Source organism: Vreelandella hamiltonii, from assembly GCF_014651775.1.
Lineage (GTDB): Bacteria > Pseudomonadota > Gammaproteobacteria > Pseudomonadales > Halomonadaceae > Vreelandella > Vreelandella hamiltonii.
This window is the reverse complement of record NZ_BMXN01000001.1, coordinates 172,189-402,874: the sequence shown is the minus strand read 5'-3', so window position 1 is coordinate 402,874 and position 230,686 is coordinate 172,189. Positions and strand designations below refer to the sequence as shown.

General features: G+C 60.1%; 205 protein-coding genes, 1 tRNA gene and 2 pseudogenes (2 of these 208 running past the window's edge). 78 read left to right on the top strand and 130 right to left on the bottom strand.

Translation table 11 applies throughout. The features are described 5' to 3' along the window. The 3 genes from IE091_RS01830 to IE091_RS01820 all read left to right on the top strand — a co-directional run. Positions 1-2,864, top strand: partial view of a transglutaminase family protein gene (locus IE091_RS01830; RefSeq protein ID WP_081192338.1) — the 3' portion only. The gene continues 490 nt to the left of window position 1, outside the view; only the last 2,864 of its 3,354 coding nucleotides appear in the window; the start codon falls outside the window, past its left edge; the stop codon is at positions 2,862-2,864. A gap of 72 nt (positions 2,865-2,936) precedes the next feature. Further along, a complete protein-coding gene (locus IE091_RS01825; protein WP_016916447.1) occupies positions 2,937-5,345 on the top strand; it encodes a circularly permuted type 2 ATP-grasp protein in 2,409 nt (802 codons plus the stop codon). Further along, a complete protein-coding gene (locus IE091_RS01820) occupies positions 5,342-6,220 on the top strand; it encodes a transglutaminase family protein (protein WP_189462646.1) in 879 nt (292 codons plus the stop codon). The genes IE091_RS01825 and IE091_RS01820 overlap by 4 nt, the downstream gene beginning before the upstream one ends. A gap of 36 nt (positions 6,221-6,256) precedes the next feature. Here the strand turns inward: IE091_RS01820 and IE091_RS01815 are convergent, their stop codons facing one another. The 8 genes and pseudogenes from IE091_RS01815 to IE091_RS01780 all read right to left on the bottom strand — a co-directional run bounded on the left by IE091_RS01815 (position 6,257) and on the right by IE091_RS01780 (position 12,326). Beyond that, positions 6,257-7,522: a TRAP transporter large permease gene (locus tag IE091_RS01815; protein ID WP_016916445.1), complete on the bottom strand. Its 1,266-nt coding sequence runs from the start codon at positions 7,520-7,522 to the stop codon at positions 6,257-6,259. After that, positions 7,519-8,061 carry a TRAP transporter small permease gene (locus tag IE091_RS01810; protein WP_016916444.1) on the bottom strand — a complete coding sequence of 181 codons (543 nt, stop codon included), beginning with the start codon at positions 8,059-8,061 and terminating at the stop codon, positions 7,519-7,521. The genes IE091_RS01815 and IE091_RS01810 overlap by 4 nt, the downstream gene beginning before the upstream one ends. 20 nt (positions 8,062-8,081) lie before the next feature. Further along, positions 8,082-9,068 carry a TRAP transporter substrate-binding protein gene (locus IE091_RS01805; RefSeq protein WP_016916443.1) on the bottom strand — a complete coding sequence of 329 codons (987 nt, stop codon included), beginning with the start codon at positions 9,066-9,068 and terminating at the stop codon, positions 8,082-8,084. Between the two features lie 171 nt (positions 9,069-9,239). Then, positions 9,240-9,506: a hypothetical protein gene (locus IE091_RS01800; protein WP_189462645.1), complete on the bottom strand. Its 267-nt coding sequence runs from the start codon at positions 9,504-9,506 to the stop codon at positions 9,240-9,242. A 51-nt stretch (positions 9,507-9,557) separates the two neighbouring features. Beyond that, on the bottom strand, positions 9,558-10,376 hold the full coding sequence (locus IE091_RS01795; RefSeq protein ID WP_189462644.1) for a hypothetical protein: 819 nt from the start codon (positions 10,374-10,376) through the stop codon (positions 9,558-9,560). A gap of 10 nt (positions 10,377-10,386) precedes the next feature. Next, positions 10,387-10,914, bottom strand: coding sequence for a ribonuclease H family protein (locus IE091_RS01790; RefSeq protein WP_422822509.1), 528 nt, complete (start codon positions 10,912-10,914; stop codon positions 10,387-10,389). A gap of 114 nt (positions 10,915-11,028) precedes the next feature. Further along, positions 11,029-11,127, bottom strand: a pseudogene (locus tag IE091_RS18635) (ribonuclease H1 domain-containing protein); the annotation flags it as partial. 491 nt (positions 11,128-11,618) lie between these two features. Then, complete coding sequence (locus tag IE091_RS01780; RefSeq protein ID WP_016916440.1) at positions 11,619-12,326, bottom strand: DUF3581 family protein; 708 nt, start codon at positions 12,324-12,326, stop codon at positions 11,619-11,621. 107 nt (positions 12,327-12,433) lie between these two features. Here IE091_RS01780 and IE091_RS01775 point away from each other — a divergent pair, with 107 nt between their 5' ends. Continuing rightward, entirely contained in the window at positions 12,434-15,391 is a 2,958-nt protein-coding gene (locus tag IE091_RS01775) for a translocation/assembly module TamB domain-containing protein (RefSeq protein WP_189462642.1), read from the top strand. A gap of 14 nt (positions 15,392-15,405) precedes the next feature. On the opposite strand, the gene IE091_RS01770 is transcribed toward IE091_RS01775, so the two are convergent. Together IE091_RS01770 and copM are read right to left on the bottom strand one after the other, a co-directional pair. After that, positions 15,406-16,137 carry a trimeric intracellular cation channel family protein gene (locus tag IE091_RS01770; protein ID WP_189462641.1) on the bottom strand — a complete coding sequence of 244 codons (732 nt, stop codon included), beginning with the start codon at positions 16,135-16,137 and terminating at the stop codon, positions 15,406-15,408. An 88-nt stretch (positions 16,138-16,225) separates the two neighbouring features. Further along, positions 16,226-16,648 carry a CopM family metallochaperone gene (gene copM, locus IE091_RS01765; protein ID WP_016916437.1) on the bottom strand — a complete coding sequence of 141 codons (423 nt, stop codon included), beginning with the start codon at positions 16,646-16,648 and terminating at the stop codon, positions 16,226-16,228. A gap of 446 nt (positions 16,649-17,094) precedes the next feature. On the opposite strand from copM, the gene IE091_RS01760 reads away from it, so the two are divergent. After that, positions 17,095-18,864 carry a hypothetical protein gene (locus tag IE091_RS01760; protein WP_128082404.1) on the top strand — a complete coding sequence of 590 codons (1,770 nt, stop codon included), beginning with the start codon at positions 17,095-17,097 and terminating at the stop codon, positions 18,862-18,864. A gap of 110 nt (positions 18,865-18,974) precedes the next feature. Here IE091_RS01760 and IE091_RS01755 read toward each other — a convergent pair whose 3' ends face one another. Next, positions 18,975-19,895, bottom strand: a complete 921-nt coding sequence (locus IE091_RS01755) for a bile acid:sodium symporter family protein (RefSeq protein ID WP_039175778.1) — start codon at positions 19,893-19,895, stop codon at positions 18,975-18,977. 205 nt (positions 19,896-20,100) lie between these two features. Here IE091_RS01755 and IE091_RS01750 point away from each other — a divergent pair, with 205 nt between their 5' ends. The 4 genes from IE091_RS01750 to IE091_RS01735 all read left to right on the top strand — a co-directional run bounded on the left by IE091_RS01750 (position 20,101) and on the right by IE091_RS01735 (position 23,691). Next, the gene (locus tag IE091_RS01750; RefSeq protein ID WP_227407729.1) at positions 20,101-20,967 is read left to right on the top strand and encodes a cation diffusion facilitator family transporter; all 867 of its coding nucleotides are present in this window, start codon (positions 20,101-20,103) and stop codon (positions 20,965-20,967) included. A 162-nt stretch (positions 20,968-21,129) separates the two neighbouring features. Further along, positions 21,130-21,807 (top strand): DsbA family protein, encoded by a 678-nt coding sequence (locus IE091_RS01745; protein ID WP_022521292.1) that lies wholly within the window; start codon positions 21,130-21,132, stop codon positions 21,805-21,807. Then, complete coding sequence (locus IE091_RS01740; protein WP_052196326.1) at positions 21,807-22,796, top strand: M23 family metallopeptidase; 990 nt, start codon at positions 21,807-21,809, stop codon at positions 22,794-22,796. Before IE091_RS01745 ends, IE091_RS01740 begins: the two co-directional genes overlap by 1 nt. A 112-nt stretch (positions 22,797-22,908) precedes the next feature. Beyond that, positions 22,909-23,691: a ZIP family metal transporter gene (locus IE091_RS01735; protein ID WP_035556053.1), complete on the top strand. Its 783-nt coding sequence runs from the start codon at positions 22,909-22,911 to the stop codon at positions 23,689-23,691. A gap of 28 nt (positions 23,692-23,719) precedes the next feature. Here IE091_RS01735 and IE091_RS01730 read toward each other — a convergent pair whose 3' ends face one another. Continuing rightward, the gene (locus IE091_RS01730) at positions 23,720-24,178 is read right to left on the bottom strand and encodes a MerR family transcriptional regulator (RefSeq protein WP_022521290.1); all 459 of its coding nucleotides are present in this window, start codon (positions 24,176-24,178) and stop codon (positions 23,720-23,722) included. Positions 24,179-24,264: 86 nt separating this feature from the next. Between IE091_RS01730 and IE091_RS01725 the strand changes: the two genes are divergently transcribed. The 4 genes from IE091_RS01725 to IE091_RS01710 are packed head-to-tail and all read left to right on the top strand — an operon-like array spanning position 24,265 to position 29,585. After that, entirely contained in the window at positions 24,265-26,451 is a 2,187-nt protein-coding gene (locus tag IE091_RS01725; protein ID WP_016916427.1) for a heavy metal translocating P-type ATPase, read from the top strand. Further along, positions 26,448-26,951 carry a signal peptidase II gene (lspA, locus tag IE091_RS01720; RefSeq protein WP_016916426.1) on the top strand — a complete coding sequence of 168 codons (504 nt, stop codon included), beginning with the start codon at positions 26,448-26,450 and terminating at the stop codon, positions 26,949-26,951. The genes IE091_RS01725 and lspA overlap by 4 nt, the downstream gene beginning before the upstream one ends. Positions 26,952-26,955: 4 nt before the next feature. Next, positions 26,956-28,488 (top strand): apolipoprotein N-acyltransferase, encoded by a 1,533-nt coding sequence (gene lnt, locus IE091_RS01715; protein WP_016916425.1) that lies wholly within the window; start codon positions 26,956-26,958, stop codon positions 28,486-28,488. Positions 28,489-28,541: 53 nt separating this feature from the next. Then, positions 28,542-29,585: a L,D-transpeptidase family protein gene (locus IE091_RS01710; protein WP_016916424.1), complete on the top strand. Its 1,044-nt coding sequence runs from the start codon at positions 28,542-28,544 to the stop codon at positions 29,583-29,585. Positions 29,586-29,711: 126 nt separating this feature from the next. On the opposite strand, the gene IE091_RS01705 is transcribed toward IE091_RS01710, so the two are convergent. From IE091_RS01705 to IE091_RS01680, 6 genes and pseudogenes are all read right to left on the bottom strand, one after another. Beyond that, the gene (locus IE091_RS01705) at positions 29,712-30,617 is read right to left on the bottom strand and encodes a hypothetical protein (RefSeq protein WP_016916423.1); all 906 of its coding nucleotides are present in this window, start codon (positions 30,615-30,617) and stop codon (positions 29,712-29,714) included. A gap of 518 nt (positions 30,618-31,135) precedes the next feature. Next, on the bottom strand, positions 31,136-32,224 hold the full coding sequence (locus tag IE091_RS18630; protein ID WP_081139052.1) for a TniQ family protein: 1,089 nt from the start codon (positions 32,222-32,224) through the stop codon (positions 31,136-31,138). Beyond that, positions 32,224-33,026, bottom strand: a pseudogene (locus IE091_RS01695) (TniB family NTP-binding protein). Before IE091_RS01695 ends, IE091_RS18630 begins: the two are co-directional and overlap by 1 nt. Before the next feature lie 65 nt (positions 33,027-33,091). Then, positions 33,092-35,020, bottom strand: coding sequence for a Mu transposase C-terminal domain-containing protein (locus IE091_RS01690; RefSeq protein ID WP_016916422.1), 1,929 nt, complete (start codon positions 35,018-35,020; stop codon positions 33,092-33,094). Next, entirely contained in the window at positions 35,013-35,693 is a 681-nt protein-coding gene (locus IE091_RS01685) for a heteromeric transposase endonuclease subunit TnsA (RefSeq protein WP_022521280.1), read from the bottom strand. The genes IE091_RS01690 and IE091_RS01685 overlap by 8 nt, the downstream gene beginning before the upstream one ends. 120 nt (positions 35,694-35,813) lie before the next feature. Beyond that, on the bottom strand, positions 35,814-36,872 hold the full coding sequence (locus tag IE091_RS01680) for a transposase (RefSeq protein WP_016916420.1): 1,059 nt from the start codon (positions 36,870-36,872) through the stop codon (positions 35,814-35,816). Between the two features lie 190 nt (positions 36,873-37,062). Here IE091_RS01680 and IE091_RS01675 point away from each other — a divergent pair, with 190 nt between their 5' ends. Both IE091_RS01675 and IE091_RS01670 read left to right on the top strand, forming a co-directional pair. Further along, positions 37,063-37,557: an NfeD family protein gene (locus tag IE091_RS01675; RefSeq protein ID WP_096921300.1), complete on the top strand. Its 495-nt coding sequence runs from the start codon at positions 37,063-37,065 to the stop codon at positions 37,555-37,557. 2 nt (positions 37,558-37,559) lie between these two features. After that, entirely contained in the window at positions 37,560-38,615 is a 1,056-nt protein-coding gene (locus tag IE091_RS01670) for an SPFH domain-containing protein (RefSeq protein ID WP_039175769.1), read from the top strand. A 74-nt stretch (positions 38,616-38,689) separates the two neighbouring features. Here the strand turns inward: IE091_RS01670 and IE091_RS01665 are convergent, their stop codons facing one another. Next, positions 38,690-40,171, bottom strand: a complete 1,482-nt coding sequence (locus IE091_RS01665; protein WP_096921301.1) for a sodium:solute symporter family protein — start codon at positions 40,169-40,171, stop codon at positions 38,690-38,692. Then, a complete protein-coding gene (locus tag IE091_RS01660) occupies positions 40,164-40,391 on the bottom strand; it encodes a hypothetical protein (RefSeq protein WP_039175766.1) in 228 nt (75 codons plus the stop codon). Before IE091_RS01660 ends, IE091_RS01665 begins: the two co-directional genes overlap by 8 nt. Positions 40,392-40,412: 21 nt before the next feature. Here IE091_RS01660 and IE091_RS01655 point away from each other — a divergent pair, with 21 nt between their 5' ends. After that, positions 40,413-41,714 (top strand): glycosyltransferase, encoded by a 1,302-nt coding sequence (locus tag IE091_RS01655; protein WP_229800664.1) that lies wholly within the window; start codon positions 40,413-40,415, stop codon positions 41,712-41,714. Positions 41,715-41,864: 150 nt separating this feature from the next. On the opposite strand, the gene IE091_RS01650 is transcribed toward IE091_RS01655, so the two are convergent. The 10 genes from IE091_RS01650 to fabV form a co-directional block, all read right to left on the bottom strand. Further along, the gene (locus tag IE091_RS01650) at positions 41,865-42,893 is read right to left on the bottom strand and encodes a methionine synthase (protein WP_189462640.1); all 1,029 of its coding nucleotides are present in this window, start codon (positions 42,891-42,893) and stop codon (positions 41,865-41,867) included. 26 nt (positions 42,894-42,919) lie between these two features. Further along, positions 42,920-43,897: a DUF1852 domain-containing protein gene (locus tag IE091_RS01645; RefSeq protein ID WP_189462639.1), complete on the bottom strand. Its 978-nt coding sequence runs from the start codon at positions 43,895-43,897 to the stop codon at positions 42,920-42,922. A gap of 211 nt (positions 43,898-44,108) precedes the next feature. Continuing rightward, positions 44,109-45,458: an N-succinylarginine dihydrolase gene (gene astB, locus IE091_RS01640; protein ID WP_189462638.1), complete on the bottom strand. Its 1,350-nt coding sequence runs from the start codon at positions 45,456-45,458 to the stop codon at positions 44,109-44,111. Beyond that, a complete protein-coding gene (gene astD / locus IE091_RS01635) occupies positions 45,455-46,927 on the bottom strand; it encodes a succinylglutamate-semialdehyde dehydrogenase (protein ID WP_189462658.1) in 1,473 nt (490 codons plus the stop codon). The genes astB and astD overlap by 4 nt, the downstream gene beginning before the upstream one ends. 74 nt (positions 46,928-47,001) lie before the next feature. Beyond that, positions 47,002-48,033, bottom strand: coding sequence for an arginine N-succinyltransferase (gene astA / locus IE091_RS01630; protein WP_189462637.1), 1,032 nt, complete (start codon positions 48,031-48,033; stop codon positions 47,002-47,004). Beyond that, positions 48,033-49,097: an arginine N-succinyltransferase gene (locus IE091_RS01625; protein ID WP_081139043.1), complete on the bottom strand. Its 1,065-nt coding sequence runs from the start codon at positions 49,095-49,097 to the stop codon at positions 48,033-48,035. The genes astA and IE091_RS01625 overlap by 1 nt, the downstream gene beginning before the upstream one ends. 35 nt (positions 49,098-49,132) lie before the next feature. After that, positions 49,133-50,347 (bottom strand): aspartate aminotransferase family protein, encoded by a 1,215-nt coding sequence (locus IE091_RS01620; RefSeq protein WP_039175754.1) that lies wholly within the window; start codon positions 50,345-50,347, stop codon positions 49,133-49,135. Between the two features lie 100 nt (positions 50,348-50,447). Next, entirely contained in the window at positions 50,448-51,422 is a 975-nt protein-coding gene (locus IE091_RS01615; RefSeq protein ID WP_189462657.1) for a GlxA family transcriptional regulator, read from the bottom strand. A 186-nt stretch (positions 51,423-51,608) separates the two neighbouring features. After that, positions 51,609-51,824, bottom strand: coding sequence for a hypothetical protein (locus IE091_RS01610; RefSeq protein ID WP_039175752.1), 216 nt, complete (start codon positions 51,822-51,824; stop codon positions 51,609-51,611). A gap of 62 nt (positions 51,825-51,886) precedes the next feature. After that, the gene (gene fabV / locus IE091_RS01605) at positions 51,887-53,092 is read right to left on the bottom strand and encodes an enoyl-ACP reductase FabV (RefSeq protein WP_026002006.1); all 1,206 of its coding nucleotides are present in this window, start codon (positions 53,090-53,092) and stop codon (positions 51,887-51,889) included. Positions 53,093-53,252: 160 nt separating this feature from the next. Here fabV and IE091_RS01600 point away from each other — a divergent pair, with 160 nt between their 5' ends. Further along, entirely contained in the window at positions 53,253-53,636 is a 384-nt protein-coding gene (locus IE091_RS01600; protein WP_039175751.1) for a DUF7079 family protein, read from the top strand. A gap of 5 nt (positions 53,637-53,641) precedes the next feature. Here IE091_RS01600 and IE091_RS01595 read toward each other — a convergent pair whose 3' ends face one another. Then, a complete protein-coding gene (locus IE091_RS01595) occupies positions 53,642-54,127 on the bottom strand; it encodes a glutathione peroxidase (RefSeq protein ID WP_016916405.1) in 486 nt (161 codons plus the stop codon). Positions 54,128-54,228: 101 nt separating this feature from the next. Further along, positions 54,229-54,846 carry a LysE family translocator gene (locus tag IE091_RS01590; protein ID WP_096921310.1) on the bottom strand — a complete coding sequence of 206 codons (618 nt, stop codon included), beginning with the start codon at positions 54,844-54,846 and terminating at the stop codon, positions 54,229-54,231. A 238-nt stretch (positions 54,847-55,084) separates the two neighbouring features. Here IE091_RS01590 and IE091_RS01585 point away from each other — a divergent pair, with 238 nt between their 5' ends. Continuing rightward, on the top strand, positions 55,085-55,816 hold the full coding sequence (locus tag IE091_RS01585) for a YebC/PmpR family DNA-binding transcriptional regulator (protein ID WP_039175748.1): 732 nt from the start codon (positions 55,085-55,087) through the stop codon (positions 55,814-55,816). A gap of 4 nt (positions 55,817-55,820) precedes the next feature. Here IE091_RS01585 and IE091_RS01580 read toward each other — a convergent pair whose 3' ends face one another. Genes IE091_RS01580 through IE091_RS01570 form a run of 3 tightly spaced genes read right to left on the bottom strand, consistent with a single transcriptional unit; the run spans position 55,821 to position 58,584 of the window. Then, complete coding sequence (locus tag IE091_RS01580) at positions 55,821-56,582, bottom strand: hypothetical protein (protein ID WP_039175746.1); 762 nt, start codon at positions 56,580-56,582, stop codon at positions 55,821-55,823. After that, positions 56,579-57,409, bottom strand: a complete 831-nt coding sequence (locus IE091_RS01575) for a mechanosensitive ion channel family protein (protein WP_039175745.1) — start codon at positions 57,407-57,409, stop codon at positions 56,579-56,581. The genes IE091_RS01580 and IE091_RS01575 overlap by 4 nt, the downstream gene beginning before the upstream one ends. 8 nt (positions 57,410-57,417) lie before the next feature. Further along, positions 57,418-58,584 carry a hypothetical protein gene (locus IE091_RS01570; protein ID WP_039175743.1) on the bottom strand — a complete coding sequence of 389 codons (1,167 nt, stop codon included), beginning with the start codon at positions 58,582-58,584 and terminating at the stop codon, positions 57,418-57,420. A 137-nt stretch (positions 58,585-58,721) separates the two neighbouring features. Between IE091_RS01570 and IE091_RS01565 the strand changes: the two genes are divergently transcribed. Further along, positions 58,722-58,985, top strand: a complete 264-nt coding sequence (locus IE091_RS01565) for a hypothetical protein (protein ID WP_039175741.1) — start codon at positions 58,722-58,724, stop codon at positions 58,983-58,985. 8 nt (positions 58,986-58,993) lie between these two features. Here the strand turns inward: IE091_RS01565 and IE091_RS01560 are convergent, their stop codons facing one another. From IE091_RS01560 to ybaK, 7 genes are all read right to left on the bottom strand, one after another. Then, on the bottom strand, positions 58,994-59,131 hold the full coding sequence (locus IE091_RS01560) for a hypothetical protein (RefSeq protein WP_189462636.1): 138 nt from the start codon (positions 59,129-59,131) through the stop codon (positions 58,994-58,996). 12 nt (positions 59,132-59,143) lie between these two features. Then, positions 59,144-60,151 carry a zinc-dependent alcohol dehydrogenase family protein gene (locus tag IE091_RS01555; protein ID WP_016916398.1) on the bottom strand — a complete coding sequence of 336 codons (1,008 nt, stop codon included), beginning with the start codon at positions 60,149-60,151 and terminating at the stop codon, positions 59,144-59,146. Between the two features lie 60 nt (positions 60,152-60,211). Beyond that, positions 60,212-62,104, bottom strand: coding sequence for an ABC transporter ATP-binding protein (locus IE091_RS01550; protein ID WP_039175739.1), 1,893 nt, complete (start codon positions 62,102-62,104; stop codon positions 60,212-60,214). Positions 62,105-62,152: 48 nt separating this feature from the next. Next, positions 62,153-63,196, bottom strand: coding sequence for an AbrB family transcriptional regulator (locus IE091_RS01545; protein WP_039175737.1), 1,044 nt, complete (start codon positions 63,194-63,196; stop codon positions 62,153-62,155). Positions 63,197-63,315: 119 nt separating this feature from the next. Next, entirely contained in the window at positions 63,316-64,173 is an 858-nt protein-coding gene (locus tag IE091_RS01540) for a PA4780 family RIO1-like protein kinase (RefSeq protein ID WP_189462635.1), read from the bottom strand. A 20-nt stretch (positions 64,174-64,193) separates the two neighbouring features. Beyond that, positions 64,194-65,591: an ATP-dependent RNA helicase DbpA gene (gene dbpA / locus IE091_RS01535; protein ID WP_039176079.1), complete on the bottom strand. Its 1,398-nt coding sequence runs from the start codon at positions 65,589-65,591 to the stop codon at positions 64,194-64,196. A gap of 108 nt (positions 65,592-65,699) precedes the next feature. Continuing rightward, positions 65,700-66,167 carry a Cys-tRNA(Pro) deacylase gene (gene ybaK, locus IE091_RS01530; RefSeq protein WP_039175734.1) on the bottom strand — a complete coding sequence of 156 codons (468 nt, stop codon included), beginning with the start codon at positions 66,165-66,167 and terminating at the stop codon, positions 65,700-65,702. A 105-nt stretch (positions 66,168-66,272) separates the two neighbouring features. Here ybaK and IE091_RS01525 point away from each other — a divergent pair, with 105 nt between their 5' ends. After that, the gene (locus IE091_RS01525) at positions 66,273-66,458 is read left to right on the top strand and encodes a DUF3008 family protein (protein ID WP_016916392.1); all 186 of its coding nucleotides are present in this window, start codon (positions 66,273-66,275) and stop codon (positions 66,456-66,458) included. Between the two features lie 47 nt (positions 66,459-66,505). Here IE091_RS01525 and IE091_RS01520 read toward each other — a convergent pair whose 3' ends face one another. After that, entirely contained in the window at positions 66,506-66,775 is a 270-nt protein-coding gene (locus tag IE091_RS01520; RefSeq protein WP_189462633.1) for a hypothetical protein, read from the bottom strand. A gap of 100 nt (positions 66,776-66,875) precedes the next feature. Then, a complete protein-coding gene (locus tag IE091_RS01515; protein ID WP_039175731.1) occupies positions 66,876-67,739 on the bottom strand; it encodes a cation diffusion facilitator family transporter in 864 nt (287 codons plus the stop codon). A gap of 109 nt (positions 67,740-67,848) precedes the next feature. Here IE091_RS01515 and IE091_RS01510 point away from each other — a divergent pair, with 109 nt between their 5' ends. Both IE091_RS01510 and IE091_RS01505 read left to right on the top strand, forming a co-directional pair. Beyond that, the gene (locus IE091_RS01510; RefSeq protein ID WP_189462632.1) at positions 67,849-68,718 is read left to right on the top strand and encodes a LysR family transcriptional regulator; all 870 of its coding nucleotides are present in this window, start codon (positions 67,849-67,851) and stop codon (positions 68,716-68,718) included. Between the two features lie 204 nt (positions 68,719-68,922). Next, complete coding sequence (locus tag IE091_RS01505) at positions 68,923-70,332, top strand: PhoH family protein (RefSeq protein WP_039175727.1); 1,410 nt, start codon at positions 68,923-68,925, stop codon at positions 70,330-70,332. Between the two features lie 70 nt (positions 70,333-70,402). Here the strand turns inward: IE091_RS01505 and IE091_RS01500 are convergent, their stop codons facing one another. The 10 genes from IE091_RS01500 to IE091_RS01455 all read right to left on the bottom strand — a co-directional run bounded on the left by IE091_RS01500 (position 70,403) and on the right by IE091_RS01455 (position 83,254). Beyond that, positions 70,403-71,407, bottom strand: coding sequence for a YihY/virulence factor BrkB family protein (locus IE091_RS01500; RefSeq protein ID WP_189462631.1), 1,005 nt, complete (start codon positions 71,405-71,407; stop codon positions 70,403-70,405). Then, a complete protein-coding gene (locus tag IE091_RS01495; protein ID WP_229800662.1) occupies positions 71,404-73,173 on the bottom strand; it encodes a proton-conducting transporter transmembrane domain-containing protein in 1,770 nt (589 codons plus the stop codon). The genes IE091_RS01500 and IE091_RS01495 overlap by 4 nt, the downstream gene beginning before the upstream one ends. After that, on the bottom strand, positions 73,170-74,675 hold the full coding sequence (locus IE091_RS01490; RefSeq protein ID WP_189462630.1) for a complex I subunit 5 family protein: 1,506 nt from the start codon (positions 74,673-74,675) through the stop codon (positions 73,170-73,172). Before IE091_RS01490 ends, IE091_RS01495 begins: the two co-directional genes overlap by 4 nt. Further along, complete coding sequence (locus IE091_RS01485; protein ID WP_189462629.1) at positions 74,672-76,162, bottom strand: complex I subunit 5 family protein; 1,491 nt, start codon at positions 76,160-76,162, stop codon at positions 74,672-74,674. Before IE091_RS01485 ends, IE091_RS01490 begins: the two co-directional genes overlap by 4 nt. Continuing rightward, a complete protein-coding gene (locus tag IE091_RS01480; RefSeq protein ID WP_189462628.1) occupies positions 76,159-76,848 on the bottom strand; it encodes a Na(+)/H(+) antiporter subunit B in 690 nt (229 codons plus the stop codon). Before IE091_RS01480 ends, IE091_RS01485 begins: the two co-directional genes overlap by 4 nt. A gap of 50 nt (positions 76,849-76,898) precedes the next feature. Then, complete coding sequence (locus tag IE091_RS01475) at positions 76,899-77,564, bottom strand: alpha/beta hydrolase (protein WP_039175719.1); 666 nt, start codon at positions 77,562-77,564, stop codon at positions 76,899-76,901. 72 nt (positions 77,565-77,636) lie between these two features. Beyond that, positions 77,637-79,406 carry an SLC13 family permease gene (locus IE091_RS01470; protein WP_189462627.1) on the bottom strand — a complete coding sequence of 590 codons (1,770 nt, stop codon included), beginning with the start codon at positions 79,404-79,406 and terminating at the stop codon, positions 77,637-77,639. 223 nt (positions 79,407-79,629) lie between these two features. Beyond that, positions 79,630-79,833: a cold-shock protein gene (locus tag IE091_RS01465; protein WP_009101184.1), complete on the bottom strand. Its 204-nt coding sequence runs from the start codon at positions 79,831-79,833 to the stop codon at positions 79,630-79,632. A 190-nt stretch (positions 79,834-80,023) separates the two neighbouring features. Next, positions 80,024-81,691, bottom strand: a complete 1,668-nt coding sequence (locus IE091_RS01460) for a GMC family oxidoreductase N-terminal domain-containing protein (protein WP_189462654.1) — start codon at positions 81,689-81,691, stop codon at positions 80,024-80,026. 51 nt (positions 81,692-81,742) lie between these two features. Then, positions 81,743-83,254: a CoA-acylating methylmalonate-semialdehyde dehydrogenase gene (locus IE091_RS01455; protein ID WP_189462626.1), complete on the bottom strand. Its 1,512-nt coding sequence runs from the start codon at positions 83,252-83,254 to the stop codon at positions 81,743-81,745. Between the two features lie 139 nt (positions 83,255-83,393). Here IE091_RS01455 and IE091_RS01450 point away from each other — a divergent pair, with 139 nt between their 5' ends. After that, complete coding sequence (locus IE091_RS01450; protein ID WP_016916378.1) at positions 83,394-84,305, top strand: LysR family transcriptional regulator; 912 nt, start codon at positions 83,394-83,396, stop codon at positions 84,303-84,305. 309 nt (positions 84,306-84,614) lie between these two features. Then, entirely contained in the window at positions 84,615-85,997 is a 1,383-nt protein-coding gene (locus IE091_RS01445) for an NAD-dependent succinate-semialdehyde dehydrogenase (protein ID WP_189462625.1), read from the top strand. A 101-nt stretch (positions 85,998-86,098) separates the two neighbouring features. Here the strand turns inward: IE091_RS01445 and IE091_RS01440 are convergent, their stop codons facing one another. The 5 genes from IE091_RS01440 to IE091_RS01420 form a co-directional block, all read right to left on the bottom strand. Beyond that, positions 86,099-86,578 (bottom strand): phosphatidylglycerophosphatase A family protein, encoded by a 480-nt coding sequence (locus IE091_RS01440; RefSeq protein WP_373294976.1) that lies wholly within the window; start codon positions 86,576-86,578, stop codon positions 86,099-86,101. An 8-nt stretch (positions 86,579-86,586) separates the two neighbouring features. Beyond that, a complete protein-coding gene (locus IE091_RS01435; RefSeq protein ID WP_081192392.1) occupies positions 86,587-87,312 on the bottom strand; it encodes a tellurite resistance TerB family protein in 726 nt (241 codons plus the stop codon). Positions 87,313-87,401: 89 nt separating this feature from the next. Beyond that, positions 87,402-90,002, bottom strand: a complete 2,601-nt coding sequence (locus tag IE091_RS01430) for an AAA family ATPase (RefSeq protein WP_189462624.1) — start codon at positions 90,000-90,002, stop codon at positions 87,402-87,404. Continuing rightward, positions 89,999-91,147 carry an exonuclease SbcCD subunit D gene (locus tag IE091_RS01425; protein ID WP_189462623.1) on the bottom strand — a complete coding sequence of 383 codons (1,149 nt, stop codon included), beginning with the start codon at positions 91,145-91,147 and terminating at the stop codon, positions 89,999-90,001. Before IE091_RS01425 ends, IE091_RS01430 begins: the two co-directional genes overlap by 4 nt. 153 nt (positions 91,148-91,300) lie before the next feature. After that, complete coding sequence (locus tag IE091_RS01420; protein ID WP_227407703.1) at positions 91,301-92,884, bottom strand: SLC13 family permease; 1,584 nt, start codon at positions 92,882-92,884, stop codon at positions 91,301-91,303. A gap of 343 nt (positions 92,885-93,227) precedes the next feature. Here IE091_RS01420 and IE091_RS01415 point away from each other — a divergent pair, with 343 nt between their 5' ends. Then, positions 93,228-93,857 carry a CDP-alcohol phosphatidyltransferase family protein gene (locus IE091_RS01415; RefSeq protein ID WP_039175697.1) on the top strand — a complete coding sequence of 210 codons (630 nt, stop codon included), beginning with the start codon at positions 93,228-93,230 and terminating at the stop codon, positions 93,855-93,857. A gap of 578 nt (positions 93,858-94,435) precedes the next feature. Next, complete coding sequence (locus tag IE091_RS01410; protein ID WP_189462622.1) at positions 94,436-94,756, top strand: hypothetical protein; 321 nt, start codon at positions 94,436-94,438, stop codon at positions 94,754-94,756. A gap of 67 nt (positions 94,757-94,823) precedes the next feature. On the opposite strand, the gene IE091_RS01405 is transcribed toward IE091_RS01410, so the two are convergent. Further along, complete coding sequence (locus tag IE091_RS01405; protein ID WP_189462621.1) at positions 94,824-95,153, bottom strand: hypothetical protein; 330 nt, start codon at positions 95,151-95,153, stop codon at positions 94,824-94,826. Positions 95,154-95,397: 244 nt separating this feature from the next. Between IE091_RS01405 and sstT the strand changes: the two genes are divergently transcribed. After that, positions 95,398-96,621 carry a serine/threonine transporter SstT gene (gene sstT, locus IE091_RS01400; protein ID WP_189462620.1) on the top strand — a complete coding sequence of 408 codons (1,224 nt, stop codon included), beginning with the start codon at positions 95,398-95,400 and terminating at the stop codon, positions 96,619-96,621. 282 nt (positions 96,622-96,903) lie between these two features. Next, positions 96,904-98,049: an RNA-guided endonuclease InsQ/TnpB family protein gene (locus tag IE091_RS01395; protein ID WP_189462619.1), complete on the top strand. Its 1,146-nt coding sequence runs from the start codon at positions 96,904-96,906 to the stop codon at positions 98,047-98,049. An 18-nt stretch (positions 98,050-98,067) separates the two neighbouring features. Here IE091_RS01395 and IE091_RS01390 read toward each other — a convergent pair whose 3' ends face one another. Next, a complete protein-coding gene (locus IE091_RS01390; RefSeq protein ID WP_189462618.1) occupies positions 98,068-99,336 on the bottom strand; it encodes an MFS transporter in 1,269 nt (422 codons plus the stop codon). A 145-nt stretch (positions 99,337-99,481) separates the two neighbouring features. On the opposite strand from IE091_RS01390, the gene IE091_RS01385 reads away from it, so the two are divergent. The 3 genes from IE091_RS01385 to IE091_RS01375 all read left to right on the top strand — a co-directional run bounded on the left by IE091_RS01385 (position 99,482) and on the right by IE091_RS01375 (position 102,761). Then, positions 99,482-100,222, top strand: coding sequence for an AzlC family ABC transporter permease (locus IE091_RS01385; RefSeq protein ID WP_229800658.1), 741 nt, complete (start codon positions 99,482-99,484; stop codon positions 100,220-100,222). Continuing rightward, positions 100,219-100,557 (top strand): AzlD domain-containing protein, encoded by a 339-nt coding sequence (locus IE091_RS01380; RefSeq protein WP_189462617.1) that lies wholly within the window; start codon positions 100,219-100,221, stop codon positions 100,555-100,557. The genes IE091_RS01385 and IE091_RS01380 overlap by 4 nt, the downstream gene beginning before the upstream one ends. A 353-nt stretch (positions 100,558-100,910) precedes the next feature. Then, positions 100,911-102,761 (top strand): 3'-5' exonuclease, encoded by a 1,851-nt coding sequence (locus IE091_RS01375; RefSeq protein ID WP_189462616.1) that lies wholly within the window; start codon positions 100,911-100,913, stop codon positions 102,759-102,761. Positions 102,762-103,063: 302 nt separating this feature from the next. On the opposite strand, the gene IE091_RS01370 is transcribed toward IE091_RS01375, so the two are convergent. The 8 genes from IE091_RS01370 to IE091_RS01335 all read right to left on the bottom strand — a co-directional run bounded on the left by IE091_RS01370 (position 103,064) and on the right by IE091_RS01335 (position 115,072). Further along, positions 103,064-104,227 (bottom strand): RNA-binding domain-containing protein, encoded by a 1,164-nt coding sequence (locus IE091_RS01370; RefSeq protein WP_189462615.1) that lies wholly within the window; start codon positions 104,225-104,227, stop codon positions 103,064-103,066. Continuing rightward, positions 104,209-106,881: a TrlF family AAA-like ATPase gene (locus IE091_RS01365; RefSeq protein ID WP_189462614.1), complete on the bottom strand. Its 2,673-nt coding sequence runs from the start codon at positions 106,879-106,881 to the stop codon at positions 104,209-104,211. The genes IE091_RS01370 and IE091_RS01365 overlap by 19 nt, the downstream gene beginning before the upstream one ends. Beyond that, positions 106,881-108,080, bottom strand: a complete 1,200-nt coding sequence (locus tag IE091_RS01360; protein ID WP_189462613.1) for a GIY-YIG nuclease family protein — start codon at positions 108,078-108,080, stop codon at positions 106,881-106,883. The genes IE091_RS01365 and IE091_RS01360 overlap by 1 nt, the downstream gene beginning before the upstream one ends. Beyond that, a complete protein-coding gene (locus IE091_RS01355; protein ID WP_189462612.1) occupies positions 108,073-110,136 on the bottom strand; it encodes a DEAD/DEAH box helicase in 2,064 nt (687 codons plus the stop codon). The genes IE091_RS01360 and IE091_RS01355 overlap by 8 nt, the downstream gene beginning before the upstream one ends. A gap of 13 nt (positions 110,137-110,149) precedes the next feature. Then, the gene (locus IE091_RS01350; RefSeq protein ID WP_189462611.1) at positions 110,150-111,160 is read right to left on the bottom strand and encodes a virulence RhuM family protein; all 1,011 of its coding nucleotides are present in this window, start codon (positions 111,158-111,160) and stop codon (positions 110,150-110,152) included. Next, a complete protein-coding gene (locus IE091_RS01345; RefSeq protein WP_189462610.1) occupies positions 111,157-111,948 on the bottom strand; it encodes a hypothetical protein in 792 nt (263 codons plus the stop codon). The genes IE091_RS01350 and IE091_RS01345 overlap by 4 nt, the downstream gene beginning before the upstream one ends. After that, the gene (locus IE091_RS01340) at positions 111,948-114,722 is read right to left on the bottom strand and encodes a class I SAM-dependent DNA methyltransferase (RefSeq protein ID WP_189462609.1); all 2,775 of its coding nucleotides are present in this window, start codon (positions 114,720-114,722) and stop codon (positions 111,948-111,950) included. Before IE091_RS01340 ends, IE091_RS01345 begins: the two co-directional genes overlap by 1 nt. 273 nt (positions 114,723-114,995) lie before the next feature. Then, positions 114,996-115,072, bottom strand: a tRNA-Ile gene (locus IE091_RS01335). Positions 115,073-115,256: 184 nt separating this feature from the next. Here IE091_RS01335 and IE091_RS01330 point away from each other — a divergent pair. After that, positions 115,257-115,832, top strand: a complete 576-nt coding sequence (locus IE091_RS01330; RefSeq protein WP_039175667.1) for a hypothetical protein — start codon at positions 115,257-115,259, stop codon at positions 115,830-115,832. A gap of 50 nt (positions 115,833-115,882) precedes the next feature. On the opposite strand, the gene IE091_RS01325 is transcribed toward IE091_RS01330, so the two are convergent. The 5 genes from IE091_RS01325 to IE091_RS01305 all read right to left on the bottom strand — a co-directional run bounded on the left by IE091_RS01325 (position 115,883) and on the right by IE091_RS01305 (position 121,760). Continuing rightward, on the bottom strand, positions 115,883-117,718 hold the full coding sequence (locus tag IE091_RS01325) for an ABC transporter ATP-binding protein (RefSeq protein WP_096921346.1): 1,836 nt from the start codon (positions 117,716-117,718) through the stop codon (positions 115,883-115,885). 62 nt (positions 117,719-117,780) lie between these two features. After that, positions 117,781-118,590 carry an ABC transporter ATP-binding protein gene (locus IE091_RS01320; protein ID WP_039175663.1) on the bottom strand — a complete coding sequence of 270 codons (810 nt, stop codon included), beginning with the start codon at positions 118,588-118,590 and terminating at the stop codon, positions 117,781-117,783. Then, the gene (locus IE091_RS01315; RefSeq protein ID WP_189462652.1) at positions 118,587-119,669 is read right to left on the bottom strand and encodes a FecCD family ABC transporter permease; all 1,083 of its coding nucleotides are present in this window, start codon (positions 119,667-119,669) and stop codon (positions 118,587-118,589) included. The genes IE091_RS01320 and IE091_RS01315 overlap by 4 nt, the downstream gene beginning before the upstream one ends. Positions 119,670-119,757: 88 nt before the next feature. After that, complete coding sequence (locus tag IE091_RS01310; RefSeq protein WP_039175661.1) at positions 119,758-120,726, bottom strand: FecCD family ABC transporter permease; 969 nt, start codon at positions 120,724-120,726, stop codon at positions 119,758-119,760. Between the two features lie 56 nt (positions 120,727-120,782). Continuing rightward, positions 120,783-121,760, bottom strand: a complete 978-nt coding sequence (locus IE091_RS01305) for an ABC transporter substrate-binding protein (protein ID WP_189462608.1) — start codon at positions 121,758-121,760, stop codon at positions 120,783-120,785. Between the two features lie 245 nt (positions 121,761-122,005). Here IE091_RS01305 and IE091_RS01300 point away from each other — a divergent pair, with 245 nt between their 5' ends. The 6 genes from IE091_RS01300 (at position 122,006) to IE091_RS01275 (ending at position 130,428) form a co-directional block, all read left to right on the top strand. Continuing rightward, the gene (locus IE091_RS01300) at positions 122,006-124,192 is read left to right on the top strand and encodes a TonB-dependent receptor domain-containing protein (protein WP_096921349.1); all 2,187 of its coding nucleotides are present in this window, start codon (positions 122,006-122,008) and stop codon (positions 124,190-124,192) included. A gap of 190 nt (positions 124,193-124,382) precedes the next feature. Next, positions 124,383-125,303, top strand: a complete 921-nt coding sequence (locus IE091_RS01295) for a LysR family transcriptional regulator (protein ID WP_189462651.1) — start codon at positions 124,383-124,385, stop codon at positions 125,301-125,303. Between the two features lie 76 nt (positions 125,304-125,379). Continuing rightward, positions 125,380-126,255 carry an AEC family transporter gene (locus tag IE091_RS01290; protein ID WP_039175659.1) on the top strand — a complete coding sequence of 292 codons (876 nt, stop codon included), beginning with the start codon at positions 125,380-125,382 and terminating at the stop codon, positions 126,253-126,255. 80 nt (positions 126,256-126,335) lie between these two features. Beyond that, on the top strand, positions 126,336-127,538 hold the full coding sequence (locus tag IE091_RS01285; RefSeq protein WP_189462607.1) for a PQQ-dependent sugar dehydrogenase: 1,203 nt from the start codon (positions 126,336-126,338) through the stop codon (positions 127,536-127,538). A 32-nt stretch (positions 127,539-127,570) separates the two neighbouring features. Continuing rightward, positions 127,571-129,016, top strand: coding sequence for a sensor histidine kinase (locus IE091_RS01280; RefSeq protein ID WP_039175657.1), 1,446 nt, complete (start codon positions 127,571-127,573; stop codon positions 129,014-129,016). 11 nt (positions 129,017-129,027) lie between these two features. Then, a complete protein-coding gene (locus IE091_RS01275; protein ID WP_189462606.1) occupies positions 129,028-130,428 on the top strand; it encodes a sigma-54-dependent transcriptional regulator in 1,401 nt (466 codons plus the stop codon). 49 nt (positions 130,429-130,477) lie between these two features. On the opposite strand, the gene IE091_RS01270 is transcribed toward IE091_RS01275, so the two are convergent. Both IE091_RS01270 and IE091_RS01265 read right to left on the bottom strand, forming a co-directional pair. Further along, positions 130,478-130,672, bottom strand: a complete 195-nt coding sequence (locus tag IE091_RS01270) for a hypothetical protein (RefSeq protein WP_039175655.1) — start codon at positions 130,670-130,672, stop codon at positions 130,478-130,480. Positions 130,673-130,916: 244 nt separating this feature from the next. Then, positions 130,917-131,345, bottom strand: a complete 429-nt coding sequence (locus tag IE091_RS01265) for a hypothetical protein (RefSeq protein ID WP_189462605.1) — start codon at positions 131,343-131,345, stop codon at positions 130,917-130,919. Between the two features lie 474 nt (positions 131,346-131,819). On the opposite strand from IE091_RS01265, the gene IE091_RS01260 reads away from it, so the two are divergent. Beyond that, on the top strand, positions 131,820-133,460 hold the full coding sequence (locus IE091_RS01260) for a BCCT family transporter (protein WP_039175652.1): 1,641 nt from the start codon (positions 131,820-131,822) through the stop codon (positions 133,458-133,460). Positions 133,461-133,555: 95 nt separating this feature from the next. On the opposite strand, the gene IE091_RS01255 is transcribed toward IE091_RS01260, so the two are convergent. From IE091_RS01255 to IE091_RS01245, 3 genes are all read right to left on the bottom strand, one after another. Then, positions 133,556-134,281 (bottom strand): 3'-5' exonuclease, encoded by a 726-nt coding sequence (locus tag IE091_RS01255; RefSeq protein WP_189462604.1) that lies wholly within the window; start codon positions 134,279-134,281, stop codon positions 133,556-133,558. 1 nt (position 134,282) lies between these two features. Further along, positions 134,283-136,193: a DUF294 nucleotidyltransferase-like domain-containing protein gene (locus IE091_RS01250; RefSeq protein WP_039175649.1), complete on the bottom strand. Its 1,911-nt coding sequence runs from the start codon at positions 136,191-136,193 to the stop codon at positions 134,283-134,285. Between the two features lie 229 nt (positions 136,194-136,422). After that, the gene (locus IE091_RS01245) at positions 136,423-136,812 is read right to left on the bottom strand and encodes a DUF4168 domain-containing protein (RefSeq protein WP_039175645.1); all 390 of its coding nucleotides are present in this window, start codon (positions 136,810-136,812) and stop codon (positions 136,423-136,425) included. Between the two features lie 146 nt (positions 136,813-136,958). Between IE091_RS01245 and IE091_RS01240 the strand changes: the two genes are divergently transcribed. Together IE091_RS01240 and IE091_RS01235 are read left to right on the top strand one after the other, a co-directional pair. Then, a complete protein-coding gene (locus IE091_RS01240; RefSeq protein ID WP_052196320.1) occupies positions 136,959-137,882 on the top strand; it encodes a DMT family transporter in 924 nt (307 codons plus the stop codon). Between the two features lie 37 nt (positions 137,883-137,919). Continuing rightward, the gene (locus tag IE091_RS01235; RefSeq protein ID WP_479694283.1) at positions 137,920-138,687 is read left to right on the top strand and encodes an EAL domain-containing protein; all 768 of its coding nucleotides are present in this window, start codon (positions 137,920-137,922) and stop codon (positions 138,685-138,687) included. A 7-nt stretch (positions 138,688-138,694) separates the two neighbouring features. Here the strand turns inward: IE091_RS01235 and mtgA are convergent, their stop codons facing one another. From mtgA to IE091_RS01220, 3 genes are all read right to left on the bottom strand, one after another. Beyond that, positions 138,695-139,411, bottom strand: coding sequence for a monofunctional biosynthetic peptidoglycan transglycosylase (mtgA, locus tag IE091_RS01230; protein ID WP_039175641.1), 717 nt, complete (start codon positions 139,409-139,411; stop codon positions 138,695-138,697). Between the two features lie 12 nt (positions 139,412-139,423). After that, positions 139,424-140,278: an S-formylglutathione hydrolase gene (gene fghA / locus IE091_RS01225; protein ID WP_016916326.1), complete on the bottom strand. Its 855-nt coding sequence runs from the start codon at positions 140,276-140,278 to the stop codon at positions 139,424-139,426. 72 nt (positions 140,279-140,350) lie between these two features. Further along, entirely contained in the window at positions 140,351-141,460 is a 1,110-nt protein-coding gene (locus IE091_RS01220) for an S-(hydroxymethyl)glutathione dehydrogenase/class III alcohol dehydrogenase (RefSeq protein WP_096921357.1), read from the bottom strand. Positions 141,461-141,669: 209 nt separating this feature from the next. On the opposite strand from IE091_RS01220, the gene IE091_RS01215 reads away from it, so the two are divergent. Beyond that, positions 141,670-142,557 (top strand): LysR family transcriptional regulator, encoded by an 888-nt coding sequence (locus IE091_RS01215; protein ID WP_189462603.1) that lies wholly within the window; start codon positions 141,670-141,672, stop codon positions 142,555-142,557. A 14-nt stretch (positions 142,558-142,571) separates the two neighbouring features. Here the strand turns inward: IE091_RS01215 and IE091_RS01210 are convergent, their stop codons facing one another. Continuing rightward, complete coding sequence (locus tag IE091_RS01210) at positions 142,572-143,939, bottom strand: L-serine ammonia-lyase (protein WP_039175634.1); 1,368 nt, start codon at positions 143,937-143,939, stop codon at positions 142,572-142,574. Positions 143,940-144,122: 183 nt separating this feature from the next. Here IE091_RS01210 and IE091_RS01205 point away from each other — a divergent pair, with 183 nt between their 5' ends. Next, positions 144,123-144,764, top strand: a complete 642-nt coding sequence (locus IE091_RS01205; protein WP_081192452.1) for a hypothetical protein — start codon at positions 144,123-144,125, stop codon at positions 144,762-144,764. Between the two features lie 179 nt (positions 144,765-144,943). Then, a complete protein-coding gene (locus IE091_RS01200; protein WP_039175630.1) occupies positions 144,944-146,515 on the top strand; it encodes an AbgT family transporter in 1,572 nt (523 codons plus the stop codon). A 100-nt stretch (positions 146,516-146,615) separates the two neighbouring features. On the opposite strand, the gene rpoD is transcribed toward IE091_RS01200, so the two are convergent. From rpoD to rpsU, 3 genes are all read right to left on the bottom strand, one after another. Continuing rightward, positions 146,616-148,472: an RNA polymerase sigma factor RpoD gene (gene rpoD / locus IE091_RS01195; protein ID WP_039175627.1), complete on the bottom strand. Its 1,857-nt coding sequence runs from the start codon at positions 148,470-148,472 to the stop codon at positions 146,616-146,618. A 230-nt stretch (positions 148,473-148,702) separates the two neighbouring features. Beyond that, positions 148,703-150,550, bottom strand: coding sequence for a DNA primase (dnaG, locus tag IE091_RS01190; RefSeq protein ID WP_189462602.1), 1,848 nt, complete (start codon positions 150,548-150,550; stop codon positions 148,703-148,705). 187 nt (positions 150,551-150,737) lie between these two features. Further along, positions 150,738-150,953, bottom strand: a complete 216-nt coding sequence (rpsU, locus tag IE091_RS01185) for a 30S ribosomal protein S21 (protein WP_016416934.1) — start codon at positions 150,951-150,953, stop codon at positions 150,738-150,740. A 200-nt stretch (positions 150,954-151,153) separates the two neighbouring features. Here rpsU and tsaD point away from each other — a divergent pair, with 200 nt between their 5' ends. After that, entirely contained in the window at positions 151,154-152,209 is a 1,056-nt protein-coding gene (tsaD, locus tag IE091_RS01180) for a tRNA (adenosine(37)-N6)-threonylcarbamoyltransferase complex transferase subunit TsaD (RefSeq protein WP_039175621.1), read from the top strand. A gap of 9 nt (positions 152,210-152,218) precedes the next feature. On the opposite strand, the gene IE091_RS01175 is transcribed toward tsaD, so the two are convergent. After that, positions 152,219-152,788: a glycerol-3-phosphate acyltransferase gene (locus tag IE091_RS01175; RefSeq protein WP_039175619.1), complete on the bottom strand. Its 570-nt coding sequence runs from the start codon at positions 152,786-152,788 to the stop codon at positions 152,219-152,221. Positions 152,789-152,892: 104 nt separating this feature from the next. Between IE091_RS01175 and folB the strand changes: the two genes are divergently transcribed. Together folB and folK are read left to right on the top strand one after the other, a co-directional pair. Continuing rightward, positions 152,893-153,273, top strand: a complete 381-nt coding sequence (folB, locus tag IE091_RS01170) for a dihydroneopterin aldolase (protein WP_039175618.1) — start codon at positions 152,893-152,895, stop codon at positions 153,271-153,273. Further along, on the top strand, positions 153,270-153,815 hold the full coding sequence (gene folK / locus IE091_RS01165; RefSeq protein ID WP_189462601.1) for a 2-amino-4-hydroxy-6-hydroxymethyldihydropteridine diphosphokinase: 546 nt from the start codon (positions 153,270-153,272) through the stop codon (positions 153,813-153,815). Before folB ends, folK begins: the two co-directional genes overlap by 4 nt. Here the strand turns inward: folK and IE091_RS01160 are convergent. Both IE091_RS01160 and IE091_RS01155 read right to left on the bottom strand, forming a co-directional pair. Beyond that, positions 153,812-154,930, bottom strand: a complete 1,119-nt coding sequence (locus IE091_RS01160; RefSeq protein WP_189462600.1) for a tRNA nucleotidyltransferase/poly(A) polymerase-related protein — start codon at positions 154,928-154,930, stop codon at positions 153,812-153,814. The genes folK and IE091_RS01160 overlap by 4 nt on opposite strands. Next, a complete protein-coding gene (locus tag IE091_RS01155; RefSeq protein ID WP_189462599.1) occupies positions 154,930-155,745 on the bottom strand; it encodes a symmetrical bis(5'-nucleosyl)-tetraphosphatase in 816 nt (271 codons plus the stop codon). The genes IE091_RS01160 and IE091_RS01155 overlap by 1 nt, the downstream gene beginning before the upstream one ends. 201 nt (positions 155,746-155,946) lie before the next feature. Here IE091_RS01155 and IE091_RS01150 point away from each other — a divergent pair, with 201 nt between their 5' ends. Together IE091_RS01150 and IE091_RS01145 are read left to right on the top strand one after the other, a co-directional pair. Beyond that, positions 155,947-156,123: a hypothetical protein gene (locus tag IE091_RS01150; protein WP_189462598.1), complete on the top strand. Its 177-nt coding sequence runs from the start codon at positions 155,947-155,949 to the stop codon at positions 156,121-156,123. Then, positions 156,123-157,586: an FAD-dependent oxidoreductase gene (locus tag IE091_RS01145; protein WP_144979785.1), complete on the top strand. Its 1,464-nt coding sequence runs from the start codon at positions 156,123-156,125 to the stop codon at positions 157,584-157,586. Before IE091_RS01150 ends, IE091_RS01145 begins: the two co-directional genes overlap by 1 nt. A gap of 15 nt (positions 157,587-157,601) precedes the next feature. Here the strand turns inward: IE091_RS01145 and apaG are convergent, their stop codons facing one another. The 5 genes from apaG to IE091_RS01120 are packed head-to-tail and all read right to left on the bottom strand — an operon-like array spanning position 157,602 to position 163,393. Next, complete coding sequence (gene apaG / locus IE091_RS01140; RefSeq protein ID WP_144979781.1) at positions 157,602-157,979, bottom strand: Co2+/Mg2+ efflux protein ApaG; 378 nt, start codon at positions 157,977-157,979, stop codon at positions 157,602-157,604. After that, a complete protein-coding gene (gene rsmA, locus IE091_RS01135) occupies positions 157,976-158,803 on the bottom strand; it encodes a 16S rRNA (adenine(1518)-N(6)/adenine(1519)-N(6))-dimethyltransferase RsmA (protein WP_039175608.1) in 828 nt (275 codons plus the stop codon). The genes apaG and rsmA overlap by 4 nt, the downstream gene beginning before the upstream one ends. Positions 158,804-158,829: 26 nt before the next feature. After that, complete coding sequence (gene pdxA / locus IE091_RS01130; protein WP_039175605.1) at positions 158,830-159,873, bottom strand: 4-hydroxythreonine-4-phosphate dehydrogenase PdxA; 1,044 nt, start codon at positions 159,871-159,873, stop codon at positions 158,830-158,832. Beyond that, positions 159,873-160,910: a peptidylprolyl isomerase gene (locus IE091_RS01125; protein ID WP_096921365.1), complete on the bottom strand. Its 1,038-nt coding sequence runs from the start codon at positions 160,908-160,910 to the stop codon at positions 159,873-159,875. Before IE091_RS01125 ends, pdxA begins: the two co-directional genes overlap by 1 nt. Before the next feature lie 35 nt (positions 160,911-160,945). Beyond that, a complete protein-coding gene (locus IE091_RS01120) occupies positions 160,946-163,393 on the bottom strand; it encodes an LPS-assembly protein LptD (RefSeq protein WP_096921366.1) in 2,448 nt (815 codons plus the stop codon). Between the two features lie 70 nt (positions 163,394-163,463). Here IE091_RS01120 and IE091_RS01115 point away from each other — a divergent pair, with 70 nt between their 5' ends. From IE091_RS01115 to speD, 4 genes are all read left to right on the top strand, one after another. Next, entirely contained in the window at positions 163,464-164,474 is a 1,011-nt protein-coding gene (locus IE091_RS01115) for an aminoglycoside phosphotransferase family protein (RefSeq protein WP_189462597.1), read from the top strand. Continuing rightward, on the top strand, positions 164,471-165,127 hold the full coding sequence (gene murU / locus IE091_RS01110) for an N-acetylmuramate alpha-1-phosphate uridylyltransferase MurU (RefSeq protein WP_189462596.1): 657 nt from the start codon (positions 164,471-164,473) through the stop codon (positions 165,125-165,127). The genes IE091_RS01115 and murU overlap by 4 nt, the downstream gene beginning before the upstream one ends. Positions 165,128-165,237: 110 nt before the next feature. Next, positions 165,238-165,657 (top strand): OsmC family protein, encoded by a 420-nt coding sequence (locus IE091_RS01105; RefSeq protein ID WP_039175595.1) that lies wholly within the window; start codon positions 165,238-165,240, stop codon positions 165,655-165,657. A gap of 228 nt (positions 165,658-165,885) precedes the next feature. Further along, positions 165,886-166,680, top strand: a complete 795-nt coding sequence (speD, locus tag IE091_RS01100) for an adenosylmethionine decarboxylase (RefSeq protein WP_016916304.1) — start codon at positions 165,886-165,888, stop codon at positions 166,678-166,680. 93 nt (positions 166,681-166,773) lie between these two features. On the opposite strand, the gene lpxL is transcribed toward speD, so the two are convergent. The 12 genes from lpxL to IE091_RS01040 all read right to left on the bottom strand — a co-directional run bounded on the left by lpxL (position 166,774) and on the right by IE091_RS01040 (position 177,424). Beyond that, positions 166,774-167,685 carry an LpxL/LpxP family Kdo(2)-lipid IV(A) lauroyl/palmitoleoyl acyltransferase gene (gene lpxL / locus IE091_RS01095; RefSeq protein WP_039175592.1) on the bottom strand — a complete coding sequence of 304 codons (912 nt, stop codon included), beginning with the start codon at positions 167,683-167,685 and terminating at the stop codon, positions 166,774-166,776. Positions 167,686-167,697: 12 nt separating this feature from the next. Further along, positions 167,698-168,798 (bottom strand): alanine racemase, encoded by a 1,101-nt coding sequence (alr, locus tag IE091_RS01090; protein ID WP_189462595.1) that lies wholly within the window; start codon positions 168,796-168,798, stop codon positions 167,698-167,700. A 200-nt stretch (positions 168,799-168,998) separates the two neighbouring features. Continuing rightward, the gene (gene rpoS, locus IE091_RS01085; protein WP_039176022.1) at positions 168,999-169,973 is read right to left on the bottom strand and encodes an RNA polymerase sigma factor RpoS; all 975 of its coding nucleotides are present in this window, start codon (positions 169,971-169,973) and stop codon (positions 168,999-169,001) included. 152 nt (positions 169,974-170,125) lie between these two features. Continuing rightward, entirely contained in the window at positions 170,126-171,160 is a 1,035-nt protein-coding gene (locus IE091_RS01080; protein WP_189462594.1) for a peptidoglycan DD-metalloendopeptidase family protein, read from the bottom strand. A gap of 56 nt (positions 171,161-171,216) precedes the next feature. Next, entirely contained in the window at positions 171,217-172,128 is a 912-nt protein-coding gene (locus IE091_RS01075; protein ID WP_422822508.1) for a DUF368 domain-containing protein, read from the bottom strand. Positions 172,129-172,166: 38 nt separating this feature from the next. After that, positions 172,167-172,844, bottom strand: a complete 678-nt coding sequence (locus tag IE091_RS01070) for a protein-L-isoaspartate(D-aspartate) O-methyltransferase (RefSeq protein ID WP_039175586.1) — start codon at positions 172,842-172,844, stop codon at positions 172,167-172,169. Continuing rightward, positions 172,831-173,577, bottom strand: a complete 747-nt coding sequence (gene surE, locus IE091_RS01065) for a 5'/3'-nucleotidase SurE (protein WP_189462592.1) — start codon at positions 173,575-173,577, stop codon at positions 172,831-172,833. The genes IE091_RS01070 and surE overlap by 14 nt, the downstream gene beginning before the upstream one ends. 21 nt (positions 173,578-173,598) lie before the next feature. Then, on the bottom strand, positions 173,599-174,639 hold the full coding sequence (truD, locus tag IE091_RS01060) for a tRNA pseudouridine(13) synthase TruD (protein ID WP_189462591.1): 1,041 nt from the start codon (positions 174,637-174,639) through the stop codon (positions 173,599-173,601). Further along, positions 174,632-175,120, bottom strand: coding sequence for a 2-C-methyl-D-erythritol 2,4-cyclodiphosphate synthase (gene ispF / locus IE091_RS01055; protein WP_039175581.1), 489 nt, complete (start codon positions 175,118-175,120; stop codon positions 174,632-174,634). The genes truD and ispF overlap by 8 nt, the downstream gene beginning before the upstream one ends. Continuing rightward, entirely contained in the window at positions 175,120-175,845 is a 726-nt protein-coding gene (gene ispD, locus IE091_RS01050) for a 2-C-methyl-D-erythritol 4-phosphate cytidylyltransferase (RefSeq protein WP_189462590.1), read from the bottom strand. The genes ispF and ispD overlap by 1 nt, the downstream gene beginning before the upstream one ends. Then, positions 175,842-176,207, bottom strand: coding sequence for a cell division protein FtsB (ftsB, locus tag IE091_RS01045; RefSeq protein WP_016916293.1), 366 nt, complete (start codon positions 176,205-176,207; stop codon positions 175,842-175,844). Before ftsB ends, ispD begins: the two co-directional genes overlap by 4 nt. Positions 176,208-176,251: 44 nt before the next feature. Beyond that, positions 176,252-177,424 carry a GNAT family N-acetyltransferase gene (locus IE091_RS01040; RefSeq protein ID WP_039175578.1) on the bottom strand — a complete coding sequence of 391 codons (1,173 nt, stop codon included), beginning with the start codon at positions 177,422-177,424 and terminating at the stop codon, positions 176,252-176,254. Between the two features lie 144 nt (positions 177,425-177,568). On the opposite strand from IE091_RS01040, the gene IE091_RS01035 reads away from it, so the two are divergent. The 4 genes from IE091_RS01035 (at position 177,569) to IE091_RS01020 (ending at position 184,237) form a co-directional block, all read left to right on the top strand. Next, on the top strand, positions 177,569-178,924 hold the full coding sequence (locus tag IE091_RS01035; protein WP_189462589.1) for an aldehyde dehydrogenase family protein: 1,356 nt from the start codon (positions 177,569-177,571) through the stop codon (positions 178,922-178,924). A gap of 72 nt (positions 178,925-178,996) precedes the next feature. Continuing rightward, positions 178,997-181,618 carry a GAF domain-containing protein gene (locus tag IE091_RS01030; protein WP_189462588.1) on the top strand — a complete coding sequence of 874 codons (2,622 nt, stop codon included), beginning with the start codon at positions 178,997-178,999 and terminating at the stop codon, positions 181,616-181,618. Further along, positions 181,615-183,384, top strand: coding sequence for an EAL domain-containing response regulator (locus IE091_RS01025; protein WP_039175575.1), 1,770 nt, complete (start codon positions 181,615-181,617; stop codon positions 183,382-183,384). The genes IE091_RS01030 and IE091_RS01025 overlap by 4 nt, the downstream gene beginning before the upstream one ends. Further along, complete coding sequence (locus IE091_RS01020; RefSeq protein ID WP_039175574.1) at positions 183,374-184,237, top strand: MurR/RpiR family transcriptional regulator; 864 nt, start codon at positions 183,374-183,376, stop codon at positions 184,235-184,237. Before IE091_RS01025 ends, IE091_RS01020 begins: the two co-directional genes overlap by 11 nt. Before the next feature lie 8 nt (positions 184,238-184,245). Here IE091_RS01020 and IE091_RS01015 read toward each other — a convergent pair whose 3' ends face one another. Together IE091_RS01015 and IE091_RS01010 are read right to left on the bottom strand one after the other, a co-directional pair. Then, positions 184,246-184,605 (bottom strand): RidA family protein, encoded by a 360-nt coding sequence (locus tag IE091_RS01015; RefSeq protein WP_096921374.1) that lies wholly within the window; start codon positions 184,603-184,605, stop codon positions 184,246-184,248. 99 nt (positions 184,606-184,704) lie between these two features. Beyond that, a complete protein-coding gene (locus IE091_RS01010) occupies positions 184,705-185,181 on the bottom strand; it encodes an Lrp/AsnC family transcriptional regulator (protein ID WP_039175572.1) in 477 nt (158 codons plus the stop codon). A 219-nt stretch (positions 185,182-185,400) separates the two neighbouring features. Here IE091_RS01010 and IE091_RS01005 point away from each other — a divergent pair, with 219 nt between their 5' ends. From IE091_RS01005 to crcB, 3 genes are all read left to right on the top strand, one after another. Further along, positions 185,401-187,095 (top strand): 2-isopropylmalate synthase, encoded by a 1,695-nt coding sequence (locus IE091_RS01005; RefSeq protein ID WP_189462587.1) that lies wholly within the window; start codon positions 185,401-185,403, stop codon positions 187,093-187,095. A gap of 131 nt (positions 187,096-187,226) precedes the next feature. Next, positions 187,227-187,610 (top strand): fluoride efflux transporter FluC, encoded by a 384-nt coding sequence (locus tag IE091_RS01000; RefSeq protein WP_189462586.1) that lies wholly within the window; start codon positions 187,227-187,229, stop codon positions 187,608-187,610. Beyond that, positions 187,607-187,999, top strand: a complete 393-nt coding sequence (gene crcB, locus IE091_RS00995) for a fluoride efflux transporter CrcB (RefSeq protein WP_039175569.1) — start codon at positions 187,607-187,609, stop codon at positions 187,997-187,999. Before IE091_RS01000 ends, crcB begins: the two co-directional genes overlap by 4 nt. A gap of 42 nt (positions 188,000-188,041) precedes the next feature. Here crcB and IE091_RS00990 read toward each other — a convergent pair whose 3' ends face one another. Continuing rightward, the gene (locus IE091_RS00990; protein ID WP_189462585.1) at positions 188,042-189,532 is read right to left on the bottom strand and encodes a SulP family inorganic anion transporter; all 1,491 of its coding nucleotides are present in this window, start codon (positions 189,530-189,532) and stop codon (positions 188,042-188,044) included. A 500-nt stretch (positions 189,533-190,032) separates the two neighbouring features. Here IE091_RS00990 and IE091_RS00985 point away from each other — a divergent pair, with 500 nt between their 5' ends. Both IE091_RS00985 and IE091_RS00980 read left to right on the top strand, forming a co-directional pair. Then, on the top strand, positions 190,033-191,046 hold the full coding sequence (locus IE091_RS00985) for an isocitrate dehydrogenase (protein ID WP_144979734.1): 1,014 nt from the start codon (positions 190,033-190,035) through the stop codon (positions 191,044-191,046). A gap of 131 nt (positions 191,047-191,177) precedes the next feature. Next, positions 191,178-192,446, top strand: a complete 1,269-nt coding sequence (locus tag IE091_RS00980) for a methyl-accepting chemotaxis protein (RefSeq protein ID WP_096921380.1) — start codon at positions 191,178-191,180, stop codon at positions 192,444-192,446. A gap of 39 nt (positions 192,447-192,485) precedes the next feature. On the opposite strand, the gene IE091_RS00975 is transcribed toward IE091_RS00980, so the two are convergent. The 3 genes from IE091_RS00975 to IE091_RS00965 all read right to left on the bottom strand — a co-directional run bounded on the left by IE091_RS00975 (position 192,486) and on the right by IE091_RS00965 (position 195,496). Further along, positions 192,486-193,136, bottom strand: coding sequence for a peroxiredoxin (locus IE091_RS00975; RefSeq protein WP_039175565.1), 651 nt, complete (start codon positions 193,134-193,136; stop codon positions 192,486-192,488). Between the two features lie 125 nt (positions 193,137-193,261). Then, positions 193,262-194,269 (bottom strand): CNNM domain-containing protein, encoded by a 1,008-nt coding sequence (locus IE091_RS00970; protein ID WP_039175564.1) that lies wholly within the window; start codon positions 194,267-194,269, stop codon positions 193,262-193,264. A 120-nt stretch (positions 194,270-194,389) separates the two neighbouring features. Beyond that, positions 194,390-195,496: a CobW family GTP-binding protein gene (locus tag IE091_RS00965; protein ID WP_189462584.1), complete on the bottom strand. Its 1,107-nt coding sequence runs from the start codon at positions 195,494-195,496 to the stop codon at positions 194,390-194,392. A 123-nt stretch (positions 195,497-195,619) separates the two neighbouring features. On the opposite strand from IE091_RS00965, the gene IE091_RS00960 reads away from it, so the two are divergent. After that, positions 195,620-196,273 (top strand): DUF1826 domain-containing protein, encoded by a 654-nt coding sequence (locus tag IE091_RS00960; RefSeq protein ID WP_189462583.1) that lies wholly within the window; start codon positions 195,620-195,622, stop codon positions 196,271-196,273. Positions 196,274-196,277: 4 nt separating this feature from the next. Here IE091_RS00960 and IE091_RS00955 read toward each other — a convergent pair whose 3' ends face one another. Then, the gene (locus tag IE091_RS00955; RefSeq protein ID WP_189462582.1) at positions 196,278-198,212 is read right to left on the bottom strand and encodes a diguanylate cyclase; all 1,935 of its coding nucleotides are present in this window, start codon (positions 198,210-198,212) and stop codon (positions 196,278-196,280) included. Between the two features lie 357 nt (positions 198,213-198,569). On the opposite strand from IE091_RS00955, the gene IE091_RS00950 reads away from it, so the two are divergent. After that, positions 198,570-199,841: a methyl-accepting chemotaxis protein gene (locus IE091_RS00950; protein WP_039175558.1), complete on the top strand. Its 1,272-nt coding sequence runs from the start codon at positions 198,570-198,572 to the stop codon at positions 199,839-199,841. A gap of 35 nt (positions 199,842-199,876) precedes the next feature. Here IE091_RS00950 and IE091_RS00945 read toward each other — a convergent pair whose 3' ends face one another. Then, the gene (locus IE091_RS00945; RefSeq protein ID WP_157779945.1) at positions 199,877-200,449 is read right to left on the bottom strand and encodes a TetR/AcrR family transcriptional regulator; all 573 of its coding nucleotides are present in this window, start codon (positions 200,447-200,449) and stop codon (positions 199,877-199,879) included. A 151-nt stretch (positions 200,450-200,600) separates the two neighbouring features. Continuing rightward, complete coding sequence (locus IE091_RS00940; RefSeq protein ID WP_144979712.1) at positions 200,601-201,557, bottom strand: sulfurtransferase; 957 nt, start codon at positions 201,555-201,557, stop codon at positions 200,601-200,603. 191 nt (positions 201,558-201,748) lie between these two features. Here IE091_RS00940 and IE091_RS00935 point away from each other — a divergent pair, with 191 nt between their 5' ends. From IE091_RS00935 to IE091_RS00925, 3 genes are all read left to right on the top strand, one after another. Next, positions 201,749-204,064: a PqqD family peptide modification chaperone gene (locus IE091_RS00935; RefSeq protein ID WP_189462581.1), complete on the top strand. Its 2,316-nt coding sequence runs from the start codon at positions 201,749-201,751 to the stop codon at positions 204,062-204,064. A 54-nt stretch (positions 204,065-204,118) separates the two neighbouring features. Continuing rightward, positions 204,119-204,367 carry a hypothetical protein gene (locus IE091_RS00930; RefSeq protein ID WP_189462580.1) on the top strand — a complete coding sequence of 83 codons (249 nt, stop codon included), beginning with the start codon at positions 204,119-204,121 and terminating at the stop codon, positions 204,365-204,367. A gap of 73 nt (positions 204,368-204,440) precedes the next feature. Then, positions 204,441-204,998, top strand: a complete 558-nt coding sequence (locus tag IE091_RS00925; RefSeq protein ID WP_189462579.1) for a DinB family protein — start codon at positions 204,441-204,443, stop codon at positions 204,996-204,998. Positions 204,999-205,069: 71 nt separating this feature from the next. Here the strand turns inward: IE091_RS00925 and IE091_RS00920 are convergent, their stop codons facing one another. The 3 genes from IE091_RS00920 to IE091_RS18390 all read right to left on the bottom strand — a co-directional run bounded on the left by IE091_RS00920 (position 205,070) and on the right by IE091_RS18390 (position 208,226). Continuing rightward, entirely contained in the window at positions 205,070-206,071 is a 1,002-nt protein-coding gene (locus IE091_RS00920; protein WP_229800677.1) for a L,D-transpeptidase family protein, read from the bottom strand. Between the two features lie 74 nt (positions 206,072-206,145). Beyond that, positions 206,146-206,943, bottom strand: coding sequence for a prolipoprotein diacylglyceryl transferase (lgt, locus tag IE091_RS00915; RefSeq protein WP_189462577.1), 798 nt, complete (start codon positions 206,941-206,943; stop codon positions 206,146-206,148). A gap of 602 nt (positions 206,944-207,545) precedes the next feature. Next, a complete protein-coding gene (locus IE091_RS18390) occupies positions 207,546-208,226 on the bottom strand; it encodes a c-type cytochrome (protein ID WP_229800657.1) in 681 nt (226 codons plus the stop codon). 193 nt (positions 208,227-208,419) lie between these two features. Here IE091_RS18390 and IE091_RS00905 point away from each other — a divergent pair, with 193 nt between their 5' ends. The 4 genes from IE091_RS00905 to IE091_RS18555 all read left to right on the top strand — a co-directional run bounded on the left by IE091_RS00905 (position 208,420) and on the right by IE091_RS18555 (position 210,377). Further along, positions 208,420-208,974, top strand: a complete 555-nt coding sequence (locus IE091_RS00905; RefSeq protein ID WP_189462576.1) for a carboxymuconolactone decarboxylase family protein — start codon at positions 208,420-208,422, stop codon at positions 208,972-208,974. A 62-nt stretch (positions 208,975-209,036) separates the two neighbouring features. Beyond that, complete coding sequence (locus tag IE091_RS00900; protein ID WP_189462575.1) at positions 209,037-209,603, top strand: sigma-70 family RNA polymerase sigma factor; 567 nt, start codon at positions 209,037-209,039, stop codon at positions 209,601-209,603. Beyond that, positions 209,600-210,058 carry a thioredoxin family protein gene (locus IE091_RS00895; protein WP_189462574.1) on the top strand — a complete coding sequence of 153 codons (459 nt, stop codon included), beginning with the start codon at positions 209,600-209,602 and terminating at the stop codon, positions 210,056-210,058. Before IE091_RS00900 ends, IE091_RS00895 begins: the two co-directional genes overlap by 4 nt. Before the next feature lie 109 nt (positions 210,059-210,167). Then, positions 210,168-210,377, top strand: a complete 210-nt coding sequence (locus IE091_RS18555) for a zf-HC2 domain-containing protein (protein ID WP_308428112.1) — start codon at positions 210,168-210,170, stop codon at positions 210,375-210,377. A 216-nt stretch (positions 210,378-210,593) separates the two neighbouring features. On the opposite strand, the gene IE091_RS00885 is transcribed toward IE091_RS18555, so the two are convergent. The 5 genes from IE091_RS00885 to IE091_RS00865 all read right to left on the bottom strand — a co-directional run bounded on the left by IE091_RS00885 (position 210,594) and on the right by IE091_RS00865 (position 215,459). Then, complete coding sequence (locus tag IE091_RS00885; RefSeq protein WP_039175540.1) at positions 210,594-211,061, bottom strand: S-ribosylhomocysteine lyase; 468 nt, start codon at positions 211,059-211,061, stop codon at positions 210,594-210,596. A gap of 51 nt (positions 211,062-211,112) precedes the next feature. After that, on the bottom strand, positions 211,113-211,463 hold the full coding sequence (locus tag IE091_RS00880; RefSeq protein ID WP_016916271.1) for a putative quinol monooxygenase: 351 nt from the start codon (positions 211,461-211,463) through the stop codon (positions 211,113-211,115). A 61-nt stretch (positions 211,464-211,524) separates the two neighbouring features. Further along, positions 211,525-212,202, bottom strand: a complete 678-nt coding sequence (locus tag IE091_RS00875) for a haloacid dehalogenase type II (RefSeq protein WP_189462573.1) — start codon at positions 212,200-212,202, stop codon at positions 211,525-211,527. A 140-nt stretch (positions 212,203-212,342) separates the two neighbouring features. Next, the gene (locus IE091_RS00870; RefSeq protein ID WP_039175536.1) at positions 212,343-213,776 is read right to left on the bottom strand and encodes an aspartate aminotransferase family protein; all 1,434 of its coding nucleotides are present in this window, start codon (positions 213,774-213,776) and stop codon (positions 212,343-212,345) included. A gap of 186 nt (positions 213,777-213,962) precedes the next feature. After that, on the bottom strand, positions 213,963-215,459 hold the full coding sequence (locus IE091_RS00865) for an NAD-dependent succinate-semialdehyde dehydrogenase (RefSeq protein WP_189462572.1): 1,497 nt from the start codon (positions 215,457-215,459) through the stop codon (positions 213,963-213,965). 364 nt (positions 215,460-215,823) lie between these two features. On the opposite strand from IE091_RS00865, the gene IE091_RS00860 reads away from it, so the two are divergent. Next, positions 215,824-217,044, top strand: coding sequence for a GGDEF domain-containing protein (locus IE091_RS00860; RefSeq protein WP_189462571.1), 1,221 nt, complete (start codon positions 215,824-215,826; stop codon positions 217,042-217,044). On the opposite strand, the gene IE091_RS00855 is transcribed toward IE091_RS00860, so the two are convergent. Genes IE091_RS00855 through doeA form a run of 3 tightly spaced genes read right to left on the bottom strand, consistent with a single transcriptional unit; the run spans position 217,039 to position 219,788 of the window. Next, a complete protein-coding gene (locus IE091_RS00855; protein ID WP_096921394.1) occupies positions 217,039-217,521 on the bottom strand; it encodes an Lrp/AsnC family transcriptional regulator in 483 nt (160 codons plus the stop codon). The genes IE091_RS00860 and IE091_RS00855 overlap by 6 nt on opposite strands. A gap of 8 nt (positions 217,522-217,529) precedes the next feature. Continuing rightward, positions 217,530-218,561: a N(2)-acetyl-L-2,4-diaminobutanoate deacetylase DoeB gene (gene doeB, locus IE091_RS00850; RefSeq protein WP_096921395.1), complete on the bottom strand. Its 1,032-nt coding sequence runs from the start codon at positions 218,559-218,561 to the stop codon at positions 217,530-217,532. Between the two features lie 27 nt (positions 218,562-218,588). Then, positions 218,589-219,788 (bottom strand): ectoine hydrolase DoeA, encoded by a 1,200-nt coding sequence (gene doeA / locus IE091_RS00845; protein WP_039175528.1) that lies wholly within the window; start codon positions 219,786-219,788, stop codon positions 218,589-218,591. A 296-nt stretch (positions 219,789-220,084) separates the two neighbouring features. Between doeA and IE091_RS00840 the strand changes: the two genes are divergently transcribed. From IE091_RS00840 to IE091_RS00825, 4 genes are all read left to right on the top strand, one after another. Continuing rightward, positions 220,085-221,020, top strand: coding sequence for a 2-hydroxyacid dehydrogenase (locus IE091_RS00840; protein WP_189462570.1), 936 nt, complete (start codon positions 220,085-220,087; stop codon positions 221,018-221,020). Between the two features lie 127 nt (positions 221,021-221,147). After that, the gene (locus tag IE091_RS00835) at positions 221,148-221,864 is read left to right on the top strand and encodes a hypothetical protein (RefSeq protein WP_422822507.1); all 717 of its coding nucleotides are present in this window, start codon (positions 221,148-221,150) and stop codon (positions 221,862-221,864) included. Continuing rightward, positions 221,865-222,797, top strand: coding sequence for a LysO family transporter (locus IE091_RS00830; protein ID WP_096921398.1), 933 nt, complete (start codon positions 221,865-221,867; stop codon positions 222,795-222,797). It abuts the gene before it with no gap. Between the two features lie 72 nt (positions 222,798-222,869). Then, positions 222,870-224,099, top strand: coding sequence for a nucleoside recognition domain-containing protein (locus IE091_RS00825; RefSeq protein WP_096921399.1), 1,230 nt, complete (start codon positions 222,870-222,872; stop codon positions 224,097-224,099). 1 nt (position 224,100) lies between these two features. On the opposite strand, the gene IE091_RS00820 is transcribed toward IE091_RS00825, so the two are convergent. Both IE091_RS00820 and IE091_RS00815 read right to left on the bottom strand, forming a co-directional pair. After that, positions 224,101-225,114, bottom strand: a complete 1,014-nt coding sequence (locus tag IE091_RS00820) for an asparaginase (protein ID WP_189462569.1) — start codon at positions 225,112-225,114, stop codon at positions 224,101-224,103. Positions 225,115-225,147: 33 nt separating this feature from the next. Further along, entirely contained in the window at positions 225,148-226,611 is a 1,464-nt protein-coding gene (locus IE091_RS00815) for an alanine/glycine:cation symporter family protein (protein ID WP_189462568.1), read from the bottom strand. A gap of 324 nt (positions 226,612-226,935) precedes the next feature. Between IE091_RS00815 and IE091_RS00810 the strand changes: the two genes are divergently transcribed. Together IE091_RS00810 and IE091_RS00805 are read left to right on the top strand one after the other, a co-directional pair. After that, a complete protein-coding gene (locus IE091_RS00810) occupies positions 226,936-227,145 on the top strand; it encodes a type II toxin-antitoxin system VapB family antitoxin (RefSeq protein WP_144979673.1) in 210 nt (69 codons plus the stop codon). Continuing rightward, the gene (locus tag IE091_RS00805; protein ID WP_144979670.1) at positions 227,142-227,522 is read left to right on the top strand and encodes a type II toxin-antitoxin system VapC family toxin; all 381 of its coding nucleotides are present in this window, start codon (positions 227,142-227,144) and stop codon (positions 227,520-227,522) included. Before IE091_RS00810 ends, IE091_RS00805 begins: the two co-directional genes overlap by 4 nt. 224 nt (positions 227,523-227,746) lie before the next feature. Here IE091_RS00805 and IE091_RS00800 read toward each other — a convergent pair whose 3' ends face one another. After that, a complete protein-coding gene (locus IE091_RS00800) occupies positions 227,747-229,939 on the bottom strand; it encodes an OsmC domain/YcaO domain-containing protein (protein WP_189462567.1) in 2,193 nt (730 codons plus the stop codon). 108 nt (positions 229,940-230,047) lie between these two features. Then, positions 230,048-230,686, bottom strand: partial view of an alpha/beta fold hydrolase gene (locus IE091_RS00795; protein ID WP_189462566.1) — the 3' portion only. Its footprint extends 246 nt past the window's final position; only the last 639 of its 885 coding nucleotides appear in the window; the start codon falls outside the window, past its right edge; its stop codon occupies positions 230,048-230,050.

The following is a 230,686-nucleotide window of genomic DNA, read 5'->3' as shown; positions in this document are numbered from 1 at the left end:
CCGGCGTACAAAGCTGTGAAGAAACCCTAACTCTGGCCAGTGGTTCCTGCCGCGACAGCGCCTGGTTACTGGTACAGATCCTGCGCCATTTGGGGCTGGCGGCTCGCTTTGTATCCGGCTATCTGATTCAGCTGGCCCCGGACGTCAAAGCGCTGGATGGCCCCAGCGGTACCGAGGTTGACTTTACCGACCTGCATGCCTGGACCGAAGTCTTCCTGCCGGGCGCAGGCTGGGTGGGCCTGGACCCCACCTCCGGCCTGTTCGCTGGTGAAGGGCATATTCCGCTGGCCGCCACCCCCACCACCGGCAGCGCCGCGGCCATTACCGGTTTTTCCGACAAGTGCGAAGTGGAATTCGATGTCGAGATGCGCGTGGAGCGCATCCATGAAGACCCGCGCGTCACCCGCCCCTACAGCGATCAGCAGTGGCAGGCCATTCTGGCGCTGGGCGACCAGGTGGATGAAGTCCTCCAGCAGCAGGATGTTCGCCTGACCATGGGGGGCGAGCCGACCTTCGTTTCCATCGACGACATGGAGAGCCCCCAGTGGAACACCGAAGCGCTGGGCGAGCACAAGCGTGAGCGCGCCGAGGCGCTGCTGACCCGACTGCAGGAAGCCTACGCGGCCGGTAGCGTCATTCAGCAGCAACAGGGCAAGTGGTACCCTGGCGAACCGCTGCCTCGCTGGGCGCTGGCCTGTTACTGGCGCAAGGATGGCGCGCCCCTGTGGCGCGACCCCAAGTGGCTGGCCAGCACCGAAGGCGCGCCCCACGCCAAGGTCGACAACGCCATGGTAGAGCGCTTCATCCATACGCTGGGCGAACGCCTGGGCGTGGCGCAGCGCCACTGGATTCCCGCCTACGAAGATGCCTACTACTACCTTTGGAAAGAGCAGACCCTACCGGTCAGCGTCGACCCGCGTAATGCCGACCTGAAAGACGATGCCGAACGCCGCCGCCTGGCACGGCTGCTGGAGCAGGACCTGGGCGCCGTCGTGGGCTATGCGCTCCCGTTGCGTCACTCGATTTCCCAGTCTCATCGCTGGGAAAGCGGCCGTTGGCCGCTCAAACGCGATCACCTGTTCCTGGTGCCAGGCGACTCCCCCATGGGCCTGCGTCTGCCGCTGTCGGCGCTCCCCTGGGCCGACCCGGAAGAGCAGCCGCAGCCCCAGTCGCTGTTTGCACCGCGACCTGCGCTGGGCGACATTCACGGGGAAGTGGCGCGCCGCAATGCCGAACAGCATCGCTTCACCAGCGCCGAGCGCCATGGCCAGAGCCTGCATCCCAGCCATAGCCACCCGGAAGGCGAAGCCGTTCAGCAGCAGCCAAGCGCCGCCGACGACCGCGAACACAAGGTGATCCATACCAGCCTGTGCGTCGAGCCTCGTGAGGGCCGCCTGCATGTCTTCCTGCCACCGCTGACTCACCTGGAGCACTACCTCGACCTGTTGAGCAGCATCGAGGAAACCGCCCAGGCGCTGGCTTGCCCAGTCATGATCGAAGGCTACGCGCCGCCCCGGGACCCGCGTCTGTCCAGTTTCCAGATCACCCCGGACCCCGGCGTCATCGAGGTCAACATCATGCCGGCCGACAGCTGGCCAGCGCTGGTCGCCCAGACCGAACGGCTCTACGATGAAGCCCGCCAGGCGCGGCTGGGCACCGAAAAATTCATGGTCGATGGCCGCCATACCGGCACCGGCGGCGGCAACCATGTCACGCTGGGCGGCCTGACACCGGAGGACTCCCCGTTTCTACGTCGGCCGGACCTGCTGGCCAGTCTGGTAACCTACTGGCAGCACCACCCGAGCCTGTCGTATCTGTTTTCCGGGCTGTTCATTGGCCCAACCAGTCAGGCCCCGCGAGTGGATGAAGCCCGCCACGAGGCGCTCTACGAGCTGGAAATCGCCCTGCAACAGATGCCCGAAGGCGAGGTCGTTCAGCCCTGGCTGGTGGACCGACTGCTGCGCCACCTGCTCACCGACCTGACCGGCAACACCCACCGCGCCGAGTTCTGTATCGACAAGCTCTACTCACCGGACAGCGACAGCGGCCGGTTGGGGCTGCTGGAGCTGCGCGGCTTTGAAATGCCTCCCCACGCGCGTATGGGCCTGATGCAGACGCTGCTCATTCGCGCCCTGGTGGCGCGCTGCTGGAAGACGCCCTACCGTGCGCGCCCGGTACGCTGGGGCAGTGCCCTGCAGGACCGCTGGATGCTGCCCCACTACCTGTGGGAAGACCTGAACGATGTGCTGCACGATCTGCGTCACCATGGGTTCGATTTCGAGTTGGAGTGGTTTGCGCCATTCCGGGAGTTCCGCTTCCCGGTGCATGGCCGCTTGCATACTCCCATGCTCTCCATAGAGCTGCGCCAGGCCATCGAGCCCTGGCACGTGCTGGGTGAAGAAGCCACGGCAGGCGGTACCGCCCGCTATGTGGACTCCTCGGTGGAACGCCTGGAAGTGAAGGTCAACGGCATGAGCGGCGACCGCTACGTGGTGACCTGCAATGGCCGCCAGGTACCGCTCTCCCCCACCGGACGCAACGGCGAAGCCGTCGCAGGCGTGCGCTACCGGGCCTGGCAGCCGCCGTCGGCCCTGCACCCCCAGATTCCCGTTCACGCTCCGCTGGTATTCGATGTCATCGACACCTGGAACCAGCGTTCGGTGGCGGGCTGCACCTATCACGTCGTGCATCCCACGGGGCGCAGTTTCGAGACGTTCCCGGTCAATGCCTTCGAAGCCGAAGCCAGACGCCTGGGTCGCTTTAGCGACAGTGGCCACGGCCATGGCTACCAGGCGCCCATGCCAGAAGCCCTCAGTCAGGAACTGCCGTGTACCCTTGACCTACGCTGGAGCCCGCGCCGATGAGGTAGTAATGCTTTCCTATCGGCGCTAGCTGCAGGATAATCCGCCCCTTACTCGCTCAGGACTCTCAGGATCATGACTGCCCCTGTCTCTCCCTCACTGCTTGAGCTCGGCGCTGCCGGGCTCATCGAGGACTACTTGAATCAGCTAGGCAAGGGACAGCCCGGCACGTTTGATGCGATGCTCGACCGTCAGGGCCAACTGCGCCCCGGCTGGCAGGGCCTGCTTGGCGCTCTGGAAAGCCTGGGTGCCGAGGGCCGCTATCAGCAGCATGAAGAGCTTCAGCGCCTGCTGGCCGAGAACGGCGTCATCTTCAATATGCACGATGACACCCAAGGGCGCGCCTGGCGGCTGGACCCGCTTCCCTGGGTCATCGACCAGGCGCAATGGCAAGCGCTGGAAATCGGCCTGACCCAGCGTACGCGGCTATTCAATGCGCTGTATGACGACCTGTACGGCCCGCGCACGCTATTCGATGCGGGCCTGCTGCCCACCCAGGCGCTGCTGGCCTCGCCCCACTTCCTGCTGCCCTGCCACGGCTCTCAGCCCAGCGACCGTCCTGCGATCAGCTTTCACGGCATCGACGTCATCCAGGATGCCGAAGGGCAGTGGCGCGTCATTGGCGACCGGCTGCAAGCGCCTTCCGGCACCGGTTTCACGCTGGAAAACCGCATTCTCATGGCCCGCGCGCTGCCTGAAATGTACCGCAACGCGCCGCTGAAGCGCCTGGCGGGTTTCCTGGATAAATACCACCGCACGCTGACCGCACTGGCCTACCAGCACCGCGACAACCCGACCGTGGTGCTGTTGACCCCGGGGCCGGGCAGCCCACGCTATTTCGAGCATGCCTACCTGGCCAACTACCTGAACATCGACCTGGCAGAAGGCCAGGACATGGTCGTGCGCGATAGCCAGCTCTGGTTACGTACCCTGGGCGGCCTGCAGCCGGTGGACGTGGTGCTGCGCCACTGCGACGACGCCTACTGCGACCCGCTGGAACTACGCGGTGACTCCCAGCTGGGCGTCCCGGGCCTACTGCAAGCCGCTCGGGCCAGCGGCGTAGCCATGTCGAATGCGCTAGGCGTAGGCGCTTTGGAGCTGCCGGAGCTGGCTGACTACCTGCCAGCACTCTGCCAGCACCTGCTGGGGGAAGCACTGCTACTGCCCAGCGCCAATGCCCAGACGCCTTCTGCCACGGCCCCCCTGTTCGACCCGCACATGCAGCGGCTGTCGCCCACCACCCTGAACCTGCGCTGTTTCGTTTCCAGAGCCCCGGGCAGCGTCGCGACCCGCAGCCAACAGCCCAGCGATTATCACGTCATGCCGGGGGGGCTTGCCTGGGTGGGCACTCCCGGCTCGCCGTCGCTCAGCAGCCCCATCGTCAAGGACGTCTGGGTGACCGCCAACACGCCCCAGCCTCACGTCAGTCAACTGCGTCAGGCACGCGGTCCCGTGGTGGCTACCCGCGATGGCACCGACCTGCCCAGCCGGGTAGCGGAAAGCCTGTTCTGGCTGGGTCGCTACGGCGAACGGCTGGATGCCCGTGCCCGTTTGCTACGCGAAGCCTTGATGCGTCTGATGGAGTATGACCAGGACGAAATTGCCGACCAGCTACTGGACGAGCTGCTGCTGGCGCTGGAAATCACTACCTTGAACGGCGACGGCGAAGGCGCCAAACCCCCGCTGGTGGGCTTTGCCCAAAAACGCACGGCGCTGCTGGCCCAGTTCGACGAGCAAGACGCTCAGGCCCTCAAGCCGCTGTTTGCTCATTTGCTACGTAACGCTCGAAGCGTGCGTGACCATCTGGGCGACGACTCCTGGCGGGTGGTGCATCAGCTACGCCAGCGAGTGGATACGTTCAGCCCCAGCCTGGGCGCCAGCGCGGCGCGGCGCGCCTGTGAAGGATTATCGGCGCAAATTGCCGCTTTCTTTGGGCTGTGCAACGAAACCATGCCCCATCACTACGGCTGGCGGTTCATGGACATCGGGCGCTTTCTGGACCGCGTGCTTGGGCTGCTATCGCTGCTCAAGCTGACCCTGAACGCGCCCCATTCGCCGGGGCTGGCGCTCTGGGAAGTCGTGTTGGCCACCACGGACAACTTCACCGCCTATCGTCGCCGCTACCGCAGCGAGCTGCACCCCGAGGCCATTCTCGACCTGCTGCTGTTCGACGAGACCAACCCTCGCTCGGTGGGCTACATGCTCAAGCGCCTGGAGCGGCAGATGGATCGCCTACCCGGCAGCTCGTCGCCCTACCGCAACGCCGAACGGCGGCTGCTGATCCAGGCCAATGCCGCCCTGCACCTGGCCGACATCGACCGTCTGAGCCATCTGGCCGACACTCCCGATGCCCAGGCCGCGTTGGAACAGCTGCTGGATGAGCTGATTGCGCCGCTCAGCGCCCTTTCGGACGCCATCAGCCACAGTCATTTCAGCCATGTAGAGCGACCGCGCCAACTTGTCAGCATGGAGCCCGACGAATGAATTACACCCTGCGGCACACCACGCGCTACCACTACAGCGCGCCCGTGACCCTGTGCCACAGCGAGGCGCGCGTGCTGCCTCGCAAGACGCAGCACCAGCAGTGCGGGGCCTCCGAGCTGACCATCAGCCCCATGCCTCACGTGCAGGCAGAGCGGCGGGACGTGTTTGGCAATCGGGTACTTTACTTCGCCATGGAAGAGGTGCACCAGACGCTGGACGTGACGGTCGTCACGCCTTTGAACACTCAACCTCTGGGGCCGCTGCCTGCCAGTTCGCCCAGTTGGGAAAGCGTGGCAGCGCAACTGCGCCAGGACAGCCGTTTCGACATGCAGCTGTATCGGCTGGATTCGCCATTCATCCGCCGCAACGATGAGCTGGCCGACTTTGCCCGCAGCTGTTTCACGCCCGGCCGCCCGCTGGTAGAAGCCGCCATGGCCCTCAACCAGACCATCTACGATACCTTCGAATACGACCCCAGTTTCACCACTCTGGCCACCCCCTTGAGTGATGTACTGGCCAACCGCCGGGGCGTCTGCCAGGACTTTGCCCACCTGGCCATTGGCGCGCTGCGTTCGGTGGGCCTGCCTGCCCGCTATGTCAGCGGCTATCTGGAAACCCAGCCTCCCCCCGGCCAGCCCCGCCTGATTGGCGCCGATGCTTCCCATGCCTGGCTGGCCGTGTGGATCCCCGATTGGGGCTGGCTAGCCCTGGACCCGACCAACGGTACGCTGGCCGGTGAACAGCACCCGGTGCTGGCCTGGGGGCGCGACTACGCCGATGTGGCCCCCCTGAAAGGGGTCATGAACGGCGGCGGTGAGCACCAGCTCGAAGTGGAAGTGGATGTCATGCCGCTCACCGAGCACAGCGTCGCCTGAACCGCCTGCGCTGGCCGTCAGCGGCACGCCAGCAAGTCAGCGCTGAATCAGGCCATTGGTCAGCCACGGCTGCCAGGCCAGCAGCACCAGCGTGGCCAATGTGGCCAGCAGGAACGGCAGCAAGGCGCGGAAAATTTTCAGCGGCGGCGCGCCGGTCATGGAGGAGGCGATGAACAGCCCCGCTCCCACTGGCGGGGTCAGTAGCCCCATCACCAGCGTCAGGCACACCACCACGCCAAACTGATATGGGCTGATCGCAAACTGACTCTGCGCAATGGGCATCAGAATGGGCACCACCAGGATCAGTGCGGCAATGCCATCGATGATCATGCCCACCAGCAGCAGCGCCGCAATCACCAGCAGCAGGAACACGAAAGGATCACTGGTCAGCGCAGCAATCCACGCGGCGGCCATCTGCGGCAAGCGCTCGTATACCACCACCCAGCCAAACACCCCGGCGGCGGCAATCAGCATGATCACCAGCCCTGCATTCATGGCCGTACGTGCCAACACCTGCGGGAGCTGCCCCAGGCGCAGGTCGCCATACACCCAGCGCCCCATCAGCAGGGCCGCCAGCGATGCCAGGGCAGCCGACTCCGTGGGCGTCGCAATGCCCAGCAGAATGCCGCCAATGATGATCACCGGAATCAGCAGCGCGGGCAGCCCCCAGAACGCGTCGTGAAGCGCCTGCTGGCGGCTGGGCCACTCCCCCTTGGGGTACTGCTGGACCAGCCCCACCAGCGCAATGACCACGAAAAAGCTGGCCCCTAACAGCAGTCCGGGCAGCAGTCCGGCAATGAACATTTCGGCGATCGGCACCTGCGCCATGACGCCAAACAGTACGAACAGCATCGAGGGCGGAATGATCGGCGATAGCAAACCACCGGCGGCGGTAATCGCGGCGCTGTAGGGCTTGTCATACCCCTCCTGCTCCATGGCGGGCACCATGGCCCGCGACATGATGGCGATTTGCGACGCCGCAGAGCCAATGATCGCCGCCATCATCATGTTGGCCACCAGGTTGATATATGCCAGCCCACCGCGAAACCCGCCCACCAGCAGCCGCGCCAGGGCGATCAGCCGTTTGGTCAGGCCGCCTTCGTTCATCAGCTCGCCCGCCAGCATGAACAGCGGAATGGCCAGCAGTCCGTAACTCTCGATGGCGCTGAACAGCTGCTGAGGGTACGAATCGAACAGCACCGCATTGCCCGATGCCTGGATATACCACATGGCCGTGAGCGCCAGCACCAGCGCAATCGGCACCGCTCCCAGCAGCAGAATCAGAAATACCACAACGGTCATGTGCGTTCCCTCAGCCCCTGAACGGATTGCAGCAGGTTGGCCACGCCGTGCAGGCTGAGCGACAGCGCAAACCAGGGCACGATCAGCCACGCCCAGAATTTCTTGATGCCCAGCGTGGAGGTGTTTTCGGCGTAGATGAAATTGAAGGTCTGGCCCTGGAAGGCGCGCACATCGAACCCGGCCTGGGCCAACGCCCAGGGTTGATACCAGCGCCAGCAGAGCCACGCCAACAGCAGCGCAAACAGCAGCACCATGGCGTCCACCGCCAAGGTAATGGCACGCTGACCCGTGGCGGGCAACAGATCGCTGAGCAGCGTCACGGCAATGCCCTGTCGGCGCTTCAAGACCGCCCCGGCAATCAAAAACGTCATCCAGATCATGGCGTAGATGGCCAGTTCACTGACCCAGTAAAGCGGATTGCCCAGCGCCCGAAAGGCAATGTTGGCGAGGATGAGACACGTGACCGCCGCTGCCAGGGCAGCGGCGGTCATCTCTTCGTAACGGGCAAGCCTGAGGGAGAGGCGTTGCAGCATGATCATCGAAAGCCTCTGGTTCAGCGCTACTCGTCGCGCAAGCGGTCAGCTTCCGCCCGCAGGGTTTCCAGCATCGGAGCCTTGGGTGCCCAGATGCCCTCCCACTGAGCAATGGCATCGGCAAAGAACTCGGCATCCGCTTCCACGATGTTGATATCCAGGGCGCGAATTTCCTCTTCCTGGGCGGCGTCCATGGCTTCGAAGCCGCTCAGCACATTGTCGAGATGCTCGGCCATGGCGGTTTCGAACAGCTCGCGATCCTGTTCCGACAGCTCACGCCACACGCGCCCCGATACCACGCCGACCATGGGGAACATCATATGGTTGGAGATCAGCAGGTTTTGCGCCTGCTCATGAAATTTCAGGATCAGGATGGAATCGAAATCCATGTCGATGGCATCGACCTGACCGTTGGCCAGGGCATCGTAGACTTCCAGCAGCGGCATGGGCGCAGGCGCTGCGCCAGTGGCCGTGTAGAAATCACGGATTGGCTCGAAGGGCGTGATGCGCAGGCGCTGGCCACGAAAATCAGCGGCGCTCTCGATGGGGCTGCGGCTGAGTACTTGACGCATACCGACCATGCCATACCCCAGCCCTACCAGGCCCACGCCTTCCGGCATCAGCTCGAGCAGCTCGGCGGCCGCCTCGGAGCGCAGCAGGCGCGCGGCATGGTTGACGTCATCCACCAGATAGGGCGCATACAGTGCACCAAAATCCGGTATCCGGTTGGAGATTTCGGCGATAGTCAAAAATGCCATGTCCAGGGCACCGGTCTGCAGCTGCTGCACCATTTGCGCTTCGTTGCCTAGCTGCTGGGCAGGAAAAACGCTTACGCTGTGCTCGCCGTTCGAGCGTTCGTGCACGGTTTGCGCAAAGGCTTCGGCTTCCGTCGACCAGAGGTGCTGGGCGGGCGTGATCAGCCCCAAGCGAAAGTCCCGCGCCTGGGCGCTCAGGGAAGTGACGGCCAAAGCAGCCGCCGCACAGGCCAGTGTCAGCGTTTTGAGTCGTTTCATGCAAAGCCTCTTGGGATCCCAGCGGCAAGACCAGCGTCTTGCGTTATTTTCGTTAGCGCCTTGAGAATACCCCAGCTACTTCGTTGATAACACCCGTGCTTTTGGTATCCCGCTTGACGCTCCGGCGCAAAAGACAGGATGATAGGCGTTCTTTTGACCTCCTCCCCTCCCTCAGCTTGCACTGCCCGCTCTTGCGCTCTGTTCTGCCTCTTCTTCTTCTTGACGGTTTTTCTCCAGCTTCTTGGCCGCAGAAGCCAGTGATTTGGCGGCCTCCATGATATCGTCTACCCGCGGTGCGATCTCCTCCAAAGAGGCAGCGGGATACTCGACGTGATCTGCGGGCAGCTGAAACGGAGCGACATTATCCTTGTGAGCGCCAGCAGCCTGTGTTTCTTCGTTGGCGTTGAATCCAGCATTGTCAGCATGAAGATGGTTCATATATACCTCTTTGTGTCGGGCCCATAATGGGCTGTTTGCCATTTGAAGAAATTAATAATCGTCTATTTCGTCCAGGTTGTCGTGCAGCGGCAGTGAGCCAAAGCGACCGCTTTCTTCACGAAAGCTATGGCCCATATAGCGGCTACCATCTTCTTCCTGGTGATGCTCTTGAAAAGCACGGCTTGTGCCTTGCGGCTCATCTTCGTCGCGCGCCGTATTAAAAGGAAGATCACTTTTGAAGGCTCCCGCGGCACGCATGGGCCCAACACTGGTCGCAAATCGTGATTCGCTCTTTTCACGCACCCCCACCAGTACCGATACCTTGCCATTCACTACAGGAATGAAAGGGATGTTCTTGCGGGGCTTGGGCCGTGATAACCGGGGAGCCGATAGGACCGGGTTCTCTCGACTTTTGGGAGAGCGTCGTTTCTTTTTGCGCTTTTTAGCCGGTTTCGCCGGTGCCAGCACTAGCTCCGATTTTAAAGCGCTCAACTGATCGGCCAATGCGGTGTTGGTGATCCTGGCTCCAGATGCTTCCTTTGCCTTGCCCGATTTTGGCTGGGGCCGCCTAGTCTTCGCCTGTTTCGCGTGAGAGTGCGGGTTAGACGCTATCGCGGGAACGGCTTCAGTCTTCGGGCCAAGTCTTGATTCCTTTTGGGGGCTGCCCTTAGCCCTGTAGACTTTCACCGAGCGTCGTTTTTCTTCCTCTCGTGCGAGGCGGGCCGCGCTGGCGTTGTTATGGAACGGAGACGGCACGCTATAAGCTGACGCACTAGCCCCCTTCTGGCTATCGACAAAGCCGGAACCTCCACACATCGGGCAGTTTGGCGCGTGAATAGCCCCACCATCGCACCGTGAGCAAAATTCCATCTGTCTCTCCTTACCCCCGCTCCAAGCGAAGGATCTCTTGGGTGTCCAGAGTACCCTGGTATTTAACAAACGCGCCCTGGCGTTCGATAGAAGCTTTCATCGCCATGCGATCGGCCAACTCGTTACCCTTGATCCCCGCATGGGCTTTGACGTGCACCAATTCGATGGCGTGACCAATTTCGTTGTAGAGGTTATAGGCGGCTTCTACAATGGCCTGATTCTTGACCGGCTCATTGTTGGGCCGACGCCAACCACGCTTTTTCCACCCGCTCGCCCATTGGCTGATACACTTGATTGCATACTGCGAGTCGGGGCGGATACGCACGCTCTTACTTTCGGAAAGGGCCGTTTTGGCAAGGAATAGCGACTCTTGCAGCGCCAACAGCTCGGCGGTGTTGTTGGTTCCCATCGGGGCAAAGTGGCCGTAGTACAGGTCGCTCAGCATGCCTTGCCGGTAAACCACCACGCCGGAGCCGGAGGGGCCAGGGTTAGGGTCGCACGCCCCATCACAGAAAATCTCGACATCGACGGCGCTCAGGGTCTTCTGAGTCGGAGCCTTTGGCGTTTTCGCGGCCGTTTTCTTGGTGGAGCGGCTGCCACTTGCTTTGTGAGCTGGCGCCTTGGCCGTTCTGGCAAACGCCTGGTGGGCAGCCTCTTCACTTTGGAAAGACTTATAACGTGCGGAGGGGAACCCTTTAACCTGGCGCTCACACTCAGCCCAGGTCGTGTAGATCCCGGGGGTCCGACCTACCCAAGCGACGTATCACTTTTTGGCTCTTGTTTTCGCCATTGCGTGCCCCTGCTTTCGTTTAGTCTTGTGTTGAATGGTGTCTGTCGAGCCAGTGGCGGCAATGTTGGCAGTTAACGCGCTGTAATTCGCCCCGCTGTGGCGAGTCATCAACTTCGAATAAGCGCACGGCAAGCCTGCAAGCGGTAAAGGTTCCGCTGCCATCAGGACGAAGCCATGCCGACCCACTCCGTACACCGCACGCCACCGTTTTCCACCAACTGCATACACTTGATCCCGATGAGAGGGCGCTGGACACGCCGTTTCACAAAGCGCTCGACGAGCCCTTGAGAGCGGGCGACAAACTGTCACTGGACGGCATGACGCTGAGCGTCGAAGGAATTCTGGGGGAGCGCGTTACCACCGTGGCGCTACAGCTGGCCACGCAGCCACCGGAAACTTGAGAGCAGCGCCCCCATGGCGTCACACCGCCATGGGGGCTTTGACATCGCGCTTCAGGCGGCTTCGTAAGCGGCCTTGAGACGATAGAACTCAGCCACGATGGCCGCCATCTCGCTGTCGTCGTAGTTGCACAGGCCGCTGACCACCAGTTTCTTGGAGCCCACGCCCACGGGCTGGCCAGAGGACTGAATGGAGAACTCCAGCAGCGCATCGGCACGCTTGCCCTGGACTTCGAGAGACGACTGGGTCAAGGCGAGATCCGGTGACAGCGCATCCAGCCGGTCCAGACAGAAGCCCATGCTGTCGTAGATCACCAGCGGGCGCTTGGGGTTGAACATCACCCCGTGCTGCTCCATCAAGGGCTTCAGATAGTGTGGAAAATTCTTGCCCGAGAAGGCCACGTAGCAACGCGCGAAGGCTTCCACGGCCGCTTCGTCACGGGTGACTTCCCCTCGGCGTACCACCTGCAAATAGCACTTTCCGCTATCGTCGCAGACGTGGATATCGCCGTTGTCGGCTTCGCTAAACTTGAGCGGTGTATCAGCGCCTACCATATTGGTGAAGCGAAATTCCATTTGTCGCGACAGCCCGAACTTCACCAGTACCAGTGTGAACAACAAGTCGCCGGGCACGCAGAAACGCCGTGCGTCCGGGTTGTGAATCGGGTTGTAATCGCCGGCCACGCCCTTGGCGAAGCGGCTGGCCTGCTCGGCGGAGATCACCACGTACTCTCCGCGCTGCGCGTAAAAATCCTTGAACATGGCTTTGCTGCCTGCCTAGCGTTGAAATCGAAAACCCATAACTGCCCCACGTCGCGCATAATGCCATAAAACACGCGCCAACAGGAGTCATCTGCCAGGATGCTTGTATGACCAACGAGACGCCCCCCACGCCGCGCCGCCGTTCCCCCTTGATCTACGCCTTGGTGGCCGTGATCCTGGTTGCTCTAGTGTGGCTGGCGGGCAGCTACTGGCTGCTCAATAGCCAGTGGCTGCCGCGCCAGATCTCCACCATCGACGGCGTAGAGGTGCGCTGGTCGAGTGCCCAGAGCCTGCACCCCGGCCGCTGGGAGGTCGAAAACCTCTATCTGGCCCGGGACGATGCCGCCCTGCCCCTCTCGGTAGAAGCCGAACGGGCCACCTTGTCGCTCTCGCTACTGGCCCTGCTGCGTGGCGAACTCTACCTTCACGCCCTGAATGCCGACGGCATTCGCCGCCTGACGGTTGGCGATCTGGCGCTGGAGGCCGAAGGCCAGCTGCAGGTCATGGATACCCAGCTTAGTCAGGATCGGCTGACCTTGCCGCATGTGTCGCTGGACATTACCCAGGGCAGCCTGGTGCGGCTCAGTGATCAGACCACCTTGATCCAACAGATCGACCTGCGCAGTACGGCGTCGCTGGCCGAGACCGCTACCCAGGCATTACGGGGGGAGGCCCTCGAAGAAGCGCTCTTGAGCGCCCTGGATGCGCGGCTGTCGCTGACCGCCCAGGCCGATGCCTGGGACGTGTTCATGCCCTACCTGGAAGCGTTGCCGTGGCTCAGCCTGGCGGGCCGCGGTGAGCTACAGGGTGAGCTTGCGCTGATGGCAGGCGAACTGCAGCCCGACAGCGAGCTGGTACTGACCGCGCCCATCCTGGAGCTTGCGCTGGATGAGCAGCGCCTGGCGCGCCGCGATGAAGCACGCCGCTGGCTGCTCGCAGATGCCTCGCCCCCACGCCACACCGCCACCGGCGAAGGCCAGGTACGCCTTGCGGTGGAAGAGCAGCAGCTGCGCTATTCCACTCATCTGGCACAAGTGACACTGGCAGAAGCCACGCCTTCCGATACCCGCCCCTATGCCACCAATACCCAACTGACCCTGACCACCGAGCTTCCCAACCAGCGCCTGGACCGGCTGGCGCTCCCTACCCATGCCACGCTGGCCCTCTCTGGCCAGGTCACTAGGCTGGATATGCTGGACCGCTACCTGACCACCGCGCTGGAAGGCCAAGGCATCAGGCTCACTGGCGAGGGGAGTATCGATGCCCGGCTTGCCCTGCGCGACGCACGCCCCTACCAGGCCGAGCTGGCCATCGAGGCCCCAGCACTGGGTGCAGCGCTGTTGGACTTCACCACCCAGGGCCAAGGCACCCTGAACGCGCAATTAAACGAAGATGAGCAGCTGCACGCCACGCTGGCACTGCGTGATGCCGAGCTGTATCACCAGACGCGCCAACTGATGGCCAACGCGCAGCTGACCCTGGACGCCACCAGCCCCCTCGATCCCGAACAGGCCAGGCAGCAGGCCACGGCACGGCTGAGCTGGGCAGAAGCCACGCTCCCCGACCTGGGCGTACTGCAACCTTACCTGGCAGGCCTGCTGCCCTCTCCCACCCCGTTGACACTACAGCGCGGCAGCGCCACCAGCCGGGGACAACTGGAGTTCGACACACAGGCCGTGCAGGGTGAGCTGCACCTGGCAGGCAATCAGCTGACCACCGGCTGGCAGCGGGGCGATCAGCGCGGCACCCTGGTCAGCAACGCGCAGTTGCAGCTGACGATACGCCAGGCCGCGCTGGACGGCACGGCGCTGGATATCAGTGGCTCACGGCTGCGCTGGCAGGTGGCCGACGAGCACGCCCTGGAGGAGCCACTGGAGAGCATCATCGTGCTTCGTGATGGGCAGTTTCAGCGCCGGGCAGGCGTGCCCAGCGGGCAGTTCCGCGTCGACGGCAGCGTTCAACGGCTCAGTTTTCTCAACGCTTTTTTACCGGATGCCCATGGCATCAGCCTCTCGGGCGAAGGCCAGCTCTTCTTGCAGGGGGCGTTTCGTGACGACCAGTTCCAAGCCCCCACACGCCTGAGGGTCAACGCCAATGAGCTGGCCGTGACCTTTCTGGACTATCTCGCCACAGGGCGTGGAGAGCTGACCGCGCAGTTGGACAGCCCCGAACAGGCGCGGCTTTCACTCGGCATCCCCCAGTTTGCCCTGAGCCATCAGGACGACGATCGCCCCCATCTTCAAGGCCGCCACCTGGCGCTGACCACGCAGACAGACCGCTTCAGTGAGGTGCTGGAAGCCGCCGCCCCGGAGCACTTCGTGACCCGCATCGTGCTGCCCATCACCGAAGTGCCGGACATGACCCGCTACAACCGTTTTCTTCCTGACGATGCCGGGGTGGAGCTGCTCTCCGGCCACGCCAGCCTGAGCAGCGAATGGCTGCTGGAAGGGCTGCAGGCACAAGGGGAGATTACCCTGCGCGCTTTCGAGACCGAGCTGGCCCTGCTGGACCAGCGGCTGCGTGGGGATATCGCAATACAGCTACGGCTCACCGACGGCGACCTCGATGCTCGCCATTTCACCGCCAGCGACTCCTATGTGCGGCTGGAGAACATGTTCCGCCAAAGCGAGGAAGGGGCTCAGGACGCGGGCTGGTGGGTGCAGCTCGACCTGCAGCAGGCACGGTTGGTGTGGGGCGACCCGCTGCAGCTGACCAGCCAGCTGCGCTTGGGGATGCGCGACTCCGGCTTGTTGGCGCGACTTTTTTTAGCCCGCGCCCGAGAGCGCGACTGGCTGGGGCGGCTGCTCGACGTACAGCCCATCGAGGGCAGCGCTGAACTGAACATCGACGGCGAACAGATTCGGCTGGCCAACCTGGCGCTGACAGGTGGCCCCCTGTTGCTACTGTCGGATATCACCCTGGCCCATCAGCAGGCCAATGGCGCGCTGTATGCCCGCCTGGGGGCGCTGGGTATCGGTGTCGAGCTGGTGGAGAGCGAGCCAACCCTGCGCGTCATTCAGCCTCGGCGCTGGTTCGATCAATGGCGCGCCACCCAACGCCCATAAGTACCGGCAGGCGCTTAGCGACGACGCTCGCGGCGAATCATGCGCACCCGCTCCTTGGCCTTCTGGGGCGTCGAGAGCGAGGTGGTGTGTGGCTCGGCCGTGTGGTCGGTTTCGCTGGGTTTTGGCGGTACGGTCACCCAGGCGAACACCGGCAGCGCCAGGTGCCAATGAATCGCCGCCAAGCGCAGCCCCAGGGTGGCACTCAAGGCAGCCGCAATGGCAAGCGTCAGCGGTGCCTGCAAGGATTGGAGCACCACATAGACGATTCCACCCGCCATGGCGGCGGTGGCATAGATCTCTTCGCGCAGCACCATGGGCACCCGCTGAGCCAACACGTCACGAATCATGCCTCCCGCCACACCGGTCATCATGCCCATGAGTACCGCCACCACCCCCGACGTGCCCAGCAGCAACGCCTTGTGGGTACCGATCACGGTAAACAGCGCCAGGCCGAAGGCATCGGCGATGGGTAAAAACCCCCGAGATAGACGATGGATATAGTGAAATCCCACCAACGACACGCCCACCGTGGCGAGGATGACCCACAGATACGTGGGGTCGGTGACCCAGAACACCGGCCGGACACCCAGCACCAGATCCCTCAAGGTGCCGCCGCCAATCCCGGTCACCGCCGCCAGCACCAGCATGCCAAACGGGTCCATCCGCGAACGGCAGGCCAAAATGACTCCCGACAGGGCAAACACGATCACCCCCGCCAAATCCAACCCGTAAATTACCCCCGACACGCAGCGCTCCTTTGATGCGACCCTGAAGAGGCGGGCAGAATATCACTGTTGCGGCCGGTGCGTAGCGGATTATGCGGGCAAGGTGACGTTAATGTTCCTGACGCTCGAGCCACTCGCGCAGAAACGCAATTTCACTCTCTTGAGCCGCGATAATCTCCTCGGCGAGCTGGCGAATCTCTGGGTCATCGCCATATTCGAGCACGATCTCGGCCATCGCAATGGCGCCTTCATGGTGCGGAATCATGCCCTTGGCAAAGTCCACGTCGGGGTCTCCGCTGAAGGCCATGTTCATATCTTCATGCATACGGTCATTGGCCGCCTGAAAAGCGGCGACGGCCGGATTCTCTGAAGGTGATGCGGCCTGCCCATGGGCGTCGCTGTCTGATGAGTGATGATGCGCATGGCTGAGCGGCGCGATCAGCGCCCCTGCGAGCATCATGGCACCTACCCAGTACGGCCTGCGCATGGCGGGTAGAAGGCTCTGGGTGACACTTTGGCAAACGTTGGACATCAGTGTGCTCCTCAATGGCTGATTGGCTTTGCCTGCCTCTGTCAGGCAGGACGCTATCGTCACGATAGATTAAAAGTCTAAAACCTTGGGGCAGCACAGAGGTCAAGAGGCCTAAGGTCTAGGGTCTCCCCATTTTCCGGCGTGTCATCGGCATAGTCCTCCTGAGGAGGTGAACAAGTCTGGTATTCGTGCCTCGGCGTCTGGCGCTCTTCTCCAGAGGGGATAGAAAACACTTCGGCCTTGAGCAAACAGCCGTTGCCAGCCCCGCTGCAGGCTATAGAACGGGAATATCAGCCGGCGGTGTCGCTTCTGACGTTGCGCGTGCCGCACCAACTCCGGCGCTCGGTCCTGATAGGCCGCAAGCAGTGTCATTTCCAACAATTGTTGCGACTAAACAATAATTGCTGCGACAATCTCTATGTTGAGTTTACATAGAGTGCGCCTTTGTGACCGTTTCTCTTAAACAATCCAGAACCTTTAGCTTCCATGATGGCACCCTAAAAAACGAGGCAGAGCGCTTGGTCGTTTGGTGGTACGGGCCTATATTTAAGAACAATCGCTTACGAAGCGTCCCTAAAATCCATATCTTCTTAAGAACCATCGACCATGAAAATAACTTAGGAGGCGTGATGAGACGTGAGACTGTCTTAACGCATCTTGGGCTATTGAGAATAGGGTCAGTATGGGAAAAGGGCGTGAGTAGCTCGCGTATTGCCTACGAGGAAAGAAAATTCTCCGTTTCTTTTTCTCCAGGCGGCTGGCGAATTGTCACCTTAGATGATTTACGACAATCAGGACGAAGCCTCTATACCGCTTTTCATGACTCGAACTACTTACCCCAGAAAAATCAGCACAAAACATACCTGATTGAATTTGACCTTCCAGATGGCAAACACTTGCTCATCCCTTGCACAGAATTTTTTATTCGCGTTTACGGCCGATCTTCTGAAATCAAGCGAGTGCTCGCCACTTACCCTTGGGAAGAAGTCAAAAAACGTCTTTATCGACCGCTTGATGCGCCTGCATCCCCAGGTACGTGGCCTGTCAAATTTACCTATCATGTTCATAAACACGATGCCATTTTGCTCGCGCATATGTTGTACGATCCGTATGCCAAGCGCGCTGCAAAATATATATATTCACAATTTGAAACCAGCTCCACGCCAGATGAGATGCTTTTAAAAGCCACCCCATGGTTTCAAGGCAGCGGGGAAATCTCTGTTTCTGGCGTTCCAATTGATGGTGGCAACACATTCCTAGGCTTGCAGATATTAGGCTGTACGCAGCCCGATGGTGCCACGATCCACCGCGAAAGAGAGAAGTCAACGACAGTACCAGCCACCGATGGCGATGATGCTCCCACTCAATTTCCCTATCATCAGCTTCAAGACATCCCCGATGTCATTGACCTGACGGATGATGAAGAGCCCGACCATGGCTCTTCTTGGCTAGACCTTCCTGAGGACGAATTCGTTATTTTAGGTAAGCCTCGCGCCGTCTTGGATAAACGATATACTCGAAAAAATGTGCCCGATACACGAGGCGTCCCCGTTCCGGGTGACGAAACTATTTTCTCCACTGGGGAGCCGCATGGATCAGGAAAAGGGGTCGGACAGGCCTCTATTCATGCTCCTATTACACTGGAATCACAGGGCTTTCTACGTGATATGTGGAATGCGCTTCTCTATTTGCAATCGGCCTATCCCGAAACGATTCGTGGCGTTAGCTGGTTTACCTTTGAAGACGGCTTTAGCACTTCCCCCGACCCTCGGTTGATCAGCCTCGAACCTTTCGAAATAGACGAGGAGGTGGAAACGTCAGTCGCTAATTGGGTTTACATTGATACTCAGACCAAGGTACCTCGCGGGGTGCTCGTCGTTCGGGTGCATGTGTTAGATCAAACGCTCTATCTCATGGAGATCCAACGACGCCCTCCAAAACCCAGAGCTGGCGGTAGCGAGGAGGCATCCAAGCCTCCTTCCTATAAAGGTTTAGTCTTCACGCTGAGCCACCAAGGCAGCTTCGAGCAGTGGTTACGCCAAGTGCTGTCTAACGTGCGGCACGTAGAAGGTGTTGTCCAAAAACTAGTTGGTCACTGCCCAGGATTCGCCGATACGTTCAAGCACCCTAAATCCAAAAAGGAACAGATACCCTGCGAAGCCTCTGTGTTAAATGCTTTTAGCAAGGTCAGTATTGGTCGCAGTGACTTAGCATAGGTACTATTTGCCACCTTTATGAGTAGCGGTGTCTGTTTTGTCGCTAAGAGCAACCTGTACACCCCGTGTGCAGGTTGCTCTTCTGACGAAGAGCCGATACGGCCATCCCTTCAGTGGCGGGCGAGGATCTTCGCTGCGATGGGCGAAGTGATCATTTGAATCACGGCAAAAAAAGCGGCTGGAATCGCGATCTCTGATGGCAAGCCGGAAACAGCGACAAACGCTGCAGCGATGCTGAATTCCTTTTTACTGACCGTGAAAAGATAGGTAATCACCTCTTTGCGATCAGAGGTGAGTAACCGTGAGGACATACCTACCAGGTACCCAATCAAATTGAGGCACAGGGCCGCGCCCGCAATCACAAACGCATACCAGCCATAGCCAATGATCGTGGTGGCATTCGGCCCGACCACGGCGAGTAGGATCAGCAGATACAGAATCGACCCTATCCCTGCATACGCTGAATCATGCCGTGCAAAGAAAGCCGAGAACTTTGTACGCAAGCTGACCCCAATCACGGTAGGAAGAAGCACGATTAGTGTTAATTCAAGAATAATTGATCCAAGCGGCACGTCTAACTGAAGGCCGGTGAGCCATAAAAACAGGAAGGGAACAATAAACGGACATAACGCGGTGTTGACTGCGTTGAAAACAGCGGCAAGCGCCACATTGCCTTTTGCCATCAGTACCAAAAGAGGAGAGGACACATCTGTCGGCAGCGTGCCGAGCAAGGTTTGGCCAGCAGCCAGCGGGCCGCTTCCAAAAAATAGACGGCCCGTTAGCCACCCGGCAATCGACATAGGCCCATAGACCAGCCCCAATGCCAACAACTGCCGTGACGGCTTTCGGAACACGATGCGCACTGCATGCGCATCGAATGTGAGGCTGATAATCAACATCAGTAATGCCAGTAATGGCCCAATCGCGAACTTAAGCATTATTCCGGTGGCCGGAAAGAGTAAGCCTCCCCCCGCGACGACGATTACAAACCAGACAAGGTGCGCCTCGACAAAATAAATGAATCTACCCATGGTGGATTAGACGTTACCGGTTGAAGTGGATTGAGCCCCGCACCTAAAACATGATCACCTTCGGCCCAGCGCGCCATGGCTCGCTTGGTAGCTAGGGACGTGCTTCCCAATCCAGCGATGCAAATAGATAATGCTCAAGGGTTGAAGCTTTAGTTGCTAGAGGTTTTATAGTACCAAGAACAGATAATTCGAGAGAAGGTAACAGATGGGACATCATCATGATCATCCCCACATTGATCCTGCCTCTGGCGACCGGCGCGTCAGCATCTCCATTTGGGCCAATGGGCTCTTAACCATCGCTCAAATCGTCGGTGGCATTATGGCGGGGAGCCTATCGCTGATCGCTGATGCGTTACATAACTTTTCTGACATGGCAGCATTAGTCATTGCCTTTGCTGCTCGTAAAATCGCCAGACGGCCTGCCGATGTGCATATGACCTTTGGCTATGGCCGCATCGAGATAGTGGCAGCACTCATCAATTACACCACCCTCATTATTGTCGGTGTCTACCTGATTTACGAAGGCGCTATGCGGATGGTCGATCCCCCTGAGATAGAGGGATGGACGATCGTGATTATTGGTGGCGTCGCGCTCGTCGTCGATGCCCTTACCGCCATGCTCACGTGGTCAATGCAAAAAGAGAGTGTCAATATCCGCGCCCTTTTTCTGCATAACTTATCGGATGCGTTTGCCTCCATCGCCGTGATTATCGGTGGTTCGCTTATTTTACTGTACGACATGCGCTGGGTAGACCCCGCGATCACGATAGGGATTGCGCTATATATTCTTTACCTAGCCTTCTCTGAAATTGGCGGCCCTATCCGTACGCTAATGCTGGGATCTCCCCCGGACATTGACGGGCAGGCAGTCGTTGAGACCGTACGAGATATCGAGGGAGTCCAGGATATTCACCATGTGCATCTATGGCAGATGCAGGAAAACATGGCAGCCCTTGACTGCCACGTGGTTCTGACAGAAACCGGCTGGCAGCAGCTTGAATCCGTCAAAGCAGAGATCAAGGAGCAGCTTATAAATGCGCTTCAGTATTGCTCATTCCAGCCTAGAGTTTGAGCATAGTGACCACGCGCATCAAAATGCCAATCTATATGGGCATGAGTGACAGACCGAGGCCGGCTCCCAGCTCAGGTAGATAGCGAGCAGCTTACTCCCATAGCGATTGGCTTATTTTTCAACCCTACTTTTCCACCCCATCGTTGAGACAGAGAGAGAAACATGTTCAAAAAAGCGTCTTTTATATTGGCCGGTACGTTAATGCTGACCGCTGCGATCGTCGCCGTATCGAAGCCTGCCCTCTTAGACATGCAAGCTCAGGCAGCAAAAGAGAGCGGTGTCCAGGCCGAGGACTCCTTGGTGCGTTCACACTCCCCCATCTTGGGACGAGAAGACGCGCCGGTGACGATTGTGGAATTCTTCGATCCGGCTTGCGAAGCCTGCCGTGCTTTCTATCCCCTGACAAAAAGTATTCTGGAAACCTACCCAGAAAAAGTGCGGCTCATCGTGCGCTACACTCCTTTCCACGGCGACGTATCGGACAAGGCCATTCGGGTATTAGAAGTTGCTCGTCGTCAGGGCGTCTTTGAACCGGTACTGGAGAGGCTGCTGGCTCGCCAGGATCAATGGGCTTCACATGGCAGTTTTGATGAATCCGCTATCCTCGATATCGCGAGCCAAGGAGGCCTTGATTTAGCGGCTGCCGAAGAGCAACTGACTTCTGCTGAGGTGCAGGCGGTGATTGACCAAGACATGGCGGATGTCAGAGCCAATCAGATTCGCCAAACACCTACCTTTTTTGTCAATGGCGAGCCTTTAGACCCCTTTGGTATGCAAGAGCTGATTGATGCCGTCGAGAGTGAAGTAGCGGAGATCTCTGGGGAAGAGGATGGCCAGTGATGCAGCGCTGGTGGTTACTAGGCTTGGTGGGCTTTTACCCCTTGCTAGCCGAAGCCAATTGGCAAACGCATCTGTCATTGCCTCCGTCTGAACTTAGCCCTGTCAAGTTACAGGCGGCTAGCGAGCAAGAAGGCACATTACCGCTCGATAGCGTTGATACCCTAACCTTTGGGCGTGATGTCGTCATTAATACCACTCTCTACGAGGCCTTGGCAGCAGAAGGTGTCCCAACGCGTTTCGCCACTAAACTGGAAACACTGCTCAGCGAGTTTATAGCAGCGCCGCTGGAGTTTTCTGGCAGTGAACGTATTCAATTAGTGTGGGAGGAAGATCGACGCCAGGACGGCGCCCGTGTTGGGCCACCACGCCTCAGTTATGCCGCTCTGCCTGATCAGGCAGAGCCCTTGGAGGTCATATGGCCGGTCACCCAAAAGGGGGACGTAGCTCTTTTCAAAAGCGACACACTGCTAGGCACGTTGCGGTTGCCCGTGCTTAGTGCCCGCTTAACGTCTCGCTTTGGGAATCGGCGACATCCTGTGTATGGAGGGATGCGTCCTCATAATGGAATTGACTTGGCTGCGCCGACAGGAACGCCGGTCATTGCCACCGCACCTGGGCGCGTATTCTTTATGGGTCGCCAAGGGGGATATGGGCAGGTGATCGAGGTGGAGCACGACACAGGGGCCATTAGTCGCTACACACACCTTAGCCGATTCTCCCCACAGCTAGTGGTTGGGGATTTAGTCAATGCGGGAGAGTCGCTCGGAGAGGTAGGTTCCTCCGGGGTCGCCACGGGCCCCAACCTGCATTACGAAGTGAGAGTCAATAACCAGCCTGTTGATCCCCTTGGTCAAGGTCAACGCATCATGTTGGGTGAGCAGCCGACTCAAGGTGAATATCAAGCGTCACTTTACGAGGCAAGAGATCGCTTGGAACAAGCTATCGGCACGGCGTCCATTTATGACTTGATCTCGTTTAACGAGCCGTAACCACCCGTGCTTAGCAACGTTGCATGGATTGTTAGTAACGTGAACGTGTGCTTGCCTCGTTATGGAATCCTAGCGCTGTGATCACTCATCTACCACAAGACAGGTAATCGGTATGGAAGAGGTTTCTCTCGTCACCATGGGGGTATTGGGAAGCCTTGCCGCGGGCTTGATGACGGCTGTCGGGGCGCTTCCTGTCTTGTTTACCAAAAGACCGAATCGTGGTGTTCGCGATTTAGCGTTGGGGTTCGCCGCTGGCGTCATGCTAGCGGCCTCTTTCTTCTCACTGATCATACCCTCCTTAGAAGCCTCGGAGCTGCGTTACGGAGGTAGCGTGGTACCTGCTGCCATTGCCTGTGCGGCCATCTTGCTAGGGATTGGAATGGTCGCACTACTGAACGAACTCTTACCTCATGAGCACTTCGAACAGGGGCGAGAAGGGCCAGAGGCTGCCTCACTACGTCGTATCTGGTTGTTTATTATTGCCATTACGATACACAACCTGCCAGAAGGGCTGGCCGTTGGCGTGGCCTTCGGCGCAGGGGGAAGCGAAGGAGGCATTCCACTAGCGATTGGCATTGGACTTCAGAATGCCCCAGAAGGACTGGCCGTAGCAGTATCACTGCTAGGCGTGGGCTATTCACGTTGGCGGTCATGGACGATTGCCGCCCTTACGGGGCTTGTTGAGCCGTTGGGTGGCTTATTAGGCGCTGGAGTCATCAGCATGTCACAAGCGCTACTGCCCTGGGGGTTGGCCTTTGCAGCGGGGGCGATGTTGTATGTGATCAGTCATGAGATTATTCCCGAAACTCATCGAAGCGGGCACCAAAAAAAGGCCACGCTGGGCCTCTCTATCGGATTGGTACTCATGCTGTTTTTGGATGTTTCGCTGGGCTAACCATTGGGCGTGGGGCGTAGCGTTAGTGCTAACCTAAGTCGTGAGCCCCTCCGTGCGATTTTTCAGTGATACAGAGCTGATGATCACTGATGACCTCAATGATTCGGCAGCTTTCCACTTTACCACCGGCACACTGCGTGACCATCCGTTGAAGCTCCTCACGCAGTATGGACAGTCGTTGAAGGCGGGACTCCACTTTCTTTAGGTGATGCGTGGCGATGGCATCGACTTCTTGGCAAGGCATATCAGGTTGATCTGACATGGCCAAAAGCTCTCGCACTGACTCCACCGAAAAGCCAAAGTCTCGGGCATGACGAATAAAGGTCAAGCGCCGCACAGCGTCGTCTCCATAGCGGCGCTGCCCCCCACCGGTTCGTGTCGCATCGCGCAACAGCCCAATACGCTCGTAATAGCGAACCGTTTCAGGTTTGCAATCGGCTCGTCGTGCTAACTCACCAATGCTGATACTTTGGCCGATCATCGACATGGTAAAACTCCTTAGGCAGGGCTTGAAGCTGTAGTTGCTACAAGGTTTACACTTAAAAACCATAGCCCATTGGCAGGAGAGGCACCATGAAAACATCAACGCCGACAACAGCGCCTACCACCTTGACGCTGCGTGTTGAAGGCATGGACTGCGGCGGTTGTGAGCGCAAGGTTGTATCGGCGCTAGAGCGACTGGAAGGCATTGAGGAAGTCACGGCAAGCTCGGTCACGGGATCAGTGAAGATTCACCACCACGATCACGGGGCCCCCTCGCGAAAGACCATTGAGGGCATCCTGAACGAACTAGGCTATCAAGTGGCTTCCCATGATGGCCAAACACGCGCATCTGGTGCTTCATCCTCTTGGTGGCAAACCGCTAAAGGGCGCTTGGTCATTATCACAGGAAATCTGCTGATAGTGGCCTTCGCGCTTCGTTTAGCATGGCCTGCGCTGGGTAATATGCCTTTCATTTTGGCCACGCTAGTCGGCTTAATACCCATTGCGCAGAGTGCCTGGGGCGCCCTCAAAATGCGCAATCCCTTTACCATCGAGATGCTGATGTGCATCGCTGCGCTTGGCGCATTGGCCATCAATGCTGCCGCTGAAGCTGCGATGGTCGTGTTCTTGTTCGCCGTAGGTGAGCTACTCGAAGGGGTAGCTGCTTCACGAGCGCGCCGCAGTATCTCAGCCTTGGCAAATTTAACACCCTCAACGGCGAGGCTGATGGACAATGGCCAGCTGCGTGACGTCTCGGCGGAGTCACTTAAACCCGGGCAGCGTGTGCTGGTGCGGCCCGGTGATCGCGTACCCTGCGATGGACGCATCCTGGTGGGCACCTCCGACATTGACGAGTCGCCGGTAAACGGCGAGTCCATACCCCGTTCGCGAGCGCCTGGTGATGACATTTTTGCTGGCACAGTGAATCTTGATGCCGCCCTGGAGGTGGAGGTAACACGAGGCGCTGATGACAATACGATCGCTCGCGTTATTCGTCTGGTTGAAGAAGCACAGGCCGCCAAGGCACCGATAGCACGCTTTATTGATCGTTTTGCGTATTACTATATGCCCGCCGTCGTCTTACTCGCCCTACTGATGGCGATAGTGCCACCGCTGGTATCGACCATGGCATGGTCGGAGTCGATTTACCGTGCGTTAGCATTGCTGTTAATCGCATGCCCCTGCGCGTTGGTCATTTCTACCCCAGCCGCCATCGCCGCAGGTCTCTCGGCGGGCGCTCGGCGCGGACTACTGATCAAAGGGGGAGCCGTTCTTGAACAGTTAGGTAAGCTTCGCTTGGTGGCATTAGATAAAACGGGCACCCTCACTGCGGGTACCCCAAGAGTCACAGATGTGGAGTCTTGGATTGCTGAGGAAGACGATAACAGCGTATTGCGGCTCGCCGCCGCAATAGAGCGGGATTCCAGTCACCCTATCGCCACGGCTATCGTTGAGCATGCCAGACAGTCGGGCATCAACCTCCCCACCGTCACTGGCAGCCGCGCTCTGGCGGGGCGCGGTGTTTCCGGCCAGGTGGAGGGTCGCGAGCTGAGCTTAATGACGCCTCGTCACCTTCACGAGAAAGTCATCCTTGAGGAAAGTCTCAGTGCTCGAATTGTCGCGTTAGAAGAAGCCGGTAAGAGCCTCGCTCTCCTCGTCGAAGGCGAGCGTTTACTGGGCTTGATCGCGGTTCGCGATGAGCCACGCGAAGATGCCATTGAAGGCCTAGCGGCGCTATCCCGTTTAGGCGTACAGGCGGTCATGCTCAGCGGTGATAATGCCCGCACCGTCGCTGCCACGGGGGGTCGCTTAGGCATTGAAGCGTACGGCGAACTAATGCCTGAAGACAAGGCAGCGTATGTTCGAGACTGGCAAGCGGCAGGCCGTGGCCCCATCGGTAAAGTAGGTGATGGCATCAACGATGCACCGGCACTCGCGGCAGCAGATGTGGGTATCGCGATGGGGGGTGGCACGGATGTGGCGTTGGAAACCGCCGATGCAGCCTTGCTCAAGAACCGCGTTACCGGCATCGCTGAGCTGATAGACCTCTCTCGTGCCACGCTGCGCAATGTGAAAACCAACGTTGTTCTCGCCCTTGGCTTAAAAGCCATTTTCCTAGTTACAACGGCGCTGGGTATTACCGGCATGTGGATTGCGGTGATGGCCGATACCGGTGCTACCGTCCTGGTGACGTTGAACGCCATGCGACTGCTGGGTTACCGCTTTTCGCCCAGTACCGCAATGACAGGCCTGTCACAAGGAAAAACAACGTCATGAGAACAGCGCCAAACGATAGCCCTTCACGTCGCTGGCCATGGTTCACATTAGCTTGCGTGATGGCTCTAGCCGATCAACTGGTCAAGGAAATTGTGCATGCCCAGATGTCGTTTGGCCAAGTCATTCCGCTAACGCCGTTTTTTAACTGGGTTTATACCGGGAACACAGGAGCCGCTTTCAGCTTTCTCGCAGAAGCAGGGGGTTGGCAGCGCTACCTCTTTCTTGGTTTAGCGTTGGTGGTGGTCGTCGTATTGGTTGTGCAGCTATGCAAACCCCTGTCGCGCTTGGAGGCCTGTGCGTACAGCCTGATTCTTGGCGGCGCGCTCGGTAATACTGTTGATCGCTTAGCGCGAGGGTACGTCGTCGACTATCTGGACATTTACTGGGGCGAATGGCATTGGCCCGCCTTTAACATGGCCGATATCGCGCTATTTGCCGGTGTATTGATGTTCGCGGTGGCGTTATGGCGTGAAAGTCCTGCTTTTAAGCGCTCTGAGTAACGCTATGGATGTGGTCGATAAAGATAAAGAATATACGCTTTTTGCTGGGCGCTCCTCACCAATAGTCGATTGCGTTGTAGCGCTCGCCGCTGGGGTGCTGACCACCTTGAGTGCCGCCCCCTTTTCCCTATGGTGGCTTGGCCCAGTGAGCGTGGCACTGGTCTATTGGAGAATAGCGTCGCTAACGCCCGCCATGGCCACCCTGCGTGGGTGGTGCTATGGGGTAGGCCTGTTCGGTTCAGGCACGTCGTGGGTCTTCGTTGCTATTCACGATTTCAGTGGCACCGGGGCCTTGGTGGCGATGCTCCTCACCACTCTTTTTGTCAGCGTCCTGGCGCTCTTCTTTGCAGTCCCCTTTGGGCTCTATCGACGCATCACGGGGCCACGGTTCGCCTTTCTTAGCTTTGCCGGTATGTGGGTGGTGAGCGAATGGCTACGCACTTGGATGCTCACCGGCTTTCCCTGGTTATTGCTGGGCACCTCTCAGATTGATTCTCCACTAGCCCCATGGGCGCCCGTTGGTGGTGTGTACTTGCTGTCACTCATGACCGCGCTGACAGGTACGTTAGGGGTAGAGGTACTGCGTCGCCGCTGGAGTTTCCTTGTCCCAATGGCCGCCTTGTGGATCGTTCCATTCCTATTGCCCGCCCAATGGACAACCCCGGCTGGCAAGCCCATCCGGGTGGCATTGCTGCAAGGGAATCTTGACCAGCGCATTAAGTGGACTGCCCAAGGGCAGCGCGAAGCGATCAGTATCTACACGACGATGACACGGGAGCAAGCAAGGGATATCGATCTCATCGTTTGGCCTGAGGCAGCCCTTCCCATGCTTGAGCAGGAAGCACAGCAAATACTTGAGCAAGTAGCGTCCGACCTGGGGCCTGACACCGCCTTGTTGACCGGCATTTTGCAACGCGACAGTGAAGGGCGCTCTTATAACAGCGTCATAGGGCTAAATGATGTGCAGGGCGAATACCAGAAGGCGCACTTGGTGCCCTTTGGCGAGTATTTGCCATTCCAAAGTCTCCTCGCTGGCACCCTTGCTTTTTTCGACTTGCCAGTACCTCGCCTGACCCCAGGGTCAGGCGAACAGGCTCCGTTACACGTGGCTGGAGCCACCATTGGCAATGCCATTTGTTACGAAATCATTTTTGCCGACCATGTCGCCCAACAGGCGCGTAATGCCGAGCTGCTATTAACGGTTTCCAACGATACGTGGTTTGGGCGCTCCATTGGCCCACACCAACATCTTCAAATGGCGCGTCTACGTGCCTTAGAAAATGGTCGTCACCTACTTCGAGCTACCAGTAATGGCGTGACGGCCATCATCGATTCACAAGGTCACGTCACAGCCCGTGCCCCACAGTTTGAACAGGCCAGTTTAACGGGCGAGGTGACCCCGATGCAGGGCCTAACTCCTTTCACACGCACCGGTAGTGGCCCCGCTTGGATACTCGCTGCGGTGCTGACACTGCTCGGGTTACAACTGAACTTATCTCGATCAAAAAACGACGCATTAGATGAAAAAGGAACCTAGCGATGCTCTTGGCAAAGAACGCAGCAATACTTAAGAGATTCCTCCCATGGCCAATGCAGATCGGCTTCATCGTGAGTGTGATGGTTTCGTTTCTGGCATGGCTCCCTGTCGCCATGGCGGCACAACCTTCCACTGCCCAGGAGACGGAATGGCCCAAGGGGCATTACCCGCTACCTGAGGAAGGCAATATTATCGGAGAGGCTGACACCTTCATCGTGAAGAATTACGAGGATACTCTGATTGATATTGCCAGACGTCACAACCTTGGCTACCAGGAGATTGTACGTGCTAACCCAGAGGTCAGTATTTGGGTGCCCGGAGTGGGTACTGAAGTAACCATTCCAGGACGCTTCATCCTGCCGAATGTCGAGCGTACTGGGGTCGTCATCAATATCGCCGAGCTGCGGCTTTACTACTACCCAGATGTCAAAACCGGTGAGACACCGCGCGTTGAGACCTATCCTATCGGCATCGGTCGCGAAGGGTTTGATACACCCCTTGGTGTGACCGAGACCACCATGAACATTAAAAACCCCGCATGGTACCCGCCTGAGTCGGTAAAACGTGAAGCGGAAGCACGCGGCGAAACCGCACCAAGCGTTGTACCGCCCGGCCCCGATAACCCGCTAGGAGACCATGCCATCATCCTAGGCTTCGATGGCTATTTGATTCACGGCACCAACCAGCCCGATGGCATTGGCATGCGCGCAAGCCGAGGTTGTATCCGCATGTTACCCAAAGACATCGAATCTATATTTGACCGCATTCCACCCGGCACCCAAGTCAACATCATCAATCAGCCGATCAAGATAGGTTGGGAAGGCGGTCAGCCGCTGATTCAAGCCTTTCCGCCGCTTGGAGAAGAAGAGCACAGTATGACCGCACTCACAGAGACCATGACACGCCTTAACCAATACAATGTCGATAACGTAAACCTCGATTACGAGCAGCTCAGCGATGTCCTGTCACTCTCTAACGGGCTTATAACCCCACTACATCCAAAGCAGGAACAGGAGCCACAGCGCCACAGCCCAGAAGAGAAGGCTATCAAGGGCATTTATGAAGACCTGGTTTTGACGTCATCTCAACGGTCATGACACGCCTTTTGGCACCCCGTTGAGCCCTGGCATATAGGTAGAGAGCCATAGCCCCGTCCAAACGGCGGGGCGACATTCGCCTACAGAGTCGCGGGGCCCTCCAAGTGACTGCGCGCTATCAGTGTCTTAGCACTCAATATCCAGAGGCAGCCAGTAGGTAACGCCACCCACTACCACCTGTATCCCGTCTGTCGTCCGCTCTACGGTCTGTTGTCGAAGCATTTTCTGCGTTAATTTTGTGTCATGGAAATACTCCATGGCAGCAACGATCCATGCCTCCCTCCAGGCCTCTCCTTGATCAGCACACCGGGCCATCGTCATCAGGGTGCGGGCTAGTGTTTCTTTTCGCCGCTTTCTTGCCCGTTTTACATCCACCCGAGGAGCCAACGTGGTGGCATGTTGGCGATTTAAGAAATTAGTAAACCCCGTGACCGAGGCTGCTTGTCCGGGCACCGCATGCAAATAGTTGTCCACATCGCCCTGTTGAGGCAGTCGCTGCCCCTCCCGGTCAGTAGCGAGTAGCAATGCGGCTGCCGCTCTTAGTGCAAGTCGTGCGGAGGTGTGGGACGTTTTGCCCGCCTCTATACGGGTTTCCAATTGCAGCCAATAGGCTTGCAGCACTTGGTCTGATAGCGAAGCGAACGGCATAGAACTGAGACACGCTTGAATACGTCTTTTCTCTGAGTCGATCCGCTTTGCTTGGTGATCCGGCTCTACCCCTTGCTCTTCATGCAACCATCGCATGGGAAGCCTCACACGCCGCAAGCCCTCCGCCCCGAAGTGATGAAGTAGCTCCGAATAGCTCGGTATCCGTGACCATGCCTGGTCGAGCTCAAGGAAGAACGAGAAGAAATGATTGATCTTGAGGGCAGCCTTATGCGGCCCAGTGATACGAATCAGCCATTCACCAAATTCCCCAAAGGCCTCACTTAACGCTTTGGTAGTGATACCGGCTTGGCCAATGGTGATGCGTTTACGGCATGTTCGCGTCCAATAGCAGGGCTCACAGGCATCACCTCGACCCGCTGGCATGGGATTACCACACGATGGGCAGGCAATTTCCCCTTGCTCATTACAGGCTTTGCACAACGCATCCCCGTTGGGTGCCACCACCAATAAACGATGTCGACGACATGCAGAACAGGTACCGTGGTCTGCTGTCGAACAGCGTGGACATAAGCGATGATCATGCCCCATACGCGCCACTCGGGTAAGACGTTGAGATGCTTTCCCACACGCCTCGCAGGGCTCTGGTTCTTTGAAATAGGGAGCGCAGGCGATACAGACAGGGCCGTAGGGAGTGACCTTGCCGATGTTGTAGTCTGAACTGGCTTTTCCACATCGTGCACACGGTTTGTCAACGTTGCACTGACGACAGACGGCGTCTGGGTCATTCTTAGGCAGACGGGCTAACTCACCACATCGTGGGCACATCCGCCGCTTAAACACACGAGCATAGCAAGTTGAACAGTAGCCGTGCCCTTTATGGCGTCGCCACAATTTGGAGACTTCTCGGCCACACTCATCGCAGTCGACCGTTTGGTGTTGATTCAAGAGGTTGGCTCCGCTTTCATTCTGCGTTTTAAACGCGCCCATGAGGCTCTAACAGCGCGTTCCGACATGGGGCGACAAGCCGGGGGAACACGGCGGCGATGCGGCCCATGAGGGTGGTGAGATAACCGTGATAGCAGCGGCAACAACACAACGGGGGGCGACCTTCGGGGATCATGAAGCGCGCTCGTTTTGACATTGCACGCGACCAGAACGCTGAACGTTTCTTCAAGGCCCATACTGAGCAAGCGTTCCAACGCTACCAATAAGGCACTACGCTCGCTGACAGCCAGCAGCTCAAACGCCAGGCCAGACACAGGCATTCGGCAATCCGTAACCGAAATGCCCAATGAAAGAAGCGCATCGGCCAGGGGTGACACAGGCCGCCGACTTGCACGCCGTATAACGCCAATAAAAAAGGCCACCATAGAAAACCAATCGGCGGGTGCGATAGAGGCCTGCCTAAACGTCACCTTATCCTGTTCTAACACACGATCAGCCATCACTTGAACACTGAACGCTTCAGGTAAAGGCGACGTGCATACCGCCTTTCTAAAATCGTTATGACACCGGCTGCATTGAGCTAAATGTTGATCTTCCGCTGTCAGGCGATGGGGCTCTATAGGGGCCTTGCATGCTGGGCACTCATCTACCAGCTGCACCCCATGAAAGCGGCACCCAGTGTGCCAAGCGAATCGCCAGTGCCGGCGCAAGTAGGGGGTTGAGTCCTCTGCCAAGCACAACGTGCATACCTGTTGTCCTCCATGGCGGGTTCGATTTCGGCTGCCGAGTGCCAACAACCAGGGCCAAGTCCGGGTTTCCGGTAACGAGTAACCGACCACTTTCTCACAATCGTCCCGCATCCCCGCTTTCTGAAACTTAGCGGAAGATATCCCCGAGGCATTCACTAATGGGCGCATTCTTGCGAGGGGTATTTCCCTATCAATGTCCCTCGTCCATATACGCCATGTTGGCCAAATAGCCCCGGTGAGCGACAAAGGATCACACCCCTGTCGCAACGCCGCCCGAACGAGCCATGATGAAAGGGACTCCTCAGGCAGCAGGGGCACACTCAGCGCCCAGGTCATTACAGCATCACTTCCCTAATGCCACGGGTGGGCCGCACCCATGATTTACTCTGAATAATTTTCTCATCGATGCACTCAGCTCCAGACAAAATAGCGGCATTTGCACACTCAATCAGCAGCCGGTGCAGGTCACCCAAATTACCGCCAGAAATCGCGTGGAGCTGGGTCGCCAATTGGGGCTCATGCAGTTGGGAAGGATGTTTGAGAGGTAATATCTTCTCAAAGCCAGCGAGCAGCTTCTGAAACTCCTGATTGAGCTCCCACTTTGGTAACGCGACCACATCAAAGCGACTCGCATGCTGTGGGTCTGAATGCAGCACACGCACAGCATCTTGCGTCCCCACACCAACGATGGGAATCATTAGCTCATTGCATAAAAGCTTAATGGCATTCATCGTTTCGCGCTGCTTAACAGCACCACCGGTTAACAGAGAGTGAAACTCATCGATGATCAGTAAGCGCGTATGGCAAGCACGCAGTTGATGAATCACCTGGTAGCGCAGCTTGGGAACAGGATCTGTAGGCCGGTAGGGAGCCCAGAAACTCTCTAGCACTGCGATATACAGACTTTTCTCATCGGCACTCGGGGGAGCCTGAGTGACAACAACAGGCTTCACGGGCTCTACGTCTTCATTCACGTAGCCTTCACCGTACTGCTTACGAAACTTGTCTTTCCGTTGTTGGAGTCACCCACGAGCAAGAGGTTAGGCATACGAGGACGACTGGGCTTCTCCATCAACCCACGCATGACCTCAATGACACGATTGGCCAATGGATAGCCCAACCAGCGCGGTTGATCCATAAACTCCATTCGCTCTTTAGCGGACAGCCCCAAGACGTGACGAAGATCAGGATGAAGGTGTGTGCTCATGCTATGTCCCAGTTCACATCGATATCACCCGTTAAAAGACCGTCCCCTTGAGCGGGTGTCTCTTTAGGGGCCGCAGTTGAGGGCGCATGTAAAAGGGGATCTGCAGGCGTCACCTTCTTCTCATGCTCTTTACGTCGTTGTGCCTGACGGCGACTTCGCTTAGTACGTGCTTGCGACTCCTCCACATGGGTTCGCAGCTCACTAATAGCGCGTAGAATTTCAGTCTCATTGACCGAGTTTCTTCCTTCCTGCCGAAGGCGCGCTTTAGCTTGGGCATACTCCCAAACACTCATCGAGGGGAGGGCAAGATTGGCAAAGGGCACGCGAAAATAGTGCCCGAGCTCCGGGTCTTTGAACCAAATGACACTAATGTCGCGAGGGTCGCGCCGGAAAACAAAGGTGCGTTTCTTGTCTGGCATGTCTGGATCTTTGGCATTGATCCAAGGTCTTAGCGCTTCATCGTAATAGTTTATGCCATCGATGGTCACACCAAAGGTCTGGATCGTACGCTGAAAGCTGGGCAAAAAATCGAGCAATACAGAGAGCCTGTCAGCAGGCCTCGGCGCTAATCCCACTCCCTGCACATCCGCATTGCCAAACACACCAATTTCCCACTTTTTCATCGGCGACATACCAATCCCAGAATGAAGGCGCTGGTGGTAAACCTTGCAAATCAACGTCACCAGCCACTCTTCAAACTCGCTTTTCGTCATGGCCGCGTGCTTCTCTGGATCGTATCCCTCTTTCTCTTTAATGGAGGAGAAGGTCGTCCCAGGCAGGTTATGGATTTCCTTTAGAAGAGAGCCCAGTACCCGCTCAATGTGGCCACCATAACGAGGCTGCTTAACAGGCCGAAACTCAAGGTTGACCCCATAGGCTAGGCATGAGCGCCGAAACGTCTCAGAGCGAAAATCTGGGCCGTTATCGACATGAATCGTGGCGGGTGTGCCCCATACCGGCCACTCAGCCTCCACATTATGCAGTAGCAACCACTCATCTTTAGGAAGCATGGAGTGCGCCACACACATGCCGACAGATGTTTCAGAGGGCGGGTCAAACGACAAGTAATACCCCGTGACCATGCGAGTAAACACGTCCATGGCCAACGTAATCCATGGGCGACCAATCGGCTTGCGATACACGTCATCGACCAAAATAATATCGGCAGGCGTGTGGTCAATCTGCATAACGGCTAACGGATAGTCCGCATTGGGAAATTTTCCGGCAGCCGGCTGGAACTTGTTAATGGCTTTGTCTCTAAAACCATGGCCACGCAACCGGTCACGCTCTGGGATATCACGCAGACGAGCACGAACGGTACCAGGGCTCGGCGGGTCGATGCGCCGTTCATGGCAGCGCCGCATGACTTCCTGTACCGCTTTTTGTGCGGACGGACGCTGCAGCGTCAAATACACCTCTTTGATGACTTCCTGAATCACTGCCTCGGCATGCGCGGGAATACGCGACTTTCCCTTCTTCCACCCTGGCTTTTGAGGAATCAATGCGAGCACCGAGCCCGTCGCTTTATACCGCTTCAACCAACGGTAGATCGTAGCCGTATCAACCCCCGTTTGTTTCGCACGCTCCTCCGCTGCATCCCGCCCCACCGTATGGCGATCCACCAAGGGCTTAATGATGGAAAAGCGATGCTCGGCCTCCCGCCAATCGGCATCCCCAATCTCGGACATATCCTGCTCAGGGGATACGGACCCGCTATTGAGAGGCGCTAGTTCTTTGATGCGAAGCGGGCAACTACGCCCGGACTCAACGGCAATGCCAATGACTGTCTCAAAATCGAGCACCTGGGAAATTCGGTAAACGGTGCCATCTTTCTGAACCTGCTCACCCACCATAATCTGCAAGTGTTGGCGTGTTTGGGCGACGCCGTTATTGGGTTCAGTTGCGCTGCCACGATGGTTATTCATAATCGGGTACCCATACCTCCGATAGAGGACTGAAGGATTGGGCCATATCGCAATCTAACTGCCGAGTCGCCAGTAGATGCCATAAATGCGCAATCCCCTCTGCCCGGTAAATATCGCCCATAAAGTGCCGAGAAAGCAGGTAATCCAAGGTCGCCACCCCCATTTCCCTCACCGTGTTGAGGACTGCCTGGCTTTCGACAGAGGGAAACACCATCCGCTTGTAGCGCGCTAGGAAGGTAATGTTGTCCAAGGTCTTATCACGAATGCGGCTTTCATCATGAATGCGAAACGCCCAGCCCTCATTGTTGGCATGCCGTATCGCCGCCTTCCATTTAGGCGACCATTCACGCCAATGTGCTTGCCACTTTTCCCGTGGTTTGACCTCCACCAGGAGAGGTTTTGGGTAATCCCTGTAATGACGGTTACCGAGACGGTAATAAACCAAATAGTCAGGTGTGTAGGTGTAGCGCCTACCGGTCACGGGATGATGAAACGGGATCTCGCACGGCTGGGATATCACACCAAGGACGCTCACATCAAAGTCAGCCTTGATGAGGAAATCACGTTCGAGCGTCGACTCGAACGCAATAGACTCCTCCCCGCGAAAGGCATAGTAGCCAGACACACTTCGTCGGGTAGGGCCGATTTTACGAACGGATGTAGGCAGTGGCATGGGCAGTCGCACCAAATGTTGAATAAAACAAGACCTGTCGCATCAATTGCTATTAATTCTGTCGCACTCAATCCTGTACAGACTACCATAATAGCCCGATATTACGCCCTGAGGGTCGCACTAATTGCTGAAAATGACAAGCAGTGCCCAGGCCAGGCTGGCCAGCGCCACCAGGTTCTGCAGCGTCGTGAAACGGCGTGCCTGGACACCCTCTAGGTCGAACCCCTGCTTGGTGAACCGGTACCCCTCCTCGCAGGCCCAGCGATCCAGGTAAGCCTGAATCATCCGCTCGCCTTGGCGGCGACCACGCACCGGGCGCGTCGTCACCAGCACCAGGCGCTCCGACTTCTCATGATCGACAACGATCATCCACAGCGGCGTCTCCGGATGCTCCCGCAGTGTGACCTTGGTGATGCCGAACCGCACCGGGATATGCTGCCCACGGCGCAAGTGGCCGCGGTGCTTCAGTGGCAGATCTCGGGCAATCTGCTGCGACGTCTTGGCGGTATCTCGCCACTGCCAGAAGCGCTGATTGGCGGCCCGGACCAGCACATGACGCTCGGCGCGCAGCCAGGCATCCCACAGCCGCCCTCGATCGCCGCCACGATCGATGACCCACAGTGGCCGGCCCTCCACATGGCGCTGCACGGTATCCATCACGCTCAGGATATCGGTGTTTTCACTGCGGTAGCCGCCGCGAGCCGGCGATAGCAGCCGCGTGAGCAGTGGCCAGGTGGTGCCCCGCTTCAGGTCGCGTGCCACCACGCTGATCAGCGGATAACCGCCGACGATCTCGCCGGTATCACCGTCGCGAACGCGGGTTCGGTATTCACTGGTCGGGGCGCCATCCCGGTTCAGGTCGCCCGGATCGATGGCCAGCACCATGTCATCGGTGATATAGGGCGTGATCCGCTGGAGCTGCAGTTGCTCCGCGGCCCAGGCAAGCTCGCTGTGCCGGGACAGCATGCGCGACAACCGCTTCTGCGTGTGGTGTAGCCGACAGGGTTCCTTCAAGGCGCGGGCGATCTCGGCCTGGCGCAAACTACCGCTGGCCAGGATGCCAAAGAGCGTTTCTGCCGCCAGCTTCACGACGGGTCGAGCGAGGTGATCCGACAGGTCGTCACACCAGTCGATCAGGCGAGCTTTCCATTTGGCGCGGTCTTTGGCATCTTGAAGCATCGGGGCTTTCCTTTTGGTTCATGGTGTTAGGGGTAACAACATGATACCGGCGGGAAAGCCCCGATCTCGTTGATAGCACTGAAATTTTCAACGCTATTCAGGCAGTTACAGCACCACCTGTGGAAAAGTGGGGAGACGCTAGGCCTAAGGTACGTTACCCTTGAGGTAGTCCACTTGATAAGGAGTGCTCATGGATTGGAATCCGGCCTACACTTGGCTAGTCATCGCGCTGCTGCTCAGTCTCGGCGAGCTGACCTCTGGCGCCATGGTCCTCCTGGCGCTGGGCATCGCCGCCGCCTTGACCGCCGCCGTCACCGCACTGGGGCTGACACTGCCCTGGCAACTGCTCAGCATGGGCATCTTCGCGGGTATTCTGGTGCCCGTGGGCGTGATGGTGATTCGCCCGCGCTTTTCGCCCAAGGGGGTCGCCTACGGCACCACCGGTACCGGTGTGGAAAAGAACCAACACTATGTCACCCTGACCCGCGACTTCGATAATGCCACCGGCATCAAGGTCAATGGCGACTTCTATCGACTACGCGTGCTGGAGAGCGGAGCCACCGAGCTGCCCTCCGGCACTCCGGTGGTGTTCAAACGTTTCGAGGGCACCACCGCCCTGGTCATGCTGGCCCCTGCCAGCAACCCGGTTCCCCAGGACAACCATTCGCAACGCAAGGAGCTTTAACCATGGATCTACCCATCAGCCCAGGCCTGTTGATCAGCCTGATCATCGTGGTCATCGGTATTCTGATCATTTCCAAGGGCCTGGTGATCGTTCGCCAATCGGAAGTCATGGTGATCGAGCGGCTAGGCTCGTTTCACCGGGTGCTGGAGAGCGGCATCAACATCATCATTCCCTTTATCGAGCAGCCCCGCGCCATCACCATGATTCGCTACAAGAAAATGGGCGAGGAGTACCACCCCATCACCAGCGATGAAATTCGTATCGACCGTCGGGAAACCGTCATGGACTTCCCGGGCCAGCCGGTCGTGACCACCGACAACGTCACGGTGCGGATCAACGGCGCGCTCTACTATCAGATCATCGACCCCAAGCGAGCAGTCTATGAGGTCGAGAACATGAGCCAGGCCGTGGAGGTACTGGCCAAGACCACGCTGCGTTCGGTGGTCGGCAAGATGGAGCTGGATAAGCTGTTCGAATCCCGGGCCGAGGTGAACAACGAGATTCAGGCTGCCATGGAAGAGCCTGCTTCCAAGTGGGGGGTCAAGATCTCCCGGGTCGAAGTTCAGGACATCGCCATGCCGGAAGAGGTAGAGTCGGCCATGCGCCTGCAAATGGCTGCCGAGCGTAAACGTCGTGCAACGGTCACCGAAGCCGAGGGCGAAAAATCAGCCGCCATTGCCATGGCCCAGGGCCAGCGTGAATCCGCCATCTTGAATGCCCAGGGCGATAAAGAGTCGGCCATTCTGCGCGCCCAGGGCGAGCAGGAGTCCATCAAGCTGGTGCTCAGCGCCATTGGCGATAGCGAAGAGAACAAGCGCACGGTGGTGGGTTACCTGCTTGGCCAAAGCTATATCAAAGTGCTGCCCACCATGGCGAAAGACGGCGAGCGCGTGTTTGTGCCTTACGAGTCTTCTGCTCTGCTGGGTTCCATGGGGATGTTCCGTGAAATGGCAGGCTCCCCGGAAGACACCGTGGCCAACCATCTGGATCACGCCAATTCTCGTCAGGGCGGCTTCCGCAGTGGCATCGTGGGGGGCGCTGCTGGCGGCCAATCGTAGCCATACCCGCGAGGCCAGCGTCAGCGCTGGCCTCGTCTGTTCTCTTTTCTCTTTTCTCTTTTCTCTCTTCTCCTCTAACGCCCCAGCCGGGTCAGCCCTCGTGGCGCCGAAATGCGAAAGAACCGCTCGACCACCTCACTGGCCCCCGCTGGAGTGACCAGCGACACGGCAAAAAAGAGCGGCAGATTGACCATCAGCCCCCAGAACCCGGCATGGATCCCCAACGGGTGTGGCCACACGGCGGTGAATGCCACCGTTACCATGAAGCCCGCCATGATGCCCGCCATGACACCCAGCTTCGACGCTCTGGGCCAAAAGAACATGCCGATGAACGCAGGCAGCACTTGAGAAGCAAACCCCAGCCCCACCAGCAGAATCATCACCAGGCTTCCCGGCTCGGCAATCGCCAGCGGCGCAATCAGCAAGAACATGATGGGTAGAATCAAAAGCCGCGCCAGCTTGGCGGTGGTGCCCTCCGAGAGCTTGAAAAGCGGCTGCAGCACGTCTTTGCTCACCGAGAGAGAAACCGAGTGAATGAATGGCTCGCTGGAGGACATGGAGGCTGCCAGCGTGCCCGCGCCCAGCAGCCCCACCAGCACCACCGGCAAGTGCTGCATGGCATACTCCAGCACGACGGTGTCTGCCCGCGCCAGCTCCGGCAATGAAAAGATACCGATGAAACCCACGGTGACCATGGGCAAAATCACGATGTAGTAGGTCGGCAGCCAGGTCGCACTACGGCGTATCGTGCGTGCCGAGGAAGCACTCATCCACTGGGTCCATACGGGCGGCATGAATGACAACATCGAAACGATGATCGAAGTGGTCCAGAAACTGAAGCTCATGTCGCCTGCCGCTCCAGGCAGCGTCAGAAACTCCCCGTGGTCAGCCTGAATACGCTCGAACACGGCCGCAAAACTCACGCTGCCCGTCGCACTCTGCATCGCCCAAAGCCCGACGGCCCAGGCCACGACCAGCATCAGCGCCCCTTGAAACGCGTTGGTGCGCCCAATCGCGCGCTGACCGCTGGCGCACAGATACACGGCGATACACGCCAGCACCAGCACTACCCCCAGCCACACCGGAATGGCCCCGCCGCTCATCACGAAGAGAATGTATGCCGACCCCACCGTTTGCAGCACCGCATAGGCAATCGAGCCTACCGCCATGACGCTGGCCGCCAGCGCGCCCAGTGCCACACTCTGGTAGCGGTCGGCAATGGCACTGGCCTGGGTGACATGGCCAAACTGCTTGCCGAACTGCCATACCTTGGGCCCGAAATACCAGGCCACCAGTGCCAGGTAGGCCAGGTAAACGGCCACGTAGAACACTGCCACGCCTTTGGAGTAGGCCCAGCCGGGCGCGCCCATGAAGGTGTAGGCACTGACGCTGCCGGCCGCTATCAGCAGGTACAGCGTGACAGGCCCCATGCTGCGCCCTGCCACCCCCCACTCCTCCAGGCTATTCATGGAACGGCCCGCTCGGGCGCGCAGGCCAAGCAGCATGGCAGCGGCCACATACAGCAGCGTGATGGTCAGCGGCCAGAGGCTACTCATGGTCGTCACGCTCCACGATGCGATTGCCCACCAGCATGACGACCACGCAGGCCAATATGATCACGTAGCTCCACACCACCAGCAGCGGCAACCCCATGACCAGCGTCGCTCGGTTGACCCAGCCAATGACCGGCCAGATTCCAGCACCGACCAGCCCCACAAACGCTACCAACAACCACCAGCCCGCACGGGAGGTAGGCAATACCCATAAACGTCGCATCACGATTCCATTTGAGTGAACATGCCGCTGCCCAACCAGGCAGCCTCTCGGCGTCGAACGCCACCCCAGGCGCAGGGCCATTGTCACGGCGGCGTCACGGCACTATGGCAGATTGGCCTTACCCTGCCAGCCGCCAAGTCGCCTAACATGAAGATTCTAATGCTTTCCGACGTGTACTTCCCGCGCGTTAACGGCGTTTCCACTTCGATCGAGAGCTTCCGCAACGCCCTGGAGCGCCAGGGCCACGAAGTGCACCTGATCTGCCCCGACTACCCTGCTCACACAGCTCAGGAGCCGCGCACCTGGCGCATCGACTCACGCGGGGTCATCGGCGATCCTGAAGACCGCATGATGCGGTACCAGCGCATCATGGCGATGGCCAGTTCCCTGGCCTGCCTGAAGTTCGACCTGATTCATGTGCATACGCCTTTCGTGGCGCATTATGCAGGCATTGCCTTGGGTAAACGGCTGAACGTTCCGGTGGTGGGCACCTACCACACGCTTTTCGAAGAGTATCTTCATCATTACGTGCCAGGACTGCCGCGCCGCAGCCTGCGGTTTGCCGCTCGACGCTTTTCGGTGCACCAATGCCACCAGCTCGCTGCAGTGATCGCACCATCGTCGGCCATGGCCAACACGCTGAAAACCTACGGCGTTCAGTCACCTATCGCGACGATTGCTACCGGTTTGTCACTTGACCGCTTCGTCACCAGTACGGCAGGTGGGCACTTTCGGGAGCGCCACGGCCTCCCCACCCAAGGACACTTGCTGCTGTTCGTGGGCCGTGCCGCCTATGAAAAGAACATCGGCTTTCTGATCGACATGCTACCCAAGGTACGCCAACGGCACCCGGATACCTGCCTGGTAATCGTAGGAGAAGGGCCTGCCTTGGCGTCGTTGAAACGCCAAGCAACGCAAGCAGGATTGGCAGAGGCGGTGTTTTTCGTGGGCTACCTGTCCCGCGATGGTGCGTTGCAGGACGCTTATCGAGCCGCCGACGCCTTCGTGTTTGCCTCCCCCACCGAAACCCAAGGGTTGGTACTGCTGGAAGCCATGGCCCTGGGAACGCCGGTGGTTTCTACTGCGGCCATGGGCACGCTGGACGTACTGCAACAAGGCGAAGGCTGCCTGATCGCGGAAGCGCACCCTGCTCGCTTCGCAGAACACGTCAATTGTCTGCTCACCAATGACGTCCTGCGCCGCTACCTAGGCCAACGCGGCCAGGCCTATGCCCAGCTCTGGAGCGAAGAGAGCAAAGCAGAAACACTGGCAGCCCTCTATGAACAGCTGTGCCCCAGCGTGCTGGCCACCACGGCGGCTTGATGCGCCTCGTCGGCGAGGCGCGAGAGAGCCGATGACTTGCCTATGACACCCCAATGGCGTGCGGCACGGGTGTTTCGATAAGGATTTGGCCTGTTTATCGGGCAAGGCTATCGAGACTAGTTATCCAAGAGCCTGTTATCGAGGAGCCTGTTATCGAGAGAGCTCCTGGCGCACGATGTCGGCACCTGCGCTCAATGCCTTCAGCTTGCCTTGCGCCACTTTGCGCGGCAGGGGCGTCATGCCGCAGTTGGTGCAGGGGTAGAGCTTGTCGGCGTCCACAAAACGTAGTGCCTTGCGCAGGGTATCGGCGACTTGTTCCGAGGTTTCGACGGTGTGGGTGGCCACGTCGATGGCTCCGACCATCACCTTCTTGCCACGAATCAGCTCGATCAGCTCCATGGGCACGTGGGAGTTCTGGCACTCCAGCGAGACGATGTCGATGTTCGAGGCCTGCAGTTTGGGGAAGATTTCCTCGTACTGGCGCCACTCGGACCCCAGCGTCTTCTTCCAATCGGTGTTGGCCTTGATGCCGTAGCCGTAGCAGATATGCACGCCGGTCTCGCAGGTGACGCCTTCGATGGCTTTTTCCAGGGCGGCGATGCCCCAGTCGTTCACCTCATCGAAGAACACATTGAAGGCGGGCTCATCGAACTGAATGATGTCTACCCCCGCCGCCGCCAGATCACGGGCTTCCTGGTTGAGGATCTTGGCAAATTCCCAGGCGAGTTTTTCACGGCTCTTGTAGTGGCCGTCATAGAGGGTGTCGACCATGGTCATGGGGCCTGGCAGCGCCCACTTGATGGGCTGGTCGGTCTGCTGGCGCAGGAATTTGGCATCGTCGACGAAGACCGGTTTTTCCCGCGAGACAGGGCCTACCACCGAAGGCACGCTGGCCTCGTAGCGATCACGGATCTTGACCGTCTTGCGCTGCTCGAAATCGACACCATCGAGGTGCTCGATGAACGTCGTCACGAAGTGCTGGCGAGTTTGCTCGCCGTCGCTGACGATGTCGATGCCTGCCTGACGCTGATCGTGCAGGCACGCCCGCAGCGCATCCTGCTTGCCTTCCGCCAGCTCGTCGCCCTGCAGTTTCCAGGGGGACCAGAGCGTCTCGGGCTCGGCCAGCCAGGCGGGCTTGGGCAAACTACCGGCGGTCGAGGTGGGCAACAGTGTCTTCATAAGAAAAAACCTTCATGATGAGGGGATCAAAGGGCGTAATCGGCCGACCACTTGTCGAGTATTTGGCGGAAGGGCTTGATGAAATACTGCTCGGTAAAGCGCCCCTGCTCGATGGCCAGTTGGCTGCGCTCTTCACGGTCGTACACGATGCGCGTCAGCGAGTAGTCCTGGTGCTTCAGGCTAGGCTGATAGAGCTTGCCTGCCGCCGAATTGGCGTTATAGATCTCGGGGCGGTAAATCTTCTGAAACGTCTCCATGGTGCTGATGGCGCTGATCAGTTCAAGGTCGGTGTAATCGGCCAGCAGGTCGCCGGAGAAATAGAACGCCAATGGCGCCACGCTATGGGGCGGCATGAAGTAGCGCACCTGCAGGCCCATCTTGGCGAAGTAGAAATCCGTGAGCGACGGCTCGTCGTTGACGTACTCGACGCCCAGCACGGGGTGGCAATTTTCCGTCTGACGATACACCTTGCTGTGGGACACGCTCAGGCAGATGACCGGCGCCTTGCTGAACGATGCGCGGTAGGCGTCGGAATGAATGAAACGCTTGAACAGCTTGCCATGCAGGTCGCCAAACCCTTCCGGGATGCCAAACTCCGAGCGCTCCTGATTATGCTCGGCCAGCCACACGCTGAAGTCGTAGTCGCGAACGTAGGAAGAGAAGTTGTTCCCCATCATGCCTTCGATGCGCTTGTCGAGATGCTGATCGATGATGGTCGTCTTCAGCATTTCAATCGCGGGGAAGGCATCGCTCGCGTTTGCCATGTTCAGCTCGCCGGTGATGATATCCAGCTCGACGGCGTAGCGATCCGCCCTGGGGTTATCCCAGTGCGCCAGGGTATTGAACCGGTTGTTGATCATTGTCAGCGCATTGCGCAGGTTTTCCTGGCAGCGCTCGCCTCTCGCCAGATTGGCGAAGTTGGTCGTGGTACGCGTGCTCTCGGCAGGACGGTAGTTTTCGTCGAACCGGACGCTCTTGATATCGAAGGTAAAGTCGTAGCTCATCGCGAACAAACACCCTGTTGGTCGAGATTGGCGACGGCGCCGCAATGCAGCTCAGCGCTCGATGCCATGTTTGACGTTTCGATACACGGGCGTTAGCGCCACGTCATCGAAGAGGATGTGTTCTTTATGCCAGACCCACCACATGAATGAAAAGCGACATTAATTCAACTCATCATGAGAAAGCCTCATGATGAGCTGTTTGGCAGGGCGCTTACCCCTGTTGAAACGGGTACACCGAGCCAATGTTCAGCAGCTGCGTCAGCTCATCCAGCGCGGTGAGGACTTCCGTGGCGAGCTGCGGGTCGGCCAGGTCATCGGTGGTGAGGCGGTCGCGGTAGTGGCGGCTCACCCAGGCGGTGAGGTCGTTATAGAGCGCATCGTCGAGCAGCACGCGACCGCTGAGGGCTGCGCGCTCGGCGTCGCTGAGCACCACGCGCAGGCGCAGGCAGGCGGGGCCGCCGCCGTTGCGCATGCTCTGCTTCACGTCCTTGACGATCACTTCGCCAATGGGGTTATTGCCTGCCAGGATGAAGTCCTGCAGCGTGCGCCACACGGCCTCCCGCTCCTGACACTCGCTGGGCACCACCAGGGTCATGGTGCCATCCGGGTTGGAAAGCAGCTGGGAGTTGAACAGGTACGACGCCACCGCGTCTTCCATGCTCACCGCTTCCGCCGAGACCCGAATGGGAATCAGCGGCGTACTCATTTTGGCGCGTAGCTCGTCCAGGGTCCGCGCCTCGTCCAGAAACGCCATTTCGTGGTAGAGCAGCACCGGGCCGTTGCCCACGGCAATCACATCGTTGTGGAACACGCCCGCATCGATGGCCTCCGGGTGCTGCTGGGCGAACACGGTCTGGGCGTCGCTTAGCCCGTGCTGGCGAGCCACCGCCTGGCTGGCTTCCAGCGTTTGCCGGGCGGGATAGCGCTTGGGCTCGCTGCGCCCGCCGCCAAACGCCTGGCGACCATACACGAACAGGTGCACGCCGGGCTCGCCGTACTCACCGCACAACCGGGTATGGTTAGCCGCCCCTTCATCGGAAAACGCGGGAGTGGCGGGCAGCACCGGGTGGTGGGCGAAGTGCTGCTCATCGCGGAAAATCGCCTGGAGTACGCGCCCCGTGGTGCGCGGCTCCAGGTAGCGGTGGAAGCTCGACTGCAGGTTGGCCGGGGTAAAGTGTACCCGACCATCCGGCGCATCCACGCCAGGCGTAATGGTGCCCGCGTTGGCGGTCCACATGCTGGAAGCCGAGCACACCGCCCGCAGCAGCTGTGGCGCTTGCTGCGCCGCTCGAGCGAGGATATCTCGGTTGCTGCCGCTGAAGCCCAAGTCGCGCAGCGCGCCCAGGTCCGGCCGCTGCTGCGGGGGCAGAACGCCCTGGGCGTAGCCTGCATCCATCAGCGACTTCATCTTGGCCAGCCCCTGCAGCGCGCCCTCTCGGGGGTTGGAAACCAGGCCCCCGTGGCTCATGGAGGCCATGTTACCGTGGGCCAGTCCCGAGTAGTTGTGGGTCAGCCCGACCAGGCCGTCGAAGTTGACTTCCCGAATGCTGTGGACGCTCATAGAGTGACTCCCGGTGGCAGGGTTTCCGGCATTTCCAGACTGTCGGCTTCCATGGAGGCAACGGGGTAGGCGCAGTAGTCGGCGGCATAAAAAGCGCTGGGGCGGTGATTGCCGCTATCGCCTACGCCGCCGAAGGGCGCATCACCCGATGCCCCCGTGGTCTGGCGGTTCCAGTTCACGATGCCTGCGCGAATACGCAGCAGGAAGTCGTCCCAATCCGCCTGTTCGCCGCCGATCAGCCCCGCCGAAAGGCCGTAGCGGGTGTCGTTGGCCAGTGCCAGCGCCTCGTCCCAATCGGCATAGCGATGGATTTTCAGCAGCGGGCCAAAGTGCTCTTCATCGGGCACCTCCAGGCCGGTCACGTCGATCAGCGCGGGGCTGAGCAGGCTGGTGTTCTCTGCCAGGCGCTGCATACGGTTGATCACCGTGCCGCCCATGGCTTCCAGTTCGTCCTGCGCCTTGAGCAGGCCATCGGCCGCGGCCACGCTCACCAGGCCGCCATAGAATGGCGCGGGCTCCTCGTCGAACTGCCCGGCCACGTGCAGCTTGGCAATCGCCTCGGAGAGTGCGTCGATGAGACGATCTCCCGCCTCCCCCTGGGGAATCATCAGACGACGGGCGCAGGTGCAGCGCTGGCCGCCGGAAAGAAACGCCGACTGCAAAATGGTCAGGACGGCTGCGCGCTGATCATCCACCTCCTTGACTACCAGCGGGTTGTTGCCCCCGAGCTCCAGGGCGAGGATTTTATCCAGCTGCCCGGCAAACTGCTGCTGCAACAGGCCGCCCACTTTGGCGCTGCCGGTAAACAGCAGGCCATCGATACCCGGGTGGGCAGAGAGCGCCTGCCCCACGGCCACGCCGCCTTGTACCAGGTTGATCACCCCGGCGGGCAAGCCGGCTTCCAGCCAGCACTGCAGGGTCAAATCCGCGGTGAGCGGGGTCTGGTCGCTGGGCTTGAACACCACCGTGTTACCCGCCAACAGCGCGGGCACCATGTGGCCGTTGGGCAGGTGCCCAGGGAAGTTATAGGGGCCGAACACGGCCATCACCCCGTGGGGCCGGTGGCGCAGGACCGCCTTGGCGGTACCCACCTCTTTTTCACGTTCGCCGGTGCGCTCGTGGTACGCCTTGATGGAGAGCGCCACCTTGCCCACCATGGCTCCGACTTCGGTACGCGCTTCCCATAGCGGCTTGCCGGTTTCTGCGGCAATCGCCACGGCCAGGTCTTCCTGGCGCGCCTTGAGCACCTCGACGAACCGCTCCACCAGCGCCTGACGCTCGGCAAAGGGAGTGCGCGCCCAACCGGGGAAGGCGGCCCTGGCGGCCTCGACTGCTCGCCCCACCTGGGGCTGCGACGCCGAAGCACCTTGCCAGAGCAGCGTGCCTGCCACGGGGTCGTGCTTGGTCACGGGGGCGGCCTCGCCGACCACCCAGGCCCCATCGATCAACTGCTGCTGTTGGGCGGGCATACGCGGGGTGCGTGCGTTCGGGTTATGCATGACGCTCTCCTTTGCTGAGCCGGGTAGTCGGGTACGTGGGCAGATCAGGTTTCCAGCAGACGCAGCGTGTCGCCCGTGGCGACGCCCAGCCGCTCGGCCTCCTGAGGGGTCAGGACGACGGTGCTTTCGTCGGCGGGGCCTCGGCCAATCCAGCCAGCGGTAAAGTGCTGCATCTGGGTGGTGGCCGCCAGCCAGCGGCTGACGCTTTCTGCGGCAGCGTCGGGCGACACCTCCACCTGATAGCAGCGTGAATTGCGGATCGCCCGCACATCATCGACATAGGCTTCCACCGTGGGGCCGCCGTCGAAGATGTCGATGTAGCCTTCCCAGCGCAGCCCCTCTTTCTTGAGCATCTCCAGCGCCGGGCGGGTGTGGCGATGTACCTGACCAATACAGGCCCGCGCCTCTTCCGACATGAACGTGGTGTAAATGGGAAACTTGGGCATCAGCTCGCCAATGAAGCTTTTCTGCCCCAGGCCAGTCAGCCGGTCTGCCTCGCTGAAATCCATGGGGAAGAAGTGCTTGCCCAGGCTTTGCCAGAACGGGCTGACGTTGTTTTCATCGAACACGCCGCGCATTTCGGCGAGCACCTTCTCGGGAAAACGGTCGCGGAACTGAGCCATGAACAGCCAGCGCGCCTTGGAAAGCAGCGCACCGTTGCGCAAATGCTTGTTGGCCTCGCCACGGTACTCCGGGCGCAGGAACAGCGAGCACACCTCGGCATCGCCGGTATGGTCCGAGCTCAAAAACAGCGTGTCGATGGTGCGATGCAGGTCGAGCTGTACCGAAGAGTGGGCCAGGGTGCCAAGCCGATAGTTGTAGAACGGCACTTCACGACCCACCTGACCTTCAATGGCGCAGCAGCCTGCCAGTTCGCCGTTGGCCTCATCTTCCAGTACAAAAAAGTAGAGCCGGTCGTCCACTGGCGTGCGCTCTTCGAACGCACGGGCGGCGGCGTCGATCTTGCCCGCCAGGAACTCACGGTTATCCGGCAGCGAGGTAAAGCCAACGCCTGCCTGCTGCGCCAGCGCCTGGAGCCCATCCAGATCATCACGGGCAATGGGGCGAATGCGCATTACATCTCTCCTTCATCGAGCGCATCGACGGCGCTGGGCAGGGCTAACGGTGCCGCCAATACGGCACGCCCCTCTTCCACCCCCAGGCGCTGTGCATGCTGCGGGGAAAGCATCAGCTGCCCGGTGGGCGAAAGCGCATAGCGCGCCACGATGCAGCGAAAATCGCTCAGCGTCTGGTTGGCGATCATCGCCGGTTCGGCATCCGGCAAGGCATGCTCCGGGCGCACCCGCACCGGGTGCCAGGCGGCACGACGACAGGTTTCCAGCCGTTCGCGCTCGGCCTTGACGATGGGCCCGGCATCGAAGATATCCACATGCCGGGAACGGACGAAGCCTTCCGCCAGCATTTCCGCCAGCGCCGCTTCATGGGCCGGATGTTCACGGCCAATGGCTGCCCTGGCGGGCGGCGTCAATAGCGGCAGGTAGAGCGGAAACTGGGGCATCACCTCGGCAATGAAGCTTTTCGAGCGCACCCCGGCCATGTGGTTCATCTCCTGGAAACCGCGGGCAAAGAAGTGGCGGCCCACGCTCTCCCAGAAGGGTGATTCATTCTGACGATCCAGGTAGCCCGGAAACGCCACGGCGAGAATCCGCGAGAAGCGCTCCGGGTACTGGGCAATGAACATCAGCCGCGCCCGCCGCAGCAGGCTCTCGGCGCTGGTGCCCTTGTAACGCGGGTTGAGCGACAGCGCACAGAGCAGCGTGGCGTCCGAGACTTCGTGGGACAGCGCCAGGGTCTGTACTTCCCGGCGCACGTTGAGCTGCTGGGAGGCGTGGATCAGCGTCTCCTGGCGGTAGGTATAGTAGGCTTCGGCGGCCCCCGCCTGGGCGCGGATGGTGGCGGTACCGAGTACCTCATGACGATGATCGTCCGCCAGCACGAACATGTACTGCTCGTTACCCGGAAAATCGACCTCGCTGCCAAACGCCTCCTGGGAGCGCAGGATGCGCTCCTCTAACCGCTCACGGTTGGCAGGCAGGTTGGTCAGCCGAGGAACGGCGTGCTCGGCCAGCTGTTCCAGGGCAGGCAGGTCAGCCAGAGTGACCGGACGGATAACCAGCATGCTCAACGCTCCTTCTGGTAACGCTTGCGGCCTGCTCATGCGCTGGCAACAAGGCGCTCGATGGCTCGTTCGAGACGCGCCATGCCTTCGGCGATGTCGGCCTCGGGGATCACCAGCGACGGCGCCATGCGCAGCACATTGGGACCTGCGATCAGCGCCATCACGCCCTCTTCCATGGCCAGCGGCAGGATATCCTTGGCGCGACCTTCAAAGGCATCGGACATCTGTGCGCCCATCAACAACCCCATGCCGCGGATTTCCTTGAACACGCCGTGCTTGCGGTTGATGGTTTCCAGGTGCTCACGGAACAGGTCGTGACGCTGCTTGACCCCTTGCAGCACTTCGGGGGTGTCGATGAACTCGACCGCCGCCAGGGCCACCGCCGATGCCAGCGCGTTGCCGCCGTAAGTGGAGCCATGGGTACCGATCACCAGCGACTTGGCAATGGCGTCGGTGGTCAAGGTGGCACCGATCGGGAAGCCACCGCCCAGCGACTTGGCGCTGGTGAGAATGTCCGGAGTGATACCGAAGTTCTTGTAGGCGTACAGCTCGCCGCTGCGGCCAACGCCGGTTTGCACTTCATCGAAAATCAGCAGCGCGTTGTGCTCGTCGCACAGATCGCGCAGGCCCTGCAGGAACTCCTGGGTGGCAGGCACGATGCCGCCCTCCCCCTGCATGGGCTCGACCATGATGGCGCAGGTGTCATCGCCCACCAGCTTGCGCACGCTCTCCAGGTCGTTGAAGTTGGCGTGCAGAATACCGCCGGGCACCGGGCCAAAGCCCTGGGAGTATTTTGGCTGCCCGCCCACGCTCACGGTGAAGAAGGTGCGGCCATGGAAAGACTGGTAGAACGAGATGATCTTGTCCTTGTGCTCGCCGTGGTGATCCACCGCCCAGCGGCGCGCCAGCTTCAGTGCCGCCTCGTTGGCTTCACCGCCGGAAGAGCACAGGAATACCTTGTCGGCGAAGGTGCGCTCGGTGAGCGTCTTGGCCAGCTTGAGCGCAGGCTCGTTGGTGAACACGTTGGACAAGTGCCAGAGCTTCTCGCCCTGCTCTTTCAGTGCATTGACCAGTACCGGGTGGCAGTGGCCCAGCGAGTTCACCGCAATCCCCCCGGCAAAATCGATGTATTCACGGCCTTGCTGATCCCACAGGCGGCTGCCTTCACCACGCACCGGAATGCTCTGTTGCGGTGAGTAGTTGGGCATCATGTAGTGGTCGAAATCCTGGCGACTTGGGGTGTGGCTCATGAAACAAATCCTCCGGTGGAGTCAGCGATGACATCAGTATACGAGGGGCGGTGGCCGCCCTGCTTTCACGATTGGGACGCTAAATTATGAAAAGCTGCGCCTACCCCAGCCGCTCTTCCCGCGGGGTGATCCCAAAGTGGTTACGGTAGGCGGTGGAAAAGTGCGCGCCCGAGGAGAAACCGGTCATCAGGGCAATGTCGCCCACGGGACGGTCGCTCTCTCTGAGCTGTTTGCGGGCTTCCTGCAGCCGCAAGTCCAGATAATAACGGCTGGGCACCGCCTGCAGGAACTTCTTGAACAGCCGCTCCAACTGACGCCGGGAAATGCCCAGGTGTTCGGCCAGCTCCAGGGTCGAAAGCGGCTCTTCGATATTGGCTTCCATCAGCGTGACCGCATCCACCAGGCTTTGCGGGGCGTGACCCAGGCGGTGGCGCAGCGGTACGTGCTGGCGCTCATCGGCAAGGCGAATGCGATCGCACACGAACTGCTCCGAGACCTGTTCAGCCAGCCGGGGGCCGTGATGCTTGCCGATCAGCGTCAGCATCATGTCCATGGCGGCAGTGCCGCCCGCGCAGGTCAGACGGTCACGGTCGATCTCGAACAGCTGCTGGGAAAGCGTGACCTGGGGGTACGCCTGGGCAAATGCGTCGAAGCGCTGCCAGGGCAGCGTCGCGCGATAGCCTTCCAGCAGCCCGCAGCGGGCCAGCACTTCGGTGCCCCCCGCCAGGCCGCCTAGCGCAACGCCCCTGCCCTGATGACCGCGCAGCCACTCGTGAAGCCTGGCGGGCAGTACGTAGGGTAGCGGTGTCGGTGCACAGACCAGCAGCATGTCCAACGGCCCAAGAGCGGCTTCCAACGGGTGCTGGGCCAGCAGCGAAAGCTGCGATGCACTGCGCACGGGCTCGTCATCCAGGCTGAGCGTCACCGTGTGATACAGCATCTGACCACTGAGCTGATTGGCCATCTGCAGTGGCTCGATGGCGCTGGCATGGGCCAATAGCGAAAACCCGGGAAGCAGCACAAAGGCAACCCGCCGACGCTGATCGGGGGAAGGCGTCAACGGCCGAGTGGGCATGTGAAGGTGTGACAAGGTGAGAGGCACTGCATGGAAACCGCCGCTGGCTGTCGAGATAACGTGTTCAAATCAAACGTCATCTTACCCAATTGCGGCGCGGAAGGCAGCGCCATGACCGCAGGAACAAAAACACGGCGCATAAATGCAAATTGCCGGGCCACTGGCCCGGCAAACGAAGGTGCTGCGTCAACCGCCGCTGTTGCCCATGCCAAAGATCACAAAGGCCGCCACCACCAGGCCCAGGCCAATGATCACCACGGGCAGCAGCTTGTGCATGCCACTGGGGGGCTTCTTGGCCTCCGGCTGTTTATGCGGCGCCGCCTTGTCGAAATCTTCGGGCAACCGCTGGTTCAGTACGTGCTCTTTCTCTTCTTCCGGGGTCTTGCTCTCTCTGGTATCCATACTCCACCTCGTCCTGACCGGTTAGATGAAACAGCGCGGCGTTCACTCCGTCGCCCCAAGCGTTACAAGGTTACGACATCGAACGCCACATCGGGGTTCACATCGGCATCGTAGTCCACATCGTCACGCTCGAAGCCAAACAGCTTCAGGAACTCATGCTTGTAACCAGCATAGTCGGTAATGTCGAACAGGTTCTCGGTGGTGACGTTTGGCCACAGGTCCTGACAGGCTTTTTGAACGTCGTCACGCAGCTCCCAGTCGTCCAGACGCAGACGGCCCTGCTCGTCGGTGGCCATCTCACCGGGCTGGCCCGAGTAGAGGCGCTCGCCGAACAGACGGTTCAACTGGTCGATGGTGCCTTCGTGCAGGCCCTGCTCTTTCATGATGCGGTACACCATGGCGATGTACAGCGGCATCACCGGAATCGCCGCGCTGGCCTGGGTAACGACGGATTTCAGCACCGCCACGTTGGCACCACCGCCGCTCTCTTGCAGCTTGGCATCGATGGCCGCCGCTGCGCGGTCCAGGTCTTCCTTGGCTTTCCCCAGGGCACCGTGCCAGTAGATCGGCCAGGTGATTTCGGTGCCGATATAGCTGAACGCCACGCTGCGGGCACCTTTGGCCAGCACGCCTGCGTCTGCCAGAGCGCTCATCCACAGCTCCCAGTCTTCGCCGCCCATCACGGTGATGGTGTCGTCGATCTCCTGCTGCGTCGCCGGCTCCACCTCGGCTTCGATGATCACGTCCTTGTTGGTATCGATGGCCGTGGCGCGGTAGGTCTCACCGATGGGCTTCAGGCTGGAGCGCTTGAGCTCGCCGGTATCGGGCATCTTGCGCACCGGCGAGGCCAGTGAGTAAACCACCAGGTCGATCTCGCCCATGTCCTGCTTGATCAGCTCGATGGCTTTCTCGCGGGCTTCATGGGAGAACGCATCGCCGTTGATGGACTTGCTGTACAGCCCTTCCTGCTTGGCAAACTTGTCGAAGGCCGCGCTGTTGTACCAGCCCGCCGTGCCGGGCTTCTTCTCGCTGCCGGGCTTTTCGAAGAACACGCCCAAGGTATCGGCACCGTAGCCGAAGGCCGCCGTGATACGCGCCGCCAGGCCGTAGCCGCTGGAAGCCCCGATCACCAGCACTTTCTTCGGGCCCTGGTGCTTGTCCAAACCACGGGCGCGGGTCGCTTCGATCTGTTCGAGAACGTTCTGTTCGCAGCCTTTGGGATGAGTAGTGGTGCAGATAAAGCCCCGAACTTTCGGTTTAATGATCACATTGGACCCCTTCATCGGATGAGTATCATCGGAGCACCCTCGTGCTCACTTGCCAGTAGGCGCTATTCTAGCGGGCTCGGCGCGCCCTGTCCGCTCTTGAGGTTATGGGGGATTCACGGCAGGATAGCGCCCTGCCCACTTCCTGCCGATGAGAACCATGATGAATGCACAGCAGCTAGTCGATGAACGCGGCGACCTCTGGTTGGCGCTCGCCCCGCTTTGGCTGGACCGCGAACCCACCGAGCGCGACTACGCCCGCATGATCGAGGTCATCGAACAGCACGGGCTACCGCTCAAGGAGCTCGAGTGGGTGTTCCGTATCGAGCTGGCCCCGGTGCTGTCACGCCATCAGCTGTCGGTGGCCAGCGAGTGGCGCAAGTTCGATGACTATAAGCTGATGAAGCAGCTGGTCAATCACAACCTGCGCCTGAAGGGTTGGCGGCGCAAAACCTGGGCGCTGTTTTCGGGCTTGACCACCATGATGGTACGCCATCGCTGGAACGACCTGATGCAGCGGCTGATGGTCAGCCGGGGCGAGCTCTAGCCCCTTCACGCTTTGTCCAGCGCCGCCTCCACGGCCAGGCGCAGGCGCGGGCCATGGTCTCGTGGGCCAAAACGCGCCAGCACTTGCCCGTCTCTGGCGACCAGAAACTTGGTGAAGTTCCACTTGATGGCCCGCGTGCCCAGCACGCCTGGCGCTCCCTGCTTGAGCAGCGTAAAGAGCGGATGCGCGTTGCCCCCGTTGACGTTCACCTTCTCCATGAGCGGAAAGCTGACCCCGAACTGCTGCTCCCCGAAGGTGCAGAATGCTTCGGCGCTTTCGGGCGACTGCCGCCCAAACTGGTTGCAGGGAAAACCCAGCACGGTAAAGCCACGGTCACGGTAGCGTTGGTAAAGGCTTTCCAGCTCCTTGAGCTGGGGCGTAAAGCCACACTGGCTGGCGACGTTGACCACCAACAGCACCTGGCCGCGCAGCGCACGCAGATTGAAGGGCTGGCCCTGATGGGTGTAGCAATCCTGTTCGTAAATGCTCATCACACACCCTCTTGCTATCGTCTGACGCTACCTTGCCACGAGGCGGCCTGCCAGCACCAGCCCGGCGGCTCACGCCTGCGCGAATTTTCCACCATGGCTGCTTATAGCAGTGGCCCCGCCACGACCCTCAGCGCCAGCGCGATCAGCAGCACACCGGTAACACGGTTGACCCAGTGGGCGTGGCGCTGCAGCCAGGGCAGCACCCGCGAGTGCGACAGCCCCACGGCCACCAGCACGTACCAGCCGCCATCGATGACCATCGCCGTGGCCACGATGATGCCCTTGGCCAACGGGCTCATGTCCGGCGTCACGAACTGACTGAGCAGGGCCACGAAAAAGATGATCAGCTTGGGATTGCCCAGAGCCACCAGCACCGCTTCTCGGGCCGCCTGGCCTGGCGTGGTGACCACCGCATTGGCTGCCAGCGAGCTGGCGCGCCCGGCCCGCAAGGCCTTGACCCCCAGCCACGCCAGGTAGGCGGCCCCACCCCAGGTGATCAGCTGAAAGACCTCGGGATGGCGTACTACCAGCGCGCCCAGCCCCAGCACGGTCAACAGGGCATAAAAACCCACGCCCAGGGCATGGAACACCGCCGCGGTCACGCCGGGCAGCCGCCCGCCCCCCAGGGTGTGGCGCAGTACCAGCGCGAGGCTTGGCCCCGGGGACATGGCCCCCATGGCACAGATGGCGGCCAGCGATAACCAGAGCGTCAGCGGCATGCGTTTCTCCATGAGTCCAGCGATTGATCAGCGCACCAGTATACGCCAGCTCAAGCGCAGGCGGGTGGCTGCCTGGGCCGCGCATCGTGGAATCCTCCCCCGGCCTTGAATACGGCCTTAAATAACGCTGTTAGCATGGTACGCTGTTGGGTAAAATTTTCCTTTTTCAGAACGTTCGGCAACGCCGATCAATGACGCCTGCCGTGCAGGCAGTTCATGGTTAATAAAGGACTTCAATATGGGTAGGGCGTTTCAGAACCGTAAGGAATCCATGGCCAAGACGGCCGCTGCGAAAACCAAGGTGTACAGCAAGTACGGGCGTGAAATCTACGTCTGCGCCAAGGCAGGGGGCACCGACCCCAATGGCAACCTTGCGCTGCGCGGCCTGATGGAGCGTGCCAAGAAAGATCAGGTACCGTCCCACGTCATCGACAAGGCCCTCGACAAGGCCAGCGGTGCCGGAGGCGAGGACTTCTCGTCCGCTCGTTACGAGGGCTTCGGCCCCGGCAATGCCATGGTCATCGTCGACTGCCTCACCGACAACCCCAACCGCACCTTTGGCGATGTGCGCGGCTGCTTTACCAAGACCAAGAGCAAGATCGGCACGCCGGGCAGTGTGAGCCACATGTTCGATCACTGCGCGATCTTCTCGTTTACCGGTGGCGATGAAGAAGCCGTGCTGGAAGCGTTGATGGAAGCCGACGTGGACGTCACCGACATCGAGCAGGAAGATGGTCGCATCACTGTATTTGCTCCGAACACCGATTACGCCAAGGCCAAGCAGGCACTGCTGGACGCCTTTGGCGAGATCGACTTCGAAGTGGATGAAATCCAGTTCCTGCCGCAGAACACCACGCCGGTGGAAGGTGACGACGTCGCCATGTTCGAAAAGCTGCTGAACATGCTCAACGAGCTGGACGACGTGCAGAACGTCTTCCACAGCGCCGAACTGCCGGAAGAGAACGCCTGAGCGGCTAGCCCTTCAGCGCATCACCAGGAACGAAAATCCACCCTTCGGCCGTCGGCATCTCCGCTGGCGGCCAGGCAACCTGCTGGGGCGCATGCTCCAGTGCCCAGGCCAGCAACGCACACTGCCATGCATCGTGCATGTCCTGCTGGCGGGGGGTGGGCTGGTGCAGCACCGCCTGCCATTGGGCCGGGATCACGCAGCGCTGGCGCAAAGCGGCAAAGCCCTCGGAGCGTTTGGCGGGGGATGGATACCCCTCCACGACAGTCAGCTCCCCCTGCTCGCTCTGCCACTGACCGCACGCCACGCTATGCGGCGCAAAGCGCGCCAGCACGTGCATGCCTTTGGTGGCCTGGCTGCCAATCATGTCCTTGATGGGCGACAGCGGCGTGACGCCACGTTCGAACAGCCAACGCTCGGTGTGTCGGTAAAGATAGGGATTTTCCTGAGAGCGGCCCAGTGCCGCGACGGCTTCCCCTCTGGCCAGGGCCAGCAGTGCCTGCGGCAGCGCCAGCGGTGTATCCACCGCCATGAAGACCCGTTCACCACCGTCCGCCACGTGCTGGCAGAGCCCCAACAGGCGGGCGACCAGATCACCAGGCGAGGCGGCGTCATTGAGCGTCTCGCGCAGATTGCCCCGCCAGGGCGCTCCTACCAGGGTCAGTGACGCATCCAGTACCACCAGCGCATCTCGGCTGGCCGGGTTATGGTCGCAATTCCAGCCGCCCACGTCCCAGCCGATGTAGAGCCTCTCGCCCTGCGCCTTCATGTCCGCCCCGCGCCCTGGGCATCCATCAGCATCTCAGGGGGCAGTAGCGCGGGACGAATACCGGCATCGCTCAGAATCGCCTTGCCGCGTACCGTCAAATCGGTCACGAACAGGAACTGCTGACGCGGGTCGACGGGATAAGCACGGATGCGATAGTGCGTTCCCCAGGGTTTCTCCTCGGCCACGACGATGATGGGCTTGTCGAACGTCAGGTAGGCGCTGGTCAACGCCACGTCGCGCAGCGCCTGGCGCACCCAGCCGCCTTCGTGCTCGGGGTGCAGGTAGAAGCTGGCCACACACTGGAGGCTGGCGCCGCCATTGTTGGCGTTGTAGATGGCCGAATCCCAAAGCTTCAAGTGCGGCACGGCCACCAGATCATCGTCCGGCGTTTGAATCTCTACCGTACGCATCCCCACATGCTTGACCTCTCCGTAGGTGCCTTCGATATTGACCCAGTCTCCGGGCCGATAGGGCAGCTCGACGGCAGAGACCACGCCCGCAATCAGGCTGCTGACATACTCCTTCAGGGCAAAACCGATGGCCAGGCCTATGGCCCCCAACAGCGTCACCATGTTGCGTAAAGAGGGCTCGATGACGATGGGCACCGCAATGGCCAAGGCCGTGATCAGGATCAGCAGACGCGTCAGCGGCACCAGCGCAAAGACTCGAAACCTGATCGGGCCATGCAACCGATTGGCCAGCCAGTTGAGCCCCCGCTGGCTGGCAATGATCAGCACGATGGCACCTGCCAGCAGCAGCCCCAGCGTGATGAAGGCTTCGCTGTCCAGCTCGTTAAACAGGCGGGCATACTGTTCGTGATCGTCCATGGGGGCTCCTAAAGCGGGTCTACCAGGTAGTGTCTCGATTCCAGCAGTTGCCGAACGCTGGCGTAGCTCAAGGGTGCCACCTGCCACCGCCCCTGATGGCAGTGCAGCATGCCGCGACTGGCCAGCGCGAACCGAACGCTCACTATCTCGTGTTCCGAGAAAGGCAGCACGTGGGCCAACGCCTGATCCTCCAGCCCCCCATGGATCAACAGGGTGTGCAGCAGCAGGGTGGCCAGATCGCCGGTGTCAGCGGGGAGCTCCGCATCCGCCAGCGTATCCAGCAGCCATAGCGATGTTTCGCCATGATCGGAACGGTTGCCCGTGTGAGCGCGGGCGTCCTCGGCCGGTTCACGCAGGCGCTCACGCCAATAGTGCCAGGCAATTCCCAGGTGGCCGCGACTATGGGCCGCCAACTGCTGGAGCTCCTTGAACACGCCCTTTTGTTTGGGGGAGTCCTCCAGCACGGGCTGTCGTGTACGGGTGCTGTAAACGGGCGGGCACTGGCCTGCAGCCTGGGAAAAATAGTCCGCCAGCTGTGCGCCTTCAAGCCCTTGCAGCGTCAACACGGGAACCCCTTCCAGCCCGACGGCCTGCTTCAGAAAGGCGTAGCTCCAGCTATCACACCCCAACACGCCCTGCCCCAGCCGCCCGCTCTGGGCACGCTCCACCAGCGCGCGCACGCCCTGCAAACCGTAGGCATGACGCAGGAAATGCCGCTCCAACGCCGGAATGGCCCAGCGCTTTGCCGGGGCAGCCGCCGTTACCCACGCCAGCTCTCCAGCCATGCGCTCGGCAAAGGTAGGCACCTCCAGGCACTCGATGCCGTGCTGTCCCGCCCAGTGGCCAACGATATCCGCATGCCCACCGTGGGGAGGCGACACGAACAGCACCAGCGGTGCCTCTTGATAGGCGGCCAGCGCCCGATGCAAGCTCATCGCGGCAGGCGTCCAATCCACCGGAGGCGCCCAGTGGGCGAGTTTCACTTCCGGCAAGGCGCGCAGCTCGCTCTCCAGTGCCGCCTGACGCCTGTCGGCACGGTTTCCCAGCATCCAGGCAGTGGCCACGCGCCAACTGCGCTTCCACTGGCTGGCCTGGGTATGCTGCGGTGTTTGAAAGGCTTCCAGTTCCACTACTTCCCACGGAGCTGGCGCTGCATTCGTCGGGCCTTGATCCATATCGCGCCTCGCGCCGGTAAAGTAGATCAAGATTAGCATGCCCCACGTACGACCACGCAGATAGCCGAACTTATCGTCTAGAATAAAGTCGTTAGGATAAGGCCAATACATTGATGAGCGATGCGCAGGAGGCAACGATGAGCGTGGTTGACGTCACCAGGGAAGAGCTACACGAGAAGCTTGCGAAGTGCATTGCTGGGGAGCGAGTGCTGATCGAACAGGAAGGTAATCGGTTCAGCGCGCGCATACAGCACGTGGGAATGACGGGGGTCAAAGTGATCCCGGAAACCATCATCAAGAACAGTACCGGCGACCCCGGTGACATGAACGGTGTTACCGTGCCCTACGATGATATCTGGGAGCTGGAGGTCAAGGGCGTGGTGTTCAGCCGCAAGGCTTAGTGAGCCCGTCAAGCGCCATTCCCTTTTCGCAGGGCAGGCAACAACAGCGCCCGCCACCAACGCCCGCCATCATGGCGGGCGTTGTGCATATAGCTATCTGCTACGGGCTCGATCTGCTCGGGTTCGATCACTTTACCTTCGATCAAACGGTCACCCGATCAATAGCTGAGGCAGATTTTACCGAAGTGCTTGCCAGACTCCTGATGACGAAACGCGTCCGCGATATCGGCCAGCGCAAACTCCCGGTCGATCACCGGCTTCAGATTGGCCGCCTCGATGGCCTTGATCATCTCCATCTGATGACGGCGGCTGCCCACGATCAGCCCCTGCAAACGTGCCTGCTTGGCCATCAGCTTTGCCGTGGGCACCTCGCCTTCACGGCCGGTCAGCACGCCGATCAGCGAAATGTGCCCGCCGATTTTCACTGCGTCTATGGATTGCGGCAAGGTGCCCGGCCCACCGACTTCCACTACGTGATCGACCCCTTCACCGTGGGTCAACTCTAGCACACGCTTGCCCCACTCAGGCGTGTCACGGTAGTTGATGGTGTGCTCGGCGCCCAGTTCACGCAGGCGCTCCAGCTTGGCATCGGACGACGAGGTAGCGATGACCCGGGCGCCCATCAGCCTGGCAAACTGCAGAGCAAAGATGGAGACGCCCCCGGTGCCCAGCACCAGCACGCTATCGCCCGCTTTCAGCCCGCCGTCTACCACCAGTGAACGCCAGGCGGTCAACCCCGCCGTGGTCAGCGTAGCGGACTCGGCATGGCTGTAGCCCTTCGGCTGGTGGGTGAACCAGTTGGCCGGGCGCACCACCTGCTCACGGGCATAGCCATCGACGCCGTCGCCGGGTGTGGTGGCAAAATCGCCTACCCGAGCGGGGCCTTCCAGCCAATCGGGGAAAAACGTCGAGACCACTGCATCACCGACGGCAAACTCCTCTACTCCCTCGCCCACGGCCTCCACGACCCCGGCCCCATCCGACATGGGGATACGGCCATCAGCGGCAGGGATCATTCCCGCCACCACGGCATAGTCATGGAAGTTCAGCGAGCTGGCGTGCAGGCGCACCTTGATCTCGCCGGGGCCGGGCTCGCCGGGAGCAGCGAGGTCGACGACATCGAGGTGGTCCAGCCCACCGGGGGCACGTAGCTGTATGGCTTGCATCACTATCTCCTTTGCATGCGCCAGAAATAGGCGACCGGTCTAGTAATTGACTCTCTACGGCTACATGGGGGTCGCCTGTTCAGAATCAAGGTCATTGCCCAAAAAACCGCCCGACTGGCGCTGCCACAGGCCGGCGTAAATACCGTTGCGGGCCAGCAGTTCCTGATGGGTGCCGCTTTCTACCAGGCGGCCTTCATCCACCACGATCAAGCGATCCAGCATGGCAATGGTCGAAAGCCGATGGGCAATGGCGATGACGGTCTTGCCTTCCATCAGGGCATCCAGCTGCTCCTGAATGGCGGCCTCCACTTCGGAGTCCAGCGCCGAGGTGGCTTCGTCCAGCACCAGAATAGGCGCATTCTTGAGCAGTACCCGAGCAATGGCGATGCGCTGACGCTGGCCCCCGGAGAGCTTGACGCCCCGCTCGCCCACATGGGCATCCAGGCCCCGGCGCCCCTGCGGGTCGACCAGATCATGAACGAACGTATCGGCATGGGCGCGGCACACCGCCTGCCACACATCGTCGTCGCTGGCCTGGGGGCTGCCGTAGCGAATGTTGTCGCGCAGCGAGCGGTGCAGCAGCGACGTGTCCTGGGTGACCATGCCGATCTGGTGGCGCAGCGACGTTTGGGTGACCTCGGCAATGTTCTGGCCGTCGATCAGAATGCGCCCTCCCTGCAAGTCGTAAAAACGCAGCAGCAGGTTCGCCAGGGTCGACTTACCCGCCCCAGAGCGGCCAATCAGGCCGATCTTCTCGCCGGGTCGAATGGTCAGGCTCAGCCCGTCGAACACGTGTCGGCTCTGCCCCTTGGCCTGGGCATACTGAAAGCGCAGGGCATCGAAGACGATTTCGCCTTTGGGCACGCTCAGCGCCTTGGCGTCGGGAGCATCCTTGACCGTCGGCTGCTGGGCGATGGTGTTCATGCCATCCTGCACCGTACCGATATTCTCGAACAGCCCGGCGACCTCCCAGAGAATCCAGTCCGACATGAAGCGGATACGCATCACCAGCGCAATGGCAATGGCCAATACCCCCAGCGAGATCGCCTCCAGGAACCAGGCCGCAATGGCCATGCCGGCAGTGCCGACCAGCAGCAGCGTATTGAGCAGCGTCAGGCAGACACTCATCACCGTGACCAGCCGCATCTGACGGTGTACGGTGATCATGAAGCCTTCCATGGCATCCTTGGCGTAGCGCTCTTCGCGCTGGGTGTCGGCAAACAGCTTGATGGTCTGAATGTTGCTATAACTATCGACGACCCGGCCGGTCATCTGCGCACGGGCATCCGCCTGGGCCATGGAAACGTCCCGCAGCCGGGGCACGAAGTAGCGCATGATGCCCAGATAGCCCACCAGCCAGACACCCAGCGGCAGCAGCAGCCAGGGGTCGGCCCGCCCCAGCAGAATCGCCGCGCCGGTAAAGTAGACGATGGCGTAGACCATCAGGTCCATGACCTTGGTGACGGTCTCCCGCACGGCCAGCGCCGTTTGCATCACTTTCTGCGACACGCGCCCGGCAAACTCGTCCTGATAGAACGCCAGGCTCTGGCTCAGCATATGGCGATGCGAGAGCCAGCGGCCAATCATCGGGTAATTGCCAAAAATGCTCTGGTGGGTGATCAGCGACTGGCCCAGCACCAGCAGGGGCAGCCCGACCACTACCGCCAGCCCGACACCCGCCAGCCACAGCCCGTGCTGCGCCCAGAAGTCGGCCCGCTCGACCCGGCCGAGCCAATCCACCAGCTCGCCCATATAGCTGAAGAACATCACCTCGGCGGCGGACACCACGGCAGTCATCAGCGACATCAGCAGCAGCCAGGGCCAGACTGGCCGCGAAAAGTGCCAGATAAACGGCAGCAACCCTTTAGGAGGCGTCGACACCTCACCTTCCGGGTAGGGGTTTACGCGGCGTTCAAAAAACTGGAACAGCGGCAACAGCAGGCGTGACAACATGGGAAGTCCTTGACGAAGAAGCCTTTGAAGAGAGCCGAATGGCGTCTGTCAGTGCGCTCGGCGGCGGCTCAGCAGCCAGCGCGCCCAGAACGGCGCGAACACCATCAGGGTAATCATGCGCAGCAGGTGATGAAAGGCCACGAAGACCGGGTCGATATCCAGGGCAACGGCCAGAATCGCCATTTCACCGATGCCACCAGGGGCCAGCGCCAGCAGCGCCACATCTCGGCCCACCCCTACGGTGCGATGAATGAGTTCGGCGAATACCGCCAGGGCCATCAGGGCCAGCAGGGTCGCCACGCCCGATTGCCACAGGTAACGGCCCAGCAACCGGCGGGTCATGCCCTGGAAACGCGAGCCAATGGCACTGCCCAGTACCCACAGCATCAGGTTCATGCCCCACTGGGGCAGCGCCAGGCTGGCCAGGTCAAGCCCCGACAGCAGGGCCGCCATGAGCAAGGGGGTCAGCAGCGCCGAGCTGGGAATGCGCAGCCAGCGGCCCAGCGGTATCAGCAGGGGAATGGTCAGCAACATCCAGCCGTGTTCCAGCGACGAAGCGGCTGGCCCCAACGAGCCCTCGCCCCCTTCAAAGGCCCAGAACAGCGGTGGCAGGAAGAGAATGACCAGAATAATGCGCAGCGACTGGGCGACGGCGATGCGCTGAGGGTCACCACCACACTTTTCGCCCAGCAGAATCATTGCCGTCATGGCGCCGGGGGCGGCACCAAACCAGGCGCTCACCGGGTCGAACCCGCAGCGCCGGTACCAGGCCGAGGCCACCGCCGTGGAGGCGGCCACCCCGAGCAGCAGCAGCGCCGCCGACAGCGGCCAGTCCAGCACACGATGTGCCAGCTCCGGCGTTACCTGGCTGCCCAGCACCAGCCCCATGACGGCCAGGAACACGTTGCGCAGCGGCTCGGGCACTGCAACGCTGGCGCCCTTGGCGGAGGCCAGCAGATTGGCCACCAGCGGGCCCAGCATCCAGGCCAGGGGAAGGTTCAGCAGTTGAAACAGCAGGCCGCCCAGGGCGCCGACACCCAGCGACACGGCCAGCGCTCTGGCACTTGCTGCACTGAAACGACTTCCCTTCACGCGCCCCTCCTCCTGAGCAATTGCCTACCCGACCACGCATTTTCGGCCGACGAGCCTATCGGCATGGCGGCATATCATTACCCTGCTAAGGGATAGCCTAGTGTACACGATATCGGCGGCTAGTCTTCGTCGTCATCGCCGCGCAGTCGCGCCAGGCGTTCGGCTTCCTCTTCCTTGGCGTCGTCGATGACTTCCATCAGCTCTGCCACGTTGGCAATGTGGCTGTCGAACTCGAAGTGGCCGGTCAGCTGGCTTTCGGGGTGCAGCTCGCCGGACTCATAGAGCGCCCACATCTCCTTGCCGTAGTGGGTGTCCAGCAGCTCCGGGGCAAAGCGGCCAAAATAGGCGCGCATGTTGTTGACGTCGCGCTCGAGCATGGCGGCGGCGCTGTTGTTACCTGCGGCATCCACCGCCTGGGGCAGGTCGATGATGACCGGGCCGTCGGCATCCACCAGCACGTTGAACTCGGATAAATCGCCGTGGATGAGACCGGCACACAGCATACGCACCACGTCCTGGATCACTTTGGCATGATAGCGCAGCGCCTGCTCGTGGGTCAGGGTGACATCGTCAAGGCGCGGGGCCACGTCGCCTGCCGCATCGCTGATCATCTCCATCAGCAGCACGCCATCCACGAAGCCATAGGGCTTGGGAACGCGCACGTCGGCAGCGGCCAGCCGATACAGCGCGTCCACCTCGGCGGTGAGCCACGCCTGCTCCTGCTCTTTCTGGCCGTAGCGGGTCTTCTTGGCCATGGCCCGAGCGCGGCGGCTGTTGCGCTCCTTGCGCCCTTCCTGATACTGCACCGCCTGCTTGAAGCTGCGCTGCTTGGCCTCCTTGAAGACCTTGGCGCAGCGCGTCTCGTCACCACAGCGTACGACGTACACCTGCGCTTCCTTGCCGCTCATCAACTGCATCAGCACCTCATCGATCAGGCCATCGTCGACCAGGGGCTGTAATCGTTTGGGTGTTTTCATGGCTTGCTGCGCTGATCCTGTTAGTGACGAATGCGGCGCACTCGGAAAGCACGCCCCTTGAGTTTATCCCGCTCCAGCTTGGCCTGGGCGCGTTGAACGGCACCGCGCTCCACCGCCACGTAAGCGCTGCGGGCCAGTACCTTGATCTTGCCCACCTGATCACCCCGCAGGCCGCCTTCACTGGTCAAGGCGCCCAGAATGTCGCCGGGGCGCAGCTTGTCCTTTTTGCCACCTGCCAGCTGTAGCGTGGCCATGGGTGGCTCGAACGGAGTGCTGTCGGACGCCTTGGGCAGCGGCTCGGGGGTCAGCGGCTCGCCCAGCAGCTCTGCAAGGCGTTCGAGGCGATACTGCTCCTGCGGGGTCACCAGCGTGCAGGCGATACCGCTGGCACCGGCACGCCCGGTGCGCCCGACCCGGTGTACATGAACCTCCAGCTCGCGGGCGATCTGGTAGTTGAAGACGGCATCCAGCTGGGCGATGTCCAGCCCACGGGCGGCCACGTCCGTGGCAACCAGAATCGAGGCACTCTGGTTGGCGAACAGCACCAGCAGCCGATCACGATCCTTCTGCTCCAGGTCGCCGTGCAGGGCCACCGCACTGAAACCCGCATCGACCAGACTGTCGGCCACCGCCTGGGTTTCGCGCTTGGTGTTGCAGAACACCACGCTGGTGGTCGGGCGCGTGGCCAGCAGCAGCTGTTTCAGCGCCGCAAAGCGTGCGTCGTCGTTGGCCACGGCGTAGAAGTGCTGCTCGATGGTGGTGGCATCGTGGGTCTCCTCCACCTTGACGCTGACCGGGTCGCGCATGACACCCCGTGTCATGATGGCCAGGCCTTCGGTCGACTGCTCGTCCGGGAAGGTGGCGCTGAACAGCAGCGTCTGGCGGTCGGCAGGCGTGTCGGCAATGATGTCGTCGATGGTGGCTTGAAAGCCCATATCGAGCATGCGGTCGGCTTCGTCCAGCACCAGGGTCGTCAAAGACCCCAGCGTCAGCGAGCCTCTGCGCAAGTGCTCGTCAATGCGCCCCGGCGTGCCCACCACGATATGCGCACCGTGCTCCAGGGAGGCCAGTTGCGGGCCAAAGGCCGCGCCGCCACACAGCGTCAGCACTTTCACGTTGGCCATGCCGCGCGCCAGACGGCGCAGCTCTTCGGCTACCTGGTCTGCCAGCTCTCGGGTCGGGCACAGCACCAGCCCCTGCACGCTGAACGCTTCCACTCGGAGCTGAGAGAGCAGCGCCAGACCAAACGCGGCGGTCTTGCCCGAGCCGGTCTTGGCCTGGGCCATCACGTCGCGGCCCGCCAGCATGGGCGGCAGGCTCTGCGCCTGAACCGGCGTCATCTGGTGATAGCCAAGGGAGTCCAGCGTGGCAAGCAGCGCAGGCGACAGCGCAAGAGATGCAAAAGAGGTATCTGACACAAGAAATTCCTGAAGGGGCATGAGGCCCAGCAATTCGATAATGTGAAGCACCATACCAGAAAGCGCCCTGCCCTGCCTGACTGGGAGCAGGCCGCCCTTGGCATGGCGTCAGGCGGAGAGCGCCGCGAATTGCCCATGGCTCAAGGCCGCCAGGTCATCGGGGGAGAGCTCGATCTCCAGCCCGCGGCGCCCGGCACTGACATACAGCGTGGGCCACGCCTTTGCAGAGGCATCGATGAAGGTGGGCAAACGCTTTTTCTGGCCCAGCGGGCTGACGCCGCCCAGCACGTAACCGGTGCTGCGCTCCACTGCTTCAGGCGCTGCCATCGCCGCCTTCTTGGCCCCTGCGGCCTTGGCAATCTGCTTCAGCCCCAGCTGGCAATCGACCGGTACGATCCCCACGGCCAGCTGCTTGCCATCCAGGCTGACCACCAGCGTCTTGAACACTTGTGCCGGTGAAACACCCAGCTTTTCGGCGGCTTCCAGGCCATAGGACGTGGCCGCTGCATCATGTGGATAGTCGTGTACCTGAAAGGCAATGCCTGCTTGCCGTGCACTATTGATGGCCGGGGTCATGGAGGTCTCGTGAGTTGAACGTGGCGGTGGACATCTCATCGTCTACTGCCAAACTTAATAGCGTGTCAATGCTTTGGAAGTCAACCGACAGAAAGGAGTCTGACCATGAAGGCCACCTCAAAAGCACAGCAAAAGGCGGCGGGCGCTGCCCTTTCCGCTAAGCGCGGGGAAAGCAAACCCGGTGAGCTCTATGGCGCATCGAAAGAGATGTACGACGACATGAGTGAAGCCGAGCTGGAAGAGATGGCGGGCACGCCACGCAAGGGGAAACCACAAAAGCGCGAAGCGTGAGTACCGCGCCAGCACGAAGGCTGGCGCGAGGCTTTAGGTGCCTTCGCTCAGGGGCAAGGCACCACGCGACGCAGGGTATCCTTGGCCCATAGCGTCTGGCCATCCGGCGTGCGGCCATGCTCGTTCCAGCGCTCGGTGGTTTCCAGGCAGTAGGAGCCGGCATCTTCCGTGCGCGGGTCAGCGCTGACGGGGCGCTCACCACCGATACGAATGACGTCCGGGTTATCCGTGGTGTAACGGGGGGCAACGGTATTACTGGCACAGCCAGCCACCAGGACGGTAGCCAGCAGTACGGGCAAACAGCGGCGCAATGGCATGTTTTTACAACCCTCACAAGCAGTGATAAACCGACACCAGTTGTCGGTAGCGCTAGATACCACTCGCCCAGCGCCACCGTCAATCTTTTTTGATGCGGGCTCAGGTCACCAGTGTAATGCTCATGACCGGGCGCAAATTACGCTGCTTGCAGTGCTGCTCGACGCTTTCCACGATCTCTTCGGCATCATCGATCTGCTGCTTGTCCAGTTGGATATCCACCATCAGGAAACTGCCCACCTGGGCCAGGCGCACATCGTCGTCGGCAATATCGAAATCCGCCACTTCCTGAATCACCTCCTGACGCACGCTGCCCACGGGCTCACCGAACATCAGTTCACGCAAGGCATCCTTGACCATGCGAATCGGCATGGGCAAGAAATAGCCCGCGATAATCAGCACCATGACCGGGTCGGCGAACCGTGCCAGATGCGCCCAGGGCGTCAACGTCAGCCCCCAGGTCAGCACGAACCCCAGCATCACGGCGGCACTCAGCCAGGTATCCATCTGCCACTGACGAAGCTCGGCATTCAATAGCGAAGACTTGGCAACCCGCGCATGGCGCGCCAGCCACCACCACGTCACAAGACACCCCGTGACGTTGACCACACCAAAGATCAGAGCCAGGTCCAGGGTCACCAGGCGGCCTCCCTGAGCCAGGCTCCACAGCGCCGAGACCAGAGAAAACAGGCAGACCAGGGCAATCACCACACCTTTGAGCAGCACTGCCAACGGCTCTACCGTCAGCCGCCCAAAGGGGTAGTGATCATCAGCGGGCTTGCGCGCCTGCTGAAGGGCAAACAGCGACAGCGAGGCCAGCACTAAACTTAATAGCGAATAGCCGCTATCGAAGAGTATCGTGATCGATCCACTGGCCAAGCCGAGCGCCAGGCCGGTAAACGCGAACAGACTGGCAGAAATGGCGGAAAATCTGAGCGCACGGCGCTCTGCGATGAAGGGGGTCACGCGAATTGCTCCATGAAAAGTAGGTATAGCGCGAGGTATCATAGGGAGACCAGCCACGTTAAACCAATCGCTCAGCGCCAATATTATTGGCACCCAGGAAGGCAACATCATGCGCGCAGAACAGGTGGAAGCGTTTATCGAAGTGACCGAACACGGCTCCTTTGCGGCGGCGGCTCGGCATACCGGCATGAAACGCAGCACGCTCAGTGCGGCCGTGAACGCCCTGGAAGATAGCCTGGGAGTGGCGCTGTTCGAACGCTCGGGCAACAGCCTGCAGCTCACGGCGGTGGGCGAAAGCGTGTTGCCGGACTGCTACCGCCTGCTGACCAGTGCCAGCCGGATCAAGAAGCATTGCCAGCAGCATTTGCAAGGCGTCGAGAGCCAACTGTGCATTGCCCGCGACGATGCGCTGCCAGAAGCCTTCTGGCGTCAGGTCATGCACGAACTGAAGCAGCGCTACCCGCTGACCGCCATTTCGGTGTACCTGCTGCCCCCGCAAGAGCACCCACAGTTCGTGGTGCGCCAAACCGTGGACATCGCTTTCGGCCTGTATACCGCCGAGGGCACCACGGTGAAGGCCAATCATCTGGCACCGGTCAGCATGAGCCTGGTGGCCGCTCCCGATCACCCGCTCAGCCGCCTGCCCAGCGTCACCCGAGATGATCTGGCCCAGTACACGCAGGTGTGCCTGACTTTCGACCAAGGCGACAGGCTGGTCAGCGAAGCGCTGTTTTCGACCAACTACCTGGGGTTGACGATGTTCGAGGTGATCCGTGATGCGGCGATCAACGGCACCGGCTGGGCACTCCTGCCCTACCCGCTGGTCAAAGGAGCATTGGCCAACGGCCAGCTCTGCGCGCTCAATCATGACCTGGCGCTGGAGAGCCACTACTACCGCTACGTGGAGGGCGAAAGCCTTGGCGTGGTAGCCACCGCGCTATTGACCAGCGTTACGCGTTTTCTGAGCGCGACTCGCTAGGCCTCGAACGTCATCACCACAGGGATCAATGACTACGTTGAAATATCGCGGTAGCGAAAATGGCCAAAGCCTTCCACGCTATAAGCAAGTACTTAACAAGGAGGAGCAGGACACGCTAGCGAAGCGGCACAGGTAAGTGTCATCCAAGCGTAAAGAGCATCTGCCAGTGTCGGTATTGCCGTCAACCAAGGAGTAGTTTCCGCGATGGTACGACTCGATAAGAAAGCCACCAGGCTGTATGTGCTGGATACCAACGTCCTGATTCACGACCCCGCCGCGCTCTATCATTTCGATGAGCACGATGTGGTCATCCCCATGACCGTGCTTGAAGAGCTGGACAAGCACAAGAACGGCATCCGTGAAATTGCCCGCACCGCTCGCCAGATCAGCCGCACCCTGTCCGACCTGACCAATCAGGTCACCTTCGATGAAATCCAGAAAGGCATCCCCATTCCACGTATCAGCGGGGAGTCCGGTCGGCTGCACTTTTTGTGCTACAACGACCTGAAGCCGTTCGACGCGCTGGATGACAGTCCCGACAACCGCATCCTGGCAGAGACCTGCCGCCTGCGTGACGAGCGCCCGGATGCCTCGGTGATTCTGATCACCAAGGACATCAATCTTCGCGTCAAGGCTGCCGCGCTGAAAGTACCCGTCGAGGACTACCTCAACGACCGCGCCTTCTCCGACAGCGATGCGATGATCGAAGGGGCCAAGGTGTACGAGGCCGCGGGCCTGGGCGGTGCCTCGCTTTGGGAAAGTCTCAACGTGGAGGTCAATGTCGAGCGCGTCGCGCACCACACTTTCTACCAGCTCAGCGGCACCATGCCCAGGGACTGGCATGTCGGCATGCTGGTGTCGGATAGCGAAAACGGCGCGGAATTCGAAGCCATCGTTCGGGAGCTATCGCCCTCCTCTGCCCGCTTGCAGCTGCTTACCAACTACCGCCACCACGCGGGCGTCTGGGGGGTACACGCCCATGACAGCCGCCAGAACTTTACCCTGAACCTGCTCATGGACCCCGAGATCGACCTGGTGACCATTGCCGGTAATGCGGGCACCGGTAAAACCTTCATGACCCTGGCCGCCGCGTTTCAGCAGACCCTGGACAGCAAACGCTTCGAACGCATCGTGTTCACTCGAGCCCCCATTCCCATGGGCGAAGACATCGGCTTTCTGCCGGGCACGGAAGAGGAAAAGATGTCGCCGTGGATGGGGGCCTTCCATGACAACATGGATAACCTGCTACGCAACGAAGAGGGAGAGTCGAGCTGGGACAACGGTGCCACGCGGCAGTTGATCGGCTCGCGGGTGCAGATCCGCTCGCCCAGCTTCATGCGCGGGCGCACGCTCAACGATACGTTTCTGATCATCGACGAGGCGCAAAACTTCACGCCCAAACAGCTCAAGTCGCTGGTGACACGGGCAGGACGCAACACCAAGATCGTCTGCCTCGGCAACGTGGGGCAGATCGACACTCCTTATCTGACCGCCAACACCTGCGGCATGGCCGCCGTGGTGGAGCGGTTCCGGGATTGGCCCCATGCAGGTCACATAACGCTGAAAAGCGTCGAGCGCTCACGGCTGGCACTGGCAGCAGAGGAACTGCTTTGAACAGCCACTGACGTCGTCGTCCTACCATCCAACCCACGACCGCACAGCCTGGCTGGGCGGTCGCCGCTGCTCAATCCTGCGAGTCGCGATCCTGCCAAGGGGTCTTCACGCCCACCGTATCCGCGGCAAAGGCGTCTCTGTCACCCAGCGGGCGCGGCTCGCCTGTGGTGGTGTCCTGGTAGGTCTGGCGCTCCATTTCACAGTTGATTTCGGCCCCCAGCAGCACCACGAAAGCCGACATCCAGAACCACAGCATCAGCGCCACCACGGCGCCCAGTGAACCGTAAAGCTCGCTGAAAGAGGAGAAGTAGCGCACGTAAAGCGACAACCCCCCAGACCCCAGCAGCCAGGTGGCGGTGGCCAGCAGCGTGCCGTAGCTCAGCCAGCGCCACTTGGCCGCTCGGCGGTACGGTGCAAAGCGATACAACAGCGCAATCAGCAGGCTCATCAGCACCAGCAGCGCTGGCCAGCGCAGCCACTGCAACAGCTTGTCAAAGGGAGGCTCCACCATCAGCCATTCCACCAGCATGGGCACCACGGCAATGAACCCCAGCGACACCAGGGTCATGCCGATGAGCCCGAACGTCAGCGCCACCAGCACGACCAGGCGCAACAGTGCGGGCCGCTTCTCACGCTCGCCGTAAACCACGTTGAGGCCCACCACCAGCGCCGACACCCCTTTGGAAGCGATGTACATGGCCACCATCAACCCAGCCAGGGCGGCCATGACGTTGCCACGCTGGGCACTTTCCACCACGTCCTGGGCCTGCTGATCGATCAGGTTGGCCGCATCGGACGGCATGAAACGGCTGATTTCATAAAGCTGGCGCCCTGCTTCTACCGGGTCGAACAGCAGCCCCCAGATGGAAATCACGGCGGCTATGGTGGGGAACAGCGCCAGCAAGGCGTAGAACGCCACGCAGGCAGCGTACATGGTCACCCGGTCTCGGCGGGCCGCCCTCAACACGCGCCAGCCGATATCCAGCCAGCCTAGCCGGGGTATGTCATCCGGCGTCACGGCCTGGCGCCCTCGGTCTGCCTGGTACGCTTGCGACCCCGCCTGTGGCTTGCTCATGCCCGTCCCTCCCACATCAACAGTAGCGCCAGCAGCACGGCCATGGCCATCATCAGCCCGCTGCCGTGCTGGCGCAGCCAGGGCTCTGCACGCAGGCTGTGCCTGAGCAGTTGCATGACCGTTCGCTCGAAAGCCAGGCTGTGCGCCACCGACGCAGCTTTGACGCGCCCCAGCGCATCACTGAAGCGCTGACAGCCCTGCAGGGCATAGCCTGCCAGCGGCGCGTACAGCCACCATAGATCGCCCGCTGGCGGTGGAGAAACTTTCACACGCTGGCGCAGGGAAAGCGCTACCACCAACGCCAACAGACCCACCGGGAAAGGCCAGACGATACCGGCCCACTCGGCCAACGGCGGCACCTCGGAACCGTACAGCGGCAGCCACAGCGGGGTGGCCAGCGCGGCCACCACGGCGGCCAACCAGGCGCCCCACTGCATGGGGTGGCTGCCACCGCTCTTGCGCAGCTGCCACTGCCGCCACAGGCACACGCTCACCAGCAGCGAGGTGCCCACGGCTGCCCAGGTCAGCAATAGCACCAGCGTGGTCAGTTGGGTATCGTAAAGCACCGATTTGACTCCCCACTTGCTGACCAGCCCAGCTGCCAGGGCACCTGTCAGCGATACGCCCGGCAGCGCCATCAGCGCAAACAGCAGCGGTACACGCCAGCGGGGCATGTGTTCGCTGATGCTGGTTCCCATGAACAGCGCCCCTTTGGCCAGCGCATGATGGGCCGCAAACAGCACCAGTCCGGGCAGCAGCAGTAGCCACGCCTGAGGCACCGTCAACCCGGTGCCTACCAGCGCCGTCAGCATGCCCATCTGGCTGATACTCGAATAGGCCAGTACGGCCTTGGGGTGACGCTGCCACACACCATACAGGGCAGCCCCGAACGCGGCGGCCAGCCCCAGCGCCATCATGGCCTGGCCCAGCAGTACCAATTCAGGCGCCAGGCCCGACTCGCCCAGGGGCAGCACGTTCAGCCAGCCCAATAGCCCGGCCTTGATCATGGCGCCGCTAAGCACCGCGCTGGCAGGCGCAGGGGCGACCGGGTGGGCCAGCGGAAGCCACACATGCAGCCCCACCACCCCGGCCTTGACGCCAAACCCCAGCCATAGCAGCAGTGCCATCCAGGCACCGTGCTCCGAGCGGGCAATGGCCTCGCGAACGCCCTCCAGGGTCAAGGTGTCGATGGAGCCAGCCGCCCATAGCAGCCCCCCCAGAATCAGCCCTTCGCCCAGCACGGCGAGAATCAGGTAGGCCCGAGCCCCCAGCCGCGCCTCGGCGCTGCCGCTATGCACCACCAGCGCGTAGGCGGCAAAGGTCATGAGCGCAAAGCCCAGGTAAAAACTGGCAATGTCCTGGGCAAGGATCAGCAGGACATTGCCCAGCAGGGCCAGGGGCCACAACAGCGTCAACCGCTGCAAGCGCCGCTGGGCGTCGTCATCGCCCCCCCGAGCCAAGGCTTCCTCGGCGGCAAAGTAGCCCCGGGCATGCAGCGCTGCCAGGCTCCATAGCAGCGCGCTGAAGGCCAGCCAGGGGCGGCTGAGCGCATTCAGCTCCCACCAGCCCCCCAGCATCCAGGCTTCCAGCACCCAACGGCCTTCACCCATATAAGCCAGCAGTAACGCAGGCCAGGCGGCGCTGACCCATAGCCAGGAACAGTAGCGCCGCTGCGCTGGCGGGGTACGGTAGGCATGCCATACCGCACCGGCAGCCACGTACAGCGGCCAGAGCAGGGCCACGGCCAGCAGCAATGTCGTCATCATGGTAGATACTCCCCTACCGCCACCCGCGTTGCCCAGTCCAGAGGGCTAAACGGCAAGCCTGCCAGCAGCCCGGCCCCCAGGCTGGCCAGCGCGGTAAACACGGCTGGCCACAACAGCCAGCCATGGGTTTCCAGGCGCCCCAGACGCTGCTCGCTGGGCCACGCACCCACCCCGTGATCGGGCCCCTGCCGGAACCAGAGCCGATGCAGGATAGGCAGAAAGTAAATGGCGTTCAGCGTGCTGCTGGCTACCAGCACCGCCACCACCCAATACATCTCGGCCTGAATGGCGCCAATGCCCAGGTACCACTTGGTGATGAACCCCGCGATGGGCGGCAGCCCGATCATGCCCAGCGCCCCCACGGTAAAGGCCAGACTGGTCAGCGGCATGCGTTTGCCAGCACCGTCCATCTCATCGATGCGATGAATTCCCAGCTCTTCGGCGTAGTTGCCCGCGCAGAAAAACAGCGTGACCTTCATCAGCCCCTGGTGGAGCAGATGGGCGAGCGCACCGATGGTGCCGAAAGGCCCAAACAGGCTGACCCCCAGAATCACATACGACACCTGACTGATGGTCGAGAAGGCCAGCCGTGGCTTGAGTTCCTGCTGAGCGATGGCCCTCAGCGAGCCGTAGATGATGGTGATGGAGGCCGCGATGGCCAAGGCCGTGGTCACCCCCAGTTCGACGCTCAGCTCGATCCCGTAGAGGTCATAGATCACGCGGAGAATGCCGAAGGCCCCCGCCTTGACCACCGCCACGGCATGCAACAGCGCACTCACCGGAGCAGGCGCCACCATGGCTCTGGGCAGCCAGCCATGCAGCGGCACCATGGCCGCCTTGACCGCCAGGCCGCCGACCAGCAGCGCAAAGATCAGCGTCAGCAGGCCACGGTGGTCGGCCAGGTAAGGCGACAGTCCCCGCTCGGAGGCAAAGGAGTGGTCGCCTGTCAGGCTATACAGCAGCACGACCCCCAATAGCAGCACGACCCCGCCGGTCAGGGTGTAACGCAAATACACGCGCCCTGCCGCCAGCGCCTTGGCCGTGCCCGAATGCACTACCAGCGGGTAGGTCGACAGCGTCAGCATTTCGTAAAAAATCAGGAAGGTAAACAGGTTGCCGGAGAGCGCAATGCCCAGCGTGCTGGCCACGCAGAGGCTGAAAAAGCCAAAGAAGCGCTTGCGGTTGGCCGCATGCTCCAGGTAGCCAATGGCATACACCGTGGTGCACAACCAGAGCAGCGATGAGAGGCCAGCAAACATCACGCCCAGCGCATCGGCGCGCAGTACGAAATCGACGCCCTCGACAATCTGGAAGCTGAAGGTGTCCTCGTAGCCTTCCGCCACGCGCCCGACCATCAGCACGACCAGCACGAGCTTGCTGACCGCCGCCAGCAGATTGATGCCGGTACGCCAGCGCCGCGCCTCTTCGGGTAGCGCAAAAATGGCCACGGCGGCCAGCATGGACGTCGCCAGTGTGGTCAGCGGTAACCAGGCTGCGTTCATGCGCCACCTCCTTGTAGCAGGGCCAACGGCAAGTGGGCCAACAGACCCAGCAGCAGCGCGGCCAGGGCAAGCGCCAGTGCCACCGCATCCATGCCCGGCGCCAACGGCTGGTAGTCATGGCGCGGTGCGGTTTCATCGAACGAGTAGCGGAAGACCCTGAACACGTAGGCCGCGGTCAGCAGCGTTCCCGCCAGTAATGCTGCAACGGCAAGCCACTGCTGAGTGAGCACCATGGCCTGCAGCAGCAGCCACTTGGCCGTGAAACCGCTGCTGGGTGGCAGGCCCATCAGCGTGATGGAGGCGATGCCGAAAGTCAGCAGTGAGAGCGGCAGTCGGCGGCTGGTGCCCGCCAGCGCTTGCAGAGCACTCTTGCCGGTGGCCAGCAGCAGATTGCCGGCCGCCAGAAACATCGCCGCCTTGGCCAGCGAGTGCCCCATCAGCTGTAGCCAGAAACCCTCCCAGGCCAGCGCCTGGGGCAGTGGCGAGGCTTGCGGCCCCAGCAGTAGCGGAAATGCCACCATCAAATAGCCCAGCTGGCCCACCGTGGACGAGGCGATCAGGGTTTTCAGCGATACTGCCCGCCATGCCACCAGCCCGCCCCACAGGATGGCCGCCATTCCCAGCCAGCCCACCAGCTGCGGGGCCAGCCAGGTATCGGGCAGCAGCACGCTCCACACCATCAGCAGAATGAACAGCGAGGCCTTGATGACCAGCGCCGCGTGCAGGGCGCTCACTGGCGTCCAGGCGTTTTCGTGCACCGGGGTCAGCCAGCCATGCAGCGGAAACAGTGCAGCCTTCAGCGCCAGCCCCGCGCCCATCAGTGCCGCCGCGACCCAGCTCACCGGGCCTGGCTCGACGACTTGGGCCAGGCCCATCAGCGTCAGTTCCCCCCAGTACCCCAGCAGCAGAGCAATGCCCAGCAGGAACGCCAACGACCCCACCAACGCCAGCAGCAGGTAGCGCATACCGGCCTTGAGCGCACTGCCCTTGCCCGACAGCAGCAGCATGCCGACGGCGGCCAGCCCCATCAGCTCCAAAGCGGCGTAGAGGGTCAGCAAATCGGCCGCCATCCAGATCAACGACAGCGCGCTCACCAAAACGCCCATGAGCGGCCACAGCCAGCGCCCCTGGGGGCCAGGCTGGGAAAGCGCCAAGTGCCCAGGGGTATACAGCGCAGCAGCCAACGCGACCCACTGGGTTATCAGCAGCATGAAGCCGCTCACGCCACTGAAGCGCAGCGCCAGATCCACCCCTGCCAGCTGCCATTGCCAGCGCAACACGCCCGCCTGCTGGGCATCCATGACCATCCACAGGCCTGCTACCAGCACCGGCGTACAGGCCAGCAGGACGGGCACCATGCGCGCGGGACGCAACCAGGCCCCCAGCAGGCCTATCAGGGTAGGTAGCAGCAGAACGACCAGCAGCGCCCAGTGGGTCGACCACAACGGCTCGAAAGTGCTGTCATGCAAGCCAAAACGCCAGCTCATTGTGAAGCCTCACGGGGGGCCAGGGGGGCTGGCTGCTCATCGACCAGGGCCGACCCCCCTTCCAGCTGCAGCAGATGTCGTATCAACAGCACGCCCAGCAGGGTGCCCAGCCAGGCAATCAGCAAGCCCACGCCAATCAGCGCCTGGGCATTGGGCAAGGGGCCCACCATGCCTGCCAACAGCAGAAACACACCCGACCCCAGCACATTGAAGGCCATCAGCCGACGCAGCCAATGTCGATGCAGTGCAAAAGCCCCCATGGCCGCCGAGACCATGACGACCGCCGCCAGCATCAAGGGGTGTTCGCTCAACGAGTAGGCCATGTCGGGCAAGAGGTAGCGCAGCGCGGCGCCGATCATCACGCTCCACGCCAGCGCCAGCAGCCCACGGCTGATGACATGCCCGGCCCCGTGCTGCACTCGGTCGTAGTGGGCAGCCTCCGGGTGAGCCGAGGAAAATGCCTTCAGGGCATAGAAGAAGCTGCCGCCGGTGAGCGCGCCACCCAGCACCAGCTCCATCAGCCCCAACCAGGGCGCCTGCCACTGCCACCAGGCCAGGCTCATCAGCAGCGTGAACAGCAAAAACAACCGACAGGTCCGCCGCAGATGGCGGTCCAACAGGCAGGCAAGCGCCACTGCCACCAAGCAAAGCGCCAGCCCAGCTTCCAATATATCCACCGACATCATGAAGTGCCTCCGCCTATCCTGTGCATTGGCCAGCGAAAAAGGAGGCCGTACTACGCGAGCCGTTCGCTCAACCACCTGCCGATATCGTTGACCTGCTGCGGGCAGAGCGCGTGGGCCATGGGATATTGACGATAGTTCACCGAGTAACCGAGCGCCTTGAGGCGCTCGGCGCCAGAGCGGCCAAGCGTTTCCGGCACGATGGGGTCAAAGTTACCATGATGCACCTCAAGGGGGATATGGCGGTTGGCCTCGGCAAGTTCAATGCTGTCGGCGGTGGCAAAGTAGGTCGACATCGCCAGCAACCCGCCCAGCGGCTGGGGGAACGAGAGAGCCGCCTGATAAGCCACCGCGCCGCCCTGAGAGAACCCTGCCACGATGATGCGCTGGCTATCGATGCCTTGGTCGATCTGCTCCTGAATCAGCGCCTGAATGCGCGCGGCGGAGGTTTTCAGCTGCACTTCGTCGACCCGGCGCCCCAGGTCCATGGCCAGAATGTCATACCAGGCAGGCATCACCATGCCCCCATTGATGGTCACCGGCAGGCGCGGCGCATGGGGCATGATGAAGCGCACATGGGCGCTTTCCGGCAAGGCCAGCGCAGGCACCAGCGGCTCGAAATCGTGCCCGTCGGCACCGAGTCCATGAATGATGAACACGCACGCATCGGCGGGTTGACCATGTTGCGGCTCGATAATCAGTTCGCCTGGAGCTGTCATGTCGCATTCCTTGGTGGCTGTCAAAAGCGCCACCCTAGCGTAAAGCGACGCGTTGGGCGAGTCCTTCCCCGCTTAAAACGGCCACACCCACGGAATCAACGTCACCGCAATGGCCCCGGTCAGCAGGTTCAATCCACCTCCTACGCGCAGAAAGTCCCCCAGCCGATACCCCCCTGGGCCATGCACCATCAGATTGGTCTGGTAGCCAATGGGGGTCAGGAAACTGGCCGACGCAGCAAACATGACGGCCACCACGTAGGGCATGGGATTGACGCCCAGGCTCTCGGCCGCCGCCATCACCACCGGAAAGATGATCACCGCCGCCGCGTTATTGGTCACCATCTCGGTGAGCAGCGCCACCACGCAGTAGGTGCCCAACAGCAGTAGCCAGGGATTACCTGCCACCAGAGAGAGAATACCGCCCGCCATCACGTCGGCTGCTCCAGAGGTTTGCAGCGCAGCCCCCACGCCGAACGAGGCCGCAATGGTCAGCAGAACCTGAGTATCCAGACCCCGTTTGGCCGCGCCTACCGTGCAGCAACCGGTCAGCAGCACCATAGCAGCGCCCAGCATGGCAGCATTGAGCATGCTGAGCACGCCAAAGGTCGCCAGCATCACCGCCCCCAGCAGGATCGCCCAAGCCAGCGGCGCCTTTTCATGCACCGGCCTGGCCGCACCGTTGAGTTCACTGATCAGCAGGAAATCCTTGGACTGGCGATGGCGCTCGATGAACGGCGGGCGAGCCTCGAGCAGCAGCACGTCCGCTGGCTGCAGACGTACCTGCCCGAGGTTGCCGGTCACCCGCTCACCGCCGCGGCAAATCGCCAGCACCGCCGCCCCGTACAGAGTTCGAAAACGTCCGTCGCGAATGCGCTGGCCAATGAACTGGCACTGACTGGAGACCACGGCTTCTACCAAACGTCGTTCCTTGAACTCCTTCTCCAGGCTGGAAGCGCCATCCCGGGAGGGAATCAGCCCCCGGATCTGCTGCAGCTCCACGGCCGCCGCCGAAGTGCCCACGAACACCAGCCGGTCACCGCCCTTGAGCTGCTCGCCCGGCCCCACCACGCTGACCACGTTACCGTCACGCTCGATCTCGACCAGAAACAGCTCCTGAAGATGCCGCAGCCCCGCCTCCTCCACGGTGCGGTTCACCAGCACACCAGTGGGGTCCACCTCCATCTCGATGGTAAATTCCCTCGGGTTGGCAAAGGCATTGGCGACATCTTTACGGGCAGGCAGGATGCGCGGGGCCAGCACGATCAGGTACGCAAGCCCGGCCAGAGCCACCGGCAAACCGACCCAGGCCAGGTCGAACAGCCCCATGGCCAGCTCCGGGTAGCGCTCCACCAGCAGCCCATGCACCACCAGATTGGTGCTGGTACCGATCAGCGTGATGGTCCCGCCCAGAATGGAGGCAAAGCTCAGCGGCATCAGCAGCCGCTGGGGAGACAACTTCAAACGGCGGCTCCAGCTCATCACCGCAGGGATATAGGTGGCCACCACCGGGGTATTGTTGAGAAAGCCGCTCAGCGACGCCACCGGCAGCAGCAGCCGGGTCAGGGCGCCCCGCTCGGTGCTCGGGCGGCCCAGCACATAGCGAATGATCAAATCGATGCCGCCGGTTTCACGGATGCTGGCCACCAGCACGTACATGAACGCCACGGTGAACAGGCCGCTGTTGGAGAAGCCTCCCAGCGCCTGCTGCGGGTCGATGACCCCCAGGGTCATCAATACCACCACGGCTCCCAATAGAATGATATCGGGGCCCAGGCGCGACAGCGCCATGAGGGGGAAAATCGTCAGCACCACCCCAACGGCAATCCAGGCATCCAGCGACATAAACCCATATCCTTGATAAACGAACCTGGGGATATTGTGCCGCCCGCCCAATATTCTAAAAAGTTATTTTTAGAAACACAGTAAGAACAAAATAGAATATATCCATGAGGGGTGAGGTGAGGTGAGGTGAGGTGAAAATCGTGGCAAACAAAAAACCCCGCACGAAGGCGGGGTTTTTTTACAGGCTGACCCGTAGGTCACCTGACAACATCATTCGTTCAGATTACAGAACTTTGATGTTGGAAGCCTGAAGGCCTTTTTTACCCTGGGTGACGTCGAAGGAAACCTTCTGGCCGTCTTGCAGAGTTTTGAAGCCGTCAGCTTGAATTTCGGAGAAGTGCGCGAACAGGTCGTCGCCATTGTCGTCCGGAGAAATGAAGCCGAAGCCTTTAGTGTCGTTAAACCACTTAACGGTACCAGTTGCCATGATCGAAATCCTCGATTTAGCTTAATGAAGAGCCGGGTAATACCCGAGTTGCAGTGGGTAGAACAAGAAACTTTCACCAGACTCAACGCGAGAGCGTTTCGATACTGCTGACTACGTTCGACTTGCTAACCAACTGCATGCAGCATGCGCTTAACGACGCTGCACGTCAACACTATGATGGAAAAAAATGTCAGTGCAATGAATTTTCTTCCAAAATCCATCCGGCGGCCTTTTCGGCGATCATCAGCGTCGGCGAATTGGTGTTGCCACTGGTGATGGTGGGCATCACTCCCGCGTCGGCCACCCGCAGTCCAGACACCCCGCGAACCCGCAATTGCGCATCCACCACGGCCATGGGGTCGTCGTCTTTTCCCATTCGCGTGGTGCCGACCGGATGGAAAATCGTCGTGCCAATATCCCCTGCCAAACGGGCCAGCTCCTCGTCGGTCTGGTACTCCACGCCCGGCTTGATCTCTTCCGGGGCGTATCTGGCAAAGGCGGGCTGCTCGGCGATGCGTCGCGTCACCCGCAGCGAATCGGCGGCCACCTTGCGGTCCTCGGGAGTGCTCAGATAGTTCGGCGCGATCGCCGGTGCCTGGCGCGGGTCGGCGCTTTTCAGGCGCACGGTGCCTCGGCTGGTAGGGTTCAAGTTGCACACGCTGGCGGTGATCGCAGGGTACGGGTGCAGCGGCTGCCCAAAGGCTTCGAGACTCAACGGCTGCACGTGATACTGAATATTGGGATACGGCTGATCGTCGGAACTACGCGTGAACGCGCCCAACTGCGACGGCGCCATGCTCATGGGTCCCGTGCGCCGCGTGAGGTACTCCCATCCGATACCGGCTTTGCCCCATAACGTGCTGGCCATGGCGTTCAGCGTTTTGGCATTGCTGACACGATACACCGAACGTATCTGGAGGTGATCTTGCAGGTTCTCGCCCACCCCCGGCAGGTCGTTCACGACCTCGATGTCATGCTCGGCAAGGTGCTCGGCGGGACCGATGCCCGATAACTGCAGCAGGTGGGGCGAGCCAATCGCGCCGGCACACAGCACGACTTCCTTGCTGGCCTGCACGCGCAGAGTCTTGCCTTCTCGCACCACTTCGACTCCTTCGCAGCGGGGGACGGCCTGATCACGCTCGAAGCAGAGCCGATTCACCGGGGTGGAGTGCCACAGCGTCAGGTTGTCCCGCTTCAAGGCCGTGCGCAAGAACGCCTTGGCCGTGTTCCAGCGCCAGCCGTCGCGCTGGTTGACTTCGAAATAGGCAACGCCTTCGTTACTGCCTCGATTGAAGTCCTCGGTTCGAGGAATACCGGCCTGAACGGCGGCTTCGGCAAAGTCATCCAGCACCTGCCACTTCAGGCGCTGCTTCTCCACCCGCCACTCGCCGCCGTGGCCATGAAACGCGCGGTGAGTGTCATCACCGTCGCTACCTTTATCCAATCGGTAGTGGTTTTCGTGTTTGATAAAGTCCGGCAGGCAGTTCTCCCAGCGCCAGGCATCGCTGCCGGTCACTTCCGCCCAGTGGTCGTAATCCCGCGCCTGGCCGCGCATGTAGATCATGCCGTTGATACTGGAGCAGCCGCCCAGGGTCTTGCCGCGCGGGTAGATCAGCGAGCGACCGTTCAACCCCTGGTCGGGCTCCGTGCGAAACAGCCAGTCGGTGCGCGGGTTGTTGATGCAATACAGGTACCCGACGGGTATATGAATCCAGTGGTAGTTGTCTCGGCCACCGGCTTCGATCAGCAGCACCCGATTGTTCGGGTCGGCGCTCAGTCGGTTGGCCATCAGGCACCCTGCAGTGCCTGCGCCTACCACGATATAGTCAAAGCATTGCATGGCGGCATGAGCCGCCATGGGGGTAGTTGTATTGTTGGACATGCGGGTGACTCCGGTGAAGAGCGGGCGTTACTTCGCCGTGGGCATCACGAATTCGGCACCGGCGTGGATGGAGTCAGACCAGCGCTGCATGATCGACTTCTGCTTGGTATAGAAGCGCACGCCCTCTTCGCCATAGGCATGGGTATCGCCAAACAGCGAGCGCTTCCAGCCGCCGAAACCGTGCCACGCCATGGGCACGGGAATCGGCACGTTGATGCCGACCATACCCACCTGGATACGGCGGCCAAACTCACGGGCAACGCTACCGCTTTCGGTGAAGCAGCTCACGCCGTTACCAAACTCATGGTCGTTGATCAGCTGAATGGCGGTGGCCACGTCCGGCACGCGCACGCACACCAGCACCGGGCCGAAGATCTCTTCTTTATAGATCGTCATGTCGGGGGTCACGTGATCGAACAGCGTGCCGCCCATCCAGAACCCCTCGGCGCAGCCTTCTCCCGCGTTGGCGCCGTCGAATTCACGGCCATCGACGATCAGCTGTGCACCCTCGGCCACGCCCTTTTCGATGTAACCGGTAATGCGCTGATGGGCCTGACGGGTCACGATGGGGCCCATTTCGGCGTCCAGCTGCATGCCATCCTTGACCTTCAGCGCCTGGGCTCGCTCGGTGAGCATCGGCACGACTTTATCGGCAACGTCGCCCACCAGCACGGCCACGCTGATGGCCATACAGCGCTCACCGGCGCTGCCGTAGGCGGCACCGATCAGCGCATCGACGGCCTTGTCCAGGTGGGCATCGGGCATCACCACCATGTGGTTCTTGGCGCCGCCCAGCGCCTGCACGCGCTTGCCGTGCTTCGCGCCACGCTCGTAAATCAGGTTGGCAATGGGGGTGGAACCGACGAACGACAGCGCCTTCACCTCCGGATGATCGATCAGCGCTTCCACGGAGTCCTTGTCGCCCTGCACCACGTTGAACACGCCATCCGGCAGGCCCGCCTGCTGCAACAGGTCGGCAATCATCAGCGAAGCGCTGGGGTCCAGCGGGCTGGGCTTGAGAATGAACGTATTCCCGGCGGCAATCGCGATGGGGAACATCCACATGGGCACCATGGCCGGGAAGTTGAACGGGGTGATCCCGGCCACCACGCCCAGCGGCTGTCGCACGGTCCAGTTGTCGATGCCGGTACTCACCTGCTCGGTATAGTCACCCTTCAACAGCTGAGGGATGCCACAGGCAAACTCGACGATATCGATGCCACGCGCCACTTCCCCCTGGGCGTCGGTGAACACCTTGCCGTGCTCTTTGGTGATCGCTTCGGCCAGCGCATCCTTGTGTGTATTGAGCAGCTCCAGAAACTTGAACATCACCCGAGCGCGGCGAATGGGGGGCGTGTCGGCCCAGGCAGGGAAGGCCGCCTGGGCCGCCTGCACGGCCGTGTCCACATCCGCCGCCGACGCCAGTGCCACGCGGCCGGTGACCTGGCCCGTGGCCGGATTGAAAACGTCCTGAGCAGTACCGGAGGTGCCTTCGCTGCGCTGGCCGTTGATGAAGTGGTGAATGGCGTGAGTTGTCATTGTCGCTACCTTTATAAACATCGTTTAAGTGATGAGGAGAATCTGCCCTAGACTACCCGGCGCCACAGGCCAAGCAATTGAGTAATTTTTAACCCGGATATAAGCTCTGCTAATAACATGACAACGAAGGTCATCGACCATGCAGGAGTACGCCACGCTACGGGCCTTTGTGGCCGTTGCCCATACCGGCAGCGTGTCTCGCGCCGCTGAACAGCTGCACCTCACCCAGCCTGCCGTCAGCCTAAAGTTGAAGCAGCTTCAACAACACCTTGGCCTGACGCTGTTCACCCGCCGCCCTCAGGGCTTGCGCCTCACTGCCGATGGCTATGCCCTGCTGCCCGCCGCCGAAAACGCCCTGGCCAGTGCGCTGGCATTCGAACAAAGCGCCAGTGCCCTGCACAGCACCCTGCGCGGCAAGCTGCGCATCGGCACCATCGTGGACCCTGAATTCATCCGCCTGGGCGATTTTTTGAGCCGCCTGATGGCCCGCGCGCCCCAGCTGGAAACGGAGCTGCACCACGGCATGAGCGGCAGCGTGCTGGAAGACGTGGTGCACAGCGAGCTGGATGTGGGCTTCTTTCTGGCACCGCCCGGCGAAGGCCCGGCCCATGACGCCTTGGCCTGGCGTGAGCTGACCCACTTTCATTACCACGTGGTGGCGCCCCCGGGCTGGGAGGCCAAGTTGGCCGACACCCGCTGGGAAGCGCTGGCCAGCCTCCCCTGGATCGTCACCCCCAGCGTGTCTGCCCACTCGCGCCTGCTCCAGCGTGCGCTGGCTGCCAGCGGCGCCACGCCGCACCGAGTGGCACAGGTCGACCAGGAAGCCTGCATGCTGGACCTGGTGCGCGCCGGGGTCGGCCTGAGCCTGGCCCGCGACGCGCTGGCCATGGCCGAGCGCCAGGAGAGCGGGCTGGCAGTGGCCGAGCACGTTCGCCTGCCCTGCGCCTTGAGCCTGATCTGGCGACAGGATCGCGCCATCGAGCCCACCATCAAGGCAGCGCTGGACACCCTGGATACCGTGTGGGCCCACCGCCCTTCCCTGGCGCCATAAAAAGCGCCAAAGGGTGGGCGGGTGAACAGACCGCGAAATTTGGGCAAATGGGGATTTTTCTACTAAAGTGGAAAATCAGCGTGAATAGACCAGTCGGCCTAGGCTTGTACGAAAAATCGTCGAGCGATGGCCAGACAAGGCAAAAATTGGCGAAAAGACGGAGTTTACGGGGTGTAAATGAGTACTTTGAGCCAATTTTTAACGCCGTATGGGCGAGCGTAGGCAGTTTTCGTACCAAGCCTAAAGGAACGATTAGCCGCTGTGTGGTCTACCCCCTCACGTCCCGTTGATCTAAAGATAGGAGATCTTATGAGCAACACGATCAAGACCGTCAATCCCACCACGGGTGATACCCTCGAATCCTACACACTGATGGATGACCAGCAGGCTCAGCAGGTCGTCGAGGCCTGTCATGAGGCCTTTCTCGATTGGCGGCTGACCTCTCTGGACGAACGCGCCCGTGTGGTCAAGGCCATTGGCCAGGCGCTGAAAGCGCATCGGGAAGACCTGGCCCAGCTCATGGTGAAAGAGATGGGCAAGCTGCCGGATCAGGCCCGTCAGGAAGTGGATCTGTGCGTGGGCATTTGTGACTACACCGCCGAACACGGCCCCGCCAAGCTGGCCGATGAAGAGCGCCAGCCCGGCAATGGCGAGCGCGGTTTCGTCACCTACTCGCCCATGGGCGTGATCTACGGCATTCAGCCCTGGAACTTCCCTGCCTACCAGGTAGTGCGCTACTCCATCGCCAACATCATGGCGGGCAACGGCGTGCTGCTGAAACACGCTGAAAACGTTACCGGCAGCGGCCTGCTGCTGGAAAAGATCTATCGTGAGGCGGGCCTGCCGGAAAACGTCTTCCGCACTCTGGTGATTTCCCATGAAGTGTCCGACAACATCATCGCCCACAAGGCCGTGCGGGGCGTGACCCTGACCGGCAGCGACGGCGCTGGTCGCAAAGTGGCCGCCAAGGCCGCCGAGCACCTGAAAAAGACCGTGCTGGAGCTGGGCTCCAACGACGCTTATCTGGTGCTGGACGACGCCGACCTGGACGTGGCCATCGACACCTGCGTGACCGGTCGCGTATTCAACGGCGGCCAGACCTGCGTGGCCGCCAAACGCTTCGTGGTCACCGAGAAGCACTACGAAGCGTTCAAGGAGCGCTACGTGGCGCGCATGAAGGACCTGAAAGCGGGCGACCCGACCCAGCAAGACAGCGACCTGGGCCCCATGGCCCGCGTGGATCTGCGCGATACCCTTCACGAGCAGGTGGAAGAGAGCGTGCGCAAGGGCGCGAAAATCCTCTGCGGCGGTGAAAAGCCGGAAGGCAAAGGCGCGTTCTACCCGGTCACGGTGCTGGATGACGTCACCCCCGGTCAGCCCGCCTACGACGACGAGCTGTTTGGCCCGGTGGCGGCGCTGATTCGCGCCAAGGATGACGACGACGCCATGCGCATCGCCAACGACAGCCGTTACGGCTTGGGCGGCGGCATCATCTCCAAGGACGTGAAACGCGCCACCGAGCTGGCCAGCAAGTATTTCGATACCGGCATGGTGTTCATCAACGGCTTTGGTGTGGCCACGCCCGAGATGCCGTTTGGCGGCGTGAAGGATTCAGGCTACGGCCGTGAGCACGGCGGCTTTGGCATGCACGAGTTCGTTAATGCCAAGTCGGTGATCGTGGTTCAAAGCTGATAGCGAACGCCTACGCTGCTCCGGTAGGCAAAAGCACAACGCCGCAGCGTCGCTTTCGCGACCTGCGGCGTTTTTGGTGGTTAGCGTCGAGAGAAGCGATGTTAAACGATTTGCCGCTGCCGACGCTGCCATAGCGTCACCAGCAACGCGACCACCAGCCAACTTACCAGCGCAGCAATCACGTCATCCAGCACGATGCCCACTCCCCCGGTAACATGTTCCGCCAGATGAATAGGCGGTGGTTTCAGGCCATCAAAGAAGCGGTAGACGCCGAACGCCAAGGCCAACACCAGCGGATGGCGGGCAGCTTTTAGCCCCAGCACTGCCAAGGGGAAAGCCACATATTCATCGGCGACGATACTGCCATGATCCTGTCCATCAAAATGCAGGGACGCCATGTGGCACACCGGCACGGCGGCCAACAGCATCAGCGTGATGATGACCACCTGCTGACGGGTCGAGCGACCTGACAGCCACCAGGCCAACGGCAGGCCAAGCAAGGAACCAAACGTGCCTGGGGCCACGGGCATCAGCCCCAGCCCGAAACCGGTGGCTAACCACAAGTTGGCAGTGCCAACGATATCGAGCATCAGCTGGCCTGCTGGGCCTGATGCTCCAGCTCTGCCACCATGTCGGGCGACAGGTTCAGGGCGCTGGCCAACTGGTCCAGCCAGGCGCGTTCCATGGGGTTCTGGTCGTCGGTCACCGCCACGCTGATCAGGTACATTTCACGGGCGGCCTGGGGGGAGTCTGCTTCACGAGCCAGTGCCCTGGCGTCCAGCGGGGCGCGCAGCTGCTGCTCTACCCAGCGGTGCATCTCTTCGTCGGCACCCAGCGCATCGATCTGCTGAGTGATCAGCGCCTGCTCCTGTTCATCGATATGACCATCGGCGCGGGCTGCCATGATCATGGCTTGCAACAGCTCCAGGCTGCGGCGCTCCTGGTACTCACCGCTGAGTACCTCGACACGCTCCCCTTCTGCCGACGCCGCCGTGGCACCGCCGTTGGCCTGGGAGCGTTGCCAGGCTTTCCAGGCCAACACGCCAACCCCGGCAATGGCCCCATACTTCAGCGCTTTGCCCCCCATGCTGCGGCCTCGCTTGGAGCCAATCAGCATGCCCATGGCCCCGCCACCCAGCAGGCTCTTCATGTCGAACCCGCCCGAGCTGCCGCCGGAGCGCGCCGCTTGGCTGCCACTGCCGCCCAACTGCCGCGACAACCCATCCATGATGCCCTGCACGTCCATGCCACCACGGCCGCCTTTGCCACCACTGGCCTGATTCATCAACTGCTGGAGAATCTTGCTCGCATTCATCCTTGCTCCCCCTTCGGGTCATCATCGTGAATTGATCGGTTCTGGTTATAAAGCATCGAACATGAACGCAACGTGAACCGCCGGGCTCGTCACCCTTCACCCTTCACCACGACCGTGCTGCCCTGACGGCTGGGCAGCACGTCGATACGAATCGGCATCTGCTCCTTGAGTTCGCTGACATGCGAAATGATGCCGATCATGCGCCCGCTCATCTGCAGCTCGCTGAGCATGGCGATGGCCTGGTCCAGCGCGTCCTGGTCGAGGCTGCCAAAGCCTTCATCTATGAATAGCGTATCCAGCTGAATACCGCCTGCATAGGCTTGCACCACATCGGAAAGCCCTAGCGCCAGCGCCAGCGCAGCCATGAACGACTCACCACCGGAAAGCGTCGCCACCGGGCGATTCTTGCCGGTATAGGTATCGGCCACGTCCAGCTCCAGGCCAGAGGCTTTATTGCCTTTGGAAGGGTCTTCCCGGCGCACCAACTGATAGCGCCCGCGGCTCATGCGCACCAGGCGCGCGGAGGCTTGAATCAGCACATCGTCCAGCAGCACGCCCAGCACGAAGCGCTGCAAGCTGATGCGATTCCCGGTGCGCCCGTTGGCCACTTCGCTGAGCGTACCCCACAGTTTGTACTGCTCGTCCAGGGCCGCCTCCACATTGCGTGCCTCTGCCAATCGCTGTCGGGTGGCGGTGAGCTGGTCTACCCGTGCACTCAGCCGCTGGTAATGCTGTCGGCACGCCTCCTCCCGGGCCTTGCTGTTGTCAGCCTGGGCATCGAGGGCAGCAACGTCGGGCGGCGTCTTGCCTTCCAGCAGCGGCGCACTGGCTTCGAGCTGCCCTTCCAGCCTGGCCAGTTCCCGTTGAAAGCGCGCCACGTCGTCACTTAGCCGCTGCTGCTCGGTGGTGTCCAGACGGGCATTAATAAATGCCTGCTCATCCTCAAAGGGGCTACCCTGCAGGGCCGTTTGCCACTCGGCCTCGGCCGCTTCCAGCGTCCGCTGCGCCTCGGCCTGGCGCTGGGTTGCCTGAGTGAGCGTGGTTTGCGCCTGGGTGAACGTCGTGTGGGCGGTCTGGGCCTGGCTCTGGGCGGCTTTCCAGCTCCGCTCGCAGGTGTCCATCTCAAGTTTCACGGCCGCTAACGAGGCATTCACGCTCTCCAGCGATGCGCTATCGCCCAACTGTTCGCGCAGCTTCTGGCACTGCTCACCGACGTGCTCGGCCTGCTGCTCCAGGCGCTGTGCGTCTTGTTGGGCGCTCACCCATGCCTGTCGAGCGCGCTCATGGGCGCTGCGCGCCTGCTTCACCTCCTCTTGCGTGACCAGTAGCTGGGCCGTCGAGGCAGGCGCGGGATGCTCACGGCTGCCACACACCGGACAAGGCTGGCCACCTTCCAGCTGCTCAGCGAGCAGAGCCGCCTGGCCCTGGTGCCAGCGCATCTCCTGCTCGATGGCGTGCTGCTCCTGTTGGGTGGCCGCACGCTGCTTCTGCTGTGCATTTTCGCGCGCCCGGGCCACTTGCTGGGCAAGCGCTTGCTGCTGTTTCTCCAGCGTGGCCAATGCCTGACACTGATCGAGAGATTGCTCTAGCGCATAGGCCTGGCGTTGCAGGGCGGGCAGCTGTTCATATTGGGCATTGGCCGCCTCGAGCGTTTCCTGAGCCTGCTGGTGAGCCGCTTGGCGCGGGGCAATGGCCTGTTCGGCGGCGGCCCACTCGCGCTGGGCCGCCGTGGCGTTTTGCTGGGCGCTTTGCCGGGCATAAAACGGTGTTGCCAGGGCCTGGGTCTGCTCATGCTGACGCAGCTGCTGCTGGGCACGCTGCACGGCCGGCTGCTGCACCAGCAGCGCGGCCTTGGCATTGACCAGCGCGGCGTGCTGCGCGAACTGGCGGGCCAGCGCTGCCGCCGACTGGGCGGCCGCCACGGCCTGCTCCCGCTGCTCGGCGGCCAGGGCCAGGTCGTGCCTGGCGATCTGGTGGTCAGGGGCCAGCGCAGCGAGGGCAGCTTCCAGGGCGGCTTCGCTCTCGACATCGCTGGCCGCCAGCATGCCCTGTACACGCTGGCGGTGGTCGTTCACCTCACGCACGATGTGCTTGGCCTGGTCCGCCAGGCGCTGTTCGATGCGCTGGAAGATCTGGGTCTGAAACAGCTGGGCAAAAATCTCCTCGCGTTCCTTGGAGCCTGCCAGCAACAGCTCGCGGAACTTGCCCTGGGGCAGCACCATCACCTGGCGGAACTGCCGAGCATCCAGCCCCAGCAACTGCTGCAGCTGGCCGTTGGCATCGGTGACCTTGCGCGCCACCAGGCATTCGTCTTCCTGACCTTCTGGGGTCAGCCGCCACAGCTGGGCTTCGGCAGCCTGGGTGGTGGTACCCTCGCCATTGGCTTTGGGGCGCTCCTGCTGGGGCACGCGGCGCACCCGATAGGTGCTTTCCCGCAGGCGAAACGTGAGGGTGACTTCGGTGAGCAGGTCTGGCGCAGCCTGGTCGCAGCGCATCTGGCCAGCATCCCGTTCATTGCCGGTGGTTTGGCCGTAAAGTGCGAAGCAGATGGCATCGAGTATCGAGCTTTTGCCAGCACCGGTGGGGCCATTGATCAGGAACAGCGGGCTTTTGCCCAGCGCGGTGAAGTCGATGGTGTCACGCCGGGCAAACGGGCCAAAGGCCTGCAGGGTCAGTGTCAAAGGCGTCATGCTGGCCCCTCCTGCTCGCGGTCAAGGGCGGTGATCAGCTCGCCCATGGCGCGGGCCTGCTCGTCATTCATGGGCTCGCCGCTGGTCTGGGCGAAGAAATCGCTGAACATGTCCAGCGCGCTGAAAGCGAGTCGTTCACGACTCAGCGACTGGCGACCTGCCGTTTCCAGCATGCCGGGCTTCTCCAGATGCAGGACGTTGGGATACACCGCCCGCAGCTTGCCCATGGGGTCGAGAATGGCGTGCCGGTCGGTGAGGCGCACCAGCAGGTAGTCATCGGCACCGGGGTCTTCGCCCCCCATGGCCAGCAGCTGCGCCAACTCTCCCTCCAGCACGCGCACGTCGCGCCTGGGCGTCAACGGATGCTGGGTGATGCTCACCAGACCTTCGCTGCCCATCTCCACCAGGGTGACGCCCTTGCGCTGCGTCGCCTCGGAGAAGCTGTATTTCAGCAGCGAGCCGCTATAGCGGATGTGCTCGCTTCCGCGGTACTGGGGGCCATGGAGGTGCCCCAGCGCCACGTAATCGAAACCCTGCATGGGTTCCCAGGCAACGCTTTCGGCACCGCCCAGGGTGAGCGGGCGTTCGGACTCGCTGGCCGCCCCGCCCTCCACGAAGCAATGGCTCATGAGCAGCGCCGGGCGCGCGGGATGGCGCTGAGCGTGAATACGCTCCAGCAGGTAGCGGTGGGCGGCATCGAAATCGCGCACGTCGGCGCCAAACTCGCTGCGCACGTACTCCGGGTCGGCGTAGGGAATGCCGAAGACATCCACCGTCACGCCATCGACGGCAAGCGTCACCGGCTGATCGCAGGTGGCCAAATCGGTGAGGATGTGTAACCCGGCCTGGCGCAGATGACGCGCCCCAAACCCCAGCCGCGCGGCGCCATCGTGGTTGCCAGAGATCATGATGACCGGCAGGCTACGTTTCTCGCACAGCTCGGCCAGTATCTCATCCAGCAGGGTCACCGCCGCTGCCGGGGGCACCGAGCGGTCGTAGATATCACCAGCAATCAGCACCGCATCCACGCGCTCACGGTCGATGATCGTCAGCAGCTGTTGCAGGACATGACGCTGGTCGTCCAGCAGCGAGAGATTGTGAAACAGCCGACCCAAATGCCAGTCGGCGGTATGAAGTAGTCGCATGACAGGCTCGATCCAGAAAGTATGACCGCATCATACCAACCCGATGGCCAACGACGCACAAAAGCCGAGCACAAAAAGCCCCGCACGAGGGCGGGGCCGGAGCCTGGTGGCTTCCCGCTGGCCCACCAGAGGAGCCAGCGGCGACACACCGGGTTAGTTGCGGAACGCGTCCGGGTATGTGGTCAAATCCACACCCCAGAGTACCGGCAACATGAAGTAGACCGCCGCGGCAATCAGGAACATGGAAATGATGTTCAGCCAGAAGCCGTTGCGCACCATCTCCATGATGGTGATCTTGCCCGTGGCAAAGATGATTGCGTTGGGCGGCGTGCCCACCGGCAGCATGAAGGCACAGTTGGCCGCCATGGCCGCAGGTACCATCAACACGAAGGGATGGATGTTCAACGCCAGCGCCAGCGACGCCAGTACCGGCAGAATCATCGTGGCCGTGGCCGTGTTCGAGGTGATTTCCGTGAGGAACAGCACCATGCCCGTGGCCAGCAGAATCACCAGCATGAAATTGACGCCTTCCAGAACGCTCATCTGACCGCCAATCCAGGACGCCAGGCCCGAAGAGCCGAAGCCCGCCGCGATGGCCAAACCACCCCCGAACAGCAGCAGAATGCCCCAAGGCACGTCTTTGGCCACGCTCCAGTCCAGCAGGCAGCCGCCTTTGGAGGGCGAAGGAATCAGGAACAGCGCAATGGCCGCGGCAATCGCGATCATGGTGTCGTTGATGCCAGGGATGTTGATGATCTGCCCCTGCCACAGGAACGAGCGGGTGATCCAGAAGAATGCCGCGAACAGGAAAACGCCCAGTACGGCTTTCTCTTCGAAAGATATCTTGCCCAGCGCCTCTTTCTCCTTGCGAATCAGCGCACGGCCACCCGGCAGCTTGGCCAGCTTGATGGGATAGATGAAGCGCGTCAGCATGACCCAGCCGATGAACAGCAGGATCACCACCACGGGGAAGGCAAACATCAGCCAGCCCGCAAAGGAAATTTCGACGCCAAACAGCTCGCTGACGATAGCGGCCAGAATGATGTTGGGCGGCGTGCCGATCAAGGTGCCCAGACCGCCGATGGTGCCACCGTAACCCACACCAAAAATCAACGACTTGCTGAACTTGTCGATTTCGGCACTGTGGTCTTCCGAGCTCTTTTTCAGCTCTTCCGTTACCTGGAAGACAATGGCAGTACCAATCGGCAGCATCATCATGACCGCTGCGGTATTGGATACCCACATGGACAAGAAGCCGGTGGCCGCCATGAAGCCAAAGACGATGCTATTGATGCTGGTGCCCAAAATGGAAATGATCGACAGCGCAATGCGCTTGTGCAGATCCCATTTTTCCATGGCCAGAGCGATCATGAAGCCGCCAAGGAACAGGAAGATGATCGGGTTACCGTAGGCGGCCGTCACCGTATTGCCATCCAGGGCGCCGGTAATCGGCAGCAGGATGATGGGCAGTAACGAGGTGACCGGGATCGGAATCGCTTCGGTGATCCACCAGACGGCAACCCACAGCGTGGTAGCCAGCACCATGCGCCCTTCGAAGCTCAGGTCGGCCGGATGGAAAAACAGCAAAACAAAGGCAAAGAGAGCTGGCCCGAGTACCAGGCCAATTTTTTGCGCCGTGTTGAAGGCAGGCGGACGCGGAGGCTGATTGCCTGGCTGTGCGTCAGAGGAACCACCTCGCCCAGCGCTGCCCGTGCCAGAAGTGGGCAGCGCACACATGAGGAGGTTTTTTGCTTGGTCGTGGGAATGCCAAAGGGAGTCCCAGAGCGTCATCGTGGCAGTTCTGCGCATTATGAAGTACCGCTCGCAGTCAGGGTGAACGAATGGGCGCCGTACGGGCCAACCCAAGGACAAAAGGTGCCAGCGCGTCTGGCTTTTTGAGGTGCCCTTTATTCACTGCCATAAGCCATTAGTCCAGTAAATTGACGGCAATTACAACCAAAGTCTAAACACTTTGGTCGTAATTATTAGCAGTGGCTAAGATGTTGCCCGCAGAGAATCAAGGTATACAAATCTGTTTCACTGCTCCAGGCTGAGCCCCACACCGCTCAGGAGTTCACCCATGCTGGACCGCTTTACCATGCCCCTGACCCACCCTCCGCTACGCTGGGTCGCCCGCGCGCTTCACGCCTGCCGCATCACCCCGGACCAGGTGACCCTGGCGGCCTTTCTAATCGGTATGCTGGCCCTGCCCCTGCTGGCCTTCGAGCATTATGGCTGGGCGCTGCTGGCCATCGTGCTCAATCGTATAGGCGACGGCCTGGATGGCGCGTTGGCAAGGCTTGGCCAGCAACAAAGCGATGCAGGCGGGTTTCTCGACATTGGGCTGGACTTCGTCTTTTACGCCGCCGTGGTACTAGGCTTTGCGCTGGCAGCCCCGGCGCAAAACGCACTGCCCGCGGCCCTGTTACTGTTTGCCTTCATTGGAACAGGCACGTCGTTTCTGGCGTTTGCGATTGCGGCTCGAGCACACCAAGTGGAACGCCCGCATTTTCCGCAAAAAGCTTTCTATTACCTGGAGGGTTTGACGGAAGGCACGGAAACCGTGATAGCGCTGATCGTGTTCTGCCTGTTTCCCGACCATTTCCCCTGGTTGGCGTACCTGTTCGCTGCAGCCTGCCTGATCACCACGGCAACGCGGCTGTGGGGCGGCTACTGGACCCTGCGCCATCACGATGACATGACACGATAGTTAACATTTTGTATAGCTTTTATGAATTATTCCGTGACGCCATGGTCTATGCTTTCATGACAGAACACAGTGTGACAACAAGCACTGACAAAGCGCTACCGCAGTATTGCTAGAGGGGGTCACACACATTACCCACCCTGAGGGAGGTAAGCTGATGCGACAACATCTTTATAAAGGCACACAGCCAGGAAGCCGTGAGCATTTAGAAAAATACCTTATGGATCAGAAGCGTAGCCGCGCAAAAGCCAAAGAGCCCGATACGCTCGCCATTGCCACCAGCGCGTTTTTCCTGGGCTGCGCCATGACACTACTGGCCATGATGACGTTTTAGCCCATCGCCAGCGGCCCACAGCACCACTGAAATCCCCACCTGTCGCGTGGGGATTTTTTTAATTCATGTGATTTTTTCCTTACCTGCCACACGGCGATTGATTCTCGTCTCTCCCTGTATTACTCTCAATTGGTACAAGACGCGTACAAATAGCTACCACAGAGCAATTTGACGCATCAACCTGCTGATACAGCAAGGGAAGATGGCCCTTCAAGGGCGATCACTAGCATTCACAAGGAGACGTGGCATGCCATTTACACAGTTGACCGATATTTCTCAGGAAGGACTGCAACTGGCCATTCGCGAACTCAGGGAAGAAATGTTCGACACTCCCGAGTGCGATTACACCATCGCCAAGCTGCTCTGCCATTGCGGCCAGTTCGAAGCAGCAGAACGTCACATCGATGACATGCTGCTGAAATGGGGCACCTCTCCGGAGGTCGTCACGCTTACCGAAAAGGCCTACGCCGACATGGCGACCTTGAGCGCCGCACAGCACGCTGAATCCTCCACTGCCGCTAATCAAGCGATGAAAGCGACGTCATCCGTTTCTGTCGCCGTAGCTTGATGCACTGACTACCCAGTTTCCTACAAGGCTTACTTCGGCTTGCGCTCCCTGAGCGCAAGCCGTTTTTTTAGTCCAGATGCTCCAACGTGACCACGATATCCTGGCGCGATACATCGATGTTCCAGAAGGTATAGCTATCGTCATCCTCATCGACCAGGCGAATATCGAAGTAAGGGCTGCGATAGCCCGTCAACGTCACCCGCTGGGTATCACCATTCATCAACACATCGCTCCCAAGCACGTCCTCTTCCCAGCTGGAAGACGATGCTGGGCTCACGTACATGTAATAGATGGTGTATCCGGTACGATTGGTGATATCCACGTAGTAGTCGCTCGCCACCACCAGCGACGAGCTGCACAGCAGCAATAAAGAGAAGAGCCACACTTTGATACGCATGGGTGTATTCCTGATGTTTTTTTAGAGGAAACCACGTTAGCGCGCCAGGCCTGCTGACGCCGAGCCCAGACGCTAATAGCAGTATATCTCTGGCCCGCCATTTTCGAGATAGGCTTAGGCGCTTTTTTGCAGCCCCCACAGCTTCTGCGTAGCTGATAGAATACTGCCCCTTTCAGGCACGGGCTGGCGGCTTGCCAGCTCACGGCTCCACCGACTACTGCACCTACTACCTGAGAGTTGCGTCATGATAGCTACCGCCACTGCCCTCTTCCGACCACTGTTACAATGGGGGCTCGTACCCCAGATCGTGACGGGGATCATTGCGGGGGTGCTGCTGGCGCTGCTCGCCCCTACGGTCGCCAGCGACATTGCCCTGCTGGGCCAACTGTTCATCGCCGCACTTCAGGCCGTCGCCCCCATTCTGGTATTCGTACTGGTCGCTGCGGCTATCGCGGCACATCGCCAAGGGCAACCTACGCACATTCGTGCGGTGCTGCTTTTATACGTGTGTGGAACGCTGATCGCCGCGCTGATTGCGGTGGCTGCCAGCTTCTGGATGCCGACAGAACTGACGCTGGATGCCGGCCAGGTAGACGGCAACCCGCCCAGCGACATTTTCAGCGTACTGCGTGACTTGCTGCTGAACGCGGTCACCAACCCGGTCAGCGCGCTGATGGAAGGCAACTTCATCGCCATTCTGGCCTGGGCGATTGCGCTGGGTCTGGCGCTGCGTCAGGCGGCCGATACCACGCGCCAGGCGCTGCAAGACCTCTCCAATGCCATTACCCGCATCGTGACGCTGGTGATTCGGCTGGCCCCCATTGGCATTTTTGGCCTGGTGGCGGGTACGTTGGCTGAATCCGGTATGCAGGCGCTGCTCAACTATGCCCAATTGCTGGGGGTCATCGTGGGCTGCATGCTGTTCGTCGCCCTGGTGAGCAACCCCTTGCTGGTCTACCTAGTCACCCGCCAGAACCCCTACCCCCTGGTGTTCACCTGCCTGCGCGGCAGCGCCATTACCGCCTTCTTCACGCGCAGCTCAGCGGCCAATATCCCGGTGAACCTGGAACTGTGCCGTCGCCTCAAGCTGGATGCCGATACCTACTCCATCTCCATCCCGCTGGGTGCCACCATCAACATGTGCGGCGCCGCCATCACCATTACCGTCATTACCCTGGCCACCACCCATACGCTGGGTATTGCCGTGGACTTCCCCACTGCCCTGCTGCTGTGCATCGTCTCGGCCCTGGCGGCCTGCGGTGTGTCTGGCGTGGCCGGTGGGTCGTTGATGCTGATTCCCATGGCGGCAAGCCTGTTCGGCATTCCTACCGAAGTCGCCATGCAGGCCGTGGCCATCGGCTTCGTCATCAGCGTGGTGCAGGACTCCACCGAAACGGCGCTCAATTCGTCCACCGACGTGCTGTTTACGGCTGCCGCCTGCCGGGCGCAAGAAGCGAGGCGCGCGTAGGCATTTGCCAGGGGGAGTGGCGGCTGACCACAACCATTCCCCCACGCGCCCTCCCCACGACGGTTCCCCACGATTTTCTCTACGACGCTCCCGCATTACCCGCTGGATGTTTTCAGCAGTCTCGCCAAACGCTCACGCTCATCCTCTTCATCAATTTTGCGCGGGAAACCCCGTCCTTTTAGGGCGGGGAGGGATAGCGCGGCGGCGTCAGCCGCCCCTGTTCCCGCTCCTCCGTTTTAAGTTGGTTGCCATCTTCACAGAAATGATACTAAAATGTGACGTATGACGAAACGCGCCTATAAATATCGGTTTTACCCGACGCCCGAACAAACTGAGCTGCTGGCTCAGACCTTCGGCTGTGTGCGTTTTGTCTATAACGCCATACTGCGCTGGCGTACCGATGCCTTTTATCAGCGCCAGGAAAAAATCGGCTATGTCGGCGCTAACGCCCGGCTGACCGAACTCAAGAAATATCCTGAGCTGGCGTTTCTGTCTGAGGTGTCGTGCGTACCCTTGCAACAATGCCTTCGCCACCAGCAAACGGCTTTCAAGAATTTCTTTGAAGGCCGTGCCAAGTACCCGGCATTCAAGAGTAAGCGGCACCGCCAGTCGGCGGAGTTCACCCGCTCGGCCTTTAAATACCGGGACGGCAAGCTGTATCTGGCCAAGAGCAAAACCCCGCTGGATATTCGATGGAGCCGTGAGCTGCCCGGCAATCCCAGCACCGTGACCGTTTCCAAGGACTCGGCAGGTCGTTACTTTGTGAGCTGCCTGTGCGAGTTCGAGTCCAGCAAACTGCCTGTCACACCGAACATGACCGGCATTGATCTGGGTCTGAAAGACCTGTTTATCACTGACAAGGGTGAACGGGTCGGCAATCCCCGCCATACGGCGAAGTACGCCGCCAGACTGGCCAAGGCGCAGCGCCGACTGAGCAAGAAAAAGCTCGGCTCGAAAAACCGTGCCAAGGCCAGGCAGAAAGTGGCGAAACTTCACGCCAAAATCTCCGATTGCCGACAGGACAACTTGCACAAGCTGTCCCGCAGATTGATTAACGAGAACCAAGTGATCTGCGTCGAATCCCTGAAAGTGAAAAACATGATCCGTAACCCTTCCCTGAGCAAAGCCATTGCCGATGCAGGCTGGGGCGAGTTCGTGCGCCAGTTGGCGTACAAGGCGGAATGGGCCGGGCGCTCACTGGTCGCCATTGACCAGTGGTTCCCCAGCACCAAACGCTGCTCGGATTGCGGGCATACCTTGTCGTCGCTGCCGTTGTCGGTCAGGAAATGGGACTGCCCCGAATGCGGCGCACACCATGACCGCGACCACAACGCCGCGACCAACATTAAAGCCGCCGGGCTGGCGGTGTTAGCCCTTGGAGAGAATGTAAGCGGCATGGGGTCAGTCTCCGTGTCCTGTTCTCGGTGAATTGGGAATCCCCTTCCTTTAGGGAGGGGAGCAGTCAAAAAAACTCGGGTCATCAAAGAGGTCGCGCTGGGTATCATCGAAGATCATTTCCAATACTTCTGCACTACTTTGCACCATCGGCTCGAAGTGCGCCGTATGCGTGCCCCATGCCCTGACACGGCGGCGGCGATAGAGGGCATAGATACCCAACAGGGTAAAGACACAGGCAATATAGATTGGCAGGCCGTGGCTGCCGACCAGGGTCATCAGAGACCCCGCCGCCACCGGCGCCACGGCACACCCCGCGCCGTGCATGACCAGCATATCCGCCGAGCCCGAGACAATTTCATCCGGGTGAAGCTGGTCAATCAACTGCGCTACCGCCAGCGGATAGAGGGAAAACGCCAAACCACCCCAGATAAAATAGAGCCCCAGCAGCACCTCGTGACTGGGTGCAAAGGGCATGGCGGCGGCGGTCAAGGCCGCCAGCAGCACCACCCAGATCATCACCTTGGGGCGATCATGCTTGTCGGAAAAGCGGCCGATGGGGATCTGTAAAAGCGCGCCGCCCATGATCGCCACACTCATGACCCAGCCAACACCGCCAATATCAAACCCCAGTTGCGTGGCGTATATCGGCGTCATCGACCAGAACGCCCCCATGGCCAGCCCGGATAACGCGGCAGAAGCCACCGCCAGCGGCGCAAAGCTCAGCAGTGCACGCAGGCTGCTTTTGGGCCGTTCGGAGATTTTGGGCTGAACGCGACGGGTCAAGGTAATGGGTAACAGCGCCCAGTTGATCAAAATAGCGATCACCACAAAGAGTAGAAACCCTTCCGGCGAAGAGAGGCGAAGCAGCTGTTGGGCGAGTGCCAAGGCACCCAGATTAACCACCATGTATACCGCAAAAATACGCCCCCGCTCATGGCTGGCGGCTTGGCTATTCAACCAGCTTTCGATCACCGTAATTAAGGTAATGAACGCAAGCCCGTAGATCACCCGCAACGGCAGCCATACCCACGGGTCGATAAACACCAGATGCAGCAGCGCCACCGATGAACAAATGGAAGCGCAGAAGCCAAAGGTACGAATGTGCCCCATACGCCGAATCAAGCGCCCGCTTACCCAGGTGCCGCAGATAAACCCGACAAAATAGCCGGACATGATGATTCCCAGCACCGCGCTGGAGAAACCTTCCGCCGTGCCCCGCAGGGTAAGCAGCGTGTTGAGCAGGCCGTTGCCCAGCAACAGCAGTGCCACACTGCGCAGTATCGATTTAACGGGATTGAGCATGGCTAATGAATACATCGCGCTTCCTCGTAGCAGACTCGCTACAGACCATGCATGAAAGATGCCACTGGAAATCTTCTCTACGCATGACACGCCCCTGACAGAAGGTCATAATAGTTGCCAGGCTAACGTTTCCTACTGACGGCCAAGGGAGTACGCCATCGTGAACCAGTCGATCGAGCCAGCCGATACGAGCCAGCATTCCGCCCTGCGCGCAGGCTTTCAGGGCGTTCGCGAAGCCATCCCTTTGCTGGGTGGCTATGTGCCCGTTTCGCTGTCGTTTGGCCTGGTCGCAACCCAGGCGGGCTTCACGACCTGGGAAGCCGCGATCATTTCGGCCCTGATCTACGCTGGCGCCTCGCAGTTTCTGTTCGTGGGCATGATCGCGGCTGGTGCGCCGCTGTGGCTGGTGGTGGCGCTGACCCTGCTGATCAACGTGCGCCATGTGGTGTATGGGCCGAACCTGGCGCCTTTGCTACCCCGTAGCCGCCACTGGCCCTGGCTGATGCACGGCCTGACCGACCAGGTATTTGCCCTGGCGCTCACCCGCCTGCCGCAGCTCCCCGAGGCCAAGCGCTTTGCCTGGTTCGTGGGCGCGTCGCTGCTGGCCTGGGGGGTGTGGATCATAGGTACCATCGCTGGAGCCAGCGGTGGCGAAGCCGTCACCGCCCGCTGGCCATTGCTGGGAGAAATCATGCCCTTTGCCCTGCCTGCGCTCTTCCTCACCATGGTGGCACCACGCTTTACCAGCAAACGTTGGGCGGCCGCCACCACTTGTACCGTGCTGGCCGCACTGGGCTTGACCCTGGCAGGCTGGAGCAATGTGGCCATTCCGCTGGCGGCGGCCTGCGGCGCCTTGTGTTTCTACACCCTGACCTTTCGTAGCCGGGAGCAGACGCCATGAGCGCATCGCTGTGGGTTGCCGTGGTGATATGCGCGCTGGGCACGCTATTGATGCGGGTGGTGCCCTTTCTGTGGATGCAGCGCCGCCTGGGTAGCGACACCGGCCTCAATGCCATGCCGCAGTGGCTGGTGATCCTCGGCCCGCTGATGATTGCAGGCGTGTTGGGGGTTTCCATCGTACCCGTCAACCCCAGCCCGACCTCGTGGCTCGCCACGGCCATCGGGCTGAGCGTGACGCTGCTGGTATGGCGGCGCCTGCGCTCCCTGGGCTGGCCAGTGGCGGCTGGGGTAGCGGTATTTGGGGTGGTGGAAGTGGGATTCGCCCTCTTGAGCTAGACAGATAGCTCGGCACGCTAAGGTGCGCTAGGCGTTCTGGCCATCACAAAACGACGCGGCCCTCCCGCTCGGAGCCCTGCGAAGTCCGTCTCCTTCCTCTTGCCCCCGAGTTCTGGCCAGCCACTCCCAGCAGCAGCGGATTTTCCGTGCGGTCGGAGCGCCTGATACCGACCATGCGGCTCTTCATCTACCCGCTATCGATGGCGCCTTTTCGATATAGGTGACCGCGGGTTGCCCGCCGCGTCGTCACTTCCGGGTTTTCTAATTGAAGCCACCCGATACGCCGGATAGAATGAATTACCAAATAAAACTTCATGATTGGGTAGATGGCCCGATACCGGAGCCCTCACACCATGGCCAAATTCCTTCCCACGCTCACCACCATTCCCCGCATGACCACTGGCGAGCGCCGTGTCGCGCAACGCCTCGATAGCCTGCTGGAAGATGACTACATCGTCTGGTACGACATACCGCTGGGGCAAAAGCGCCGCTACCCGGATTTCATCGTTCTACACCCTGCCCGAGGGCTGCTATTTCTCGAAGTGAAAGACTGGAAGATCGAAACGCTCCGCTCGATCACCCCCGACAGCGTCGAGATCGATACGCCTCAAGGGCGCAAGACCGTCAGTAACCCGCTGGCTCAGGCCCGCCAATGCGCCTTTTCCGCCATCAACCAGCTACAGCGAGACCCGCAGCTCACGCAACGCGACGAGCGTTACCGGGGAAAACTCTGCTTTCCTTATGGCTTTGGGGTGGTCTTTCCCAACATCACCCGACTGCAGTGGAATAACGCGATTGCCGAAGCCGACCAGGAGCTGGTACTGCCGAGCCACCTGGTCATCTGCAAGGACGAGATGGCACCCTCCACCGACCCGGAGGCATTTCAGGAACGCCTCTGGAACATGTTCAACTATCAGTTTGGCGAAAAACTGAGCCTTCCTCAGCTCGACAGGATTCGCTGGCAGCTCTTCCCGGAAGTGCGTATCGACGCCCCCACCGGGGACCTGTTCGCTGACGAGGAAAGCAGCGAGACGCCCTCGACCGAGGTCGTGCCCGATATCGTTCGCGTCATGGATTTACACCAGGAACAGTTGGCGCGCAGCATGGGTGACGGCCACCGCGTGATCCACGGCGTGGCGGGCTCCGGCAAGACCCTGATTCTTGGCTACCGCTGCCTGCACCTGGCCCAGGCAACGACCAAGCCGATTCTGGTGCTGTGCTTCAACATCACCCTGGCCGCCAGGCTCCGCTGCTTCATTGCCGAGAAAGGAATTGCCGATAAGGTGCAGGTTCACCACTTCCATGAATGGTGTGGCCTACAGCTCAAGACCTACCACGTGAGCCTGCTGCCAGGTAACCGCCCTGCTTACGAGCGCCAGGTAGAGAGCGTCATGGACGCCGTGGATCGAGAGCAGATCCCCCGCGCGCAGTACGCCGCCGTGATGATCGACGAAGGCCATGATTTCGAGCGGGAGTGGCTCAAGCTGGTGGTTCAGATGATCGACCCAGACACCAATTCGCTACTGCTGCTCTACGACGATGCGCAGTCCATCTACCGCAAAGGCTCGCTGTCATTCCCGCTGTCGGCGGCTGGCGTTCAGGCGCGCGGTCGTACCACTATTCTCAAACTCAATTACCGCAACACCCGGGAAATTCTCACCTTTGCTTACGACTTCGCGCGGGACTTCCTCGAAGCGCACGACACCGACGAAGACCATGTGCCGCTGATCGCACCGGAAGTGGCCGGGGTCAGCGGCCCACCTCCCGCGTTTCGCGACTTCGACAGCGACCAACAAGAGAGCCGCTATCTCGTGCACTGCATCAAGGCGTGGCAACAGCAAGGCAGCACGTTAAACAGCATGGCCGTGGTGTACACCAACAACGCCCAAGGGCTTCATTTCCACAAAGCCTTTCAAAAAGCGGGCATTCCCAGCCGCTGCTTACAGAACGCTGCCGACAAACGCGCTTACAACCCGGACGCCAACGAAGTGGTGCTGTTGAGCCGCCAAAGCAGCAAAGGCCTAGAATTCGACACGGTGCTGCTCAGCGGGCTGGGCGCCCTCAGCAACGATGAAACACAACAAGCCCAGGAAGCCCGCCTACTCTATGTCGGCATGACCCGAGCCCGCCGCCGCCTGCTCGTGACCAGCAGCCAAGAGAATTGGTACACCAAGCGGTTGAAGGAACTGGCGACGGCTGGGTGAGTATGACGGGGGTGCGGCGCGTGTTAGGGCTCTTTTAATCTTGCCCATTGTGAGCATGCTGAAATTATTCAAGCGCGGTAAATAATGAAAAAAAGAAAAGGCAAGAGTAAAGAAGGTGGTGGGGCCAATAGGATTTGAACCAGAGACTTATGGATTATGAGTTTGCACGCAACGCTGCAAGCCCAGCAAAATCAAGGGTAGCCCACCGTAAGCCAGATAAACCAAAAGTATTTGCCTGACAGTAACTTAGCGTAATTATGCGAAGACGGCCAGAACGGATGAGTGTACTGCTACTGTACTGATTAATCCTTATCTATTTGAGGACGCGCTACGATGACCTTGAAAAGGTTCCCGACCCGGTCGTCAATTAGCTCAATCTCCGGCCATGCCCGTAACACGCGCAGCAGACCGCTTCCCAGACCGCGATACGGCAGGAGCTTGGCAGCAAAGGACGCCAGGATGGGGTTGCGCATATTGGAGTTGCCGGCCTTAATGTTTTCGATGGTCAGGTTGTTGGGCAGATGGCCGGGGCTGATAATCTCGACACGATCGGCAAAGACCAACACACGGACCGGAGCGCTAACGAAGTAGTCGCGGTGAATGAGCGCGTTGGCGACCAGCTCTTCCCAGACGATACGCGGAATCTCCGATTGGCCCTGGGAATTGAAGCCCTGATCCCCCTGTGCGGCGCGGGTGTTGGCGACAATAAAGCCCAGCGTCTGCTGGAACACGTCGGCCAGCTTGCCGGCGATGTCGCGGCTGTCGATATAGCGTTCGTCCTCAATTTGGGTGCCGACAAAAGCGACGGCCTTGACGATGAAGGCGGGTAACGCGTACTGCGGCGACGTGGCGAACAGCAGGCCGCCCGCCACGTTGAGCTGCCCCTGATTCATCAGGTTCATGTTGGTCAACAACTGCGGCAGCGGTTGGTTATGCTGGGCGAGCGGCTCACCGAATTGCTGCTCGAAAAAGGTTTCGAAATAGGGCATGTCCACATCGCCCACGCTCAAGCCTGCCACGGGCGTTTCGTCGGCATGCACCAAGCCCGCCTGCTGGAACAGGCGCTGCAATTCCTCACGCGAGGTGGCGCGGCGCTTGTCCGAGCCGTTCTTCACCCAAATCGCGCCGTTCTTGTCCATGTAGGGCTTGTTGACACCTTCAGCAATGGAGAGCACCAGCACCGTGCCTGCCGGGTGCGGAACGTTTTCCGTGAGGGGGTTCACGGCGGGACGCACGACCTGTGAGGCCACGTTGGCGATGAGCATGTTGAGACGAGCAACGTCGGCGCCGGATAGCCCGCGCACCGAACCGTCGTCGTTCACTCCAATGAAGATGCGACCACCAGCCGTGTTGCTGAAGGCAACGATCTCTGCTGCCAAGGCATCGGCATTGTTCATGTCCGTCTTGAACTGCTGTCGACTGTCCTCGCCTCGGCTAAGCAGGTCGATCAGCTCTGTGGTTTCCATAGGTTGTAGACCTCTTTGCGACGGTTGAAGGCTTCCTGGCCTCCTTCCATGATGTTGATGATGGCGTCCTGCACCGGGCGGGCGTCGATGCTGCCGCTTTGTACGGCGACTTTTTCGTCCTGATAGCGGCAGGCGTGCACTTGCTCCGCATCCCCTAACACCGGGAAATTGGCATTGTGGGTGGCGAAGATGAATTGGGCGGCCGGCTTCATTTCACGCAGCAGCTTGATCACATCGTCGTAGATGGTCTGATTGTCCAGATCGTCTTCCGGCTGGTCGATGATTATCACGTCGTTCTGCCGCTGGCTGAGTACGTAAAGCAGCAAGGCCGAAGCGCGCTGCCCTAGCGAGTGGTGCTTCAATTCCTTGCCGCGATAGCGGATGACGAAGCGGTTGGGCACTTGCCAGGTGACGAACTCCACCAGGTTCTGCATGAAGGTCTTCTCGAAGACTTCAGGCGTGCTGCCGGCCTTGGCCAGCGCAGCCGGCAAGGCTCGCAGCAGGCCGCCGAAGTCGGCGTAATCCTCCATCACAGAGCGCAGGGTGGTTTCACGGATGTTGCTGCCTTTGAAGAGCTGCTGCATAAAGCTGATGGCGGCTTCCTTGTCACCCTTGAAGTCGGCTTCGATCTGCAAGGCGGTATGGCCAGCGTTCACACGATCAAGCTCGACCTTGATGATGTTGAATTCGCGCAGCCAAAGCTCGTTGAGCTTGTCGATCTCGGCAAACAGCGCATCACGGATGCTGCCTTGCTGGCTTTCCTGCTTGGCCAGAGCCTCCAGCATTTGCTCCGCCTTGGTTTTGCGCTGCTGTTGGGTCAGGAAGTCATCCGGCTGGATTGCCGTCATGCCGGTCTGTTTGAGTTCTTGGGCTAGTTGGCGCTCGACCTGGGCGAACTCTTCCTGAAGGCTCTGGCGCGCGCCGTCGAACTCGCCTTGTTTGGCTTGGAGTCGTACGTTAATGGCACTGGCCTCCTGCTCGATGTGCTTGAGCTGATCGACTTTGGCAACCAGGTTGGCAAATTCGGCGTAATAAGCTGCGAAGAAGTCGGGGTTCTGCTTGGAGACGTAGCTCGTAGCGTTACGCAGATCGTCCTCATGCTCGGCAATCAATTCCCCGAGGGCGAGCACGAAGCTGTTTGCTCGCTCCTTGATGCGCGTCAGCGCAGCGGCATCCTGCTGGAATCCAAGGCGCTTCTGGAGCTTGTCTGCGACGCCATACTCTTCGAACTTTTTCAGTCGGAAGTTGGCATCGGTGAGCTGGGCCTCGTAATCGCGCTTGAGTTCGGCGGTGTTGCTGAGCTTGAGCCAGCGGCGTGCTGCATCGCGCACATGCTGGCGTTGGGTTTCGATTTCGTCCCGCAGCACACGTAGCTTTTCGCCCACAAGTTTTTCTACCAGATCGGTTTCGAAACCTTCGCCAGTGCTAGAAAGGTCTTTCTGCCCAAAGTAGATCGGGCGACGCAGCACGGTCTCCCGGATCGACACGCCAGGCTGCAACTTGCCATCCAAGTAGACGTTCGGTGCTTCGCGGAAGATGCGAGAGATGGTGAATTCCTGTCCATACACGTCGCAGGCTGTCAGCGTAACCTTGCCGCCGCTGCCCAAGGTGTGGCGGATCAGCTCATCCTTATACTTAGTGTCCTGCGCCTTCTCGCCCCGTTGAATGTCGAGAGCGTAGCGCACCGCCTCCAGAATGGATGACTTGCCGCTGCCCCGGATGCCAATCAACGTGTTCAACTCGGGGGAGAAATATAGTGTCTGCCCGTCGAGGATACCACCGTCGAAATGAATACTGCGTATGTGCGACGCCTGATGCTTGGGCGGCTCAGTGGCAACCCGTGGGGCGGGATCACTCAAGGCAAACTTCACTGCTTCAAAGGAAAGCTCGCCCAATTTGAGATAACAGGTCTTACCCTGGCCGATGTCCTCTATGCATTTGGCGTCGCAACCTTCAAGTTCAGCGGGATACCAGTCACCCAGATGCTGCTGCGTTTTAGTCCGGCAGGGTTTGTTGTTCTCTTGCAGCTTGTTGTACGTGCGTACCTTTTGGAAGCCCAGCGTGCGGCGGCGGAAGAATTCGTTCAGACCCAGTTCGGCAAGACGCCCGCCATCGAGCTCGGCCCAAAGCCCGCTCGGTGCTTCAACATGGGCAAAGACAAGGAAAAAATCACGGTGGTAGCTTTCCAGTTTCTTGATGGTTTCCAGCAGCGACAGAGAGGACCGCCCATTTTCATGCTCGTACTGGGCAGGGACTTTTCCTTCGAATGCAACGCCCAGGAATGGGTTGATATGGTCATGACCATCGGCCAACCAGGCGTCGGAAAAGATTACTAGGGTATGAATACCGTTAGCCCCATCATTCACCGACAATTCGACACCTGGCAGCAGCGCGATGCCTTTTTTCTGAGCTGTTTTGCGTAGCGCCTTAAATTCATCGAAGTCAAACTTGTTGTGATTGGTGATAACGCCCAGACGGATACCCGCGTTCTCCAACGCGTCCACGTAATTGCTGTTGTAGAAGTTGTCATCGCCCGTGTATTTGAATTCACGATCCGCGCGGGTGTGCAGATGAAAGTCAGCTCGAACCCACTGCGCCCCTTCCGAGAAAGCGATTGAGCGAGCCGATGATTGCTTTAGCTGCAGACTATCCATTATGGTTTCTCCGTATAGTGCGTCCCAGCGTAGCGCAACAGTCGAGCGGTCTTCGGATCATAGATAACATCAGTAATCGATCCATCTCGAATACGCTGAACCGCCTCGTCGATCAAATGGAGCGGAACAAGAAACCACTCCTCAGGCTGCACTGGATGACCGAAGCGGTCATTAATAGTGATACTCAGCCGCGCGGGTGCGAACAGTCTGTGGAACAGGTTCTCAAGCCGGGTACGGTTGATTCCGGCAAGCTTGTAGGTCGCTACCACATCTACCTTCGCCAAAAGGTAGGTGGAGTCGTGTTCTGCGTTGGCGATGCGCGTCTCTACCTTGCCACCTGTCACGCCAATCTTGTGAATCAGCTCGCGGTGTTGAGCAACGAACGGGTGCTCTGACAGGCTACGCAGTACATAGATGGTTCCGCTTTCTATGTCGTCGTCTTCCCAGGTTTCACTGAACAATGGCCCAGCATCAGGTTCCGTGATGCGGCGGCTGGATTCATCCTTGTAAAGCGCCCTGACCAGGGATAGGCGCAGTAGGTTGCTTTCCGTGCCGTTGGAGAAAATCACGCGCAGCCGAGCATCTTTCTTTCCTTGGGGGGAATCGAATTCCTCACCCTCATCAGCCACGTAGGCAGTTTGCCCGTCCAGGATGAACCACTGGCCCACCTCGATAGTCGAGTTCTTGCCGAAGGGGCGTGTGATACGCACTCCGGCTTTCAGCTCGCGATCTACCTTCTCAAACAATGGCTCGAAGGTCGCAAAGTCCTCGCACTTCTCCCGGTTGGCAATTTCTTCAGCCGCGCGCTTCTCGGCAGTGGAGCGAACGTGTTTTAGCTGGGTGAGCTCAGGTGCCCCTGCAGCACCGGCCAGCTCAGCAAGCAGTGCGTCATCGTCCATAGCATCTATGGATTCAGCTTCATTGGCATAGTTGCCATCGAGCAGGCCCTGATGATCAAGGGGTGTTACCAGGTCGCGGCATTCCTCAAGCGCTCGAATGCGGTCCAGTCGCACGGCGTAAAGCCGTTCAAAGATGTCATTGTCTTCGCCATGCTGAGGGGCTCGGCCGTGCTCATCTACAAAGCGCTGAATCTCTTCAAAGCCGGCAATGATGCGCTCTTCCTTGGCAGACAGCCCCTTCTTTTTCTCCGGCTGGGCGAACTCATCCAACTCGGAGCGCAATTCGTCCAGATCAATCATAACGACCCTCATCTTTAAAGCGAACGAATGCGGCAGCACCTTCGGCCATACGCTGTTCCCAGGCATCCTGAGAGCTGACTGACGGCAACCGGCCTCGTTCTTTCTTGAACTTCACCGCCCGCAGGGCAAGGTCTTTCGCCTCTTCTGGCGTCAGGTTGGTGCGTTTGCCTGAGATAGCCGCAGCCACTTGCTTGAGGCTCTCTTCACTCATGGTCTTGGCCAGGATTGCGTAAGCCTCACTGAAGGGGTTAATGCGATCAATCAGGTCAATATCGAGCTCCCGCACGTCCATGGCGAACTTGCGCACACCAGCAATCAGCGCTGTGTTTGGCTTGGGTTCGTTGCTTCCGATATCAACAGCCTCACCACCGACGAGCAATTGCTTGGCCTGCTGGGTTAGGTTCAGGGCGGCAATGGCGTGCTGACGCACAGCCTCCTGATCTTGCTCGTCCAGGTTGGGGTAGCGTTCTTTGATGATCTTGCCCATGCGTACCTGGGTCAGTTCTTCAGGTACCAGTTCCTCGTCGAACAGCCCGCGCTCGATGGTGGCCTTGTCCTGAACGAAACCGGCAATCACCTCGTTCAGGTCTTCCTGGCAGATCCGGGTGGCTTCCTCGCTCTTCGGCTCTGCCAGCCCCTTGATCTCAATCTGGAACTTGCCGGTTTCTTCATTCACGCCCACGTTGCATTTGCTGGGGTCATAGCCACCTTCACCGTAGTCGAAGCCTTCCTGCGGGCCGCTGGTTGGGTTCTTTGGCTTGAACTCGAAGCGTGGGGCCAGTACCTGCTCCATCAGCAGGCTGGCGGCAATGGCTTTCAGCGTGTCGTTGATGGCTTCCGTCACGGCCTGCTCGGCAGCATCCGGTTCGGCAATCAGGTTAGTGAAACGGGCCCGCGTCTTGCCCGGCGCATCCCGCGTGGCGCGGCCAATGATCTGTACGATTTCGGTCAGGCTGGAGCGATAGCCCACCGTCAGCGCGTGCTCACACCAGATCCAGTCGAAACCTTCCTTGGCCATACCCAGAGCAATGATGATGTCCACGTGGTCACGGTTGTTTTTCTGCGCTGGATCTTTCAATGCGCTGGAAACACGGTCACGCTTGGCCTGATCATCATCCACCAGGTCAGCGATTCTCAGCAGCCTGCCATCGCTGTTTTTAACCAGCTGAAAGCCTGTCACTGGATCAGCCCCTTGCCATTCCCCCAGCTCCTCGATGATGTGCTCTACCTCACGAATCTTGTCCTTGGTGCTTTCACGGGAGTTGACGTTAGGGATGTGAACAATGGTCTTCTCGCGAGGGTCGAGCACCTTGAGAAGGTCATCGGCGTAGGAGCCGGAGTAGAAGTAATAACCGATATCCAGCTGCTTCAGGTGCTCGTAGCCGTTGAGCTGCTCGTAGTAGGTGTAGGTGACGGTATCAAAGCGTGACTCATCCTGTGGTGCCAGAACGGCTTCGGCATCACCTCGGAAGTATGAGCCGGTCATGGCGACAATGTGTACCTTGTCACGGGCTATGAAGTCCCCAAGATGGGCACCCAGTTTATTGTCTGGGTTGGCCGAAACGTGGTGGAACTCATCCACGGCGATCAGACGGTCATCGAAGGCTGCAACGCCAAACTGATCTATCGCAAAGCGAAAGGTGGCATGGGTGCAGACCAATACCTTGTCATCGCTTTCCAGAAAGGCGCCCAGGGATTTGACCTTGCCACCATTGTCGGAGCCTGGCGCATTGCACAGATTCCACTTGGGCTCTACATGCCAGTCCGCCCAAAAGCCATAGTCACTGAGTGGCTCGTCATTGAAGCTGGAACCGATGGATTTTTCCGGTACAACGATGATGGCCTGTTTCAGTCCCTGGTTGTGCAGCTTGTCCAGGGCAATAAACATCAGGGCACGGCTCTTACCCGAGGCTGGCGGTGACTTGATCAACAGGTATTGCTCGCCCCGGCGCTCATAGGCGCGCTCCTGCATAGGGCGCATGCCCAGCGCATTCGACTTTGCCGAACTGCCATTGCTGGCATACGAGACGGAAACTGAAGGTACTATCTTGGTCATAGTGCGATACCTGTCACGGCTTCTTGCCCTTGTGTTTGAGGTCTTGTTCCAGTTGTTCGATTTCCTTCAGGTCAGCGGCATCGGCGGCCTTGGCCTCCGCAATTCGCCGCTGCTGGTCGAAAACCTCATAACGTTCACGGGCGATCCGTTCCATTTTCTCGCGGCTGACGGAGCCTGCCCCTGCAAGAATGGGTTGATCATTGAATGCCAGCATCTTGTCGACGTTGTTGCGCCAGAAATCCAGTGTCAGCTCTTTCTGCTGCTTGACCCGCAGCTCCGCTTGCTCCAGGAAGATCACCACCAGCCGGTTGAGTGTGTCGATCTCGTCTGCCGTCAGGTAGTTCTTGGCCACGATGACATCTTGCTTGCGTACCCGTGAACCGCTCCAACTGGTCAACGCCATATTGGGCTGATCGGGGTTCGAACGCTTCAGGATCAGCTCGGCAGCGGTATGGGCGGTGGTGGCGTACAGCAGTTTGTTCTGCACCTCGGCGAAGAACTGAGCGGTCTCTCGCTCGCGGGCCTGGTAATCCGAACTGAGGGCAAACAGATCACGCACCTTCTGATAGAAGCGCTTCTCTGAAGCCCGTATGTCCCGAATGCGCTCCAGCAGCTCATCGAAGTAATCCCAGCCACCGGGGTTCTTCAGGCGCTCATCATCCATCACGAAGCCCTTGAGCAGGAACTCCTTGAGGTGCGTGCTGGCCCATTGGCGGAACTGGACGCCGCGAGGTGAGCGAACGCGGTAGCCGATAGCCAAGATAAGGTCGAGGTTGTAGTAACTGATCTTTCGTTTGACCTGGCGGTTGCCCTCGGATTGAACTGTCAAGGATTCCTTGACAGTTGCCTCTGGGTCTAACTCATTGTCTTCGAATATATTTTTGGCGTGCAGGGAGACATTCTGCTTGGTGGTCTGGAACAGCTCGGCTATTTCCAGCTGACTGAGCCAGATGCTGTCACCCTCCACCCGAAGGTGCAGCTGGGTTCGGCCATCGTCCGTGGTGTATAGGATCAATTCGCTCATGGGTTCAAGCCTCCTTGCTGGTGACTCGCAGCCTGCTGGTCAACCGACATGGCTCCTGCGAACCAACCAGGCACTTCCAAGTCTTCACGATCAAAAATATCTTTAGGTACGTCTTTCCAGAAGGCGACGATCGCATCAGAGAAGCCCTGAAGCTGGTTCTCGCTCACTACTAGATGCGTGTAGTCCAGATACCCCAAGCCTGAGAAAGCCCCGCTAATATTGCTCAAGGGGTCAGGAAGATACTCAGGATACTTTTCTTTCAGTTCGTCGAAGGAGTTGCCCTTGCCATGCTTATAGACGTTGACCACCAAGCGGCAGGCGTCAAGTTTTAGAAAGTAGGCCTGGTCACGAACCCTCCAGCCAAGGCTGTCCATAAGGTCTGCCAACTTTCCAAAATCGGCAGCCCATATCTTACCTGGAACAGTTTCACCGCCATGCCAATGACGGATTTCGTCTGTGAGCCATTTGCGTAGGTGCTTGTCCCACTCGTGATACATTCCAGCGACAACACTTAGCCGGGTGCGGTCGCGCATTTCACAGAGAAGCTGGTAGAACTCAATTCCTTCATCGCGAGCACTTTCATAAAAATCGCCGGGATCATGAAAGTCAGGATTGAAGTGCCGCTTGTTTGCTTCAAGCCAGAACTCAGCGGCCTTCTCTGCTTCACCTTCGATGTCGTTAAACTGTGATAACAGCCGCTTCCTCGCTTGTTCCACGTAGAAAAGATGCCCCTTGATCAGAGACTGTCGGTGAGGCTCCCACATTTGAAACAGCGAGTATTGAGCCATCAGGGTGCTTCCCGTTTCGGATTGGCAGCTGAGTTGGGCGCAGCCGTCATTTTGGTGTACAGGTCAAACAGCTTCTCCAAGCGTTCGGTATCGTTTTTGAAGCGTCGGCCAATATAAATGCGCTCCAGCACTTCATCGTTCTGCTCATGGGCATGGCGCAAGTCGGCAGGCATTTTTTCAGGGTCGTAAAGGTCTGCAATGGTGGCCGGGAAATGCGCCTCTCGTGCCAGCAGAATATTTTCGGCGCAGCGGGCCAGGTCAGCTTTATTTTTCTCAGTCAGGGTTGGGACTGGGAAAGTATTCCAGCCCATTGTATTGGAATAGCGAAAGTCGGTTTTCATTTTTCCGCAAACTGTTGCGATCCATACCAGATGAAGGCGAGATGCGATCAACGACATGCTCCAGAGCGGGGCGTCGTAGAGTCCAAATGCAAGATTTGTCAGAGTTGCTTTTGAATCAATAATGCCAACTGGTAAATAAGGCCTTCTTTCTGAAGAAACGCTTGGCACAACAATCGTGTGATTAACACCAATTCTCATCAATTTAAGCTGATGTGCTCTTTTTGCAAGTGCATTTGCCCCTTTGTCTCTGCTCGCAAGCCGGACTTCGCGAACTGCCTCTACTCGCTCGCGTAAAGCGGGGATAGATAACGCTTCCTCTAAATTATTGTCTTCAATCCAAACACAATAACGCAGCTTGGATTTAATGAAATCTTCTGACCCATAAATTCTTCGAATGAAACGCTTATGTTGCAAAGGGCTAAGACAAAGGAGGGGGAGCTCTGACGGTCCAACCAAAAGATGACCGCCATCTGAGGGTTTGTTTCCAAACTCCATGGTCGCGATGGTTGAAATTGGTTTTCTCCGCTTCTCAACAATAACTGGAGTACCAATTGTCAAATAAGGCGTGATCGATACTCCTTGACGTACGACGACCTCTCCACTTTCTTCATGCTCATAAACTAGTTTAGGCCCAGAAGAGACTCTCCCTAGCGCGACAATAGCCACTGTCACACCTGCATTGTAGCTCGCCAAATTTGCCCACTTGAATGAAGTGTAAGCAAATCGAATTTCGACTCCGGCACCATAGATTATTGGCCATAGGATTGGAACTGACTGTCCTTGACATATTGAGTTTGTTGTTACAAATGCAACAACAGCTGGGGATTTTTCAATATAGTCTGCTGCCTTTACGAACCAGCCTGAGACGTAATCAAGGAAACCGCTAGAGGCGGTTCTTCCTTTAAGAACCTTTCTTATTTCGGACTTTTGTTCAGCGCTTTGCCAAGTGTTCCCGAGATAGGGGGGATTGCCACAAATATAGGTCTCCCCGCCTTCGTTCTCGAAATCGATATGCGCTTGATCAAGCGGTGAATCAAACAGGTCATCTGCGTGGAGCTTCACCCCTATTCCCGTGGGCGGGCAGATGCTAAGCCAGTCCAGCCGCAGGGCGTTGTCGCAGGTAATCCAGTTCTGGGAATCCAGCGGAAGGAACTCGGCCAATGCCAGCTTCTTGCCGCGATATAGCAGGTCGCACTGGTATTCGGCAATAATCAATGCGAGCCGGGCTATCTCTGCTGAAAAGTCCCGCAGTTCGATGCCTCGAAAGTTCGTCAGCGGAATGTCTGTTGGCCGGTTTGGTTCGCCGCGACGTTGATTGATGTCCGCTTCGATGGCCCGCATTTGCTTGTAGGCGATAACCAGGAAATTTCCCGAACCACAGGCCGGATCGAATACTCGGATCTTGGCCATACGATTGCGTAGGTTCAGGAGTTTGCGGGGGTTGTCGCCTGCTTCTTCAAGCTTTTCACGCAGGTCATCCAGGAACAACGGGTTTAGCACTTTCAGGATGTTGGGCACACTGGTGTAGTGCATGCCCAGGGCGCCGCGTTCTTCGTCGTCGGCAACTGCCTGGATCATGGAGCCGAAAATGTCGGGGTTAATCTGGGTCCAGTCCAGGCCACCAATGTGTAGCAAGTAGGAGCGCGCAATCTTGCTGAAATATGGCACTTCAACACTACCGGAGAACAGGCCGCCATTAACGTAGGGAAAGCCATGAGCCCAGCGGGGAATGCCTGCGGCCGTGCGCTCGGCCTGTTTTGTATTCATTGCACGGAAGATTTCGCTGATCACCTCATGGGTGTTGGCAGAATCTCGGGCGCTCATTCGAGTGACGGTATCGGTAAACAGGCCGCTACCGGCGAAAATATCGGTGTCCTCAGCAAAAAAACAGAAGATCAGGCGCGCCATGAAGTGGTTCATCTCATGGCGCTGCTGCTCAGTGCCCCAAGCTGGGTTGTCCTTCAGCAGCTCCACATACAGCCGGTTCAAGCGGCTGGTTGCGCGAATATCAAAAGAGCTATCCCGTACTTGTTTAACGGTGCTTATACCGGCAAGCGGAAGGAAGAAGCCGAAATGGTCAGGGAAGGCTTCGTAGGCGCAGGCGACTGTTTCTCCGTTCTCCATATCTTCAGCTTCGAAGTCCACGCCATCCGTGGCCAGGATGAAACGCGCCTTGGCCCGGCTGGTCGCCGGGCTGGCCTTGAGGGCTTCCAGGGTTTGCGTAACGGCCCCTCCCTCCGCCACAGCGATATGGATATTGTTGGTCTGCAACACGCCGCCAAGATCGGACTTATTTGATGCCCCCGAGCGTAGCCGCTTGATGGTGGTAGCCTTGTTGCCGAAGGCCTCCAGGAAGGCATAGGGGAACTCAGCCGGATCGAAGGGCTGTTGAGCTAAGTCAGAGATTGCGGATTCGATTTCAACTGCGTTCATGGAGTGCCGTCTATTCGATTCGCCATCTGGCGAATGCTTATTTCTCGCTGCCAAGCCGTTGGAGTATATCGCTAGACCTTTTATAACAGGCGATACAACTCTGAGTGCTCAAAGCATCGTTAGAAGAAAAACATCTACAGATTGATAAATGTACCATACACAGCCATAGGCGCTGCTTCCGCGTTGACCATGTGCTTATGCAAGATAATTAGCCAAAAAAACTATAAACGGCGGGGAGCCAAGGACCAAGGGAATCATTCCCTGCTTTAGAAATGGTGGGCCCAGTAGGACTTGAACCTACGACCAAGGGATTATGAGTCCCCTGCTCTAACCAACTGAGCTATAGGCCCGAAAAGCGTGCATATCATAGCGAATGTGTGGGGGCACGGCTACCCCTTGGGGCGCTATCTTGTGGTGGGGCGGCACTTTTTCGGGCAGGCTGCGATACCGGACGTAATGCGGTTGCCCACGGGCCTTCGGGCACTAATCGGCGCGGCCGGGGTCTGCTGATGACTGCTTCTATGGAGACACGCTGTGAAAGCCTTGATTGCTCTTTTTCCGCTGCTGCTGGCGCTGCCCGTTCAGGCCGACTGGCAGTTGGACCCTGCCCAATCGCAGGTGCGGGCGTCCATTACCCAGTTGGACGGTAGCGCGCCGCAAACTCATCATCATCACGTGAGCAATTTGCAGGGCGATATCTCCCCCGATGGTACGCTGCGCCTGCCGCTCCGGCTGAGCCAGACCGACCTGCTGCAACGTTTGGGTGACCTGCCGCCGTGGGTGGGCCTGCTGGCCAATACGCCGCTGGTGACGCTGGTGGCGCAGATGCCCCCCGAACGCCTGGACCGCCTGGACATGGGCGAGGAGCTGGTGGAAACCCTGACCTTTCGAGTCCAGACCGACCGGCTGACCCAGGAGGAAGCGGTGCCGCTGCGCTTTACCCGCGTTGGGCTGAACGAAGTGCGTGTCACCCATGCCGAACCGATGGCGCTGGATGGCAATGCCCTGATGGCCAACAGCACGCTACGCACGGTGCTTTCCCTGCTGGGCTATCAGCAGATCGATGAGCATGTACCGGTGACGCTGAACGCGCTGTTGGTGAACCGCTAAACGCAAGCGCCGCCCATGGGGCGGCGCTTGCGTACGTGGCACGTGAAAGCCTAGCGGCCCAGCACTTCCACATCGCCCGCCTGGGCGGCCCCGGTTTGTACCCGCCACTGGGCGGCGTAGTGGCCATCGGCCTGTAGCAGGCTGGCATGGCTGCCGCGCTCCGCTACCTGGCCCTTCTCGATCACGACGATTTCATCGGCATGCACGATGGTGGACAGCCGGTGGGCAATCATGATGACCGTACGCCCGTGGGCAATGCGCTTCAGCGAGCGCTGGATCGCCGCTTCGGTTTCGTTGTCCACGGCGCTGGTGGCTTCGTCCAGCACCAGAATGGGCGGGTTCTTGAGCAGCGCCCGGGCCAGGGAAAGGCGCTGGCGTTGGCCGCCGGAAAGGCGCACGCCCCGCTCCCCCACCGGGGTGTCCAGCCCTTGGGGCAGCGTCTCGATAAAGCTCCAGGCTTCTGCGGTTTTGGCGGCCTCGATGATGGCGGCTTCGTCGGCATCGGGCATACCGTAGGCGATGTTGTCGCGAATGCTGCCCTCGAACAGGTACACGTCCTGGCTGACCAGGCCGATGGCCTGCCGCAGCGAATGCATGCTGACCTCTGTAATGGGCTGGCCATCGACCAGCACGCGGCCACTGGCAGGGTCGTAGAAGCGCAGCAGCAGCTTGATCAACGTGGATTTACCCGACCCCGTGGCCCCCACCAGGGCCAGCGTGGTGCCCGCCGGAACGTGCAGGTCTACCCCGTTCACGCCTACCTGGCTGGCTTCGTACTGGAAACTCACCGCTTCGAAACGCACCTCGCCTTTCACTGGTGCGGCCAATGCCTGGGTGCTGTCGTCTTTCACCGTAATGGGGACTTCCAGCAAGTCCAGGATACGCTTGGTGCTGGCCATGGCGCGTTCGAACAGGTCGATGACCTGGGCCAGCCCGGTCAGCGGCCAGAGCAGGCGCTGGGTCAGGAACACCAGCACGCCGTAGGCGCCTACGTTGAGGCTGCCGTTGAGCGCCATCATGCCGCCCACGGTGAAGGTGGCCAAAAAGCCCGCCAGAATGGCCATGCGGATGACCGGAATAAACGCCGAACTGACCCTGATCGCCTGACGGTTGGCATCTACATAGGCTTCACTGGCGCTGCGCAGGCGTTCGGCCTCACGGGCTTCACTGGTGAAGCTCTTGATGGTGGCAATGCCGCTCAGGTTGTTGGAGAGCCGGCTGGAAAGGTCGCCCACTTTCTCACGCACCTCGCTGTAGAGCGGCCCCGCCTTGCGCTGGAAGAAGAACGCTCCCCAGATGATCAGCGGGATGGGCGTGAAGGCCAGCAGCGCAATCAGCGGGGAAAGCACGAAGAACACGGCGCCCACCGCCACCACGGTCACTCCCACCTGAATCAGCGCGTTGGCGCCGCCGTCCAGGAAGCGCTCCAGCTGGTTGACGTCATCGTTCATGGTGGCCACCAGTTGGCCTGAGCTCTTCGATTCGAAAAACGCCATGTCGAGCCGCTGGGCGTGCTCATAGGCATCCTGGCGCAGGTCGGCCTGGAGCCGCTGGGCCAGATTGCGCCAAAGCACCTGGTACAGGTACTCGAATAGCGACTCCCCCGCCCAGATAAAGAAGGTCAGCACCGCGAGGATGGCGATCTGCTCGTGCGGGGTTTCGAACCCCAGGCGGGCCACGAAGCTGTTCTCCTGGTTGACCACCACATCGATGGCGACACCGATGAGAATTTCCGGGGCAATATCGAACAGCTTGTTGATGATGGAGCAGATCGTGGCAGCGGTAATCCGCCGACGATACCCCTTGGCGTAGCGCAGCAGCCTGACCAACGCCTGAAAACTTTGGTTGGCAGAACTGGCGGAAGAACTGGGCGTTGAAGAGGCCACGAGGGTTCCTTTTAGCGTGTTGTCATGTATTTTTGGCCTGGAACCCCTGCACGGGGCTCCGCTCATTCAGAACGTTCGGCGCGGCGCACGTTGGCGAGCAGCGGGCTGCCGGTATCCGGGTCCAGCAACAGCGTGCATTCTACCTGATAGAGCGCGCGCACCAAGGCTGGTGTCACCACATCGGCTGGCGCACCTTGGTCGACGATCTGGCCATCGCGCATGGCAATCAGGTGGTCGGCGTAGCGGCAGGCGCTGGCCAGGTCGTGCAGCACCATCACCACGGTGCGGCCATGGCAGGCCAGCGTGCGCACCAGCTCGAAGACTTCGATCTGGTGGCCCAGGTCTAACGCTGAGGTGGGCTCGTCCAGCAGCAGCAGCGGCGTTTGCTGGGCAATGGTCATGGCGATCCAGGCGCGCTGGCGCTGCCCGCCCGAGAGAGCTTCCAGCGGCCGGTCGGCCAGCGCTTCCAGGCCTGCGGCGGTCAGCGCGTGCTGCACGACCTGCTGGTCTTCCGCCGACCATTGGCGTAGCCACCCCTGGTGGGGCTGGCGGCCAAAGCGAATCAGCTCGGTGACGGTGAGCCCTTCGGGGGCCACGGCTTCCTGGGGCAGCAGCGCCAGTTGGGTGGCAAGCTGGCGCGTGGGCAGGCGCTGAATGTCGTGGCCATCGAGCAGTACGGCGCCGCCGTCGGGCTTATGCAGCCGGGCAAGCCCCGAGAGCAGCGTGGATTTACCACAGCCGTTGGGGCCAACGATGGCCGTTACCTTGCCGCTGGGCAGCTCGACGCCCAGCTCCTTGATCACCTGGCGTTGGCCATAACTCATGCTGAGCGCGTCGGTGGCCAGGGTGGGTAAACCGGGGGCAGTGCTCATGGGCGACTCCGTTGCGGGCGCATTAAAATCCATAATAACCAGGGGCCACCTACCACGGCCGTAACGATGCCCACCGGAATCTCGATGGGCGCAAACAGGGTTCGCCCGACCAGGTCGGCCAGCACCATCACCAGCGCCCCGGCCAGGGTGGCGGCCAGAATCGGCACATGGCGAGCGCTGGAGAGTGAGCGAGCGATTTCAGGCCCAATCAGCGCCACCATGCCCACCGGCCCTGCCACGGCAACGGCGAAGGCGGTCAACACCACCGAGAGCATCAGCACCTGAAAGCGGCGGGCGGTGACGCTGACTCCCAGGCCACTGGCCGTGGCGTCCTTGAAGCGCAGCACGGTCAGGGAGCGGGCCAGCGCCATGGCCGCCACCAGGCCCAGCAGCAGCCCCACGCCCAACAGTTGAACGCTGCCGCTGGGCCGTGCGTTGAGCGAGCCGACCGTCCACGGGTAAGCGGCGTTGGCGGTATCGATGGCGACCCGCGCCAGCAGCAGTTGGGTAATGGCGCCAAACACGGCCCCCACCCCAATTCCGGCTACGATGAACCGATAGCCCTGAGTACCGCTACCCGCCGCCAGGCCGAACGTCAGCACGGCCGCCGTGGTGGCCCCGGCCAGTGCCATGGCAGGCGGAGCAATGCCCACCCCCAACCCCACCACCGAGGCCACGGCAAAGGCAGTGGCGCCGTTGTCGATCCCGATGATGCCCGGCGTGGCCAGGCGGTTGCGGGCCAGGGTCTGCATCAGCACCCCGGCCAGGGCGAAGGCGGCCCCGGTATAGCACGCCGCCAGCAGGCGCGGCAGGCGCAGCTCGCGGACCATGAAGGTGGCCATCATCTCCCCCTGCCCGGCCAACGCCGCCAGCACCGCACGAGGGGCCAGCGCCACGTTGCCCAGGCTCAGATAGAGCAGGCTGGCGGCCATCAGCGCCAGCAGCAACCCCGCATTCACCGCCACGGCACGCTTCTCCAGCAACACATGGTAGCGCCCTGTCGTGCTCTGCAAACGCCAATAGCCCGCCGGGGTAGCAGCGGGCGTGGCCAAGGGGGCGGGGGTCGTCATCGGCCACATCGGCCTTGCACCCAACGTCGATTTTGCCGTCATTTTCATAGCGTCAGCGTCCAGGCAAGCAGCGGGCTTGCACAGCATGAAGAGAGGGTCACAGCATGGGTAAACGGCGGGCGCGCACCACGGCAATCAGCACCGGTGCGCCACACAGCGCCGTGAGCACGCCCAGCGGCAGTTCGGAAGGCGCCACGATGACCCGGGAGATGATATCGGCGGTGAGTACGATCAACGGGCCTATCGGCAGGCAGAACCAGAGCGTGCGGCGAATGTCCGGCCCGGCAATGGCGCGGGCCACGAAAGGCACCACCAGCCCGACGAAGGCAATCGGCCCGGCAATGGCCGTGGCCGCCCCCACCAGCAGCGCCACACAGCCAATCGCCAGCCAGCGAATCAGCCCGGGGCGATGCCCCAGGCCGCTGGCTGCCCGCTCGCCCAGCGCCAGCGCCGCCAGGGGGCGCGCGATGAGCGCGACCGTGGCCGCCGCCACCGCCAGGCTGGGGAGCACCGCCCACCAGTCCTCCAAACGGCGGCCCGCCAGGCTGCCCACGACCCAGAAGCGGATTTCATCGGCAGCGCGCTGATCGTAGAGCAGCATCAGGGAGCTGAGCGAACCCAGCAGCCCGGAAAACGCCGCCCCGGCCAGCACCAGCCGAACCGGGTCGTTGCCGACACCGCGAAAGCGCGCCACGCTGAGCACGCACAGGCAGCCGATCAGTGCGCCCAGCTGGGCCACGGAGATACGCAGGGTGGCGGCGCTGGCCCCCAGCACCAGCGCCAGCGCCACGGCGAATGCCGCCCCAGCGCTGACCCCCAGCAGGCCCGGCTCGGCCAGCGGGTTGCGCGAAACGGCCTGCAGCAGTGCGCCCGCGACCCCCAGGGCTACGCCTACGGTCAGGCCGATCAGGGTACGAGGGGCGCGCAGCTCCTGCACCACGAACAGCGCTTCGCTGTCGTCCACCCCTTGCAGCAGCCCCAATACGCGCACAGGGCCCACCTGGCCCGCGCCAATCACAAGGCTAACGACACACACCGCCAACAAGGCGGTGAGCAGTATCAGCATCCAGGTCGTTGCGGAGCAGCGCCGGGCGGCGCTGCTCCCTATAAAAGCAGCAAACATCACGGCAACAACGCGTTCTCGATGTCATCCAGGATGGCCTGGGCCGCCAGCGGGCCGTTGGCGCTGCTCCAGAGCTGGCCGTTGACCGGCACGACCCGGTCGTTTTCGACGACGTTCAGGCGTGTAAATGCCGGGCTCTGACGGGCGGCATCCAGCGCGGCCTGGCCATCGGCGTTGAGCGTCGCCAGAAATAGCCAGTCACCGTCTACCTGAGACAGGTTTTCCAGGCTGAGCACGTCGCTGTGGGCGCTGTCTGGCTTGATCAGCCCGGCGTCCTGCACCTCCAGGCCCACGCTATCCAGCAGGCCCGTGGCAATCAGGTCCTTCGACATCACCATGGGGCCGCTGGGCATCCAGCGAGCCAGCACGGCCGTGCCGCCTACTCCAGCTTCAGCGATGGCACTGGCCAGCTCTGCGGCGCGCTGCTCCACGGCGGCAATGGCCTCGTCGATCTGCGCTTCGCGGTTGAGCGCCTGGCCATACAGTCGGGCTTCGGCTTCCCAGTTATCGGACGCCAGCGGCTGCGTGTGAGGTACGACAGTAGGCGCAATACGCGACAGCAGCTGGTACTGGGCTTCGGGAAGCTGCGGTGCCGCCAGAATCAAATCGGGCTGTTGCGCCAGCACGGCTTCGATGTTGATCTCGCGCACGACGCCGACGATGGCCGGGCGCTCTTCGCCCAGGTAGGCTTCTACATACTCTGCCACGTTGTCACCGCCCCGAGTGGTCACGGCGCCCACCGGAAGAATGCCTGCGGCCAGCGAGGCATCCAGCGCCCCCTCGTAAAGGGTGACCACACGCTCGGGGTGGTCGTTGACCTCGACCTCGCCATAAGCGGTCTCCAGGGTGCGCGCCTGGGCAGCACCGGCAATCAGGCTACCGACCACCAGCGCCACGACTGTTCTACCCGCCAACCCGATCACATCACGCCCGATCCCACTAGGCCCGATCCCTCTGCGCTGCAACGTACGGCCCATGTAAAGCCTCTCCCGATTGAGTGTTGGAAAGATAGTAACGATTCTCAACAGCACTTGCACCCTTATTTACGCGAATGCACCGTTGCATATCTTGCAACGCTTGAAGGCGACTCGGGGCCGTTTCGGTTCATGCAACGCACCGTTCGATGAAACAGCCTCGCGCATGGGAACTTTTCTTCTTAGAATCCCAACCTCTTTTGATAATCAGTTTCATTAGCAAATAAGTTTCATCTCAGGGGATCGCCATGCCACGCTTTACACGTTCTGCACTGGCCAGCGCCATTGCTGTCAGCATGACCGCCACAGCCGTCAATGCTCAGGAAACTGCCCAGCTCAACAACATGGTCGTGACAGCGGCCGGTTACGAGCAAACGCTCAACAACGCGCCCGCCAGCATTTCCGTGGTCACCCGTGAAGAGCTGGAGCAGAAGCAGTTTTCCAATATTGCCGAAGCCATTGCTGACGTACCGGGAGTGGATGTCCGCGCTGGCACGGGCAAGACCGGCGGGCTGAACGTTTCCATTCGTGGCATGCCCAGCAACTATACCCTGATCCTCATCGACGGCCGCCGCCAAAACGCCTCTGGCGATGTGACCCCGAACGGTTTTGGTGAGACCTCCACCAGCTTCATTCCCCCGCTTTCTGCCATCGAGCGTATCGAGGTGATTCGTGGGCCGATGTCCACGCTTTACGGCTCCGATGCCATGGGTGGCGTGATCAACATCATCACGCGCCGCGTTGGCCAGGACTGGGCAGGCTCGGTGTCGGTGGAAAACTCCTTCCAGCAGAATCGCGACGAGGGCAACAGCTCCGCCATCAACCTCTATGCCTCTGGCCCCTTGGTGGAAGACACCGTGGGTCTGCAGCTGCGCGGCCGCCTGTTTGACCGCGACAGCTCAGAGCGCATGATCGAGAACAGCTCAGGTCGCGACCCGCGCCCCTCGGAAGCGCGCATTTACTCCATCGGCGGGCGCATCAACGTCACGCCGGATGAAACGAACGAATTCTGGCTGGATGCCGAGCGCTCCCGCCAGACCTACGATAACAGCGACAGCCGCCTGGGCAACCTGGACACCCCCGCGCGGGTGTTTGGTTATGAAGACGAAATGCGCTTCAACCGCGATCAGGTCGCCATTGGCCATACCGGACGTTTCGAAGCGGGCACCTGGGAAAGCAGCATCAGCCACAGCGAAACCGAAACCCTGGGCCGCACCCTGCCAGCGGGCAATGCCCCCGACTACGGCTACGTGGCACAAGGCGGCGAACCCCGCCTGCTGGAAAACCGCGATATCGTGGTCGACAGCAAGTTCGTGGCCCCGCTGGGTGACCACATGGTGACCGTCGGCGGCCAGTACATCGACGCCCGCCTGGAAGACGGTACGGCAGGCAACGAGCGTTTCGAGCAGAACAGCTGGGCCGCGTTCGTGGAAGACGAGTGGCTGCTGCGCGATGATCTGGCGCTGACCCTGGGTGGCCGCTACGAAAACCACGACGCCTTTGGCGGGCACTTCAGCCCACGCGGCTACCTGGTATGGAACACCACGCCCCACTGGACGCTGAAAGGTGGTATCAGCCAAGGCTACAAGACGCCCACGCTGAACCAGCTGCATGATGGCGTCAACGGATTTGGCGGCCAGGGGGCAACGGTCAATATCGGCACCCCGGATCTGGAGCCGGAAAAAAGCACCAACTATGAAATTGGCGCCATCTACGACGATCAGGAGCGTTTCTCTGCCGGGGCAACGCTGTTCTTCACCCAGTTCCGCGATCGTATTGCCGACGCAGACGATATTCCCAACTGCCAGTTCATCGACAGCAATGGCAATACGCCCTATGCAGGGCTGGCCAACTGCTTGAGCGTGGGCAACTTTACCCAGCAGGAGAGCTTCGGGCAGTTGACCAATATCGACCGTGCCGAGACCCGCGGCGTCGAGCTGAGCGCCAACTATCAGATTGCTCCGGACTGGCGTGTCAGCGGCGGCTATACCTTCACCGATTCCGAGATCACCTCCGGTGACAACGAAGGGATGATTCTGACCAACACGCCGAAGCACAAGCTGACTGCCGACCTCACCTGGCAGATCAACGACCGCTGGAGCACCACGCTGGAAGGCGAGTACTACTCTTCTCGCGAGCGCTTCTCGGCAGGCCTGCCCACGTCGGGTGAAACGCTCTCACTGTATCAACAGCTGGGCAACAAGCTGGACGGATATGAGCTGTTCAACCTGCGCAGCACCTACCGCTTCTCCGACAGCGTGCGGCTGACCGGCGCGGTCCAGAACCTGCTGGACAAGGACTTCACGGGCTACGACACCTTCGAGCATAACGGCGACACCTACGCGGCCTACCGCTACACCCAAACCGGCCGCTCCACTGACGGTGTTGCGCTGAACGGTCGCAGCTTCTGGTTGTCTGCTACTTACGAGTTCTGATCGTAGGTCGCCTACGACCCTTACTGTTTCAATGCTGATTTGATGCCCTGGCCTGGTGCCAGGGCTTTTTTTATCCGCAGCTGAGAAGACCTTCTCCATACTCCAAATACAAACACAAATATAAATTATTTTCATTCATCAAAATAAATGGCACACTATTCGCTCCATGACTCAGCTCGGTGGCCGTGCCATGTACGATTTCGATGAACTTGCCGCATTTGCCGATGTGATGTCGACGGGTAGCCTGACCCGCAGCGCCCAGAAGCTGGGGCTGGCCAAGTCCACCCTGAGCCGTCGCATCAGCCAACTGGAAGCCCGCCTGAATCAGCCGCTGCTGCGGCGCCAAGCCAATCGCTTGATCCCAACCGAAGCGGGGCTGCTGTTCCAGAGCTACTGCAACGAGCTGCTGGCCATGGCGGCCCATAGCCAAGAGGCGCTGGCCGAGCTGCGTGAAGAGATCAGCGGCAAGGTCACCCTGGAAGTGCATGGCGCCCTGGCCCGGGGCTGGATGGCGGGGGTCGTGGATGCCTTCCTGACGCGCTACCCCAAAGTGGAGCTGACCCTGCGCACCCGCGAAACGCCGCCCAGCAAGATGCACAGCAACAGCGTGCATATCTGGCTAGGCGCCAATCATGAGTGCGGGCTCAATCAGGAGCGGCTGGGGTATCTTTCGCGGGGGCTGTATGCCAACCCAAGCTATCTGAAACAGGCAGGCCACCCGCAGCACCCCAGCGAACTTGGCGAGCACGCCTGGATCGACCTGCTGGATACGGCTTCCAACGGGCTGTTGCTGCACCATTCAGAGCATCCCGACTACCTGTTCGATGCGCCCCGTTCGCGGCTACGCGTCGATCTCACGGTACTGCACATCGATGCCATTGCTTATGGCCAGGGCATTGGCCTGCTGCCCCACTGGGTGGTGGCAAGGCGCGAAAAGCATCACCCGGGGGATCTGGTGCGCTGCCTGCCGGGCTGGGAGCCTGCGGCGCTGCCTGTCACCATGCTGTATGCCTACGGGCAACACTCCCGGCGGGTCAACGCCCTGCTGGAGTTTCTGCGCGAACAGGTCCCTGCCGAGTGGCAGACCACTCGCTCACGGGTCAATGCCTGACACCCACGTCACGTTGCTTGCCTGTACAGTGCGTTATTGCCGACAATAGAGCGCTGAACCCCGTCAAGGAACGTTGATGCTCGCCGAACTGTTCGCCGTCATGGCCCCTGTACTGGCAGGCGCCGGGCTTGGCTATGCCTGGGTACGCCTTGGCCACCCCTACCCCGTCGATTTCATTACTCGCCTGGTCTTCAACATCGGCACCCCGGCGCTGGTACTGGCATCGCTGTCGGGCGCCAATATCGATGCGGGCACTTTTGGCCATGTCATGCTGGCCACCGCGCTGGTCATCCTGACCATGGGGGCTGCCAGCTTTCTGGTGGCCAAGCTGCTGGGCCGCCACTGGCGCGTGGTCATCGCCCCCATGATGTATCCCAACACGGGCAACATGGGCCTGCCGGTGGTGCTGTATGCCTTTGGAAGCGCCGGGTTTGCCTACGGCATCACGGTGATGGTGACCGTCTCGCTGTTTCAGTTCACCCTGGGGGCAGCGTTGGATGCCAAGGGCAACCCGCTCAAGACGCTGGTCAAGACACCGACCGTGTATGCCATCGTCATCGCCATGGCGCTGCTGCTCACCGATACCCCTCTGCCTCCTTGGCTGGCCAATACCGTCGACCTGATGTCGGGCTTCACGGTACCGCTGATGCTGATTACTCTGGGGGTTTCACTGGCCAGCATCCAGGTCAAGAGCCTGCGCTCCGGCGTGGGTTTCAGCCTCATCCGTATCCCGCTGGCCGCCGTGACGGCCTGGTTCATCGCCGCCTGGCTGGGGTTGCCGCCCTTGGCACAAAGCATCCTCGTGGTACAGATGTGCATGCCGGTGGCCGTGTTCAATTATCTGTTTGCCCAACGCGCCCAGCGCGAGCCCGCTTATGTGGCCAGCCTGGTCTTCTGCTCTACGCTGCTGGCACTGATTTACCTGCCACTGCTGCTGGCACTACTGATGTAGGGTGGGGAACCCCACCCCCATGTCGCAGTCACTGCTAGACTGAACCGACCCATCTAGCCAACGTCACCGGAGAACCGATCATGTCCGAACGTCAGCCCGCTGTGTTGAACGTCTTCCCCCTTACTGCCTCCACGCCGGCTCAGGTGCGCCCTGCTGGCTGGCTCGCCATCGCCGCGAGTGGGCTGCTGTTGACTAGCGTTGCACAGGCCGAGACCGTGCACCAAGGGCTCGAAACCGAACACTTCCCGGTGTCCATCGAACGCGTGGCCAGCGGTTTCGAGCACCCCTGGGCAGTGGCATTTCTGCCCGATGGGCGCTACCTGGTCAGCGAGCGTAACGGCCAGCTCAACCTGGTCGACCCGGATAGCGGTGAGACACGCGTGCTGGAGGGCATGCCCGAGGTGAACCACCATGGGCAAGGCGGCCTGCTGGATGTGGTGCTGCATCCAGCGTTTGGCGACGGCGAACATGACTGGGTCTATTTCACCTGGAGCAAGCCGGAGGGCAGCCAGAGCCGTGCCGCGCTTTCGCGGGTCAAGTGGGAGGAGGACGCACTGGGCGAGGTGGAGCATCTGTTCGAGCAGGACCGCGCCTCTGCACCCGGCAGGCACTACGGTTCACGGATCGCCTGGCTGCCGGATGGCACGCTGCTGATGAGCATTGGCGACCGTGGCAATGAGCCGCCACGCGCCCAGGCCAGCGACGACCACGCAGGCACCACCCTGCGCCTGACCGCCACCGGTTCGGCCCCCGAGAACAACCCGTTCGTCGATGACGACACGACGCTGGACGAAATCTATACCCAGGGCAACCGCAACATCCAGGGAATGACCGTGCTCAGCAACGGTGAAGCCTGGGCCACTGAACACGGGCCGCGGACCGGTGACGAGCTGAACCTGCTTCAGCCGGGCAACAACTATGGCTGGCCCGAAGTGAGCCTGGGCAATGACTACGCCACCAATGAACCGATCGGCGTGGAGTCGAAGCCAGGCATGGAGGACCCCGTGTATCGGTTCGATGGACGGTTTGCCCCCTCGGGCCTGGCGGAAGTCACCAGCGAGGCCTTTGGCCCTTGGCAGGGCAGCCTGCTGGCGGGCGGGCTGGCCAGCGAGCAGCTGTTGCTGCTGACCCTCGAAGAGGGCCAGGTCGGCCAGCAAGAGCAGATACTGGATGGCGAAGTGGGCCGCATTCGCGATGTACGCCAGGGGCCCGACGATGCGATCTACCTGCTCTCCGACGGTGCCCAGGGCAGCCTCTATCGGCTGACCCCCAGCCCGCGTTGATACTTCTACTCACTGACCACCACGGATAGACGATGCGCCTACGTAACTTGATCATTCTCACGGTGATTGTGCCGCTTTTCATTGTGCTGGTGGTATTCAGCCTGGTGGCCATCAAGTCGCTGGAGGATAACGTACGCTCCAAGCTGCAAACCGAGGTGGAGATCATCACCCGGGCGCTGAGCACGTCGCTGAGTTACGCGGTGGCCCGCGACAGCGCCACCCCCCTGGAGGAGGCCCTGCAGTCGGCCTTCTCGTTTCACCGTATCTACGGTGCCTATGTGTTCGACACCCATGGGCGCGAGGTATACGGCCTGGGGCTGGGCAAGGACCTGTTCACCCCTGAAGAGATCCGGAAAGTCATCGAACGCGACGACCTCTACAGCAACTATCGCCAGCAGGAGGGCTGGACCTACTACTCGGCACTGATCCCGCTGCGTACCCAGGATGGCAGCGTACAGGGCGTGCTGCAGGTCAACCGCCTGAATACCGGTATCGAAAACTACACCGGGTTCATCAGCATCGTGGCCGTGCTGGTCTTCGTGATCGGTGCGGCGGGCATCGTGTTCAGTATCTGGTGGGGCTTCCGTCGCTACATCGAGCGCCCCCTGAACCGGCTGCTGCACGTCATGCTGCTGGTAGAAGATGGCGACCGCAGCCAACGGGCCACGGCTGATGGCCCTACCGAATACCGTCGGCTGGCCTCAGGCCTGAACGGCATGCTGGACGCCATGGCCGAGAAGGACCGCGATATCGAGGATCGTCAGCGCCGCGAGATCGAGCTGGAAAAACGCCTGCGCAAATCCAAGAAGCTGGCCGAGCTGGGCGTGCTGGCAGCGGGTGTCGCCCATGAAATCGGTGCCCCGCTCACCGTCATCAACGGCCAGGCCCAGCGCCTGGCACGCAGGGACACCATCGGCGACGATGAGCGCGCCCGGCTGGGCAGAATACGCGGCGAAGTTGAGCGTATCGTCGAAATCGTGCGCCAATTGATGGAATTGGGCCGACAACATAACGTAGAGAAAGGAAATCAGGCGCTCGACCAGCTTATCCTGAGTGCCAGCGAGCTGGTCGAGGAAGAACTGGAACCAAGAAATATTCGCCTGGATATTGATCTTCCTGCACCGACCCCCCATTTACTGGTCAATGGCCAGCAGATCATTCAGGTGCTGACCAACCTGTTTCGCAATGCAGCGCAAGCGCCCAACGTGAACCATATTCGCGTCCGCGCGAAGGCCCATGATGAAGAGCTGACGCTATGGGTAGAGGATAACGGGCCAGGCATACCGCCCTCCCATCACCATCAGGTATTCGACCCCTTTTTCACCACCAAGCCGGTGGGGCAAGGCAGTGGCCTGGGGCTGTCCATGGTACACCGCATTATCAACGATCACGGCGGGACGATTGGCGTTTTTGACAGCACCTTGGGCGGTGCTGGCTTCGAGATCACGCTGCCCCTTTGTGACACCGCATCCGCTTGAGGACAACGTTTGTGACCCATCAGGAACACCTGTTACCGCTTTTGGTGGTGGAAGATGACGCCGCTATACGTGAGTTATTGGAAGAGGAGCTTCACGATGCGGGCTATGAAACCGTAGGCGTCGCCAGCGCCGAAGAAGCCATTGCGCTACTTAGCCATACCCCGGTGGCGATGATGATCACCGATGTACGGCTGCCGGGCATGACCGGCATTCAGCTCTTGCAGCAGCTTCGCCAGAGCGGCAGCGAGCTGGGCATCATCGTGATTACCGCGTTTGGCACCATCGACCAGGCCGTGGAAGCCCTGAAGCTGGGGGCCGACGATTTTCTGACCAAGCCGCTGGATCTGGATGCGATTCGCGAAGCGGTGTTTCGCGTGCTGGAGCGCCAGCGCCTCTCGCTGTCGCACGATACAGAGCTGAGCCACTTCCACGGCATCGTGGGCAAAAGCCCGGCCATGCAGTCGCTGTTCCACGATGCCTCGCGGCTGGCCAAAAGCGACGCCCCCATTCTCATTCTGGGTGAAAGCGGTACCGGCAAGGAGCTGCTGGCGCGGGCCATTCATCAGGAGAGCAGCCGCCACGACGCGCCTTTTGTGCCCGTCAACTGCGCCAGCATTCCCGCCGACCTGATGGAAAGCGAGTTTTTCGGCCATGTCAAAGGCGCCTTCACCGGCGCCAACGAAGCCCGCAAGGGCCTGTTCCAGAGCGCCCAGGGGGGCAGCCTGTTCCTGGATGAAATTGGTGAAATGCCGATCAACCTGCAGGCCAAACTGCTGCGGGCACTCCAGGAGAAGACCGTTCGCCCGGTGGGCGGGGAGCGCGAGGAACCGGTGGACGTGCGCATCATTGCGGCCACTCACCGTAACCTGGAAAAGGAGATCGAGCAGGAGAACTTCCGTAGCGACTTGTTTTATCGTCTGGAAACGTTCTCGCTGCGTATTCCTCCCCTGCGCGAGCGCGGCACCGATGTGGAACACCTGATCTTTGCGCTGATCGACAAACACGCCGAGTCTCAGCACAAACAGGTGGAGCATATCGAGCCCGAAGCACTCAACAGCCTGCTCAACTACACTTACCCCGGCAACGTGCGCGAACTGGAAAACGCCATCATGCGGGCCGTGACCTTGAGTGAGGAGGGCCTGTTGAAGCATCAGGACCTGCCCGAGCGTCTACGCGACCAGGCTCATCAGCAAAACAGTACCGACCCCACGCCGACCTTGAGTGGCGAAGTATTGCCCGGCACCTCGGCACCGGCCCCTGCTCCGGCCCGCTGGCCCAGTCTGGAAGAGGTGGAGAAACGCTACATCCGCAAAGTGCTGGAAGCCACTGGCGGCAACAAGCGCCGTACAGCGGAAGTTCTGGGCATCGCGCGGCGAACGCTCTACCGTCGCCTGGAAGACAGCGACGAATGACCCATAACGAAACCGCCCCCATCTCAGGGGGCGGTCTCGTTGAAGCCTCTTAATTATCCACGCCTTCCCCCGGAGTCTCTTCAGGGGTGGTGCCATCATTGGCCATGGGGCCACTGCCCATGGGCTCTTCCGGTTCGGGCTCTCCGTTAGGCGGCGAGCTGTCGCCACACCCCGCCAATACCCCGGTCATCAAGAGCGCACTGAACAACATTGCATATACACGCTGGTGCTTTGGTGACTTCATGTCGTGCTCCTTCCCTTTTGAAAATCTCTTGTGAAAACGCCCTCCATGGAAAGCGAGATCGTCGAATGCGTTTGGCAGGCCAAACACCTGCTTGTTCGCCTCCTGCCTGTTTAACTTTAGCGGCTACTGACCAGGATGCAAAAAAAACCCCCGCGGGCGCGGGGGTGAAAGGATGACAGGCCGTGTGGAGCAGCCGCAGGGAACAGACAGCTGGGCGACCTGGCATCGTAGGGAGCGGTAAACATTACTGGGTCGTGGTCATCTCGTCTTCGTCGTCCGCAGGTACTTCGTCATTGGCGCCGGGCATCGGGTCGGTGCCTTCACCAAAGCCAGGCTCTTCCTGCGGGTCGGTCATATCCGTGGTCTCGCCGGGCATGGGCTCCTGCGTGGATGCCGCATCACCCTCGAGGCCTGGGTCAGCCGCCATGGGGTCGTCTGCCATGGTATCTGCTGGAGCAGCGGGCTCTTCGCCCATCATGCTATCGCCTTCGGTAGTGCTGGGCACTTGGCCGGAGGTCGCATCCTGTTCCATGGTCTCAGGCTGCTGAGCCGGGGGCATCTCGTCTTCACCATTTCCACAACCTGCCAGTGCCAGTGTGCTGACCGTGGCGGCGAGCATGCATAGTGTCAGTACGCGTGAACGCTTGGTTGTCTGGGGAGTCTGCTTATCCATAAGAGTTGCCTCCATTACTGATTACATGTTGCTCGTCCTGCATCTGCAAAGACCTTTTCACATGCAAAAACCTCTTCACACAACGTGCCAATCTTTCCAAAATAAAAAATAATCCATTAAAAACAAAAGCTTGAAAAAACAACAATGGGCGCATCAAACACCGAAACATGATGGCTTGGCAGGTTAAAAATGGCACATGTGGCATTTTTCAGCTCAGATGCTGGCGGCGTTGTGACACACCGACCAAGACCATGTATAATAAAAATTAATCAAGAAAATAAAAAAACAGGTCATTCCGTTATGAATGGTGGTGAGATCGCCACGACCACCTGCGATACCCACCCATTGACTGTATATCTTGGTTGCGTTGATAAACATTAATCAACATTTGCTACCCTAGTAGTTGCATCATTCGCTTGCCAGGCACTTGTCCCGTGGCCTTAGGCAGTTTTTGTTCGACATGGAGAGGCTTTTGTGGAAAACCCAGACGCTAAACGTCCCCCTGAAGAGCCGGTCTCGGAGGGCATTCCTGCCCCGGATGGCCCGGCCAACCTGATAGATACCGACTACGTGATCGGTCAGGACAACATTACCACCAGCACCATGGGGTTCAGCCTTGACCTGCACGGCAAGGTATTTACCATCTCGGCGCTGGTGGTACTGCTGTTCGTGATCCTCACGCTGGCGCTACAGGACACCATCGCACCGCTTTACGACTCGATTTTCGGCTTTCTGACCGGCAACCTGTCGTGGTTCTTCATTCTGTCCGCCAATATCTTCGTCCTGCTTTGTCTGGGCCTGATCGTATCGCCGTTGGGCAAGATTCGCATCGGCGGAGCGGACGCCAAGCCTGATTTCACTTATACCGGCTGGTTTTCCATGCTGTTTGCGGCGGGTATGGGCATCGGGCTGATGTTCTTCGGGGTCAACGAACCGCTGACCCATTTTGGCACCTCGCTGGACGGCGGAGACTGGGCACCGTTGGCGGGAGCCGAAGGTGACACGGCTGCCGCCGCTGCGCTGGGCATGGCCGCGACCATTTTCCACTGGGGCCTGCACCCGTGGGCCATTTACGCCGTGGTCGCGCTGTCGCTGGCACTATTCTCCTTCAACAAGGGTCTGCCGCTGTCGATGCGCTCCGTGTTCTACCCGCTGCTGGGTGAGCGCGTATGGGGCTGGCCAGGGCACCTGATCGATATTCTGGCGGTGTTTGCCACGCTGTTCGGACTGGCGACCTCGCTGGGGCTGGGTGCTACCCAGGCCGCTGCGGGCTTGAGCTACCTGTTCGGCGCACCGGAAAGCGATGTCACCATGATCCTGTTGATCATCGGCATCACCATCATTGCCATCGGCTCCATCATTGCCGGGGTCGACAAAGGCGTACAGCTGCTGTCGAAAATCAACATCGCCATGGCGGCGGCACTGCTGTTCTTCGTCATCGCGGTAGGCCCTACCCTGCTGATTGCCACGGGCTTTTTCGAAAACCTGATCAACTACGTGGTGCATCTACCGGCCCTCTCCAACCCCTTTGGCCGTGAAGATGCCAACTTCAGCCAAGGCTGGACTGCCTTCTACTGGGCGTGGTGGATCTCCTGGTCACCCTACGTCGGCATGTTCATCGCGCGGGTTTCCCGTGGCCGTACCGTTCGTGAATTCCTGATCTCGGTGCTGCTGGTGCCTTCGATCGTCTCGGTGCTGTGGATGACCACGTTCGGTGGCACTGCCATCGACCAGTACGTGAGCCAGGGTATCGAAGCCGTGCGTGACGCCGGTGTGGACCTGCAGCTGTTCGTGATGCTGGAGCAGTTGCCGCTGTCGCAGATCACCTCGTTCATTGCGATTCTGCTGGTCATCATCTTCTTCGTGACCTCGTCTGACTCGGGCTCGCTGGTCATCGACTCCATCACTGCCGGTGGCAAGGTGGATGCTCCCAAGCCGCAGCGCGTGTTCTGGGCGATCATCGAAGGTGCCATTGCCATCGCCCTGCTGTTGGGTGGCGGCCTGACGGCCCTGCAAACCATGGCCGTATCGACGGGCTTCCCGTTCACCATCATCCTGCTGGTGGCCTGCTACGCCATCATCAAAGGGCTGATGAGCGAACCCAAAGCCGTTTGACCCCTCCTTGGCCAGCGTTTCTTGCTGGCCTTACACAAAACGGGCAGCCCATGGGCTGCCCGTTTTGTGTTTGCCACTACCCCCACTCTAGTCCGTCAGCACCACAGCGCCTTGAGCGGCGTATCCGGTGAGTAGCGGTTGGCGATTTGCGCCTGCAGCAGCTCGGCGGTGGCCAGCGCATCCACCAGGGCGTGGTGCCCCTGGTAGGGCGGCAAGCCATAGCGTTCACGGCTGGCATTGAGCCGAATCGAGACTGGCGGCCTGCCCAGCCAGCGGCGAAAGCGCGCCCACAGGGTCTGCCGATGCAGTCTGGCTTCCAGCGACATCGTGTCGATCATGGGAAACAGCACGCCCTCGCCGCGCCGCTCCTTCACGGCGGCATCCAGAAAAGGGCGCTCGATGTTGCGAAAATGGACCACCACCACTCGGCCCGCCAGCACCTCCAGCAGCTCATCCAGCACCTCGTCCAGATCAGGGGCGTCAGCCACCTCCGAGTGGGTGATATGGTGGTAGGCGATGGAGGCTTCGTCCAGCGGCCGCGCAGGCTTCACCACCCAGTAACGTCGCTGGGCAAGCGGTATCCGGCCCAGCGTAAAGGGCACGGCCCCCACGCTGACGATACCGTGGCGACGCTCGTCCAGCCCGGTGGTTTCCAGGTCCAGCGCCACCATGGGCACCTCGCCCAGAGGGGTGTCGGGGTCTGGCAAGGGCGTGCTGAAGAAACGCTGCAACGCCTCATTATCAGCGCGCTGGGCGCGAACAGCCATGTAGCCAGCCCAGTCGGCCTGGGTCACTTTCTGACGTGGGCGAATACCGTGCATATCAACGCCCCTGCCGTTGCGTGGGAATCGGGTAGCGGAATTTCAGGAATTTCTGCGCATGGCTCAACACCTGAAACGCATCCTTGAGCGTGTGCCGCTCGCTGTCTTCGACGTTTTCGGGTTCGATGTTGTTATCCGGCTCGCGCTCTTCCTGCAGGTCGATGACCTGATGGCGAATACGCGACATGCACAGGAACTCCAGGGCATAGCTCAGCTTGTCGCTGACCCCGGTGGCCAACAGCTGGGTCTGGCTGATGTCGTTCAGCCGCTGAAAGGAGTTCTGCGCTTTGGAGCCACAGGCCAGCGCATGCACACGAATCAGGTCTACCATGGGCGCCGTACCACGCCGCTTGAGGTTGATGGAGTTGTTGTGCTTGCCATCCTTTTCCATCACGAACGTGCGGAAAAAGCCCAGCGGGGGCGTACGGTTCAAGGCATTACGCGCCATGGCGGCCAGAAACAGCGGCGACTGGGGTGCCGTCTGGGCGATCAGGTCCTGAAGCGCTTCCACGTAGTGTTCTTCGCCATAGATACTGTCCAGGTCGAAAAAGATCGAGCTGTGCAGCAACCTCTCCGGAGTTGGGTTGGCCATCCAGTCCTGGAAGTAGCGTTTCCACACGCTCAGCGGCTGGCGCCACTGGCGGTTGGTGGCCATGACATCGCCTTTGCAATAGGTGTAGCCACAGGCGGCCAATCCATCGCTGACAAAGGCTGCCAGCGCCTGGAAATACGCGTCGTGCTCGTCCGGGTCGAAATCATCGGACAAGATCAGCGCATTGTCCTGGTCCGTCACGATGCTCTGCTCGTTACGCGCCATGGACCCATTGACCATGAAGCAGTAAGGCACCGGGGGTGGCCCCAGCGACTCTTCGGCCAACTCCAGCAAACGGCGGGTAAAACTGCGCCCGATGGTCGATAGCGCGCTGCCCACCATCTGTGAATTGGCCCCCTCCTGCACCATCCGTGCAAAGGCAGCGCGAACGTCGGGCAACAGCTTGGCCAACCCTTGGGCGCTGGACTGGTTGAAAATATTGCTGACCAGATAAAGCCCGCTATGGGTCTCGTAGCGAATGATATCGGAAAGATGCACCACACCTACCGGGCGCTGGCGATACAGCACCGGCAAGTGATGCACGTTACTGCGCAGCATCACCAGCATGGCCTCGTAGACCGTGGCATCCGACTGGACGGTAATCAGCCGCTCTGATACCACATCGCCCACGGGCGTGGAGGGCGCCAGCCCTTCGGCCACTACCCGCGTGCGGAAATCGCTGTCGGTGAGAATGCCGCACATCTGCCAGGTCTTGCCTTCGCTGTCCTGAAAGCTGTAGCGAGGATGATTGCTCCCCTCATCGATCACCAGTACGGCCGATGCCTGGGCAGCGCTGATCTGCTGTGCCGCCTGCTGAACGCTGGTGGTGGACTCCACCATCACCGGATAACGTGTCACCAGCTTGCGTATGCGCGTGACCATCATGTCGTTGGACTTTTTCTGCTGCTCGGCAGCGGTCTCCAACCGAGGCCGCTCCAGCTCCACGAAGTCGGCAAACTCATCGTCTTCCTCACAGAGCCGCTGGAAAACGTCGTTGGGTATGAAATAGATCAACGTATCTTCGATGGCCTTGGCAGGAAAACGCACCTTGTGGTTACGCAGCAGGCTGAAATGACCGAAGATGTCTCCTTCTGCCAGGCGATTGTAGAGTTCGCCCTGCCGCCGATACACTTCTACTGCCCCACTGCGGATATAGCACAGCTCATCGAGGGTGGCGTCCAGCTCGAGAATGTCGCTACCCGTCTTGAAGTAACTCACCTCCACCCGGGCGGCAATGGCGTCCAGTAGCTCATCGGACAGCCCATCGAATGGCGGGAACTGTCCCATGTGCTGGCGGATTTCCAGAAGCTCCACGTCCATACGCTCTCCTGCAGAGGCTCAAAGGGTTAATGATCAGCCATTTAGTGTGGCGTGTGCGTCGGTAGAGGACAACCTTTCAGCCTGGGTGAACCACGCAAAAAAAAGCCCAGCACGTTGGCGCTGGGCTTTTGGACCACAGAACAGGCAGGTACTTCGCACGTTAAGGAAAATCTGGCACTATCCTGCAGGTCTCGATGGTTCACCACCGCCAGAGGCGGTGGCAACAGGCTTATGACTGGCTAGCCATTTCCTGTACACGCTGCATCATTTCCGGATCCTGCTGGATGGATTGACCGATAGCATTGAACGTGTCGACGTCCAGACCGCTGTCTTCGACCACTTCGATCATGCGGTCATTGGCTTCAGCGCGAACTTCCTGTTGGGCAGCTTCGTCTTCTGCTTCCTGCAGACGCTGTGTGTACTCCTGAGAGATCACGGCGATTTCTTGAGAAGCATCGGCGAACTGCTGTAGCTGCTGATCAGAAAAATCCTGTGCAGGCGCCTGCTGGGTCGCCATCGGATCTTGTGCCGGGTCCTGGGCTTGCTGGGCGTGGGCAGTGCCCGCCATCAGGCCAGTGGCAAGGAGAGCAGCAGAGAACAAAGCAGTCATACGTTGCATGGTAAGAAACCTCATTGGCGCGTTATGAATGTGCACAGTGTGACGCGTGGTTCAGGCACAGGTTCAATCTTTTATGTAAAAACACGTTACAAGAAGAACAGAACGTAACAACAACAGATAAACAACACGCTGGCAATAGGAGCTTTATGTCTAGCCATTTCAAGGCCTTGCAAAACATGCACGGCCATTCGCTCGCGCTGGCCGCCATGCCTGGGCTCTTCGTGCTGTTATGGAGCACGGGGTTCATTGGTGCCAAGTTTGGCCTGCCCTACGCCGAACCCTTCACGTTTTTGTTTATCCGCTTCGTGTTGACGCTGCTGCTGCTCGTACCGCTGACCTTGCTGATGCGCATTCCATGGCCGAGTTCACCAAGGCTATGGATGCATATCGGGATATCGGGCCTGCTCGTGCATGCCACCTATCTTGGCGGCGTATTCTATGGCATTTACCTGGGAATGCCAGCGGGTCTGGCGGCCTTGCTGGTCGGCTTGCAGCCATTGTTGACCGCCGCCTGTGCAGGCCCACTGCTGGGCGAACGCCTGGGCGCGCGACAATGGCTGGGCCTGGCACTGGGGCTGGTAGGCATCTGCCTGGTGCTGGGCAGCAAGCTGGAGTTTGGCAGTTCGCTGTTCAGCGGTTTTGGGATGGGGGCACTGGTCAGTGTACTCGCCGCATTGCTGGGTATTTCACTGGGCACGCTGTACCAGAAACGCTACTGCACCAGCATGCCGCTGCTGTCGGGTGCAGTGATTCAGTACCTGGCTGCGGGCACCCTGCTGGGCCTGGGCGCGCTGTTGTTCGAGACCCGCTCCGTAGCGTGGAGCACGACCTTCCTGCTGACGCTGGGCTGGCTCGTGCTGATTCTGTCAATTGCCGCTATCCTGTTATTGATGGCCTTGATAAAAAAGGGGGAGGCTTCCCGCGTGGCAAGCCTCTTTTATCTGGTGCCTCCCGTGACCGCGCTGCAGGCGTGGTGGTTATTTGATGAGCGGCTGCCACTGATGGGGCTCATCGGCATGGTCATTGCCATCGCAGGGGTGGTGATGGTCGTCAAATCCGCCAGCAAATAACCCTAATAATTTTGATCGTTCCAGGGCTTGGAAGAACATGACAGCACAACCTCATTGCGCCAGGGTAAACGGCGTCTGCAACCGCTGCGACACACCGGTACCTTTCGCGTTTACCATGGCCTTTCAGCCCATCGTGGACGTAGCACGTCGTGAAGTGATCTATTACGAAGCGCTGGTACGAGGCATCAACGGTGAGTCCGCCTTTTCCATTCTGGAGCAGGTGACCGACGACCTGTTGTATCGCTTTGACCAGGCATGTCGGGTCAAAGCCATCGAGTTGGCCAGTGAGCTGGGGATGGAGGCGCGTCTCTCGATCAACTTTCTTCCCAATGCCGTCTACGAACCCGAAGCCTGTATTCAATCTACCCTGGAAACATCACGCCGGGTGGGCTGGCCCACCGAACGGCTGAACTTCGAAATCACCGAAACCGAACGGGTGGTCGACCGAACACACCTGCGCAACATCATCGATAGCTATCGCCGCATGGGGTTCACCACGTCGCTGGATGATTTTGGCAACGGCTACGCCAACCTGGACCTGTTGACCGATTTGCGACCGGATACGCTGAAGGTAGACCGAGAGCTGGTCATGGGCTGCGACGGCAATCCACGGCGGCAGGCCATTCTCAAAAGCCTGGTCGCCCTGGCGCGTACCCTGGGCACCCAACTGGTGGCCGAAGGGGTCGAGACACGGGCGGAGTCACGCTGCCTGCTGGCCTTGGGCATTTCGGTACAGCAGGGGTATTACTTCGCCAGGCCACAGGTAGGCGTACTGGCCAGCGTGACTGACGAGCAATACGATTGAAGAAGGTTCAAAGCCGTTCGAGGTAAGCCGTGCCGCCCAGATTACGCATCTGTTGGCGGATCCACTGGCCGCGGCGCTCGACCTGGGCGTCGGGTCGCGATGCGCTGCGAGTGCGCGGGCTAGGCAGGATGGCCGCCAGCAAACTGGCCTGGCGCTCGGTCAAGGCACTTCCGGAAGCACCAAAGTAGTGGTCGGCGGCAGCTTCCAGCCCAAACACCCCGGTATCCCACTCGGCCACGTTCAGGTACACCTCCAGAATCCGCTGCTTGCTCCAGAAGGTTTCGATCAGCAGGGTGAACCAGGCTTCCAGCCCTTTGCGCAGCCAGCTGCGCCCACTCCATAGGAAAACGTTCTTGGCCGTTTGCTGGCTGAGCGTACTGGCCCCCCGCAGCCTCGAGCCATCGCGGCTGGCCTCCCAGGCACGACGCAGCTCCACCACATCGAAACCACGATGAATCGGGAAGCGTTGGTCCTCGGCGGCAATCACCGCCAGCTTGGCGTTATTCGAGAGATTGTCCCAGCTACGCCACTGGCGCTGGATGGTGATGGGTTCGCGATGGACCCAGCTTTGTACCTTGCGCTCCACCATCACCATGGAACCCGGCGGCGGCACGAAGCGAAACAGCCACACCAAGGCCACCGAGAGCAGCACAAAGGCCAGCGCGCCACGCCAAACAAGACGCCAAAGCAGACGAAGAACTCGGCGCAGCGCGCGATTGACCATGTCTCGGTACCCTTAACGTTTCATGAGGTGTTCCGCATGATAGCGCAAATGGTCCTCGATGAACGAGGCGATGAAGAAGTAACTATGATCGTAGCCTGGCTGACGGCGCAGCGTTAGCGGGTGATCATGCTCGGCGCATACCGCTTCCAGACGCTCGGGCATCAGCTGCTCTTCCAGGAACTGATCGGCTTCTCCTTGATCGATGAACAACCGCTGCCGGGAAGCGCCATTGGCCACCAGCTCGCAGGCATCGTACTGGCGCCAGCGGGTCTGATCTTCCCCAAGGTAGCTGGTGAAGGCTTTTTGACCCCAGGGGCAGTTCATCGGGTTCACGATCGGCGCAAAGGCCGATACCGAACGGAAGCGCCCCGGATGACGCAGCGCCAGAATCAATGCACCATGCCCTCCCATGGAGTGCCCGCTGATCGACTCGCGGCCATTGACCGGAAAATGCTGACGCACCACGGACGGCAGCTCTTCGACCACGTAATCGTACATGCGGTAGTGAGGCTTCCAGGGCGCCTGGGTGGCGTTCACGTAGAAACCTGCGCCGGACCCCAGATCGTAGCTTTCATGCTCGCCGGGCAACTCCGTGCCGCGCGGGCTGGTATCCGGGCACACGATCGCCACGCCCAGCTCTGCCGCAATGCGATGCGCGCCAGCTTTCTGCATGAAGTTTTCGTCATTGCAGGTCAACCCCGACAGCCACCACAGAAGGGGCACCCGCTCGTTTTCGGCTTGTGGCGGCAGGTACACCGCAAAGACCATGTCGCAGTCCAGGGCTCGGGAGTAGTGGCGGTAGCGCTTGTGCCAACCGCCAAAACTGCGGTTTGCCGACACCAGTTCCAACGTTTCACTCATGCTCATGGGCAGGCTCCTTAAACAGTGAAACGCGGCGGGTTGCCCCGGCCGCGTTCTTTCAGGCTGCTTTCATCATACTCAGTAATGCAGAACGGTACGAATGCTCTTGCCGGCATGGAGCAGGTCGAAGGCTTCGTTGATCTTCTCGAAGGGCATGTCATGGGTAATGAAGTCGTCGATGTTCAGCTCGCCGTTCATATAACGGTCTACATAACCCGGCAGCTCGCTACGCCCTTTCACACCGCCAAACGCAGAGCCTTTCCATACCCGGCCGGTGACCAGTTGGAAGGGGCGCGTGGAGATCTCTTCACCGGCACCCGCCACGCCAATGACGATCGACTCACCCCAGCCCTTGTGGCAGCACTCGAGGGCGGAACGCATCACGTTGACATTGCCGATGCACTCGAAGGAGTAGTCCACGCCGCCATCGGTCATGTCGACGATCACTTGCTGGATCGGGTCGCTGTAGTCTTTCGGGTTGACGAAGTCCGTCGCGCCGAACTGCTTGGCCAGCTCGAACTTGTCCGGATTGACGTCAATGGCGATGATCTTGGCGGCTTTGGCCATCACGGCACCCTGGATCACCGCCAGGCCGATCGCCCCGAGGCCAAACACGGCAATGGTGGAGCCCGGCTCGACCTTGGCCGTGTTCAACACGGCACCAATCCCTGTGGTGACACCGCAGCCCAGCAGGCAGATCTTGTCCAGCGGCGCTTCCTTGGAAACCACGGCCAGCGAGACTTCCGGCAGCACGGTGTACTCACTGAAGGTGGAGGTGCCCATGTAGTGGTGCAGCATCTTGCCTTCCAGCGAGAAGCGCGACGTGCCATCGGGCATGACCCCTTTACCTTGGGTAGCGCGCACGCTGCCACACAGGTTGGTCTTGCCGGACAGGCAGAATTTGCACTTGCCGCACTCAGCGGTATACAGCGGAATGACGTGGTCGCCCGGCTTCAGGCTGGTCACGCCTTCGCCCACTTCCTGCACGATACCCGCACCTTCGTGGCCCAGTACCGCCGGGAAGTTGCCTTCCGGGTCGGCGCCCGACAAGGTATAGGCATCGGTATGGCAGACGCTGGTGGCCGCCATTTTCACCAGTACCTCGCCCGCCTTGGGGCCTTCCACATCGATGTCGACCAGTTCGAGCGGCTTGCCCGCTTCGAGTGCAACCGCAGCACGTGATTTCATGCAAATCTCCCCGAGGTGTTGCGCAGCGACGTTCCACTGCCTGGGCGCAACAGCGCTCGATAAAGTGGATGGATAAACGTGCTTGCAGTGTAGGCCAGCTAGGCGAAAGGGATAAAGCGGGATACACTCACAAGATTATTGCCACTGAGCAACAGTCGCGTTGCTCATTCGCTGCCACCCTTCACCGCCAGATGGACATGAGGAGCGCCATGCAGCGCTGGGATCGTATCGAAGCGTTCGTGGAAGTCGTACGGCTCGGCACCTTTTCGGCCGCTGCTCGCCACTTGAAGGTGTCCACCTCGCATATCAGTCGGCTGGTCAGCCAGTTGGAGAATCAGCTGGGCGTTCAGCTGCTGTATCGCACCACACGGCAGATTCGGCTGACCGATGCCGGGGCCTTGTACGTGGAGCACTGCCGCCATTTGTTCGATGGGCTGCGTGATGCCGAGCAGGCAATCAGCGAGCTGCAGGCCAAACCCCATGGGCTACTGAAACTGACCTCGGCAACGACCTTCGGCGAACGCTACGTTGCCCCGCTGGTCAATGATTTCCAGCGCCTGCACCCTCAGCTCGAAGTACACATGCACTTCACCAATCGCCCGGTGGAGTTGATCGAAGAGGGTTTCGACATCGCCATTCGCATGGGGGTGCTGAAAGACTCCAGCCTGATTGCTAGGCGGCTGTGCGAACGCCGCGAATACGTGGTGGGCTCACAGGCCTATTTTCGTCAGGCGCCCCGCCCCCACACGCTGGGCGAGCTGAGCCAACACCGCTGCCTGCTGGGGTCGCGCCCCAACTGGCTGTTCGAAGTGAACGGCCAGCGGCGAGAGGTCAAGGTGGAGGGATGCTGGAGCGGCAACTCGGGGCCTGCCCTGCTGGATGCGGCCCTGAAAGGGCTGGGCCTGGCTCAGTTGCCGGATTACTACGTCGCTCCGCATCTGGCCAGTGGTGAACTGATCTCGGTGCTGGAACCCTTCCAGCACCACGATACGGCGGTGTGGGCGGTCTACCCGCGCCACCGCCACTTGTCACCCAAGATTCGTCAACTGGTGGACTATCTGGTGGCCAATATCGGCCGCAGCCTGCCCCAGGCCTGACACGCGCTGCCGGATTAACACTCGATGGCGTTGACCGCGAGCCCTCCCTTGGAGGTCTCCTTGTATTTGTCCTGCATGTCGCGTCCGGTATCGCGCATGGTCTTGATCACTTTATCCAGCGAGACGAAGTGGTCGCCATCACCATGCAGCGCCATGCGGGCGGCATTGATGGCCTTGACCGACGCAATGGCATTGCGCTCGATACAAGGGACCTGCACCAGCCCCGCCACCGGGTCACAGGTCAGCCCCAGGTTATGCTCCAGGCCAATTTCCGCAGCGTTTTCTACCTGCCGCGGCGTACCGCCCAGCACTTCGGCCAGCCCGGCCGCCGCCATGGCGCACGCCGAGCCGACTTCTCCCTGGCAGCCCACCTCCGCCCCGGAGATCGAGGCATTCTTCTTGCACAGTATGCCCATGGCGCCCGCCGCCAACAGAAAATCGACCACGTCGGCATCGCAGGCGTCGGGTTCGAACTTCAGGTAATAGGCCAGCACCGCCGGAACGATACCGGCAGCCCCATTGGTGGGCGCCGTGACCATCCGCTTGCCGGCCGCGTTCTCTTCATTGACGGCCAGCGCAAACAGGTTGACCCAATCCATCACGCTGAAACTGCTGACGATCAGGCGCTGCTGGGCGGGCGGCGAAAGCAGTTGCTGATGCAGGGCGTTGGCGCGACGGCGCACGTTCAGCCCGCCAGGCAACCGCCCGGTGGCTTTCAATCCGTTCTCGATACTGTCACGCATGGCGTGCCAGATCTTCAGCAGTTCGGTACGGATGGTGTCTTCGCTGCGCCAGGCTTTCTCGTTTTCCAGCATCAGCTGGCTGATACGCAAATCATTCGCCTGGCACAGTGCCAATAGCTCGTTACCCGATTCGAACGGATAAGGCAGCGCCGTCTTGTCCTCATCCAGCCCGCCCTGATCGGCACAGGCCTGGTCGACATAGAAGCCGCCGCCCAACGAGTAGTAAGTGTTGGTCGCGATCACTCGCTCTTGCTGGTAGGCCGTGATCACCATGGCATTGGGATGAAAGGCCAGACAGGTCTCGTCCCACTCGATGTCTCGCGCACGGTCGAAGGGCAGCGAATGCCCATTGGGCAGCGTCAGTGGCGTCCCGTCGTCCAGCGCCGCCAGGCGTCCGGCAATGCTGTCGGGCTCGATGGACTCGGGCATTTCACCCATCAGGCCCATCACCACCGCATTGTCGGTGCCATGGCCTACCCCAGTCGCGGCCAACGACCCGTGCAGCCGCACCACCAGCCGTGACACTGGCGCTTCCGGCAACGCCATCACGAAATCCCGCGCCGCGCGCATGGGCCCCACGGTATGCGAGCTGGACGGGCCAATGCCTATCCGAAACAGATCAAAGACGCTAATGGCCATGGTGACACCCGCCCCTCAACGGTCGTTATTGCTTTCATGTCGTTACTTTGCAGTGTAACCCGCCATTCGTCGAGATATTCCTGGCACGTTCGACGTGTCAGTACAGAAAAGTGACGATATAATGAACATCCATTCATGTATGTTTGTTGTTTGACTGATCTCGCCTGACGTAGAGGAACCGTGATGCCACCCTCCTGGCCTATTGATTTTCGCACTGCGCTGCTGCGCGCGACACTCTATATACTCTTCATAGGAGGCATCGCCCAAGGCGCGTATCTGGAAGCGTTGTATCTGCCTACCGTGCGCTATACCGAGCTGGGGTTCACCGAGCTGACCCAGACCTTCATTCTGATCAGTTGCTGCACCCTGCTCCTCTACGTACGCCATGTGCTGAAAGTATGGCCCACGGTGACCCTTCTGCTGCTGGCCTTCCTCGCTGCCTCGCTGGTGCGTGAGCAGGACTACTTTCTCGATGAGTACGTCGCACGGCATACCTGGAAAATCCTGGTCGCCATGATCATCCTCCCCTCACTGGCCTGGGTCGTGTACCAGCGCCAGCGTTTTCTGGAGGAGTTTCGCCACTTCAGCAATAGCTTTGCCTTTGGGCTGTTTGCAGGCGGCGTACTGGTTACTTATGTATTTTCACGTCTGTATGGCAGGCAAGTGTTTTGGCGCGCCGTATTGGAGGAGCAGTACGTCCGGGTTTTCAAGGATGTGGCAGAAGAAGTGGTCGAGCTGCTGGGCTATAGCCTGATTCTGTTTGCCATGATCGAGCTGCTCCTGCTGGCCCGACGCCTGCACCTTGCTCGCCAGAAAAGCGCCTGACACCCTGCCAATCGGTTCTTTTTGCCGTCTTTGGGAGCACCGCCAGAGACGGCATTTCATTTTTTACATCCCGCTATACGTAAAGCCATTTGCGCCCCCTTGACCATCCACGTAGTGTCGTCCCCCACACCGCTTTGGGCAATTTTGCTAAAAAACAACCAACTGACGACACAAACGTTATGAATACACCAAACAATCGTGAAAATACGCTAAAACGCGGGGCGTTCACTCGCTTCCTGGATAGCGTCGAATGGCTGGGCAACCTGCTGCCTCACCCGGTGACGCTGTTCGCCATCCTGTGTGTACTGGTGGTGGTCGGCAGCGGCATTGCGGGGGCGCTAGGGGTATCGGTAGCCGACCCACGCCCAGCCAATGAAGGCGAGTGGATTGCCGTCAATTCATTGCTCAACGCCGAGGGCCTGCGCCGCTTGGTCACCGAAATGGTGACCAACTTCACCAGTTTTGCGCCCTTGGGTACCGTGCTGGTGGCCATGCTGGGGGTGGGCGTAGCCGAGCACTCGGGCCTGCTGTCGGCCAGCATGCGCGCGCTGGTACTCAACCGCTCACCGCGCATCGTCACCTATGCCGTGGTATTTGCGGGCATCATGTCGAACATGGCAGCCGAGCTTGGCTATGTGGTGCTGATTCCGCTGGCGGCGATGATCTTTCATTCGCTGGGCAGACATCCGCTGGCCGGTCTGGCAGCCGCGTTTTGTGGCGTCTCCGGCGGCTACAGCGCCAACCTCTTGATCGGCACCGTCGACCCGCTGCTCTCGGGCATCACCCAGGAAGCCGCTCGTCTGCTGGACCCGGCGTATATCGTCGGAGCCGAAGCCAACTGGTTCTTCATGTTTGCCAGCACCTTTTTCGTCACCCTGATTGGCGGCCTGGTCACGGAACGCATCGTCGAGCCGAAGCTGGGCAAGTTCGATACGGCCTATGCCGACAGCGATATCGATCAGCAGCGCATGGAGGGCCTGTCCGACACCGAAAAGCGGGCACTGAAGGGCACCGGCCTGGCCACTCTGGCACTCATCGCCCTGGTGGCCATCATGGTGGTGCCTGAAGGCGGCATTCTGCGCGACCCCGAGACCGGGCTGATCAGCGGCTCCCCCTTCCTGCGCGGCATCGTGGTGATCGTGGCCGTTTCGTTCAGCGTGCTGGGCTTCATCTATGGTCGCCTGGCAGGCACCATGCACAATGACCGCGACGTGGTGAACGCCATGGCCAAGAGCATGAGCAGCCTGGGCCTCTATATCGTGCTGGTCTTTTTTGCCGCTCAGTTCGTGGCGCTGTTCAACTGGAGCAACTTTGGCACGGTGACCGCCATTGCCGGGGCCGACCTGCTGGAGTCCCTGGGGCTGCGCGGGCCTGGACTATTTGCGCTGTTCATCATCATGTGCGCCTTCATCAACCTGTCGCTGGGCAGCGCCTCGGCGCAGTGGGCCGTGACGGCACCCATCTTCGTGCCCATGCTGATGCTGATGGGCTACGCCCCGGAAGTGATTCAGGCCGCCTACCGGATCGGCGACTCGGTCACCAACCTGATCACCCCGATGATGAGCTATTTCGGGCTGATTCTGGCCGTGGCGACCCGTTACCGCAAGGATATGGGCATTGGCACCCTGGTAGCGCTCATGCTGCCTTATACCCTGTTCATGCTGATCGGCTGGAGCCTTCTGTTCTTCCTCTGGGTATTCGTACTGGGTCTGCCCGTAGGACCGGGCTCCGCGACTCACTACACCCTGTAAAGGCTTCAACAAAAGCGGCAAGGTGCTACTGGCACCTTGCCCAACAGCCGCCCACAAAAAAGCCCGCCGTGTTTCCACGGCGGGCTTTTTCGAGCGACGCTTACTCGTCCAGGAAGGAACGCAGCGGCTCGGAACGGCTGGGATGACGCAGCTTGCGAAGCGCCTTGGCTTCGATCTGGCGGATCCGCTCTCGGGTCACGTCGAACTGCTTGCCGACTTCTTCCAGGGTGTGATCGGTATTCATGTCGATACCGAAACGCATGCGCAGCACCTTCGCTTCGCGAGCGGTCAAACCACCGAGGACGTTACGGGTCGCTTCGATCAGGCCTTCGCCGGTCGCCATATCGATGGGCAGCAGCATGGTGCTGTCCTCGATGAAGTCGCCCAGGTGAGAGTCGTCGTCATCACCAATCGGCGTCTCCATGGAGATCGGCTCCTTGGCGATCTTGAGCACCTTGCGCACCTTGTCTTCCGGCATTTCAAGACGCTCGCCCAGCTCTTCAGGCGTCGGCTCGCGGCCCATTTCCTGCAGCATCTGACGAGAGACACGATTGAGCTTGTTGATGGTCTCGATCATGTGGACCGGAATACGAATGGTCCGCGCCTGATCCGCGATGGAACGCGTAATGGCCTGACGAATCCACCATGTCGCGTAGGTGGAGAACTTGTAGCCACGGCGATACTCGAACTTGTCCACCGCCTTCATCAGACCGATATTGCCTTCCTGAATAAGATCCAGGAACTGCAGGCCACGGTTGGTGTACTTCTTGGCGATCGAGATCACCAGACGCAGGTTGGCCTCGACCATCTCTTTCTTGGCCCGGCGCGCCTTCGCTTCACCGATGGAGAGCTTGCGGTTGACTTCCTTCAGGTCCGCCACCGTCAGCTGCACCATGTCTTCCTCGAACGCAATCTTGCGCTGAGAACGTGCGATGTCGGCACGCAGTGGCTCAAGACGGTCGGCATACTTGGGCTGCGCTTCCTGGAAAGCGTCCAGCCACGACGAATCCGACTCATGCCCCGGGAAGGACTTGATGAAGGTCTTGCGCGGCACCTTGGCTTTCTTGACGCACAGCTGCATGACCGCCTTTTCCTGGGCACGCACCTGCTCCACGCTGATGCGGATCTGCCCCACCAGACGCTCGAAGTGCTTGGGCACCAGTTTGATGGGCGAGAACAGCTCGGCCAGACGTGCCTGCTCGGCCTTCAGCTCGCTACTGCCACGGCCAAACTTGGCCAGCGCCGCTTCGACGGCAGCATTCTGCTCACGAATCTGCTCGAAACGCGCCTTGGCTTCTTCTGGGTCCGGGCCACCTTCGCTGGCGGTGGTGTCCTCGTCATCGTCGTCATCGTCGCTGTCGATATCGTCGTCATCGCTCAGCTCGGTATCGACTTCCGGCTCGGGGGCTTCCGCTTCAGCCACCCCGGGAATACCTTCATCGGGGTCGATGAAGCCGGAGAACAGGTCGGAAAGGCGCCCTGGCGCCTCCTCGTCCTGGGTCGCGTCGTAGGCTTCGAGAATGGAGGCAACGGCACCGGGCAGGTACGCAAGCGCCGACATGACTTCCCGCGTGCCCTCTTCGATCCGCTTGGCGATTTCGATTTCGCCTTCACGGGTCAGCAGCTCCACCGTACCCATCTCACGCATGTACATGCGGACAGGGTCAGTGGTGCGACCGACGTCGCTTTCCACGGCGGCGAGTGCCGCAACGGCCTCTTCCGCAGCGGATTCGTCCGCGGAGTGATCCGACATCATCAAAGTGTCTTCATCTGGCGCTTCTTCAACGACACTGATACCCATGTCGTTGATCATGCCAATGATGTCTTCCACTTGATCCGGGTCGGCGATATCCTCGGGTAGATGGTCGTTGACCTCGGCATAGGTCAGGTAGCCCTGTTCCTTGCCGCGCGCGATCAACTCCTTCAGACGTGACTGCTGCTGCGCATTTCCAGCCATAGAAACCCTATCTCGACGAAGAAGAATGAAACACCTGGGGCGCTGAATCGATTAAACTCAACAAGCCGAACAGTATAGCGTAAATAGCTGGATTTTTTCCAGCGAAACGTATTTTCGCGATCATTCAGGTGTGTTAGGTTGTTCGGTTAGCCAATACTTGGCGGCATAACCTCTATGTGGCCCTGAAGTTCGAGATTTCAACCCCTCACCTCTTGCAACCACCTTGTGCATTAGCGGCCCTGGGTCAATTCCATCACCAACCCGGCCAACCGCTGCCGCTGCTCCTTATCCAGCTTTTGCCCTGAGCGCTCCAGCGCCAGCAAGGCATCGTACTCTTCCTGCGGCGAACGCTTGCGCTGCTTCTCGACCAGGTGTTCTACCAGTCCGGTCAGCTCGTCCTCACGGGTCGCCCTGGGAATCAGCAGCTCACGCGCGGCCAACTCTGCCAGCACACGCCCCTCATCACTGCCCTGAAAGTGCGCCAGTACCACTTGCGGGCTGCGGTAGCGTCCGGCGCGCAGCAGGGCAATCAGGTCACGGCACAGCGATGCCTGAGGATCCTGGCCAGGCAGCCAATCCTGCGTTTCCGGCAGAACGGCCACCAGCGTCGGTTCATGCAGCAACAGCTGCACGATACGTCCTACGGTGGAGAGCGCCCGCGAGGTGCTCGCCTGACGCAACGGCCGACCACCGCGCGGGCGAACCTGCTCTTCCGGCGCCGCCTGCGCATCGACCGGCTCCCACTGCGGCGACACCCTGGAGGCTGCTGCCACGCGTTTGTCCAGCAACCCCTGCAACTGCGCCTGGGACAGCCCACTTCGCTTGGCGAGCGTCTCCAGCAGCAGCGACTTCAGCATGCCTTCCGGGACCTTCTGCAGCGCCTCCAGCACGTGACTGGCGAAGCGCTCGCGCCCTTCCACGGTCTGCAAGTCGCGCCCCTGGGCAGCCTGCTCGAACAGAAACTCCGACAGCGGCATGGCACAGGTCACGCGGTCTTCGAAGGCCTCGCGACCCTCGCGGCGTACCAGCGAATCCGGGTCATCCCCTTCCGGTAAGAACAGAAACCGTGCCTCGCGGCCATCGATCATCTGCGGCAGCGCGGTTTCCAGCGCACGGCTGGCTGCCTGACGCCCGGCGCGGTCACCGTCGAAACAGAACACCACGCGACTGACCAGGCGGAACAGGCGCGTCAGGTGGTCTTCGGTGGTGGCGGTGCCCAGCGTGGCCACGGCGTTATGAATGCCGTACTGCGCCAGCGCCACCACGTCCATGTAACCTTCGACCATCACCAGCTGTTCCAGCTTGCTGGTCGCCTGACGCGCCTCGTACAGGCCGTACAGCTCGCGCCCCTTGTGAAAGACAGGCGTCTCCGGCGAGTTGAGGTATTTGGGCTGCTCATCCCCCATGACCCGACCGCCAAAGGCGATGGTCCGACCGCGCAAATCGCGTATCGGGAACATCACCCGGTCGCGGAAGCGATCATAAGTGCGCCCAGTGTCCTCGCGGTGAATCAGCAGACCGTACTCGACCTGCACCGACTCACCGATGCCCTTGGCGCTCAGATGCTGCTTCAGCGCCTCCCACCCGCCGGGGGCATAGCCAATCCCATAGGTGGTCATCACGTCTGGCGAAAGGCCACGCCCCTGCAAGTAGCGCTGGGCCGCCTGCCCCTCCTGCATCTTCAATCGCTCACGATAGAAGCTGGCCGCCACCTCGAGAAGATTGACACCTTCCTTGCGTTTTTTCTCCCGCTGCTGGGCACGCGGGTCGTCCGCCCCTTCCCTGGGCACGTCCAGCCCCAGCCGCCCGGCCAGCTGCTCGACCGCCTCGGGAAAGGGCAGCTTGTCGTATTCCATCAAAAAGCGTAGCGCATTACCGTGGGCACCACAGCCAAAGCAGTGATAGAACTGCTTGTCGGCACTGACGGTAAACGAAGGTGTTTTTTCCTGATGGAAAGGACACAGGCCGGAAAAATTACGGCCCGCTTTCTTGAGCTGTACGCGCTCCCCCACCACCTCGACCACGTCGACGCGGCCAAGCAGATCGTCGATAAATCGCTGTGGAATTTGACCTGCCATGGGCTGAGGGCATCCTCGCGCAACACGCTTGTGGGCGGGTCTAACGTCATCAGGCCACGCGCCTGATCACCTTAAACCGCGTAAAACAGACAACACGAAACGAAAAACAAACGGCCACCTGGTGGCGGCCGCTTGGCATCCCTCTTGAGACAACCAGCCAACTGCTCTGGCTCTCTCCAGGTACGGATCAATAGAGCCGTTCGAAACGCTTACGCTCACGCTGCAACTTCTTGGCGTGACGTTTTACGGCAGCTGCCGCTTTGCGCTTGCGCTCAGCAGTCGGCTTCTCGTAGTGCTCGCGACGACGTACTTCAGACAGAACGCCAGCTTTTTCGCAAGAACGCTTGAAGCGACGCAGGGCGACGTCAAACGGCTCGTTATCACGTACTTTTACAGAAGGCATTAAGCACTCACCTACCTTAAGGAGTCTTGAGTTCGGATAGTACGCACACCGAACAAGACGGTGTACGACCCAGTTTTACAGCGCACAGTAGTCTAGTCGTGGTTGGCCATCTTTGCAAATGCTTACGCCCAGCGGGCGCGACAATGCTAGACTAGCCGGTTTCGAGTACCTGCCTTTTCAATCAGATGAGTGCTTTTGCCATGCGTGTACTGGGCATCGAGACATCCTGCGACGAAACCGGCGTCGCCATTTACGACACGGCCTACACCGGCGGCCAGGGTCTGCTGGCCGATGCCCTGTACAGCCAGATCGCCATGCACGCCGAATATGGCGGCGTGGTGCCCGAACTGGCCTCTCGGGATCACACACGCAAGCTGCTGCCGCTGATCGAACAGGTATTGAAAGAGGCCCATCTTTCCCGCCACGACCTTGACGGCATCGCCTATACAGCGGGCCCGGGATTGGTGGGTGCGCTGATGGTCGGTGCCAGCACCGCACATGGCATGGCCAGGGCGCTGAACATTCCCGTACTGGGGGTGCATCACATGGAAGGCCACCTGCTGGCGCCCATGCTGGAGGAGGAGGCTCCTGCCTTTCCCTTCGTGGCTCTGCTGGTCTCCGGCGGCCACACCCAGCTGGTGGAAGTACAGGGGCTGGGTTGCTATCGACTCCTGGGCGAATCGGTAGACGATGCAGCCGGTGAGGCCTTCGACAAGGCCGCCAAGATGCTGGGCCTGGCGTACCCAGGCGGCCCGCTGGTGGCCAAACTGGCCGAACAGGGCGACCCTAAGCGCTTTCGCTTCCCGCGCCCCATGACCGACCGCCCCGGGCTCGACTTCAGCTTTTCAGGCCTGAAGACCCACACCTTGACGACGATTCGCCAATTGGAAGCCGCAGGCGAGCTGGACGAACAGGCCAAAGCCGACGTGGCACGCGCCTTCGAAGAGGCCGTCGTGGATACGCTGGTCATCAAATGCCGCCGAGCCCTGGACGAGACCGGCCTGAAACGCATCGTGATGGCGGGTGGTGTGAGTGCCAATACGCGGCTGCGCGAGCGCCTGGCCCTGGAGACCCAAAAGCGCCAGGCCCGTGCCTATTACCCACGTGGGCGCTTCTGCACCGACAATGGCGCCATGATTGCCTATGTGGGCGCCCAGCGTCTGGCGGCGGGAGAGCGCGACGACAGCGGTATCATGCAGGCTACACCACGCTGGCCACTGGACACGCTGACAGCGCCCCTCAGCACCACCCGATAAGCCGTTGGCCTATTTGCGCAGCGGAGGCTCTTCCCCCTGCCGCCAGCGGCGAATATTGAGCACGTGGCGGGTCAGTACCAGCAGGCTGAACCCGCCCACCACGATCATATAGTCAGGCGCCAGCCAGGCGCACAGCAGGGGCGCCAACAGCGCGCTCGCAACCGACGCCAGCGCGGCGGTACCCAACCGCCATGCCATCAACGCCCAGATGGCAGCGCTGAGCAGCGCGACGCTGGGCACCAGCACCAGCAACACCCCGAAGGCGCTGGCGACGGCCTTGCCGCCTCGAAACCCATACCAGAGCGGGAAGCTGTGGCCCAGCAGCACCGCCAGCCCTACCAGACCCTGCCACATAATCGGCAAGGCCAGCCACTTGGCAGCCAAGACCACCGGCACCGCCTTCAAGGCATCCAACGCCAGGGTGGCCGCCGCCAGCCGAGGGCCATACAGCCGTAACACGTTGGAAAACCCGGGGTTACAGGAACCGCAAAAGCGCGGATCGGCCACGCCTGCCCAACGGCAGACGCTCACCGCCGCCAGCCAACTGCCGCTCAAGTACCCCATGACGATCCACAGCATCCCCTGCTCACCCTGCCCCTCATCAGCCAGCGCCGCCGCCTGAACTGTCGTTTATGGTCGTCCTCAAGTACAATCGCCCGCTTGTCGACGCTGGGGAATGGCCTGTGGACCGCATATTGATTGAAGCACTCACCGTAGAAACCGTGATTGGCGTATACGATTGGGAGCGCACCATCACGCAATCGCTGAGCCTGGATCTCTCCCTGGCCACGGACATCCGGCCTGCCGCCGCCACCGATGATTTGCGCCTGACTCTCGATTATGCCGCGATCTGCCAGCGAATCCAGCAGTTCGCCGACGAGCATCAGTTTGCGCTGGTCGAAACCTTTGCCGAGCGGCTGGCCGCCAGTTTGCAGCACGAATTCCCGATCAGCTGGCTGCACATGCGTGTGCGCAAGCCCGGCGCGGTGCCCCAAGCAGCCAGTGTCGGGTTGGAAATCACCCGCGGCAGCCTGCCAAAAAACCGCAAGGATAGCGACCCATGAATCTGGTGACACTGAGCCTGGGCAGCAATATCGACCCGGAAAAGCACATCCGCCTGTGCCTGGATGCCCTGGCAGAGACGTTTGGCGAACTGCAGATATCGCGCATTTTCGAGAGCGAACCCGTCGGCTTCAAGGATAGCCGCAATTTCTACAACCTGGTGGTGGCGTTCCATAGCGACTGGTCCGTGGCCAGACTGCAGGCTTGGTCCAAAGCATTGGAAATGGCCCATGGGCGGACGCCCGACATGGTCAAGTGCAGCCCGCGTGCCCTGGATATCGACCTGCTGACCGTGGGGGACGCCTGCGGCGTGATAGATGACGTGGCCCTGCCGCGGGCTGAAATCACCCAGAACGCGTTCGTACTGCAACCCTTGGCCGAGCTGCTGCCCGACGAACGGCACCCCCGCTGTCATACGCCTTATGCCACGCTGTGGCAGCGTTTCACCTTGGGTCGTCAGCGGCTGTGGGCCATCGACTTTCAGTGGCAGGGGCGCTTCGTTTCCCAGGCCGACCCCTTGCCGCGCAAGATCCACGCGCGCTAAAGCGCTGCGGCCACGGCCTCGCGCCGCCGTTGACGCAGCGCTTCTCCCAAGGCTGCCCCTCGATAGCCTTCCCCCATCAACACCTGAGGGCTGACCGCGCAGGCGGCTTGCCAGGCCGCCTCCAGAACGGGGCGCAAGGCCGGCGCAAGCCGCTCCAGCAACTGCAATTGCGCGCTGACCTGGGCAGGCTTGCGCCAGCCATCCAGACGCTCCAGCCAGCACAGCACTTTCTCGGCTTCCAGCTGGGCTGCCAGCAGCGCCTTGGTCGAGGCGGCATGGCGTGCCAGCTGCGCAACGCTATTGGGCAACTTCAAACGCACGGCCAGGGCTTCGCGCTGTGGCTCACTCAGCACCGACACCAGCAGCGCATAGCGCCAGTGCGCCAGCGGCGGCTCGCGCTGTTCGGGAGCTGCCTGCATGGCCTCCAGGGCCTGGGCCAGACACGCCTTCGCTGCCAGCTCAGGCCACCACGCCGCCAACGCATCACACGCGGCCAGGGTCGTGAAATAGCACTCGGGGCTGGGTTCGGCCAGCGCCTTCTCGGTCTCGACCCACACGCGCTCGGCTGCCAGATGCGCCAGCTCTCCGCTGCGGCTGACCGCGCGCATCAGGGCCAGGGTATCCGGCGCAACGGCAAAGCCCATGGAGGCATAGCGGGCTAAAAAACGCGCAGTACGCAGTACGCGCAAGGGGTCTTCACTGAAGGCGGGGGAGACATGGCGAAGCCAGCGCTGCTCGATGTCCCGCTGTCCGTGATAAGGGTCGGTCAAATGCCCATCCGCCGCCTGGGCGATGGCATTGATGGTCAGATCCCGACGGGAGAGATCCTCTTCCAACGTCACGTCGGGGCTGGCGTGCACCTCGAACCCGCCATACCCGTGGCCCGACTTGCGCTCGGTACGCGCCAGCGCGTACTCCTCCTGGGTAGCCGGGTGCAGGAACACCGGAAAATCGCGCCCGACGGGTTTGAATCCACGCTGCTGCATCATTTCGGGGGTTGCCCCCACCACCACCCAGTCGTGATCCACCACGGGCCACCCCAACAGCTCGTCCCGCACGGCCCCACCCACGCGGTAGACCTCCAGCCCTTGGGTGTATGCATCCAGCTGAAACATCAGCGGCCTCCCTGCTGGCTGGGCACACTGACACGCTGGCCGCTCTCCAGCACCAGCGCGCTCAGCGAACCGCCCCACACGCACCCGGTATCGATCCCGTGCACATCCACCTTCGCGCCAGGGGTACGCCCCTCCAACGCCGCCCAGTGGCCAAACAGCAGGCGCAGATCGTCGGCACGGGGAAACTGGAACCAGGGCGCAAAGCCCGCAGGCGCGCTATCCAACCCCTCCTTGGCAGCAAAATCGAGCCGCTCCTGGGCATCGATGAAGCGCATCCGAGTGAACACATTGACGATACAGCGCAGCCTGTCCATGCCTTCGAGCTGGTCGTGGAAGCGGTCAGGCTGATTGCCGAACAGTTGGCTCAGGAAAGCTCCCGCCTGCTCGCTGCCCAGCGCTGCTTGTACTTCTCCGCTCAGCGCCAGCGCCTGTTCGGCACTCCAACTGGGCAGCAGCCCGGCGTGGGTCATCAGCGTGTTATCGGCCTGTACCGCAAGAGGAAGGCTTTGCAGCCAGTCCAGCAAATCGTCACGGTGGGGCGAAGACAGAATGTCGTCCAGCGTGTCGTGGCGCTTGAGTTTGCCGCCCCCCCGTGCCACCACCAGCAGGTGGAAATCGTGGTTCCCCAGCACGCTGCGTGCGGCGCTGCCCAGCGCTTTCACTTCCTGCAGGCAGGCCAGGGAGCCAGGCCCCCGGTTGATCAAATCGCCCACCAGCCAGAGCGTATCGCGGGCGGGATCAAAGCTGATTTTATCCAGCAAGGCGACAAACTCGGCATGACATCCATGCAGGTCGCCAATGACATAAGTGCTCATGGGTAAAGGCCTGTTGACTGATTCAATGTTGGCGTCGCGGGGCCGTATCGGTGACCACGCATAAACCGCTGGAGCAATCGCCGTGCATATCCCACTATAACGTTAGCGACTCGGCAACCCCTGGCAGGCCTATCTGACAAGCCCTGACAACCACCGGGGGCGCGATTCGCGCACGACTGGCCACCACAAGGATGCCCCGCCATGCCTGCCTCTGCCTTGCCCGACGACCCGCGCCTGCGTCTTACCCGGCGCGATGCGCTCAAGACCTTCACCCTGATCACGGGCGGCACGTTGGTCGCGCTAGCCTACTCACCGCTTTTGCGGGCCCGGCCGGTAAAGCAGGTGAATGGCTGGCTGCTGCATGAGGATGATCGCTAATGTATGTGGCGTTCGAAACCCTTGCGGCCCAGACCGCACCCCCTGCCCCGCCCTATGACCTGTGTATCGTGGGTGCAGGCGCTGCGGGCATCAGCATCGCCGTGACGCTGGCCCAGCGTGGCCACCGCATTCTGCTATGCGAAGGGGGCGGAGCCTCGTACAGCGAACGCTCCCAGGAGATCTACCGAGGCGAGGTGGTGGGCGACGCCTACCCAGCGCTCGACGGTGCCCGTTTACGTTACCTGGGTGGCTCCACCAATCACTGGGGTGGCGTTTGCCGCCCCCTCGACCGCCACGATTTCGTCGCCAAGCCTGCCGCCCCCGAGACGGGCTGGCCCATCACCCATGACGCGCTGGCCCCCTACTACGCTCCGGCAGCCACACTGCTCGACCTGACACCGCCTCCAAATGACAGCCCGCTGGTCGGCTCCGGCTTCGAGCGCATCCATTTTTCACTGGGCAACCCGGTACGCCTGAAAGACAAGTATGCACCTGCCTTGAACGCCGCCCCTACGCTGGACTACTGCCTGGATGCCAACCTGACGGGCATCGAGCAGGAGGCAGGCCATGTACGGAGCATCACGCTGCGCAGCTTTGCCGGTCAGCAGTGCCAGGTGCGGGCGCGCTATTTCGTGCTGGCCTGCGGCGGCATCGACAACGCTCGGCTGCTGCTGTGGCTGAACCAGCAGACCCAAGGGGCGCTGATTCGCGATGCCACGACGCTGGGTCGCTACTGGATGGAGCATCCCCATGCATCGGTGGGTCAGGCGCTGCTGTTCAACCCCCAGGCGGTGGGCATCGACCCCGAATACAACGTGTTCCTTTCGCCTACGCCCACGGCCCTGCGTCAGCGTGGGCTCCTCAACTGCGGGCTGCGGCTCCACCGCATGAGCCCGGAAGGCACGCAGCAGCTCATCGACACGCTATCGCTCACGGCTCCGGCGCTGGGGCAACAGATTGCCGCTCGGCATGCACGCGGTGAACGTATGCATGGCGTCATTCTGCGAGCCGCCTGGGAGCAGGAGCCCCGTTTCGACAACCGAGTGGCGTTGAGCGAAGAACACGACGAATTTGGCATACCGCGCAGCCGCCTGTTCTGGCGGCAGTCCGCGCTGGATTACCACACCATCCGCGACAGCCTGATGCTGTTCGGCGAGTACCTGATCGACCAGGACATTGGCCGCTTGCAGTTGGCCGACTGGCTGGCCTCGCCTACGGTGCAGTTCCCTGTTGAAGGCGAGCTGGCCGGTCGCCACCACATGGGCGGGACGCGCATGAGCCATCGAGCCGAGCAAGGGATCGTGAACAGCGACTGCCGACTGTTCGACCAGCGCAATCTGTATATTGCGGGTTCCAGCGTCTTCCCAAGCGTCGGCCATGCCAACCCGACCCTGACCATCGTCCAGCTGGCACTGAGGCTATGCGACCATCTGCATGCCCAACTGACCCCACCCGCGGCCTGAGCCGAGAGTGAGGCGTCAATGCAGCTGGCGGGGCACCGCTAACCGAAAAGGCGAGACGGGCACATCGAACGCCCGCTGGGTGTAGGTGTTCAACAAGGTGTAAGCACCCTCCATGACACCTACCGGGGTTTGCAGTATCGCTCGGCTGGTATAGCGGAACCGTTGCCCCGGGCCAATCAGCGGCTGCTGACCCACCACGCCCTTGCCGCGCACTTCCTGGCTCTCGCCATTGCCCTGGGTGATTTTCCAGTAGCGTGCCATCAGCTGCACGCTATGGGGGCTTTGGTTGTGCACCGTCACGGTATAGCTGAATACGTAGCGGGCCTCGCTGGCACTCGACTCGGCGTCCTGAAACTCTGGCGTGACGCTGACCTCGATCTCCAGCCCGCTCACGCGTCACCACTCCGCTGTTCCACGTCCTCATTGGCGGCCACATGATTGGCGATGGTCACGTATTCCGCCACGGTCAGGGTTTGCGGGCGCCGGGCAGGGTCGATGCCCAACGCTTCCAGGGCCTCTGCACTGACCCGCCCCTTCAGGTTGTTGCGCAGCGTCTTGCGGCGCTGCCCAAAGGCCAGCTTGACCAGCTCGAAAAGCAGGGCCGGATCATCGGCCACCTGGGGTAGCGATGCATGGGGCGTCAGCCGCACGATGGCGGAATCGACCTTGGGACGGGGCACGAAGGCTTCCGGTGGCACGATGAACAGCTGGTCCACCTGACAGTAATACTGCGCCATCACCGAGAGCCGCCCCCAATCGGTACTGCCGGGCTCGGCCGCCAGGCGCTCCACCACCTCTTTTTGCAGCATGAAGTGCATATCGGCGATGGCTGACCCCATGGTCAGCAGGTGCACGATCAGCGGCGTCGAAATGTTGTAAGGCAGATTCCCCACCACGCGCAGCGGCTGACCGTCGCCCTTGAGGGCGGCAAAATCGAACTTCAGTGCGTCGCCTTCGTGAATCACGAATTCGGGGTAGTTGAAAAACTGCACCCGCAACCCCGGAATCAGATCTCTATCCAGCTCGATGACTTCCAGCTTGCCGGTCGCTTCCAGCAAGGGAGCAGTGAGCGCGCCCTGGCCGGGACCGATTTCGACCAGCCGATCGCCTTCACGCGGCCCGATGGCACGGACAATCCGTGAAATGATCCCGAGATCACGGAGAAAGTTTTGACCGAAGCGTTTACGAGCACGGTGCTGCTGGGGCACTTGAGACATCTAACAGTGTTCCTTGGAGGGTTGATTCATGGGGCGGCCTGAGAGGAGGCACGCTGGGTGGCCAGCCGCTGGGCGAGTGCCACCGCCACGCCCAGGCTGGAGGGGTTGGCAATACCGCGGCCTGCCAGGTCCAGCGCCGTGCCATGGTCTACCGAGGTGCGTACCAGCGGCAGCCCCAGGGTGATGTTGGCAGCCTGACCAAAGCCTGCGTATTTTAGCACTGCCAGGCCCTGGTCGTGATACATCGCCAGTACCGCATCGACCCCCGCCAGATGGCGTGGGGTAAACAGGGTATCGGCCGGAAACGGGCCTTCCACGTTCAGGCCCTCGGCACGCAGCGCCTGCAGGGTGGGCGTGATGATTTCCAGCTCTTCGCGGCCCAGGTGGCCATCTTCACCCGCATGGGGGTTGAGCCCACACACCGCCACCCGAGGCTGGGCAATGCCGAATTGACGCTGCAGGTCCGCCACCAGTAGACGGCTGATGCGCGCAATACGCTCACCGGTGATGGCATCCGCCACATCGCGCAGCGGCAGATGGGTGGTCACCAGAGCAACCCGCAGGTCGCTTTCGCCCTGCCACTGTGGCGACGTGGCGTGCAACGCAGCGTCCGTGGCCAACAGCATGACCACCTCATCCACGCCGCAGGCGTCCCGCAGCCACTCGGTGTGGCCCGTGAAGTGCGGGTAGCCACCTTCGATGATCACGCCCTTGTGCAGCGGGGCAGTCACCATGGCCGCCGCGTGTCCGGCCAGGCAGGCATCCACTGCCGTCTGCAGGGTGTCCAGCACATAGCCTGCATTGGCAGGGTCCAGCACGCCGGGCGTGGCCGGTGCGCGCAAGGCGACCGGCCACACCACCAGGCGCCCTGGCGAGGAGACCTGCTGGCTGCCCGGCTCGGCGACCACGATCTCCACCGTGAGCGCGAGCAACGCCGCCCGCTGGGCGAGCAGCGTCGGGTCACCTACCGCCACGGTGTTGTTCAGACGCCCCTGGGCCGCCAGCATCAGCGTCAGCTCGGGGCCGATACCGGCGGGCTCCCCGGTGGTGATCAGCAGCGGCAGCGACATTACAGGCGAATGTCCACGAAGGCCTGTTCGCGAATTTCACGCTGCCATACTTCCAGCTCTTCATTGGCACGACGCTGGAAGATGGCCTGGCGCACCTGCTCGCGACGGCTCTCTTCGGTCACGTCCTGACGGCGACGCTCCAGCACTTCGATCACGTGGTAGCCAAACTGCGAGCGCACCGGCTCGGACAGCTGGTTGGGGCCGAGCGAGTTCATGGCCTCTTCGAAGGCAGGCACCGTCTGGCCGGGGCGCACCCAGCCCAGGTCGCCGCCGTTCATGCCGCTTCCCCGGTCATCGCTGAGTTCACGGGCAACGGTGGCAAAGTCTTCGCCCTGCTGCAGGCGCTGGCGAGCCTGCTCTGCACGGCTACGCGCTTGCGCTTCGTCTCGGGTGGGCGTCAGCTCGACCAGCACGTGGCGCGCGCGGGTCTCTTCGATGAACGACTGGCCCTGCTGAGAGGGCTGCTGCTCGAGAAAACGTTCCACTTCCCGGTCCGACACGGAAACCCGCTGGCTGATCTGACGCTGCTGCACCTGGCGCATCAGCATTTCGCGCCGTACTTCCTCACGCACGCTGGCCAGGCTCATGCCATCGGCTTCCACGGCATCGGCAAACTGGTCCAGGCTCATGCCATTGGACTCGGCAATGGTACGCAGCTGACGGTTAAGCTCGGTGTCGTCCACGCTCAGGTTGGCGCGGCTGGCCATCTGCAGCTGAATTTCGTCCATCACCATGCGCTCCAGCACCTGCTGGGCCAACTGGCTGCGGGGCGGCAGTTGCCCGCCTTGAGCGGCCGCCTGCTGTTCGATTTGCGCGATGCGGTCATTCAGCTCGCTGCGCATGATGACACCATCGTTGACAACGGCCACGACGCTATCCAGCGGCTGACGCTGCGCGGATTCGAAGCTCTGGGCCTGAACGCTCAACGGTACCAGGGCAGCACCGGCACCCAGACACAGGGTCATCATGGTGCCCGCCGAAAGCAGTCTTGCCCGCTGGGAGAGCTTGCGGGTCCGCAGGGTCTTTCTGATCGTCATAAAAAGTCTCTTTCAGTCGCCATTCAAGGTGATCGTTAAAGGGGTGTGGGGCGGTAGCCAGGGATCGCCTGCTCAAAGTAGCTGTCGGCCTGTTGACCAACACCGCCAAGACCACGGAAGACAAAGCGCAAGAACAGCCCACGGTCACTAAAGTCGTCTTCCACTCTGGCGGTATCGTTGTCGTCTATCCACTCCCGCCAGACAAGCTGTACGCCGTAGCAGCAGTCGTTCCACTGCAAGCCTGCCAACTGCTCCAGAGGACGATCGTTGGTTTGATCGTGCAGGTAGCGGCCAATCAAATCAATCCTTGGGCTGGCTTTCCAGGCCAGCGACAGGTCCCACTCTTCACGACTGTAGTCGCGGAAGCCGTCGTCGCCGGGCACCACGGAAGGATCGAACCCTTCGATCTCCCAGCGGTAGCCAAGGTTCACTACATGGCCGTCCGGATGGCGATAACGTACATCGACACTGGAGCGTTCGGTCTGCTCACGCTCGTCGTCGTAGAGCCATTCATAGCCCGTGCTCCAGCGGTCGTTGATCTGCCAGTCCAGACGGGTCACCAGCGGCGAGCGGTCTCGCGTGGCCTGATAGCGGCTCAGCGGATTGGCATTGGGAGCATCCTCCGGACGCGGCGGCAGCGTGCTCGGGTCACCGTCACTGTCGATACGCCGCTCGGCGAAGTAGAGGCTCTGGCCAACGCCCAGCGTCAAGCGATCACGCCCGGCGCTGTCTTCGATCAGCCGGGACTGCACGCCCAACGAGACGCGATTCAGATCACCGACCCGGTCAGCCCCCGAGAAGCGGTGCGGGGACCAGAGCTGATCCCAGGAGAACGCCCGTTCACGGCTATCGAAGTCCGGCAGCTGGGTCTGGTTGGTACGCGGCACGTAGGCGTAGTTGATACGGGGCTCGAGAGTCTGGCGATAGTCACGCCCGCCCAGCTCAAGCTCACGCTCGAAGACCAGCCCACCGTCGATGGAGGTGATGGCGACGCTACGCGAGGGCGACGTATCGCGGTCCGTGATACGGTCGCCGTAATCCAGTTCGTAGGCGGTATGCCACAGCTCGCTGCGCGGTTCGATATAGCCCCAGGGCTGCTCATAGCGCCAGCCCACGCTGGGGGTCAGGTGCAGGCGGGTACCAATGGCGGCTTCCCGCTCGGGGACCCGCCGTTCGTCCACGTCACGCCAGAAATAGGTCGCATTGGAGCGCCACTGGGTATAAAACCCGCTGCCCAGCTGCCAGTCCGAGTTGGCGGTCAGGCTGGGCAGGCGGTAGAAAGGGCGATCGGTATCGCTGAGCGGGTCTTCCAGGCGCTGAAACCCTTGGGCCCTGGCATCCAGCTGCCAGCGCTCGCCGCGGTAGTCCACCTGCGCCAGACGCTCCATGCTGACTCGATCACCGCTGCCGAACTCACCCCCAAAGTCGTCGAAATAGCGCCCATCGCTGGCCGCTCCGTAGCGCAATTGATAGTCGCTGCGCGGTGCCAAGGCACCGGCGTGCTGCGCATCGATGTACCAGCGCTCTTCGCCTTCGAAGCGATTGTCTCCGGTGCTGCTGCCACCATCGCTGCCCAGGAAACCACCCTCCACGATCCCCTGGCTTTGCTCGAACAGGTAGCGATACTCGCCATTGAGCAGCAGCCCACGGTCCGACATCCAGCGCGGTGTAATGGTGGCGTCATGGTTAGGCGCAATGTTCCAGTAAAACGGCTGAGCATAGTCAAAGCCGTCACTGGAGAAGCTCAGCGTGGGCGACAGCAGTCCCGTGTGGCGGCGGTCATCGATGGGAAAACGCAGCCAGGGCCAGTAAAAAATCGGTACGTCCTTGACCTGCAGGCGCGCGTGGCGTGCCGTGCCGAATCCGGTGGCCTGATTCAACTGGATATCGCTACCCACCAGCTGCCAGCTGTTGGCACCCGGATCACAGGTAGTGAAGGTGGCATCGCGCAGGCGATACTGCTCTTCGCCGGTTTGCTCCAGTTGACTGGCCTGACCGCGCAGGTGCTGGTCATAGAGCACGTAATGACTATTGCGCAGCGAGGCGCGATCTTCGTTGAGCATCAGCGTGGCCTGTTCACCACGCACCATGGCCTGCCCGTCGCGGATGACCAGATCACCTTCGGCATCGACGCGTTGGCGGTCCGCCGGGAGAAATACCTGATCGGCCTGCAGTTCGGTATTGCCACGACGCAAGACCACATCGCCGCGCAGCAACGCTTCGCCATCCGCGGCATAATCCGCTTCATCGGTTTCCACCGAGAGCGTTTCCGGGTTCTCTTGCGCGGACAAACGATAGTCGGGCATCACATAGCGCCCACGACACAGCTGTTGACGTGCTTCGTCCTGCCCCCAGGGCTGCCAGTCCAGCGCGTCAGCCGACAGCGGCTGGCCCTGAGCCACCGCTGACAGCGAGGCACCGGCGAGCACACTGCCCAACAGCGTTTGCGCAACCGGAGTGGTGCGCGAGATTCGCTTGCCCATGTTCGTTATCCTTGGCATCCAGAATCGGTATTATACAGCCCGCATCATGCCCGACCAGCAAGGAGCTTGCATGTCCTCTTCCAGGATCGACGCCCTCACCCAGTGGGCAGCGCAGCATCATGGCCTCGCGCCCGCGCATATTCAATTGGCACCGGCGGGCGGCGACGCCAGTTTTCGGCGCTATTTTCGCCTCACGCTCCCCGATGGCAGCACACGCATCGTCATGGACGCGCCGCCCGCCCAAGAGGACTCGGCGCCTTTCGTGGCCATCGGCAAACGCTGGCATGCCGCCGGGCTAGCGGTCCCCTGCATCTATGCCAGCGACCTCGACGAAGGCTTCCTGCTGCTGGAGGATCTGGGCGACACCCCGCTTCAGGACACCTTCACGGACCCTGACAACACCCGTCAGCGCCACCTGGAAGCCATGGCGCTGATCGCTCAGTTGCAGAATCGTGCCGACCCTGCGGCGCTACCCGCCTACGATGAGGCTCTGCTGGGGCGTGAACTCGACCTGTTCCCCGAATGGTGCCTGGAACGTTGGCTAGGGCTGGCCGCCCCCGAGTCGTGGCCCGCGCTGCGTCAGGCGTTGATCCATAGCGCGCTGGCACAGCCCGTGGTCAGCGTACATCGGGACTTCGATGCCATGAACCTCATGTGCCAGGATCAGCAACTGACGATGATCGACTTTCAGGATGCCGTGGCTGGTCCGCTCAGCTACGACCTGATCTCGCTGCTGCGGGGGCGTTACTGTCGTTTCAGCGCCAGCCAGTTTGCCGAGCTGGTATCGCTATTCTACCAGCAGGCTCGCCAGGAGGGGCGACTGCCCCGCACTACCTCGGAAGCGGACTTTCTGGCCCAGTGCCATGCCATGGCGGCCCAGCGTTCGCTCAAGGTACTGGGCATCTTCTGCCGATTGACGCTACGCGACGCCAAGCAGGGCTACCTGGCCCGCCTACCCCACTTCCTCGCTCACCTGGAAGACAGCCTGGCAGCCCTGCCTGCCCATCAGGGGTTTGCCGAGTGGGTCAGCAGCGAGCTGCGCCCCGCCATCATGCAGCGCCTGGCGGAGCAGAGCACATGAAGGCCATGATCCTGGCTGCAGGCCTTGGCAAGCGCATGCGCCCGCTTACCGACCACTGCCCCAAGCCGCTGCTGCCCGTCGCGGGCAAGCCGCTGATCGTGCATCACATCGAACGCCTGCGGCAGGCGGGCATTCATGAGTTGGTCATCAATGTCAGCTATCGTGCCGAGCAGATCATGGCCGCCCTGGGCGACGGCAGCGCCTATCAGGTATCCATCCAGTGGAGCCACGAGCCATCTCCGCTGGAAACCGGCGGCGGTATTCGCCAGGCGCTGCCGCTGTTGGGAGAATCTCCTTTTCTGTTGATCAACGGGGATGTGTGGTGCGACTACCTGCCGGATGCTGCCGCGCTGGCCGCCGAGGATCTGGCGCATCTGGTGCTGGTGGACAACCCGGTGCAACACCCTGACGGCGACTTCGCGCTACATCAGGGCCGGGTGGCGAGCGCTGGAGCGCCACGCCTGACCTTTGCGGGCATCAGCCTGCTGCGCCCCGCCCTGGTGGCCAGCGAGCCGCCAGGGGCGTTTGCCCTGGCGCCGCTGCTGCGTCAGGCCATGGCCGAAGGGCGTGTCTCGGGCGAGCATTTCGCTGGCCACTGGGTAGACGTGGGTACGCCAGAGCGTCTGGCGGCGCTGGAACGACACCTTGCCTGACGGGTTTGCGATAGAGGACGTGCAGGCGACATGGAGAGAAGCCGTGCGTCTGCGCCTGGAAATGTTATGCTGCGCGACCTACCTTTCGTCGCCAGCATGAGGAGAGCAACGTGAAAGCACGGGTAACATGGACCGATGGACGCCAGTTCGTGGCGGAATCTGGCAGCGGGCACAGCGTTGTGATCGATGGCCCGCCTGACCACGGTGGCCGTAATACGGGGCCTCGCCCAATGGAAATGCTGCTGATGGGCATGGGCAGCTGTACCGCTTTTGATATTCTCAACATTCTCGACAAGGCACGGGCAGAGGTCACCGACTGCGTGGCCGAGCTGGATGCCGAGCGCGCCGATGAAGTCCCCGCCGTCTTCACCAAGATCCACGTCCACTTCGTGGTCACCGGTCGCGGCCTGAAAGAGAAGCAGGTCCAGCGTGCCGTGGAGCTGTCCGCCGAGAAGTATTGCAGCGCCTCGATCATGCTGGTCAAAGGCGGTGTCGACATCACTCACTCCTATGAGATCCGCGAAGCTTGAGCCGTCATGGGTCGGCTGGCCACGCGGGTGACGCTGCAGCATCAAAAAAAATGGCGTGGCTGGATGCAAGCCACGCCCTGGGCGGGCATAATACGCCCGCTTGTTTTTCCCTTTACTGCGTAGTGCGGGGTCGTCTTCACGGCGGCTGCGTTAGCACGGTGACAAGTGTTTATCGGTTCCGGCGCTGGCTCGTCGGGGTGTCCTCATCTGCCATAGGGAGGTTCGGAAGTGTCAGATAATCTCCGACTCCACGGGTTCAACAACCTGACCAGCTCTTTGAGCTTCAATATTTACGACATCTGTTACGCCAAAACCGAAGAGCAGCGTGCGGCTTATATCGACTATATCGATGAGCTTTACAACGCCGAACGTTTGACGCAGATCCTGAAAGACGTCACCAACATCATTGGCGCTCATGTACTGAACATCTCGCGTCAGGATTATGAGCCGCATGGCGCGAGTGTGACCATTCTGATTGCCGAGCACGAGCTGGATGACCCGACGCCAGGGCAAACCGAGCCAGGACCTGGCCCGCTGCCGGAAACGGTCGTGGCCCACCTGGACAAAAGCCATGTGACGGTACACAGCTACCCCGAGTCGCACCCCGACAACGGCATCAGCACCTTCCGTCTGGATATCGATGTATCCACCTGTGGGCATATCAGCCCATTGAAAGCGTTGAACTACCTGATCCACAGCTTCGACTCCGACATCGTCACCATGGACTACCGCGTGCGCGGTTTCACCCGTGACGTCGATGGCAAGAAGCTGTTCATCGATCACGACATCACCTCGATTCAGGACTATCTGGCAGAAGATACCAAGCAGGCCTACCAGATGATCGATGTGAACGTGTATCAGGAAAACATGTTCCACACCAAGATGCTGCTCAAGGACTTCGAGCTGGACAACTACCTGTTCGGCACGTCGCGCCGCGACATCACCTTCGAAGAAGCCCGCGATATCGAAGGCCGTCTGCGCAAAGAGATGCTGGAAATCTTCTACTCGCGCAATCTCGACTGAGGTTGCGGGCAAAAGATTCCTTCAGCACAACGCAAAGCCGCCCTTTCGGGCGGCTTTTTTCATGCTCGTTCAGTGCGCCAAACCCAGGCCGCGCTAGTAAAACCCGGCGTCGCCTTCAGGGCGCGTCTTGAAGCGCCGGTGCAGCCACAGGTACTGCTCGGGGTGCTTGCGAATGGCCCGTTCGATGAATTCGTTCACTCGGGTGGCATCGGCCACTTCGTCGCCGCTGGGGAAGCCTTCGAAGGCGGGCAGACATTCGATGGTGTAGGTACGGTTGTCCGGATTGCGGTGAAACATCAGCGGTACCACCGGCGCTCCGGTCATGCGGGCGATCTTGGCCGTGAGGCGAATGGTGGCCGCCTGCTGCCCAAACAGCGGAGCGAAGACGCTGACATCGCGACCGAAATCCTGGTCCGGGGAGTACCATACGATATGCCCCGCCTTGATCCGCCGCACCACGCCACGCAGGTCGTGACGGTCGATGGCCTGGCCGAAAATGCGCGAGCGTGCCCGGGTCATGAAGCGTTCGAACAGCGGGTTGTTATGGGGGCGATAGACCACGTCCGCCGGGAAAAACAGCGAGTGCAGCGCGCCACCCAGATCCAGCGTCGAGAAGTGAATACCGACCACCAGCACGCCCTTGCCCTGAGCTTTGGCATGGGCCAGGTGCTCCTGGCCATGATAGGCCACGCGATGACGCAGGCCTTCGGCATCGCGACACCAGCCGGTGGCGGTTTCCACCAGCCCGATACCGTTGGCAATGAAGGTTTCCTTGACCAGCTGGCGCTGCTGCTCGGCGCTTTTCTCGGGAAAGCAGAGCGCCAGATTGGTGGCCGTGATGTGCCGCCGACGCTTGGCAAGCCGCCACGCCAGCAGGCCTATCATCTTGCCTACCCAAAGCTTGACCCGCCAGGGTAACCAGGCCGCCACGTACATGGCACCAATGGCCAGCCAGGTAGGCCAGTAGCGGGGGTGCGCAAAGGAGCGCGGATAAGATTTCGACATACGAATAACCGTTTAGACGTTGGCACCATGGTACTGCCGAGGCGCTCTGGGCAGCACGCCGGTCAGCAAGGTATAGCTGATGGTATCGCAGTGGCGGGCCACTTCGTCCACCGACAGCACGCTGCCCTGGGTAGCGCGCCCCCACAGCACGACTTCGCTACCGATGGCGGCGTCGGGCACCTCGGTGACATCCACCGTGAGCATGTCCATGGAGACTTTACCGGCGATGGGGCAGCGCTGGCCGTTGACCAGTACCGGCGTGCCATCCACGGCATGGCGATCATAGCCATCCCCATACCCTGCGGCGACGACGGCAATTTTCGAGGGGCGTGGGGCCTTCCAGCGTCCGCTGTAGCCCACTGGTTCGCCGACGGCCAGCTCACGCAGGGCGATGATTTCCGAGCGCAGCGTCATCACCGGGCGCAGCTGGCGGGTCAGCTCGCTGGCCACTTCCAGGGGGTCACTGCCATACAGCATGATACCCGGCCGATTCCAGTCGCCATGGGCGGCTGGCCGAGCCAGGGTGGCAGGTGAATTGGCCAGGCAAAGCGGTGCTTTCAGCGTTGCCGACAGGGCCTGCAAGACGCCCATCTGGTGTTCGAAGTAGCTGGCATCCTGGGCATCGGCGTTGGCGAAGTGGCTCATCAGATGCAGCGCCGTAACCTGTGGGGCACTGTGCAGACGCTGCCATACCGCAGGCGCCTCCTGAGGAGAGAATCCCAGCCGGTGCATGCCGGAATCGACCTTCAACCAGACGGGAATCGGCCGCTGCGGGGCATAGGCCAAAAGCGCCTCTACCTGCCAATGGCTGTGCACGCTGATCCACAGGCCATGATGGTCGACCAGCGCCAGCTCGTCAGCGGTAAAGATACCTTCCAACAGGATGATGGGGGCCTTGATGCCGCCTTCACGCAGGCTCAGTGCTTCTTCGATACAGGCCACCGCAAACGCAGGCACCTCGGCTTCCAGGGCGTTGGCACAGGCCAGCGCACCGTGGCCATAGGCATCGGCCTTGATGACGGCGACCGAGCGGCTCTGAGGCGCGCAGCGGCAGGCCAGCTGGTAATTGTGACGCAGCGCGTCCAGGTCAATATGGGCCACTAACGGGCGCATGGCTATCTCACTTATCAGAGCGCTCGTACGACAGCGCGGTGCTGATAATCCGCACGGCTAGCGAACGGATATGGGTTTAGCGGGCGTTACCCGATTGCCAGACAGGCTGGCTATCAAAAACAGCGCACCGAGTGAAATGCTCGGTGCGCTGTAGACTAGCATGTCGAACGTGCTGGCCGGGCCAAGTGGCTTCGACGAGGCTACGCCTCGAAAATCGAATCCAGAGAAAGCCCCTGTTTTTCCAGCGAGCGTCGCAACTTCTTTAACGCTTCTACCTGGATCTGACGAACACGCTCGCGGGTCAGACCGATTTCGGCACCCACTTCCTCCAGCGTGGCGGCTTCATGCCCACGCAGGCCAAAGCGACGCACCACCACCTCGCGCTGTTTCTCGCTGAGCTCGTCCAGCCAGTGGTCGACATGCTCGCGCACGTCTCCATCCACCAGACATGCTTCCGGACCCAGCACATCATCGTCGGTGAGGGTATCGATGAGTGGCTTGTCGCTCTCGCCGCCCATTGGGTAGTCCACCGAGGAAACACGTTCGTTGAGCCCCAGCATCTTCTTGACGGTCTCGACCGGCTTGTCGAGATGCTCGGCAATCTCTTCTGCGGTGGCTTCGTGGTCGAGCTTCTGGGTCAACTCACGGGCGGCACGCAGATAGATGTTCAGCTCCTTGACCACATGAATCGGCAGACGAATGGTGCGCGTCTGGTTCATCAAAGCGCGTTCGATGGTTTGCCGAATCCACCAGGTGGCATAAGTGGAAAAGCGAAAACCCCGCTCGGGGTCGAACTTTTCCACCGCGCGGATCAGCCCGAGGTTGCCCTCTTCGATCAAATCCAGCAGCGTCAAACCTCGATTCAAATAGCGTCGGGCAATCTTGACCACCAACCGCAGGTTGGACTCGATCATCCGCGAGCGCCCCAAGGCATCACCCTTGCGCGCCAGACGTCCGTAATAGACCTCTTCTTCCGGCGTCAATAGCGGCGAAAAGCCGATTTCATTGAGATAGATCTGGGTAGCATCCAGACTCTGAGTGGATTGGCGATCGTCTCGACCAAGCGCTTTCTCGAACTCTTCCTCCTCAGCCGTGGCATCGTCATCAGCCTCGTCCAGCGCCTCCTCAACCTCGTCGAGGTCGATCTCCTGTAGGTCCTTCTCCAGCATACTCATGGTCATACCCCCGTTGTCTCGCCTATCCGCCATTCGAAAAAGTCAGGGTGGTCGCACTTCCTGTGCGCGTGCACCTTATTGTTATATGACGCCTTAGTTAGCTGTCCGGGTTACCTTGATCGAGCTAATACGTTACCTTCAGAGCATGATGCCTAGCGAGCTGGCAAATAGTCGAGCGGATTCTGTGGCTGGCCATCGCGGCGCACCTCAAAATGCAGCTTGACGCTATCGGCGTCGCTATCGCCCATGGTGGCAATGACCTCACCCGCCTCGACGACATCATTCTCTTTGACACTCAAACTGTCGTTGTGTGCATAGGCGCTGAGATATTGATCGTTGTGCTTCAACAATATCAGGTTACCGTAGCCGCGCACACCGCTGCCCGCGTACACCACGATGCCAGGTCCTGCTGCACGCACAGGTTGCCCCTTTTGCCCCGCGATATCAATCCCGGCGGTGATACTGCCGCCTTGGCCAAACTCGCCGGTCACTCGACCATCGGTGGGCCAGCGCCAGTCGACGTTATCGACAGGCGTGAAGGTGCGCGACGAACGATCCTGGCGAGCGGCCTGGGCGGGTTGTGCCGCAGGCGTTGGCTCTGGCGTCGCTGCGGGCGCAGGCTCTGGAGTCGGTTCGGGCTCGGGCTCGACGGCAGGTGCCGAGGGCGGCTCAGCAGCGACCGACTCAGGCGGCTCTGGCGAGGCAGGCGGGGGCGTATTGGCAGCCACCTGCTGCGCGGCTTCCACGGCGCGGGGTTCGGCCGTCAAGCGCTGGTTACGCTCGATGGCGCTCTCATCGGGCAGCAGCCAGTCCAGCTCCTGCTCGTTACTGGCAACGGCCGTGGCCTGGGGCTGCAGCCCGGTGGCCACTACGCCACGGGAAGCCGCGGCAGGCGCCTGGCTGGGTGCCGTGCTGGCACCCGCGCCTTCGCGCAGGGCGATGGTCTGCCCCGGCTGAATCTGATAAGGCGGGCTGATGTTGTTCAAGGCCGCCAACTGGCGGTAATCCAGGTTGTGCTGCCAAGCAATACCGTACAGAGTATCGCCTGCCTTGACGGTGTACTGAGGGGTATTTTCAACCACGCGACGGGCTTCACTCAAATCGCGTACCTGTGGCGCACCCTGCTGTTGGTTGGCACAGCCGCTGATCGCCAGCGCCAACACCGACACGATAAAAACCTTACGCATGCAATCCCTACTCCTTTTCAATGCCGTGCGCTCACACTCGATGATTCGATTCCCGCTCAATGGCTCGGGGTTGTTGAGCGTGAGGAATGCGTCACTGCGCGACGATTCAATAATACGACCAGCAGTGCTCCAAAGACCATCAACGATACGACACCAGCGACCTGCGCGGACTCGCCGGTCAGCACGGCGTAGTCGCTGGGTAACAGATAGCGATAGGCCAGCGGTATCATTTGTCCATCCGAGCCCAGCTGGTAGCGTAACAGCTCGCGCCAGGGCCAGAGAACCGGCAACGAACCGACGATGAACCCCAGCAACAGCTGCAAGGTTGCCCCATGATAGCGTTTCAATAGCCATGACAGTAGCCGTGAGGACAGGGCGAGTCCCAGCAGGCAACCCATGCCGAACAGGATGATGATACCCAGATCGAAGCTGCGAATCGCGCCCATGATGGTGCCGTAGAGGCCCATGGTGAGCAATAGAAAACTCCCCGACACGCCCGGCAGCAGCATGGCGCTGATGGCGATGGCGCCTGCGACCACCACGACCATCGCTTCATTACCGATCATCAACACCAGGGGCATCATGCCCGGCAGCAGTTGAGCCAGCAGCAACCCCAGGGTGAGCGGCAGCAGATAGGCTATTTTCCAGCGCTCGCCCGCCTGCCCGACGACCAGCCCCGAGGCCGCCACCAGCCCGAAAAAGAAGCCTTGCAGCAGCAGTGGATGGGCCTCCATGAGCCACAGCGCCAAGTGCGCGACACTGAACAGGCTGATGGCGACACCGGCCAGCAGAGGCATCAGGAAAGCCAGATTGAGATGGACATAAAGCCCACGCAGCCCGCCGTGCCGCCAGGCCCCCAGGGCGCTGGGGCCAAATTGCTTGATGGTGTTGATCAGTTCTTCATAAATACCGGTAATGAACGCAATGGTGCCACCGGACACCCCGGGAACGGCATCGGCGGCTCCCATGCCAGCGCCTTTGAAAAACAGTCCTATCGTTCGACGCTTCAATCCACGACTCCTTGCAACAGGGGAACAAAGCGCACGGGTTCGAGCCGGCGCTTTTCAAATGCACAGCCAATGCGCTTGACCTGAGTCAGCCACTGGCTGCCGTCGGACTCTTCCAGCGGCGCAATCAATACGCCTTCTGGCGTCAACTGCTCGAGCAGTACCTGAGGCAGCGTTTGCGCACAGGCAGTGAGCAAAATCACATCGAAAGGGGCGGCTTCCGGCCACCCTTCGCCCCCATCGGCCACGGCCAGCGTCGCCGGGGCATCCAGCCGCCATAGTCGTTCGGCGGCACGCTCGTGCAGCGCGTGGATGCGCTCGACGGAGTAAAGGGTGTCGACCAGGCGAGACAGAATCAACGTTTGATAGCCGGAGCCCGTCCCGACTTCCAGAACACGCCGAGGCGATGCCTTCAAGACCAGCTCGGTCATGCGCGCCACAGTCAAGGGTTGCGACAGGGTCTGCCCAAAACCAATCGGCAGTGCGGTGTCTTCATAGGCGCGGTGTGCCAGCGCTTCGTCCACGAACAAATGACGTGGCTCACGGGCCATCACCTCCAGCACCCGCGCATCATGCACACCCTGCTGCTGCAGGCGTTCGATCATGCGATCTCGGGTGCGCTGAGAAGTCATGCCACGACCTCTCAACTCGCCGGGGGATAGATCAGGCAAAGGCATCCAACCAGTCCTGTACATCGCGGCGCGCCGGATGGCGCGTCAGGTCAGTTTGCAACGGGGTGATCGAGACATAGCCCGCCTCGACCGCCGCAAAATCGGTATCCTCGCCATCATCGGCGTTGGCCGCCACGGGGGCAATCCAGTAGCGCGTGCGACCACGGGGGTCTTGTACCGGAACGGGCTTCTCGGCAGGACCCCGATACCCCAAGCGGGTCACCTTGAAGCCTTTGATGGCTTCCCAGGGCAGATCAGGTACATTGACGTTGAGCAGCGTACGCGGCGGCAACGAAAGGCGGTCGGCGGCCCCCACCAGACTGGCCGCCACGTGCGCGGCCGTAGCGAAGTGCTGGGTGCCGCACAGCGACATGGCGATGGCCGTCATGCCCAGGTTACGGCCCTCCATGGCGGCGGCTACCGTCCCGGAGTAGAGCACGTCATCGCCCAGGTTGCTGCCATGATTGATGCCGGAGATGACCAGGTCTGGCCGTTCGTCCCACAGCCCGTTCACGCCCAGATAGACGCAGTCGGCCGGGGTGCCATCGACGCTATAGAAACCGCTGTCCAGTGCGGTCAGCGACAGCGGCCGAGACAGTGTCAGCGAATTGCTGGCCCCGCTACGATCGCGGTCAGGGGCAACCACGCGCAGGTGCGCATGGGCCGTGAGCGCATCATGCAGCGCCTTCAGGCCGGGGGCGTGAACGCCATCGTCATTGGAAAGCAGCAGTCGCCGCATGTCGGTCTCCTTACACGTGCATCAGGCGGTGTCGGGGTGGTCGATCAACTCGCCGATCACCGCCGTGGCAAAGCTGCCTCGCGGCAGGGCAAACGAGAGTAGCACAGCGTTGTCTTCATGGGTGATGCTGGGTGATATCAGGCAGGCGCGCAGGGCCCGCTGGGCTCGCTTGACGCCACTTTTTTCAAGCCCTTCACACAGCGCTGGATGCCGCTGTCGAAGCAGAGTTTCATACTTCGCCGCCGCCCCCTGCGCCAATTCACCAACGCCCCACAACACCCCGGTGGGGTGAAGGTCCATCGCGGCGGCCCGCTCGATCAGCGCCTTATCCACTGAATCGACGGCAAACACGCTCTGGGTGCCTTCCAGCATCAGCGTGTCGCCTGCCAACGGGCAGCACCAACTGCCCTCCTGCAAGCGCACGCTGAGCAATTCGTTGAACAGAAAGCTGCGGGCGGTGGAGAGCATCATGCCCTGGCGGTCATCGCGTTTGCGCCAGCCCTTGGCCAGCACCGCCTGGGCTCGCTGCAAGTTGCGGGCACCCGCGCCAAAGCGCTGATGGCCAAAATAGTTGGGGACGCCGTGACGGCACAGTGCTTCCCAGCGCGGGGTAAAGTCTTCCCGCTGCACGGCGTCGCCACTGAGCCGCAGTTGAAAATGGTTGGTGCGGTGCACGCCGCGCTTCAGCTTGCGCGGGTGGCGCGCCTGCTCCAGCACCTGAATGCCCAGCTCGGCCAGGGTACCTGCCAGCCCTTCAGGCGCTTGGCGCCCCGGCAGATGTACGCTGAGCCACTGCCGCGTGACGGCGACCCGGTCTTTCATTCCTGAGTAGCCGATGTCGCGCTGTCCCACGCTGCATAGTCGGCTGAGCTGTCTGACCACCTCCAGCGTGGTCAGGTTGCGCTTCTCCACCCGCAGCCAGAGATGCTCGCCCTGCCCTTCGGGGATGAAGTCGAGCTGCTCGTCGACCCGAAAATCTTCCGGCGCGGTGCGGTAGTGGCCTGGGGCGGGCGGGCCGAAATCGGCCGTCAGGCTGCGCTGCCAATCAGGAAGTTCAAGCATCCGCTGACGCTCGCGGGGTCAGCAGCACTACTGCCTCGGCGGCGATACCTTCACCCCGGCCGGTAAAGCCCAGCCGTTCGGTGGTGGTGGCCTTGACGTTCACCTGGCCCAGGGCGATTTCCAGATCCTGGGCAATGACGGTTCGCATGGCCTGGATATGAGGCGCCATTTTAGGGGCCTGCGCCATCAAAGTGGCATCTAGATTGCCCACCTCGTAGCCGGCATGGCGCACCAGCGACATGACGTGACGCAGCAAGCCACGGCTATCGGCGCCTTTCCAGGCGGGGTCGGTATCCGGGAAATGATGGCCGATATCGCCCAGCGCGCAGGCACCCAGCAGCGCATCGCTGATGGCATGCAGCAGCACATCACCATCGGAGTGCGCCACGAACCCCTGCTCGAAGGGCAGCGCGACGCCTCCAATCATGAGATGGTCGCCGGGTCCAAAGCGATGCACGTCAAATCCATGGCCAATTCGCATTAGGCGCTCCTGTTGCCGTTATCCGCCATCGACGCGGCGGCTTGTTGAGTGTGTAAGATGGCGCCCGCCAGCGCCAGATCGCCGGGGTGGGTCACTTTCAGGTTGTCGCGACGACCGTTGACCAGCCGCGGGGCCTCTCCCAATGCTTCGACGGCAGAGGCTTCGTCGGTGACCAGCGTACCGTGCTGTACAGCCTGCTCCAGGGCGCGCACCAGCAGCGCATAACGAAAGCCTTGCGGAGTCAGCGCATGCCACAGCCCGTCGCGGGGTTCGGTGCGCAGGCTGCACTGATCACCTCGGTCACGCTTCATGGTGTCGGCCACCGGCATGGCCAACAGCGCACCGGCCGAGTGGCTCTGGATGGCCGCATGCAGCGCCAGCAAGTCCTGCTGGGTGATACAGGGGCGCGCCACGTCATGCACCATGACGATGTCATCCGCACGAGCGGGAATGGCACGCAGCGCGTTGAGCACACTATGCATGCGCTCCTGGCCGCCATCGACCCGCTGCCAGCGCTTGAACGGTACGCTATGCGGGTCGAACCAGCCGTCGTCGCGATCGAGGCAAAGCACCAGATGGGCCTCGGGAAAAGCCTGGGCTAGCCTGGCCAGGGTATGGGCCAGGATCGGCTGCCCATCGAGCGACAAATACTGCTTGGGCCGATCAGCCCCCATGCGCTTGCCCTGCCCTGCGGCAGGCACCACCAGCCAGAGCGTTTCACTCATGGCTCACCGCCTTCGCGCTCACGCGGTGGAATGACCCCAGGCTGGGCGATCAACCCCGCATGAATCCCCAGCAGCTCGTTTTCGATGGCGACACCAGGCACCCAGAAAAATTGCTCGTCGGAACGCACCATGCCCATATCGCTGCGTGCACGCTCTTCGATGGCGGCCAGCCCGGTTTTCAAATCCGTGACCTCGGCCGCCAGTCGGGCGTTACGCTCGCGCAGGGGCTGATTGGCCGCCTCCTGTTCAGCCACACGCTCTTCGACCCGCTGAAGGTCGCGCCAGCCGCCGTTGCCCAGCCACAGTTGATACTGCATCAGGCCAAGCACTGCCAGCAGTATCACCAAGAGCCATCTGTGCATGAGAGTGTTCCTGTATAAAAGCCAGAGCGGCGCGCATTATGCCATCAAGCCGCAGGGTCCTGCGACGCCAGAGGCGACTTATAGGGTAAAGACTGGCTGGCCGCCTGCCGATACGCCTGAACATGCTCGGCTTCCTGCTGGCAAAACTGCCCTACTCCGGCAGCCAACCCGGGGTGAACGATGTAGTGCAGCGAACGCACGCGCTGCGGGGCAAAGCCACGCACCAGTTTGTGCTCTCCCTGCGTGCCGGGGTCGAACAGCGTCAACCCGGCTTCCAGGCAGTATTCAATGCCTTGATAGTAGCAAGCTTCGAAGTGCAGGCAGTCTGCGACCACTTCGCTTCCCCAGTAACGGCCATAGAGGGTCGTGGCATCCTGAAAACAGAGCGCCGCTGCCACCGGGCGGTCTTCCAACCGGGCCTGGATCAGCACCAGCGACTCGGTCATGGTATGACGCAGGCGCTCGAAAAAGGCGTGATTCAAATACGGTGGGCGACCACGCTCATGGTAGGTAATGGTGTAGCAGCGGTAGAAGTGCGCCATGTCTGCGTCACTGATCTCACTGCCCACCAAACGCGTCAGGGTAATCCCCTGTTCGGCCACCAATCGGCGCTCACGTTTGATCATCTTGCGGCGCTTGGATGCCAGCGAGGCCAGAAAGCCTTCGAAATCCCCAAACCCCTGGTCATGCCACTGAAACTGTACGCCTTCACGAGTGATGAGCTGCGGCCACTGGCGTTGCCAGGCGCCCACCTCCTGCTCATGGGCAAACAGCAGATGCCAACTGGAGAGCTCCCGGGCTTCACACAGCTGCTCGATGCCCTGGGCCAGACAGGCGTATACCTCAGCAGCAGGTGCCTCCACGGCGATCAGAGTGCGTGGCCCAGGTACGGGGGTGAACGGCACCGCACTCAGCGCCTTGGGGTAATACTGCCCTCCTGCCCGTTCCAGCGCGTCGGCCCAGCCCCAGTCGAACACGTACTCACCGTAGGAGTGGTATTTGCGATACAGCGGCAGCGCCCCGACGAGCTGCTGCCCTTGCCAGACGCACAGATGACTGGGCTGCCACCCCGTGGCAGCACTGACCGAGCCGCTTTGCTCCAGCGCCTGGAGAAACGCATGACGCATGAACGGCTGACCCGGCGCAGCCAATGCATCCCACTGGCTTGCCGAAACGGCCTCGATGGCAGGTAGAATGGTCAACGACAGAGAAGGCATGACAACTCCCAGGGCACGGGCAGACGCCGTGGATGGCTTACTTTACCATTAACGATGTGAACAATTGTCAATGTCTGGCGTCGAGGGTTTCCCCCTCTATAACCTGCCAGTATGGTCAATGTCGAACGATTCCAAGGAGTGGCCATGAAGCGTGATCTCAAGACCCTACTGACCGCGCAGCGGGAAACCGCCGCCACTGCGCCCTACCCGACCCTCGCCATTCGGCGTGAGCGTCTGGCACGCTTGGCACTCATGACACGGCGCCATCAACGGGCGATCATCCAGGCGATTCAAGCGGATTTTGGTCAGCGCAGTGAAGTGGAAATTCGCCTGGCCGAGATCAGCTCGGTGCTGCATGCCATTCGCCACGCCCGCCTGCACTTGTGGCACTGGATGCGCCCGCAAGCCGCCACCATGCCTTGGCGGCTGTGGCCAGCCCGTGCACGCATCTCGCCCCAGCCGCTGGGCGTGGTGGGTGTCATGTCCGCCTGGAACTACCCCTGGTGCCTGGCGCTGATGCCCACCGTGGATGCGCTGGCTGCGGGTAATACCGTGCTCCTCAAACCCAGCGAGCAGGCGCCGCATACCAGCGCGCTGCTGGCCAAGCTGGTGCCGCAATACTTTACCGATGACGAGTTCGTTGTGATCGAGGGAGGCGAGGACGTGGCCGCCGCCTTCAGCGCACTGCCGTTCGACCACCTGGTCTTTACCGGCTCGAACCGCGTGGGCCGCCTGATCGCAGCCGCCGCTGCGACCAACTTGACCCCAGTGACGCTGGAGCTGGGCGGCAAGTCGCCTGCGCTGGTCGCCTGCGACGCGGATATGGAGAGCGCTGCCGAGGCCATCGTGTTCGGCAAAGGATTCAACAACGGTCAAACCTGCCTGGCTCCCGATTATGTTCTTGTAGAGGCCAGCCGCCTGGAAGCGCTGATCAAGGCACTGGAGCGGGCCATACGCCAGCAGCGCCCCACCGCCAAGGAAGCCACCGGCCATGTCAGTGAACACTTCGCCACACGCAGTGAGCGCCTGATCGAGCAGGCGCGTGATCAAGGCTGCCGCGTGATCGATCACGGCTCGCATGCTCCCGCGCTGGTGATCGACCCCCATCAGGGGCTTCCTCTGATGCAAGAGGAGATCTTTGGCCGTGCCTTGCCGATCATCAGCGTACAGCACCATAAGGACGCGCTGCGCTTCATCAACGCTCGCCCAGCGCCGCTGGTGCTCTATGCTTTTACCCATGACCAAGGATTGCAGCAGCTACTACGTGAGGGCACTCGCTCGGGCGCGTTGGTGTTCAACGAAACATTGCTGCACCACGCCGTGCCTTCGCTTCCCTTCGGGGGGGTCGGTGAAAGCGGCATGGGGGCTTATCATGGCCGCCACGGCTTCGAGCGTTTCAGCCATATGCGGGGAATGTTTTATCAAGCCAAACGTGCCAACAGCCGCTGGCTGCGACCTCCTTATCGCCGCTGGCTGCTGAAATTGCTCAGGCTCGGCTAAAGATTACAGGCCAACGCCCGATATTTATCTAATATGCTTTGATTGCATACGCTCACACACTCAGGAAATGCCATGCACTCGGCCGACTTACCAGACAATGAATCTCAGCGCCTGGCTGCCCTGCATGGGTTACACGTTCTCGACACTGCAGACGACGAAGGCTTTGCACGCCTCACGCAGCTGGCCTGCGAGCTGTTCGACGTACCCACGTCGCTGGTGTCGCTGGTGGACCGTGACCGGCAGTGGTTCAAGGCGCGTCAAGGGGTCGATGCCTGTGAAACCAACCGTGAAGTGTCGTTCTGCGCCCACGCCGTGGCGGCCGATGCACCGTTGGTGGTGGAAGATACTCACGAGGACGAACGCTTTTTCGATAATCCGCTGGTCACCGGGGCTCCCCACATACGCTTTTATGCGGGCCACCCTCTCCGGCCTGCTCAAGGGATGGTCGTGGGCACGCTGTGCCTGATCGGCCCCGAGCCACGCCCATTTTCCGACCGTGACCGCCGGCTACTCGAACAGCTGGCAGGCCAGGTCGATGAGCTGCTGCGTCAGCATCAGATGCGCTACCACCTCTCCCAGACGAATCTGCGCTACCAGACACTGTTCAATGGTAGCGCCACGGGCATCGTCCGAATCGACCGCACAGGCAAGGTGCTGAGCATCAACCCCTATGCGCTCAGCATGCTGGGCTATGCCCATCATGAAGTGGTAGGGCGCAACGTTTCCATGCTGACACCCGCGTCCATCCGTGACCAACATGACGGTTTCCTGGCCCACTTTCTGGCCGGAGGCGACCCCAGGGTGATTGGCCGTGGCCGGGAAGTCGACGCACTGCACCAGCAGGGCCACACCGTACCGGTGCATCTCGCGGTCAATGCCATTGCCGATGAAAAGGGGGAAATCGTCGAGTTCCTGGGCATCCTGACCAACTTGACGGATGTGCATGCCGCCACCAAGCGCATGCACAAGGAGCAGAGCCTGCTCAAGGTGTTGCATCAGGGTATCACCGACTATCAGGCGCTGATGTCCGGCGAGCAGCTGTGGACGTTCCTGATGGAGGCACTGCGCGAGCTGACCGACAGTGACTACGCCCTGATCGGCGAAGTGCTCCCCACGGACACCACCAGTGCCTTGAAGATCCACGCCATCACCGATCTGTCCTGGAACGACGAGTCGCGCCACCTGATGGAAATGCTGCGCAGTGGCGACATGACCCTGACCAATCCGGACTCGCTGCTTGGGCGGGTGTACGCCCATGGCGAAACGGTCATCACCGATGACGTCTATGGGCACAACAAGCGGGGCGGCTTCCCTCCCGGTCACCCGCGGCTGGACAACTACCTGGGTGCGCCCATTTTCAGTGGCGACCAGTTGATTGGCATGTTCGCCATCGCCAACAGCAGACAACCGCTGGACCAGTCGCTACTCAACTGGCTGCAGCCCTTCACGGATACCTGTGCCCTGCTGATCAATCTTTATCGGCAAATGGCCGAACGCGAACAGGTCGCTCTGGATCTGGCCACGGCCCGTGACCAGGCTGAAAAAGCCAACCGAGCCAAGAGCGACTTCCTCTCTTCGATGAGCCATGAGCTGCGCACGCCACTGAATGCCATCATCGGCTTTGCCCAGTTGCTGGCCAAAGGTCGACGAGAGCCACTTAGCGAAAAGCAGCAGCGGCAGGTAGGCCAAATCGAGAAGAGTGGCCAGCACCTGCTGAGCCTGATCAATGAGGTGCTGGACCTGGCCAAGATCGAATCTGGGCACATGAGCCTGTCCATCGAGACCATTGCCCTCGATCGCTTGCTGGAAGATGCTGCCAGTACACTGGAAGCCAGCATCGAAGCCGCAGGCATTCACTTTCAGCGCCCGACCCTCGACTCGAGCTGGGTCGTGCAGGCGGATTACACCCGCACCAAACAGGTCCTGCTGAACCTGCTCTCCAATGCCATCAAATACAATCGCCCTCAGGGCAATATCACCCTGGAGGTGGTGCCCCAGGCACCGATGCTGCGCGTCAGCGTGACCGATACTGGCAAAGGCATCCCTGCCGAACGTTTGGAAGAGTTGTTCGAACCCTTCAATCGGCTGGATGAGGAGCACGGCGTCATCGAAGGGACGGGCATCGGCCTGGCCATTACCCGTGAGCTGGTGGAGCGAATGGGGGGGGCCATTGGTGTGGACAGCCAACCCGAACGTGGCTCCACCTTCTGGTTTACCTTGCCCATGGCAGAAAAAAACACCGCCGAGCCTTCCTCGGCGGTGTCGGCAACGTTGGGAGACACTGCCTCACAGAGCAGCTACCGCCTGCTCTATATCGAGGATAACCCCACCAACCAGAAGCTCATGGAAGATATCGTGGACGACTACCCACACGTCCAGCTGCAAACCGTGTCCAGCGCCGAGCTGGGGCTTGAAATCATGCGCTACTCGCCGCCCGACCTGGTATTGATCGACATCAACCTGCCAGGCATGAGCGGTTATCGAGCGCTGGAGATCATTCGCCACGATGAGCAACTCAAGCATCTTCCCGTCATTGCCCTGTCGGCCAACGCCATGGAACGGGACATTGCCCGAGGCCTCGAGGCTGGCTTTGCCGACTACCTGACCAAGCCCATCGACCTCGACAAGCTCTCCGCGACCCTGAGCCACTATCTGGCTGTCGCCCCCGCCCACTCTCCAAGGATGGCCACATGACCCTGATGAGCAAGCGCTTACTCATCGTCGACGACAACAGCATCAACGTCGAGCTGCTGCTGGACCTGCTGGACGATCACGGTTTCGACCACGTGCAGGGAATCAGCGACCCTCGCCAGGTGCTGGGCCTGTGCCAACAGCAGTTGCCCGACCTGATCCTGCTGGATATTCGGATGCCCTACCTGGATGGCTATGGGGTCATGTCACAGCTGCAGGCGCACTTCGGGGCTCAGATGCCGCCAGTCATCGTACTGACCGCCCAGATCGATGACGAAACACGCCATAAAGCGCTGAGCATGGGGGTCCGTGATTTTCTCACCAAGCCCTTCAAGCATGACGAGGTGCTCCAGCGCATTCGCAACACGCTGGATGTGGAACACCGCTATCAGGTGCGCGACAAACAGGCCGAGACCCTCGAACAGATGGTGGCCAAACGCACCGAAGAGCTGGACCGCCAGTCGCGCACCGACCCCATTACTCAATTGCCCAATCGGCGAGCACTGACCCAGACGCTGCAGGAAGCCGCCAAGGCAGGCGACGACACTGGCCTGCTGTTCATCGCTCTGGATCATCTCGACGATGTGGTACGCCTGCACGGCTACAGCGTTGCCGATCAGCTCATGGTGCATATCAGCCATCGGCTCCACGCCCAGCTATGTGAACGCTGCACCCTGGGCGTATGGGGCGGCAGTGAACTGCTGGTCATTGCCGATAGCAACGACCTCAAGGCCCTGCGCCAGCTGGCATCCAGGCTACTGAGCTGTTTCGATCAGGATCAGGCAGTGGGAGACCTGCTGCTGCCGCTCAATGCGCGCATTGGCATCAGTTGGGCGCAGGGCCCGTTCGACAGCGAACGGCTGGTGCACAAGGCTGCTCTGGCGCTACCCCAGTCAGGCTCGCTGCGCATTCAAAGCTACAACGAAACGCTGGAAACCCAGCAGCGCCACCGCCTGCACCTGCAGCAGGCCATTCGTGGGGCGACCCAGCGTGGCGAGATGTCGTTGGCTTTTCAACCCAAGCTGTCGCTGGCCACCCAGCGGGTGCTGGGCGCCGAAGCGCTGTTGCGCTGGCACCATCCCGAGTTGGGGCATGTCTCGCCTGGCGATTTCATTCCCCTGGCCGAGGCCAGTGGCGATATTCTGTCGATTGGCGAATGGGTGCTGGAAGAGGCCATGCGCCATATTGCCCAGTGGCGGCAGCAGGGCCTGCTGGACGATGACTTCCATATCGCCGTCAACGTGGCTGCGCGCCAATTGGCACGCAAGGATTTTGCCGAGGCGCTGCTGGCGCGACTCGCCCGGCACGGGATTCCGGCACGCTTTTTTGCGCTCGAAGTGACCGAGTCTGGCCTGCTCAGCGACCTGGATAACGCACGTATCCAGTTGGCCCAGTTGGCGGATGTGAATATTGCCGTGGCCATCGATGATTTTGGCACCGGCCACTCATCCCTCGCTTATGTGAAGACCCTGCCTTTCTCGACGCTGAAAATTGACCGGGCCTTCGTCATGGATCTGGAAAAGGACGCCGTGGATCGTCACCTGGCCTTGACCATCACCCAACTGGCCCATGCGGTGGGCTGTGACGTCGTCGCCGAGGGCATCGAAACGGCTGCCCAGGCCGACTATTTGCGCTCGATAGGTTGCGAAGCGGCGCAAGGGTATTACTATGCTCGTCCACTGCCTGCAGATGAGTTTTATCACTGGTGCAGCCAGTGGACGCCTCGTTTACCCTCAACGCCTGCCACGGAGTCAGTCAATGGCGCATGACCTGCTAGACCGCCTAAGGGAACGTCTCGAAGAGCTGAATCGTTCGGAGCGCAAGGTGGCGAACGTGATCCTCGACGACCCGGCAGCCGCCACCAGCCTGAGCATTGCCAGCCTCGCCCAGGCGGCCAGCGTCAGCGAGCCTACCGTGAACCGGTTTTGCCGCAACTTCGGCGCCAAGGGCTATCCCGATTTCAAGATCAAACTGGCGCAGAGCCTGGCCGGCGGAACGCCTTACGTGACTCGTGCCGTCGAGCCCGGCGATACGGCCACTCAGTACACGCACAAGATTTTCGGGGCTACCATTGCCGCCCTGGACGAAGCCCAGCGCGAAGTGGACATGGCCGCCGTCGAGCGCATGGTGGATTACCTGACCCAGGCCAAGCAGATTCACTTTTTCGGGTTGGGTGCCTCCGGCGCCGTGGCCCAGGATGCGCAGCACAAGTTCTTCCGCTTCAACTTGCCGGTCATGGCATATGTGGATGTGCTGATGCAACGCATGGTGGCTGCCGCCTGCCATACGGGCGATGTGGTGGTGATCATTTCCTACACGGGCCGCACGCGGGAACTGGTCGATATCGCCAAGGTAGCCCGCGAAGCAGGCGCCGTGGTGCTGGGGATTACCGCCCCCGACTCTCCGCTCTCACGGGAGTGCACCGCGACCCTGGAAGTCGCCACCCCCGAAGATACCGACCACTACATGCCCATGACCTCCCGAATGATTCAGCTCACCCTGATCGATGCGCTGGCCACGGGGGTCACCCTCAGGCGCGGCGAAGATTTCTTGCCGCACCTGAAGAAGATCAAGGACAGCCTGCGCGATACCCGCTTTCCGGCCGAAAAGCCCATCAAGTAACGTGGCGACTACGCATCTACCGCCGTGGTCACGGTAATCTCGACTTTCAACTCATCGGCAGGCATCGGTGCACACACGCAGGTGCGTGCCGGTGCATGGCCTTCCGGTACCCAGGCATCCCAAACCTCGTTCATGGCCGCAAAATCGCTGCCCTCCTTGAGGTAGATCGTCGCACTGAGCAACTGCTCGCGGCTGGAGCCGATCTCCTTCAATAGCGCATCCACCCGCGCCAGCATGCTCTCGGTCTGCTCCTTGATATCGCCATGGCGCGCCTCTGGCCCCGCCACCTGGCCACACAGATATGCCACGCCGCCATGGATCACGGCACGGCTCATGCGGGCTTTTGTATCATGACGCCGAATACTCATGGTTCAATCTCCTGTATCGATTAAAAAAAGCAGTGTAAACCGCCAGCAAGCCACTGCCTATGCCATATCGAACTGACCGGTCATATCGAACAGCCCGTCTCAGGTAGGTACCGGGCGGTGCTCGAAGACACGGCGCAACACAAAGCTGGTATGCGCCCCTGTGACCCCTTCGATCCGATTGATGACATGCAGCAGCAGATGCTGGTAGTCATCCATGTCCTTGACCAGAATCTTGAGCTGAAAGTCGGCGGCTTGACCAGTGATGATCAAGCACTCCACCACGTTGGGGATGTCACGCACGTGGCGCTCGAAGTTATCGAAGCGCTCAGGGGTGTGTTGATCCATGGAAATATGCAGCAGCGCCATCAGCTGATAGCCCAGCGGCCGAGCGTCCACCACGGCCCGGTACTGGGTAATCAGCCCATGGGTTTCCAGCGCCCGAACTCGGCGCAGGCAGGGGGATGGCGAGAGGCCTATGCGTTCGGCCAGTTCCTGGTTACTGATGCGCCCTTCCTGCTGAAGGATATCCAGGATACGACGATCATAACGATCCAGCGTCAGGGGAGTCACCGACATACTCGACAGCCTCTACTAATGAAATCCATAAACCCGCCATATTCTGCCACTTTTTCTGCCCACTGGCCTATTTTCGCAATAACCTTTCGCGGCATTCTGGTTACACTAGCATGGCTGCCAAAAGCAGCTGCTCCCAGGGCCTCTTACCCGGAGGCCTGGCACGCGGCTCACGCCACAAGCGGCCGCCTCAAACAACCTCATGCTTTCAGGAAACTCACCATGTCTGCCTTCGATCATCGCAAGTATCGCCCTGCCCCGCGGGTACCCGCGTTCAATCGCCAGTGGCCCGACCGGGAACTGACCCACGCCCCCATCTGGGTGAGCGAGGACCTGCGCGATGGCAACCAGGCGCTACTGGAGCCGATGACCGTCGAGCAGAAGCAGCGCTTTTGGCACCAGATCATCAAGGTCGGCATCAAGGAAGTGATGGTCGGTTTTCCCTCCGCCAGCCAGCCGGATTACGACTTCGTGCGCTGGTTGATCGAAGAGGACCAGATTCCTGATGACGTCACCATTGCGGTGCTGGTGCAGTGCCGAGAGCATTTGATCGAGAAAACGTTTGCCTCGCTGGTGGGCGTCAAGCGCGCCATCATCCACCTGTACAACTCCACGTCGACCATTCAGCGCGAACGGGTCTTCGAGATGGACCGCGACGGCATTACCGACATCGCCGTTCAGGGCGCCACCTGGGTCAAGACCCATGCCGCGCAGTACCCCGACGTCGATTGGCGTTTCCAGTACTCCCCTGAAAGCTTCTCCAGCACGGAGATCGATTTTTCACTGGCCATCTGCGAAGCGGTCATGGATGTGTGGCAGCCCACGCCGAACAATCCGTGCATCCTCAATCTGCCCACTACCGTGGAAGTGGCAGGCCCGCACCACCACGCCGACCAGATCGAGTACTTTTGCCAGCATATCAGCCGTCGGGATAGCGTGATCATTTCGGTACACACCCATAACGACCGGGGCGGCGCAGTGGCTTCTGCCGAGCTGGCCCTGCTGGCGGGTGCCGATCGCGTCGAGGGCACGCTGCTGGGCAACGGCGAGCGTACCGGCAACATGGATATCGTGACGCTGGCCATGAACCTGTACAGCCAGGGCATCGACCCGGCGCTGGATCTCTCCAACCCCGACGAGATCATCCAGGTCGTGCATGAGTGCACCGGCATTGCCATTCACCCCCGCCACCCCTGGGTGGGCGAGATGGTCTACACCGCGTTTTCCGGCAGCCACCAGGATGCCATTCGTAAATCGCTCAAGCATCAGAAGCCCGATGAGCCGTGGCAAGTGGCCTACCTGCCCATCGACCCCCATGACATCGGCCGCGATTACCAGGCAGTGATCCGGGTCAACAGCCAGTCAGGCAAAGGCGGCATGGCCTTTTTGCTGGAGCGCGACTACGGCATTCACCTGCCCCGCTGGATGATGCTGGCACTGGCCCCCCACGTGCAGAAAGAGAGCGAGCGGCGCAACAGCGAGCTCTCCAGCGCCATGGTCCGCCAGGTGATGTTCGATCAGTTTGCCCTGGATGCACCGCTCTCCCTGGCGGATTACCGGCTTTCCAAAGGCCATCAGGAAGGCATCGACATCACCCTGTGGCACGGCACCGAAACGCTGCGCCTTTCCGGCACGGGCAACGGAGCCATGTCATCGTTCACCGACGCCTGGAAGCAGCATACCGGCAGCCACGTGGCCATTCTGGACTACAGTGAGCACTCCCTGGGGGGCAACAGCGAGGCCAATGCCATTGCCTTCGTGCAGCTGAATATCGACGGCCAACGGGTATGTGCCGTGGCAGAGGACAGCGACACGGTGAGTGCCTCGCTCAAGGCCGTGCTGTCAGGCATCAACATGGCCAGCACGGCGGCATCCAGCGAGGCCCCCGTCGAGCACTCCTCCATGGCCACCGCTTGATCTTCGCCAGTTGAGACATGACGGCTGAGATATGAAGATTGAGGCATGAAAGTGAGCAAGGCCCGCCCTCAGGGCCTTGCCGAACATGCTACACTTTCCGACCTTGATTCTGCTTTCCACACGAGGCCACCATGGACGCTGGCATGGCCAGTCTCTTTTTGATTGCCCTGGGAGGCGCGCTTGGCGGCATGGGCCGCTTTGCCGTGTCCAATGCCGCCGCGAAACGGCTAGGCAAAGTCTTCCCCTGGGGCACGCTCATCGTCAATGCCAGCGGCGCGCTCTTGGCGGGCTGGCTGCTGGCACATTACGGCCTGCAGCATCACGACCCCACCTGGGCCTTCGCCATCATCGGCCTGCTGGGCGGCTATACCACCGTCTCCTCCTTCAGCCTGCAAACCCTGGAGCTTTACCAGTCTGGCCAAGCCGCTCGGGCGGCACTCAACGTTGCCAGTACGTTAGGTTTGGGGCTCTTGATGGCCACCCTGGGCTGGTGGCTGGGCGGGGGGTTGTCATGAACGCCTATCTGGCCGTTGGGCTCGGCAGCGCCGTGGGCAGCCTGCTGCGTTATGGGGTGTCACTGGCATCTCTGGCAGCGCTTGGCAGCTATTTCCCCTGGGGCACGCTACTGGTCAATATCGTGGGCTCGCTGCTGATCGGCTGGCTGGCAGCCACCGCCTCGCGCTTTCCTCACCGCGCGCTGGCACGCCACCAACCTCTGCTGGTGGCAGGCTTTTGTGGCGGCTTCACCACCTTTTCACTGTTCAGCCTGGAAACGCTCTACCTCGCCCAACAGCCCCAGTGGTGGCTGGCACCGCTCTACGTGCTGGTCAGCGTCCCGCTATGGCTGCTGGCCGCCTGGGCCGGAGAGCGCTGGGCGCTTGCCTCATCGCCTGCGGCCGAATGAATACTGCCTGACGCCCATGCACGCCATCGCTGAACGAGATACTCAGTGGCTACCCATCAGCTTTTCCACTGCTATCGGGTCGTTGTGCACTGCATAGCGATCCACCACGGTGGCACTGGCATCGTTCAGCCCTATGAGCTCCACTTCCGCACCTGCACGACGGAACTTGATGATGACTCTATCCAGCGCCTGAACGGCCGTCACATCCCAGAAATGTGCTCTAGATAGATCAATGATCACTTTATCGAGACGCTCTTTGACGTCGAAGGCAGCGGAGAAACGCTCGGCGGAAGCAAAGAACACCTGTCCCACCACCTGATATTCACGCACGTTGCCAGCCATGACGTCTGTCGAGCCAACGTACATGATATTGCCAACCTTGTTGGCAAAGAAAAGCGCCGCCAGCAGCACCCCAACAAACACGCCAATGGCCAGATTGTGTGTACCTACGGTGACTACCACTGTTGCCAGCATGACGACATTGGTGCTCATGGGGTGTTTTTTGAAATCACGTACCGACGCCCAGTTAAAAGTGCCAATCGACACCATGATCATGACCGCCACCAGCGCCGCCATGGGAATTTGCGAGACCCACTCCGCCATGAAGACCACCATCAGCAGCAGCAATATGCCCGCGATGAGGGTGGATAAGCGCGTGCGACCACCGGATTTGATGTTGATCACCGATTGGCCAATCATGGCACAGCCCGCCATACCGCCCATCAGTCCGGCACCAATGTTGGCGGCGCCCTGGCCTTTACACTCGCGATTCTTATCGCTGGAAGTGTCGGTGAGGTCATCCACGATCGTGGCCGTCATCATCGATTCCAGCAGTCCCACGACCGCCAGCATGACCGCATAAGGGAAAATGATCATCAGCGTTTCAAGAGTCAGCGGCACGTTCGGCCACAGGAAAATGGGCAGCGTATCCGGCAGCTCACCCATATCGCCGACGCTGCGAATCTCCATACCGCTGACCATGTACACCACGGTCAATACCACGATGCACACCAGCGGTGACGGAATCGACTTACCCACCACCGGTAAATAGGGGAACAGATAGATGATGCCCAGCCCGGCCGCCGTCATGGCGTAAACATGCCAGGTCACGTTGGTGAGCTCCGGCAGCTGGGCCATGAAAATCAGAATCGCCAGCGCGTTCACAAACCCGGTGACCACCGAGCGCGAAACGAAGCGCATCAGCTCCGCCAGCTTCAGGTAGCCCGCGATGATTTGTAATACACCCGTCAATAGCGTGGCCGCCAGGAGATACTCCAGGCCATGCTCTCTCACCAGCGTCACCATCAGCAGCGCCATCGCTCCAGTGGCGGCAGAAATCATGCCTGGGCGGCCACCGGTAAAGGCGATGATGACGGCAATACAGAACGAGGCATACAGCCCCACCTTGGGGTCGACGCCAGCAATGATCGAAAATGCGATAGCTTCAGGAATTAGCGCCAGCGCGACGACAATACCTGAGAGCGTGTCGCCTTTGATATTGGAGAACCACTCTTGCTTGCTGAAAAGTGCCATTCAGGGAGTCCATGGTTTGAGAGTTATAGACATTGCACATCAAGGCCGCACAGAGGCAGCAAGTGAGCATAGCGTTGTCAAAGTTTGCTGGGGGAAGGCTACCAAACGAAGACGCCAATGCGCCGATAGCCAAATAACGGCAACGGAATGCCATGGCACCGAGATGACGCTTGGAGCGTCATGGCGCCGAAAAGGAAGGAAAACCTAGGGTGGAGTCATCAACCCTGATGTCGGCAGAAGGATGGCTGCCATGGTGTCGTTCATTGCAAGATAAACCTTGTTGGTCTTTTGTCGCTTCAGACGAGGCAGAGGCCGCCGAGGGCCCGGCTCGCTTTGAGCGCGGCATTTTATCAGCAAACAGGGGCTTTCGCACCCACCCACCCACCCTAGACGTTTAGACGATGACCCGTTCCCTAAGTATCGCTTACCATGGCACTCAATCGGCAGGCCTGCCGCCTGTTCTTCATCCTTTTTCAACCACTTCACGAGAGGATCCGCACATGAGCCAGACAGTAGCAGTGATCAAAGGCGACGGCATCGGCCCCGAAATCATGGACGCCACCCTGAAGGTGCTGGAGGCCCTGGAGTGCGGGCTGACCTATGAATTTATCGATGCAGGACTGGTCGCGCTCGAGAAGCACGGCACGCTGGTGCCTCAAGCATCGCTGGATGCCATCGAGAAACACGGTATCGCCCTGAAAGGGCCGCTGACAACGCCGATTGGCAAGGGCTTCTCCTCCATCAACGTTCAGTTGCGCCGTCATTTTGACCTTTATGCCAACGTTCGCCCGGCCATCAGTTTCCCTGGCACGCGCTCACGCTACGATGGCATCGACATGATCACCGTGCGGGAAAATACCGAAGGAGCCTACCTCTCCGATGGCCAGGAAATGGTGGACGACGGCAATACCGGGCTTTCCGTGATCAAGGTGACCCGCCAGGGCTCCGAACGTATCGTGCGTTACGCCTTCGAGCTGGCCAAGCAGAACGGCCGTAAAAAAGTGACGGCTGTCCACAAGGCCAACATCATCAAGACCAGCTCCGGTCTGTTTCTGGACGTAGCCCGGGAAGTCGCCAGCGAGTATCCCGAAATCGAGTTTCAGGAAATGATCGTGGATAACGCCTGCATGCAACTGGTCATGAACCCGCACCAGTTCGATGTAGTGGTAACCACCAACCTGTTTGGCGACATTCTCTCGGACCTGTGCGCCGGGCTCGTGGGTGGGCTTGGGCTCGCCCCAGGCGCCAACATCGGTGAAAAAGCCGCTATCTTCGAAGCCGTACACGGCTCTGCTCCGGACATTGCCGGCAAGAACATGGCCAACCCCTGTGCGCTGCTACTGGCAGCAGCACAAATGCTGGACCACTTGGGCATGCAGCAAAAAGGAGACGCCATACGCCACGGCATCCGAGCGGTGCTCGAAACCCGCCGTGACATGGTCACGCCCGACATGGGCGGTACCGGCACGACGGCGACCTTCGCTCAAGCCTTGGTGGAGCAGGTCAATCATTGATAATTATTAAAATAGATACCTGACATTACCAATGTGACATTTTGTGCCATAACGATACAAAACAGTGTTTTCTATAGGAAACTGGTCTATTCTAGGAGCGTTTACAATAACGCTCCCGGAATTTTACGGCCATGCTCACCTCCCTGAAGTCCGACCAGCTGCGCAGTGCGCTGTCTCAACATACCGCTTGTATCTACTTTACTCCTGAGGGTGTCATCCAAGATGCCAGCCACTTGTTTCTGAGTACGGTAGGTTATTCACTGGCGCAGGTTAAAGGGCAGCACCACCGAATGTTCTGCTTTCCCGAAGATGCCAACAGCCCGGAGTACAAAGCTTTCTGGCAAGCGCTGGCGTCAGGAGAGAGCCAGCAGGGGCGCTTTCGGCGGGTAAATGCACAAGGGGAAGAGGTCTGGCTGGAAGCCACTTACCTGCCGATCAAGAACCGCCGTGGCAAGGTGGTGCAGGTGTTCAAGGTGGCCAGCGACGTGACCGAGAAACACCAGAGGGCGGCACGAGAGCGGGCCATTCTGGCAGCGCTCGACAGCTCCATGGCGGTCATCGAGTTCACCCCTGATGGCTACATTCTGGAAGCCAACCACAATTTCGAACAGGCCATGGGCTATCCGCTGAGCCGCATTCGCGGTGAACACCATCGCCTGTTTTGTGAGCCCCTGTTTTATCAACAGCACCCCCACTTCTGGCAAGAGCTGGCCCGCGGCGAGTTCAAGCAGGGCAAGTTCGTCCGGCTCAATGCCCAAGGGCAGGTGGTCTGGCTGGAAGCGACCTACAACCCCATCTTCGATGCCGAAGGGCGCGTGGTCAAAGTGGTCAAGTTCGCCACCGACATCACGGCAGAAATGACTGCCACCGAGGCCGCCAGGGCAACCGTCGGCAGCGCCAGAACGTCATCCAGCCAGACCGAGCGCATTGCTCAAGAGGGGCTTTCACACCTGCAGAAGGTGCTTGCCGACTCGCAGCAGGCTGCCTCGACGCTGGTAGAGGCACAACAGCTCATCAATGCGCTCAATCAGCAGGCAGCACAAATCAACAGCATTACCGCCTCCATTGCGCGGATTGCCAGCCAGACCAACTTACTGTCGCTGAATGCCGCCGTGGAGGCCGCACGTGCCGGTGAACAGGGGCGAGGTTTTGCGGTAGTGGCCAACGAGGTGCGCCAACTGGCCAAAGGCTCCAGCGATGCGGTCAGTGAAATCACTCGGGTGCTCAAGGAGAACAACGCCTTGGTGAGCCGGACGACGCAGGCCATGCAGCAGGTGGTGGAACAGGGCCAGAATAGCCAGAACAGCGTGAAGGAGATCGAGGCGATCGTTAACGAGATATTGCAGGGAGCGCAAAGCGTATCTCACTCGATCGAGCGACTCGCGCTCGAAGCGAGCTGAGCCACCCCGCCAGCTCAGGCTGGCGGGGCGTGCTACGGTTTAGCGCAGTTTGGTTTTACGCAGGTACGGCAGTACCGCGTCGAATTCACCAAATTTCTGCTGAGCAGCTTCATTGGAAACGCTGGGAGGAATGATGACATCCTGCCCTACACTCCAATCCGCAGGCGTGGCCACGCCGTGCTTGGCGGTGGTTTGCAGAGCATCCAGCGCGCGCAGGATCTCGGCAAAATTACGTCCGACGGTCATCGGGTAGGTCATCGAGAGCTTCAGCTGCTTGTCCGGGCCAATGATGAAAACCGAGCGCACCGTCGCGCTATCGGCAGGCGTGCGTCCATCGGGCAAGTAGGCGTCTTCCGGCAGCATGTCGAACAGCTTGGAGACCTTGAGCCCTTCATCGGCGATGATAGGGAAGCTCACAGCACTGCCGCTGACGGTCTCGATATCGCCCGCCCAGCGCTTGTGATCCTCGACACCGTCCACGGACACCCCGATCACCTTGGTGCCACGCTTTTCCCATTCAGCGCTCAGGGTAGCCACCGCGCCAAACTCGGTGGTGCAGACAGGAGTGAAATCCTTGGGGTGAGAAAACAGAATCGCCCAGCTGTCGCCTATCCATTCATGAAAGCGAATCGGCCCCTGGCTGGTTTCCGCTTCGAAGTCAGGTACAACGGCATTGATACGTAGTGACATGGTGGCTCCTCAAGTAAGGGTATCCGATTTTCATACCTTATATGACTTTACCGCCCTTCACTATAGAACTTTTTGAGCTAAGCAGGTAAACGGCGTTCATGATGGAAGCACACAAATGCCCGCGCTCACTTAGCTCTTTTGATCCAACGCTGCTTTGCGAAGTGGCGAAGGTTGGTAACGCTGTCTGTCTCATCCACAATATCCTGACCCAGGATAGTCTCGATGATGTCTTCTAATGTAATAAGACCCACGAACGTGCCATGCTCATCGTAAATCACACGCATGTGGAGGTGATCCTTGAGCATCGAGGTAAAGACCTGCTCCACGTTACTGGTGACATCAACGCTGCCAATGGGGTGCATGAGTTCACGCATCGTGCTGGCATCATCAGCATGGTACATGTCCGATTTATGTACATAGCCAAACGCCAGTTCACCTCCATCCATCACAGGAAAGCGAGTAAACGAAGACTTTCCATGTTTCTTGTCGAATTCATGCACGGTCATACTTGGCGGCACTGTTTCACAGACCGTACGAGGCGTCATTGCTTGACTCACGACAATATCATGCAAATTCAACGTGTTGATAATTGTACGCGACTCATCGGCATCCAGTACCTTTTCTTCCAGCCCTATTTTAGCCAACACTTTAATCTCGTCGCGCAAATCGACATCATGTTCCGACTTGCCCAAGCGTCGTGTCATCAACTCCGACATCCAAATAAAAGGCAACAAGCCAACAATCATGATATTTAACAAACGAGGCAATAAAGGTGCGATATTGCGCCAATAAGTAGCGCCTATTGTTTTAGGGATGATTTCAGAAAGCACCAGGATCAGTAGCGTCATGACTGCCGAGACGACGGCGATGGATGCTTCACCAAACACGGTGGCTGCCTGAGCCCCTACGGCAGTGGCTCCAACGGTATGCGCTATGGTATTGAGCGTCAAAATAGCGGCAAGCGGGCGATCTATGTTGCCTTTTAACTTTACCAGCGCTGCATGCAAACGTGGTTTATGATCTTTTTGCTTGGCAATGTAACTTGGTGTGATGGATAAAAGCGCAGCCTCTAGTATTGAACAAAGAAAAGAGACGGCAATCGCCAAGGTGGCGGTGATCAATAAGAGGAGCATGGCAGCCTGAGGCAGTGAGTGGTAGAGGACTTATATTCCCTCGAAGAGCAAGCTGTCAATAGATTAGCGTTTTTTTGAGGCTCGGACTGGCGCCTAGCCCCGTATGCAATGTGATCACCCTCAGTCTGCCACCAAGTCATCCGACGAGGATGGTATCGTCCCGTTGAAAAACGTATATAGCTGACGCACCGTCTCCGGAGAGACGTTATGGGTAATGAACACGAACCGGGAGACCTGATCGCTGACACAGTGAGCGGGTAACGACGCCGGTGGGTGGAAGATATGCTGCACGCCATGCAGCGCCAGCGGTGTGTCTCGCCCTTGCAGATGCACGATGGCTTTCATGCGCAGCATCCTGTCGCCCATCATGGCCATCAGCAGATCCAGCCAGTTCTCCAATGCTTCCGGGCTGATGCGCTCCTCTACGCTGAAGCAGAAGGCCTTGATCTGATCGTCGTGATGCGCCGACGCAGCGGGCGGCGCCAGGGGAGCGAGGCTCTGCTGCTTACCAGAATCCTCCGGCTGCCCACTAGCCAGCAAGGTGGTGTGATAGCTCGCCGACTTGAGCCAGCTTTCCACGCGATATCGACCTGTACCCGCTTGATAGAGCCCAGCCCCTACCAGCAGTTCAGGGTCCAGGTTGCCGGATAACACCTGCCACTGCTCAGCCGCCGGATTCAGCGTGGCCAGTTGATTGGCCAGTGCCGAGAGAAGATGTTCATCGACCAGATCGGTCTTGGTGATCAATAGCCGATCGGCCACGGCCACTTGGCGCTGGGATTCGCGATGGGTACGCAACGTGGCATCACCGTTGGCGGCATCGATACAGCAGATCACGCTATCGAGCTGAAAGCGGTGCGCCAGCCAATGGTCCGTCATCATGAGCTGCAATAACGGGGCAGGATCCGCAAGGCCAGTGGTTTCGATCACGACACGCTCAGGGGCAGGCTTGCCTTTTGCGGCCTGAGCGTCGAGGGCCCGTTGCAGGGTTCGGCTCAAATCGCCCCGCAGCGTACAGCACAGGCAGCCGCTGCTCATCTCGACGACCGCCTGCTCATCGCTATGGGTCAGCAACTGGTGGTCGAGCCCTATTTCCCCAAACTCATTGATCACCACCAGCGTATTGCGCATGGAGGCTTGGCGAACCCAGCGATTGAGCAGCGTGGTCTTGCCACTGCCCAAAAATCCCGTCAGGACGTTGACGGGGATCGGCGTCGTATCATGCATAGCAACCTCGTGCGTGTCTTGGCGGGGGCCGAAGGGAAGCCCCTTACCCTCTGTGGCCACTTATGAAAAATATGTTATAACATATCAACATGAGCACAAACAGATTTCACTGAGGAGCCCATCATGACGCCGTTGCTCTCAACGCCGACCCAGCCTCTGCCCTCTCATGCCGCCCAAGGGCATGACATCAGCGTCCTGCCACAGATTTTCGAAGCACCTATCAATATTGCCATTTTTCAGCGCAAGCTACCCGCCGAGCTGGCAGTAAGCGCCAATGCACAGTCTCAGACCACCCGCGATTGGCACTATGCCTGGCTGGGAGCGCCGGAAGAAGCCTTCATGGCCGACCTGAAACGCAAGCTGCCCTCCCCTGAGGCAGGCGATGCGCTGGTGGAAGATGTGGCGACCATTGCCCAGGCCATTGCCTACCTGTTCGATACCGACAGCGTCGGTATTCGCCTGCGCCTGCTCACGGCGGCCATGTGCCCCCGATTTCACTGCGACAACCTGGGGGTACGACTGGTGTGCACCTACTCAGGACCGGGCAGTGAGTGGCTGCCCAATGATGCCGTCAACCGACAAGGCTTGGGCGCGCCGCACCCCGACCGCCCCGATATCGTGCTGGATGAGAACGCCATACAACGGCTAGAACCCGGCGATATTGCCTTGATCAAGGGCAGCGCCTGGGAAGGTTCAGAACAGCATGGCCTGGTGCATCGAAGCCCCGCCCTCCAAGAGGGTCAAAAACGGTTATTGCTGACCATCGACCCTGCCTGACCCATCAAGGGTTGATGACCGAAGAGGGCATGTGCCACTTCACTCGATTGCGGCCATCGCGTTTTGCACGATACAGGGCAAGGTCGGCGCTGCGCAGGTCGCTTTCCCACTGTGCAGGGGCGCTTTCAGGATTCACCTGACAGGCTCCAATGCTGACGGTGACGCTCACCAGGCCTTCACTGGTCACGATGGGTGTCAAGGCCACCGCTTTGCGCAAATGCTCCAGCGAACAGCCCTCTTTGGTATCGTACATCCCTACTCCAAATTCCTCTCCTCCCAAGCGTGCGACCAGATCATCGGAGCGCACGCTACTGCTAAGGCGGAAAGCGACCTCTTGAAGCACCTCATCGCCCACCTGGTGCCCATATTGATCGTTGATCGTCTTGAAATAGTCGATATCGATGACGGCAATGCAGAAGCTTCTGGCCACGCTGGCATCATGGGCATAGAACCCTTGGATACGTTCGATAAAAGCACGCCGATTAGGCAGTTTGGTCAACACGTCCGTTTCAGCCAGATAGCGCAACTTACGCTCGGCATCGAGTCGCGACTGCTCGACCTCCAAGGCGTAGAACAGAGCCCCTAACGTATCCAGAAGCGGCTGCAAGAAAAGCGCGTCCTCTTCGGAATAATCTTCTTCCTTGTTGGCCAGTCCAATCATGCCGACGGTCTCTTCACCGATCTTGATAGGAAGGCCCAGAAAGCGCTTGAGGGGAGGATGGCCAGCCGGCGTTCCCCGTGACGCATGGTGGCGTCTGGGCTGGTTGGCCATGACCACGTTACCCGACGTCACCACGTGGCCAAACAGGTTATCGAGATTATTGAAAAACAGCTCGCCGCGCTGATAAGCACGGTACTGTTCATTGGTTTCTTCACTCCAGCTAATGTTCGTCAGCGCATGAATGAACAAAGTCTTGCCATGACCTTCCTGTTCCACGACTTGGCCAATCAGGCCGAACTGGCTCTCTGCCAAGGCAAGCAATTCATCGAACACCAGCTCGCAGGAGTGACGAATGTTTTTTTCCTGGAGGAAGACACTCTGCGCACGATTCATGAAATTCAGCAGTTGAACCTGCTTGTACTCGCGCAGCTCGATACGTTTCTTTTCGCTGATATCACGAATCACGCAGGTCATGCGCAGTGGGCGGCCTGCACTGTCGTTGGCCACGGTACGTCCATAAGTGTTGACCCATAGCCAATGACCCTCCGCATGGCGCAGCCGATACTCCACATTCAAGACGGCGCTTTCATCTGCCAGATGGGCACGTATGGCATTGTTGAGCCGCGCATAGTCGTCACTATGTACCAAGCCTTTCCAGAAAGACGACCGGCTCTCCACCTCATCGCGCTCAAGCCCTAGCAACTCGCACCAACGTTGATTGAAGACGTTATGGTCATTGGGAATTTCCCAATCCCAGACGCCGACATCTGCGGCCTCGATCATCAATGAAAAATCTGCGCTGCTGACCTTGGCGCGCTGCTTGTCGATGAGGCGGATGTAATCACTGATGAAAAAGCTGAGCGATTCTAAAAACTTGAGGTCTTTGGCGGTCAGCGTATTGGGCCGATCATCGATCAGGCACACGGCGCCGACCTCCCGCCCGCCCGCCACCAATGGCACACCTGCATAAAAGCGAATATACGGGCTGGAGAGCACGAGGGGGTTATCGCAAAAATCCGGATGCTGACTGGCATCCTCGATGACCAGCGGAGCGCGCAGTTCAACGACGTGGCGACAGAAGGCATCCTCGAGGGAAGTGAAATCCACGTCCAACCCCGCTTTGGCGATAAACCACTGCTTCTGGCCAAGCACCGAGATCAATGCAACGGGGAACTTGAAAAAGTCTGCCAAGGAGGCAATCAGATGATCCAGAGCATCCGACTCATTCTCCTGCGTGAGCTTGTACTTACTGATGTGCTGCCAACGTTGATTTAGCATGCTCGCCTCGTGTCACTGGCCCGCAATACGTTTCACTTACCGCTTCCAACGTAGACTAGCGACCCTTTGGCTTGGCGTCTTCCACCGGATTTTGAATAAACCTCAAGCAAAGCGTCACCATCTTTATTTATCAGCAACTTATAGAAAAACAATTCACTTTTTTTAACATTTATAATTGAACAAATATGAGACAAGCCCTGCTATATTGTCAAACATAACCTCATACCAATGAGTGAATGACAGGACAGCATGCGGCTAATATAAATTAGCTCAAAAGCAGTTGCTGTGCCATGGTTAGCTTAGGAGCCTCCCCTTGCCCTCTCTTAAGCAAGCTAACAGTCTATAGAGAAGGAAAATATGGATACCCATTTTTTCAATGCACCGCTCTATCATGCGTTACTCGGCCATACCGCCTGCATTCTGTTCACGCCAGAGGGGATGATCAAACATGCAAGCCCTGCGTTTCTCAAGGTCATGGATTGCCAGTTGAGCGCGATCAAAGGGCAGCACCATCGCATCTTTTGTGACCCTACAGACGCTCAACAGCCAGCGTACCAGCAGTTCTGGCGTTCACTGGCATCGGGGGAGAGTTTCACCGGGCGATTCCGGCGTTTCAAAGACAGCGGTGAAGAAGTGTGGCTGGAAGCCATGTACGTGCCGATCACCAACTATCGCGGCACGGTAAAGAGCGTGCTCAAGATTGCCAACGATGTCACCGCAAGACATCAAAAGGCTCAGCGCCAGGAAGCCGTATTGAAAGCCTTGAATGCCTCAATGGCCGTCATCGAGTTTACTCCCCAAGGAGAAATACTCGAGGCCAATGAAAACTTCGAAGCGGCTATTGGCTACCGTGCCAATCAATATGTGGGGCAACACCACCGCATGTTTTGCCACGACAACTTTTATCGTGAGCATCCAGACTTCTGGGCACGTTTGGCACAAGGGCATTTCACCAAGGGCCGGTTCGAGCGCAAAACGGCGCAGGGCAAAAGCATTTGGTTGGAAGCCACGTACAACCCCGTCAGGGATAGCGATGGCAATGTCGTAGAAGTCGTCAAGTTTGCCAGCGACATCACCCCCTTGGTCGAGAAGGTCAATGCCACGTCGGGTACCATCAGTTCCGCTCAAAGCAGCACTTCGCAAATAGAGCGCACCGCGAAGGACAGTCTGGACCACCTGGATGAGATGGTCAAAGGCTCTGAGCAGGCAGCCCAGACATTGGCACAGGCACAAGAGTTGATCGATGCTCTGCACAAGCAATCACAGAGCATCAACAAGATCACGGAATCGATTGCCAGTATTGCCAGCCAAACCAACCTGCTCTCTTTGAACGCTGCCGTAGAGGCCGCCAGAGCTGGGGAGCAAGGTCGCGGGTTTGCCGTCGTAGCCAATGAAGTGCGTCAGCTAGCCAAAGGAGCCTCAGAAGCCGTCGAGCAGATCACCCGTGTCTTGAAAGAGAACAGCCATTTGGTGGAGCGCACGACGCAAGCCATGCAACAGGTGATTCAACAAGGCAAAGCCAGCCAATCCAGCGTCAGCGAAATCGATGCCATCGTGAACAAGATTCTGCAAGACGCCCGCCATGTCGCCCACTCCATCGAGCAACTGGCTGCTGACACGCATATTTGAGCAGAACGTTTTCATGCACAGGGACGTGCACCCTCTTATCCACCCAAGCCTCGTAGCACATGTTCAACTTGTGATTTGGCTTGTTGTTGAGTCGCGCCACTTTTGAGCAGCAGCCGTAAGCCTGACATCGAGAGCGTCAAAAAGTACGCCAAGCTTTGTGCATCGTACTCTTCGGAAATAGAGCCTTCTTGCTGCGCTTGTGCGATCACCGTGACAAAAAACGCGGTAATCGCCTGCACACTCTGTCTGGCTGCTTGTGATTCTGCGGTCTCGCTGTTGCCCAGTTCAGTCGCCGAATTAAAAATCAGACAGCCTAGGGCGGCTTGCTCGCTCTCGGCCTGCTCGGCGGTGCGTGTCAGCAAGCGTTCGATAAAGCACCAGGCGCTCTCTTCTTGAGCGAGCGATGTGGTTAACTGTGCCAGTAACTGCTCCCGATAGCGGGACAACGCTTTAGTGAACAGCGCTTCTTTGTTGCCGTAGGTATGGTAGAGACTGCTACGGGAAATCTTCATGGCATCCAGCAAATCACGCAGCGATGTATGGTGATACCCCGAACGCCAAAACGAATGCATGGCAGCGCTTAACGCCGCCTCTGGTTGATGCTGCATCGGTCTTCCAACGCTCATGTGTCTACCTCACTGCCTGCCTAACTGATTAGCCGCCTAATATATCATGCGGGCGGTGCCGCTCGCTCTGAGCCTGTCTGCCCAATTCATAAAAATGCCCGCACGAGTTCGTACGGGCATAGAGGTAAAAAGCTTAATTAAGCAGTTCACGTACCTGTTTAATGCCTTCACGGGCAAGCTGTACCGGGCGGGAGTCGCTGATGGTCCAGGCGGCCATAGAGCCGTCGTACATGGCGATATTCTCAAATCCGGCCACTTCACTGAGCACGAACCAGTCGGTCGCCGCCCAATGTCCGGTATTGCAAAACGCAATGGTGCGCTCACGACTGTCGAGGTCGGCTTCATTGATGCGTGATTGCAGACCATCAACATCCAGATAGTAAGCACCGTTTTGTACATTCAAGTGGCTTTGGTGCGGTAGGCTTCGCGCGCCTGGTATCGTGCCTGCCACTCGCGCGGCGGGTGATTTATTCTCACCAGAAAAATAGTCAGAGGGTCGTGCGTCTACCAACTGCGCCTGCTCTTCTCGTGCTGCCTCTACCTCTTCCGTGCTGGCCACTAACTGCTCACGTAACGACGCTTCGAAGTTGGTCGAATCAAAGACATCCGGCTCGCCGGTAACCACGTCATAGCCCTGCTGCTGCCAGCCTGCAAAGCCACCGTTCAAAATCGCCACGTCATCATGACCTAATACTTTCAAGGTCCAGTAAATCCTTGCTGCACTGCCAAAGTCCGTCGGCCCTGTGCCAGCTGGCACAATCACCACGTCGCTGTCGTTGCTGATTCCTAAGCGACCAATCAATGCTTCCAGGTCATCGACCTCGGGCATCAACCCCGCCACGCTGTCACGGGTTTCACGCCAGCCATCATCGGTGTAGCTGGTGTAGCGGCTGCCCGGTATGCGCGCTTCTCGAAAGCTATCTTCATCCCCGCCGTTATCGATGGAGGAGCGAACGTCCAAAATCACTAGGGATGGTTCATCTTTGTGGGTATCTAACCACTGCGCGTCCACAAGGGGCGTCATTTCCAACGCTTGAGCTTGGGCAACCACACTGAAGACACCAACGGCACTGATAACGCTGCGTTTCATGGAGACAACTCCTCTGCCAGGAAGGAACGATTGGTACAATACTCTTATCATGCTCTATAAAAAGAGAAGCTGACAATAGAGTTTGGCTATATGGCACTCGCCAAGGGCACAAGAAAATAATCTGCGTGACGCTGTAAGTATTTTGAAAGTGGCCTCACTGAACATCAGCACAATGCAACAGGAGCACTGCCATGCCGCCTTCCACCCCACGCGCGTCTGAGTCAGCGCCCACCTTTTGGCTCAGCGGTAAGCGCCATGCCGAGCAGGATCATTTTTTCCGTCGCACCTTAGAAGCTCAGCAGTGGAAGGAAGGGGATGAATGCCACTGGCAGGCTGCTTGGGTAACCGGCATGCCTTTGAAGCGTGCTTTCCAGCACACCTCTCCCACGTGCAAAATGAACCATATTCCTGGTAATGCGGCGCTCACCGTCAAGAGCCGCTTGCACGAAAGCCTGAGCGGCTTGCGCGAGCGCATGCGTCACGCCTTCGGGGATGACCATGAGACCGTGGCGCGGCTAGACTTTTTTCCACGTGCCTATGAAATGCCTCACGACTACCCGGCCTTGATCGAAGATGCCTCGGCCAACCCGCATAAACACTGGATTTTAAAGCCCACCAACGCTTCCAAAGGGCAGGGAGTTCGTGTTCTCAAGGACCCCACCACAGCCCCTCTCACCCCCAACTGGCTGGTGCAAGAGTACGTCGCGAACCCGCATACCATTCGCGGGCACAAGTACGTGCTGCGTCTTTATATGCTAATCGCCAGTATCGATCCGCTGCGGGTGTACCTGTATGACCAGGGATTTGCCAAGCTAGCCTCTGAGCCCTGGGACCCCGACGACATCGACAACCCCTTTAGTCAGTTAACCAACCCAGATATCAATGCCTTGAATATCGGGGCTGAGATCCCTGTCGAGTTTATTGATCTGGAACGCTACCGAGAGTGGTTGCGCGATCAGGGACATGATGACGACGTGCTGTTCCACCAGCTGCGGGATCTTGCCACGCTCACTGCGCTCTCGGCAGCGGATACCATGCGGTTACGCACCCAAGAGGATGGCGCAGACCCTATGGGCTGTTACGAGCTAATTGGCTTGGACTGCTTGGTGGATGATCAACTGAAGCCGTGGATCTTGGAGTGTAATTTAAGCCCGTCGCTCGGTATCTGCGCGAAACCAGAGCATGGGGGTACCGTCGAAGAGGCGGTGAAAGGCGCCCTAGTGAGCGATATGCTCAGCCTTGTAGGGCTCTACCCACGGGTGACAACCCCCTATATAGACGCAGAAGCGCTGGCCGCTGAACGCAAGCGGTCAGGAGGGTTTGTGCCTCTCTATCCTGCGGCCACCTTAGAGGCCACGCTGGGTTACTTACCGTTCATCGGACTCCCCAGCCTCGCCGATTACCAGCTGGCTTCACCTGAGCTTCAGCAAGCTATCGCGTTTCGTGCCTACGGGGTGAGTGAGCTGATTGAAGGCGACCAACTGGCGCTTTATCACCACCCAAGCGGCCTCTACTACCAGTTAAATGATAGCGCTGCCTTGATGTGGCTAATGGCTAGCGAGGGCGAGTCTATCGAGCAGATGATCGCGCACCTCACCGCCGCCAGCGGGGGGCAAATAGCAAAAGAGCAGTTGATGTCCGACCTATGGGCAACGTTGACCCCTTGGTATCAGCACGGTCTCTTGACACTGCATACGGCTACTTCAGACGAGCCCAAGGTCTATTCAGAGCGCACAGCATCTACCGCGTGGCAAACCACTTTTTATTTTGCAGGGCGGCAGTGGCTATTAACGGCCCCTAGCGGTGCTATCGCGGAGCATTTAGCGCGCGCCTTATCGCCATTGGCGAAAGGCGTGCATGACGCCGCCTCACCCGCCGAGCCTTTACACCTATTAGAAAGCGCCAACGGTTACTGCCTCACCAACCATAGCCGCGTCATCAGTGCTCGCCTTAAACGGCCCGATATTCTGGATGCCATCACCCGCTACTGCATGAAGACTGCGTCTCGTGCAGGCGAGTTAACGCTCGACATTGCGCTACTGGGCAATACCCAGCAGCAATTCGCCTGTGTTTTACCGGCCCAAATGTCCCCAGGCGTACTCGATACACTGGCGCAAGTGGCCACGCAGCACGGCTTGAGCGTCACCCGTGGGGCACGACTGTCCCCCCAGTCACCCACGCGCCTTGTTCCACTGAATCTTCCGCTCAGTGATCACGATTGGACGCCTCTGCCTCATCAACCGTTAGAGACACCTCTTGTCGTCATCGTCCTCTCCGCGGATGCTGACACGCTGCCCGAGCCGCTCTCTTCTTTGTCTTTGCTAGGCGCGCTGTTACCGACAGCGTATGAAACAGAACACCACCTCAGCGTCGAATCGCTTCAGGCATTGCAAACGCTGTGTCAGCGCTCAGAGCAGGTATCACTCAGCTTGGCCTCTCAGGGTCATGATCTGGGCGCATGGCTGAGCCGCCACGTATTACAACCCACTTCCCATGCCGCTGTGTAGCGGTGGGTAAGATGCGCCATTTGGCGCAATAATCGCGACCATAGGAGAACGACCATGTCTCAACATGAAGCAAAACGCCGGTTACTCAGCCGTTTGAGCCGTCGGTTTGGCTACACGGCTCCCGCCCTCGCGCTGGTAGCGAGCGGTTTGGCGTTTCAAGCCCACGCTGATGAGCCGACCGACAGCATGACTAACGTTCAGCAAGCCCCCATGATGCTAGCGGAAGGCGGTGCTGAAGGCGGCGGTGAAGGCGAACGACCAGAAGGTGAAGGAGAAGCCGAAGGCGGCGCTGAAGCCGGTTAACACTGTACCGACTGCTTAATCCGTTGTGCTGAGCTGGTGCTTCGACCAGCTCAGCTTATGAGGATCCTTCGCTATGCCCGTGACATCGCTGCCCGTCTCAAAATGCCAATTTCCCTGCCAACCGTTGGTTGAAGAGAACACGCTCTCGCTCACACAGCTGCAGTCGCTCGTGGCCTCTCTTGCTAGCACGTCGTATAGCCAACTATTTGGCAGCCAGTCAGTGGGAAAACATGTTCGCCACATCATAGAGCACTACCAAACGCTGCTGGCGGGATATGCTAACGCGCCCCATGTGGATCAGATTGATTATGAGCAGCGCCCACGAGAAGAGGCACTAGAAGAGAACCCAGCGGCAGCCGCCAATACGATTAACGCGCTACGAAGCGCTCTTCACGCATTGAGTAATAAGCCCACGGATACCCCCTTGATACTGAACTATCCCGTTGGCCATGAGGGCCATGCGTATCCGCTCGCCTCTAGTTTAGGAAGAGAGTTGGCGTTTCTTACCAGCCATACTGTGCATCACATGGCACTGATTCGCTTACTGTGCGACACCCTAAGTGTCGCGGTACCCGAGGACTTTGGTGTTCACCCCTCCACGCTGCGCCATTGGCGGCAACACGATCATTAAATAGCGTGTTACCAAGCAGTGATCGCGTACCGCCATGGCACCGACGTGCCATGGCGCTCTATACAGTCTCGTTACCCGTAAACACAATGCGTTGCACTGGTCTGGCTGATCATTTGGTAAATATCCATATCGGTGACCGGCTCAGCGTTTTCCTCTTCAGACACATAGAGCGAGGAAAGTGACCAAATCTGGTCGTCTGATTGCTCGAACCACTGGTTCACCTTGTCGGCATCTAATAAAGCCAGCTCGTCTTCCGCTATTAACGACTGAGAAAGCAGCAGCGCCTTCAGCGATTCCAGGTTGGCTTGCTCATCGTCAAGGGTGTTGAACACCTGCACGACCACATCACCCTCTTGGCCACTGCCTACCTTAATAGGCTCATCAATGATATTGACCTGCGTTCCCGTAGGCACGTTATCGAAAATTGAGCCAATGTCTTCCGGATACATCCGTATGCACCCTCGGCTGGCCCGCATGCCAATTCCGTCGGGTTGGTTGGTACCGTGGATTAAATACCCAGGTATATCCAACAAAATAGCATGCTCACCCAGCGGGTTATCTGGCCCAGGCGGCACCACGGCGGGTGCGGGTTCGCCGCGCGCCGCCGCCTCTTCACGCATGGAGCGCGGCGGGTACCAAGCAGGATTTTCAAGGCGCATGGTCGTTTGTGTGATACCCAATGGCGTATCGTAGCCATCACGACCGATACCTATAGGATAGGTCTCCACCCAAGGGGTTTCCCCTTGAGGCACATCTGGATAGTAATAGAGCCTTAATTCCGCCACGTTGATGACGATGCCCGTGCGTGGCACATTGGGCAGAATGTGTTGCCTTGGAATGGTGACAGCCGTCCCTTCCCCAGGCACCCAAAGGCTTACATCGGGATTGGCCGCACGGATCTCTTCGTAGCCCACTTTGTGCGTTCGTGCGATATCAATCAGCGTGTCTTCTTCATTAGCAAGCACTTGATAGTATTGACCGATGACATCGCCACTGTCAGGCAGCGGATAGTGGTGATCGGGCACCGTCGTTTCCTCTGCACTCACCCATATCGGCCACGTCAACGCGCTCATTAATGCGGCGTTACGTACCGCCGCGACACTCTGTTTCAACATCACTTTTTTTACCTTCTGACACATAACAGCACTCATTGTGTTACCTCCTTAACATTGGCAGCAGGCTGATAACGTGACCACAGCATTAACCCCAGCCCCCCTACTATCATCGGTAGCGTAAGCGCATGGCCCATGGTGACCCAGTCGAAAGCGATAAACCCAAGATGGGCATCGGGCATACGCACAAACTCCACCGCAAAGCGGAATACGCCATAGCCGAATAGGAATGCCCCGGATAGTAATCCCCTTTGACGAGGACGACGTGATAACCAGAAGAGCACAACAAATAGCACCACCCCTTCTAGCAGCATCTCGTATAGCGCAGAGGGGTGGCGTGGCTCAGGCCCTACCTGCGGGAAGATCAGCGCCCACGGCACATCTGTCACACGGCCTGGAAGCTCTTGATTAATAAAGTTGCCCAACCGCCCAGCGCCTAAGCCAATGGGCACAAGAGGAGCCACAAAGTCAGCGATATCGATAAACGCCAGTCGCTTTTTGCGCGCAAAAAAGAGCGCTGCCGCGATCACGCCAACGAGGCCACCATGGAAGCTCATGCCTCCATCCCATACCTGGAATACCCACAGCGGGTCGCTTAACCACTGCTCAATGCCATAGAACAGGGCGTAGCCCAATCGGCCGCCAACAATCACGCCAACAGCGCCATAAAAAATCAGATCACTAATGTCATCTTTACTTAGGCCCAAGTCGTCGGCACGCCAACGTCCCAACCACCATGCAGATAAGAACCCCACCACATACATTAATCCGTACCAATGAATCACCAGTGGCCCAAGCGCCACGGCAACGGGGTCAATCGCCGGATAGTCCATTGCTTTCTCCGTTTTTCTAACAGGCATACCGTGATATCACGGGGTATCCCCGTGAACGCCAAGCGGTATGAAAAAGCGTTTAAGGTGCTAGAAAGACAAGAAAAAGCGGGGAGGTTTCTCTAATTGCTCAGGAAGGGATTGCGGGTAAGGCACCTTCATCAACCCTTGTGGGGAAGGCGTTAGCACAGGGCCTGACATCGCGCAGGCACTCGCAGGTGCAAAGGGAGAACAGGAGGCGTCGGTATGCTCGGCGGCCTGCTCTAAGGCAGAGAGAGAAAGGCAGTGGGCGTCAGCCACACTAGACACTGACACAGACGCATCGACTAAGCAGCTGCCTTTGACAATGCTGCTCACACTGGCTCCTGATAGCATAACGATGACCACCATCATCATGGCAGCCAGTTGCTTAGCTAGTCCGTTACGCATTTTTCGCCATGTCAGCCAACCTTCGATGTCTAGCTACCAGTGTCTTTTTGCCATGCCCTCTTTACCCAAGCGAGCAAACGCGAGTGAATGTTTTTACCACAAAAAGAACAGTCAGTCCAAAAGGCGACTTCAAGCTCAAGGCTAAAAGCCGCCCTACTTTTCTAAATCCTGCGGGTCTACCTATTACAGTGCCCCTCTACCTCGCCTGTGAAGCGTTGCTGTGCGTGAACCACATACGCCGCCAAGGCCGCTAGCTCCTCAGAATCCCAAGGGAGTGGGTCCGCTGCCATCGGCGCTACCATGCACAGTTGAACCATTTCGTCGGCATGAACGGTCTCCATGCCAAACATGTTGGTTCCCATTGCGACGGGATGAGGAAACGGCTGCTGAAAGCTCGTTTGAAAACCGACATCGCCTTTTGCGCCATGGCAGCTTGCACATGAAAGTCCATTGGTGCTCAGCGAAACATCGTTAAACAGCGCTTCGCCGTGCTCAATGAGCGATGCCGGGTTATTGCCACGCTCATCATACTGCGGCGTATAGCCGTCAGGCCTTCTCACCAACGCTGCTTTAGGGTGCGGGGCTGCTTCTGCTTCCCCCTCTGCTTCCCCTTCTGCTTCTGCTTCGCCTTCTGCCTCGGCTTCGCTACCCGCCTCGGGACTTGCCTCCGCCGAGCGGTGGCTGCTCGCCAACATGATGCTCGTAGATGACACTTCTTCTGCCAAAACGGTTTGTTGCGCCGTGAATGTTTGGAACATAACGCCGCCTGCTACCAAGGCAATGGCTGGGGCAGAGTAGCAAAGCTGTTTACGCAGACGGTCAAGCAATTGGCTTCGTAGATCACGATCTAGGCGCATAGCGATCACCTGTCGATAGAATTGTTATTGGGGCATGCGCTTCTCTGTGATCGAGCCGTAAACATCCTTACACACGTCACTCAAAAAAGAGCATTGCCTTTTTTGAACCGAATGTTCCATAATCTAACAGCGTTCAGGCATGACACCGACGTGATGCCTTCACCGATTATTCATCGTACAGGAGGAGGTTGTAATGGCTGATTTTCCGCTTCACACCACGGATAGTGCTCCTGAAGCTGCCAAAGCCAACTTGCAGGCTGCCGAGAAAAAAATGGGCTTTTTGCCCAACATTTTTGCCAAGATGGCAGAAGCACCTACCCTGCTGGAAGCCTACCTCACGCTTGATGGCATCTATGCCAAAACAAGCTTGAGCCCCGTCGAGCAACAAGCGGCTTTGCTGGCCATCAGTGCTGATAACCAATGCTCTTTTTGTGTAGCGGCTCATACGGGCGGTATCAAAAAAGCAGGCGCGGATGATGAATTAATTAAAGACTTACGCTCTCGCAAGACCCCCAACGACGCGAAAATTGCGGCGGTGACCCGTTTTGCTCGTCATCTAAACGCACAACGCGGTTGGGCAGAACAAACAGAAATCGATGCCTTTTTAGAAGCGGGTTTTTCGCACCAGCAAATCTTAGAACTGGTCATTGCCTGTGCGTTAAAAACGCTGTCTAACTACACGAACCATGTCGCTGGAACGCCACTTAACGAAGAATTAAAGCCACTTGCTTGGACCGCTGACACTTAAATCGATCTCTGTGGCCGCCATAGCGGCCACTTCGATACCGTTCTCTAGGGATACACCTGACGATGACGCTGTTACCTATGAATGATCACATCGCCGCCCTGCGACCAAAGCTTATTTCCTTTGCACGGTTACAGCTGAGAGATCACACGGCAGCGGAAGACACTGTTCAAGATACGCTCATCACTGCGATTGAAAAACAAGACACCTTCAGCGGCCGGTCTGCCTTTGAAACATGGGTGTTTGGGATTTTAAAAAACAAGCTTCTTGAACGAATACGATACGAACGCCGCTACATTTCATGGCAAGACGAAGAGTATAGCGACGAAGACTCCTTCGAGAACTTGTTCAAAGAAAATGGACGATGGCAAGCCGCCAGTAAACCTCAGCGCTGGGGTGAGCCTGATCAAATGTTAGAAAATGCGGCTTTCTGGCAACTGTTAGATACCTGTTTGATCGCTCTTCCTGACAACACAGCCCGTGTTTTTACGATGCGCGAACTCATGGATCTCACCACGCAAGAAATTTGCCAAATACTTTCGCTGAGTGAAGCGAATTGCTGGGTCATCTTACATAGAGCAAGGCTTAAATTACGTGCTTGCATTGAAAAAGGCTGGTTAACAGAGAAATGAAGAAGAAAACTTCAACAAAGGCAAACAAGCCGCTAAAAAAAGGCATCAAATTCCGCAAGCTGATGCGCAAAGCAGCCATCCTTCTCGCCTTCCTGGCGGTCCCCATTGCTTGGCTAATCGCCAATGAACAGTCGGCCCGACAAGAATCAGACTTGAGCATCCTGGGAAGTGGTCAGCCGGTGGCGGTACAAGTGCATGATCACAGCTGCCCACTGTGCCAACGTCTCAGAACGAATGCGGAGCAAGCGCTGGACGACATGGAGCAGCCACCGGCGTGGCGAATTGCAGATATCAACACCACCAGTGGTGCCGATTTTGCGCATCGATACGGAGTGGGCCACGTCACGATTCTTCTCTTTGATGGGAAAGGAAATCGCCAGCAGACCATCGAAGGTGTTACTTCCTCACACGATTTACGTAGTGCTTTCGAAAAGCTTATGCAATCGAGCCACTAGAGCCAAACATACTTATCTGATTAATTTAAATATTATGGTAAGGTAAGACACCAAAAATGCACAAAGTCAACCTAAACAAGCATCTTCCCAATACACCATAAAAAACTCGATGGAGGACACAGGTATGATGATGTGTAGAGAAGCCACTCGACTAATGTCACTGAGAATTGAGCAGCCACTAACATTTCAACAGAAAGCTCAGCTAGCACTGCATCTTTCAATGTGTGGAGCATGTCGTCGCTGTGACAAGCAGTTTCGTTTTCTACACGACTCATTCAATCGCCACCCCAGTAAACATGGCGACATTAATAACAAGTAAAGTGTAAGCATCCAGCCACTAACAAGTGACTAGATGCTTACACTTTTAATGATATATTACCCATACAGCCCATCACCGAATTCATGCGTCAAGTCGATAACGCTAGTATCATCAAGCCTTCCTGTGAGCATATTGAACATAGAACCTGCATACACTCTCTTACGAAAACGCCCCCAATGAAGGGGGCGTTTGGCGTTCTAGACTAACGCCAGGGTCTTACGCAAACACCTCAGTCCACTCACCGCGCTTGGCCAGCAGGTTACGCGCCAGTTCCTGGGCACCTTCCAGGCTGTGGCTGGCGGCCCAGCCGCACTGCATTTCGTTGCAGGCAGGCACTTCGGTAGCAGTCAAGACGTCGTTGAGCGTCTGCTCGATGATCGACAGCACGTCGTCGTAATCGTCGTGGTTGATCAACGCGATGTAGAAGCCGGTCTGGCAGCCCATCGGGCTGATATCGACGACTTTATCGGTGTGATTGCGCGACAATTCTGCCATCAGGTGCTCCAGGGAGTGCAGCGCAGGCATCTCCATGTGCTCCTTGTTGGGCTGGCAGATACGCAGGTCGTATTTGTGGATACGGTCGCCGTGCTGGCCTTCCTTGATATCGGCCAGACGCACATAGGGGGCCTTCACCTTGGTGTGGTCCAGGTTAAAGCTTTCGACGTTCATCTTTTTTTCGGTCATGTTGGCTCCGTAGTCGCTCTCGTTCGCGGGGCTATTCTACACGTTGTGCACTCATGACACCTTGGGGGCATCGAAATTCCACGGCTCATCGGTGTAGACACATACGTTGGCGTCTTCGATGTCGCCATCCGGCGACTCGACGTGCTGGGCGAAGAATTCCTGGATCTCTTTACGCTGGCAATGCGCTTCGAACTCTTCACGGCTGGCCCAAATCTCGTGGAACACGATGGGGTAGCTGGTGCCTTGGGCAAACGGGTTATCGATCTGGCGAGTCACCGTGTACAACAGGCAAGCATCTTCACGATGGGCGTTGGGCTCAAGACTTTGCAGTGCCTTGAAGACCGCTTCTTCTTTGCCTGGCTTGGGTTTGAAGCTGGCAGTGCAATAGATTTTTTTCGACATGCTGTCTTCCAGATAGGGAGAATCACGACTCATTATGCGACCAGGAGGTGCAGATACCAACCTATAGCACCATACGATCAGCCAACATTTCCAGATCAGACACCGTCATATCCGGCTCGCCACCCCAAGGGTCGAAGGGCGCATCCGGTTGGCGACGCACCCAAACGCTGCGCAGGCCCGCTTGCGTGGCACCAATCACGTCAAAGGCGTTGCTTGAAATCAGCCAGGTATTTTCTGGGCGCGCTTCAAGCTGACTGCGTAAATAAGCGTACACGGCGGGGTCGGGTTTGAAGCGTTTGATATCGTCCACACTCACCACCGCATCCATATGGCGCTGCACGCCTGCACGGCTCAAGAGCTGGTTCACCGCGTCCGATGTGCCGTTAGAAAACGCCACGCAGCGAATCCCTGCATCGCGCAGCTGGTCCAGCGCAGGCACTACATCGGGGAATGCGGGCAGTTCTGTATACACGGCCATCAAGTGGTCGTGATCGTTATCGGATAGCCCGGCTTGCAGCGCACGGTTCGTAAATACCAGCGCTTCGCGAGTACAGTCAGAAAACGGCACGTAGGCCCCCATTAACCCGCGGCGAAAGCTGTATTCCAGCTGTTTTTCGCGCCAACGCTTGGCGAACTCAAGCGCTTGTGAGGTATCTTTCAAGCGTCGTTCCAGCTCAACGGTGACGCCCTGAGTGTCAATCAACGTGCCGTATACATCAAAGGCGAGTACCGGTTGCATGGTGAGCGTCTCCTCAACGATCAACGTTCTATTGTCTATTTACACTGTCCAGCTATTCACACTGTTCAGCATAGACGCCACGATCAAAAACAAAAACGCCGCTGCATCGGCAGCGGCGCTTAAACGGCTAAAGCAGGCGATTAAACGGTAAAGGCAGCTTCCTGCTGGCCGGTTTTCAGATCACCAGAGCGCACCAGCTCATCGGTCACGCGATCGATGGCGCGCTTGGCACGGCCAATCATCTCGTCTACTTCTCCACGGTTGATGATCAGCGGCGGCGCAAAGCCGAGGATGTCGCCCTGGGGCATGGCGCGGGCAATCAGGTTCTCTTCCATGGCCGCAGCCGCGACGCGCGGGCCAACTTTCAGCACGGGGTCGAAGTGCAGGCGCTGCTTGGCATCCGGTGAGAACTCCAGCGCCGCCATCAGGCCAACGCCGCGCACGTCGCCCAGCAGCGGGTGACCTTCGAAGGTCGCTTTCAGCTGCTGCTGGAAGTAAGCGCCGGTTTCTGCCGCGTTGCCCACCAGGTTTTCGCGCTCGATGATATCCAGATTGGCAAGGCCTGCGGCACAGCCCAGGGCGTGGCCGGAGTAGGTCCAGCCGTGGCCGATGGGGCCGAATTCACCGGTACCCTGCTCCAGCACTTTCCATACCTTGTCGCCGACGATGACGCCGGACAGCGGCTGGTAGGCACTGGTCAGGCCTTTGGCGATGGTGATCAGGTCAGGCTTCATATTGTAGTGGTGGCTGCCGAAGTCGGAGCCGGTACGGCCAAATCCACACACCACTTCGTCGGCAATCAGCAGCACGTCGTACTTGTCCAGGATCGGCTGAATCGCTTCCCAATAGCCCTCCGGCGGCGGCACGATACCGCCAGTACCGAGCACCGGCTCGCCGATGAAGGCAGCCACGGTGTCCGGCCCTTCCTCCAGAATCATGGCTTCCAACTTGTCCGCGCAGTAGGCAGAAAATTCGAGCTCGGTCATGCCATGCTGCTCGGCGGCACGCAGGTAGTAGTGCGGCGCTTCGGTATGGCGAATGGTATCGATGGGCAGGTCGAAGTGGTCGTGGAACGCCTTCAGGCCAGTCAGCGAGCCAGACGCGATGCCTGAGCCGTGGTAACCGCGCATGCGCGAGATGACCTTTTTCTTCTGCGGGCGGCCCAGCACGTTGTTGTAGTAACGCACGATCTTGAGCTGGGTTTCGTTGGCATCAGAACCCGACATGCCGTAGTAGACCTTGGACATGTTGAGGCCTGCGATTTTCAGCACGCGCTCGGAAAGCTCGATTTGCGGCTCGTTGGAGTGGCCCACGTAGGTGTGATAGTAGGAGAGTTCCAGCGCCTGTTTATAGATCGCTTCCGCCACTTCGGTGCGGCCATAGCCGATGTTGACGCAGTAAAGGCCCGCAAAACCATCGATGAACTCGCGGCCATCCTTGTCCACGATGTGGATGCCTTTACCGCCGGTAATCACGCGGCCAGGCAAATCACCATGGGCAAAATCACGCAGGTGCGTAGAGGCGTGGAAGGTGACTTTGCGGTCGCGTTCGATCAGATCCTGATGCAAGCTCATAATGCTCTCTCTGTACGATAAACCTCCCCACAGTTGGGGAGGATATTTTATCTTTGGTGACTGACTTAATGATGGGCACCTCGCGGTGCCTTCGCCCGGCAAAGCCGGCCTCCCACAGGGCCAATTCAAGCGCCTAACGGGGGTTGTGGGAGGGCGCTTCAGCGCGCGATGCTGTGGCTCCCAAACCTAGCTACCCGACACCGATCCCAGCGCGCCCAGGCAGTAGTACTTCGTTTCCAGATACTCATCGATCCCCGTCGCGCCACCTTCACGGCCAAGGCCGGACTGTTTGACGCCGCCGAAAGGCACGGGCGGCCCGGTCATCTTCACGGAATTGACGCTCACCATGCCGTACTCCAATGCGCGCATCAGCTTCCAGATGCGGCGAATATCATGGGTGTAGATATACGCGGCCAGACCGTACTCGGTGTCGTTGGCCATGTCGATGACTTCGTCGTCGCTACTATAAGCGGTAATGCCGGCCACCGGGGCAAAGTTCTCTTCCCGCCATACCTTCATTTTTGGCGTCACACCGGTCAGCAGCACCGGCATGAAGAAGTTGTCGCCCGGCGCTTGGCTTTGGTCGCCCGCGATCAGGGTGGCCCCTTTCGAGATGGCATCATCGACAACCGCAGCCGCTTTTTCGACCGCCTGGCGGTGAATGAGCGGGCCAAGATCCACTTCGCCGTGCAGGCCGTTGCCTACGGTGAGTGCCGCCATGCGCTCGGTGAACTGGGCAACGAACTCATCGTGAATGGATTCGTGTACCAGAATACGATTCGCGGCAAGGCAATCCTGCCCGGCGGTTTGGAACTTCGCGGCCACGGCAGCGTAGGCCGCTTCTTTGGGGTCCATATCCGGCCCGACGATAAAGGGTGCGTTGCCGCCCAGCTCCAGCGAAAGCCGCTTCACGGTGTTGGCGCTCTGCTCGATGAGCAAGCGGCCAACACGGGTGGAACCAGTGAATGAAAGCGCCCGGATGCGCGGCTCGCCGCACAGAATTTTCGAGACTTCCGCAGGCTCGCCCAGCACGACGTTGAAGATACCTTCTGGAATACCCGCACGCTCGGCGAGTTCAGCCAGCGCCAGCGCTGTAAATGGCGTCTCGTTGGCCGGTTTCACAATCACCGGGCAGCCAGCCGCCAGCGCAGCGGCGGCTTTACGCGTGATCATCGCCAGCGGGAAGTTCCAAGGCGTGATCATCGCCGCAATGCCCACCGGCTCCTTGATGGTGCCGAGCGATGCATTGGGAATGTGGCTCGGGATGGTCTCGCCGTAGGTGCGCTTGCCCTCTTCCGCGAACCAGCGCACAAAGCTTGCGCCATACTCCACTTCGCCACGAGCATCGGGCAGTGGTTTGCCCTGCTCCAGGGTCATGATGGTAGCGAGGTCTTCGCGGTTGGCTTGAATGAGGTCGTACCAGGCCAGCAGGCGCTCGCAGCGCTCGTCGGCGCGCAGCGCCCGCCAGTGAACGAATGCCGCTTCGGCGGCATCCACTGCGGCGATAATTTGATTCGCTTCCAGCAGCGGAATATGGCCAATGGCTTCGCTGGTTGCCGGGTCGTACACGGCCTCTTCACGGCCACCTTCGCCATGGGTCCACTTGCCGTTCACATAAGCGTACTGACGGAACAAGCGTGGATCTTCCAGACGTTTCACGAGGGCAGTGGATAGTGTGGTCATGACTCTTCTCCAGGAGGCTGCCACGACTCTGAGAGCAGGTATTGGCAACGACCGTGACGCTACAAGAAAGGGGTTTCAGCTGCCGCTCTGCGGGCTTGCTGCAATGCCTGTAGCGTAAGGGAGATAGCCCACGAAGTGTTTTTGAAAGTGAACGTTTAAACGCGGGATTTTTTTGTGGAACGGGCATTTTCACGCGTTTTTTTTGGGTGACACACGTCCTGCCATATAACTTGTACAAGAATATAAAATATTGTGGCAAATGATGGCTGCCGCCTTCTGTCAGGGCGATTCTGACGTAATATGAGATCTAGTCACGCACCTGAACTTGCCGCTGGCCTCTGCTTGCCGCTCAAGAGATAACGCCGTGTATCGACTTGCCTACTTTAAGCAGCTCTCCGAGCATATCGGCCACCTGACCGTTCGCGAACGCTACGATCAGGATCGCCATGAGACACGGCTGCGCTCGATGGAAATGCTCACGGGCTGGCTCGCGCTGTTTTATTTTTCGTACACATTGGTGGATATCTACTTGCTCCCCGATATCGCCTTGCGTTCTTTAGCGATGCGCTTTCTGCTGATGGGGCCCGCTACGCTTCTGCTGTTTGCCTATTATCGACGTCCTGTGCCCATCCGCCAGAAAGAGCTGGCCGGGGTACTGGTGGTCTGCTTGGGCACGGTGGTGTGGTGCGCCATTCTGCTGGGCTCAAAAGACCCCGACGTGCTGGGCTACTTCTACGCAGGGCTAGTCTTTTTGCTGGTGATCACCATCGTATCAACACCGCCCTTCGAATATAGCCTGTATGGTTCGCTGTTTATCTTCGGCTGCCTCTACACCACGGTCTTCTTCTTGCCTGGGGCTCATCCTGACTATGTGATGAACCACCTCTCCTTGGGCGTTCCGGTGCTGGTACTCTCGCTCATGGCAAACTATCGATTCTCATCCGAATCATTGCGGCTTTACCTTGAAAACACACGCGTGGAGCAGCTGCGTACCGAGTTGGCTGCCCGGAATGCCGAACTGGAGAAAATGACCTACCTGGACCCCCTGACCGGGCTTGCCAACCGCCGGGGACTGGTGCGCTTTGCCTCCACCTTGACGCAGCCTGATACGCCACTGGCAGTCGCTGTCATCATCGTCGATGTGGATCACTTCAAAGCCTTCAACGACTTTTACGGTCATTCCGAGGGGGACCGCTGCCTACGCGCGGTGGCAGGTGCGCTTCAGGCAGCCTGTCAGGGCAGCGGTATCGTCTGCCGGTTTGGTGGCGAAGAGTTTCTGGTATTGAGCTGCGAACACGCCACCGTGGCCAACGCCGTGGCGCTGGCCGAGCGCATTCGACTGAAAGTCGCTCATCTAGGAGTGGCTCATGCCCCGACCACCGAGGGTAAAGTGACCGTGAGCGTGGGAGTATGCGCAGGCTCTGTGGCCCCTGATACACACATTGACAGGCTCATCAAAGCGGCCGACGACGCGCTGTACGAGGCCAAGCGTGAAGGCCGAAATCGCGTCAGGTCGGGCACGCTCGCCAGCCCTGGCAGTAACGTCTCTCCTGACGAGACCATTGGAACTCAGCCAACCTTATAGCGGGCTGCACAAATCACTATCGATGGCGATGGACTGGCGTTTGACGGTTTTGGTGACGATATAGGTGAAATAGCGTTCGATCCCCGCCTCGGATACCAGCCACTTGTCCATTAGCCGCTGGTAGCTGTCGATGGTGCGGGCCTCGAACTTCACCAGATAATCGACGCCACCGCCCACGGCCACACATTCGGTGACCTCGGGGGTAGCCATCACGAGCGCTTCAAAACGGGCAAAGCTTTCGGCGTTGTGCTGCTTGAGCTCGATCTGCACCCACACGGGGTTGCGCGGCACCAATACCTCCGCATTGATGCGTGCCGTGTAGCCTTCGATCACACCCGCCTTTTCCAAGCGCTTCACCCGCTCCCAACAGGGGCTGACCGAGAGGTTGATCGCCTCGGCCAGCTTCGACTTGGTGATTCGCCCGTCCCGGGAGAGGATATCGAGGATTTTTAAATCATAGCGATCCAGTTTCATCATGCCGGGGGCTACGCCTCCAGGCGTTCGACAACGTCGGCGATCACCGCCAGGGTGTCGCCCATATTGATCAGCGAAGGGGCCCGGCGCGCCATCAGAATGCCGTCGCGCTCGGCCTGGTACGCCACCGGCGACGACCCGCTGCGGGTCATGTCATAAACGTAGGCAATGGTCTGGCCCTTCTTCACTTCGTCGCCCAGTGCCACCAGCAGCTCCAACACGCCGGCGTGCTGGCTCTGCACGTAGCAGCTGGCATCCGGCATATCCAGGTACATCTGCCCACCTTCGGGCATTTTCACTTCGCCTTCTACCAAACCGTAATGAATCAGGAAGTTGCGCACGCCGCGCTCGGCAATGGCGATACTTTGCGGGGTGGAGGTACCGCCGCCTCCAAGCTCGGTGGCCACGAATACTTTGCCCTGACGTTCGCAGGCGGTATCGAACAACTTTTCGGCGTCCAGCTCGAACATCACCATGGCGTAAGGCGCACCGAAGGCCTTGGCGCCTTCCAGCGCCGCCTGCTGCTGGTGTTTGTCATCCAGTACGTGAGACGCACCAAACGGCAGGATATCCAGCGTACGGCCACCGGAGTGCAGGTCGAGCACGACATCACTCATGGGCACCAGCACCCGGGTGAAGTAGTCGGCAATTTGTGAGGTCACCGTGCCGTTAGGGTCGCCGGGAAAACTGCGGTTCAGGTTGCCTTTGTCCATCGGTGAGGTGCGCTTGCCAGCCATCACCGCCGGGGTGTTCATGCAGGGCACGATGATCACGCGGCCAGTTACCTCCTCGGCCTTGAGCGCCGAGGAGAGCTTGAGCAGCGACGTTATGCCTTCGTACTCGTCACCATGGTTGCCCCCCGTCAACAGGGCCGTGGGGCCTTCGCCGTTCTTCACCACGGTCACGGGAATCATCACCGCCCCCCAGGCGGATTCATCAGTGGAGATCGGCAGCTTCAAAAAGCCGTGCTGCACGCCGTCGGCGTCGAAGTCGACGGTGGCAGAGATGGGGCTGGGCCGTAGTGAGTTCGGTTGAAGCGTCATGGTGAATCCTTTTTATTGAACGACCGGCTACTTCACGAACAGCTGGCGGGGGAAGTTTGCCAGCGTTTCGCAGCCGTCTTCGGTAATCAGTATGCTTTCGGTAATTTCCAGCCCCCAGTCATCGACCCACAGGCCCGGCATGAAGTGAAAGGTCATGCCCGGCTGCAGGATCGTCTCGTCCGAGGGACGCAGGCTCATGGTGCGCTCGCCCCAGTCGGGGGGGTAAGAGATGCCAATCGGATAGCCGCAGCGCGCGCCACCGCGGTCAAAACCGTACTTGTCCATGGCTGCGCCCAGCGCCATGGCGATATCGGCCGTGCGATTGCCGGGCTTGGCAACGGCCAAACCGTTTTCGATGCCTTCCAGCAAGGCCGATTCGGCGCGGATGAAGTCAGTGGGCGGCGTGCCGAGGAACACGGTGCGCGACATGGGCGCATGGTAGCGCTTGAACACCCCGGCAATTTCGAAGAAGGTGCCTTCACCATTGCGGAACGGCGTATCGTCCCAGGTCAGGTGTGGCGCCGCCGCATCCTTGCCCGTAGGCAGCATGGGCACGATGGCCGGGTAATCACCGCCAAACACCTTGCCGTTTTCGTCGATGAACCCTTCGATGCCCACGCGATAGATTTCAGACACCAGCTTGCTCTTGGGCAGCCCCGGCTCGATCACTTCCAGAATGCGCGAGTGCATGCCTTCGACGATCTTGGCGGCGACCCGCATATAGGCAATTTCCTGGGGAGACTTGATCGCCCGGCACCAGTTCACCAGCGCGTTGGCATCCATGAAGCGCGCGTGGGGAAGCTCCTTGAGCAGGCTTTGGTAAGCCTTGGCGGAAAAGTAGTAGTTGTCCATTTCCATGCCCACCACGCCGGTGTGCCAGCCACGGTCGGGCATGATCGACTGCGCCAGATACTCCATCGGGTGCATGTCGGGGTTCTGGACGTAGTAATCCGGGTAATAGGTGATGTTATCGGGATGAATCCAGCAGGTGCGCAGCGCGCCATTGGCATCCATACGACGACCAAACCACACCGGCTCACCCTCCAACCCCACCAGCACGCACTGGTGCACGTAAAATGACCAGCCGTCGTAGCCGGTCAGCCACGCCATGTTGGAAGGGTCGCTGACGATCAACACATCGATGCCGCGACCGGCCATTTCAGCACGCACTTTCCATAAACGGCTGGCGTACTCTTCACGGGTGAAAGGCAGGGAAACCTCTGTCATCGGGCAACTCGCCAATAAAAGATCACTTAGAACCAGCGCCTGCGGTGAAACGCGCCACTGGGCCACAGGATCGACCTGGTCACCGCCGCTGCTGGCCCGCCAATGTCGCCTTGCCCCGATACTAGCACCCCTCCTTGGTCAGCGGTCAAAGCCTTTATGTCAAAAATTGCATAGACCGTTAACATCGCTTCTAACGAGGCGTTGACCGTGCAGCGACGCGCCTGGCGTGGGTTGCGGTCTTCGGGTTCTCTCGCTCATGATAGAGCTTCCCCAAAAGCCGCAGCTAAGGAGCCTTCATGAAAATTGTCGTCCATATCGACAATGCAGCGCAGTGGCAGGCCGCTATTGCCGACGCATTGCCCCAGGCCACGGTATTGACCAGCGACGCCCCGGCCAGCGAGCGGCTCAATGCCGATTACCTGGCCGTCTGGAAGGCACCGGCCCATTTGCTGCAAGAGCAAACGCACCTGAAAGGCATCATCAATCTCGGGGCAGGCGTCGACCACTTGCTCAATACACCGGGCCTTCCTGAAGGCGTGCCCATCGTCAAACTGCGCGACGCGGGCATGAGCGAACTGATGGCCGACTACGCGCTATACGGCGTGCTGCACTTCTACCGCAGCATGGACCGCTACCGCGAACAGCAGGCCCACGCCCAGTGGGCGCCGCAGCCAGTCGCCGACAAGGCCGACTGGCCGGTGGGCGTGCTGGGGCTCGGGGCCATTGGTGGCTACGTGGCCAGTGCGCTACAGCAGGCAGGGTTTCCAGTCTTGGGGTGGAGCCGCTCTGCCAAACAGATCAGCGGGGTACGCTGCCTGCACGGTGACGAGGGCCTGGACCAGCTGTTAAGCAAGGTGCAAAGCGTCGTGACCATCCTGCCGGATACCCCGGCCACTCGGCATATCCTGAACGCCGCCCGGCTGGCGCAACTTCCTCCAGGGGCAAGTGTGATCAACCCTGGGCGCGGGAGTCTAATCGACGAACAAGCCCTGTTGAAAGCCCTTGGCACAGAACAGCAGCCAGGCCACCTGCGCGGTGCGCTGCTGGACGTCTTCCACGAAGAGCCGCTGCCTGCCAACCACCCACTGTGGCAGCACCCCAGGGTGATCGTGACGCCGCATATGGCGGCCCCGACTCCGCTGAACGACGCCATCGATCAGGTCATTTCCTATCTGCATGCCTTCGATGCCGGTGAGCCTCTCGCCACCGTCAACCCCGATGCGGGCTACTGACGCCCATGGCTCGGCACGTTATACTTTGCCAAGCGTGATCGTTTACTGAAAACGGGCCAGCGACGCTGTGGAACCAAGGGCTGACACAAAGGTTCTGAGGATCATATATTCAATGGAGGAATGGCCTTTGCGTCACGTCAACGTAACTGCGGCTCGCCGCTGGCTGAGCATCACTGTGGGTGCCCTGAGCGTGTCTGGCATGACAGCCGCCCTCGCAGAGCAACCCATCGAAGACTCCCCGTGGGCAGCGCCCCAACCGTTCGAAGCTCAGTATCGGCTGGAGATTCGTGGTTGGCCCGGCGCGACCATCACCCACACCCTATCCAACGAAGGCCTGCACTGGCTCAGCGACATGAGCTTCTCTGTGGCCGTGGCGCGCGGGCAGGAGCGCAGCCGCTTTGCAGTGGACGATGACACCACACGCTCGCTGCTCTACAACAGCAGCTACTCGCTGTTCGGCGTGGGTGACAGCTACCAGTTGAACGAAGCCGATATCCACTCGCTGGACCGCCAGACGGCTCTGTTCGACCTGTCACGGCGGGTCGGCCATGAAGACTGCACCCAAGAAGCGCCTTGCGATATCTCGTTCGTGGACCACCGAGGTCGAGACGAGCACTTCCAGTACTACCTGAATCCCCCAGCCAGCGTCAGCGTCCCCGCTGGGGAGTTCGACGCCAAGCAGGTCACCTTGGTAGATGCCGAGAAACCCGACCGTCACCTGGTGATCAATTTCCACCCTGACTGGCCCGGGCTGATCCTCTCTGCGGAGTACCAGAAGGAAGGCAGTCGCCAGACCGCCATCACCATGACACGCTTCACGCCTGCCGAGGGTAAAGAACTCTAGATGCTCTCTGGCTTATTGATCGTACTGTTGCCGCTGTTTCTGGGCTATCTGGTTCGCGTTCGTTCCACGTGGTGGCTGAACCTCATCAACCGAGCCGTCAGCGGCTCGGTATACTTGATTCTGCTGTTCATGGGAGTGAGCCTGGCGGGGCTTGAAAACCTGGGTAGCCAGCTGTCTCGCCTCGGGGGCAACGCCCTGCTGCTGTTCAGTATCACCACCCTCTTCAATCTTGCCGCCCTCTGGTGGCTTTCCAGGCGCGTACGCCTGAGCGCGGGGAACTCTCCCGTGGTCAAGGACGCCCCCACCAGCAAACTGGCGGCCATGGGCGGCTCGCTGATGCTCGTTGCCGTGGTGGCGGGTGGCGTGGCGCTGGGGCTGCTGCTCGGCCCTGTGCTGGGGGAAACGCTGTATACCACGGCGGACTGGCTGGCAGAGTGGGTGCTCTACGTGCTGCTGGTGTTGATTGGCTGCCAGCTGCGCAATTCGGGCATGCCGCTCAAGCAGATTCTGCTCAACCGTCTGGGGCTCGCCATTGCGGTCACCCTGGCGCTCAGCTCGCTGTTGGCAGGCTTGGCCGCCGCCCCCTTGCTCTCGCTGCGCTGGAATGAAGGTCTGGCCATGGCCTCCGGATTTGGCTGGTATTCGCTGTCGGCCATTCTGATTGGCGACCAGCTCGGCCCGCTGATGGGCGGCGTGGCGTTCTTCAACGACCTGACCCGCGAGCTGCTGGCATTCATACTGATTCCGCTGGTCATCCATCGCCACACCGCGCTGGCGATTGGCTATGGCGGGGCCACCTCCATGGACTTCACCCTGCCCGTGATTCAGCAGCATGGCGGCGTGGCCTGCGTGCCCATTGCCGTGGTCAGCGGCTTTATCCTCTCGTTACTCTCCCCGCCGCTGATTCTGTTCTTTCTTTCGCTGTCGGGTTAGCGTGAGCGGGCGCTCCTTGGGTAGGATACGCAGCTAGCGTATTGCTTCGATCATCAAGGACGCCCACCCACCATGCTCAACGGAATCTGGTTAAGCTTTTTCATTGCCGCCTTTGCGGCATCGCTCTGGCAGTGGCTGGTGGGTGGCGACAGCGAGGTGTTTGCCCGCCTGGTGCAGTCGCTGTTCGATATGGCAAGGGTCAGCGTCGATATCATTCTGGTGCTGCTGGGCACCATGACGCTGTGGCTGGGATTTCTGGCCATTGCTGAAAAGGCGGGGTTAATCCGCCTGCTGGGGCGAGTGCTCGACCCGCTGTTCTGCCGCTTGATGCCCGAAGTGCCCCGCGGCCACCCGGCCATGGGGCTGATTAGCATGAATTTTGCGGCCAATATTTTGGGCTTGGATAACGCCGCTACCCCTATTGGCATCAAGGCCATGCATTCGCTGCAAACCCTGAACCCCAGCCGCGATACCGCCAGCAATGCGCAAATCCTGTTTCTGGTACTGAATACCTCGTCGCTTACCCTACTGCCCGTCACGATCTTCATGTACCGCGCCCAGCAGGGGGCAGCGGAACCCACGCTGGTGTTTCTGCCGATTCTGCTGGCGACCAGTGCATCCAGCCTCGCCGGGCTGCTGGCGGTGGCCATCATGCAGCGTCTGAAGCTTTGGCAACCGGTGGTGCTGGGGTACTTGCTGGCCGCTGCGCTGGCCCTGGGGCTTTTGATCACCACACTGGCGGGGATGTCGGCTCAAGCGCTGGCCGCGGCTTCCACGCTGATTGGCAACCTCACGCTGTTCAGCATTGTGATCATGTTCCTGGTCGTGGGGGCACTGCGCGGCGTGAAGGTGTATGACGCCTTTATCGAGGGTGCCAAAGAAGGCCTGAGCTTTACCATCACCCTGCTGCCCTACCTGGTGGCCATGCTGGTGGCCGTCGGGGTGCTGCGCGCCAGCGGCGTGCTGGATGCCGGGCTTGGCGGCATTCGCTGGCTGGTAGAGGGCATCGGCTGGGATACTCGCTTTGTGGATGCGCTACCTACCGCCTTTGTGAAACCGCTCTCCGGCAGCGGCTCCCGCGCCATGATGATCGAGACCATGAACACCTTTGGTGTCGATAGCTTCCCAGGGCTACTGGCTGCCACGTTCCAGGGCAGCACCGAAACCACCTTTTATGTGCTGGCGGTCTACTTCGGCGCCATTGGCATTAGCCGCATTCGCCATGGGTTGGGATGCGCCCTGGTCGCCGATATAGCAGGCATCACCACCGCCATTCTGGTGTGTTACTGGTTCTTTGGCTGAATCAGCAAGACCGTTCGCCACGAATCGCTGCGCTGAGTGCTTTGCGCAGCGCTGGCCCGGAAAGCCCACGGCCAAGCAGAACGATGAGCTTGGCCACGGCGGCTTCCAGCGTGATGTCTCCTCCAGCGATCACGCCCGCCTGATTGAGCGCCGCCCCGGTGGCGTAGGCGCCTTGAATGACCTCCCCCTGAGCGCACTGAGTGACGTTGAGCAGCGCCACGCCCCGCTCATGGGCTGCCTTCAAGGCGTCGAGCAGTGCACCGTCAAAGCTGGGCGGGTTCCCCACGCCGTAGCTGTGTAGCACCACACCTTTCAGCGTGTCGTCTGCCAGTAGCGCTTTTGCGCGCGTTAGCGACATACCCGGGTGCAACGGCAGCACCGCTACCGCCTCGTCATCGAGTTCGATGGGAGCAAAGTTGGGCTCCCCGCTGAGTAGCGCCGAGGGCTGGGGAAAGGTGATGCCAATGCCGATCTCGGCCAGCCAGGGGAAGTTGGGGGAGTCGAAGGCATCCAGACCTTGAGTACGCACCTTGCGGGCGCGGTTACCGCGCAGCAGCCGGTCATGGAAGACCAGGCTCACTTCGCAGGGTGTGGCCGGATGAGCCGCCAGCTGTAGCGCGCTGACCACGTTGTTCAGCGCGTCGCTTCTGGGCTCACCCAGCGGAATTTGAGAGCCGGTGAAGATCACCGGCTTGTTCAAGGCCCCGAGCATGAACGACAGCGCCGACGCACTGTAGGCCATGGTATCGGTGCCGTGCAGGATCACGAAGGCATCGTAGGCCTGCCAGTGGGCTTCCAGCGCCGCGATCAGTCGATTCCACGCCTCGGGCATCAGCTCGGCGCTGTCGATCAGCGGCTGCATTTCCACCACCTCGAAGGCAGGCAGCCGGTAGGGGTCACCCAGGGCAAGATGCGCCGCCAGGCGCTCGGCCAGCCCCGCGCAGGGCACATAACCTTGTGGCGATGGCTGCATGCCAATGGTGCCACCCGTGTAAAGCATGAGGACGCGGGGCATGGGGACTCCTTATCGAATTGAATACAAACGCACTTACTTCGCGGGCGCGCTTTCCAGCCGCTGCTTCAGTGCTTCAGCTTCTTCCGGCTCCAGTTCCCACGCTTTGGGGTCCAGATCGAGATCAGGGTGCTGGCTGGCATCGAAAATCGGCTGTTTGATGCCCTGACGGCGCTGGCTGTCGAAATCGTTCAGAATGCGCAGGCCGCACTTGAACAGCAGAATCAGTGCAACGAGGTTGACCACTGCCAAGAGGCCCATGGTCACGTCGGCAAAGCCAAACACGGTGCCTAGATCGGTGGTCGCGCCCCAGCACACCAGCAGTACGATCGCCACCCGGAAGGCGTTGAACAGGTTCTGGTTGTCACGGCTGAAGAAGTTCAGGCTGTTTTCGCCCAGGTAGTAGTTGTAGAGGATGGTGCTGAAGGCAAACAGCAGCAGCGCCAGGCTCACGAAGGTGCGGCCCCACTCGCCCACGTGGTCTGCCAAGGCAGCCTGGGTGAGCGCGATACCTTCGACACCCGCCCCGGCGGCTGGGTCATACACGCCGCTGAGCAGAATCAGAAACGCCGTGGCCGAGCAGATGATCACCGTATCGATGAACACCGAGAACGCCTGCACGATGCCCTGGTTGGCCGGGTGAGGCACGTACGCCACGGCAGCCACGTTGGGCGCACTGCCGAGGCCCGCTTCGTTGGAGAACAGGCCACGCTTCAAGCCCATCATGATGGCAGCGCCAATCCCGCCGCCCACCAGCGGCTCAAGGCCAAAGGCACTCTTGACGATCAGCGCCATTACCGCAGGGATCTCACCCAGGTTCATGGCAATGACCAGCAGCGCCACGGCGATATAGCCCACGGCCATGAAGGGCACCAGGAATTCGGAGATGCGGGCAATCCGCTTGATGCCGCCAAAGATGATCAGCCCCACCAGCATGGCCAGCGCAATACCGCTGTACAGCACCGGTACGCCGAAGGCATCGCCAAACGAAGTGGCAACGGCATAGGACTGCAGGGCGGTAAAGGCGAAACCAAAGGTAATCAGCAGCAGTACCGAGTAGAACGCCGCCAGCCAGCGCCACTGTTTGCCCAGGCCTTTGACGATGTAGTACGCCGGGCCACCGCGGTAAGTGCCATCACCTTCCGCCTGCTTGTAGGTTTGCGCCAGGGTGCACTCCAGGAAGCTGGTCGCCATGCCCATCAAACCGACGATCCACATCCAGAAAATCGCTCCCGGGCCGCCCAGCGTAATCGCCACGGCCACGCCGGCGATGTTACCGCCGCCCACGCGCCCCGCCACCGATAGCACCAGCGCCTGAAACGAGCTCAAGTGGCCGTGCTGATTACGCTTGAAGGCTTGGCCAGAACCCAGAATACGAAACATCTGACCAAAATAACGAAACTGTACGAAGCGGGAGGCAACGGTAAAACCGATACCAACGCCCACCAGTAAAACGAGCAGGACCTTCCCCCAGAGGAGGTCGTTGAGCATATCGAGCATGGGATAGTCTCCGCATTTTTATATTGGCGTTATGGTTGTGATCGCGTCTTTGTTTGCGATTGAGAGGCGCGGAGAGTGTTGTACCAAGCCAAACACGGGATGACGTTTGGCGCAGCGATGCAGTTGGTTGCACTCACTGCGCCAGTGGGTGCATCACAGTGCATCAGGCGTATACAGCCCCGCGAGATGATGACCGCTAGAGAGAATGTGCCGAGCAGTCATCTGATGATGTTACTGCGATGCCCACTTGTGAAGATGCACCGATTGACGTTAAATAACATCAATATCGATGCAAGCGAGTGCACGACCAGGCAGGAGTGAACGATGCGAACCACTGTTACCATTGACGATGAGCTCTACGAGCAAGCATTGGCGTTTGCCGAGCCGGGAATGGATAAACCGTCAGACCTCTTTCGCGAGGCCATGAAGACCTATGTCCGCGTGCAAGCCGGTCGACGTCTTGCAGCCTTGGGTGGGACTGTGCCAGAGATGCCCGACATACCCCGCCGTCGCGAGGCGCCTTCAACGCAATGAACGTGCTAGTCGACACATCGGTCTGGGTGGATCATTTCAGAAAACGAAACGATGCCCTGATCGAATTGATCGAAAAAGATCTTGTGCTCAACCACCCCATGGTTTTAGCTGAGCTTGCCTGCGGAACACCTCCCTCCCCGCGCACTCAAACGCTAAAGAGTGTTGCCCTCTTGCGGCCTTGTCATCAGGCTAGTTTGTCGGAGGTGATGGACTTCATCGAACGTGAAAAGCTCTATGGCCTGGGCTGCGGCTTAGTCGACATGTGCTTACTTGCCTCAACACTTATCACGCCCGATACGCAGTTATGGACGCTAGACAAGCGTCTCGCGGATATGGCGGACAAGTTCGCTGCGGCCTACCGGGTCGCGGTACATTGAGAGCTGATCACAGTGTCCGTTTGAACTGCTTAATAAAATAGCCACCAACGATCAACATGGCTGTAGGCATGGCTTCTTTTCCTTCTGCAAACGAAAAACGCCCCAGGGGTCGGCTTATCCCGAGATATGTGGGCAAGCTTACTGCCTAGGGCGTGGATAACGCTTAGCTTACGGAGTGCTTAATACATCGCCAACCCCTACATCCGTAACATCATTACCACCGATTAGGGGCACGCAATGCCCGCGTTTGCCGCCCTGGCCGCGTGAAGCTTCTTATAGCTTTCGATCAGGCGCTGGTGGCGCTCCAGCCCCTCCAACTGCATGTTGGTGGGAGTAAGGCCGTGGAAGCGCACGCTGCCATCCACCGAGCCAACCACCGCCTCCATGGTGGCTTCGCCGAACATGCGCTGGAAGTTGGGCAGGTAGTCGTCCAACGCCAGCTCGTCGTCCAGGGCAATCTCCAGCACCGCGTTCACGGCTTGATAGAACAGGCCACGCTCGACGGTGTTGTCGTTGTACTGCAGGAACATCTGCACGCAGTCCAGCGCCTCTTCATGGCGGCCAAGCGCCAGGTAGACCAGCAGCTTCAGCTCAAGGATGGTCAGTTGCCCCCACACGGTGTTCTCGTCGAACTCGATACCGATCAGCGTGATGATATCAGCGTGGTCGTCCATCTGACTCTCTTCCAGCCGCTCGACCAAGTCGGTCAGCTGTGCGTCGTCCAGGCGGTGCAGGTTGAGGATATCTTCGCGGTAGTCCAGCGCCTTATTGGTGTTGTCCCAAATCAGGTCTTCGATGGGGTACACCTCGGAGTAGCCCGGCACCAGAATGCGGCAGACCGGCGCGCCTAAGTCTTCGTGTACCGCCATGTACACTTCCGCGCCCAGCTCTTCGAAAATACCGAACAGGGTCTCGGCTTCTTCCTCGTTGCTGCCAGAGAAGTCCCACTCGCTGAACTCGAAGTCGGGCTTGGCACTGAAGAAGCGCCAGGAGACCACGCCCACCGAGTCGATGAAGTGCTCGACGAAGTTGTTCGGCTCAGAGACAGTCTGGGAATTGAAGGTCGGCAGCGGCAGGTCGTTCAGGCCTTCGAAGCTGCGCCCCTGCAGCAGCTCGGTCAGGCTGCGCTCCAACGCCACCTCGAAGCTTGGGTGGGCACCAAAGGAAGCGAATACCCCGCCGGTACGCGGGTTCATCAGCGTCACGCACATTACCGGGAACTGCCCGCCCATGGAGGCATCCTTCACCAGCACCGGGAAGCCTTGGGCTTCCAGGGCATTGATGCCCTCGACAATGCTGGGGTACTTGGCCAACACTTCTTGCGGTACGTCGGGCAGGGTCAGCTCCTGTTCAAGGATTTCACGCTTGACCGCCCGCTCGAAGATTTCCGACAGGCACTGTACCTGAGCCTCCACCAGCGTATTGCCCGCGCTCATGCCGTTGCTGAGGAACAGGTTTTCGATCAGGTTGGAGGGGAAGTAGACCGTTTCGCCGTCGCTTTGGCGCACAAAGGGAAGCGAAACGATGCCCCGGTCTTCACGGCCCGAGTTGGTATCAATCAGGTTCGAGCCGCACAGCTCGCCTTCCGGGTTATAGATCGCCAGGCAGTGCTCGTCGAGAATTTCGGCGGGCAGCTCGTCATTCGGCCCCGGCTTGAACCACTGCTCATTGGGGTAGTGCACGAATTCGCTGTTCGCGATCTCTTCGCCAAAGAACTGATCGTTGTAGAAGAAGTTGCAGCTCAAGCGTTCGATGAACTCGCCCAGCGCAGAGCACAGCGCGCTCTCTTTGGTCGCGCCTTTGCCGTTGGTAAAGCACATGGGGGACGCCGCATCGCGGATATGCAGCGACCACACGTGAGGCACGATATTGCGCCAGGAGGCGATCTCGATCTTCATGCCAAGGTCGGCAAGAATCGCACTCATATTGGCGATGGTCTGCTCCAGCGGCAGGTCCTTACCGGGGATAAAGGTGCTGCCACCTTCCGGCGCGCCCATCAGCAGCGCCTGGGCATCCTCGTCGATATTCTCGACCACTTCGATCTGAAACTCGGGGCCGGTCTGAATGACCTTCTTCACCGTGCAGCGGTCGATGGAGCGCAGAATGCCTTCGCGATCTTTTTCCGAGATATCTTCCGGCAGCTCAACCTGGATTCTGAAAATCTGCTTGTAGCGGTTTTCCGGGTCGACGATGTTGTTTTGCGACAGGCGAATGTTCTCGGTGGGAATATTGCGCGCGTTGCAGTACACCTTGACGAAGTAGGCGGCACACATGGCCGACGACGCCAGGAAGTAGTCAAACGGGCCGGGGGCCGAGCCATCGCCCTTGTAGCGAATCGGCTGGTCGGAGATAACCGTAAAATCGTCGAACCTGGACTCCAGGCGGAGGTTGTCGAGATAGTTAACTTTGATTTCCATAAGCGGGCGTCCGGAGTAATGAGTGTGCCTGAGCGCCAACGCATCAGGCGAATGGCGGCCATTATCCAGTTTTTTACCCGCTTCGTCTTGGGCAGTCGCTTGAATCGCTTATTGCGGATCCAGCAAGAACGGCAGCGCCTCCTCTAGCAGCAGGTCAGGAATCTCTTCGGCGATATAGTGGCCGCAAGGCAGCGCCTTGCCCTCTACCTGCGTTGCTACCTTGCGCCACTCAGCCAGAGCATCGAAGCAGGCTTCAATTGCCCCCTGAGCGCCCCACATCACGTTGATGGGGCAGGCCAGCTTCACACCCGCGTCGATATCCGCCTGATCGTGCTCTAAATCGATAGTCGCGCTGGCGCGGTAGTCGCCGCAGATGCCGGTGGCCGTGCCGGGAAGCGCCAGGCAGCGCTCGTACTCCGCCAGCGCTTCTGGGGCGAAAGGTGCCATGCCTGCGCTGCGGGCGCCCATCACGCTTTTGAGGTACTGAGCGGGGTCGGCTTGAATCAGCATTTCCGGCAGCGGCTGGGGGCGAATCAGAAAGAACCAGTGCCAGTAGCTGCGGGCAAACGCCTCATTAGTGCCACGGTACATGGCCAGCGTGGGGGCGATATCTAACAGCACCATGCGCTCGACCCGCTCGGCGTAATCAACGCCTAAACGATGCGCCACCCGCGCGCCACGGTCGTGGGCCAGTACTTTAAACCGCTCAAACCCTAGCGCGCTCATCAATTCGGCCATATCGGCGGC

Bases quoted from the DNA above. Each gene is read 5' to 3' on its own strand.
- IE091_RS01825 (WP_016916447.1), top strand. From the start codon at position 2,937: ATGACTGCCCCTGTCTCTCCCTCACTGCTTGAGCTCGGCGCTGCCGGG.
- IE091_RS01820 (WP_189462646.1), top strand. From the start codon at position 5,342: ATGAATTACACCCTGCGGCACACCACGCGCTACCACTACAGCGCGCCC.
- IE091_RS01815 (WP_016916445.1), bottom strand. From the start codon at position 7,522: ATGACCGTTGTGGTATTTCTGATTCTGCTGCTGGGAGCGGTGCCGATT.
- IE091_RS01810 (WP_016916444.1), bottom strand. From the start codon at position 8,061: ATGATCATGCTGCAACGCCTCTCCCTCAGGCTTGCCCGTTACGAAGAG.
- IE091_RS01805 (WP_016916443.1), bottom strand. From the start codon at position 9,068: ATGAAACGACTCAAAACGCTGACACTGGCCTGTGCGGCGGCTGCTTTG.
- IE091_RS01800 (WP_189462645.1), bottom strand. From the start codon at position 9,506: ATGAACCATCTTCATGCTGACAATGCTGGATTCAACGCCAACGAAGAA.
- IE091_RS01795 (WP_189462644.1), bottom strand. From the start codon at position 10,376: ATGGAATTTTGCTCACGGTGCGATGGTGGGGCTATTCACGCGCCAAAC.
- IE091_RS01780 (WP_016916440.1), bottom strand. From the start codon at position 12,326: ATGTTCAAGGATTTTTACGCGCAGCGCGGAGAGTACGTGGTGATCTCC.
- IE091_RS01775 (WP_189462642.1), top strand. From the start codon at position 12,434: ATGACCAACGAGACGCCCCCCACGCCGCGCCGCCGTTCCCCCTTGATC.
- copM (WP_016916437.1), bottom strand. From the start codon at position 16,648: ATGTCCAACGTTTGCCAAAGTGTCACCCAGAGCCTTCTACCCGCCATG.
- IE091_RS01755 (WP_039175778.1), bottom strand. From the start codon at position 19,895: ATGGGTAGATTCATTTATTTTGTCGAGGCGCACCTTGTCTGGTTTGTA.
- IE091_RS01750 (WP_227407729.1), top strand. From the start codon at position 20,101: ATGGGACATCATCATGATCATCCCCACATTGATCCTGCCTCTGGCGAC.
- IE091_RS01745 (WP_022521292.1), top strand. From the start codon at position 21,130: ATGTTCAAAAAAGCGTCTTTTATATTGGCCGGTACGTTAATGCTGACC.
- IE091_RS01740 (WP_052196326.1), top strand. From the start codon at position 21,807: ATGCAGCGCTGGTGGTTACTAGGCTTGGTGGGCTTTTACCCCTTGCTA.
- IE091_RS01735 (WP_035556053.1), top strand. From the start codon at position 22,909: ATGGAAGAGGTTTCTCTCGTCACCATGGGGGTATTGGGAAGCCTTGCC.
- IE091_RS01730 (WP_022521290.1), bottom strand. From the start codon at position 24,178: ATGTCGATGATCGGCCAAAGTATCAGCATTGGTGAGTTAGCACGACGA.
- IE091_RS01725 (WP_016916427.1), top strand. From the start codon at position 24,265: ATGAAAACATCAACGCCGACAACAGCGCCTACCACCTTGACGCTGCGT.
- lspA (WP_016916426.1), top strand. From the start codon at position 26,448: ATGAGAACAGCGCCAAACGATAGCCCTTCACGTCGCTGGCCATGGTTC.
- lnt (WP_016916425.1), top strand. From the start codon at position 26,956: ATGGATGTGGTCGATAAAGATAAAGAATATACGCTTTTTGCTGGGCGC.
- IE091_RS01710 (WP_016916424.1), top strand. From the start codon at position 28,542: ATGCAGATCGGCTTCATCGTGAGTGTGATGGTTTCGTTTCTGGCATGG.
- IE091_RS01705 (WP_016916423.1), bottom strand. From the start codon at position 30,617: ATGCCAGCGGGTCGAGGTGATGCCTGTGAGCCCTGCTATTGGACGCGA.
- IE091_RS18630 (WP_081139052.1), bottom strand. From the start codon at position 32,224: ATGACCTGGGCGCTGAGTGTGCCCCTGCTGCCTGAGGAGTCCCTTTCA.
- IE091_RS01690 (WP_016916422.1), bottom strand. From the start codon at position 35,020: ATGAATAACCATCGTGGCAGCGCAACTGAACCCAATAACGGCGTCGCC.
- IE091_RS01685 (WP_022521280.1), bottom strand. From the start codon at position 35,693: ATGCCACTGCCTACATCCGTTCGTAAAATCGGCCCTACCCGACGAAGT.
- IE091_RS01680 (WP_016916420.1), bottom strand. From the start codon at position 36,872: ATGCTTCAAGATGCCAAAGACCGCGCCAAATGGAAAGCTCGCCTGATC.
- IE091_RS01675 (WP_096921300.1), top strand. From the start codon at position 37,063: ATGGATTGGAATCCGGCCTACACTTGGCTAGTCATCGCGCTGCTGCTC.
- IE091_RS01670 (WP_039175769.1), top strand. From the start codon at position 37,560: ATGGATCTACCCATCAGCCCAGGCCTGTTGATCAGCCTGATCATCGTG.
- IE091_RS01665 (WP_096921301.1), bottom strand. From the start codon at position 40,171: ATGAGTAGCCTCTGGCCGCTGACCATCACGCTGCTGTATGTGGCCGCT.
- IE091_RS01660 (WP_039175766.1), bottom strand. From the start codon at position 40,391: ATGCGACGTTTATGGGTATTGCCTACCTCCCGTGCGGGCTGGTGGTTG.
- IE091_RS01655 (WP_229800664.1), top strand. From the start codon at position 40,413: ATGCCGCTGCCCAACCAGGCAGCCTCTCGGCGTCGAACGCCACCCCAG.
- IE091_RS01650 (WP_189462640.1), bottom strand. From the start codon at position 42,893: ATGAAGACACTGTTGCCCACCTCGACCGCCGGTAGTTTGCCCAAGCCC.
- IE091_RS01645 (WP_189462639.1), bottom strand. From the start codon at position 43,897: ATGAGCTACGACTTTACCTTCGATATCAAGAGCGTCCGGTTCGACGAA.
- astB (WP_189462638.1), bottom strand. From the start codon at position 45,458: ATGAGCGTCCACAGCATTCGGGAAGTCAACTTCGACGGCCTGGTCGGG.
- astD (WP_189462658.1), bottom strand. From the start codon at position 46,927: ATGCCCGCCCAACAGCAGCAGTTGATCGATGGGGCCTGGGTGGTCGGC.
- astA (WP_189462637.1), bottom strand. From the start codon at position 48,033: ATGCGCATTCGCCCCATTGCCCGTGATGATCTGGATGGGCTCCAGGCG.
- IE091_RS01625 (WP_081139043.1), bottom strand. From the start codon at position 49,097: ATGCTGGTTATCCGTCCGGTCACTCTGGCTGACCTGCCTGCCCTGGAA.
- IE091_RS01620 (WP_039175754.1), bottom strand. From the start codon at position 50,347: ATGAGCCACACCCCAAGTCGCCAGGATTTCGACCACTACATGATGCCC.
- IE091_RS01615 (WP_189462657.1), bottom strand. From the start codon at position 51,422: ATGCCCACTCGGCCGTTGACGCCTTCCCCCGATCAGCGTCGGCGGGTT.
- IE091_RS01610 (WP_039175752.1), bottom strand. From the start codon at position 51,824: ATGGATACCAGAGAGAGCAAGACCCCGGAAGAAGAGAAAGAGCACGTA.
- IE091_RS01600 (WP_039175751.1), top strand. From the start codon at position 53,253: ATGAATGCACAGCAGCTAGTCGATGAACGCGGCGACCTCTGGTTGGCG.
- IE091_RS01595 (WP_016916405.1), bottom strand. From the start codon at position 54,127: ATGAGCATTTACGAACAGGATTGCTACACCCATCAGGGCCAGCCCTTC.
- IE091_RS01590 (WP_096921310.1), bottom strand. From the start codon at position 54,846: ATGCCGCTGACGCTCTGGTTATCGCTGGCCGCCATCTGTGCCATGGGG.
- IE091_RS01585 (WP_039175748.1), top strand. From the start codon at position 55,085: ATGGGTAGGGCGTTTCAGAACCGTAAGGAATCCATGGCCAAGACGGCC.
- IE091_RS01580 (WP_039175746.1), bottom strand. From the start codon at position 56,582: ATGAAGGCGCAGGGCGAGAGGCTCTACATCGGCTGGGACGTGGGCGGC.
- IE091_RS01575 (WP_039175745.1), bottom strand. From the start codon at position 57,409: ATGGACGATCACGAACAGTATGCCCGCCTGTTTAACGAGCTGGACAGC.
- IE091_RS01570 (WP_039175743.1), bottom strand. From the start codon at position 58,584: ATGGATCAAGGCCCGACGAATGCAGCGCCAGCTCCGTGGGAAGTAGTG.
- IE091_RS01565 (WP_039175741.1), top strand. From the start codon at position 58,722: ATGAGCGTGGTTGACGTCACCAGGGAAGAGCTACACGAGAAGCTTGCG.
- IE091_RS01555 (WP_016916398.1), bottom strand. From the start codon at position 60,151: ATGCAAGCCATACAGCTACGTGCCCCCGGTGGGCTGGACCACCTCGAT.
- IE091_RS01550 (WP_039175739.1), bottom strand. From the start codon at position 62,104: ATGTTGTCACGCCTGCTGTTGCCGCTGTTCCAGTTTTTTGAACGCCGC.
- IE091_RS01540 (WP_189462635.1), bottom strand. From the start codon at position 64,173: ATGAAAACACCCAAACGATTACAGCCCCTGGTCGACGATGGCCTGATC.
- ybaK (WP_039175734.1), bottom strand. From the start codon at position 66,167: ATGACCCCGGCCATCAATAGTGCACGGCAAGCAGGCATTGCCTTTCAG.
- IE091_RS01525 (WP_016916392.1), top strand. From the start codon at position 66,273: ATGAAGGCCACCTCAAAAGCACAGCAAAAGGCGGCGGGCGCTGCCCTT.
- IE091_RS01520 (WP_189462633.1), bottom strand. From the start codon at position 66,775: ATGCCATTGCGCCGCTGTTTGCCCGTACTGCTGGCTACCGTCCTGGTG.
- IE091_RS01510 (WP_189462632.1), top strand. From the start codon at position 67,849: ATGCGCGCAGAACAGGTGGAAGCGTTTATCGAAGTGACCGAACACGGC.
- IE091_RS01505 (WP_039175727.1), top strand. From the start codon at position 68,923: ATGGTACGACTCGATAAGAAAGCCACCAGGCTGTATGTGCTGGATACC.
- IE091_RS01500 (WP_189462631.1), bottom strand. From the start codon at position 71,407: ATGAGCAAGCCACAGGCGGGGTCGCAAGCGTACCAGGCAGACCGAGGG.
- IE091_RS01495 (WP_229800662.1), bottom strand. From the start codon at position 73,173: ATGATGACGACATTGCTGCTGGCCGTGGCCCTGCTCTGGCCGCTGTAC.
- IE091_RS01490 (WP_189462630.1), bottom strand. From the start codon at position 74,675: ATGAACGCAGCCTGGTTACCGCTGACCACACTGGCGACGTCCATGCTG.
- IE091_RS01485 (WP_189462629.1), bottom strand. From the start codon at position 76,162: ATGAGCTGGCGTTTTGGCTTGCATGACAGCACTTTCGAGCCGTTGTGG.
- IE091_RS01480 (WP_189462628.1), bottom strand. From the start codon at position 76,848: ATGATGTCGGTGGATATATTGGAAGCTGGGCTGGCGCTTTGCTTGGTG.
- IE091_RS01475 (WP_039175719.1), bottom strand. From the start codon at position 77,564: ATGACAGCTCCAGGCGAACTGATTATCGAGCCGCAACATGGTCAACCC.
- IE091_RS01470 (WP_189462627.1), bottom strand. From the start codon at position 79,406: ATGTCGCTGGATGCCTGGATTGCCGTTGGGGTGGTGCTGACGATTTTC.
- IE091_RS01465 (WP_009101184.1), bottom strand. From the start codon at position 79,833: ATGGCAACTGGTACCGTTAAGTGGTTTAACGACACTAAAGGCTTCGGC.
- IE091_RS01460 (WP_189462654.1), bottom strand. From the start codon at position 81,691: ATGGCGGCTCATGCCGCCATGCAATGCTTTGACTATATCGTGGTAGGC.
- IE091_RS01455 (WP_189462626.1), bottom strand. From the start codon at position 83,254: ATGACAACTCACGCCATTCACCACTTCATCAACGGCCAGCGCAGCGAA.
- IE091_RS01450 (WP_016916378.1), top strand. From the start codon at position 83,394: ATGCAGGAGTACGCCACGCTACGGGCCTTTGTGGCCGTTGCCCATACC.
- IE091_RS01445 (WP_189462625.1), top strand. From the start codon at position 84,615: ATGAGCAACACGATCAAGACCGTCAATCCCACCACGGGTGATACCCTC.
- IE091_RS01435 (WP_081192392.1), bottom strand. From the start codon at position 87,312: ATGAATGCGAGCAAGATTCTCCAGCAGTTGATGAATCAGGCCAGTGGT.
- IE091_RS01430 (WP_189462624.1), bottom strand. From the start codon at position 90,002: ATGACGCCTTTGACACTGACCCTGCAGGCCTTTGGCCCGTTTGCCCGG.
- IE091_RS01425 (WP_189462623.1), bottom strand. From the start codon at position 91,147: ATGCGACTACTTCATACCGCCGACTGGCATTTGGGTCGGCTGTTTCAC.
- IE091_RS01420 (WP_227407703.1), bottom strand. From the start codon at position 92,884: ATGTGTGCGCTGCCCACTTCTGGCACGGGCAGCGCTGGGCGAGGTGGT.
- IE091_RS01415 (WP_039175697.1), top strand. From the start codon at position 93,228: ATGCTGGACCGCTTTACCATGCCCCTGACCCACCCTCCGCTACGCTGG.
- IE091_RS01410 (WP_189462622.1), top strand. From the start codon at position 94,436: ATGCCATTTACACAGTTGACCGATATTTCTCAGGAAGGACTGCAACTG.
- IE091_RS01405 (WP_189462621.1), bottom strand. From the start codon at position 95,153: ATGCGTATCAAAGTGTGGCTCTTCTCTTTATTGCTGCTGTGCAGCTCG.
- sstT (WP_189462620.1), top strand. From the start codon at position 95,398: ATGATAGCTACCGCCACTGCCCTCTTCCGACCACTGTTACAATGGGGG.
- IE091_RS01395 (WP_189462619.1), top strand. From the start codon at position 96,904: ATGACGAAACGCGCCTATAAATATCGGTTTTACCCGACGCCCGAACAA.
- IE091_RS01390 (WP_189462618.1), bottom strand. From the start codon at position 99,336: ATGTATTCATTAGCCATGCTCAATCCCGTTAAATCGATACTGCGCAGT.
- IE091_RS01380 (WP_189462617.1), top strand. From the start codon at position 100,219: ATGAGCGCATCGCTGTGGGTTGCCGTGGTGATATGCGCGCTGGGCACG.
- IE091_RS01375 (WP_189462616.1), top strand. From the start codon at position 100,911: ATGGCCAAATTCCTTCCCACGCTCACCACCATTCCCCGCATGACCACT.
- IE091_RS01370 (WP_189462615.1), bottom strand. From the start codon at position 104,227: ATGGAAACCACAGAGCTGATCGACCTGCTTAGCCGAGGCGAGGACAGT.
- IE091_RS01365 (WP_189462614.1), bottom strand. From the start codon at position 106,881: ATGGATAGTCTGCAGCTAAAGCAATCATCGGCTCGCTCAATCGCTTTC.
- IE091_RS01360 (WP_189462613.1), bottom strand. From the start codon at position 108,080: ATGATTGATCTGGACGAATTGCGCTCCGAGTTGGATGAGTTCGCCCAG.
- IE091_RS01355 (WP_189462612.1), bottom strand. From the start codon at position 110,136: ATGACCAAGATAGTACCTTCAGTTTCCGTCTCGTATGCCAGCAATGGC.
- IE091_RS01350 (WP_189462611.1), bottom strand. From the start codon at position 111,160: ATGAGCGAATTGATCCTATACACCACGGACGATGGCCGAACCCAGCTG.
- IE091_RS01345 (WP_189462610.1), bottom strand. From the start codon at position 111,948: ATGGCTCAATACTCGCTGTTTCAAATGTGGGAGCCTCACCGACAGTCT.
- IE091_RS01340 (WP_189462609.1), bottom strand. From the start codon at position 114,722: ATGAACGCAGTTGAAATCGAATCCGCAATCTCTGACTTAGCTCAACAG.
- IE091_RS01320 (WP_039175663.1), bottom strand. From the start codon at position 118,590: ATGAGCACTGCCCCCGGTTTACCCACCCTGGCCACCGACGCGCTCAGC.
- IE091_RS01315 (WP_189462652.1), bottom strand. From the start codon at position 119,669: ATGTGGCCGATGACGACCCCCGCCCCCTTGGCCACGCCCGCTGCTACC.
- IE091_RS01310 (WP_039175661.1), bottom strand. From the start codon at position 120,726: ATGCTGATACTGCTCACCGCCTTGTTGGCGGTGTGTGTCGTTAGCCTT.
- IE091_RS01305 (WP_189462608.1), bottom strand. From the start codon at position 121,760: ATGGGCCGTACGTTGCAGCGCAGAGGGATCGGGCCTAGTGGGATCGGG.
- IE091_RS01300 (WP_096921349.1), top strand. From the start codon at position 122,006: ATGCCACGCTTTACACGTTCTGCACTGGCCAGCGCCATTGCTGTCAGC.
- IE091_RS01295 (WP_189462651.1), top strand. From the start codon at position 124,383: ATGTACGATTTCGATGAACTTGCCGCATTTGCCGATGTGATGTCGACG.
- IE091_RS01290 (WP_039175659.1), top strand. From the start codon at position 125,380: ATGCTCGCCGAACTGTTCGCCGTCATGGCCCCTGTACTGGCAGGCGCC.
- IE091_RS01285 (WP_189462607.1), top strand. From the start codon at position 126,336: ATGTCCGAACGTCAGCCCGCTGTGTTGAACGTCTTCCCCCTTACTGCC.
- IE091_RS01280 (WP_039175657.1), top strand. From the start codon at position 127,571: ATGCGCCTACGTAACTTGATCATTCTCACGGTGATTGTGCCGCTTTTC.
- IE091_RS01270 (WP_039175655.1), bottom strand. From the start codon at position 130,672: ATGAAGTCACCAAAGCACCAGCGTGTATATGCAATGTTGTTCAGTGCG.
- IE091_RS01265 (WP_189462605.1), bottom strand. From the start codon at position 131,345: ATGGATAAGCAGACTCCCCAGACAACCAAGCGTTCACGCGTACTGACA.
- IE091_RS01255 (WP_189462604.1), bottom strand. From the start codon at position 134,281: ATGCACGGTATTCGCCCACGTCAGAAAGTGACCCAGGCCGACTGGGCT.
- IE091_RS01250 (WP_039175649.1), bottom strand. From the start codon at position 136,193: ATGGACGTGGAGCTTCTGGAAATCCGCCAGCACATGGGACAGTTCCCG.
- IE091_RS01245 (WP_039175645.1), bottom strand. From the start codon at position 136,812: ATGCAACGTATGACTGCTTTGTTCTCTGCTGCTCTCCTTGCCACTGGC.
- IE091_RS01240 (WP_052196320.1), top strand. From the start codon at position 136,959: ATGTCTAGCCATTTCAAGGCCTTGCAAAACATGCACGGCCATTCGCTC.
- IE091_RS01235 (WP_479694283.1), top strand. From the start codon at position 137,920: ATGACAGCACAACCTCATTGCGCCAGGGTAAACGGCGTCTGCAACCGC.
- mtgA (WP_039175641.1), bottom strand. From the start codon at position 139,411: ATGGTCAATCGCGCGCTGCGCCGAGTTCTTCGTCTGCTTTGGCGTCTT.
- fghA (WP_016916326.1), bottom strand. From the start codon at position 140,278: ATGAGCATGAGTGAAACGTTGGAACTGGTGTCGGCAAACCGCAGTTTT.
- IE091_RS01220 (WP_096921357.1), bottom strand. From the start codon at position 141,460: ATGAAATCACGTGCTGCGGTTGCACTCGAAGCGGGCAAGCCGCTCGAA.
- IE091_RS01215 (WP_189462603.1), top strand. From the start codon at position 141,670: ATGCAGCGCTGGGATCGTATCGAAGCGTTCGTGGAAGTCGTACGGCTC.
- IE091_RS01210 (WP_039175634.1), bottom strand. From the start codon at position 143,939: ATGGCCATTAGCGTCTTTGATCTGTTTCGGATAGGCATTGGCCCGTCC.
- IE091_RS01205 (WP_081192452.1), top strand. From the start codon at position 144,123: ATGCCACCCTCCTGGCCTATTGATTTTCGCACTGCGCTGCTGCGCGCG.
- IE091_RS01200 (WP_039175630.1), top strand. From the start codon at position 144,944: ATGAATACACCAAACAATCGTGAAAATACGCTAAAACGCGGGGCGTTC.
- rpoD (WP_039175627.1), bottom strand. From the start codon at position 148,472: ATGGCTGGAAATGCGCAGCAGCAGTCACGTCTGAAGGAGTTGATCGCG.
- dnaG (WP_189462602.1), bottom strand. From the start codon at position 150,550: ATGGCAGGTCAAATTCCACAGCGATTTATCGACGATCTGCTTGGCCGC.
- rpsU (WP_016416934.1), bottom strand. From the start codon at position 150,953: ATGCCTTCTGTAAAAGTACGTGATAACGAGCCGTTTGACGTCGCCCTG.
- tsaD (WP_039175621.1), top strand. From the start codon at position 151,154: ATGCGTGTACTGGGCATCGAGACATCCTGCGACGAAACCGGCGTCGCC.
- IE091_RS01175 (WP_039175619.1), bottom strand. From the start codon at position 152,788: ATGCTGTGGATCGTCATGGGGTACTTGAGCGGCAGTTGGCTGGCGGCG.
- folK (WP_189462601.1), top strand. From the start codon at position 153,270: ATGAATCTGGTGACACTGAGCCTGGGCAGCAATATCGACCCGGAAAAG.
- IE091_RS01160 (WP_189462600.1), bottom strand. From the start codon at position 154,930: ATGTTTCAGCTGGATGCATACACCCAAGGGCTGGAGGTCTACCGCGTG.
- IE091_RS01155 (WP_189462599.1), bottom strand. From the start codon at position 155,745: ATGAGCACTTATGTCATTGGCGACCTGCATGGATGTCATGCCGAGTTT.
- IE091_RS01150 (WP_189462598.1), top strand. From the start codon at position 155,947: ATGCCTGCCTCTGCCTTGCCCGACGACCCGCGCCTGCGTCTTACCCGG.
- IE091_RS01145 (WP_144979785.1), top strand. From the start codon at position 156,123: ATGTATGTGGCGTTCGAAACCCTTGCGGCCCAGACCGCACCCCCTGCC.
- rsmA (WP_039175608.1), bottom strand. From the start codon at position 158,803: ATGTCTCAAGTGCCCCAGCAGCACCGTGCTCGTAAACGCTTCGGTCAA.
- pdxA (WP_039175605.1), bottom strand. From the start codon at position 159,873: ATGTCGCTGCCGCTGCTGATCACCACCGGGGAGCCCGCCGGTATCGGC.
- IE091_RS01125 (WP_096921365.1), bottom strand. From the start codon at position 160,910: ATGACGATCAGAAAGACCCTGCGGACCCGCAAGCTCTCCCAGCGGGCA.
- IE091_RS01120 (WP_096921366.1), bottom strand. From the start codon at position 163,393: ATGGGCAAGCGAATCTCGCGCACCACTCCGGTTGCGCAAACGCTGTTG.
- IE091_RS01115 (WP_189462597.1), top strand. From the start codon at position 163,464: ATGTCCTCTTCCAGGATCGACGCCCTCACCCAGTGGGCAGCGCAGCAT.
- murU (WP_189462596.1), top strand. From the start codon at position 164,471: ATGAAGGCCATGATCCTGGCTGCAGGCCTTGGCAAGCGCATGCGCCCG.
- lpxL (WP_039175592.1), bottom strand. From the start codon at position 167,685: ATGTCGAAATCTTATCCGCGCTCCTTTGCGCACCCCCGCTACTGGCCT.
- alr (WP_189462595.1), bottom strand. From the start codon at position 168,798: ATGCGCCCGTTAGTGGCCCATATTGACCTGGACGCGCTGCGTCACAAT.
- rpoS (WP_039176022.1), bottom strand. From the start codon at position 169,973: ATGAGTATGCTGGAGAAGGACCTACAGGAGATCGACCTCGACGAGGTT.
- IE091_RS01080 (WP_189462594.1), bottom strand. From the start codon at position 171,160: ATGCGTAAGGTTTTTATCGTGTCGGTGTTGGCGCTGGCGATCAGCGGC.
- IE091_RS01075 (WP_422822508.1), bottom strand. From the start codon at position 172,128: ATGGGAGCCGCCGATGCCGTTCCCGGGGTGTCCGGTGGCACCATTGCG.
- IE091_RS01070 (WP_039175586.1), bottom strand. From the start codon at position 172,844: ATGCCTTTGCCTGATCTATCCCCCGGCGAGTTGAGAGGTCGTGGCATG.
- surE (WP_189462592.1), bottom strand. From the start codon at position 173,577: ATGCGGCGACTGCTGCTTTCCAATGACGATGGCGTTCACGCCCCCGGC.
- truD (WP_189462591.1), bottom strand. From the start codon at position 174,639: ATGCTTGAACTTCCTGATTGGCAGCGCAGCCTGACGGCCGATTTCGGC.
- ispF (WP_039175581.1), bottom strand. From the start codon at position 175,120: ATGCGAATTGGCCATGGATTTGACGTGCATCGCTTTGGACCCGGCGAC.
- ispD (WP_189462590.1), bottom strand. From the start codon at position 175,845: ATGAGTGAAACGCTCTGGCTGGTGGTGCCTGCCGCAGGGCAGGGCAAG.
- ftsB (WP_016916293.1), bottom strand. From the start codon at position 176,207: ATGCACAGATGGCTCTTGGTGATACTGCTGGCAGTGCTTGGCCTGATG.
- IE091_RS01040 (WP_039175578.1), bottom strand. From the start codon at position 177,424: ATGCCTTCTCTGTCGTTGACCATTCTACCTGCCATCGAGGCCGTTTCG.
- IE091_RS01035 (WP_189462589.1), top strand. From the start codon at position 177,569: ATGAAGCGTGATCTCAAGACCCTACTGACCGCGCAGCGGGAAACCGCC.
- IE091_RS01030 (WP_189462588.1), top strand. From the start codon at position 178,997: ATGCACTCGGCCGACTTACCAGACAATGAATCTCAGCGCCTGGCTGCC.
- IE091_RS01025 (WP_039175575.1), top strand. From the start codon at position 181,615: ATGACCCTGATGAGCAAGCGCTTACTCATCGTCGACGACAACAGCATC.
- IE091_RS01020 (WP_039175574.1), top strand. From the start codon at position 183,374: ATGGCGCATGACCTGCTAGACCGCCTAAGGGAACGTCTCGAAGAGCTG.
- IE091_RS01015 (WP_096921374.1), bottom strand. From the start codon at position 184,605: ATGAGTATTCGGCGTCATGATACAAAAGCCCGCATGAGCCGTGCCGTG.
- IE091_RS01010 (WP_039175572.1), bottom strand. From the start codon at position 185,181: ATGTCGGTGACTCCCCTGACGCTGGATCGTTATGATCGTCGTATCCTG.
- IE091_RS01005 (WP_189462587.1), top strand. From the start codon at position 185,401: ATGTCTGCCTTCGATCATCGCAAGTATCGCCCTGCCCCGCGGGTACCC.
- IE091_RS01000 (WP_189462586.1), top strand. From the start codon at position 187,227: ATGGACGCTGGCATGGCCAGTCTCTTTTTGATTGCCCTGGGAGGCGCG.
- crcB (WP_039175569.1), top strand. From the start codon at position 187,607: ATGAACGCCTATCTGGCCGTTGGGCTCGGCAGCGCCGTGGGCAGCCTG.
- IE091_RS00990 (WP_189462585.1), bottom strand. From the start codon at position 189,532: ATGGCACTTTTCAGCAAGCAAGAGTGGTTCTCCAATATCAAAGGCGAC.
- IE091_RS00985 (WP_144979734.1), top strand. From the start codon at position 190,033: ATGAGCCAGACAGTAGCAGTGATCAAAGGCGACGGCATCGGCCCCGAA.
- IE091_RS00980 (WP_096921380.1), top strand. From the start codon at position 191,178: ATGCTCACCTCCCTGAAGTCCGACCAGCTGCGCAGTGCGCTGTCTCAA.
- IE091_RS00975 (WP_039175565.1), bottom strand. From the start codon at position 193,136: ATGTCACTACGTATCAATGCCGTTGTACCTGACTTCGAAGCGGAAACC.
- IE091_RS00970 (WP_039175564.1), bottom strand. From the start codon at position 194,269: ATGCTCCTCTTATTGATCACCGCCACCTTGGCGATTGCCGTCTCTTTT.
- IE091_RS00965 (WP_189462584.1), bottom strand. From the start codon at position 195,496: ATGCATGATACGACGCCGATCCCCGTCAACGTCCTGACGGGATTTTTG.
- IE091_RS00960 (WP_189462583.1), top strand. From the start codon at position 195,620: ATGACGCCGTTGCTCTCAACGCCGACCCAGCCTCTGCCCTCTCATGCC.
- IE091_RS00955 (WP_189462582.1), bottom strand. From the start codon at position 198,212: ATGCTAAATCAACGTTGGCAGCACATCAGTAAGTACAAGCTCACGCAG.
- IE091_RS00950 (WP_039175558.1), top strand. From the start codon at position 198,570: ATGGATACCCATTTTTTCAATGCACCGCTCTATCATGCGTTACTCGGC.
- IE091_RS00945 (WP_157779945.1), bottom strand. From the start codon at position 200,449: ATGCAGCATCAACCAGAGGCGGCGTTAAGCGCTGCCATGCATTCGTTT.
- IE091_RS00940 (WP_144979712.1), bottom strand. From the start codon at position 201,557: ATGAAACGCAGCGTTATCAGTGCCGTTGGTGTCTTCAGTGTGGTTGCC.
- IE091_RS00935 (WP_189462581.1), top strand. From the start codon at position 201,749: ATGCCGCCTTCCACCCCACGCGCGTCTGAGTCAGCGCCCACCTTTTGG.
- IE091_RS00930 (WP_189462580.1), top strand. From the start codon at position 204,119: ATGTCTCAACATGAAGCAAAACGCCGGTTACTCAGCCGTTTGAGCCGT.
- IE091_RS00925 (WP_189462579.1), top strand. From the start codon at position 204,441: ATGCCCGTGACATCGCTGCCCGTCTCAAAATGCCAATTTCCCTGCCAA.
- IE091_RS00920 (WP_229800677.1), bottom strand. From the start codon at position 206,071: ATGAGCGCGTTGACGTGGCCGATATGGGTGAGTGCAGAGGAAACGACG.
- lgt (WP_189462577.1), bottom strand. From the start codon at position 206,943: ATGGACTATCCGGCGATTGACCCCGTTGCCGTGGCGCTTGGGCCACTG.
- IE091_RS18390 (WP_229800657.1), bottom strand. From the start codon at position 208,226: ATGCGCCTAGATCGTGATCTACGAAGCCAATTGCTTGACCGTCTGCGT.
- IE091_RS00905 (WP_189462576.1), top strand. From the start codon at position 208,420: ATGGCTGATTTTCCGCTTCACACCACGGATAGTGCTCCTGAAGCTGCC.
- IE091_RS00900 (WP_189462575.1), top strand. From the start codon at position 209,037: ATGACGCTGTTACCTATGAATGATCACATCGCCGCCCTGCGACCAAAG.
- IE091_RS00895 (WP_189462574.1), top strand. From the start codon at position 209,600: ATGAAGAAGAAAACTTCAACAAAGGCAAACAAGCCGCTAAAAAAAGGC.
- IE091_RS18555 (WP_308428112.1), top strand. From the start codon at position 210,168: ATGGAGGACACAGGTATGATGATGTGTAGAGAAGCCACTCGACTAATG.
- IE091_RS00885 (WP_039175540.1), bottom strand. From the start codon at position 211,061: ATGACCGAAAAAAAGATGAACGTCGAAAGCTTTAACCTGGACCACACC.
- IE091_RS00880 (WP_016916271.1), bottom strand. From the start codon at position 211,463: ATGTCGAAAAAAATCTATTGCACTGCCAGCTTCAAACCCAAGCCAGGC.
- IE091_RS00875 (WP_189462573.1), bottom strand. From the start codon at position 212,202: ATGCAACCGGTACTCGCCTTTGATGTATACGGCACGTTGATTGACACT.
- IE091_RS00870 (WP_039175536.1), bottom strand. From the start codon at position 213,776: ATGAGCTTGCATCAGGATCTGATCGAACGCGACCGCAAAGTCACCTTC.
- IE091_RS00865 (WP_189462572.1), bottom strand. From the start codon at position 215,459: ATGACCACACTATCCACTGCCCTCGTGAAACGTCTGGAAGATCCACGC.
- IE091_RS00855 (WP_096921394.1), bottom strand. From the start codon at position 217,521: ATGATGAAACTGGATCGCTATGATTTAAAAATCCTCGATATCCTCTCC.
- doeB (WP_096921395.1), bottom strand. From the start codon at position 218,561: ATGACGCTTCAACCGAACTCACTACGGCCCAGCCCCATCTCTGCCACC.
- doeA (WP_039175528.1), bottom strand. From the start codon at position 219,788: ATGACAGAGGTTTCCCTGCCTTTCACCCGTGAAGAGTACGCCAGCCGT.
- IE091_RS00840 (WP_189462570.1), top strand. From the start codon at position 220,085: ATGAAAATTGTCGTCCATATCGACAATGCAGCGCAGTGGCAGGCCGCT.
- IE091_RS00830 (WP_096921398.1), top strand. From the start codon at position 221,865: ATGCTCTCTGGCTTATTGATCGTACTGTTGCCGCTGTTTCTGGGCTAT.
- IE091_RS00825 (WP_096921399.1), top strand. From the start codon at position 222,870: ATGCTCAACGGAATCTGGTTAAGCTTTTTCATTGCCGCCTTTGCGGCA.
- IE091_RS00820 (WP_189462569.1), bottom strand. From the start codon at position 225,114: ATGCCCCGCGTCCTCATGCTTTACACGGGTGGCACCATTGGCATGCAG.
- IE091_RS00815 (WP_189462568.1), bottom strand. From the start codon at position 226,611: ATGCTCGATATGCTCAACGACCTCCTCTGGGGGAAGGTCCTGCTCGTT.
- IE091_RS00810 (WP_144979673.1), top strand. From the start codon at position 226,936: ATGCGAACCACTGTTACCATTGACGATGAGCTCTACGAGCAAGCATTG.
- IE091_RS00805 (WP_144979670.1), top strand. From the start codon at position 227,142: ATGAACGTGCTAGTCGACACATCGGTCTGGGTGGATCATTTCAGAAAA.
- IE091_RS00800 (WP_189462567.1), bottom strand. From the start codon at position 229,939: ATGGAAATCAAAGTTAACTATCTCGACAACCTCCGCCTGGAGTCCAGG.